Raw genomic sequence first — 226,422 nt, 5'->3', positions numbered from 1 at the left:
CCTACATTGCCTGGAAGCAGGAATGGCCGAAATGGACTCCTCCGAAGGAGATGATCGACCGCAAGCCGGAACTGGCGAGATACGGCGAAGACGGCATGAAGCCCGGCCTGAAAAATCCGCTGGGGGCGCGCGCCCTCTACCTGTTCAACCAGAAGGGTGAGGATACGCTGTTCAGATTGCACGGCACGCCGGAATGGAAGTCGATCGGCACGGCCGCTTCTTCGGGATGCATCCGGTTGATGAACCAGGACATCATCGATCTTTACAATCGCGTCCGCCCGGGCAAGAACGCCCGCGTGGTGGTCAAGCAGTAGCTTCGCTCAGACCCTGCTGGAATTTGAAAGCCCGCCCGGGTGACCCGGGCGGGCTTTCTTGTCTTTCGATCCGCAGACGAGCAGCCAGGCCGGCTCAGGCGGCGCCGGCCTTGAGTTCGAGACGGCGGCGGTGCAGCACCGGTTCGGTGTAACCGTTAGGCTGGGCACGGCCTTCAAGCACCAGTTCGACGGCCGCCTGGAAGGCCACCGACTTGTCGTAATCCGGCGCCATCGGATGATAGGCCGGATCGCCTGCGTTCTGGCCGTCGACCACCACCGCCATGCGCTTCATGGTTTCGACAATCTGCTCCTTGCTGACGACGCCGTGATGCAGCCAGTTGGCCATGTGCTGAGCCGAGATGCGCAGCGTTGCGCGGTCTTCCATCAGGCCGACATTGTTGATGTCGGGAACCTTGGAGCAGCCGACGCCCTGATCGACCCAGCGCACGACATAGCCAAGGATTCCTTGCGCGTTGTTGTCGATCTCGCGCTGGATTTCCTCAGGCGTCCAGTTGGGATTCTTCGCCACCGGGATCGAGAGGATATCCTCGAGCTTTGCACGTTCGCGAGAGCGCAGCGCGGTCTGGACGCCGGCGACATTGACCTTGTGATAATGGGTGGCATGCAGCGTTGCCGCGGTCGGCGAAGGCACCCAGGCGGTGTTGGCGCCGGCCTTCGGGTGGCCAATCTTCTGCTCCAGCATCGCTTCCATCATGTCGGGCATGGCCCACATGCCCTTGCCGATCTGGGCGTGCCCGGCCAGACCACATTCAAGGCCAATATCGACATTCCAGTTTTCATAGGCGGCAATCCAGGCGGCCTGCTTCATGTCGCCCTTGCGGATCATCGGACCGGCTTCCATCGAGGTGTGAATCTCGTCGCCGGTGCGGTCAAGGAAGCCGGTGTTGATGAACACAACACGCTTGCTGGCAGCGCGGATGCATTCCTTCAGGTTGATGGTGGTGCGGCGCTCCTCGTCCATGATGCCCATCTTGATGGTGTTGGGCGCCATGCCGAGAGCCGCCTCGACCCGGTCGAAGATCTCGACGGCGAAGGCCACTTCCTCAGGGCCATGCATCTTCGGCTTGACCACATACATCGAACCGGTGGCGGAATTGGCGCGGCGGCCATTGGGGCCGATGTCATGCAGGGCGATGAGGCCGGTCATGAAGGCATCCATGATACCTTCGGGAACCTCGTTGCCGTCACCATCGAGAATGGCCGGATTGGTCATCAGGTGGCCGACATTGCGCACCAGCATCAGCGAGCGGCCTTTAAGGGTCGCAGCCCTGCCGTCCGGTGTATTGAATTCGATGTCGGCATGCAGCTTGCGAATGAAGCTCTTGCCGCCCTTGTGAACCTCTTCGGCCAGATCGCCCTTCATCAGGCCGAGCCAGTTGCGGTAGACCAGCGTCTTGTCTTCGGCATCGACGGCAGCGATGGAATCTTCGCAATCCATGATCGCGGTAACGGCCGATTCGAGGATCACGTCGGAGATGTTTGCCTTGTCGGTCTTGCCGATGACGCTGGCAGGGTCGACGCAGACCACGGCATGCAGGCCGTTCTTGCGGAAATAGAGCCGGTAGGCATGATCAGTGTCGCGCTTGAAGCCGGTGTACTGTGTTTCATCGGCCAGCTTGGTTTCGCCACCGTCGGTCGTGATCCTGAGCTCGCCATTTTCGAATTCAAAGCCGGTGACATCGGCCCACTTGGCGCCGGTCAGCGGTGCACTCTCGTCCAGGAAAGACTTGGCCCAGGCAATGACGCGGCCGCCGCGTTCATCGTCATAGCCGCCAGGCTTGGGCAGGTCGCCGAGCGCATCGGTGCCGTAAAGCGCGTCGTAAAGCGAACCCCAGCGCGCATTGGCGGCATTGAGCGCGAAGCGGGCGTTCATCACCGGCACGACAAGCTGCGGGCCTGCAATCAGCGCGATTTCCGGATCGACGTTTTCGGTCGAGACCTGGACCGGACCGCCTTCGGGCAGCAGATAGCCGATCGAGATCAGGAAATCCTTGTAGACAGCCATATCGACGGGTGCGCCGTTTTCGCGGTACCAGGCATCGATCTTTTCCTGCATCGCATCGCGCTTGGCGAGCAAGGCGCGATTCTTTGGCGCAAGATCGGAAACGGCTTGACCAAACGCTTCAAAAAACCGGTCCGGCTCGACGCCGGTGCCCGGCAAGGCTTCGTTGACGATAAAATCGTGCAGGTCGGCACTGATCTTCAGCCCGTTCTTCTCAATTCTGGTCACTTTGATACTCCGTATTGCGGGCGCCGCCCATGCGCCCTCGTTTTGGGCGAAACTGACGGTCAGCGCATTGCCTGTCAATTCATCTAAGGTGCAAATGATTTATTCCAAAATGGAACAAATCATCTCGCAGCTATGCGGGGCCGACCGGAAGCGGTGGCAACGAACCGGGCTTCGACAAGCTTTTCGAGACCCTCGATCTCCGGCATGTCGATATGCTCGCCGTATTCGACCACCGGATGGTCGGCGCCGCTGCGGATCGCGGCCTCTCGAGCCTCGGCGCCAGCCAGTTCCCGCGCCCGTGCGAAAGCCTCGGCACGCTCCCTGAAAAGTTCGTGCGCGCCGGCGCCGTTGACCGCATAGCGTCCCTCATCCGGCTCGGTGACGAACACGGTCACGGTTTCGCGTACCTGGCCGACAACCGCGCCCACCGCGTTGGCGACCCCGGCATGGACCGGCACGAAGCTTTCGATATCGAGCATGTCGGCGATCGCGGGGTAATGCACCGGCGCGGAGGCCCCGAGTGCGACAAGCGGCCTGTCAGGCCGGAGACTGAAGCGGACCAGCCCGGGCGCGCGGGCAAGGGCGCGCTCAACAAAAGCCGATTTCGACACGTCAATGCCGCTGATGCCTTCTTCGGCCAGCAAGGCCGTCAGGATCACCTCGGCGCTCTGACGGGTCAGACGGGCAGAGACCATCCCGGCGAGCCCGGAAGCCGAGTCGGCGACGGCCTGGCCAGAGCCCGCCTTGCGGCGCGCGAATATCTCCGCACCCAGAACCGCGGCCTCGGTATTCCACTGGTCCTGCCGGCTCAACACATGCATCGCATCGGAGGGTGTGAAGCCTGCAATCAAGACCAGGCCGCGGGCGACGAGCCGGTCCAGCGTTGCGCGCTGGGAGGTAGCGGTCAGCACGGCGTCAAGCGGCTGCGGCTCCAGTGTCACGCGCTCGTACAAGGCCGCTTCCTGGACACTCAGCCCGGTGGCCAATGCCTTCGGCAAACCGGTGCGAAGGGCAAAACGGCCGTCATAACGGCCTGGAAAGGATGATTGTGCCTGCCGTTCCAGCGCCGCAATCACCGGCTGCGGCCAGAGATGGGCGGCGAGGCTCAAAGGCATCAGCCGACGCGGGCCGAGGGTCAGGCCCGCATCAAAACCGCCGTCCTCAAGCCGCAGCTCGGAATCCCCGCCAAGACCGAACGTGTGCATGGCAACCGCCTCGACCATGGTCCGGTAGCGGCCAACGGTGGCGCCCTCACTGTCCAGCCGCGGATTACCGCCTTCAAGCACCGCAACATCGGTGGTTGTGCCGCCGATATCGGATACGACGGCGTTCTCCAGTCCGGTCAGATGCCGCGCGCCGACGAGGCTTGCCGCCGGGCCGGAGAGAATAGTCTCGATCGGACGCATCAGCGCCTCTGCGGCCGAGATCAAGGCACCATCGCCACGCACCACCATCAGCGGCGCCTTGATGCCGCGGCTCTCGAGATAGCCGGAGGTGGCATCGATGAGACGGGCCACCATCGAGATCAGCCGGGCATTCAACAGCGTGGTCAGCGCCCGCCTTGGCCCGCCCAGCTTCGAAGAAAGATCATGACTGCAGGTGACCGGCAAGGATGTTCGATGTCGTATCAAATCACGCACGGCGATCTCGTGGGCAGGATTGCGAACCGCGAAATAGCCAGCGATCGCCACCGCAGAGACCTGCCGGCCGAAATCCTCGAGCTGTTGCTCAAGCGGGGCGAGATCAAGCAGGGTCTCGTTGCCATGCACATTGTGCCCGCCGGTCAGGTAGATGACCGGATCACTGCCAAGTGCTTCGGCCAGTCCGTCCCGGGCAAGATCCTGCGGGCCGAAGCCTATCATCACCAGTCCGGCGCGTCCGCCCTGGCCCTCGACAAGCGCATTGGTGGCGAGCGTGGTGGAAAGCGAGACCAGCCGGATCCGCCCAACCGCGGCACCGATTTCGGCGAGAACCGTTTCAACTGCGCCGGATACACCGATCGCCAGATCATGACGTGTGGTCAGCGATTTGGCCGAGGCCAGAACACCCTCGCTTTCGCTGTAGAGAACAGCGTCTGTGTAGGTGCCGCCGGTATCGATGCCGAGAAAAAGGGGGGATGTCATGTCTGCGGTCCCATCAAGCGCCTTGGCTCACCACAGAGCCCGAATGCGTCATAATGTGGTTTTAGCGGCGGCGCCACCGTCTTGGTCGCCTTGCCATCCCAATATGGCATCTATCCAACTTGAGCCATCAGTGTGTTAAGAATGGCCTTGCCCTTGGGTGTCAGGTGGAGCTTCCGTGAGCGCCGGTCGTCCAGGTCGACTTTCGCCACGATTACATTGTGGCCGGAACGACCTTTCCTGTGAACATCCGACAGCGCCGCCACGTTACGGGAAGCGGCAGCGCCCGAGAGGCCCAGCCAGCTGCCGAGCTCCTTGACGGTGCATCCCTCGTTCTTGGCGATGAGCAAAAATGCCATCGCAGTCTGCATCTGCATTTCAGCGTCCATCTTCCGGAACTCTTCAATAATGGACGTAAGTCTGGTCAGATCTCTGATCATTTCGGCATGACCTCCTCTCTGTTGCGTCTCTCCTTGAGTTTGTCTGAAAGTGATTCACTTCCGAGAATATTCGCCTACCTGCGAGTGACCCGCATCGGCAAACCGCCTTCGGGCTGAGTGGTGAGTTTCTGCATGGGCCATGGCTTCGTCGCATCGGTGCAGTCGAAGCGGAAACGCGACAACAGCACGCCCAGGGCAATCACCGCTTCCTGCAGCGCGAAAGTGGCGCCAATGCAGATGCGCGGGCCGACGCCGAAGGGCAGATACTGGTAGCGATCGATAGCGCCTCGGTTTTCCGGAAGGAAGCGGGAGGGGATAAAGGCTTCAGGGCGATCCCACAGCTTGGTGTGCCGGTGCAGCGTCCAGGGCATCACCAGAATCGTGGTCCCGGCCTCGATGGTCACGGTCTCCCCCTTGCCATTGTCCCAGCTGTCATCGGCAATGGCGGCGCGGTTGATCGAGGGGGCCGGCGGGTAGAGCCGCATCGCCTCTTCGAAGGCGGCGCGGGTCCATGGCATCAGGTCCAGCCATTTGACCGGATCGGGTTCGCGGGCCAGCACCTCGTCAATCTCTGCCTCGACCTTTTCGCGATCCTGCGGGGAGTTGGCCAGGCAATAGAGGGTCCATCCAAGCGCCCGCGCGGTTGTCTCATGACCGGCGCCAATGAAGGTGATGATGTTGTCCTCGATCTCGTCAAAGCTCAGGCCGTCCGGTCCCTGGAGACCGATCAGCAGCGTGAGGAAATCTTCCGGCACGTTCTGCGGATCGGTCTGCATCAGCGCCTGCCGCCTGGTCATGGTTTCCTCGACGATGGCCCGGAACTTGGCCAGAATCGGCTTGCCCAGCATGCGCCGGAAGCGCGGCACCCAGGATGGCGCCTTGAGCAGATCCATCGGATCCACCCGGCCCATGGTCGACAACAACCGGTCGATGTCGCCGGCGAATTCGGCTTCGGTACCCGCAACCTGGCCCGAAAACAGCGTTGCCGAAAGAATATCGAAGGTCAGCTCGGTCATGTCGACGGCGATGTCACGCACCTCGCCATTGGCGGCGGCGGTCTCATAGCGCCCGGTGAAGGCGCGGGATTGCTCCAGCATCTGTTCGGCAAATCCGCGGGCGTGGCGCGGCGTGAACACCGGCGCCATGGCCTTTCGGGAACGCTTCCAGGTTTCGCCTTCCGCCGTCAACAGGCCATCACGCAGGATCGGGCGCAGGACCATCTGGCGAATGGTCGCCATCTTGTAGTTCTGGGCGTTGTCGACCAGCACATGCCGCACCAAGCCCGGATGATTGACGATCAGCGTGCGTTCATTGAAGAACCTGGTCTTGAGCCACTCCAGCCGGAAGGACGGCTCACCCCACAATTCGAGCGGGTTGCGCATGACCGTCCGTATGATCTCGAACCGTGAAGGCGGGGTTGTTCTTGGAACCGGCGCCGGCGGCACGAACGGGGTGTAGGTCTCTGTCATCGGTCTTTCCTTTTGCACCGGCAGCAGCATCGGACGCCAACCGCAGTATGCCAGCCGGGGCCACGCACATGCCGTCTTTGGGATCCGGCGCATTCATCCCCATATATGCATTCCAAAACCCACAATTCCATGGCTCCGCGGATTTGGTTTTCGCAAGCCGCCCGCCTATAGTGAAAGCTCGTATTCACGGTGATTCGTTGCCGTATTCCCCATTCTTCCGCCCGGCACTGCCGCTCTGGACTGAAAGACCTGCATGATGAACGATACGCCTGAGACAAACCCGACCGTGCCGGCCGAATACGGCGCCGAATCGATCAAGGTTCTCAAGGGCCTGGATGCCGTGCGCAAGCGGCCGGGCATGTATATCGGCGACACCGACGACGGCTCCGGCCTGCATCACATGGTCTACGAGGTGGTCGACAACGCCATCGACGAAGCCCTGGCCGGCCATGCAGACCGCGTCACCGTGACGCTCAATCCGGATGGATCCGTGACCGTTACAGACAATGGGCGCGGCATTCCGACCGATATTCACCAAGGTGAGGGTATTTCAGCCGCCGAAGTGATCATGACGCAGCTGCATGCCGGCGGCAAGTTCGACCAGAACTCCTACAAGGTCTCCGGCGGTCTGCACGGCGTCGGGGTGTCCGTGGTCAACGCGCTTTCGGTCTGGCTGAAGCTGGTGGTCCGGCGCAATGGCAAGATCCATGAAGTCCGCTTCAGCCACGGCGTTGCGGATGCACCCTTGAAGGTAATCGGCGATTGCGGCAGCGAGACGGGCACGGAAGTGTCCTTCATGCCGAGCAGCGAAACCTTCACCATGACCGATTTCGACTTCGGTACTCTCGAACACCGGCTGCGCGAACTGGCGTTCCTGAACTCCGGCGTCCGCATCCTGCTGGCCGACCGGCGCCATTCCGACGTCAAGGAACTGGAACTGTTCTACGAGGGCGGACTGGAAGCCTTCGTGCGCTATCTCGACCGCTCGAAGAAGCCGCTGGTCAACGATCCGGTGACACTGCTGGGCGAAAAGGACGGGATCACCGTCGAGCTCGCCATGTGGTGGAACGACAGCTACCACGAAAACGTGCTGTGTTTCACCAACAACATCCCGCAGCGCGACGGCGGCACCCACATGGCAGGCTTCCGCGCGGCACTGACGCGGCAAATGGTGGCCTATGCCGACAGCTCCGGCATGACCAAAAAGGAAAAGGTGTCGCTGACCGGCGATGATTGCCGCGAAGGCCTGACCGCCGTGCTGTCGGTCAAGGTACCGGATCCGAAATTCTCCTCGCAAACCAAGGACAAGCTGGTTTCCTCGGAAGTCCGCCCGGTGGTGGAGAACCTGGTCAATTCGACGCTGAGCGCCTGGCTCGAGGAACATCCGGCGGAATCCAAGGTCCTGGTCGGCAAGGTGATCGAAGCAGCCGCCGCCCGCGAAGCGGCGCGCAAGGCACGCGAACTTACACGGCGCAAGGGCGCCCTCGACATCTCCTCGCTGCCCGGCAAGCTCGCTGACTGCTCCGAGAAGGATCCGGCCAAGTCGGAGCTGTTCCTGGTGGAGGGCGATTCGGCCGGCGGATCGGCCAAGCAGGGCCGGTCGCGCGAGAACCAGGCGATCCTGCCGCTCAGGGGCAAGATCCTCAATGTCGAGCGGGCCCGCTTCGACAAGATGCTGTCGAGCCAGGAAATCGGGACGCTGATCACGGCGCTGGGGACCGGTATCGGCAAGGATGAATTCAACGCCGACAAGCTGCGCTACCACAAGATCATCATCATGACCGATGCCGACGTGGACGGCGCCCACATCCGTACCCTGCTGCTGACCTTCTTCTTCCGGCAGATGCCGGAACTGATCGAGCGCGGGCATCTCTACATCGCCCAGCCGCCGCTCTACAAGGTGTCGCGCGGCAAGTCCGGTCAGTACCTCAAGGACGAAAAGGCGATGGAGGACTATCTGATCAGCACCGGGCTCGATGAAGCGGCACTCGAACTGTCCACGGGCGAAGTGCGGACCGGCGCCGATCTGAGAGGCACCATCAACGATGCACTGAGAATGCGGGCGCTGCTGGAAGGGCTTCACTCACGCTACGACCACTCGGTTGTCGAACAGGCTGCAATCGCCGGCGCGTTCAATCCCGAGCGGATCAACGATCCTGCCGAGTCCGAGGCAATGGTCGCCGAAGTCGCCCGCCGTCTCGACATGATTTCCGAAGAATCGGAGCGCGGCTGGACGGGTATCGTTACCGACACTGGCGGATTCCGGTTCGAACGGGTGGTCCGCGGCGTCAAGGAATCGGTGGATCTCGATTCCGGGCTCGTCGGCAGCCAGGATGCACGGATGATCGACCAGATGAACGCCAAGTTGCGCGAGGTCTACACCGAACCTCCGATCCTGCGGCGCAAGGAAGGCGGCACCCAGATCTCGGGTCCACGCGAATTGCTGCAGGCGGTGTTTGCGGTCGGCCGCAAGGGCCTGACGCTGCAGCGCTACAAAGGCCTTGGCGAAATGAACGCGGAGCAATTGTGGGAGACGACGCTCGACCCGCATGCGCGCTCACTGCTGCAGGTCCGGGTCAATGACGCGGTCGATGCCGACAGCCTGTTCTCACGGCTGATGGGCGACGAAGTCGAACCACGGCGCGAGTTCATTCAGGACAATGCGCTGTCAGTGGCCAATCTCGACATCTGACCGGCTCCTGCTTCAAACAGAAAAACGCCGCCGCTCTGAACCTGAGCGGCGGCGTTTTCCGTTTCAGCGCCTGCGATCAGCCTCGGCCTTTCCAGGGAACCAGCCATTTCTCGGCCATGCGCATCAGGATATCGATCCCATAGCCGATGATGCCGATCAGGATTATGCCAAGGATGACGATGTCGGTGAGCTGGAACTTCGACGCGTTGACGATCATCATTCCGGCACCGCGATCGGCGGCCACCAATTCGGCTGCGACCACCGTACCCCAGCAGACGCCCATGGCGACCCGCGCACCGGTGAAAATCTCCGGCAGCGAGTTGGGCACGATCACGTGCCGCAAAATCTGCCATTTGGAGGCGCCAAGCGAATAGGCGGCATGCACCTTTGATATCCGCACGCCCGAGACACCGGCGCGTGCCGCAATGGTCATGATCCAGAGTGCGGCCAGGAACAGGAGGATGACCTTGCCCTCCTCGCCGATGCCGAACCAGATGATGATCAGCGGGATCAGCGCGAGCGGTGGCACCGGGCGCATGAATTCGACAATCGGATCGAACCAGCCGCGGAACCAGTTGGACAGGCCCATGGCATATCCGAGCGGAATGCCGATGATCGAACCGATGACGAAGCCCGCAACAACCCGGCCGAGCGAATAGCCCAGATGCTCCCAGAGAGAGAAGTTCTTGTAGCCCTCGCTGGCGATCTCCCCCAGCCGGCCAAGAACGGCCTCCGGCGCCGGAAGCCAGATCGGTTCCATCTGCCAGCCCTTGTCGGGCTTGATCGACAGGCTGCCCTTGTTGGTCATGGTGACCTCTCCGTCGGAGAACCGCACCGTCTCTCCCGGCGCGATGGGCTGCCCATCTATGGCGATCAGGCTGTAGCCATCCTCCTGGCCGCCAATGTCGTTCTCGTTGAGGCGGCTGAGGGATGTCCGCCAAGCACCGATCTTGACGGCATCATCGACGGCGAATGTGTTGGGCGTGTCAGACACCTCGGGAAGCGGCACCTCCTCGCCGACACGGTAGACCCGAATATGGGCCACCGCCTCGTCGGTCTCGCCGGCGGCATTGCGGGCGGTGTAGGTAAAGCTGGTATCGCCGACAAACGGGCCCGGGACATGGATCGGTGTGATCACCGAGCCGGTGAACGCCCCCCAGATCGCAAACAGGGCGATGATCGAGACAACCGAAGCGAAGCGGTTCGGCGACACCGCGCTCTCATCACCAAAAGTCACCGTTTTCAGGCTGGCGAAGTCATGAATGTGATGGCGGGAGCGCTCCCAGAACCGGTAGGCGACATAGGCGAAGCCAAAAATGACCAGGTAAAGCAGGAAGACGATCATGCGCTTTCCTCCTGACGGCCCATAATTTCCTCTTCCATGTCCCAGATCATGCCGAGGATCTCTTCCCGGCGCTGGCCGAATTCCGGCTCCTTCTTGACCAGGCGCAGGTCGCGGCCGACGCCCATTTCGGCGAAGGGCAGCCTGTATTCCTTGTGAATCCGGCCGGGCCGCGGCGCCATCACCAGCAACCGCTCGCCCAGGAGCAACGCCTCTTCCACCGAATGGGTGATCAGGATGATGGTCTTGCCGGTTTCCTTCCAGAGCTTGAGCACCAGCCCCTGCATTTTTTCGCGGGTCAACGCATCGAGCGCGCCGAGCGGCTCGTCCATCAGGATGACATCGGGATCGTTGGCCAGGCAGCGCGCCAGCGCCACGCGCTGCTGCATGCCGCCCGAAAGTTCGTAGATCATCTTTTCGCCGAAATCCTGCAGCCCGACCGTGCGCAGCAGATTGTCAACGATCGGACGTGTTTCCGATGCCGGCCTGCCGGCCATGTCAGGGCCAAACGAGATGTTGCGGCGAACATTCATCCATTCGAAGAGCGCGCCCTGCTGGAACACCATGCCGCGTTCGGGGCCCGGGCCGGTGACCTTCTTGCCATTGAGCGTCACCTGACCGTCGGTGGGGGCAAGAAATCCGGCGACGATGTTGAGAAGCGTTGTCTTGCCACAGCCCGAGGGCCCCAGGACCGCAAGCAATTCACCCTTGGCAAGCTTGAGAGAAACATTCTTGAGCGCCTGTACAGACCCGCCATTGGGCAGATCAAACCGCATCGAAAGGTTGTCGATAACCAGGTCACCCATGGCTACTCCAATCATAGGGAACAATGTGCCGTGGACGGGCAGCCGGAGCGGATTGCCCCGGCTGTCCGTTTCGTCTTCCGGTCTTACATGTTGGCCGCGGCTGCGAGCGGTGCGGTGTTGACCGCACCGTCATAGGTGTCACGCGACGCCGGGATATTGCCCTGCTCCTTGAAGAAGTCACCCACGCCCTTGAGGAACTCGGGCGTGGCCTTGCCGAGCCACTTGTCCGACAGCTGCGCCTCGAGGGTGGGGAACTGGAAGCCCTTGAGGGTGTCGGCCGCATCGGCCTCGCTCATCCCCGAATCCTTGGCGATGACCGGCAGCATTTCCTCCGAATCGATGAGCCACTTGGCGTTCATGTCGGCGGTCACCTTGAGGAACTTGGCCAGAACGTCGGCATTCTCGGCAGCGAAAGAGGCCGGGACCGATGTGACGTCATAGACGGAGATGCCGATCTCGTCCTTCTCGGCACCGGTCAGCAGGACATTGCCGTGCTCCTTCATGCGACGCAGCGAACCGCCCCAGCCACAGACCATGTCGAGGCTACCCTGGGCGAATGCAGCGGCGCCGTCCGGCGGAGCCATGTCGACCACTTCCATGGTCGAGACATCGATGCCGAAATGCTCCATCTGCTTGAGGAAGCCGTAATGCGCGGCGGTTCCGATCGGCACGCCGACCTTCTTGCCTTCCAGTTCCTTGGCGCTGTCCTTGTCGATTTCGAGCTCGGCCTTGACCACGCAGTTGTCATTGTCGTTGTAGACGACGGCGATATCCGCCACCTGCAGATCTTGCCCTGCGGACGTCGCAACGACGAAGGGTGGAACACCCTGGCTCACCGAAATCTGGATGTCGCCCGAGGCCATCGCCGCCGACATGGCGGTTCCGGCATCAAACGACTTCCAGTTGACCTTCATGCCGAGCGCTTCGTCATAGAGGCCCTTGACCTTGGCGTACTGGAACGGCATCGGCCATTCGAGGAAGTAGGCAACCGTGATTTCTTCGGCCTTGGCGACCGAGGCGGTGGCGACCATGGCGATACCGGCCAACAATGCGGAAATTCTTGATGCAGCTTTCATCTGATGCTCCCTGTCCGGGCCAGCATGAGGCCGGCCTTTCGATTGCAAATCCTTGCCGGAAAAACCCAAGATCAATCTCAAGGTTTCCGGCGCTGTTCCCGTTTTCTTGGCGTTCTTTTGCAGTCATCTTGCGCCAACAGGGTCAAGTCGATCAAGTCGGTGTCGAAAGCCATAGCGCCAATTTGTCCGACAACATTGTACCAGTTTCCGCACTATGCCGCAGCCTATTGGATTTGTTGGTCTTTTTCTGGCCATATGACCAAGCACCCACTGGCCCTATTCTCTTGCCAAGCACTTCGGCGATGGTTTTGACGCCGGAGGACCGGACATCACCATTTTCCCGGGAGGGACCGCGCATGAACCTGCCCATCCAGACCAATGATATCCAGGCGGTTGTCGAGGCCGACCGAGCCCATGTCTGGCATCATCTTATCCAGCACAAGCCGTTTGAAACCATCGATCCGCGGATCATGGTCGAAGGCCGCGGCATGCGGGTATGGGATGCGACCGGCAAGGAACATCTCGACGCGGTTTCGGGCGGCGTCTGGACGGTCAATGTCGGCTACGGACGGGAAAGCATTGCCGATGCCGTGCGCGACCAGCTGGTCAAGATGAACTATTTCGCCAACAGCGCGGGCTCGATCCCGGGCGCTTTATTCGCCAAGAAGCTGATCGAAAAGATGCCGGGCATGAGCAGGGTCTATTACTCAAACTCAGGATCCGAGGCCAACGAGAAGGCCTTCAAGATGATCCGGCAGATCTCGCACCGGCATCATGGTGGCCGCAAGTACAAGATTCTCTACCGGGAGCGCGACTATCACGGCACGACGCTGGCGACGCTGTCGGCCGGTGGGCAGCCACAGCGGGCCGAGCAGTACGGGCCGATGGCGCCGGGCTTTGTCATGGTGCCGCATTGCCTCGAGTACCGCAGCCAGTATCCGGACGCGGAAAGCTACGGTCTTGCCGCCGCCAACGCCATCGAAGAGGTGATCCTGCGGGAGGGACCCGACACCGTCGGTGGATTGTGCCTCGAACCGATTACCGCGGGCGGTGGCGTGATCACCCCGCCGCCGGGCTACTGGGAGCGGGTCCAGGAGATCTGTGCCAAGTACGATATCCTGCTGCATATCGATGAAGTCGTCTGCGGTGTCGGCCGTACCGGTGCCTGGTTCGGCTACCAGCATTACGGGATCAAGCCGGATTTCGTCACCATGGCCAAGGGCGTTGCCTCCGGTTACGCGGCGATTTCCTGCACGGTGACCACGGAAGCGGTATTCGAGCAGTTCAAGGACGATCCGTCCGACCCAATGTCCTATTTCCGCGACATCTCGACCTTTGGCGGATGCGCCGCCGGACCGGCCGCAGCACTTGAGAACATGCGGATCATCGAGGACGAGGACCTGATCGCCAACACAGAAGCGATGGGCGAGCGGATGATCGGAAATCTGCGCGCGCTGCAGGACAAGCACGCCGTCATCGGCGATGTGCGCGGCAAGGGCCTGTTCCTCGGCGCGGAACTCGTGAGCGACCGGGCTTCGCGCGAACCGATGGACGAGAAGCGGGTACAGGCCGTGGTGGCCGACTGCATGGCCCAAGGCGTCATCATCGGCGCGACCAACCGGTCGCTGCCGGGTTTCAACAACACGCTGTGTTTCTCACCGGCGCTGATCGCGACCGCGGACGATATCGACCGGATTACCGACAGTGTGGATCAGGCGCTGACGCGGGTGTTCGCATAGGCTCGACACGCAGGCGGGATATTCGGCTTGATGCAAGGGCTGGACAATTGCCCGCCCGCCCCTTCCGCTTGGCTAAGTCTGTCGATATGCTGGCAAAAACCGGCTGGGCGATCGAATGTCGATTCCGATAGACACGTTTTTTCTCGACCCGAAATTCGAGGGAACACTGCAACAGAAGATCCAGAGGATGATCAGCGAGGGCGTCTTGTCCGGGCGTTTCATCCCTGGCGCGAAACTGCCCTCCAGCCGGAAACTGGCGACCCACCTGGGGATCAGCCGGATCACCGTGACACTGGCCTACAGTGAGCTGGTTTCTGATGACTACCTGATCGCCAAGGGGCGTTCGGGATACTATGTCTCGCCGACAGCGCCGCAGCGCACCCGCTTCGACGCGCCAAAGGGCGTCGTCACCGATGCGGTCGACTGGAACCGCGCCATCGGCCAGCGCTACACCGGCCAGGTGCTGGTGGAAAAACCGGTCGACTGGCGCAGCTACCCCTACCCCTTCATCTACGGTCAGGCGGACGAGAAGATCTTCGATCACAGCAACTGGCGGCAGTGTGCCCTGCAGGCGCTGGGCAAGCGGGAATTTTCAACCGTCACCGCCGACAGCTACGAGCGCGATGATCCGGAGCTGGTCAAATACATCGCGCTCAACACCCTGCCCCGGCGCGGCATTCAGGCCAAGCCGGAGCAGATCCTGATCACCATGGGCGGACAGAACGCCTTGTGGCTGGCGGCCCAGGTGCTGCTCAACCAGCGGCGCACGGCGGTGATGGAAAACCCGGGCTATCCGGGCCTGCGGGTGGCGCTGAACCTGGCGCGCTGCAATGTGGTGAACGTGCCGGTCGATCATGCCGGCATGCGGCTCGACGCGCTTCCGGACGAGACCGACGTGGTTTTCACCACGCCGAGCCATCATTGTCCGACCAGCGTGACCATGCCGCTCGAACGCCGCCAGCAATTGCTGGAGATGGCCTCACGGAAAGACTTCCTGATTGTCGAGGATGACTACGAATTCGAAATGTCGTTCCTCAATCCGCCGGCTCCAGCGCTCAAGTCGCTGGATGAGGAGGGCCGGGTGATCTATGTCGGCTCGTTTTCCAAGTCCCTTTTCCCGGGGCTGCGGCTTGGCTACATGGTCGGTTCGGAGACCTTCATCCGCGAAGCGCGCGCCCTGCGCATGGTGGTTGTCCGGCATCCGCCGGGTCATCTGCAGCGAACGGTGGCGAATTTCCTGTCGCTCGGCCATTTCGATGCGCTGGTGGCGCGCATGGGCCAGACCTACCGGCGCCGCCGCGACGTGATGCAGGAGGCCATAGACCGGCGCGGACTGCATGTCGCCGGCTCCGATGTTTCGGGCGGCTCAAGCTTCTGGATGAAGACGCCGGACGGGATCGACGCCCGCGATCTTGCCCAGGCGGTCAGGCAAAGGGGTGTGCTGCTCGAGCCGGGCCATTTCTTCTTCGAGAACCCCGAGGACGGCCGGCACAATTTCCGTATCGCCTATTCCTCGATCGACAGCGCCAGGATTCCGGGCGGGATCGATATCATCGCCGACACGATCGAGGCGTTCGGCAGCAAATGACAAAGGCCACGCACTTGGCGTGGCCTCTTTGGCACTCTCTATCCGGTTGAACCTCAGACCGCACCCTGTTGCGGGCGCATGTCGTCGCGGTTGATCCCGGCGACAACCACCGGCTTCTTCATGGCATCGCGGCGGAAAGGTTCGCCCAACTCCTGGTTGAGCAGCACCTCGATGAAGGTGGTTTCACCATTCTTCATCTGCCGCTCGACGGCCTTGGCAAGCTCATCGGTCAGGCCCTGCTGGTCCTTCACCACCACTCCCTTCGCGCCACAGGCCTCGGCGATCTTGGCGTAGGAGGTGTCGCGGTCGAGCTCTGTGCCGACGAAATTGTTGTCGTACCAGAGCGTTGTGTTGCGCTTTTCCGCACCCCACTGGTAGTTGCGGAAGATGACCATGGTGATGGCCGGCCAGTTGTCGCGGCCGCAGGCGGTCATCTCGTTCATGGAAATGCCGAAGGCGCCATCGCCGGCGAAACCGACCACCGGCACGTCGGGCTGGCCGACCTTGGCGCCAAGGATCGACGGGAAGCCGTAGCCGCAGGGGCCGAACAGGCCGGGGGCCAGATATTTGCGGCCCTCCTCAAAAGTCGGGTAGGCATTGCCGATGGCGCAGTTGTTGCCGATGTCGGACGAGATGATCGCATCCTTGGGAAGTGCGGACTGGATGGCGCGCCAGGCCTGCCGCGGCGACATCAGTTCAGCGTCGCGCTGGCGCGATTCCTCGTTCCAGGTGGTGCCGGGATCATCGTCCTCGTGATCGAGCGAGGAAAGCTCCTGCGCCCAGCGGGACTTGGTCAGGGAGACCAGGTTGCGGCGATCCTCGCGACCGGCGTCGCCGGCGTCATCGGACAATTGCGCGAGGATGGCGCGGGCCACCTTGGTGGCGTCGCCCTCGATACCAACGGTGACCTTCTTGGTCAGGCCGATCCGGTCGGCATTGATGTCGACCTGGATGACGTCTGCATTCTTCGGCCAGTAATCGATACCGTAACCGGGCAGGGTCGAGAACGGGTTGAGCCGTGTGCCGAGCGCCAGCACGACATCGGCCTTGGCGATCAGTTCCATGGCGGCCTTGGAGCCGTTGTAGCCGAGGGGGCCGACGGCGAGCGGATGCGAACCAGGGAAGCTGTCATTGTGCTGGTAGTTCGAGCAGACCGGCGCATCGAGCCGTTCGGCAAGCTTGGCCAGATCGGGGATCGCGCCCGAGAGAACCACGCCGGCGCCGGAGAGGATGACCGGGAAACTGGCCTTCGACAGAAGATCGGCAGCCTTCGCGATGGCTTCCTCGCCACCGGCGGGACGCTCGAAGCGAACCATCTGCGGCAGTTCTACATCGATGACCTGGGTCCACATGTCGCGCGGAATGTTCATTTGCGCCGGCGCGGAACCCCGCCATGCCTTCATGATCACCCGGTTGAGCACTTCCGGGATACGCGACCCGTCGCGGACCTCTTCCTGATAGCAGACGCAATCGGCAAACAGCCGCATCTGCTCCATTTCCTGGAAGCCGCCCTGACCGATGGTCTTGTTGGCGGCCTGCGGGGTGATCAGCAGCATCGGCGTGTGGTTCCAGTAGGCGGTCTTCACCGGCGTGACAAAGCCGGTGACGCCGGGGCCGTTCTGGGCGATGGCCATGGCCATCTTGCCGGTGGTGCGGATGTAGCCGTCACACATCAGCCCGGCATTGGTTTCATGGGCACAGTCCCAGAAGGTGATACCGGCCTTCGGGAAAAGATCCGACACCGGCATCATGGCCGAACCGATGATGCCGAACGCGTGTTCGATGCCGTGCATCTGAAGCACTTTGACGAAAGCTTCTTCGGTGGTCATTTTAGGCATGGGATGATCCTCCTTGTTGAGGGCTAGAAACCACAACTGGTCCGATCCGCTCTAGTGCCAGTTTGGCAGCTTCGCAACGCCAGATCGGTTTGTTGACATGCTCCGGCACAAGTCTGTCAGTTTCCATAGAGGTACCCCGGCAGCCACAGCGCCAGCCACGGGAACAGGAACACCAGGGTCAGGCCGAAAATCTGCACGGTCATGAACTGCATCATGCCGTAATAGATATCCTTGAGATCCCAGTCGGGCGCCACGCCCTTGAGGAAGTAGGCCGACAGGGCGACCGGCGGACTGAGCCAGGCCGTCTGCAGGCACACCGCGACCAGAATGGCGAACCAGGTCATGTTGACATTCATTTCAACCAGGACCGGCTGCAGGATCGGCAGGATGATCAGCACGATAGGCACCCATTCGAGCGGCCAGCCGAGAATGAAGACCATGGCCAGGATCATGATGATGATCAGGCTTGGCGAGAGGTCGAGCGCCAGCAGCCAGTCGGTGATCATGCCGGGCGTGCCCAGCCGCGAGAAGACTGCGCCGAAGAAATTCGATGCTGCGACGAGGAACAGGATCAGCACTGAAATCTCGAGGGTCTTGAGCAGCGCGTCATAGGTGCGCTTCCACGTGAACTTGCGGTAGCCGATGGTGAGCAGCACGGAGCCGAGGGCGCCCATCCCTGCCCCTTCTGTAGGGGTCGCCCAGCCGAACAGGATCGAGCCCATGGCGAAGGCGATCAGGATTGTCGGTGGCACCAGCCCGAGGATGAATTCCCGCCAGACATGGCTGCGACTGTCGGGGATCTGGTCATCGCGTAGCGGCGGGCCGAGTTTCGGATTGAGCCAGCAGCGTCCCAGCGCGTAGACCAGGTAGAGCACCGCCATCATCACGCCGGGCAGGATGGCGCCGGCGAACAGATCCGTGACCGGGACCTCGAGAACCGGACCCATGACCACAAGCATGATCGAGGGAGGAATGAGAATCCCGAGCGTTCCGCCGGCGGTGATGGTTCCGGCGGCCAAACGGACATCGTAGCCGGATTCGCTCATGGTCTTGGCGGCCATGATACCGAGGATCGTCACTGAAGCGCCGACGATGCCGGTGGCCGCGCCGAAGACGACGGAGACGAAGAGGACCGCAACGAACAGCGAACCGGTCATCCGGGCGAGCATCAGCTGTACCGCCTTGAACAATCGCTCCATCAGGCCGGCCTGCTCCATCATGAAGCCCATGAAGACAAAGAGCGGCACGGCAGCCAGCGTCTGCTCCATCATCGAGCCGTAGAACTGCAGGGTCATGAGGAAGATGGTCAGCTTCATGCCGAAGCCCCAGGCGCCGAAGACGATGCCCAGGAAGATCAGGGTGAAGGAAATCGGAAAGCCGATGAAAATGGCGAACAGCATCGCCCCGATCATCAAAAAGCCGATGATCTCCGGGGCTATCTCGAAGAAGCTCATGACGGCCACCTTCCGCGGGTTGCCGCATACCATGACTTGAGGATCTCGGAGACACCCTGAACCAGCAACAGGGCGACGCCAACGGCGAGCGAGACCTTGACCGGCCAGACTACCGGCGCCCATGTGCTGTCGCCGGCGCGCTCGCCCTGCATCACCGATTTGAGGGCAAAATCGTAGCCGGCGATCAGCAGGAAGATCATCGCCGGCATGAAAAGGACAATATAGAGGACAAGGTCGACGCGGCCTTGCGTCTTGACCTCGAAATTGCGGTAGAGGAAATCGGCGCGGATATGCAGACCGTGCATCAGCGCATAGGCAGCGCCGAGCATGAAGGACATGCCATAGAGCATGCGCGAGATATCAAAAGCCCAGAGCGTCGGCGCGACAAAGAACTTGCGCGCGATGACTTCGTAGACCATGGCGAACATGATAGGCACGACCAGCAGGGCGACGATCCGGCCGACCCATTCGGACATCGTGTCGATGCCGTGAATAATGGAGCGGGCCGCGGGATGCATGTCATCGGGCATGCGGGATCCGGGCCCTGCGCGCCTTTCGGCGAGCAACTCGTCGCCGATCGGAATCGTATCGTCTGTTTCATTGCCGGCCATGACGGCCTCCTCCACCAGGTTTCCCTGCCCCCTGCAGGTTTAGCTAGGTCCGCCCCGCTGCAAGCAGGGCGGACCAGGTGCCGTCTTGCCTATTGCTTCTTCAGCGTTTCAGCATAGGCCGCGCCCAGGTTGGCGTTGGTGCGCTGGGCCTGCGCCCAATAAGGTACCGCTGTTCTGGCGAAAGCCTTCTGGCTGTCCCAGACCTGCTTGAAGAAGGCGTTTTCAGCTGCATTCTTCTCAAGTGCGGCATTGGCGGCGGCCATATACTCGGTGAAGTATTCCGCCGGAGTGTCGTGCAGGATGACGCCGTCCTCGTTGATCAGCTTGTCGAGCGCCTTGCCGTTCTCGTTGATGCGGTAGGCCATGGCCTTCATCAGCGAGGCGTTTGCGGCCACTTCGATGGCCTTCTGCTGCAGCGGGGTGAGCGAATTGTAGACATCGCCGTTGATGTAGAGGTCAGCATTGACCACAACCTGGTGAAGGCCCTGCAGGTAGTAATGCTTGAGCACCTTCTGGAAACCGAACACCGAGTCGGGTTTGGGGCAGCACCATTCGGCGGCATCGATGGTACCCTTTTCAAGCGCAGGCAGAATATCGCCGCCACCCATGGCGACCGAGGCTACGCCGATGTCCTTGTAGGTCTGGCCGGGGATGCCCGGAGGCGTACGGAACCGATACTTGCGGAAATCGGCCATGGTTTCGATCGGTTCCTTGAACCAGCCGAGTGCTTCCGGGCCCACCGGCTGCAGCATGAAACCCTTCACATTGACGCCCATCTCCTTCCAGAGCTGGTCGTAGAGCTCCTTGCCGCCGGCATTCAGGTACCAGGACATGAAGGCAATGTTGTCAATGCCGATACCGGCACCGGCAACCGGCGATCCGAACAGCATGGCTGCGGGATGCTTGCCGGACCAGTAGTGGGTCCAGGCGAAGCCGCCATCAATCAGGCCGGCGTCAACGGCATCGAGGATTTCCTGGACGCCAACAACAGCGCCGGCGGGCAGGATCTCGAATTCGACTTCGCCATTGGTCAGGGCTTTGACGTCATCGGCGAAATCCTGAAGCATGACCACTTCGTCAGCCGTGTTGGGGATAACCGACTGGACCTGGATCTTCGTCGCCGCATCAGCCGACACGCCGAACATCGACGTGGCCGCCAACAGTGCGACAGCTGCGACACCCTTGGTTAGCTTGGTTAGTCTCGACATGGGGTTCTCCTCCCGTTTCATGTCTCGCCTTCGATTGTGCGACAGTCGGACGTGTTCGGCGAAGGCTTCCCGAACAGCATTGGAAAAGTGTGGTTGAGGGATCCAGCTCACGACACGCTCCCTCCGAGCATCGTCAGGAGGCCTGTCGCAGGATCAATGATGCCACGATAGAACATGTCGCTGGCGACATAGATCAGCACCGCCAGCCCAAGCCAGGAAATGGCCGGGAACCGGGTCAGGATCTTCATGATCAGGGTTGCGGCAAAGGCCATCAGCAGGATGGCGAGACCAAGGCCGAACACCAGCATCTCGGTATTGCCGTCGGCAATGGCGGCAACGGCAAGAACATTGTCGATCGACATCGACAGATCGGCGACGGTGATCGACAGCAGCGCCTGACCAAGGGATTTCCTCGCCGGTCCGGTGTATCCCTCATCGAGATGCTCGGCGGTCTCGAGCGCCTTGGCCGCCTCGCGGTCAATATTGTCGCGGATTTCGCCATAGAGGCGCCAGCAGACCCAGAAAAGCAGCAACGACCCCAAGAACAGGAGCCCCGGAACGCCGAGAAGCTTGGTGGCGACCAGCGCGAAAATGATTCTCAGCCCGGCAGCGACGATGATACCGAAAAGTATGGCCCGCTTGCGCAGTTCGGGCGACAGCGACGCCGCGGCCATGCCGATGATCAGGGCGTTGTCGCCTGACAGCACCAGGTCGGCCAGTACAATCGCGCCGAAATCAAAAAGCTGCTGCAGCATCAGCGGCTCGCCTCCAGCAATTTGGTCAAAGCCTCGCTCATGCGCCCATATCCTCCCGGATCAAGTCCGAGGCCTTTTCGCCAATCATGATCGCCGGGGCATTGGTGTTGCCGGAGACAATCACCGGCATGATCGAGGCATCGGCTACCCTCAGCCCGTCCAAGCCATGCACGCGCAAGCGCTCGTCGACCACCGCCATCTTGTCCCGGCCCATCCTGCAGGTGCCGGTCGGGTGATAGATCGTTGTCGCGGTGTTGCGGGCCCAGTCGAGCAGGCCGTCGAAATCCTCGTCGGGAACCGATCGTCCCGGTGCATGCTCCTCTGTGACAAGGTCTGCCACCGGCCCCTGACGGCAGATGCGGCGGGCCATGCGAATGCCTTCGACGATGGTTTGCTGGTCCAGAGCAGTCGAGAGGTAATTGGGGTGGATCAGCGGATGATCTTCGGCCCGGGCCGAGCGCAGCCTGATTTCGCCGGTGCTTTCGGGCCGCAACTGCAATACCGAGGCCGTGAAGGCGTCGAAATCATCGGTATCGGTGGTCGGGTTGTTGGCGCTGAAAGGCTGGATGTGAAACTGGATGTCGGGCGTTTCCAGGTCCGGCCGGGTTTTCAGGAAACCGGTTCCGAGGCTCGCAGCGAGTGTCAGCGGCCCGGAACGGCTGAGCATGTATTCAAGCCCGATCCTGGCCTGGTTGAACAGGCCCCGGGTGCGGGTGTTGATGGTGGGCGCGGTGCAGCGATAGACCGGGCGGGCCTGGAGGTGATCCTGCAGGTTCTGGCCGACGCCTGGCAGGGTGTGCCTGGGCCGAATTCCGTGATCGGCCAGGTGAGCAGGTTCGCCGATGCCCGAGAGCATCAGGATCTGTGGCGAACCGATCGCCCCAGCCGACAGTATGATCTCCCGTCGTGCGGCAACCCGCACCAGCGATCCGTGGCGACGGCCGCGCACCGCCACCACCCTGGAGCCATCAAGTTCGACGTTCTCGACCTGAATATGGGTGAGAACGGTGAGATTTGGCCGCGACCTCGCGGGTTTGAGAAAGGCCTTGGCGGAACTGCAGCGCAAGCCGTTGCGCGCGGTCAGCTGGAAATAGCCGACACCTTCCTGGCTTGCGCCATTGTAATCCGGGTTGAAGGCGAAGCCGGCCGCCTTGGCCGCCTCAACCCAGGCATCGACAACCTGCCAGGATTGCCGCGAGCGGGAGACCGACAGCTCTCCCCGGTCGCCCCTGAGTTGATCAGCACCGCCCTCCCAGGACTCGCTGCGCCGGAACAAGGGCAGCAGATCGTCCCAACCCCAGCCGATGTTTCCCATCTGCCGCCATCGATCATAATCCTGCGGCTGTCCGCGGACATAAAGCAGACCGTTGATCGAGCTGGAGCCACCGAGCGTCTTGCCACGCGGCCAGTTGAGCTGCCTGCCGTTGAGGCCTTCGTCCGCCTCGGTCCGGTACATCCAGTTGAGTGCCGGATCCTTGATGGTCTTGAAGTAACCGACGGGCACATGAATCCACGGGGAAGCATCGCGACCACCGGCCTCTATCACTGCCACCGAGACGGATGGATCGGCCGAAAGCCGGTTGGCCAAGACGCAACCGGCTGATCCTGCTCCGACGATGACAAAGTCGAACTCCACCCGAAATCACCTCAATATTCAAAAATTGAGACTTTACTTCTCGTTAATGATCGTATTCATTTCTCTGGCCGTGGTGCAAGACCCGGCACAACTGGCTCTATTGATTGTTCAAAACTGGTTCCGAAATGCCGAATTCAGACGACCGCATCGCAACAAACATGCGAACCCTGCTGATCCTGGAAGTCGTGGGGACGTCGGGCGAACCGATGACGCCGACCGAGATCAACCAGTCGATAGGCCTGCCCAAGCAGACCATTCACCGTCTGTGCGCCACCCTTGTGGAAGAGGGTTTCCTGGTCTACGAGCCGAATGGAAAGCGGCTGAGGGCCGCACGACGGGCCCGTGTGCTTGGGGCGGGACTGCTGCACTCTTCGCGCGATCACATCCTGCGCCGGCAGATCCTGGTGGATCTGGCCATGAAAACCGGAGAAACCATCAATTATGTGATCCCCGAGGATGACGGGATGAGTTATCTCGACCGGGTTGAAACCGGCTGGGCGTTCCGGGTGCAATTGCCGATCGGCTCGAACGTGCCGTTTCATTGTACCGCCAGCGGCAAGACATTCCTGGCCAGTCTCGACATCCGGAAACGCCGAGCCTTTGCCCGCGGACTGACGCTGGAACGGAAGACGCCCAAGACCATCACCGATCCGGATATGCTTCTCAGGGAATTGACGGCTGTCGCCAGGGATGGTTTTGCGATCGACAATGAGGAATTCATGGACGGCATGGTGGCGATCGCGGTTCCGGTGACCGACGATTCGGGACGGTTTCTCGCAGCAATTGCCTGCCATGGCCCGAATGTGCGGCTGTCACTCGATGCGCTTCGGGGGTTCCTGGGCGAATTCAACACCGCCGTCGAGAAGATGCGCGCCGTGCTGGCCTGATGACAGCGTTCAAGAACAACAGCTGACGGGGCGTTCAGCCTAGGCAGGGGCGCCGATTTCCGCGGCGCAATGGGCAATGATCGAACCGATGTGGCAGCAGTCCTCGACGGAGAACGTCAGAGGCAGGCGCATGTCGAACAGGCTTGAAAGGATCCTGTCGGTTTCGGGCAAGGCCTGCGGATCGACATAGCGCCAGCTGTGGTGGTTGGAGGTGAACGCCACCGGCTCGGCGGCGCCGAACCACTTCAACTCGACGCCCAGGGCCTTGTTTGCCGCGACGAAAGCGCTGGCCAAAGCCGGCGATATGCCGGGCAGGCGGAACTGGATGGAACTGCCGACATAGCGTTCCGCCGCCGCTCGCCCGGGCAAGGCGACGCCGTCTGCACCGGCGAGCACCTGTTCGACGGCCCGGTAGCGTTCGTTCCAGCGCTCGATGCTGTCTTCCAGGCGGGCGAGCTGCGGCAGCAGAACTGCCGCGCGCAGATTGTCCATTCGGCCGGACATGTTGGGCGTTTCCAGCCGGATCCGCTCGAAGACATCGGCCGAGGGTGCTGCTCCATGGCGTTCGTAGAGCATGTAGGAGCCCGACAGAATGATGGCACGGGCCATGAATTCCGGGTCGTCCGATGTCAGCAGTCCGCCTTCACCGGAATTGAGATGCTTGTAGGTCTGGGTGGAAAAGCAGCCGGCCAGACCGAAACTGCCGCTCTTGCGGCCGTTCCAGGCTGCGCCCATGGTGTGGGCGCAATCCTCGATCAGGATCAGATCGTGTTTTGTGACAATGGCGACGAGACGCTCCATGTCGGCCAGATGACCGCGCATGTTGGACAACAAGAGGAAGCGCGCGCCGGATGTGGCGGCCTTGCGGTCGAGATCTTCCAGATCGATCACCAGATCCTCGGTGATTTCCACCAGCAGGGCTTTTCCACCGGCAGCCGCTATGGCACCGGGCACAGGAGCGAGCGTAAAACCATTGGTGAGAACCGTTTCCCCCTGGCCGAGGCCCGCCGCACGCAGGGCGATGGCCATGGCATATCCGCCTGAAGCGCAGGCGAGGCAGTAGCGCGCACCCTGATAGGCGGCATAGGCCTGTTCAAGCTCGGAGGCCTTGGAGAGCTCTCCCGGTCCGCTGTTGTAGCGGTGCAGGCGGCCGGATCTCAGGATCTCGGTGGCGGCAGCAATGACCGCGTCATCCAATGCCTCCTGCTGGGTAAAACTGCCGGTGAACGGTTTCAAAAGCCTGCCTCCCTGGCCAGACATGCTGCGCGCTTCCGCAATAGAACGAAGCCGGCCCTGATCTTAACGCCAGTTCGCCCGCATCCATATGGACAACAGTCCTGAACGCGGCGCAGCATCGAGTTGATCAGGAGCCTGCGACATCGTTTGCCAGAGGTTCGGCTGCAAACCGCCGAGCTGCAGACGTCTCTACGGCCCCGGCTCTCATCAGAAGGTCGCACAGCCCCGCAAAATAAGGGGGCTGTTGTTGCAATGCAGCAGAAGCGTGATAGGCTCGCTCACTGTTTGCGCGCTGCAAAAAGTCAGCTTCCGGAAAGGAATTGGCATGCATGATGGCGGGAACCGGGCAGTCTGACTGTCGCAACAAGGGACAATTTTTCATGTTCTACCAGATGTATGAACTCAATCATGCCGCCATGGCGCCCATGCGGGCCTATGCTGACGCGATGCGCCTGACCTTCCGAAACCCGGTCAATCCGATGTCGCATACGCCGTTCGGCCGCTCGGTCGCCGCCGGTTTCGAGCTGTTCGAGCGCACCACCCGCCGCTACGGAAAGCCTGAGTTCGGACTGAAAGAAACCTCGTTGAACACCGGCCGGGTCTCGGTTCATGAGAAAGTTGTCTGGTCGCGGCCTTTCTGCGACCTGATCCATTTCGAGCGCACGCTGCCGGCCAATCACCGGCCGGATCCGAAGATCCTGATCGTTGCGCCGATGTCGGGCCACTATGCGACTTTGCTGCGCGGAACCGTGGAAACACTGCTGCCCAAGGCCGAGGTCTACATCACCGACTGGACCGACGCGCGCATGGTGCCAATCACAGAGGGGCGCTTCGACCTTGATGATTATATCGATTACATCATCTCGATGCTGCATGCGCTTGGCCCCGATACCCATGTGCTCGCGGTCTGCCAGCCGTCGGTCCCGGTTCTCGCCGCTGTCGCGGTGATGGAAGAAAGCGGCGACACCTTCGCACCTTCGAGCATGACGCTGATGGGCGGCCCGATCGACACCCGCATCAATCCGACCGGCGTCAACGAGCTGGCGCAGGCCAAGCCGATCGAATGGTTCGAAGACAATGTCATCATGCAGGTGCCGTGGCCACTGCCGGGCTTCACACGCTCGGTCTATCCCGGCTTCCTGCAGCTGTCGGGCTTCATGACGATGAATCTCGACCGTCACATGATCGCGCAGAAGGATTTCTTCATGCATCTGGTCAAGGACGACGGCGATTCGGCCGAACGGCATCGCGAATTCTACGACGAGTATCTGGCCGTCATGGACATGACGTCCGAATTCTACCTGCAGACCGTCGACACGGTGTTCATCAAGCATTCCTTGCCAAAGGGCGAGATGATGCATCGTGGCCGCACGGTCAACACCAAGGCGATCCGCAATGTCGCGCTGCTGACGGTCGAAGGCGAGAACGACGATATCTCCGGCCTGGGTCAGACCGAAGCCGCGCAGACCATCTGCCCCAATATTCCCGATGACATGCGGCACCACTATGTCCAGCCGAAAGTGGGTCACTACGGGGTGTTCAACGGGTCGCGATTCCGCTCCGAAATCGCGCCGCGGATCCTAGATTTCATGCGGACCCATGCCCGCAGCAACTCTGCCAAGAAAGCCAAGCCGAAGCTGATCAAGGGCGGCCGGAGCGACTGAAAATCATTTGAGAAGCATTTTAGGTATCCGAAATTTCTCTTTTAATACAAGAGGATGTCGGATTCCTGCGGGCATTTTCTTGAATAGGGTCGCGGCCCATACCACATCAAATTCACAAGGGAACGATCCCCGCTTCCCTTTACCAGATGAGGTTTTGACCGATGACACAGACCGCATTGATCCGTCCCGCCTGGACGCCCGCCACCATCGCCCTGATGGTCCTTGGCTTCATGGTGTTCTGGCCGCTCGGCCTTGCCATGCTCGCCTACATAATCTGGGGCGACCGGCTCGAAGGCTTCAAGGCAGACGTCAACCGCGCCACCGACAACTTCGCATGCTCTTTCCGCAAGTCCACTCAGGGCAGGCATGGCATGCGCGCCAGCAGCGGCAATGCCGCATTCGACGACTGGCGTGATGCCGAACTGGCCCGTCTCGACGAAGAGCGCAAGAAGCTCGACGAGATGCGCCGCGAGTTCGACCAGCACATGCGGGACCTGCGCATGGCTCGCGACCGCGAGGAGTTCGACCGCTTCATGGCCAGCCGTCAGGCAAGCCAGAACAGCAAGCCCCGGACATCCGGGTCGGTTCCCGAAATCGACGGGTAACCGCAATACACATGACCTCCCCGAAAGGGCGGCGTTTCGAACGCCGCCCTTTTTGTTGCCCGCAGCGGTGCCACAGCGCGTGGCATTTTCGATCCCCGCATTGTGATCGAATCGGATAAATACCCAAACATGTTCGGACTTGGTCGCCCCACCCGCAGAACCGCTCAGCCGCGCCCCAGCGCGGTCACCGTCAATGGCCGCGATCTGCCCCTGGCGATCCGCGAGAACGCCCGGGCAACCCGCATGACCTTGCGCATCGAACCAGGCGGTCAGGCGCTGAAGCTGACCATCCCAAAAGGTCTGGCGGTACGCGAAATCGATGAATTCCTCACCCGTCATCACGGCTGGCTGATGACCCGGCTGGCGAGGGTCGAGGATGCCGGGCCGCTCGCAGACCAGGGAAAGATCAGCATTCGCGGAGTAGATCACCGTATCGCCTTGACCGGCAAGCTGCGCGGCATCGCTGAGCAGACCGAGTTGGACGGGGTTCCCACGCTTCTGGTCTCGGGATTGCCCGAGCATATCGGTCGGCGGGTATCGGATCACCTCAAGCGGGTGGCAAAGACCGAGCTGCAGCGGCTGGTCCACATGCACGCGGCAACGCTGGGAGAACCTGTGCGTGCCATCGCCTACAAGGACACGAAGAGCCGCTGGGGGTCGTGCACCTCGGAGGGAAACCTGTCGTTTTCCTGGCGGATCGCGATGGCGCCGGATTTCGTTATCGACTATCTCGCCGCCCACGAGGTGGCGCATCTGAAGGAAATGAACCACGGACCGGACTTCTGGGCCACCTGCAAGGCGCTTTGCCCACGGACGACCGAGGCCAAGCGCTGGCTCAAGCAGAACGGCTCACGGCTGTTCGCGGTGGCATTCTAGGACGGCTCACCCGGTCTGGTTAGCACCGACGGTCAACCCATCCATATCTCGACCATATCTCGACTCTGGCGCCGATTTGTGCGACGTCAGCCGCCATGACGATACAGATCAAGATTTGCGGCCTGAGCACGCCCGAAGCGGTGGATCGCGCGGCCGATCTCAACGCCGACATGGCCGGGTTCATCTTTTTCGAAAAGAGCCCCCGCCACGTGTCGATCGGGACCGCTGCCACGCTGGCAGAGCGGGCCCGGGCGCGTGGTCTTAAGACGGTCGCCGTGACGGTCGACATGGATGATGACGGTCTGGATGCAATTGTCGCCAGCATGAAGCCGGATTGGTTGCAATTGCATGGCGGCGAAAGCCCTGAGCGCGCCTCGGTTGTCAAAGCCCGCTACGGACTGCCGGTGATGAAGGCATTCGCCATCCGCGACGCTTCGGATCTGACACGAATCAAACCCTATCACGGCATTGCTGACCGGTTCCTGTTCGATGCCAAGCCGCCGAAAGGCTCTGACCTTCCGGGCGGGAACGGAGTAAGCTTTGACTGGCGGCACCTTGCCACGCTTGACGGGGCTCCCAGTTACATGCTTTCCGGTGGGCTGACAAAAGACAATATCGGCGAGGCAATCGGCATCAGCCAGGCGCCCGGGGTCGATGTGTCATCGGGCGTCGAAAGCGCGCCCGGTATCAAGGACCTCGGCATGATGAATGATTTCGTCCAGGCTGTTCGCGAGGCGGAAGTCGCGCAACCAGACCAGGGCCGGTCTCAGGAGTAGATGACTTGAACCAGACAACCAATCCCAACTCATTCCGTACCGGACCCGACGAGCAGGGCATGTTCGGCATTTTCGGCGGCCGTTTCGTTGCCGAAACGCTGATGCCGCTGATCCTGGAACTGGAAGAGGAGTGGACCAGGGCGAAGGCCGATCCGGCCTTCCGGGCCGAGCTCGATCATCTCAACGCGCATTATACCGGCCGCCCTTCGCCGATGTATTTTGCCGAGCGGCTGACCGAGCACCTCGGCGGCGCCAAGATCTACTTCAAGCGCGACGAGCTCAATCACACCGGTTCGCACAAGATCAACAATTGCGTCGGCCAGATCCTGCTTGCCAAGCGCATGGGCAAGACAAGGATCATCGCCGAAACCGGCGCCGGCCAGCACGGCGTCGCTTCTGCAACGGTTGCGGCACGCTTCGGCTATCCGTGCGAAGTCTACATGGGCGCCACCGACGTGCAGCGGCAGGCACCGAACGTGTTCCGCATGAAGCTGCTCGGCGCCAAGGTGCACCCGGTGACATCCGGCCACGGCACGCTGAAGGACGCGATGAACGAAGCGCTCAGGGACTGGGTGACCAATGTCGACGATACCTATTACCTGATCGGGACTGCGGCCGGACCGCATCCCTACCCGGAAATGGTGCGCACATTCCAGTCGGTGATCGGCCAGGAAGCCCGCGAGCAGATGATCGCCATGGAAGGCCGCGTGCCCGACATGCTGATTGCCGCTGTCGGCGGCGGCTCCAACGCCATCGGCCTGTTCCATCCGTTCCTCGATGACAAGGACGTGCAGATTGTCGGCGTCGAAGCCGGCGGCAAGGGCCTCGACGGCGAAGAGCATTGCGCCTCGCTGACCGCCGGCTCTCCGGGCGTCCTGCACGGCAACCGCACCTACCTGCTGCAGGATGGCGACGGACAGATCAAGGAAGGCCATTCGATTTCGGCGGGCCTCGACTATCCCGGTATCGGGCCCGAACATTCGTGGCTGAAAGAATCCAACCGGGTCGAATATGTGCCGATCATGGATACCGAAGCGCTGGAAGCCTTCCAGCTGCTGACCCGGCTTGAAGGCATCATTCCGGCGCTGGAACCCAGCCACGCCCTTGCCGAGGTGATCAAGCGGGCGCCGAAAATGGGCAAGGACCAGATCATCGTGATGAACCTGTGCGGCCGCGGCGACAAGGACATCTTCACGGTCGGCAAGATCCTCGGCGTGGAGCTCTGATCATGACCACTCGCATCGATACCCGTTTTGAGAAGCTGAAAGCCGAAGGCCGGCCGGCGCTGGTGACCTATTTCATGGGCGGCGACCCGGATTACGACACCTCGCTGAAGATCATGCAGGCGCTGCCGGGTGCCGGCTCGGACGTGATCGAACTCGGCATGCCGTTCTCCGACCCGATGGCCGACGGCCCGGCGATCCAGATGGCGGGACAACGGGCGCTCAAGGCCGGCCAGTCGCTGAAAAAGACCCTGTCGCTGGCAGCAGATTTCCGCAAGGGCGACAATGAAACGCCGATCGTGCTGATGGGCTATTACAATCCGATCTACATCTACGGTGTGGAGCGCTTTCTGGCAGATGCCATCGAGGCAGGGATCGACGGGCTGATCGTGGTCGACCTTCCGCCTGAAATGGATGAGGAACTGTGCCTGCCGGCACTGAAGGCAGGCGTCAACTTCATCCGGCTCGCGACCCCGACAACGGATGACAAGCGGTTGCCGCTGGTGCTCTCCAACACGTCGGGCTTCGTCTATTACGTGTCGATGACCGGGATCACCGGATCGGCAATTGCCGACACCTCCAAGGTCAACCAGGCCGTCGACCGGATCAAGAGCCATACCGACCTGCCGGTTTGCGTCGGCTTCGGGGTGAAAACCGCCGAGCAGGCGCGCGCCATCGGCCAGTCTGCCGACGGCGTCGTGGTCGGCACCGCGATCGTCAACCAGATCGCCAACACGCTTGACGCCAAGGGTGCTGCAACCTCCGATACCGTCGAGAGCGTCGCCACGATGGTGCGCGGGCTTGCCACCGGCGTGCGCGCCGCACGTCTTGCGCCGACGCAGTAACAATCCCACATTGGGTATGAACCGGAGATAACGCGTTGAACTGGATTACCAACTACGTCAGGCCGAAGATCAATTCGATGCTGGGCCGTCGCGAGGTGCCCGAAAATCTCTGGATCAAGTGTCCCGAGACCGGTGAAATGGTGTTCCACAATGATCTGGAAGAAAACCATTTCGTGATCCCCGCCTCGGGCTACCACATGAAGATGTCGGCCGAGGCGCGGCTCAAGCACATGTTCGACGAGGGAAAGTACGAGCTGCTGCCGTCACCGAAGGTGCCGCAGGACCCGCTCAAGTTCCGGGATTCGAAGAAATACAGCGACCGGCTGCGCGACAGCCGGACCAAGACCGGCCTCGAGGATTCGGTCGTTGCCGCGCACGGCAAGGTCCAGGGCGTCGAGATCGTTGCCTGCGTGCATGATTTCTCCTTCATGGGCGGCTCGCTCGGCATTGCCGCGGGTGAGGCAATCATCCAGGCCTTCGAGGCCGCCATTGCACGGCATTGCCCGCTGGTGATGTTCCCGGCGTCCGGAGGCGCCCGCATGCAGGAAGGCATTCTGTCGCTGATGCAGTTGCCACGCACCACCGTCGCAGTGGAGATGCTCAAGGAAGCCGGCCTGCCCTACATCGTGGTGCTGACCAATCCGACCACCGGTGGCGTCTCTGCCTCTTATGCCATGCTTGGGGACATTCACCTGGCAGAACCGGGCGCGGAAATCTGCTTTGCCGGCAAAAGGGTGATCGAGCAGACCATCCGGGAAAAACTTCCCGAGGGGTTCCAGACCTCCGAATATCTGCTCGACCACGGTATGATCGACATGGTTGTGCATCGTCACGACATCCCGGCGACCGTCGCCCGGCTGCTGCGGATCTTCCTCAAGATGGATGCGCCGGCACCGGCAGCGCTTCCCGCACCCATTGCAGAGACCGTGCCGGCGGAAGCGGCGGAGTAAACCTCCAGCAAGAGCCGGGACCTTCGGCGAGAGGAGCGGTCGTGTCGGCTGCCGAACGGGAAATCAACGCGCTCATGGCGCTGCATCCGAAGGGTTTCGACCTGTCGCTCGGCCGTATCACCCGGTTGCTCGAGCGGCTGGGCAACCCGCATGAGAAACTGCCGCCGGTGATCCACATTGCCGGGACCAACGGCAAGGGGTCGACCAGCGCCTTCTGCCGCGCCATTCTCGAGGCACAGGGCCTCAAGGTTCACGTTCATACATCGCCGCACCTGGTCAACTGGCACGAGCGGTTCCGCATCGGGGCGGAGGGCGGCGGCAAACTGGTTGGCGACGAGGTGCTTGCCGACGCTGTCCGCCGGGTCGCCGAGGCCAATCAGGGCGAGACGATCACCGTCTTCGAAATCCTGACCGCTGTCATGTTCGTGCTGTTTTCGGAACATCCCGCGGACGCCGCCGTGATCGAGGTCGGGCTTGGCGGCCGGTTTGATGCAACGAATGTGATTGCCCATCCGGCGGTTTCAGTGATCATGTCGATCTCGCTCGATCATCAGGCCTATCTCGGCGACAGGGTGGAGCTGATCGCGGCGGAGAAGGCAGGCATCATCAAGCCAGGCTCGCCGGTGGTGATCGGCGCTCAAAGCCAGGAGGCGGCGCGCGAGGTGCTGGTCGAAACCGCCGAACGACACAGATGCCCGCACAGCGTCTATGGCCAGGATTTTCTTGCACTGGAAGAAAACGGCCGCCTGGCCTACCAGGATGAAGACGAATTGCTCGATCTGCCACTGCCAAAGCTCGCGGGCCGGCACCAGCAGGCCAATGCCGCAGCAGCTATAAGGGCGTTGAAGGCTGCCGGGTTCCCGTTGAGCGAAAACGCCATAGCCGAAGGCCTGGTCAATGTCTCCTGGCCCGGGCGGCTGGAGCGGCTCACTCATGGCCGGCTTGTCGAGAGCGCCATGGATGGCGTCGAATTCTGGATCGACGGCGGACACAATCCCGGCGCGGGCCAGGTCATTGCAGAGGCGATGGCCAATCTCAATGACCGCCAATCCCGACCGCTGTTCCTGATCACCGGAATGATCAACACCAAGGACCCGGTCGGCTATTTCGAAGCCTTTGCCGGTATGGCACGGCATGTGTTCACCGTGCCTGTGCCAGATTCCGAGGCGGGGCTCGATCCTGAATTCCTCGCCGATACAGCCGACGAGGCGGGCTTGACCGCCGAAGCTGCCGAAGATGTCGAGACGGCGATTGCCGCCATCTGCAGGAACTGGAACGGCCTCGAACGGCCTCCACGGATCCTGATTGGCGGTTCGCTCTATCTTCTGGGTGACGTGCTCAGGGTCAACGGCACGCCGCCGGTCTAGAGCCGAGCATTTTTAGCTGGAAGCGATTTGATGGACAGGATTTTGCTTGCCAGCGAGGAAAAGCCGGAAGCGCGATGCAGCGCATCTTGCGAGGATTTTGCCGAAACTGGCGCGGAAAAGGCGTCCAAGCCTGGCGGAGACGGGTAGTTCGACCAGAACCAATCCACCATAATCTAAAGATGATCGGCTCTAAGCCTGCATCACAAGGGTTTGCGCATCTGACTGAAGGCAGCAAAAAACCCGCCCGGTTGACCAGACGGGTTTCATTGAATTGCCGCGAGGAGCCGACCTCAGGCGATGGCGCCTGAAATCCAGCTCGAAAGTGCGGTCTTGGGCGAAGCGCCGACCTTGATGTCAGCGACGGCGCCGCCCTTGAACATGGCCAGCGTGGGAATCGAGCGAACGCCGAACTGCGAAGCGAGTTCCGGATTCTCATCGATGTTGAGCTTGGCGACCTTGACGCTGCCTTCCATCTCGTTGGAGATTTCCTCGAGGCTCGGAGCGATCATCTTGCACGGTCCGCACCACTCCGCCCAGAAGTCGACGACAACGGGTACTGTCGAATCGAGCACCTCGCTCTGGAAATTGGCGCTGTCTACTTTAACGGTTGCCATGGTTTGGCACTCCTTTGATGGATGACTCAGATGAGTCCAATGTGATGATTCGCCCGTAAGTATTCAAGGCATTTCGGCCGGCTTCACCGAGCCGTGACAAACAGGCCGGGATCATTGATCGAGAGCGGCAAGCGCCTGGTCCAGGGTCGACGCCGGGATTTCGACCAGTACGGGCGCCGAAACATAGACCAGCGCAGCGTCGATTCGCCGCCCCGGGTAGAGTGGTGCCAGCAAGGCGCGATAGATGGCGAGCTGGGAGATATGGCCGGCCGGGGGATCTTCGCCAGGCCTCGGCGCCAGCCCGGTCTTGTAGTCGATGATCAGAACACGGTCACCATCGAGCGCAATGCGGTCTATGCGCCCCGATACGGCGCGCTCCTCACCCCTGACCCGCAAGGTGCCCATGACCGAGACCTCGGCCTCACCAGGCGCATCGAAGATCGGCGCGAATTGCGGATCCTGCAGAACGGCAAGCACCTGGCGCTGCATGGTCTCGGCCGTTGCTGCCTCGGCTTCCGGCAAGGCGCGCGCGAGGTAGCGCGAAAGCACCGCCTGGCGCTCGGTCTCAGGGACCGAAGGCAGGACCTGGAGCAGGCGATGGATCATGCTGCCGCGTTCCAGTGCTGCGGCCGATCCGGCCTGGCCGTCGGCAAAGGGCGAGCGGGACGCCACATCCGCGCTGTCCTCGAGCACGGCGCTGACACCGGACGGGGCCAGTGGCCGGGGCAGCCGGGCAGGCGGCGGCAGGGGATCGGACGGAATCGAGATCGCTTCGGTGGAAGGTGCCGGCGTCGGACCGGTTGCCGAAGTGGCCGTGCCGGGCATCGCCGGTGCGGGGCGGGTACGGAAAAAGCGGCGGACTTCAAAGGCTTCGTCTCCGGCGTCATGCACCCCGTCGCAGACGGTGTAACCGGCTTCGACGACGGCCCGTTCGAGACCCACTGATGCCATCGAATGCCAGGTCGGCGTTTTGACCTCCCGGAGCCCCCGGTAACCGCAGATCACCAGCCGGTCGGCTGCCCGGGTCAAGCCGACATAGAGCAGGCGGCGATACTCTTCTTCGGCCTGCTCACGCATCTTTTCGCGGACGGGCCCGATCGCCTCGTTCTCGTGGGTCTTGTCGGGCAGCCAGACCGGGATCGACGGTGCTTCTTCACTTTTGGGCGCGGCAGGCAGCAGCCAGAGCCGGGGCTGATGGCTGTGCTGGAAGGCCTCGCCGCCGGAATCAACCAGGAACACGATCGGGGCTTCCAGCCCCTTGGCCGCATGCACGGTCATGATCCGCACCGCGCCGGACTGGCCTTCCATCTCACGCTTGATTTCCGGCGTGTCGGTTTCGAGCATGGCGAGGAACGACTGCAGACCGGGCAGGCCCGCCTGCTCGTGATCAAGCGTCAGGCCGAGAAACTCGTCGAGCACATCGCCGACTTCATGGCCGAGACGGGAGAGATAGGCCTTGCGGCCGCCATCCGGGCCGAGCAGCGCCGCATAGAAATCATGCGGCGGCTGGTGCGCCGACCGGGTTTGCCAGCGCTTGAGCTTTTCGACCGCCCGGGCGAAACGCGGTTCGGCTTCCGCAAGCTCCTGCAACCGGTGCCAGACGGAGATCCCATCAGGCCGCTCGGCGGTCACGGCAAACAGGTCATCCTCGTCCAGATCCAGGAGCGGGCTCTTGAAAAGGGCGGCAAGCGAGAGATCGTCATCGCCCAGCAGCACGAAACGGCCGAGCGCCATCAGGTCCTGCACCGCGATGTGATCTGTCAGCCGCAAGCGGTCGGCGCCGGCCACGGGAATATCGGTGGTTGCCTTGAGCGTGCGCAGCAGCGTCGGCACGAAACCATCACGCTTCCTGACCAGCACCAGAATGTCGCCCGGCGCCACCGGCCGCATCTGTTTCGATTTCTGGTCCTCGATCAGCTCGTGACCGACCCAGCGGGAGAGCACATCGGCGATGCGGCGGGAGAGCCGGGCGGCGGGCGCGGTTTCCGGCACCTCGTCGAACGCGGCGGTCCAGTCCTCGTCATTGCCGGCCTGTTCCTTCGCAATCATCGGCCAGACCTCGGCCAGACCCGGCGCCTGCATGCGCGCCGTCTCATGGATCACCGGCTCATCGGCCGAGCCCATGCCGCGCAGCGCGTCCGCATCGGCAAAGACATGGTCTACGAGCTTGAGCACCTCGGTGGAGGAGCGGAAGGACACCCGCAGCGAGACCTCGGCGAACTCCGCATCGGCCGCCCGTGCAAGCCGCGCGATGCGGCTGCGTTCCTCGGCAAACCGCTCGGGCCGGGCGCCCTGGAACGAATAGATCGACTGTTTCTCGTCACCGACCGCGAACAGCGTGCGCATGGCCGGACGGGCTCCTTCGCCGGCAAAGAATTCGTCGGAGAGCGCGCCGATGACGTTCCATTGCAGCGGCGCGGTGTCCTGGGCTTCGTCGACCAGCACATGGTCGATACCCTGGTCGAGCTTGTAGTGGACCCAGGCGCTGGCGCCGCTTTTTGACAAGAGCGCCTCGGTCGCGCCAATCAGATCGTCATAATCGAGCAGAGCCTGGCGGGTTTTCAACCGTTCGAATTCGCCGAGATAGCGCCGCGCCAGCCGGAAAGCGGTCAGCGAGGCCGCGAGCATCCTGAGCCGCGCCAGGCGATCGAAGATGGCGACCACCTGGGCCTGGGCCTCGGCGACGCGGTCGGCGAGGTCGGGAAAGCGGTCCTGAACCGTCTTCGAGGCGACACCGCCGAGGCTGGCCGGCGATCCGGACTTGGTGAAGAACACATCCCTGAGCAGCTGCAGCCGTTCCCGCGCTTCGGGTTCGGACCCGACGGCCAGCAATCCGTAGGCGAAATTATAGGCCTTGGTCGATGATTTGGCCGAGCCGGCGAAATCGAAGACCGCCCGGATGTAGTCGACCGGCAGCGCATCGAGCGGCCAGGCGGTCTCGACGAGCGAAGCCTCGTTTTCCTGCGGCAACAGACCCAACGCGTCCCGGATCAGGGCCTCGGCCGCTTGCGGTGTCCGCGCCCTGGCGTCGAAGGCCATGTAGTCGCGGCGGCGGGCATAGAGGCCTTGAAGCAGCTTGTCGAAGCCAGCCTCGCCGCCGGTGTCGAGCGCTTCGGTAACAGCGGCCGCCAGATCCGGGTCGTTCTCGAATGACTGGGTCGACATCAGCTGGCGGCGGGCTTCGGCCAGCAGCTCAGTGGCCTTCTGGTCGTCAAGCACGCTGAAATGGCCGGGAATGTTGGCCTCAAGCGGAAACCGGTGCAGCACGGCCTCGCAGAAGGCATGAATGGTCTGGATCTTGAGGCCGCCCGGCGTTTCGAGCGCCGTGGCGAACAGCCGACGGGCGCGGATCAGCTGGTGCGGCTCGGCTTCGCGCCCCTCGAGTTCGGCAATCCTGCCGGCCAGCCCGGCATCGTCGAGCCGGACCCACTCGCCAAGTGTGCGGAAAATGCGGTTGGACATCTCGGCCGACGCGGCCTTGGTGTAGGTCAGGCACAGGATCGCCGAGGGGCGCGCGCCGCGCAGCAACAGCCGGATCACCCGGCGGGCCAGGACGTGGGTTTTGCCTGACCCGGCATTGGCGGACACCCAGGCTGACAGCGTCGGCGTCGCGGCGAGGTTCTGCCGCAACGTGGTGTCGGAAATGACGCTCATGCCGCTGTCGTCAGTCATCGCCATCGCCTCCATCGCCGTCCACGGCGGTCTGCCATTCGGCAACCCGCGCCAGATGGTCGTATTCGCCACCAAAATCGCGGGCGCTGCGCGGGATGGCGCGCGACAGGAAGCCGCGCCGGCCGGACCGGAGCAGGCCGACCAGCTTGACGAATTCCTCGACCGCCTTGGCAGCCAGATCAGCGGGGCCCAGAAACTCGTCGCGGCCCGGTTTATCCGGATCCGTATCGATGCGTTCGGCGAAAGGCTCCCTGCCGGTCAGGCGCAGATACAAGAGCCCGGAGACCGGCATGCTGCCGGCATCTTTAAAGCCGCCATTGATCAGCGCATAGGCTTCGAGTGCCAGTTGCGGATCGAGCAGGATGCGGGCCTCCTTGCGCGAAGGGGTGCCGCCGGTCTTGTAGTCGATGATCCAGGCGGTTCCGTCGCGGCGCAGGTCGAGCCGGTCGGCCATGCCGGTCAGCCTGAGGCCAGCGAGCGGCAGATCGAGGCTGGCGCGGGTTTCGACCAGCGAACGGACCAGTCCCGCCGCGGTGTCGCTTTCCCAGTTGGCTACGGCTTCGGCCGCCTTTTCAAAGCGCATCCGCCAGACCAGCGCCGTGGCATCCGGCAATCCGGCCCTGGCAAAATGCTCCGCGGCAATCGCGCGAAGAGTTTCGTATGAGCGCGAGCCAGGCTCGGTTCCGGTAACGAACGCCTCAAGGATCTCGTGGTAGAGCGTACCGCGCTCGCGCGGTCCGGGATCGGCGAGAAACGGCTCCAGCGGATCTAGGCCGAGAATGCGCCGGGCGTAAATGGCGTAGGGGTCACGCCGCAGTTTGCCGACTTCCGAGAAGGAATAGGATTTTGGCTGCAGCTCTTCCGGCGGGCGCGGTTCCGGGCGGGAGGCTGTGGGCGTGGAGGGGTCCTGATCGAGCGTGCGGGCGTGGGTAAGCAATGCCTCGCCGCGTGACCTGAGCAACGCCGCCGGCTGCGGACCGATGACCGCCAGAAGCCGCTGCAGCCAGCGGGAGGCAACGGTCGGCGCCTTGCCGGAGCGGTGCGAGCGCGAAAGCACCACTTCCGGCGCGCCCATCGCCATCTGGAAATCATGCGCCGCCTGGCCGATGCGGCGTTCCGGCGGCTCGAGACCGATGGCGGCCTTCATCGAGCGCGACAGGAACGGGTCTTCCTGGCCGGCCTGCGGCCAGACGCCTTCGTTGAGGCCGCCCATCAGCAGGGTGTCGACGTGCTGGAGCCGGGCTTCGAGCGCGCCCCAGATGAAGGCGCGGGGATGACCGCCGGCGCGCGGCTTGATCATCCGGCCCGAAACAAGCGCATCGAGTGCACCTATCCATTCGTGGCCGGTCATGCTCAGCGTCGAGCCGCTGTCGCGGGTTTCAAGCAGCACGGCGGCAAGGTCGGCCCCGGCCTCGTCGCCCCAAAGGGCCTCCAGAGCGCCGGTATCATCAATGCAGATCCGCTCCAAGGCGTCGGCGGTCAGCGCAGCAAGCCGGCCGATCGGGATCTCGTTGGTGACACCCGGACCGGCGCGCTCGACCAGCAGAGAGTTCAGCGGTGAGAGAGCCTCGGCTGCACGTGCGGCGAAATCACGCGCGTGTTCGGCCTCATCATCGCCGATACGCTGCAGCCACCGGGGCGCATGGCGCTCGTGCCTTCCGGCTTCGCGCTTGCTGACCAGGGCTTCCAGCTCCTCAATGTCGGCCGACCCGCTGCCGCCACGCAAGGCAATCCGCTCGATGAAGCCGGCGCGGGCTCTTGCCTCGGGACCGGAGAGACCAAAGCGGGCGAGCGGGTGCTTGAGCAGTGCCGCGATCGCCACCGGATCGCCCGGCGCGAAGGCGGCATGCACGACGAGCCGGACGAGACCGCCCTGCAGGCTCGAGGTCAGCGGCGAGCCGCCGGAATCATTGGCCTCGATGCCGAAGCGGGCCAGTTCGGTGACGACCCGCCGGGCCAGGTTACGGTCAGGCGTGACCAGCGCCGCCGTCGGCTCGGGGACATCGGGGCGCGGTTCGAGCGCGCGGCGCATGGCGGCTGCCAGGGCCGAGGCTTCCTCGCGCTCGTTGGCGGCTTCAATCAGGCTCACATGTTCAAAGCCCGGGGCAATGGCCTCTGGACCCGGAAGGAAATCCGGTTCACCCCAGGCTTCGGTGGCGATCGCAGGCAACAGGGCGTGCGAAACCAGCCTGCGGCGCATTTCCAGTTCCGGCGAAAGCGCGCCGATCTCCGGGATGTCCCCGATCCCGCCGGTCTCGACGCCGCAGCTCCCAAGCAGGGAATGAAGACCATATTGCGGGTGACTGCGGATGGCGACATCGACCAGGACGCGGCCATCGGGCGATTGCCTTGTCAGGGCAGCCTCGGCCAGCGCCTGCCAATGCGAGCGCCGCATGGCATGATCCAATCCGGGCAGAACGACCGCTCCGTGGGGCAGCTGCGCGACCGTGGCAATCAGCCGGGCGGTCGAGGGACGGGTTCCGGTCGATCCGGCGACGATGACCGGGCGGCCTTCCGGGGATGCGGCGAGGCTGCGGGTGAACACGTCAAGCATCGCATTGTGATGCCGCGCCGGGCTGGACCGGTGGATTTCCTCAAGCAGCGCCGGCCAGTACTCGCGCGCGATCTTCAGGAACTCCGCCGTCAGCTGCCACCATTGCTGCAGATCCGCGGAGGCGACATCATCAAGGCCGGCAAAGTCGCACTCCTCAGTCTCCACCGCCTGGATCAGGTCCGACAGAGCACGGCCGAGCCAGATGGCGTCGGCCGGGTTGGCGGGGGCCACCAGCGGCACGCCGCCGAGATGATCCCTGACAGTCTGCGGCAGGGCCCGTTTCCAGGCCAGAACCAGATCGGCAAGGCGCAGAGTAGCGGCAATCGGCGGTATCGGCGGATCCAGCGCCAGCGTCTCGGGCTCGGCGGAATCGAAATAGCCGGCATCGTCGTCGGTCTCGCCCAGCGGACGGATCGACGGCAGGATCGCCGAGCCCTTGCCGATGAGATCGGTGAGTTCGGAGCGAAGCACCCGGGCGGCGCGGCGCGTTGGCACGAATACCGTGGCGCCGGCCAGCGACAGCGGATCCTCGGGATTGTAGGCGAGGCCGGGGACCAGCCCGCCGTTGATGATCTGCCCGGCAAGCGTGGCGAGGAAATCCACGCCGGGCGGGATGGTTGCAATACGGGGTGCGGCCCGGCTCACGGGACCGGTTCGCCGAGATAGGCGGCGCGGGCGGCTTCGGCCTCGGCGATGGCCTCGGGGGTGCCTACGGTCAGCCAATGGCCGTGCATGGGGGAGCCGAACAGGCGGCCTTCGCCCGCGGCCGTATCGAAGCAGCGATTGATGGAGAAGCGTTTCTCGCTGATATCCCGGAAAATGCTCGGATGCAGGATGATCGCGCCGGCGTAGATGACCGGATCACCGGCCCCCTTGTAGCGGGTCAGTCGGCCATCATCGCCAATGGTGAAATCACCTGCGCCGGTGTGGCCGGTGGCCTGGTCGAGCCGTGCTGTCATCAGCAGGATATCCATCGATTCGGAATCGAAACGATCCATCATCCGGGCGAGGTTGTCCGTCGTGCTTCCCGGTTCCTCCAGCCAGAACGTGTCGGCGTTGAGGACCAGGAACGGCTCGGTTCCGAGCATGGGCAGGGCCTTGACGATGCCGCCGCCCGAATCAAGCAGTTCCGCGGTCTCGTCGGAGATCCTGATATGTGCGCCGGGCCATGCCGACAGCCAGTCGGCCAGTAGCGGCGCCAGATAATGCACGTTGACGACGACATTCTTGATACCGGCACGGCCAAGCGCTTCCAGCCCGTAGGCAATCAAGGGCTTTCCGGCCACTTCGACCAGGGGCTTGGGCAGCGTGTCGGTGATCGGCCGCATGCGGGTACCAAGCCCCGCGGCCAGGATCATGGCGGATGTGATTGTCATCGGTCAGGCGGTTCCGGTTTATGATTCGCTTTCGCCGATACCAGCCTTTGTGAACCAGTTGCGCAAGGGTTGCAGCACCGGATGGGCGAGAGACGCCGAAATATAGGCCTCCATTCGCGGCAGATGCCGCAAATAGCCGGGCTTTCCGTCCCGCTGCTTGAGCCGGACGAAGATACCGAGGATTTTCGCGGCGCGCTGGGCGGCCATGATCGCATAGGCCTCGCGGAAACCTGGCTCGTCAAAATCCGGGTTGGCGTCCCGGCGGGCGGCGACGTAGCGGTCGAGCAGCGCATCGGCCAGTTCCTGATCGACCGTTACCCGCGCATCCTGGCAGAGCGATGCGACGTCATAGGCCGACGGACCGATCATCGCGTCCTGGAAATCGATGATGCCAAGCCGGTCAAGCCCGGTCTTTTCCGGCCGCCAGATCAGGTTGGGCGAATGGTAGTCGCGCAGGACCAGCGCCTTTTCCGCGCTTTCGAGGCGCTCGAACAAGACTCGCCAGAGGTCGAGATAACCGGCCCGCTCATCGTCTGGAACCGAAGCGCCGCGGCGCCAGGGCAGGTACCAGTCGGTCAGAAGCTCGACTTCGATCTGCATGGCGCGGGGATCGTAAGCCGGCACATGATGTACTCTATCGCCGACCGGAAGCGGGCCTGGAAGATCCTTGCCATGCAACATCGCGAGGCAGTCGACCGCCACGCCATAGCGTTCCGGATCAGGCTTGCCGGCCTGATCGAGAATGCCTTCGGCGCCGAGGTTTTCGACCAGCAGAAACCCCTGGTCGAGATCCTCGCCGAGGATTTCGGGGGCTGCAAACCCTTGCGCGCGCAGCCAGCGAGCAATGGCGACAAAGGGAACGACATCTTCGGCCAGATGGGCGATCTGGGAATAGGGCAGGCCGTCGCGCACCGGCGGGCCATCCGGCTTTCGCGGCGCATTCATCAGGATCAGAGGGTCGCTGCCTTCAGGCCGGATGGTTTCGTAGGTGCGGGAGGAGGCGTCGCCCTGCAGGTGCCGCCGGACCACCGGGCGGGAATAATGCCGCTCAAGAAAGGCGCGGGCAGCGAAGGAGCGTTCAAGCCTTTCGATGAAGGGCGCCGGTGCCGTGATGGTCACGGTGCGGCTGTCACCAAACCCGTCAAACCGGATCATGATTCTGTCCTCGGGCAGGAGATCGATCGCCTTTTCCGGCCATTCGACCAGAGCCGCGCCTTCGGCGAGCGCGTCATCGAGACCCAATTCATCGAGTTCCTCGGGGGAGCCGAGGCGGTAGAGATCCATGTGCGAGATCGGAAGCCGCAGCTGGTAGGCCTGCACCAGCGTGAAGGTGGGGCTCGGGGCCTCGAGGTCTGGATCGTCGGCAATCGCGCGGATCAACGCGCGGGCGAAGGTCGACTTGCCGGCGCCAAGATCACCCGACAGGCACAGGCAATCGCCTTGCCGGATTGCCAGCGAGACATCTTCGGCGAACAAGGCTGTCGCTTCCGGGCTCGCCAGTTCCACGCGGAGGGGCGCAGTCGCCATCAAGGCTTACTCGGCCGCGTCGCGGGCAAGCGGACGGCTGGACGGGAAGCGGCAGACGATGGTTGCGCCGCCTTCCTCGCCGGATTCGATGGAGACTGTGCCGTTATGAAGGCCGACAAAGCTCTGGACGATGGACAGGCCCAGGCCGGCGCCGCGCCGGCGTCCGGATTGGCCGTTGGTCTCGAAGCGGGCAAAGACATCCTTGCGCGCGTCTTCCGGGATTCCGGGACCCGAATCGGTTACCGAGAAGCAGATTGCCTCGTCGTCCTGGCGGCAACGCAAGCGCACGACCGTGCCGTCGGGGGCGAAGTTGGCGGCGTTCATCAGAAGCTTGAAAAGGATCTGCTTGAGCCGCTGGTGATCGCCAATCATCTGAGCCGGGGCGCCGGCGGTGTCGATCTCAAGCGACAGATCGTTTTCCTTCAGCCGATCGGCGATCTGCTCGCCAGCCTCGGCAAAGAGCGCCGGAATGTCGACCACGCCGGTATCCAGGCGCATGATACCGGCATCAACGGTGGCAAGATCGAGAATGTCATTGACGATGGTCAGCAGCACCGAAGACGATGTGGCGATGTGATCGAGATACTCGGACTGGCGCTCGTTGAGCTCGCCGATGCCGGGGGTCTGCAGCAGTTCGGTGAAGCCGATGATGTTGGTCAGCGGCGAGCGCAGCTCGTAGGAGACGTGCTGGACGAAATCGTTCTTCAGCGCATCGGCCTTGCGCAGCGCCTCGTTCTTTTCGGTCAACATGCGTTCGGCGCCGACGCTATCAGTCACGTTGACGAAGGCGATCATGGTCTGACCATTGGGCAGAGGCACGATTGCGTAATCGAGAATGAGGCCGGTGGTCAGTTCGATACGGCCGTCATGGGTTCGGCGTTCTTCATCGAAACCAGTGATCACGCCGGCAAACAGTCTCCAGCCATCCGGATCGCGATGCGACGGTTCACAGGCTTCGGCAATCTGGCGGATATGGGTGCCGGGCTTGACCTGCTGTTCGGTCAGGCCCCAAAGGGCGCGGAAGGACGGATTTGACAGGCGGATCTTGCCGTCAGGTCCGAACACGCCAACGCCTTCGGCCAGGTGGTCAATGGTCTCACCCTGGGCCTGGAGAAGCGCGTTGTACCGGGATTCCAGATCCACCTTCTCGGTCAGGTTCTCGAACACCCAGGTAACGCCGCCCTGCGGGTGGGCGTTGGCGAAGACATTGAGGGTCTGGCCATCGGGAAGATGCCAGAGATGCGGTGTGCTCTCGACCGAGCGGTAGACCGAGAGCATCTGCTCCTTCCAGTCTCGCCAGGCATGCGGCTCGGGGAGTTTGCCGTCGGCGCGGAGACGCTCGAGAAACTCGCCATTGTCGGGACGGCGGGAGAGGAATGGCGTATCCAGTTCCCAAAGGCGCTGGAATGCCTGGTTGTGGAACTGCAAACGCTGATCACGGTCAAAGATCGCCACCGGCGTGGCCAGGTGATCGAGCGTTTCGGCATGGCTCTGGATGGTGCGCTTGAGCTCCTGGCGAAGATCCTCCTCGACCGAGACGTCCAATGCCAGTCCTGCATTGCCGGCCGGTGTCTTGGCATCGGCAACCTCAAGGAAACGGCGATGACCGTGGATGACCGTCGAGACCTTGTCGAGGAAAGGCCGCTCTGGCGTGGCGGTTGCCCGGACCCTTTCGCGCGCCGCTGTACCCAGCAATTCGAGCCCGCGTTGCAGCGTGTCCTGCCGGTCCTCACCCTCGACCGCCTGGACATAGGCGTTGTTGACCCAGACGAGCTTCGCGTCCGGTCCGCGCAGCCAGACCGGCATGTCGATGACATCCATAAGCGCCTGGAAGGTATCGAGCGAAGTGAGCAGACGGTCGCGTTCGGTCTTGAGTTCGGCGAGTTCGGCGCGCACATTCGACAGGGTGACAAACCGGACAAAGGCACGGCCTCCGGAGACCCGGCCCTGCGCCTCGATGACATGACCGCGAACGGTTTCAACGATCATGTCGAAGCGTTCCGCATGGGCGCGCAACCGGTCGATCGATTCGTCGAGTGCTGCTGCGGATCTGGGTTCCAGCCAACGGCCGAAAGCGAGAAAATCGGCCGGAATCTGCGGCGCCCCGGTTTCAGCCGCGAGCTTGCCCATCACTTCGGCGGGCAGGCCGACGCCATCCCAGACCACGATCTGCCGGTCACGGTCGACGATAAGCGCCTCGTGGCGGGAGATCCGGGCGTTCGCATCCGCGAGGGCAGCGCGCAGATGCACATTTTCCAGATCGATCTTGCCACGCTCGCGAATAAGCCAGATCGCCGAGATCATGGCAGCCGAAATGGCGCCGATGACCATGGCGAAGTTGACAACCTCGAGGGTGGATACGGAGAGCTTTCCGGATGCTGCCGCCTCGCCAGAGGTTTGGGCGAGGGCCGGCAGCGCCGAGGTCAGAAAGGAGCCAGTGAGCAGGGCCGTTCCGGTCAGAATCCTGCGCCGGAACCCGCGAAGATCACCGATAACAGCTCTTGTCAGTCCGGAAAGCCCCTTGCGCCCAAGTGAATCGGTCTTCACCGGCATGTCGCAGTCCCCTCGTCGCCTGTCTGACAGAATATCGCCAATCCTTGCCAGTCCGATTTTCGCGCCGCCACAACGCAAACGAATCATTGGCAAAAACATACCTGTTTCGCGAATCACGGTGAAGGGGAAGCAGTGCAAAAAGAAATCGCGCCCCTGTTGTCAAGAACGCGATCTCAATATGTTGTGGGTATTGCCGAGAAAATCAGTAGCGGTAGTGTTCCGGCTTGAACGGGCCCTCGACGGTCACCCCAATATAATCGGCCTGCTCAACCTTCAGCTCGGTCAGCTTGGCACCGATCTTGTCGAGATGGAGACGAGCGACCTTCTCATCGAGATGCTTGGGCAGCACATAGACCTGATTCTTGTACTCGTCGCCCTTGGTCCAGAGCTCCATCTGCGCCAACACCTGGTTGGTGAAGGATGCTGACATGACGAAGCTCGGGTGACCGGTGGCGTTGCCAAGGTTGAGAAGGCGGCCCTGGCTCAACAGGATCATGCGGTTGCCCGAAGGCATCTCGATCATGTCGACCTGGTCCTTGATGTTGGTCCACTTGTGGTTCCTGAGCGCCGCGACCTGGATCTCGTTGTCGAAATGGCCGATATTGCCGACGATGGCCATGTCCTTCATCTCGCGCATGTGCTCGAGGCGGATCACGTCCTTGTTGCCGGTGGTGGTGATGAAGATGTCGGCACTCGATGCGACATCTTCGAGCGTCACCACCTCGAAACCGTCCATGGCTGCCTGCAGCGCGCAGATCGGATCGATTTCGGTAACCTTGACCCGGGCACCGGCACCGCGCAGCGAAGCGGCCGACCCCTTGCCGACATCGCCGTAGCCGCAGACCACGGCAACCTTGCCGGCCATCATGGTGTCGGTGGCGCGGCGGATGCCGTCGACGAGGCTTTCCTTGCAGCCGTACTTGTTGTCGAATTTCGACTTGGTGACAGAGTCATTGACGTTGATCGCCGGGAAGGGCAGCAGGCCCTTTTTCTGCAGTTCATAAAGGCGGTGAACACCGGTCGTGGTTTCCTCGGAGACCCCGACGATCTGTTCGCGCACCTTGGTGAACCAGCCCGGAGAAGCGTCCATACGCTTCTTGATCTGCGCCTTGATGACGGCTTCCTCATCGGAAGCGGGAACCGGGATGATGTCTTCTCCGGCTTCGGCGCGGGCACCGAGCAGCACGTAGAGTGTGGCATCGCCGCCATCGTCCAGGATCAGGTTCGGGCCGTCTGCGAACTGGAAAGACTTGTCGAGATAGTCCCAATGCTCCTCAAGGCTCTGACCCTTGACGGCAAACACCGGGACACCGCTCTTTGCAATGGCAGCCGCGGCGTGATCCTGGGTCGAGTAGATGTTGCAGGACGCCCAGCGCACATCGGCTCCCAGTGCCGTCAGGGTCTCGATCAGCACTGCAGTCTGGATGGTCATGTGCAGTGAACCGACAATGCGGGCGCCCTTCAGCGGCTTTTCCGAACCGTACTCCTCGCGGAGCGACATCAGGCCCGGCATTTCGGTTTCGGCGATATCGAGCTCCTTGCGGCCGAAATCAGCCAGATCGATGTTGGCGACGACATAGTCCTGGGTAGCGGTCATGAGATTTTCCAAAAGTTCGGGATCCGGCCGGGACAGGCGGGATTGCATGGGCGCTGCCATAGCAGGAAAAGCCCATGCTGGCAATACGATATAAAGATGTCTTTATGTGGGAATATTCAAACTTCTTCGCCGAAGCGGCCGGCAATCAGCACCTCGAGTGCGTCAAGCACCTTTTCGGCCTGCCGGCCTTCGGCTTCGACATCAATGGTGCAACCGGTGCTCGCCGCGAGCATCATAAGGCCCATGATCGATGTGCCCCCGACGGTGGACCCTTCACGGGTCACCCGAACAACGGCGTCAAAGCCCTCGACAGTCTGAACGAAACGGGCTGACGCGCGGGCGTGAAGGCCACGCTTGTTGACGATCTTGAAGGTTCTGGACAGGGTTGCGGCTTTTGACGTCATTTGCCGGTCAAAAGGCGGCTCGCCACGTTGATATACTTGCGGCCGGCATCCTGCGCGTCGGCAAGAGCCTTTTGCATGTCATTGGCGCCGCGGACACCTGCGAGCTTGATCAGCATCGGCAGATTGACCCCGGCAATGACTTCGATGCGTCCGGAATCCATCACCGAGATCGACAGGTTCGAGGGTGTTCCGCCAAACATGTCGGTGAGAATGATGACGCCATGACCATTTTCGACACGTGATACCGCTCCGACAATATCCAGCCGCCGCTGGTCCATATCATCCTCGGGTCCGATGCTGACGGTTTCAAGGGCGGTTTGCGGTCCGACAACATGCTCAAGCGCATGCCTGAACTCTTCCGCGAGCTTGCCATGAGTGACAAGCACCAATCCGATCATTTTGCCTCCAGCAGCATGCGGCCGACGCGGTCTTCCGCCAGGCCATGCCAATAGTTTCGCAGTTGCGAACAGTTTGTGAATTTCATCTTGGACAGAAGCAGGCGAAGTTCAAGCCAAAAAACGTCAGAAAACAGGCAAATTGCCCTGAGGATACCACGCGGGCTCGAAAAACAGGCTTGGCCGCCGGGTGCGCAGCCGCGCCAGGGGAAGGGCTGCGCCATCGTGCCACAGACGCATAAGAGGAATTGATGCGCCGCCACACGAAAAGGTTTCATTCTCCTCCGGGACCCGCGTCCCCGCCGACGGCTCCGTGAGCAGCACCGCAGCATGCAGGACGGCGCGATCAACGTGCCGGGCAGTGACCACTCCGGTGCCACGCAGTTCAAGAAGCCCGCGGATCGAATCCGGACAGGAGGCTATGCAGCGCCCTGCCTGCACTGTCAGCAGGGTCCGGTCATCAGCAATGACAGCGGCATTCCATCCCAGGGCCTGCGCCTCGCAAAGGCAGGCAAAGGCGGTGGTGCTCTTTCCCGACCCGGACGGGCCAAGAAACAGCAAGCCCGTCTGGCCAACGACAATCGCGGTGGCATGCACGGCTTCGCCTGCTGGTACGGAGATGCCGGTCACGGGGTTTCGGCAGGCAGTTCGATGATGAAACGCGCCCCGCGCCAGCTGCCGGCTTCATCGCCGGGGATGTTCTCGGCTGTCAGGGTGCCACCATGGGCCTCGATGATCTGGCGGCTGATCGACAGGCCAAGGCCGGAGTTCTGGCCAAAATCTTCGCCATCGGGCCGGTCGGTGTAAAACCGCTCGAACACCCGCTCGATGACCTCGGCGCGAATTCCGGGACCATTGTCCTCGACACGGACCTGGACCGTGCCGCGGCGCCGGGCCAGGTGGATGACAATGCGGCCGCCGGTCTCGGAGACGAAGGAGCGGGCATTCTCGATCAGATTGGTCACCACCTGGCCGAGTCTGAGATCATGGCCAAGCACGGTGAAACCGGATTTTCCGGCATTGCGCCTGTCGATCTTGAGCTCAATGGCAACATCCTTGCCCGCAGCGCGGGTTTGCCGGGCAATATCCACGAGGTCGGTGAGCAGCTTCTCCATGTCGACCGCCACGCCGTCCTGGCGCGCCAGCTCTGCATCGAGCCGGGACGCGTCGGAGATATCGCTGATCAGCCGGTCCATGCGGCGGACATCGTGCTGGATGACATCCATGAGGCGCTTGCGGGAGTGCTCGTTGCGCGCCAAAGGCAGGGTTTCCACCGCGCTACGCAGTGAAGTCAGCGGATTCTTGAGTTCATGGCTGACATCAGCGGCAAAACTCTCGATGGCGGCAATCCGGTCATAGAGCGCATTGGTCATGCCGCGCAGTGCCACCGACAGATTGCCGATCTCGTCCTGGCGGTCCGAAAAATCCGGAATTTCCTCACGGACCCGGGCGCCGCGCCGGACACGGACGGCGGCGGCAGACAGACGCCTGAGCGGCGTGGCAATGGTGCTTGCCAGAAGCAGCGACAGGACGATGTTGACCATGGCGGCCACGCCAAACACCCGGAAAATAGCCATACGCTCGGCATGGACGATCTTGTCGATGTCCCCTGCCTGCGTGGACAGCAGCAAGACCCCGAGCACCGCACGGAAGCGCTGGACCGGAACAGCCACCGACACGATCAGCTCACCCTTTTCGGTGACCCGCACCACAGCGCCACGGCCACCGGTCAGAGCATTCATCACTTCGGGATAGATCGAGCCATCCGCACCCGGCGGTTCGCGGTACAACGGCAGATCACGGCGCTGGAAAAACCGGTTGAACCAGGTGGTGACCATTTCGGTCAGGCCGGGAGACGCGGTTTCGGCCGGCGGCAGGTCGTAGCGAAGCACCTGGCCGGAGGTGTAGAGATAGCGCGAATCCAGAATCAGGCTCGCATCATCATCGTAGATGCGGGCGCGGGTGCGGGTCGGCGAGATCAGCCTTCGAAGCACCGGCGCAACCCGCTCGGGATTGATCGGGAAATCCAGGTTCTCGTTGGAATTGGTCGGCGAAATGCTCTGGCCGGCCTGCAACTCGAGCAGTTTCTCCGGGTCGATGGTGATCGAGTTCGTGTCGACCGAGGCCGAGGCCGCGACGGCGCCGGCAATGATCTCACCCTGGGTCAGGAGGCTTTCCACCCGGGCATCGATGAGGCCTTCCCGGAACTGGTTAAGATAGAGGATTCCCGAGACCAGCACGACCAGCGCCGCCAGATTGAGAAACAGGATGCGGCGGGTAAGGCTCGAAAAAATGAGATTACCGAACATCCGCCGGACCAGCTTGACCGGATGGGCCCAGCTTGCCAGCGTACGGACCTCGGACGAAGCCCTGTCCTTTGCGTCCGCATTGTCCTCGGTTTCAATAGCCATTGGCGCTTTTCGCTAGATCCCGCGACCGGTTGGTGGGCAGGTGACGGTCATGCCGCTTCCCGGAACCGGTAGCCGACCCCGTAAAGGGTTTCGATCATGTCGAAGTCATCATCGACCATCTTGAACTTCTTGCGCAGCCGCTTGATGTGGCTGTCAATGGTGCGGTCATCAACATAGACCTGCTCGTCATAGGCGGCATCCATCAGCGCATCGCGGCTCTTGACCACGCCGGGACGCTGGGCCAGCGATTGCAAGATAAGGAATTCGGTCACGGTCAGGGTCACCGGCTCGTTCTTCCAGGTGCAGGTATGGCGCTCCTGATCCATGATCAGGTTGCCGCGCTCCAGCGACTTGGTCGGCGCCGCATCGGCCCGGCCCGGGGCTGCCGCAGCGGCTTCCCGGTTTGCCGCCCGGCGGAGCACGGCCTTGACCCGCTCGACAAGAAGACGCTGCGAGAACGGCTTGGTGATGAAGTCGTCGGCGCCCATCTTGAGACCAAACAGTTCATCGATCTCTTCATCCTTGGACGTCAGAAAGATGACCGGAACATCGGATTTCTGGCGCAGGCGGCGCAACAGTTCCATGCCGTCCATGCGCGGCATCTTGATGTCGAAAATGGCAAGCTGGGGAGGACGTGCCAGCAATCCATCCAGGGCAGAGGCACCATCGGTGTAGGTTTCAACACGATACCCTTCTGTTTCGAGTGCGATCGAAACCGAGGTAAGGATGTTGCGGTCGTCGTCGACGAGCGCGATTGTCTGCATGTCTGTCGTCTCCATCATGGTCTTGCACCTCTGGGAAGTGCCCCCGTTTTTCCGGACAAGCCGCTGTGAAGCGTCATTTCCGGATCCCGCCGCCACGTCCATGAGGATAAAGTGAGAACAAAATGTGGCACAGTTCCAAACCGGAGTCATTCCCTGAATGCGCACCGGGTAAACCGGCCACGGCAATTGAACCGATTTAAACAAGTCTGATTTTTTTTAAATCGATTAATACTCTGATTTCATTAATTAATCTTAGAATTACTTGTTGTTTTTTAAAATTCCACTCCCTATGGTCCGGCGAAATTTGAACCTGTCCCGCGCCAGAGTGAAAAGGAATCCGACATGAGTGAGGATTTGGGAGTACGTAATCCGTCGGCTGGAATCGACCTGTGTGGTCTGAACACCTCCGGCCTGGTGCGATATAACTGCCTCGAGGCGGAACTTGTCGAACTCGCCGTTGCGCGGGGCGAAGCAATCCTGACGGCACATGGCGCGCTTCGGGCGCTGACCGGCCAGCACACCGGCCGCTCCGCCAAGGACAAGTTCGTGGTTCGCGACGCCACCACCGACAGCCAGATCTGGTGGGACAACAACAAGCCGATGACGCCGGAAGCGTTCGACACGCTGCACGCCGACATGGTGGCGCATGCCAAGGACCTGGATCTGTTCGTTCAGGATCTGGTCGGCGGCGCCGACGAGGACAATGCCCTCAACTCGCGGGTCGTCACGGAGTATGCCTGGCATGCGCTGTTCATCCGCAATCTGCTGATCCGTCCGGATCGCGCGGATCTGACGGGGTTCATGCCCGAGCTGACCATCATCAACCTGCCGTCCTTCCGCGCCGACCCGGTACGTCACGGCTGTCGCACGGATACTGTGATCGCGGTCGACCTGGAACGCAGACTGGTTCTGATCGGTGGTACCTCCTATGCCGGCGAGATGAAGAAGTCGGTTTTCACCGCACTCAACTACCTGCTTCCCGCCAAGGGCGTGATGCCGATGCACTGCTCGGCCAATGTCGGCCCTGATGGCGATACCGCGGTGTTCTTCGGGCTTTCGGGAACCGGCAAGACCACGCTTTCGGCCGATCCGAAGCGCACCCTTATCGGCGATGACGAGCATGGCTGGGGCGAACACGGCGTGTTCAATTTCGAGGGCGGCTGCTACGCCAAGACCATCCGGCTGTCGCGCGAGGCGGAACCGGAAATCTTCGGTACTACCGAACGCTTCGGCACGGTTCTGGAAAATGTCATTCTCGACGAGAACCGGGTTCCGGATTTTGACGATGGATCGCTGACCGAGAACACACGCTGCGCTTACCCGCTGCACTTCATTCCGAATGCCAGCGACACAGGACGCTCGGGCCATCCGCTCAACATCATCATGCTGACGGCGGATGCCTTCGGCGTGATGCCGCCGATTGCGAAACTGACACCGGAACAGGCGATGTATCACTTCCTTTCCGGCTACACCGCAAAGGTGGCCGGCACCGAAAAAGGCGTCACCGAGCCGGAAGCCACGTTCTCGACCTGCTTCGGCGCGCCGTTCATGCCACGTCATCCGTCGGAGTATGGCGATCTGCTGCGGAAACTGATCAATGACAACAGCGTCAATTGCTGGCTGGTCAACACCGGCTGGACCGGCGGCGCCTATGGCGAAGGCCAGCGCATGCCGATCAAGGCCACGCGGGCGCTGCTCAGCGCGGCACTGGATGGCTCCATCGATGGCGCCGAGTACCGCACAGATGCCAATTTCGGGTTCGCCGTGCCGGTGGCTGTCGAAGGTGTCGACAGCACCATTCTGGACCCGCGGTCGACCTGGGCGGATCAGGCTGCCTACGACGCTGCAGCCAACCGTCTGGTCGGTATGTTCATCGAGAACTTCGCCAAGTTCGAGGATCATGTCGATGGTTCGGTGCTCGATGCAGCACCAGGCTTCAAGGCAGCAGCTGAATAAGCATTCAAACACTTCCTACGATCTTTGGCAGGCCCCGTTGACCCGACGGGGCCTGTCGCGCATTTTCCGCAGGTCCAACCCCGGAAGGAGCGTTCCGCCATGACCAGACCCGTCGAAACCGTTGCGCATTCGATTGCCCGGAAGACGGATGCGGAGATGCGGGCCGAGGCGCAGAGCTTTTTCGATCTCATGCAATCGCGCAGGACAGTCCGGGACTTTTCCGCCGATCCGGTGGACCCGGAGATCATCCGCCTTGCAGTCCGGGCAGCCGCGACCGCACCCTCGGGCGCCAATCAGCAGCCGTGGAGTTTCGTTGCCATCGGCGACCCGGATATCAAGCGAAAGATCAGGCTTGCAGCGGAGGAAGAGGAACGCGCCTTCTACCAGGGCCGGGCGGGCGAGGAGTGGCTGGGCGCCTTGGCGCATCTGGGTACCGATTCGGAGAAGCCGTTCCTGGAAACGGCGCCCTGGCTGATTGCCATCTTTGCGCAACGCTGGGGCGTGGATGCAGAGGGCCGCAAGGTCAAGCACTACTACGTGCCCGAATCGGTCTCGATCGCCATCGGGCTGCTGGTTGCCAGCCTGCATTCGGCCGGACTGGCAACGCTAACGCACACGCCCTCGCCGATGGGCTTCCTCAACCAGATCTGCGGCCGTCCGGACAACGAGAAGCCGCTGGTGCTGCTGGTGGTCGGCCATCCGGCTGAAGGGGCGAGGGTTCCGGCGATCAGCCGCAAGCCGGAGAACGAAGTGCTGTTCTGGAAGACCGCGCCATGAGCGCGGATCCGCTGCATGCAGCGCGCGATATCGTCATCGCCGGCTGGGAGCTTGGCGAGAGCTTTATCCGCGCCTCCGGTCCGGGCGGACAGAACGTCAACAAGGTGGCGACGGCGGTGCAGCTCCGGTTTGATATCCGCAACTCGCCGTCGCTTCCCGAAAGGGTCAAGAAGAACGCGCTGAAACTCGGTGGCAGCCGGGTTTCCAAAGACGGGGTCATCATCATCGAAGCCAACCGGTTCCGGACCCAGGAGCGCAATCGCGCCGACGCGCGGGCCCGGCTGGTCGAGCTGATCGACCAGGCCTCGGAGCCGCCGCCGCCGCCACGCCGGAAGACGCGACCAACCCGGGGATCGGTCGAACGCCGGCTTGCCGCCAAGACAGGCCGCGGCCAGATCAAGAAGGCCCGCGGCAAGGTTACCGAAGACTAGATTAGCGAAAGCTTTTGGTTGGCACATCAGAGCGCGCGTGGTTAAGTTGCGCACCATTCACTCGGGGAGACGACAACCAATGGGTATTTTCGATTTCATCAAGTCAGCAGGCAAGAAACTCGGGATCGGCGGCGATGATGATGCACCTGATGCCGATGCGGTGAAAAAAGAGCTGGATTCACACAAGCTCGGCACCGACAAGGTCGATGTAAAGGTCGAGGGCGACAAGATCGTGCTCTCCGGCGTGGTCGAAGACCAGTCGATCTTCGAGAAGGCGATTGTCGCAGTCGGTAACACGCTGGGCATTTCCAAGGTCGAGGCGTCCGAGCTCAAGGTGGTGATACCGGACTCCGGCCTGTCGCTGGGCAGCGCCGACATGACCGAACTGGTCAAGGCTTCGACCCCGGCAAAGGAGCCGAAGTTCCACACCGTCAAAAAGGGCGACAATCTCTGGAAGGTTGCCGAAGCCGCCTATGGCAAGGGCAAGGGTCCGAAATACACCGTGATCTTCGAAGCCAACAAGCCGATGCTGTCGGATCCCGACAAGATCTATCCGGGCCAAGTGCTGCGGATTCCGGATCTGGAAACCGCCTGAGACCGAAAACAGACCAAGAAGGCCCGCAATGCTCGTTCTGCCCAATGGGGTCCGCCATATTCCCGGCCATCTCGATCGGGACGAGCAGCAAAGCCTTCTCGAAGACATCCGGGCGGTAGTGGGCCAGGCGCCGCTCTACCGCCCGGAAATGCCGCGCAGCGGCAAGCCGTTCAGCGTCCGCATGACAAATTGCGGCGATCTGGGATGGGTGGCCGACAAGGCCAGTTACCGCTACCAGGACCGGCATCCGGTCACCGGCGCGCCATGGCCGCCGATTCCCGAGCGCCTGCTGAAACTCTGGGACGACCTGACCGGTTATCCTGGTCCGCCTCAGGCCTGCCTGGTGAATTTCTACCATACCAGCGCCCGCATGGGCCTTCACCAGGATCGCGACGAAAGCGATTTCTCCGCTCCGGTCCTGTCGATCTCGCTCGGCGATGCCTGCCTGTTTCGCATCGGGGGAACCGAAAGGCGGCAGCCGACCCGATCTTTCCGGCTGGAAAGCGGTGACGTGGTCATTCTGGGAGGCGAAAGCCGGCTGGCTTTCCATGGCGTCGACCGGATCTACCCGATGACCTCGACGCTGCTCAAGGATGGCGGACGCATCAACCTTACACTCAGACGGGTGACCGCAAGCTGAGCATCCGGTGTTTGCCAGGTTCGGGCTAAAGCTTGCGCAACGCCACCTGCTCGATGAGATGGTTGGGGGACTTGCGCAGGATCAGGTCGGCGCGCGGACGCGTGGGCAGGATGTTCTGGCGCAGGTTCTTCAGGTTGATGTTCTCCCACAGGCTCTCGGCGATGGCGCGCGCGGCGTCTTCCTTGATCGCGGCATAGCGGTGGAAGAAGGATTCAGGATCGCGGAAGGCGGTCTGCCTGAGGTTCATGAACCGGTCGACATACCATTTGTGGATGTCGACCTCCTCGGCATCGATATAGATCGAGAAATCGAAGAAATCAGACACGAAGGGGACGATCTTGCCGTCCTCGGGCAGATCGCGCACCTGCAGCACATTGATGCCCTCGAAAATCAGGATGTCCGGCCGGTCGATGGTGGTGAACTTGCCCGGCAGCACGTCATAGGTCAGGTGCGAATAGCACGGCGCCTTGACGCTGTGCTGTCCGGCCTTGATCTCCGAGAGAAAGCGCAGCACCGCGCCGACATCATAGCTTTCGGGAAAACCCTTGCGGTCCATGAGGTTTTCACGCCGCAGCACTTCATTGGGATAGAGAAAACCATCGGTGGTCACCAGGTCCACCTTCGGGCTCGACGGCCAGCGCTTGAGAAGCTCCGCCAGAACGCGTGCCGTGGTGGACTTGCCGACCGCCACAGAGCCGGCGATCCCGATGATGAACGGTGTCTTGGCCACATTGGAGAGATTGAGGAAGCGCTTGCGCTGCTCGAACAGCAGCTGCGAGGATTCCACGTGCGCTGACAACAGCCGCGACAATGACAGATAGATCCGCCGGACTTCATCGAGATTGACCGGATCGTTGAGCGAGCGCAGCCGCCGGACTTCGTCCTCGGTCAGGGTCATCGGCGTATCGGCGCGGAACTCGGCCCACTTGTCGGCCGTGAAAAACCGATAGGGCGAAAACTCGTCAGCCTTGAAATGGTCCAGGGCAGGGGGTTGGATAGTGGTCTGGTCCATATTCACTCCGCCGTGCGGCTTGCCTTCTCGCTAAGGCCTGACTGTACGGTCCGGCCTTCAAGCTCCGCCATCACCTCGCCAAGAGGTACATCTGCTACCTTTAGCACGACCATGAGGTGATACAGAAGATCAGCCGTTTCGCTGACCAGTTCATCACGGCCTTGCGCAGTTGCAGCGATAACGGTCTCGACCGCCTCCTCGCCCAGCTTCTTGGCAGCTTTCGGCATGCCGGCCGCAACCAGTTTCGCCGTCCAGGAGTTTGCGGGATCAGCCAGTGACCGTTCGGAGACTATCCGTTCAAGATCGGCGAGGGTGAAACTGCTCATTGCGGATGTGTCTCCTGGCGCATTGTCCCGGCAGGCAAGCCTAGTTCAGGCGCATGTCGAGCCCGGCATCGGCCATATACTGCTTGGCTTCGGAGATCGTATAGGTTCCGAAGTGGAAAATCGAGGCTGCGAGCACGGCGGTGGCATGGCCGTCACGGATGCCCTCGACCAGGTGCTCCAGATTGCCCACCCCACCGGAGGCGATGACAGGCACACGAACAGCATCGGCAATGGTGCGGGTCAGCGCAATATCATAGCCGGCTTTGGTTCCGTCGCGGTCCATCGAGGTGAGCAGAAGCTCGCCGGCGCCGCGCTCCACCATCTTCTCGGCGAAGGCGACGGCATCTATCCCGGTCGGCTCACGGCCGCCATGGGTGAAGATCTCCCAGCGATCGGCCTCACCAGGCGCCGAGACCTTCTTGGAATCGATGGAAACGACGATGCACTGGTTGCCGAACTTGTCGGCTGCTTCGGCGACGAAATCGGGGTTTTTGACCGCAGCCGAGTTGATCGAAACCTTGTCGGCGCCCGACAGCAGCAGTTTGCGTATGTCTGCCACGGTGCGAATGCCGCCGCCAACAGTGAGCGGCATGAAGCAATGCTCCGCCGTCTGGGCGACAACGTCGAAAATGGTGTCGCGATCGTCGGACGACGCGGTGATGTCGAGGAAGCAGAGCTCGTCGGCGCCCGCCGCATCATAGGCCTGGGCGGCCTCCACCGGATCGCCGGCATCGATCAGGTCGACGAAATTGACACCCTTGACGACTCGGCCGTCCTTCACATCCAGACAGGGGATGACGCGGGATTTCAGCATCGGACATCCGCCTTTCCGGATTGCGCGTCCTCGCGGCAAAGCCGCTGCGCGGCGCGCGGGCCGTCCTTCACATCCAGACAGGGAATGACACGGGATTTTAGGGTCACGAGCGGTCTTCCTCTTCAAACTTTGCCGGCTCTACGGTCAGCGTGCCGCCGAGGATGCCCAGCGCCTCTGCCGGGTCGATGCGGCCGTCATAGAGGGCACGGCCCGATATGGCGCCTTCCAGGCGCGCGGCATCGGGCATTTTCATGCGCACAATGTCGGCGATCGAGGCGAGACCGCCCGAGGCGATAACCGGAATCGAAACGGCACCGGCCAGCTCTATGGTCGATTCCCAGTTGATGCCGGTCAGGACGCCATCGCGGTCGATGTCGGTGTAGATGATGGCGGCAACGCCGGCCCCTTCAAATCGCTGCGCCAGTTCGATGACGCCGAGCTCGGAGGCTTCGGCCCAGCCCTCGACGGCAACCTTGCCGCCCTTGGCATCGATGCCAACGGCGACCTTGCCTGGAAACAATCTGCAGGCCTCACGCACCAGCTCGGGATCACGGACGGCAATGGTGCCGAGGATCACACGGGCCAGACCCTTGTCGAGCCAGGCCTCGATGTGGGCCAGGGTGCGAATGCCACCACCGAGCTGCACCGGATTCTTCGTCGCCTTCAGAATGGCCTCGACCGCAGCACCGTTGACCGACTGGCCTTCGAAGGCGCCGTTGAGATCGACCACGTGCAGCCATTCGAAACCCTGCTCCTCGAAGGCGCGCGCCTGGGCGGCAGGATCTTCATTGTAAACTGTCGCCGAGTCCATTTCACCCAGCTTGAGCCGGACGCACTGGCCGTCTTTCAGATCGATTGCGGGAAACAGGATCATGTCAGGGCTTCCATTTGAGGAAATTGGCGATCAGCGCAAGGCCGAGTGCCTGGCTCTTTTCCGGGTGGAACTGGGTGCCGGCCTTGTTGCCGCGCGCGACAGCAGCGGTCACCGGTCCGCCGTAATCGGTCACGGCAATCACGTCCTGCGGGTTGTTCGCCGCCAATTGATAGGAGTGAACGAAATAGGCGTGCAGCCCATCGGGGCCGGTCGGAATGCCGTCGAAGAGCGGGTGGGGCGTTTTCAGATCGAGCGTGTTCCAGCCGATCTGCGGGATTTTCAAAGCCGGATTCGAAGGCTTGATTTCGACCACGTCACCCGGGATCCAGTCGAAGCCTTCGGTCACCGTCTTTTCCAATCCGCGGGTCGACATGAGCTGCATGCCGACGCAGATCCCCAGGAAAGGCCGTGCCTTGTCCTCGACCGCGTGGCGCAAAGCCGCGTTCATGCCGTCAATCGCATCGAGCCCGGCACGGCAATCGGCGTAGGCGCCGACACCGGGAAGCACGACCCTGTCGGCGCTGGCGACATGATCCGCATCAGCACTGAGCGTGACAGTGGCTGCAACGCCGGCTTCGCGGGCCGCGCGTTCGAAAGCCTTGAGCGCCGAGCGCAGATTGCCCGACCCGTAATCGACTATGACAACCTGCATCAGGTTCAGTTCCTTTCAACCGGCACAAGACCGATGGAGCCGGTTTCCCTGCCGGCCTGACGAGCCGGTTTCCATGAGGGAAGAGCCGGTTTGACGCTTGCCGGCATTGCAGATCCCTGATCGGCTGCGGCTTGCGCTGCATGGATTTCGAAGGCCACTTCAGCATCATCGGTTTCAATCACGTCTACCAGACGCCAGCCGCGGCGCTGGAGTGCTGCCGCCCGCCAGTTGCGGCCTTCAAGCGCTGTTATCAGCGAAAGCGCCATATCGAGGCCGATCCCCAGAGCGGGCTGACCGGCAGAGCCGGCAAGGTAGGCCGCCACGACCATGACCAGGAAAGCCGCAAAAGCCTCAATCCACAACCGGTTGAACAGAAGCCAGATAACAGGCGCTATCAGCGCCCATGGTGCAAAGCGATCGGCGATCACCACCGAACGCTCGTCGGGTATCTGTGCACCGGGACTTGCCAGAACAAGATAGGCGGTCATTGCGGTTTTCTCCGATCAGCCAGGCCGAAACAGGCTCAGGCCAGCGACCCCTTGGTGGAAGGAATCCGGTCCTTCTGCCGCGGATCAACCTCGCATGCCACGCGCAACACGCGCGCGACTGCCTTGAAGCAGGTCTCGGCAATGTGATGGTTGTTGGCGCCATAAAGATTGCTGACATGCAGCGTGATGCCGCCATGCTGGGCCAGCGCCTGGAAGAACTCGCGAACCAGTTCGGTGTCAAAGGTGCCGATCTTGGGCGAGGTGAAGGTCACGTCCCAGACCAGAAACGGCCGACCGGAAATGTCGATGGCGGCGCGCGTCAGCGTCTCATCCATGGCCAGGTCAAGCGACGCGTAGCGATTGATGCCCTTGCGGTCGCCCAGCGCTTTGGCCAGCGCCTGGCCGATGGCGATGCCGGTGTCCTCGACCGTATGGTGATCGTCGATGTGCAGATCGCCCTTGGCCTTGATCTCCATATCGATCAGCGAATGGCGCGACAGCTGCTCGAGCATGTGATCAAAAAAACCAACACCGGTATGAATCGACCCGGTTCCATTGCCGTCCACGGACAGGGATACGGATATGTCGGTTTCGTTGGTCTTGCGGGCAACGGAAGCGCTGCGCGCGGTCTCGGTGTTGGCCATCGGTCGTCTCCGAACGCTATGATGATGCGCTCATTATCAGCCTGCAATGCAAATATCCAGAACGGCTTTCGCGATTGCGAAATGCAGGGCGCGGCTGAAGAAGGCGCAAAGGCGGATTTGCATTCGTTCCCCGGGCACTTACATAGGACTGACATCATCATAGTGCGGCCGGACGGGCCGCCTCCAGGAAAGGATGCCACATGGGCGAGCACAACCCCTTCGGCGACATGCACGCAACCACAATCATTACCGTGCGCAAGGGTTCGCAGGTGGTGATGGCCGGAGATGGCCAGGTCAGCCTTGGCCAGACGGTGATGAAAGGCAATGCGCGAAAGGTCCGCCGCATTGGCAAGGACAACAATGTGATCGCCGGTTTTGCCGGGGCCACGGCCGACGCCTTCACGCTTCTGGAACGGCTCGAGGCCAAGCTCGAGCAATATCCCGACCAGCTGACCCGGGCCGCGGTGGAACTTGCCAAGGACTGGCGCACCGACCGCTACCTCAGAAGACTCGAGGCGATGATGCTGGTGGCCGACAAGACGGTGACGCTGGCGATCACCGGCAATGGCGATGTGCTGGAGCCCGAACACGGCACCATGGCGATCGGCTCGGGCGGCAACTATGCCTACGCCGCCGCGCGGGCGCTGATGGACAGCGAGAAGAGCGCCGAGGAGATTGCGCGGCGCTCCATGGAGATCGCGGGGGACATCTGCGTCTACACCAATTCGAATATCGTGATCGAAACCCTTGAGCTCAATTGAAGCCGGCAGAATCGGCTTCCGGACTGTCACGCCGGATGACTATGCATTGCTGGAAGACTGGCTGAAGACGCCGCACTGGCGTGACTGGTGGGGCGAACCCGAAGCCGAAATCGGCTATATCCGCGACATGGTCGAGGACCGGGACACAACGCGTCCGTTCTTGTTCATGGTCGATGGAATGCCCGCAGGCTATATTCAGTACTGGTTTGTCGGCGATCATCTGGAAGAACCCTGGTTGACCAACGCGCCTTGGCTGGCGCAAGTCCCTGCGGACAGCATTGGCGTCGACATGAGTATCGGTGATGCGGCAAGACTGTCGCAGGGTCTGGGTTCGGCCGTGCTGAAGGCATTCACCGAGGGGCTCCGCGCGGAAGGCCACGGCACGATCGTCATCGATCCCGACGTTGCCAACAAGCGTGCAATTCGCGCCTACGAGAAGGCCGGGTTCAGGCCGCTGCTTGTTTCACGTGAATCACTGGATGGCACCGACACTCCCGTACTGATCATGGTACAGATGCCCGAGACCGCCCGGAAAACCAGCGAGACCACCCCATGATTGACAAAGCAACACTTGATCGTGCGGTCTCCGCCGGCATCCTCGATGCGGCACAGCGAACGGCACTTCTGGACCTCGCGGCCAGCGCCGGGCCTTCTGTAGCACTGGGCCCCACGTCCGACCGGTTGTCGGTCGATGACCAGATGCGGCTGGTCGGCGGCGGAAATGACATCTTCGTCACCGTCGGTATCGTGCTGCTGTTTTCAGGCGCGCTATTTGCACTTCAGGCCGTACTGCCGCCGGACAGCATGCTGCTGGCTGCGCTGCTCGCTGCAGGAAGCTGGGTCGTTGCCGAAATCGTCACGCGGCAGAAGCGGATGCGGCTTTCGAGCACCTTGCTGGCGCTGGTGTTCAGTGCGGCGGTCCTGACCCTGCTGATCGATTTCGTCGGTCAGCAATTCAGCCTGCCGGGAGCGATCAACGCGTTCTCCCTGCTGGCGCTGAGAGACGATGCGCTGCCGATCGGGCTTATCCTGGCGGGCGGTCTGATCGCGGCTTCGGCCGTCTATTTCATGCGCTTCAAGGTTCCGGTGCTTGCAGCCATTGTCGCGATTGCCGCGACCGGTCTCGCCTTTCTGGCCGCCGTTCTGGTCTACTACGAGCAGATGATCAACGGCAGCATAGCGGCGCCGGCACCGGACCAACTGGCGCAGGTGGTTTCAAACGCCCTGAGCATTCCGCTGGTTTGCGGGTTCGTGGTTTTCGCGGTAGCGGTTTTTCTCGATCTGCACGATCGCGAACGGCAGACGGTCTGGTCGGACTGCGCCTTCTGGCTGCATGTGGTTTCGGCGCCGTTGCTGGTGCACCCGCTGTTCATCCTCGCCACGGGACAGGACGTGCTTTCCGGCCGGATAGAACCGGGAATGAGCGCCAGCGTCATGCTCGGCCTGATGATCGCTGGCTTTGTGCTGGTGGCGCTCGCCATCGACCGTCGCTCGCTGCTTGCGCCAACGCTCGCGTATTTCGGTTCCGTCGGGATCTACTACCTGGTCAACAGTGCTGCCAACACCACCGGCATTCCGCCTTTTGCGCTGATTTTGTTGACCATCGGCGCCATCGTCATCCTGTTTGGAGCCGGTTGGCAGAGGATCCGGCGCTTGATTATCCGTCCTCTGCTTCCCACATCGCTCCTCGAGAGACTTCCCCCGATAAAGGCATGATTCCGACATGAGCAATTTCTCCCCACGTGAAACCGTCACCGAACTCGACCGCTTCATCATCGGTCAGAAGGATGCCAAGCGGGCTGTCGCCATCGCGCTCAGGAACCGCTGGCGGCGGCAGAAGCTCGAAGGGCTGTTGCGCGAAGAGGTGATGCCGAAGAACATCCTGATGATCGGACCGACCGGTGTCGGCAAGACCGAGATCTCGCGTCGGCTGGCGAAGCTGGCAGGCGCTCCCTTTGTCAAGGTGGAAGCAACCAAGTTCACCGAGGTCGGCTATGTCGGCCGCGACGTCGAGCAGATCATCCGTGACCTGGTGGAAGTCGGTATCTCGCTGGTGCGCGAGCGCAAACGCGAGGAAGTCCAGGCCAAGGCGAAACAGAATGCGGAAGAACGTGTTCTTGACGCCCTGGTCGGCGCCACGGCCTCTCCGGCGACGCGCGAGTCTTTCCGCAAGAAGCTGCGGGACGGGCTGCTGGACGACAAGGAAATCGAGATCGAAGTGGCCGACAGCTCGTCCGGCATGCCGCAATTCGAACTGCCTGGCATGCAGGGCGCAAATGTCGGCGTTCTCAACCTCGGCGACCTGTTCGGCAAGGCGATGGGTGGACGCACGCGCAAGATCAAGACGACGGTTCGGGAATCCCACGATTCGCTTCTGAATGACGAGTCCGACAAGCTGCTGGACATGGAGCAGGTCCACCAGGAGGCCCTGAAGTCCGCGCAAGATGACGGCATCGTGTTCATCGATGAAATCGACAAGATTGCATCCCGCGAGGGCGGAATGGGGGCAGGCGTTTCCCGCGAAGGCGTGCAGCGCGATCTGCTGCCGCTGGTGGAAGGCACGACGGTGGCAACAAAGTACGGGCCGGTGAAGACCGATCACATTTTGTTTATCGCGTCGGGCGCGTTCCATGTCTCAAAGCCGTCGGACCTTTTGCCGGAACTGCAGGGCCGCCTGCCGATCCGGGTCGAGTTGAGGGCGCTCGGCAAGGACGATTTCCGCCGGATCCTGACAGAGACCGAAGCCAGTTTGATCAAACAGTATGTGGCCTTGATGGCAACCGAGGACCTGACGCTGGAATTCACCGAGGACGCCATCGACGCCCTGGCAGAGGTTGCGGTGCATCTGAATGCGAGTATCGAGAACATCGGTGCGCGGCGGTTGCAGACGGTCATGGAACGGGTTCTCGACGAGATTTCTTTTACCGCGCCCGACCAGCCGGGCTCGACAATCACGATTGATTCAGACTATGTCCGGGAACATGTCGGCGACCTGGCGCAGAATACGGATCTGTCGCGTTTTATTCTCTGAACCGCGAATCTTCCAATCCGCGCTTGAAGCAATATGTAATTCTGTAAACGCGTTTGCGCCGAGATCAGGTTACGTACCGGAGAGGAGAATGATCGTGCCCAGCTGGCAGCTCAACACAGTGATGGCGACAGCAATCGCATTCACCATGAGCTTTGCCGTTGTGCCACAGGTCTATTCCGCCGAACTGGTTCCCAAGGGAAACCGCAACGCCCAGCAGCCGGACGTGCCCGGGGCCTCGAAACGCCGCACACAGGCAACCAAGTCGACCTTTGACGCGAAGTACGAGAAGATCCGCGACCTGATCGCCGATGATGACCGGTTGCGCCGGAAAATCCGGTCGGTATCGAAAGCCTACAAGATCGACCCAATCCATATCGTCGGCGCGCTGGTCGGCGAGCACACCTACAATGTCGATGCTTATGACCGGCTCCAAACCTATTACATCAAGGCAGTCTCCTATGCCGGTGAACGGTTTCGCTTCGAACATGGTGGTGAAAGCGTGCTGGACTTCGTAGCGCGGCCCGAATTCGAGGACTGTGACGAGAATTCCGGATCACTCGAACTCTGGACCTGCCGCGAGGAGGTCTGGGAAAAGGCCTACCGCGGCAAGAAGGTTGACGGGAAATCCTATCCCGACGATCGATTCGGCGCAGTTTTCTTCCAGCCGTTCTATGCCGGGCAGACCTTCGGCCTGGGTCAGCTCAACCCGCTGACCGCATTGATGCATACCGACCGGGTCAACAAGGTCTCGCGTTTGAGGAAACTCGACGCCGGCAAGGCTTCCGACGTCTACAAGGCAATCATGGAGCCGGATTCGACGCTCGCTTACATGGCGGCCTCGATCGCGGACTCGATCGACATCTACCGGGATATTACCGGCTATGACATCTCCGGAAACCCCGGACTGACTGCAACGCTCTACAATCTCGGCAACGTGTCGCGCAGGGCGCTTGCCCTGGCCGCTGACAATGAAAAGCGAAAGAAACGCGGCCTCAGGCCCAGGCCGCCAAGCGAAAACTACTATGGCTGGCTGGTCAACGAACACGAAGACGAGCTGCGGGAAATCATCGAACGCTGAATGCAGCGGATCGATTGCGTCGCAATCCATCCGGTTCTAGCGGCGATGCCTGTCTTTTGCCACGATCTGGTTTGCTCCATCGTTGCGCCCTTCGCTGGAGAGCCCGGCGCCGTCCATGAGCGCCTCGATCCGTTCAAGTGTCGCCACATCCAGCCTGTCGATAACCGCCGCCAGCTTGTTGGCAACTTCGGTGGCCTTGGGATCAAGGCCCGAGGTGTTGATGCTTACCCGGGGCCTGGACAGGCCGGCGAGCATCTGCAATTCCTCGGCTTCGTCCCAGATAATGTTGAAGTATCCGATCACTCGCTGAACGAATTCCCAACTCGGCTCGGAGCGATTTCCATGTTCCAGAGCTGACAGATAGGCCGGCGAGACACCGATCGCCTTTGCCATCTGGCGCTGGGTGATGCCGCGTTCGGCACGCAATCGCCGCACAGCCTGACCAAAGGGCGTCATCGTGCGATGCCCTTTTCGCGGCGCAGGCGAATGTAGAGCGCACCTTCGCCGCCGTGACTTCTGGCGGCTTCTTCATGGCCTGAGATCAGGAAACGGAACTCCGGCTTGCTCAACCACACCGGAACCGCCCGTTTGAGAGCGCCTTCGCTGCCGCGGGAAGCGCCCTTGCCGGTGATGACAAGCACATGGCGAAGACCTCTTTCGTGGGCACGCGCGAGAAAGCCAAACAGCAGGTTGTGGGCTTCGCTCTGAGTCAGGCCATGCAGATCGATGCGGCCATCGATGGGCAGGCGGCCGCGAGCCAGCTTGCGGATAACGGGTTTTTCGATCGGATGCGGCTGCTGACGGGGCGTCGGCGAGCGGGGGTTAGAGGAATCCACCTGTTTCGCCGGCCTCTCAGGTGTGGGTGGCGCCACGGATGGTGGTGCCTCGACCGCAAACCAGTCTTCCTCCACGATTTCCTTGCCGGGAAAGGCCTCGACCGTGCGTGCGATCCTGGCCCAGATGATACGATCCTCGTGGCTCAGCCTGGACTTGTCACTGCTCATGGCCGGCCTGCCGTGCGATTTCCGACCCGGCCGGTGCAAGAATGACAAACCGGGCAACAGCCTTGATTGATCCTGCTTTGTCACCGGCAGCAGATCCGCATCCGGCAAACAGATCGCCGCGTACCGGCCCTACAATCGCGGTGCCGGTGTCCTGGGCGATCATCAGCCGGGCGAATGGCCGCGGCTCGTCAAAATCCTGCAAACCGGTTGCGGAGACGAAGATCGGGGTTCCGAACGTGTGAATGCGGCGATCCACCGCGAGAGACCGGCCTGGCTCAAGCGGGACCTTGGCGGCGGCGACCGGTCCGAGATAAGGGTTTTCGACGTCCGCCTTCTCAAAGAAGATGAACGACCGGTTCTCCCACATCAACGCTTGTGCCAGCGACGGGTTGTCGGCGAGCCATTGTCGGATTGAAGCCATCGACACCGTGTCGGCAGGGACGGCACCGCGCTCGACCAGCAAGCCGCCTATGCCCGTAAAGGGATGGCCGCTCTTGGCGGCATAAGTGATCCGCTCGACCCTGCCATCGGCGTAGTTCAGCCGGGCGCAGCCCTGGATATGGGCAAAGAACACATCGACACTGGATTTCGCCCAGGCGATCTCGAGCCCTTCGCCGGCAAAGGCGCCGGATTCGATGGCTTGCCGGTCGGGACAGCATTTCATCCCGTCCGCATCCGCGATCATGAAAGCATGGCCCCGGGGGATACCGGCAGGCGGATTGTCCGGGTCCGGTACCTTGATCAGCTTGCCGGGTTTGCGAAGGAAAGGATATCGATAGCCGGATTCTGGGGCATCACTGACCGCCACCTGCGGCTCATAATAGCCAGTGACCAATCCGTCCGGATGCTCGAGCCTGATCTCAACCGGGCGGAACCAGGTTTCAAAGAAGGAGCGTGCTTCGGAATCGGATGGATAGCCGGATTCAGAGTTGGTGATCGAAAGTGCTGCTGCATAGGCAGGCGCGAAATCGGAATGGCAGAGACCAAGTGAACCGGTGCTATAGGGTCTGGTTTGTGTTGCATGCTCAGCCGAGCGGCGGAAGGCTGCGAATGCCGCTGCCTGACTGTCATCCGCCCAACCGGGAAGGGTCGAGAAGTCTTCCCGGTCAAGCGACAGTCCCATTACTGATCGGCTTCCGTCGCAATCAAACGCCAGTTGGGATCGCGCGACCGTGTGTCGCGGGCGAAGGTCCAGACATCATTGACGTCGGCCACCTCGACGAGATCGCCATCGATGACTTCGCCGTCCTTGTCGAGCGTCGCCGAGATCAGCTGGCTGATGATTCGCAGCGTGATGTTGGCTTCCGTACCCTTCATCTCGGCCTGAATGATTGCGGCCTTGTCTATGCCAACGAAATTGGAACGGACCGTTTCGCCGCGGGCTTCACGATCCTCTATGGCGGCGACAAAGCCTTCATAGACCTCACGTGACAGCAGCCCCTTAAGGGTCTTGCGGTCACCGTCCGCATAGGCTGTCACGATCATCTCGTAAGCTGTAGTGGCGCCGCCGACAAAATCCTTCGGCGCGAAGGAAGGATCAGCGGTAACCACTTCGCGCAAGCCCGCGTTCAGTTCGGTTCCCGGTTCGGCGTAAGCATCAACCGCGCCGAACATGTCCGGCTCGGCGTTCTCCCGGCCACGCCGCGGCAATGTTACAACTTTCGGATCGTCCAGCCCTTCGGACGCACTGGCCTCATCACGGCGGGCCATCTGATCCTGCGGCGGACGCTCGTGGCCGGTTCGCTTGCCCAGCACCGAGCGGAGCTGGATGAATATGATCACAGCCGCCACAAAAAAGAAGAACGTCACAAAATCAAAGGAACCCATTCCCGCCTTCTTTCGGTTACATCATCAATCAGGATGCATATAATCCCCTCAGGCCCATCAATCAAAGGGTCACGCCATTCTATTTGTCATCGGCTGAACAATCAGGCCGTTTTCTGCTTCGGACAAACCTCATGCGCTTCTCCCTGATCCCGTTTCTGCTGCTCGTGGTGCCACTGGCCGAGATTGCCGCCTTTGTCGTCATCGGCGGGCAGATCGGGGTGTGGGCTACACTTGGCATGGTGCTTCTGACGGCAATTATCGGCAGCCTTCTGCTCCGCTGGCAGGGCGTCGGCCTGTTCAACAGAATCAACACGGAATTGCGCGCAAATCGTGTTCCCGGACGTGAACTGGTCCATGGGGTGATGATCCTGATCGCCGGCGTGCTGCTGCTGACCCCCGGCTTCGTGACCGATTCGCTGGGCTTTCTGCTTTTCGTCCCCGGCATTCGCGATCTCGTCTGGCGTTCGGTGAAAGACCGGATCGTGGTCCAGAGCATGTCGGCCGGCTTTGACAGCAGAGCCAGAAGACCCCGGAAAGCAGACGGTGTCGTCGATCTTGACGAGGACGAGTTCCAGCGCCATCCGGATCCGTCATCGCCATGGTCCGAGGAGACCGATCGCTTGTCGAGGCCCGGCAAGCCGGACAGGGACGGCTCAAACGGGTTGTAAGCCCTGTGGCGAAATGCTAGCCCAATGCCGAACAATTTACCGGATTACCGCACTCGCGGATGAAAAACAGGGAAGAGCCAGATGGCAAAAGATACTACCGGCAAAGGCGGCGCAGCAGCAACGGAAGCACAGGGAAACGGACAGGCTCCGACCCTGAACATCCTGGCCCAATACATCAAGGATCTGTCGTTTGAAAATCCGGGCGCACCGAAGTCGCTCGGTCCACGCGAAAAAGCTCCCGACATCAACATCAACGTCAACGTCAATGCCAACCCGTTGAGCGAAACCGAATTCGACGTTGTGCTGACCATGAACGCCGAGGCCAAGAGCGGCGAAGCCGTGCTGTTCAATGTCGAGCTGACCTATGGCGGTGTCTTCCGGGTTGCCAATTTCCCGCAGGAACACATGCTGCCGCTGTTGTTCATCGAATGCCCGCGGATGCTGTTCCCGTTCGCGCGCCAGATCGTGGCCGATGCCACCCGCAATGGCGGGTTTCCGCCGCTCCTGGTCGATCCGATCGACTTTGCACAGATGTTCCAGCAGCGCATGGCGGAAGAAAACGCCAAGGCACAGGTTGCCAACAAGGCCAACTGAGACAACGGGCCACATACCGGCCACCATCAAAAACAAAGCCGCCTCCGGGCGGCTTTTTTCATGCCGACATGGTTCTGCAGGATCAGGCGTCGCCTGACACCCGTCGCCACAAGGCACTCTCGCCGATGCGCTCGACCAGCGCCGAATGGGCCTGAAGATCTGTGTCCGTCAGACGTGGGGCAAGCGGCCGCGGGCGTTGGCCGATCGCCACCACCTCTTCGTCAGTCTTTCTCTCTACGGTATTAGTGTCTTTGGCGGACAGGCCGAGAGCCGCCTGCCGGCCCCCCAGCATCTCGATATAGACGTCAGTCAGCAGTTCGGCATCCAGAAGTGCCCCGTGCTTGGTCCGGTGCGAATTGTCGATGCCATAGCGACGACAGAGCGCATCGAGGCTGTTGGGGCCCATCGGATGACGGCGGCGGGCGAGTGAGAGCGTATCGATCACCATGTCCGGGGCGACCGCGGGAATCCCCACCCTCTGATACTCGGCATTGATAAAGCCGATGTCGAAGGAGGCATTGTGGGCCACATAGCGCGCTCCTTCAAAGAACGAGAGGATTTCGTCCGCGACATCCGCAAAAAGCGGCTTGTCGGCCAGAAAGGCATCGGTGATGCCATGAACTGCGAGGGCATCGGGATGTACCTTGCGGCCATCGGGATTGATGAAGAGATGCAGTGTTCGCCCTGTCGGGAACTGGTTCTCGAGTTCGATACAGCCGATTTCGATGATCCTGTCAGCCTGGTCTTCCAGTCCGGTGGTTTCGGTGTCGAAGATGATCTCGCGCATGGTCTTCACCCTTTCTTGCTGGCAGCAGTAAGCTCGGCAACAATATCGTTGACCTGTGCCCGGGCTGCTTCCAGACCCTGACCGGTGTCGATCACGTAATCGGCGCGGGCTCGTTTTTCGGCGTCCGGGGTCTGCCTTGACAATATTGCCTCGAATTTCTCCGCGGTCATGTCCGGTCTGGCCATGACCCGCTGGCGCTGGATCTCCGGCGCACAACTGACGACAATGACTGTGTCGACGCGGTCAGTCGATCCGGTTTCAAAGAGCAGTGGAATGTCAAGGAGCACCAGGGTTTCGCCCCGGTCTGCGGCCTCGTCGACAAACTGTTTTTCGCGCGCGCGCACCAGCGGATGGATGATCGCCTCAAGACGGGCAAAACCCTCTGGCGCCGCCATCAGCTTCGCGGAAAGAGCCTGGCGATCGACCACCCCGCCGGTTGTCGTGCCGGGAAAGGCCGCCTCGATGAGGGGGGCGGCCTCGGCACTGTAGAGATCATGGACGATCTCGTCGGCGCTGATGACTGGAACTCCGAGTGATTTGAACATCTCGGAGGTGGTCGATTTTCCCATGCCGATCGAGCCGGTCAGGCCGATGATGATCATGTGTGCGCCTCCATGTCGGCAATGATCAGCCGGCGCAAGTCCGGCGTAACCTCCGGTCGTGTTCCGAACCACTTCTCGAAACCGGGCGCTGCCTGGTGAAGCAGCATTCCCAACCCGTCGACCGTTTTCAGACCCTGCCGCCTTGCCATGGCCAGGATTGGCGTTTCGAGCGGAACATAGACGATATCGGTGACCAGCGCCTGCGGGTTCATGACGGTGAAATCAATCTCCGGCACCGCGTTTCCGTCCATGCCGAGAGATGTTGTGTTGACGAACAGGTCTGCCCCGCGAAGAAGAACTGGAAGCTCTGCCATGGCGTGGGCTTGAAGTCGGGGGCCAAATGCTTCGACCAGAGCACGGGCTCTTGTCTCGGTGCGGTTGACGACATGAACTGTGCTGAAGCCGCGCGACAGCAGCGCATGAATGATGGCGCGGCTTGCTCCGCCGGCACCCAGGATCACCGCAGTCCGTCCCGTATCCCATCCGGATGCCTGATGATCGAGATTGGCGGAAAACCCGTGCGAATCGGTATTCGTGGCCATGACCCGCCCGTTCTCGCACCAAAGCGTGTTTGCGGCTCCGATCTCCCGGGCGACGGGATCAGCCTCATCGACAAGATCCAGAACAGCTTCCTTGTGGGGGATGGTCACATTGCCGCCGGCAAAACCGGAAGATCCATCCTTCAAGGCACGAATGAAGACAGGCAGCTCGGCCGGTGCCACCTCGACAGGCTGGTAACTGCCCGGAAGACCGGCCAGCCTGAGCCAGTATCCATGGATCAGCGGAGAGCGGGAATGACCGATCGGATGCCCGATGACGAAAGCACGGGTTGGATTGCTTTCAGACTCAGCCATCAATGGCTTCCAGATCCCTGAGCTTTGCCAGGAGCGGCAGAAGCGGCAGACCAATGATGGCAAAATAGTCGCCCTCGATCCGCTCGAACAACTGGATGCCTTCACCTTCAAACTGGTAGGCACCGACCGAGGAAAGCGCCCTGTCTCCGACATTGGCCAGGTGACGCCCGACGAAGCCGGGATCCAGATCACGCATGGTCATCTGCGCGATCGACATGTGGCGCCAGAGTGTTTCGCCGTCCCTTGCCAGCACGATGGCGCTGTTGAGTTCGTGGGTCTTGCCCGAAAGCTTGAGAAGCCGGCGGCGGGCTTCATCCATGCTTGCGGGCTTGTGGAAGATGTCGCCTCCCAGCGACAGGGTCTGGTCGGAGCCGATCACGAGGGCGCCGGGGTGGCGGCCCGATACATCCTGTGCCTTGGCCTCAGCCAGGATCAATGCCACATCGTCCGGATCCAGGCCTTCGATGGTGTCCTCGACCGCCCGTTCATCTATCTGCGCAGGTTCGGCATCAAAATGGAGCCCGGCGTTTTCGAGAAGGGTCTTTCGAAATGGGCTCGCCGAAGCAAGAACGAGGCGCGGCGGCATGGAGGTCTCCTTTGTCGAAGCGGGTCGCGGACCCAAAGGGGGTTAACGCCACTTCGGGCGCAAGGCAAGAATGGCCGCTGCGGTCTCCTCGATAGACCGCCGGGTCACATCTATGACCGGCCAGCCGTGCCGCTCGCACAGGGATCTGGCGTATTTGAGTTCTTCGCTGATCAGGGAGCGGTCGGTGTAGTGCTCGCCCTGATATCCGGTGGTTGCGCCGAGAATCCGGTTTTGACGGACCTGTGCGATCCTGTCGACGGAAGCAATGAGCCCGACAACGACAGGCCTTGTCGCCTTGATCAGGTCTTGGGGTAGCGGAACGCCATGGACGATCGGGATATTGGCTGTCTTGATACCGCGGTTGGCGAGGTAGATGCTCGTCGGCGTCTTCGAGGTCCGGCTGATCCCGAGAATGACCAGATCCGCCTCGTTGAAATCGGCCGGCAGCTGGCCGTCGTCATGGTCCAGGGTGAAATTCAGCGCATCGATGCGTTTGAAGTATTCCTCTCCCATATCGTGCTGGGCGCCGACACGACGGCGGGAGGGCGCACCAAGATAGGACTGGAAGACATTGATCACCGGCTCCAGCACCGACACGCTGGGAAGCCCCATGTCCCGGCATTTGAGCTCAATGATCGATGCCAGTTCGGTGTCTACGATGGTGTAGAGGACGATTCCCGGAGCACCATCTATGGCATCGAGGACCGCGAACAACTGTTTGCGGGTGCGGATCAGCGGGTAGACATGCTCGAGCGCCTGGGCCCCCTGGAACTGGGCGGCGGCAGCCCGGCCTGCGGCCATCAGCGTTTCGCCGGTCGAATCGGAGATCAAATGCAGATGGAAATAGTTTTTGGTCTGCTCCACAATATTCTCCGCAGGGTGTTGATAAACCGGGACAAGTCCGAAGTAGGTCGCCGGGGCTTCTCATTGCAAGGGATAAACCACCAGTTTGTCCACAATGGCGATCTCCGGGAGAGTTTCGGCAGGGGTGAGTTGAACAACAGGGAAAAATGTGCCGGCATCGGCGTTAAGGAAATTCGAAGTATCGTGCAGGGGATTGGAATCACGCGGCGAATCCGTCTCCGGCAAATCTGAATTCGAAATCGGATTGGCCTTCAAGGCCGTCCTTGCTTATATGGACAAGCTGTGGATGAAGTGTGGATAACGGCGAATCCCCGTAAAACACAGAGTCTAAGAATCAGAATCCTTTTCAATAAGGATTTATTTAAGGGAAGTGGTGGATGACAAAAACCGGTGATCGTAAAGTCATGAAGGTGCTGGGCGGTGAAAGCGTCTTCCCTCCACCGGTGTGGCTGATGCGGCAGGCAGGGAGATATCTGCCGGAGTATCGAGCAACCAGATCGAAGGCCAAGGGCTTTCTCGACCTTTGCTACACACCGGACCTGGCTGTCGAGGTCACCTTGCAACCGATCAGACGGTTTGGTTTTGATGCCGCCATCCTGTTTTCCGACATTCTTGTCATTCCTGATGCGCTTGACCGGAATGTACGGTTTGTCGAAGGCACGGGGCCATTGATGGATCCGATTGCACCGGAAGCCATTGCATCGCTTGATGCCTCGAACATTCACACGCACCTTGCGCCGGTCTATGAGACGGTGCGCAGGCTGAGAGCGGAACTGCCAGCCGAGACGACGCTACTCGGTTTCTGCGGGGCTCCCTGGACGGTGGCGACCTACATGATCGCCGGGCATGGGACGCCTGACCAGGCGCCGGCGCGATTGTTTGCCATGCAGCATCCGGAAGCCTTCATGTCCCTTCTCACATTGCTGTCGGATATGTCGGCCGATTACCTGATCGCGCAGATCGATGCTGGGGCGGATGCGGTCCAGATCTTCGACTCCTGGGCGGGAGTGCTGTCGGAAACGGATTTTGCGCGCTATTCGATCGGTCCGGTGAAACACATGGTCGACCGGATCCGCCGTGAACGCCCGGGGGTTCCGATCATCGGATTTGCCAAGGGAGCTGGCGCACTTCTGGAAACCTATCGGGCTGCCACCGGCGTCGATTGTGTCGGTCTCGACTGGACGGTGCCGTCCAAGCTGGCGCGGCAGATCCAGCAGGGTGGTGCTGTGCAGGGTAATCTTGATCCGCTGCGCATGGTGGCAGGCGGCACTGCGCTGGATGAAGGCATCGACGAAGTGCTCGATACGCTTGGCAAAGGTCCGCTGATCTTCAATCTGGGCCATGGAATCACGCCGCAAGCCGATCCCGAGAACGTCACCCGGTTGATGAACCGGATCCGGGGCGCCGCAGGCCGGTGAACGAGCAACGCGCTACAAGCCAGGCCGAAGGCAGCAAGGCCCGCACCAAGGCCTATCTCAGCATTGCCGTGGTGGTTCTGGCCGCACTGGCTGCCTGGTGGTTCCAGCCGGACTGGCTTTATGGCTGGCTCAAGGTTCTGCACATCGTCGCTGTCATTTCATGGATGGTCGGGTTGTTCTACCTGCCGCGGCTTTTTGTCTATCATGCCGACGCTGCGGCCGGGAGCGAGCCCTCGACCACATTCGTTGTCATGGAGCAGCGTCTGGTCAAGGTGATCATGAACCCGGCCATGATGGTGTCCTGGGTCGTGGGTCTGTGGCTGGCATGGGACGGGTTCAGCTTCATGGGTACCTGGCTTTGGATCAAGATCGTGGCCGTTGTCGGTCTGACTGCGTTTCACGTCTTTCTCAGCCGGTCGGCACGGCGGTTTGCGGCCGGGCAGAACACCATGACGGCACGCCAATGGCGGATGGCCAATGAAATCCCGACGGTGCTGATGATCCTCGTGGTGATCATGGTGATCATCAAGCCCTTCGCCTGACTGTGCAGGGCCAGGGTTTGGCCGGAGCATCCGTCACTGCCCAAGCGCGAGAGAATATGCGCGGACAGGGCTTGCGACGTTTCACGTGAATCGCTATTTAGCAATCAACACCTTCTATGGTGGGCGCCAGTACCAGTCTGGCCGGCCTGCACAGGCCGGATCGTGAATGCCCGCCACTTCCCATATCTTCAATGTCGAAATTTGGATTTCCCATGCAGGAAATGAAGCTTCAAGAGCTCAAGAACAAAACTCCTACCGATCTTCTGGCGTTTGCAGAATCGGTCGAGGTCGAAAATGCTGGTGTGATGCGCAAGCAGGAATTGATGTTTGCGATCCTCAAGCAGCTGGCTGCACAGGAAGTCGAAATCATCGGCGAAGGCGTGGTCGAGGTTCTGCAGGACGGCTTTGGTTTCATGCGCTCGGCCAATGCGAACTACCTTCCGGGGCCGGATGATATCTACATCTCGCCATCGCAGATTCGTCGGTTCTCGCTGAAGACCGGCGATACCGTTGAAGGTCCGATTCGGGGTCCGAAGGAGGGCGAGCGCTATTTTGCCCTGTTGAAGGTCAACACGATCAATTTCGAGGATCCCGAAAAGATCCGTCACAAGGTTCATTTTGACAATCTCACGCCGCTTTATCCGGATGAGCGGTTCAAGATGGAAATCGACAATCCCACGACCAAGGATATCTCGGCGCGCGTAATCGACCTGGTCGCACCGCTCGGCAAGGGCCAGCGTGGGCTGATTGTTGCACCGCCGCGCACAGGTAAAACGGTTCTCCTGCAGAACATCGCCCATTCAATTACAGCCAACCATCCCGATTGCTACCTGATCGTTCTGTTGATCGACGAACGTCCGGAAGAAGTCACGGACATGCAGCGCTCGGTCAAGGGCGAGGTGGTGGCCTCCACGTTCGACGAACCGGCTGTGCGCCACGTTCAGGTGGCGGAGATGGTCATCGAGAAGGCCAAGCGGCTTGTCGAGCACGGCCGTGACGTGATCATCCTGCTGGATTCGATCACACGCCTTGGCCGCGCCTACAACACAGTTGTTCCTTCATCGGGCAAGGTGCTGACCGGCGGTGTGGATGCAAATGCGCTGCAGCGCCCGAAGAGGTTCTTCGGTGCAGCGCGAAACATCGAGGAAGGCGGGTCACTGACCATCATTGCGACCGCGTTGATCGACACCGGGTCGCGCATGGACGAAGTCATCTTTGAAGAATTCAAGGGTACCGGCAACTCTGAAATCGTTTTGGACCGCAAGGTTGCAGACAAGAGAATATTCCCGTCAATGGATATTCTCAAATCCGGTACCCGCAAAGAAGACCTGCTGGTGCCGAAACAGGATCTTCAGAAGATTTTCGTGCTGCGCCGCATCCTGGCACCGATGGGCACCACCGACGCTATCGAGTTCCTGATCGACAAGCTGAAGCAGACCAAGACCAACAGCGACTTCTTCGATTCCATGAATACCTGACGAATCTCACAAACCTCCGATTTGGTTCGAAACCGGTACGAATATGCGGGATACAATATTCGCCCTGTCCTCAGGCGCTCCGCCGGCCGGGGTTGCAATCATACGGGTTTCGGGGCCGCAAGTTCGATTCGTACTCGAAACAATCGTCGGAGAAGTACCGCAACCCCGTATGGCACGACTTGCCAAGTTGCGTGATGCCTCGGGTCAGGTTCTCGATCACGGACTCAGCCTGTTTTTTCCATCGCCGCATTCGTTTACCGGTGAAGATGTCGCTGAACTGCAGATCCATGGCGGACGGGCGTCGATATCCGCGGTGCTCTCTCGCCTGTCGGATTTACCCGGTCTACGTCATGCAGAAGCTGGTGAATTCACCAAGCGGGCTTTCGAGAACGGCCGAATGGATCTGACGGCAGTCGAAGGACTGTCCGATCTCATCCGGGCAGAAACCGAGGCACAGCGGAAACAGGCTATGGGCCAGGCAGAAGGTGTTCTGGGTTCACTTTATTCCGGCTGGGCGCACAAGATGACACATGCCCGGGCGATGGTGGAAGCCGAACTCGATTTTTCAGATGAAGACGACATTCCGGGCGCGGTTTCAGACCGGATATGGCCAGAGATGCAGGCTCTGCTTGACGAGATGAAGCAGCACTTGTCCAGGGCAAGGGTGGGGGAAATTGTCAGGGATGGATTCAGGATAGCCCTGATAGGTCCGCCGAACGCCGGCAAATCGTCATTGTTGAACGCGCTGGCCCAACGCGATGTCGCCATAGTATCCGATATTGCGGGTACCACACGGGATATTGTCGAGGTTCGCCTGGATATTGGCGGGCATCTTGTCCTGGTTCAGGATACCGCTGGCATTCGGTCTTCGGAGGACCAGATTGAACTCGAGGGCATAAGGCGAAGTCTGAGGGCCGCGGAAGAGGCGGATTTGGTGCTCGAGCTGAGAGATGCCACAGCTGTTGATACTGCCGTTGGCGCGACAGCCGGTGTAAGCCCAAACAGTCTGCTTCTGTTGACAAAGTCGGATTTACGCCAGTTGGAATTTGGGACAACAGCCTCCGAAGTCCTGTCCATATCTGCCAAGACGGGATCCGGCATTGATTTTCTGATGAAGGAAATAAAGAACCGGATCGGCCAGAACCATCCGGGGGCAGGTGAAGCACTGCCCACGAGAGATAGGCATGTTCAATATCTCAAGACCTGCGTCGCCGAGGCAGAAAAGGCAGTAATAGGTCGGAATCTGCCAATTGAAGTCCGATCCGAGTATCTGCGGAACGCGGCAACCGCCTTGGGCCGCATTACCGGCAAGGTCGATGTTGAAGATCTGCTCGGCGTTATTTTTTCGGAATTCTGTGTAGGCAAATGATTCACGTGGAACAGTGCATTACTGGGCCATGCCTGTGATTCACGTGAAACACTGACCCCAACAACAGCCAGCTCAGCGAGCATCGTGTACGTTTCACGTGAAACGATGTGCCTTGACTTTCGGCTTTGGCTGACCAAGAACACCGTCTCCTGGAGGCATTCTATGAAGTACGATGTAGTTGTGATTGGCGGAGGCCATGCAGGCAGCGAGGCTGCCGCTGCCGCTGCACGTCTTGGAGTGAAGACCGCGCTGGTGACTCATCGGCGAGACACGATTGGCACCATGTCTTGCAATCCGGCCATCGGTGGTCTTGGGAAGGGTCATCTTGTTCGAGAGATCGATGCCATGGATGGCCTCATGGGCCTTGCCGCTGACCAATCAGGTATTCAGTTCCGCATGCTGAACCGCCGCAAGGGACCGGCCGTATGGGGTCCGAGAACACAGGCTGACCGGAAGCTCTACAGGGAAGCGATCCGGGGATTGCTGGACGCTATACCCAATCTCGACATCATCGAGGGCGAGGCGGAAGACCTCAAGATGAACGAGGACGGAATCGAAGGTGTTTTGCTCAAGGACGGACGGCTGATCGATTGCGGTGCGGTTGTTCTGACCACCGGAACCTTTCTCCGCGGCCTCATTCACATTGGCGATCGGAAGATACCTGCCGGCAGAATGAACGAAGATCCGTCTGTAGGCTTGTCGGGGACACTGGAAAGGTCAGGGTTTCAACTCGGAAGGCTGAAGACGGGCACACCGGCACGGCTCGACGGTAACACCATAAACTGGGATCGTGTCGAGTGGCAGGAAGCCGATGCCGAGCCCATCCCCTTTTCTTTTCTTACCGATCGGATCGAAGTACGCCAGATCAGGTGCGGTATCACGCGGACTACGCCTGAAACCCACCGGATCATCCAGGACAACATACATCGGTCAGCCATGTATTCGGGTCAGATCGAAGGCGTCGGCCCACGCTATTGCCCGTCGATCGAGGACAAGATCGTCAGGTTCGGTGAAAGAGATGGTCACCAGATTTTCCTCGAACCCGAAGGCCTAGACGATTCAACCGTGTATCCCAACGGGATATCCACTTCGTTGCCTGAGGATGTGCAGGAATCGTTTCTCCGGACAATTCCAGGGCTTGAGGATGTCCGAATTCTTCAGGCGGGCTATGCGATAGAATATGATCATGTCGATCCGAGAGAACTCGGCCACACGCTGGAGACACGGCGCATCAGTGGTCTGTTTCTGGCCGGGCAGATCAATGGCACAACCGGCTACGAAGAAGCGGGGGCTCAGGGCCTGGTTGCCGGTCTCAATGCGGCGCTGAAAGTTCAAAAGCGGGATTCCTGTATTTTCAGCAGGACGGATTCCTATATAGGGGTCATGATTGATGATCTTACGACAAAGGGTGTAAGTGAGCCCTATCGGATGTTTACCTCCCGGGCCGAGTATCGGCTGTCGTTGCGTGCCGACAATGCGGAACTGCGTCTTACACCCAAGGCAATAGCGCTCGGGTGTGTGTCCACGAATCGTCAGGAAAGGTTCACGGCTTACTTCGATTCGTTGGCGAAATGTCTTTCGGATCTGAAGCAGTTGAGCCTTTCGCCCAGCGAAGCTGAAAAATTTGGACTTTCCCTGAACAAGGACGGTATTCGCCGCACAGCATTTCAGCTGCTATCTTACCCTGATATCTCCGTTGAGCGGATTCTTCATATCTGGCCGGATCTGTCCGCGCATGGACGCAAGGTTCTTGAGTCTGCTGCCATTGATGCCGTCTATGCTGTGTATCTTGATAGGCAGGCGCAGGACATCGAAGAGCGCCGGCGCGAAGAGGGAAGACGAATCCCTGATGATTTTCGCTATGATAATCTTCCCGGTCTGTCGCAGGAGCTGAAGACCAAGCTCGAACGCATTCGCCCACCATCGGTTGGCCATGCGGAACGGATCGAGGGGATGACACCTGCTGCCGTAGCACTTCTTTTGGCGAATCTCCGGAAGTACTCCGGTAGCGTCACGGACAGGGCAATTGGATAAATGACCCAGTTTGATGTTTCCAAAGGCTTCTTCCCGGATTCCGCTTTTGTTTCACGTGAAACATGGGACAAGCTGAGCCTTTATGCGGACCTCGTGCGAAAATGGCAGATTTCGATCAATCTCATTTCGCCGAATACCCTGCCGGAACTATGGCAGCGGCATGTTCTTGACAGTCTTCAGCTCTATTGGCTGAAGCCACAATCGATGCGTTGGCTCGACATGGGCAGTGGGGCCGGCTTTCCTGGTCTGGTCACGGCCATTTGCCTTGCAGAGCATCAGCAAGGTTGGGTGTATCTGGTCGAAAGCAACAACAAGAAGGCTGCATTTCTGCGTCAGGTGATTCTTGAAACTGGCGCTCGGGCCAGTGTTCATCCGATTCGAATCGAGGATGCGCGGCATAAGCTGGAAAAAATCGATGCGATTTCGGCACGTGCGCTGGCTTCTCTGTCCGATTTGCTTGATTACGCCGCTCCTTATGCGGAGGACAATCCCTCGGTGCAAATGTGGTTTCACAAAGGGTTGGATTATCTTGGAGAAGTCGGATCAGCGCGTGACCTGTGGTGCTTTGATCTGGTAGAACATCAAAGTCTGGCACAGGATGGATCGGCAATCCTGGAGATCAGTAATCTTTCCAAGCGCAACTAGGCCGCGGACCCTCTCGATGCAAGTTTCGAAGAACCGGATCATAACCATTGCCAACCAAAAAGGCGGCGTGGGCAAGACAACCACCGCCATCAATCTCGCGACCGCGCTCGCGGCGATTGGCGAGGAAGTCCTGATTGTCGATATCGACCCGCAGGGCAACGCCAGCACCGGGCTGGGTATAGATCGCAAGGACCGTGGTGTCTCGGCCTATGATCTCCTGACGCAGAATGCCACAATCGGCGAGACCGTGATGCAGACCGCCGTGCCGCATCTGAGCATCATTCCCTCGACGATGGATCTGCTTGGCGTCGAGATGGAAATTGCCGGCACGCCGGACCGGGTGTTTCGTCTGCGCAAGGCGCTTCAGACCGAAGAGGCGATGCGCTACAGTTATGTGCTGATCGATTGCCCGCCGTCGCTCAACCTGCTGACGATGAACGCCATGGCGGCCGCGCATTCGATTCTTGTCCCGCTGCAGTGCGAATTCTTCGCGCTGGAGGGCTTGAGCCAGTTGCTGGAGACGGTCGGTCAGGTCCGGGATTCGCTCAATCCGACGCTGGATATCCAGGGTATCGTCATGACCATGTATGATGCGCGCAACAATCTTGCGCTTCAGGTGGTCGAGGATGTCCGCTCGCATCTGGGCGACAAGGTCTACCGAACCCTGATCCCCCGAAATGTGCGTGTATCGGAAGCGCCGTCCTATGGAAAACCGGCAATTCTCTATGATCTGAAGTGCGCAGGCAGCCAGGCCTATCTGCAGCTGGCTTCAGAGGTAATTCAGCGCGAACGCAATCGCAAGGCTGCCTGACCCCTGCAGGTCGACGGCAAGAGTGGATGAGACGATGTCAGACGATGTAACAAAGAAGCGACTGGGACGTGGCTTGGCTGCGCTGATCGGCGAGATTGACCAGCCGGTGCAGGCTCAGTCGAAACCGGCAGTTTCAGCTGACCGGATGGTACCGATCGAGCATGTCAGCCGCAACCCGCGCAATCCGCGCCGCAGCTTCGATCCGGCCGATCTTGAAGACCTGTCGCGGTCGATCCGGCAACACGGCATCGTGCAGCCGGTGATGGTGCGCAGCGCAGGTGAAGGCCGGTATGAAATCATCGCAGGTGAACGCCGGTGGCGCGCAGCGCAGATGGCCGGCCTGGTGGATATTCCGGTCATCGTGCGGGACGTTGACGACCGGACAGCGCTTGAGATTGCCATTGTCGAGAACGTCCAGCGCGCCGATCTCAATGCGCTTGAAGAAGCCCAGGGCTATGAGCAGCTGATTGCGCAGTATGGCTATACCCAGAATGATCTGGGCGAAGTCATCGGTAAAAGCCGCAGCCACGTGGCCAATTCGCTGCGCCTGCTGAAGCTTCCGGACGAAGTGCGGCAGATGCTGGCCGAAGGTGCGCTGTCTGCCGGCCATGCGCGCGCCATCGTGTCCACGTCCGATCCGGTCGGCCTGGCGCGAAAGATCGCCGGGGAAGGTCTCTCGGTTCGTGACGCCGAAAAGCTGGCACAGAGGGATGCAGAACAGGGTTCCAGTCCGGCAGGAATTGAAACCAAGTCGGCGACCCGTCCGGAAGAGAAGGACGCGGACACGTTGGCGCTTGAACGCAGCCTTTCCGATGTGCTCGGACTGAAGGTCCAGCTGGCCCACAAGGGGCAGGGCGGGCAGTTGCGGATCGAGTACAAGTCGCTCGAACAACTTGATGAGTTGTGTCGGCTTCTGGGCGAGAAATAGCCTGATTTTCAGAAGATCAAGATCCGTCAGCGGCTGAGCAGGCACGTGCGCAGCAGCGCTTGCCGGGCTATGGAGGCCTCAAGCTGCGGCCTGCGCCGGGTTTCGAGCACGGCGTCGGCCAACCGGCGCATTTCCCGGTTTATTGCCGGAAGCCGCCAGTGACGAAGTGCCTTTTCAACCACAGGCTTGCGCTTGAAGTGAATGCCACGGCCTTTTTCGGTCATCGCCTGGGCGGGTTGGCGTCCGTGGTTTTCGACCAGCGACCGCATGGCGTCGAGCTGTTCGAACTGCAGGATGCAGCTTCGCATGACCAGGAACACGGAGGTCTTGGAGGCCAGAATCCGTTCGAGTGCTGCCTCAAGCCGCACCGGATCTCCCGAAAAGACCGCATCAACAGCATCATCAACCGACAGGGCGGCAACATCGCCCATCGCCTCGATCACATCCTCGTCGGTCACCTTGCCCGAATCATGGCAGTAAAGTGCTAGCTTTTTCAATTCGTTGCGACTGGCGAGCCGATCACCTCCGAGAAGCTGCGCAAGGCGTTGACGTGCATCTGGCTGGATGGTGAGACCGGCTGCACCCAACTCCTCGTCCATCAGCGTCTGAATACCGCGGGCATCATCTGCATAACAGGGTATGGCGAGAGCTGTGCGGGCGTTCTCAATCAGCTTGCGCAGAGCACTGCCCTTTTTCAGATCTCCGGCCTCGACCAGGAGATGGGATGAACCGGGCTCGGTTTCCACGAGCGCTGTCAGCGCCTGTATCAGCCCGCGATCATTGCCGGCATTTTTTACCCAGACCAACCGGTCGCCGCCAAACAGGCTGATTGCTCCGAATTCATCGGCCAATCTGCCCGGGTCGCCCGAAAGGTCCGATGCTTCCAGTTTCAGAACAGCGAAATCGTCCTTGAGATCCACGCCGGTCTTTGCGGCGATTTCGCTTGCCCGTTCGGAAACCAGGCCCCGATCCGGTCCATAGATCAGTATGATGCGATAGGGTGTGCCTTCCCGTCGCAGAAAACCTGAAAATTCATGAGACTTGAGTTGTGCCATGCCGCCCGTTCAAACCGGTTGCAGATCTATCGGGCAAGCGCTGCCGCAATATCGGCGCGGACGAGGGCTGCCACCTGGCGCGCTGCCCGATCTTCGGCTTCAAGCTTGGCTCTTTCCTGCGCGAAATTCTGCGATGGAAGATCAAGCTGTGCATCGGCAAAACGGGAGCCTGACTTGACGGTTTCCCCGGTGCTGGTCGACTTGAGCACGTAGGTGACGGTCACCGTGGTTCGAGCAGCTGAAAATTCATTGTCCAGGCCGCCGGGCAGAAGGCCGGAGAGGCCGGCGCTGACGCTCAGATTGAGCTGGTAAGCACCGTTCTGCTGTTCGCCGCCAAAGCCGAGCACCAGTTCGTTGCGAACGACCTGCTCGACACGCGAATCTGCCTCGGAGACAGTGATCGACTGGCTGGCGCCGCTCATCGACCCGTACAGCGGCTGTGCCTGGCAGCCGGCCAGCAGTCCAAGGCCGAGAGCGGCCGCGAGACCCCTGGCTTTCCATCCTGATCCGGCAGCTTCAAACGACAACATTGACGATCCTTTGGGGTACGACGATAAGTTTGCGCGGTGGATTGCCTCCAGTCGCGTTCTGGACAAACTCAAGCGCCAACACGGCTTGTTCCACGGCAGCTTGATCGGCATTGCGATCAATTGTCAATTCTCCGCGCTTCTTGCCATTGATCTGAACCGGCAGGGTGACCTGATCATCCATCACAAGGCTGGCATCGTAGTCCGGCCACGGTGTGGTTGCCACCATGCCGTCATTGCCGAGCAATTTCCAGCATTCTTCGGCCAAATGGGGCATCATCGGTGCTATCAGCAGCACGATCATGTCGGAGGCCTGCTTGCAGGCTGCCTTCAGTTTGGTTTCGGCCTTGCCCGCAGCGACATCCGAGAGGGGGGCAGCCATCGTGTTGACCAGTTCATAAAGCCGGGCAACGGCCTTGTTGAAGGCGAGCTTCTCGATGTCTTCACCGATGGCCTTGACGGTCTTGTGTGCTGCGCGTGAAACAGCGAGCGCCGTACCATCTGTTCCGGTTGCAGCTTCGGTTGCTTTAAGTTCCGGGGCAGCTTCGCCCAGCAATCGCCAGATCCGCTGAACGAAGCGGTGAGCGCCTTCGACGCCGGCTTCGGTCCAGATCACATCGCGGTCCGGTGGTGAATCGGAAAGCATGAAAAAGCGTGCAGTATCAGCACCATAGCTATCGATGATGTCATCCGGATCGACAACGTTCTTCTTGGACTTGGACATCTTCTCGATAGACCCAATGGTCAGAGGCTCGCCCGTTTTGGCATGGCGGGCCCGGCGGGTGCCGTCGAGTTCCTCGATCACCACCTCGGCGGGCGGTACCCAGTCCGGCTTGCCTTCGCCTCCGGTGCGGTAGGTTTCATGGACCACCATGCCCTGGGTGAAGAGACCGCGGAACGGCTCCTTGAGGTCGACATGGCCGGTCTGGCGCATGGCGCGGGTGAAGAAGCGTGAATAGAGAAGGTGCAGGATCGCATGCTCGATACCGCCGATGTACTGGTCAACCGGCAGCCAGGCGCTGGCAACCGAGGGATCGGTCGGGGTGTCGTGACGCGGTGCCGTGAAACGGGCAAAATACCAGGACGAGTCAACAAAGGTGTCCATCGTATCGGTTTCGCGCCGGGCTGCCTTGCCACAGGCCGGGCAGTCGACATGTTTCCAGGTTGGATGGTGATCGAGCGGATTGCCCGGTTTGTCGAGCGTGACGTCGTCAGGCAACTTGACCGGCAGATCCTTAGTCGGCACAGGAACAACACCGCAATCATCGCAGTGGATCACCGGGATCGGCGCGCCCCAGTAGCGTTGGCGGGACAGTCCCCAGTCGCGCAGCCGGAAATTGGTCTTTCGCGCAGCCTGCGGAGCGTTGCCCAGTGTCCGGGCTTCGAGGAGGTTGGCGACCGCATCGAATGCCTGGTCCGGTGTCATGCCATCGAGATCACGGGAATTGATCATCACGCCATCGCCCACATAGGCAGTGTCGGTGATGACAAAGCTTGCCGCGTCGGCATCCGCCGGCATCACCACGGGCGTAACCGGCAGATTGTACTTGCGGGCAAAATCGAGGTCGCGCTGGTCTCCCGAGGGGCAGCCAAAAATGGCGCCGGTGCCGTAATCCATCAAAACGAAATTGGCGATGTAGACCGGAACCGTCCAGTCCGGGTCGAGCGGGTGGACCACGCTGACCGCGGTCTTCAGACCGGTTTTCTCGGCGGTCTCGAGTGCTGCCAGCGATGTGCCGGCACGACGGCACTGATCGCAGAACTCGGCGATCGCCGGATCCTTGGCGGCCAGTTCCCTGGCGAGCGGATGATCGGCGGCAATCGCCAGGAACGATGCGCCATACAGGGTGTCGGGACGGGTGGTGTAGACCTCGATGTCGTTGGCTCCGCCGGCCAGCGCCGGGTCGGCGATTTCCCAGCGCAGCGAGAGGCCTTCGGACTTGCCGATCCAGTTCTTCTGCATCAGCCGGACCTTTTCGGGCCACTGATCGAGTTCATCAAGCGAGGTCAGAAGATCGTCGGCGAAATCCGAAATCCTGAAGAACCATTGGGTCAGCTCGCGCTGTTCGACCAGTGCACCCGAGCGCCAGCCGCGACCGTCGATGACCTGCTCGTTGGCAAGCACCGTCATGTCGACCGGATCCCAGTTGACCTTGGAATTGCGGCGGTAGATCAGGCCGGCCTTGAGGAAATCGAGAAACAGCGCCTGCTGCTGCTTGTAGTAGTCGACGTCGCAGGTGGCAAATTCGCGGCTCCAGTCGAGCGACAGGCCCATCGACTTGAGCTGCTTGCGCATGGCGTCAATATTGGCATAGGTCCAGTCGCGCGGGTGGACCTTGTTCTGGATCGCGGCGTTCTCGGCCGGCATGCCGAAGGCGTCCCAGCCCATCGGGTGGAGCACGTTGAAGCCCTTGGCGCGCTTGTAGCGGGCGACGACATCTCCCATGGCGTAATTGCGGACATGCCCCATGTGGATCCGGCCGGACGGATAGGGAAACATCTCGAGTACGTAGTATTTCGGGTCCGGACTGTCGTTGTCGGTCTCGAAAATCCGCGCTTCTTCCCACATGCGCTGCCAGCGGGTTTCCGCCTGTTTGGGATTGTATCGTTCAATTGCCATAAAGGGTCACCAGAAAACCTGTCAGATTTTGTCGCGACCTTCACCATGAAACCCGCCAAGCGTCAACCATTGAGCGGCTTTGGCGCCCAAGTTCGGGACGGTTTGGCTGGTCCAGGCCGACGCATCGGGCGCACCGGTCGAAACCATGGCCTGATTGGCAAGCCGGCCGGGCTGCGCTAACACCTTCTGAAGGTTTTGAAAGCAAGCATATGGAGCACAGCGTGAACGCACGGGAAAACTTGGAGAGAGTGCGCGCGGCTATCGCTGCCGCCGAAGCCGAAGCGGGCCGGGAGAGTGGCGCGGTCCGGCTGGTGGCGGTGTCCAAGACAAAGTCAGCCGACGAGATCAGACCGGTCATCGAGGCCGGACAGCGCGTTTTTGGCGAGAACCGGGTTCAGGAGGCGCAATCAAAATGGCCCGGCCTCAAAGCTGAAGCTCAGGGGATCGAGTTGCATCTCATCGGGCCACTTCAATCCAACAAGACGGCGGATGCAGTGGCACTGTTCGATGTCATCCAGAGCGTTGACCGTGAAAAGATTGCCAGGGAAATCGCGCGGGAAATCAAGAAGCAGGACAGGCACCCGGGTCTTTACGTGCAGGTCAATACAGGGTCCGAACCGCAGAAGGCCGGGATCGAGCCGGAGGAAGCGGATGCCTTCATCGCGATGTGCCGGGATGATCTGGATCTCAAGATCACCGGCCTGATGTGCATTCCGCCGGTGGATGAAAATCCCGGCCCGCACTTTGCACTGCTCGGCAAGATTGCCGGTAAGAACGGCATCAAGACCCTGTCGATGGGCATGTCGGACGATTTCGAGACCGCAATTGGCCTCGGTGCGACGGAGGTGAGGGTCGGGTCGGCGATTTTTGGAGCCCGCTAATCGATTTGACGGCATGACCTAGCCCATCGTCTAGTTTTCGCCGTCTGCCGACAGGCATAGGGTGCCGGCGAATTGGGGCTTTTGACAGTGCCTGCGCATCTTTCCGTGTTGCGCTGGCGTGTTCCGGGAGGAGAATATCATGACAAGCCGTTATGCCGAGGTCTACGAGAGCTGGCGCAGCAATCCGGAAGGTTTCTGGATGGATCAGGCTGCCGCTATCGACTGGTTTACAAAGCCGGAGACAGCGTTCGATCCCGATCTGGGTGTCTATGGCGGCTGGTATCCGGACGGGGTCACAAACACCTGCCACAACTGCCTGGACCGCCATGTGTCCGGTGGACGGGCTGATCAGGCGGCGCTGATCTACGACAGCCCGATCACCGGTTCGAAGCGGACCATCAGCTATCGGGACATGCTGGCGGAGGTCGAGGCATTTGCCGGCGCGCTGTCGGACAAGGGCGTAGGCAAGGGCGACCGGGTGGTCATCTACATGCCGATGGTACCGGAAGCCATCGTGGCGATGCTGGCCTGCGCGCGGCTTGGCGCCGTGCATTCGGTGGTGTTTGGCGGTTTTGCGGCCTCGGAGCTTGCCACAAGGATCGAGGACAGCCAGGCAAAGCTGATCGTCAGCGCGTCCTGCGGTATCGAGCCGGGCCGGATTGTTGCCTACAAGCCCTTGCTTGATGCGGCGATCGAGCATTCGCGGCACAAGCCGGATGCGACGATCGTTCTGCAGCGGGAGCAACATCGCTGCGACCTGATCGAGGGCCGGGATTTCGATTATGCGGAGCTGGTTGCCGCCAATGCCGGGCGGAAGGTCGCCTGTACACCGGTCGCTGCAACCGATCCGCTCTATGTCCTTTACACATCCGGCACGACGGGGCAGCCGAAAGGCGTGGTGCGCGACAATGGCGGCCACATGGCGGCGCTTCACTGGTCGATGCACGCGATGTACGGCGTCAAGCCGGGTGAAGTGTTCTGGGCGGCATCCGATATCGGCTGGGTCGTCGGACATTCCTACATCGTCTATGCGCCGCTGTTGCACGGCAACACCACCATCGTGTTCGAAGGCAAGCCGGTCGGTACGCCCGATGCGGGCACCTTCTGGCGGGTGATCTCTGAACACAAGGTTGCCGTGCTGTTCACCGCGCCGACCGCTTTCCGCGCCATCCGAAAGGAAGACCCCGAAGGCAGCTTCATCGGCAAATACGATCTGTCCGGCTACCGGGCGCTGTTCCTGGCGGGCGAACGGGCGGACCCTGACACCATCCATTGGGCAGAGCGGATGCTCAAGGTGCCGGTGATCGACCATTGGTGGCAGACCGAGACCGGCTGGACCATTGCCGGCAACCCGATGGGGCTTGGCCTGCTGCCGGTCAAGTATGGTTCTCCGGCGGTACCCATGCCGGGTTACGACGTGCAGGTTGTCGATGATGCCGGCCATCCGGTCGCTGCTGGGACGCTCGGAAATATCGTCGTCAAATTGCCGCTGCCGCCTGGCTGCCTGCCGACGCTCTGGAACGCCGAGAACCGGTTCCGCGATGCCTATCTCGCGGAGTTTCCCGGCTACTACAAGACCGCCGACGCCGGCTTCATCGACGAGGATGACTACCTGTTCATCATGGCGCGCACGGATGACATCATCAATGTCGCCGGTCACCGGCTGTCGACCGGCGGCATGGAGGAAGCGGTCTCGGGCCACCCCGATGTTGTGGAATGCGCGGTGATCGGTATTGCGGACAGCATGAAAGGCCAGATTCCGGCCGGTTTCATCGTCATCAACAATTCCAACGGGCGGAGCGAGGAAGACGTCGAGAAGGAAGTGGTCAAGCTTGTCCGTGACCAGATCGGTCCGGTTGCGGCATTCAAGAACGTGATGGTGGTCAAGCGGCTGCCCAAGACCCGTTCGGGCAAGATCCTGCGGGCGACCATGCAGAAAATCGCCGATGGCGAGGCATGGAAAATGCCGGCCACGATCGATGATCCCGCCATCCTTGATGAAATCAGCGAGGTGCTCGCAAAACGCGGGATCACCGGCAAGAGCGATTGACCTTGCTCACCGTCCAAGTCAATGTCCCGCCGTTTCGCCAAAGCCCCGGCCCTTGAAAACCGCCAGGTTTTCGGGCCGGAGGCTGCACAAGACGGATTTGGGCTTCTGAGTCTTCCAATGGAAGACACGGCGCCCCGGGAAAGGAAAAACCATGAGACTGGACGGACGAACAGCCATCGTGACCGGTGGCGCCAAGGGTATCGGGCTTGCCATCGTACGCCGCCTGGCGTCCGAGGGCGCGAAGGTAATGATCGCCGATATCGATGAGGCCGCGGGCTCGGCTGCGGTTGACGCTGTTTCAGGAGATGGCGAGGTTCGATTTACGGCCACCGATGTATCCGAGCGGCTGGATGTGCACAATCTGGTTGCAAAGACCATCGATGCCTTCGGTTCCATCAATGCCCTGGTCAACAATGCCGGCATCGTTCACGCCGCTGATTTTCTGGATCTGGAAGAAGCCGATTTCGACCGGGTGATGGGCGTCAACCTCAAGAGTGCCTTCCTGTGCGGACAGGCCGTCGCGCGCCACATGGTCGAGCAGATCGGAAACGGCGAGGAACCCGGCTCGATCGTCAACATGTCGTCGATCAATGACACGTTCGCGATCGCCAACCAGGTACCCTACTCGGTCTCCAAGGGTGGCATCAGCCAGTTGACCAAGGTGATGGCGTTGTCGCTGGCACCGCATGGCATCCGCGTCAACGCGGTTGGCCCGGGTTCCATCATGACCGATCTGCTTGCGACGGTTGTCGACAATGCGGAAGCCAGGAACCGCATCCTGTCGCGTACGCCGCTTGGCCGGATCGGAGATCCGTCGGAGATTGCCGCCGTCACGGCCTTCCTGCTCTCGCCGGATGCAAGCTATGTCACCGGGCAGACGATTTATGCCGATGGCGGACGGATGCCGCTCAATTACACGGTTCCGGTGAAAGACTAGCCGGAACTGCACAAAACTGCCGGCACCTGAACGGCAGAAACGACGAAGGCCCGGCAATGCCGGGCCTTCTGCATTTGACATGGACCTGAAGCCTCAGTTGTTGTCTTCGTCTTCTTCCGGCTCGACGCGCTTCATCGAGGACAGCTTGGCAAAGACGGCATCCGCGTCGATTTCCTTTTCGCCCTCGTCCTCGACCGGCATCTCGGATTCGGTCTCGCGGGCAGACAGAAGCACGCTTCCGTGTTCCGAATCGGCAAGTGCGCCGCGGTTCTTGGAGGCGCGCTCGACTTCCAGGTCAAGGTCGATCTGGGTGCAAAGGCCGAGGGTGACCGGATCCATCGGCGTCAGGTTGGCTGCGTTCCAGTGGGTGCGGCCGCGGATCTGCTCGATGGTCGACTTGGTGGTGCCGACCAGACGCGAGATCTGGGCATCCTTGAGTTCGGGATGATTGCGGACCAGCCAGAGAATCGCATTGGGCCGGTCCTGTCGCTTGGACACCGGAGTGTAACGCGGTCCCTTGCGCTTGGATTCAGGCACCCGAACCTTCGGCTCCGAGAGTTTCAGCTTCAGCTCGGGATTGGCCTCGGCGGCCGAGATCTCTTCGCGGGAAAGCTGTCCGGTTGCGACAGGGTCGAGACCCTTGATGCCCTGCGAGGATTCGCCATCGGCGATGGCCTTTACCTCAAGCGGGTGCAGTTTGCAGAACTGCGCGATCTGATCGAAGCTCAATGCGGTGTTGTCAACAAGCCAGACGGCGGTCGCCTTAGGCATGAGAAGCTGCTGTGCCATGAATACAATCCTCCTGTCCGTCCGCTCCGGGGGCGCGGGCCGTGGATGAAACCACCATTTCCGGGAAATCGGCGTTCTTATAACCGCAAGCCCGTCGAATTGCAATTGTTGCCGTCGGGTTTCGCAAACCGGCCCATTGTCTAATTGCGGCAATGATTTGCGCTGTTATTAATGGTCGCCATGGAAGTCGGGTTGCGCTTATTTTGGTAACAGGCGCGTATCCGTAAGTGAGGAGGGTCCCATGTCGCAAAAAACCTACAACATCCTGAAAGACGCGAAATCACGGGCGTTGATCGATGATGAAACATACCAGAAATGGTACAAGCAGAGCATCAAGGATCCGGAGAAGTTCTGGGGTAAGCACGGCAAGCGGATCGACTGGTTCAAGCCCTACACCAAGGTCAAGAACACCAGCTTTACCGGCAAGGTGGCGATCAAGTGGTTCGAAGACGGCCTGACCAATGTTTCCTACAACTGCATCGACCGGCACCTGGACAAACGCGGCGACCAGGTGGCGATCATCTGGGAGGGTGACAACCCCTACGACGACAAGAAGATCACCTATCGCGAGCTTTACGACCAGGTCTGCCGGCTCGCCAACGTGATGAAATCGAATGGCGTGAAGAAGGGTGACCGGGTCACCATCTACATGCCGATGATTCCCGAGGCGGCCTATGCGATGCTGGCCTGTACCCGGATCGGGGCCATTCATTCCATCGTGTTCGGCGGATTTTCGCCTGATGCGCTCGCCGGCCGGATCGTCGACTGCGAATCAACCTTTGTGATCACGGCCGACGAAGGACTGCGCGGCGGCAAGAAGGTTCCGCTCAAGCACAATACGGACCTCGCCATCGAGATCGCCCAGCGCAATGACGTGACGGTCAAGAACGTGCTGGTGGTGCAGCGGACCGCCGGCAAGGTCGAATGGTTTGCCGACCGGGACATCTGGTATCACGAGGCGGTTGCGGCGGCGAAGCCGGATTGCAAGCCGGCAAAGATGAAGGCGGAGGATCCGCTGTTCATCCTCTACACCTCCGGATCGACCGGCAAGCCGAAGGGCGTGCTGCACACCACCGGCGGCTACCTGGTCTATGCCTCGATGACCCACGAATATGTCTTCGATTACCACGAGGGCGATATCTACTGGTGCACGGCCGATGTCGGCTGGGTGACCGGGCACTCCTATATCGTCTACGGGCCGCTGGCCAATGGTGCGACCACGCTGATGTTCGAGGGTGTTCCGAACTATCCGTCGCCGAGCCGTTTCTGGGATGTGGTCGACAAGCACCAGGTCAACATCTTCTACACGGCGCCGACGGCGATCCGGGCGCTGATGGGTGCGGGTGACGATCACGTGACGAAGACCTCGCGCAAGTCGCTCCGGACGCTCGGGTCTGTCGGCGAGCCGATCAACCCGGAAGCCTGGGAATGGTACTACAATGTCGTCGGCGGTAAGAAATGCCCGATCGTTGACACCTGGTGGCAGACCGAGACCGGCGGCATCCTGATCACGCCGCTGCCGGGCGCGACCAAGCTCAAGCCTGGGTCGGCGACACGGCCGTTCTTTGGCGTGCAGCCTCAGCTGGTCGACAATGACGGGGATGTGCTCGCAGGCACCACCGAGGGCAATCTGTGCATCACCGATTCCTGGCCGGGGCAGATGCGCACCGTTTATGGCGATCATGAGCGCTTCATCCAGACCTATTTCTCCACCTACAAGGGGAAATACTTCACCGGTGACGGCTGCCGCCGTGACGAGGACGGATATTACTGGATCACCGGCCGCGTCGATGACGTGATCAATGTCTCGGGCCACCGCATGGGGACCGCCGAGGTCGAAAGCGCGCTGGTTTCGCATGACGCGGTTTCGGAGGCCGCGGTCGTCGGCTATCCGCACGACGTCAAGGGTCAGGGCATCTATTGCTACATCACGCTGATGGAAGGACAGGAAGGCGACGATACGCTGCGCAAGGCGCTGGTTGCCCATGTCCGGCACGAAATCGGGCCGATTGCCTCGCCTGACAAGATCCAGTTCTCGCCGGGCCTGCCGAAGACCCGGTCGGGCAAGATCATGCGCCGGATCCTGCGCAAGATCGCCGAGGACGAGTTTTCAGCGCTTGGCGATACCTCGACCCTGGCCGATCCGGGCGTCGTCGATGACCTGATCGCAAACCGGCAGAACAAGAAGAGCTGATCACAATCCCGGACGGCTTGTGTCCGGGCTGACGTGCTGATCAACCAGACCCGCTCCGGATGTTCCGGGGCGGGTTCTTTGTTGCTTTCTCAATGCCTCAAGGCTGTCCCGATCCGGAATGGGCGCGCTCTTGCCGGGTGCAATTAATTTGACCGGGGTCCTTGGCAAGCAGCGTTGTTTGCCCCACATTGTCAGTGTCTTTAACAATTGAAAGGAGGTGATCCGATGTCGAGTGATTCCCAAAAGCCGGTTCGTACGATTCGGATTGCCGGACTTCGGAGCAGCCTCTGAAGAGCCGGTGATACTGGCAAGTCCTGATCCATCGGTGATGTGATCGGGCAGGCGTCCGACCGGCGCTGGAATTCACGAAGGCCACCCCTTGCGGGTGGCCTTTTTGATATGTGCGGGATTTGGCCTGGTCAGGCGGGTTCAGACCTATCCGGCACATTGCGGCTTGTGGCGTTTGCCACCGTCGTAGGGGCGGGCGAGCCCGCTTGCCAGCATGGCCGCCGCGACGTCGCGGGTTCCCGCCTTCATGTCGGCCAGCACCCTGCCGTAATATTTGCCGCCGGAAACATTGATCAGCTCAACTGTCGGAAAGTCTCTCACCAGGCGTTCGAGCTCATTGCGTGCCAATCGGGCGGCGGCACGCTGGTCAGCGCATTGTGAACGGCGTTCGGGGGTGTCGATGCCACGCAAGCGCACCGAGACGCGCACCGAGTGACCTGGCCAGGGATGGGCTTCGACCTCGAGCGTGTCACCATCGATGATTCTGACGATCCTTGCGGCAACCGGTCCGGCAACGCTGCGCCATTGGCCATCGGCGGCACTGGTCAGCGTGACCGGGTTGCACAGCAAAGCTGTGACCAGCGCAAGCAGACATCTGAAGGGCGAATCGGGTTTCATGATACAGGAATATATTCCTGTATCGCGACGGGATCAACGGCGCGGGGTCAGAAATCGATGGCGCGGCCGTTGATCTCCCAATCGCCGAACCGTGCCGGGTCAGCCCCGCCGCGCCCACCGATTTCCCTTTCGGTTTCGGCCTTCTGGCTGTCGAGCGCCTTGCGACGGGCTTCTGCTTCGGCCAGGGCGCGCCGGGCTGCCGGGCTGAGTGGCCGCTTTTCTGCCGGTCCTGAAGTTTCCTGCACGTCTCCGTCTTCCCGTGTTCCCGCGGGTTGCGGTGTGTTGCCGTCGTGCTGGTCATTGTTCATGGTCGGGTCACCCGGTCTGGCAGTTTATTGAAGAACATCTTGCAAGATCCCATATCTAGCCTCACAAGCGACGAAATCAAAACCCCTGTGCCGAACACCCGTGCCGGCACCGGCAAAGGATGGCAGGTCGCCGGAAAGGAAAATGCCGATGAACCTTGTTCGCACAGCCATGCTGATTGCCTTGATGACCGCGCTGTTCATGGGCGTAGGCTATCTCATCGGCGGCACCGGCGGCATGATGATTGCTTTCCTTGTTGCCGCCGTGATGAACCTGTTTTCCTACTGGAATTCGGACAAGATGGTGCTGCGCATGCATCATGCCGTGGAGGTGGATGCAAGCACAGCGCCCGAATTCTACCGGATCGTCGCCGATCTGGCGCAGAATGCCGGGCTGCCGATGCCCAAGGTTTACGTGATCCACAACCAGCAGCCCAATGCCTTCGCCACCGGCCGCAATCCTGAAAATGCAGCAGTCGCGGCCTCCGTCGGCTTGCTCGAAAGCCTGAGCGACGAGGAAGTTGCCGCGGTTATGGCGCATGAGCTCGCGCATGTGGAACACCGTGATACGCTGATCATGACAATCACCGCGACACTGGCCGGTGCGATTTCGATGCTGGGCAATTTCGCGCTCTTTTTCGGTGGCAACCGCAACAACAACAATCCGCTCGGATTCATCGGCATTCTGGTGGCCATGATCGTTGCACCCTTTGCCGCAATGCTGGTGCAGATGATGATCAGCCGCACCCGCGAATATGCCGCCGACCGGCGCGGCGCGGAAATCTGCGGCAATCCGCTGTGGCTTGCTTCGGCGCTGCGCAAGATCGCGCTCGGCGCCGGCCGCGTTGTCAACGAGGACGCCGAACGCAACCCGGCGACCGCGCACATGTTCATTATCAACCCGCTCAATGGTCAACGCATGGACAGTCTCTTCTCCACCCACCCGGCAACGGAAAACCGCATCGCCGCGCTGGAAGCGATGGCCGGGGAGATGGCGCCGCCGCCTGCGCGTCGCTCCCGGAACCAGACCGAGCGGCCAGCGACCACGTCGGTGCCTAAGACCGGACCATGGGGCCGTGACGGCTCGTCCCGCAAGGGGCCGTGGTCTTGACCGGCGCCCGGCCGGAGGGACAGCGCAAGAGACCTCACAAGAGCCGGGGCCGGCCTGATCCGTCCAATCTGAAGCCCGGCCTTGCCGCCCGTCAGGCGGCATCCCGGCTGCTGTCTGCGGTGACGGAAAGCCGCGCTTCGCTGGACGGCCTTCTGGATCCAGCGGGCGGCAATCCGGCCTTCACCGGGCTTGGCGATCAGGACCGGCTGCTGGTGCGGGCCATTCTTCTGTCGGCCCTGCGGCATCTGCAGGTCATCGATGCGTTCGTCGACAGGCTGGTCGACAATCCCCTGCCTGAGGGTGCAAAGGCACTCCGGCAGGTGCTGCGGGTTGGTGCAGCGCAAATTCTCTATCTTGATGTGCCTGATCGAGCCGCCGTCGACCTAGCGGTCACCCAGGCCGATTCGGATCCGCGCAATCGCCGCTTTGCCGGCCTGGTCAATGCATTGTTGCGCCGGATGGCGCGGGAAAAGGACGTGTTGCTGCCGGAGATTACCGCGTCGACACCGGACTTCCCGGACTGGTTCGAAAGCCGGCTTCGCTCTGCCTACGCGGATCATGCCGATGCAATTCTCGCAATCCTCTCGGAACCACCGGCGATCGACCTGACGGTGAAATCCGATGCTGACGGCTGGGCAGCCCGGCTTGGCGGCGTGGTGCTGCCCACCGGTTCGGTGCGAATCGGCCGTCAGGAGGGACCGGTTTCGGGTCTCGAGGGGTTCGAGGATGGTGCCTGGTGGGTGCAGGATGCCGCGGCCAGCATTCCGGCCCAGCTGTTTTCCAGGCTTGAGGGCCTCGATATCGTGGATCTGTGCGCAGCACCCGGTGGCAAGACCGCCCAGCTGGCGCTCGCAGGAGCACGGGTGACGGCGTGCGACCAGTCGCAAACCCGGCTCGAGCGGTTGCGGGGCAACCTGGCCCGGCTCGGGTTTGACGTCACCACTCAACTGACCCGGGCCCAGGATCTGGTTGCACCCGAAGGGTTTGACGGTGTTTTGCTCGATGCGCCCTGCTCATCGACGGGAACAGTGCGGCGGCATCCGGACATTCCCTACACCAAGGGTGCGGAAGACATCATGCGCCTGGCCCGGGTGCAGCGTGACCTGCTCGACCATGCGTCCGGGCTGGTGCGTCCCGGAGGGGAGCTGGTGTTCTCCAACTGCTCGCTCGATCCGGAAGAAGGCGAAGAGATGGTGGCGGGTTTTCTGACCGACCATCCGGCATGGAGCATCCGCCCGGTCGATGCGGCCCGCTGGCCGGGGCTCGAAACTGCGATCACCGCCAAAGGCGAAATCAGGACACATCCGGCGATGCTGGGCAATGACGACCCGAGGCTTGCAGGGTTGGATGGCTTCTATGCCGTGGTGCTGGTGAGGTCCTGACCCTTCAGGAATGGACCGGTTGCCGCTTGAAAACATTGACAACTGCCTCACAAGTTCACATTACAGCGTCGTACATCCAATTGGATGGGCGGCGCTGTAACCCTTTGAAGTAGTGCATAGACGTTATCGCTCAATGGAATCCAAATGAGCGCGACATGCATTAGCGACAGTTGAACAATCAAGCGACTGTGTTACGATTCTGGTCCGGTGGAGGGCCGGGACCCGGTTTCAGGAATTCCCGATTGGCATTTTCTATTCTCGATTCGCAACGCTCAGGGCGACTGTACGGGACCGAAATCTGGCGACGGTTTGCGCGGCGCATTGCGCTCGGCCGGGTAAATGCGTTGCGCTTTACCGGTGGCACCCCGGACCGGCTGGTGGTGGCGCCGATCGACTTGCGCATCGCCGATCCCCATATTGCCGAAGAAATCTATTCGGGCCGCTTTGCCATGGGCGGCAACCTGATCGACACCGATGGTGGCAGCCCGTTCCAGGTGGAGGGGGCGAGCGAGGCCTTCATGCGCAGCCTGCACGGTTTCGGCTGGCTCAGGCATATGCGTGCAGCCGATCACGATCTGGCCTGCGCCAATGCACGGGCGCTGGTCGATGACTGGATCGCGGTGGAAGGGCGTGCGCTTGGCGGGCATGCCTATGAGCCGGAAGTGCTTTCGAACCGGCTGATCGCCTGGTTTTCGCACTCGCCGATCGTGCTGCGTGGCGCCGATCACGGTTTCTACCGGCGCTTTCTCAAGAGCATCGCGTTGCAGGCCCGGTATCTGAAGCATGTGGCCAGGGCAATGCCGGGAGATGCGACCCGGTTCAAGGCGCGGATCGCACTGGCGATGGCAAGCCTTTGCCTGCCCTCGAGTTCCGGCGCGGTTCGGGCTGCATCCCGCAACCTCGACAGCGAAATCAATGCGCAGATCCTGCCCGATGGCGGACACGTGTCGCGCAATCCGATGGTGCTGATCGAGCTGCTGACGCATCTGCTGCCGCTCAAGCAGACCTACATCAATCTCGGCCAGAAGCCACCGCGCAACATGGCGGCGGGCATGGACCGGATGTTTTCTGCCCTGCGTTTCTTCCGTCATTCCAACGGTGAACTGGTGCTGTTCAATGGCTCTTCGGCGGTTTCCGCGGACCGGCTTCTCGGTGTGCTGCGTTACGATGAAACCTCGGGTTCTGCATTCCGCGAAATGCCGCATTCGCAGTATCAGAGGCTGTCAGCCGGGAATGCCGTGCTGATTGCCGATACCGGACCACCGCCAAAGGGGATTTTGTCGAACCAGACCCATGCGGGATGCCTCTCGTTCGAACTGTCTTCGGGGGCGAACTGTTTCATCGTCAATGCCGGTGCCCCGGTGGTGCCGCATACGCAATATGCCGATTTTGCCCGGATGACCGCTGCCCACTCCACGGTGACGCTGGATGACAGGTCGTCGCTCAAGTTCTCGCATTCCTCCTTCCTCGGACCGATCGTCACCGGCGGCGTGCGCGGGGTCACCGTCCGTTCGCTCGACGAGGAGGGTATCCATCAGGGCTTCGATGCGGTCCACGACGGCTATGCAGGTTCGTTGAAGCTTTTACATCGCCGCAAGATCCGCATGCTGTCGTCAGGTCACGAGGTGCAGGGCCGCGACCAGGTGATCCGGCCCGATGAAAGCGAGCCACGACCGGATGACCGGACCCCGGCGGTGGCGCGGTTTCATGTCCATCCGACGATATCGGTGTCCCAGGACGAGGATGGCGTGGTTCATCTCACTGCCGGTGATGGTGAATCCTGGGCTTTCGTCGCGCGGGATCTGGTCCCGAAGATCGAGGAAGACGTCCATTTTGCCGACCTGGCCGGGGCCCGAACCAGCAAACAGATCACGCTTGAATTCGTGGTTGGCGAACGCTCCCAGATCGACTGGAAGCTGATCCGCACCAATCTGCCGCGCGCATAGCCGGCGGCCCGGTCACCTCGCCGGGCCGGGATTGCTCCACAGATAAGCCCAATTGCGTGTTTTATCGGCCTTCGGCCTGTGTTAACGCATCCTCGCCGCCGGGCTGACGCGGCTGTTTTCGAGGGATTTCCATATGGCTGTCGTATCCAAGAACCATCCTGTGCCGGATCTGGTGCCGGTCCGCCGCGCGCTGCTGTCGGTTTCCGACAAGACCGGCCTGGTGGAGTTTGCCCGTGATCTTGTGGCTCTCGGTGTCGAGCTGGTTTCCACCGGAGGTACCCGGGCAGCGCTCGAAGCGGCCGGGCTTGTGGTCCGTGATGTGTCCGACCTGACCGGATTTCCCGAGATCATGGATGGGCGGGTCAAGACGCTGCATCCCGGCGTTCACGGCGGCCTGCTCTCCATCCGTGCCGACGAGGAGCACCGTTCGGCGATGCAGGCGCACAAGATTGCGGAGATCGACCTCGCGGTGGTCAATCTCTATCCGTTCGAGCAGACGGTGGCCGGTGGCGCCGATTCGGCCACGATCGTCGAGAACATCGACATCGGCGGCCCGGCGATGATCCGTGCTTCGGCCAAGAACCATGCCTATGTGACGGCAGTCACCGATCCGGGCGATTACGGGCGCGTGCTCGAAGCGCTGCGCAGCAATGACGGATCGGTTCCTTTGGCGCTCCGGCGCGAGCTCGCGGCGCTGGCCTTTGCCCGGACAGCGGCCTACGACGCGGCGGTTTCGGGATGGTTTGCCACCGAACTCGCGCTCGAGGCGCCGCGCCACCGCGCCTTTGGCGGCCGGCTGCTTGACGTCATGCGCTACGGTGAGAACCCGCACCAGGCGGCTGCGTTCTATTCCAATGGTGAGCAGCGCCCCGGGGTTGCGACCGCGACACTTCTGCAGGGCAAGCAGCTGTCCTACAACAATATCAATGATACCGATGCCGCGTTCGAACTGGTCAGCGAGTTTGACCGTGACCGCGCCGCCTGCGCCATCATCAAGCATGCAAATCCGTGCGGCGTGGCCGTGGGCGACAGCCTGGTCGAAGCCTATCGCCGGGCGCTGGAATGCGACCAGACCTCGGCGTTCGGCGGCATCATCGCGCTCAACCGCACGCTCGACGCCGAGACAGCGACGGAGATCGTCAAGCTGTTCACCGAGGTGATCATTGCTCCGGACGCCAGCGAGGAAGCAAAGGACATCCTGTCGGCGAAGAAGAACCTGCGCCTGATGGTCACCGGGGAACTGGCGGACCCGCGCCAGCCCGGGCTGACGGTCAAGACGGTCGCCGGCGGTCTGCTGGTGCAGGGGCGCGACAACGGCATCGTGCTGCCGGAAGATTTCAAGGTGGTAACCAGGCGGGCGCCGGATGCGCGGGAACTCGCCGATCTGGGCTTTGCCTTCCGGGTTGCCAAGCACGTCAAGTCCAACGCCATCGTCTACGCGCTCAACGGTGCCACCGTCGGTATCGGCGCCGGACAAATGAGCCGCGTCGATTCTGCGCGGATCGCGGCGCGCAAGGCCGTCGATGCGGCGGAAGTGCTCGGCCTGGAAGCGCCGCTGACCAAGGGCAGCGTCGTTGCCTCCGATGCCTTCTTCCCGTTTGCCGACGGGCTGCTGTCGGCGATCGAGGCGGGCGCCACGGCGGTGGTGCAGCCGGGTGGCTCGATGCGGGACCAGGACGTGATCGATGCGGCGGACGAGGCCGGAATCGCCATGGTGTTTACCGGCATGCGTCATTTCCGTCATTGAGGGCGGATGCCTGCATGTTTTTTGAGCCATGATGCAATGAATCCGCAAGCCGTTAAGGGCCTGGTATGATCTAGGGGTCTACCAGCAAGCCGCGCCTGGCTGACAGTGACAGAAAAAGCCCGCCGCCAGTGCGTGATCCATGCGGGTTGTCTTTCCATACTCGGAGTATGCGAACTCCATATCCCAGGTACGGAGAATGCTCGGGGGCGCCAAGTGTCTGTATTTCTTCAGGCTTTGCGATCCGGCTGGTCGGCTGGATAGGGCGTGGTCCAGAGAATGACCAGTCCAACTGCGAAGAAGAGAGTGATGGTGGCCATGCCCAGACGCGCCGATCCGCTCAGAGCCGTGACCGTGGCAACCAGGAAAGGTGCCAGGAAACTGGTGGCGCGCCCGGCCAGTGCATAGATACCAAAGTAACGTCCAGCCTCGTCTTCGGTGACACTCCGCGCCATGTAGGCGCGCGAGGAGGCCTGAACCGGGCCGAAGGCTATGCCGATCAGCAAACCAAACATGATGTAGGCTTTTTCGGCAGCCGTTCCGAACAATCCGCCAGTGTCGGCATCGCCGAGGGGCAGTCCTCCGAACAGGGTGAAGCCCGGTCCGGTAGAAACGATGCCGACCGTGGCGATCAGCAACAGCAGTATGGCTATCAGAACAACCAGCTTGGAGCCAAGCTGCGTGTCGAGGCGGCTCGCATAGAGGCAAGAGAAAATCGCCACCACGTTGAGCATGATGCCGTAGACGCCGATTTCGGTGATCGACCAGCCGAACATCGCGGCGGCAAAACCGCCTCCCAGGGAAAGCAACGCATTGACGCCGTCCTGGTAGATCATGCGGGCGATCAGAAAGCGGAAGATGCCGGCGCGCTGCCGGACTTCGCCAAGCGTCGAACGCAATTCGGCCAGGCCGTCACGGACCGCACCCTTGAGAGCCCGGCGGCCACCGGCATCCGGCGTGAACAGGAACATCGGCAGGATGAAGACGGCGTACCAGAGTGCGGAGATCGGGCCCGAGGCACGGGCATCCTCGCCCTGGACCGGATCGAGGCCAAACAGCGGATCGATGCCGATCAGGGTCTTGCCGGTTTCAGGCGATGCGGCCAGGAAGGCGATGATGAAGATCAGCACGATCATGCCGCCAAGATACCCCAGGCCCCAGGCGAGATTGGATACGCGTCCGATCTGTGCTTTGGGAACCAGGCGCAACAGCATCGAATCGTTGAACACGATTGAAAACTCGGCTGCCACCGCGGCCAGCGTGAAGGCAACCACAACGGCGACGACGCTCGAACCCGGTGCGGCAAACCAGAGGCTGCAGAGGGCTAGGATCTTGAGGATCGCAAAGGATGCTATCCAGGGTTTGCGCGGTCCGGTCTGATCGGCAATGGAACCGAGGATAGGCGAAAACAGGGCGATCAGCAGACCGCCGGCAGCAATGCCGTAGCCCCAGGCGGCCTGGCCGGTTGCCGGGTCACTCGCCATGCGGCTGATGAAGTAGGGGCCGAAGATGAAGGTGGTGACGACGGTGAAGAACGGCTGCGCCGCCCAGTCAAACAGCATCCAGCCCCATACGCTGCGGCGCTGGACGACAGGCGCAGATGGCAATCCGGTTACGTCAGTCATGTCTGCTGCCCTCTAGAGGTGCGGTTGTTCGGTCATGTCCGCAAGGATCGAGCCAGATCGCTCAGCATGCCGGCGGCGACGGTGAGTTTTGCAACGGACAACTCGCCGCTGTCGGTCAGCGACAGGATCTGTCCGCGGACATGCGCAATTCGATCCTTGTTGGTCTTGAGCCACTCCTCGGCGGGGCTCGCAGCCTTCGTGTTGCTGTCGAGCGCCGCGCCGGCGATGATCCGGCGGGCCTCCGAGATCTCGTCGAGGCTGCGCGCCAGCGCCAGTCCCTCGAAGTGGTCGGTGACCGGGATCCGGTCGACGGCAGCGACGATCCTTCCCAGGCGGAAGGCTTCGGTGACGGCAAAGAAGGCCTGCGTCGCCCGGCCCAGATCGGTCTTTGAATGGGCCGCGACGTGGCAGATATCAGGCGCCAGAGTCAAACCACCGAGGCCCGCAATATGTGTCGCCAGATCGGCGGGAACCGCCTGTGCGATCAGTTCATCACGGGCTTCCTCGGCTTCCTGGCGCATGAAATCGGGCATGGCAGAGGCAAGCTTCCCGTCAAGTTTGGCCAGGCTTTCCTGCATAGACTTGACGGCGATGGCAAGATCGCCTTGCGCCGCACCGGTCTTGAGCGCCCAGCCGGTGACGCTCTTGAGCGTGTCACTGATGCGGGCGTAGAGCTGGTTTTGCACCGCGCCCGGTACCCTGGTGTCGAGATCATCGACCTCGGCATAGAGCCGGTTGAGCGAAAGCCCGTCACGCGCCAGCACAAAGGCCTTGACGATTTCACCGGCCGTGGCGCCGGACTTGTCGCCCATGCCGATGACGAAGGCTGGCCCGCCGCGGTTGATCGCATCATTGCCCAGCAGGGTCGAGATGATCTCGCGCCTGAGCCGGTGGCTGGCAATATCGGCTGAATGCGGCTTCTGCATCTTCCTGGGGAAATAAGATCGCAGTGCCGAATCGAAATAGGGGTCGTCCGGCAGGCCGCTGGCGACGATCTCGTCGAACAGCACCAGCTTGGCGTAGGAGAGCAGGACCCCGATTTCGGGCCGGGTCAGGGCACGACCGGCCGCCACGCGCTCGGCCACGGCCACATCGTCGGGCAGGTACTCCACCTTGCGATTGAGCAACCCTCGGGCCTCGAGATTGCCCATCACCCGGTTGAGTTCGCCGACACCGGACACGCCTTCGGCCTCTGCGACGGAGATCGCAAGGGTCTGCAGATAGTTGTTGCGCAGCACCAGCTCGGCGACTTCATCGGTCATGGCCGCCAGAAGCGTGTTGCGCTTGGGCCGGGTCAGGCGGTTCTCGCGCATGGCATTGGCCAGGGCGATCTTGATGTTGACCTCGACGTCGGAGGAATTGACTCCCGCGGAATTGTCGATCGCATCCGAATTGCAGCGGCCGCCATTGAGCGCATAGGCAATCCGGCCCTTCTGGGTGACGCCGAGATTGGCGCCCTCGCCGATCACCTTGGCGCGGACCTGGCGGGCGTGGATGCGGATGGCGTCGTTGGCGCGGTCACCGACATCGGCATCGTTCTCGCCGGCGTCCTTGATGTAGGTGCCGATGCCGCCGAACCACAGGAGATCGGTCTCCATCGACAGGATCGCGGTCATGATGTCCTGCGGCGTTGCCTTGCCGGGCGCGAGCCCGATGACGGCGGCGGCCTCCGGTGTCAGCTCGACCGATTTGAGCGAGCGCGGGATGATCATGCCACCCTTGGAGAGCTTGGACTTGTCGTAGTCCTGCCAGCTCGACCGGCCAAGATCGAACAGCCGGCTTCGCTCGGCAAAGCCTATGGCGCAATCCGGCTCAGGATCGATGAAGATGTCGCGGTGATCGAAGGCAGCCAGGAGCCTGATCTGGGTCGACAGCAGCATGCCGTTGCCGAACACGTCGCCGGACATGTCGCCGACGCCGGCGGCGGTGAACGGCGTGGTCTGGATGTCGATGTTCATTTCGCGGAAATGCCGTTTGACCGCTTCCCATGCGCCGCGGGCGGTAATGCCCATCTTCTTGTGGTCATAGCCGGCCGATCCACCGGACGCGAAGGCGTCATCGAGCCAGAAATCCTGTTCCTGGCTGAGCGCATTGGCGGTGTCTGAGAAGGTCGCGGTGCCCTTGTCGGCGGCGACCACGAAATAGGGGTCGTCGGCGTCATGACGAACGGTATCGGCCGGCGGCACAATGGCGTCGCCGACGATGTTGTCGGTCACCGACAGCAGGGTACGGATGAAGAGCTTGTAGGCGTCGCGCCCGGCTTCGAAAATTGCGTCGCGGCCGCCTTCGGCGGGCAGTTTCTTGGGATAGAAGCCGCCCTTGGCACCAACCGGCACGATGACGGCGTTCTTGACCTGCTGCGCCTTTACCAGGCCGAGCACTTCGGTGCGGTAGTCCTGGGCTCTGTCCGACCAGCGCAGCCCGCCGCGGGCAACGGGGCCGAAGCGCAGGTGAACGCCCTCGACTTCCGAACCATAGACGAAGATCTCCCGGAACGGACGCGGCTCGGGAAGCCCCTCGAGCTTCTTCGGATCGAGCTTGAAGGCCAGCGCCGGACGCGGCGCACCGTCGGCACCGGTCTGGAAGTAATTGGTTCTGAGCGAGGATTCGATGGCGTTGACGTAGCGCCGAAGGATGCGGTCATCGTCGAGGCTCGGCACTTCGGCAAGGGCGGCCTCGATGGCTTCCGTCACGCTGGAACTCTGTTCAGTACGCTTTGCCTCCTTCAAGCCGGTATCGAACCGGATCCGGAACAATTCGAACAATTTCGCGGCGATGTCGGAATGGCGGTTGAGGCTCAGCGCGATGTATTCCTGCGAATAGGCGATGCCTGCTTGGCGCAGATACCGGGCAAAAGCGCGCAGCACCGTTGCCTCGCGAACACTCAGACCGGCATTTGTGACCAGCCGGTTGTAGCTGTCATTGTCGGTCTCTCCGCGCCAGACCGACAGGAAGGCTTCCTCCAGCCTTGCGCCGTCGAGATCGAGATCGATGCCGCGCTTGTCCTCGTGGATGATTTCCATGTCATGCAGAACCACCGTGCTCGACACACCGGCCCGCTCGTCAAGAAAGATCTCGTGGGTCTGCTCGCTGATCACCTTGAATCCGAGATTTTCAAGGAGCGGTACCCGGCGCGAAAGGGCCACCGGCTCACCGGCATGAAAGATCTTCAGTGCCAGATGGTCATCCGACATGCCCTGGCCGCGGTAGAAGGAAATCTGAAGAGCGCCGGTGTCCTTGCAGGCGATGATGTTGTCGAGGTCCTCGAGCGCCTCTTCGGGCCGGAACCGTTCCTTGTAGGACTGGCTGACATTGATGCGTTCGGAAAGGGCGCCGCCGATGGCACGGAACTGGTCCTCCCAGCGGGTGACGATCGACCGGACATCGCGCTCGAGCTGATCCTGCGGGATTTGCGGTGTCTTTCCCTCGGAGCGGCCGATGATGAAATGCACCCGGGCCACGCCGCCTTCGGGAAAGGCCGGGTAGTAAGCCGACACACGACCATTGTAGACCGTCTTGAAATAGTCGCCGATGCGTTCGCGCGCGATCGAATCATACTGGTCGCGGGGAACATAGACGATGAGCGAGACAAAGCGGTCGAAACGGTCGATCCGCGGCAGGACCCTGACGCGCGGGCGATCGGACAATTCGTTGATCTGCATGCAGAACCGGGCCAACAGATGGGCATCGATCTGGAACAGGTCATCGCGCGGATAGGCTTCCAGGGTGTTGAGCAGAAGTTTGCCGGAGTGGCTTTCCGGATCGAAGCCGAATTCGGAAACGACCGATTGCACCTTCGAGCGCAGCATCGGGATCTTGGTGACCGACCTCGTATAGGCCGTGGACGTGAAAAGTCCGACGATCCGCAGTTCGCCGATCACCTTGCCCTTCGAATTGAAGCGCTTGATGCCGATGTAATCCATATAGGCGCGACGGTGGATCACAGAGCGGACATTGGCCTTGGTGACGATCAGGAAATCCGGTCCCTGCAGGAAATCGAGGATTTCCGGCGTGGTGGTGACCTGATCCTTGCCGAGCCGTAAGACCAGAACATCCGGGTCCGACAGGATACCGAGCCCCTCGCTTGAGGCGCGGCTCAGTTCGGCCGATTTTCCCTCGCCTTCATAGACATACTCACGCATGCCCAGAAAGGTAAAATTGTTGTCGCGCAGCCAGGTGATGAAGGCCAGAGCCTCCTGGCGGGCCGGCTCGGTTTTCTTGTCGACGTCAAGTGCAACGAGATCGGCGGCGCTGTGGTCGATCATCGCCAGCATGGATTTCCAGTCGCCTACCGCAGCCTGAACCTGATCAAGCACATGGCGAACGCGGGCGGTCAGGTCTTCCGCCGCCGCTTCGCTGAGCCTTGGCAAGTGGATCTGGATGTGGCTGACCCTCTGGGAAGCATCACTGCCATCGCCATGGGAGAACAGCGTCGCCGGTTTCTTGCCGTCAACAACGAGAATCGGATGCAGCGCCATAAGGATGTCGCGGATGTCCGAGGTAACCTCGCCCATGACCGAATCATAGAGGAAAGGCTTGTTCAGGGTGGTGATCGCCAGGATCGAGACATCACGGTCGTCCCTGGTGGCGCCATCGGCATTGACGAGGCTCAGCCGGGAGGTCTTGCCATTCCACGCACGGACCTCCGATTCCGCCAGGATCGCCGCCGCAGCAAGGCTTTTGGGCGGGAAAAGGTCCAGATCGTCCATGCTGACGCTGGAAAAGAGCACGTCGGGATTGATGTGCGGTTTCTTGGCTTTGGAGGCGATTGCCGCCGTTTCCGCAAGAAGTGTTTCCGACTTGCGGGTGTTCCTGACCCCCATTCCATTCCCTCCAAGACTTGATCTTTGGTCGAATCCTAGCAGAAGTGTGTGTCAAAGCGACACGATTTCGTGACCAAAGACAGATATTGGAGGAATTAGGATGAAAACACCGCAGGAAGCCGCGACCGCTCTGGATCTGCAACAGGAAACACCATTGAGCGCGGACATGACCGCATATTTCGCCAAATGCCAGGACAAGCTCGGCATGGTGCCAAACGTGCTGAAGGCCTATGCGTTCAACAATGAGAAGCTCGAGGCGTTCGTCACCTTCTACAATGACCTGATGCTCGCCGGATCCAGCCTGAGCAAGCTCGAGCGCGAACTGATCGCCGTCGCAGTCTCCTCGGTCAACAAGTGCTACTACTGCCTGACGGCGCACGGGGCCGCGGTGCGGCAACTTTCCGGAGATCCGGTTCTGGGCGAGCAGATGGTGATGAATTACCGGGTGGCGGATCTTGAACCGAAGCAGCGTGCGATGCTTGATTTCGCCACCCTGATCACCGAGGATCCGGCGCGGATCGTCGAGGCGGACAGGCAGAAGCTTCGCGATGCCGGTTTTACCGACCGCGACATCTGGGATATTTCGGCTGTGGCGTCATTCTTCAACATGACCAACCGGATGGCGTCGGCTACCGACATGCGGCCAAATCCGGAGTATCATGGACTCGCCCGCTGAACCGGCGAAGCCGGTACCGAGACGTCGGATCGGGTTTGTGGTTCTGGACGGACAAACCGTCACAACGAGGCTGAGCGGCAGAGTTCAAGTGAGCCAAACAGCCGGGAGATCATGAAATGAAAGACGATGAAACAGTCCGCCAGGCAAAACGCACGCTGGACCGGATTGGCGAAGAGGGCGGTTTGTCGGCGACCCCGGTGATGAAATCTGCGGCCAACAACGTGCGAGACCATTTCACAGCCAAGGACGCCGACGGAGGCGACAAGGTCGAGGTCTGGGGAACACGGATCGCCCGCGGGCTGGCGCTTTTCGCGTTTGTCGGGCTGGTGTTGTGGATGGTTGGCCAGGTGACTTCATGAGTGCGGACAGCCAGCGCAATCCCGATATTCATCCTTCAGTCATCGTGATTTCGAGCCACGTGGTGCGTGGCTCGGTCGGCAACCGTGCCGCGGTTTTCGCGCTGGAGACGTTGGGCTTTCCGGTCTGGGCGCTCCCTACTATCGTTCTGCCGTGGCATCCGGGTCATTCCCGGGCGACAAGGATCGTTCCGCCGGGTGCAGATTTTTCCGCCCTTATCGATGATCTGTGCGGCTCACCCTGGCTCGGCGAGGTCGGGGGCGTGCTCAGCGGGTATCTTGGAGATGCGGGGCAGGCGGCGGACGTGGCGCGCCTGGTCGGTGCCGTGCGTCGGGCAAATCCCGATGCACTCTACATGTGTGATCCGGTCATCGGCGATACCGGCGGTCTCTACGTGCCCGAAGCGGTTGCCACGGCGATTGCATCGGAGCTTGTTCCGATCGCCGATATCGCCACGCCGAACGTGCATGAGCTTGCCTGGTTGTCCGGCGCGCCGATCGGTGATTCCGCATCTATGACGGCGGCGGCGGAAACATTGGGGCCTGCCCGGGTGCTGGTCACCTCTGCGCTGGCAATGATGGCGGGCAGCACGGGCAACCTCTTGGTCAGCGGTGGCCAATCTGTGATGGCCGAGCACCGCCTCATCCCCAACGCGCCCAACGGGCTGGGAGATTTGATGTCGGCAACATTCCTGGCGCGGCTCCTGGAAGGGGTGGCGGAGGAGAAAGCCCTGCAGATGGCGACCGGATCGGTGTTTGAAATTCTCGCCAGGACCGCGCGGCGTGGCGCCGACGAGCTGACGTTGGAAACAGATGCCCAGAGCCTCAGGACCCCGATGGCCATGGTCAACATGCGCAGGGTTATTTCGATGGCGGGCCGCAAGAAGCCGTGAGCGTAAATTCGCAGTCCGAAACCGTGCTTGTCGGCGTTGATGGATGCAAGGCCGGCTGGATTGCCGTGATCCTGAGGCCCGGCGAAACACGGCCGCAGGTGCATATCCATGAGCGCTTTTCCGACCTCGTCAGTGAAGCAGGGCCGTCGGCCATAATCGCTGTGGACATGCCTATCGGCCTGCCCGACAGGATCCAAGGTCCAGGCCGCGGTCCGGAACAGGCAATCCGGCCTTTTCTGGGGGCGCGCCAATCGAGCGTGTTCTCGATTCCGGCGCGTCCGGCGGTGGAGGCAAAAACCTATGGTGACGCTTGCGCGCTGGCGATGCAGTGCTCCGATCCGGCGAAGAAGGTCTCCAAGCAGGCATTCTATCTCTTCGGCAAGATCAGGGAGATCGACCGGCTGCTGCAGGCGGATTCCGGCTTGCGCGATCGGGTCATCGAATGCCATCCGGAGTTTGCCTTTTGCCGGCTCAACAACATGGCACCGATGACGACGCCGAAAAAGATCCGTGGCTCGGTCAATCCTGACGGGATTGCCGAACGGGTCGACCTGCTCGCATCCCACGGCATTGACCGCGGTATCTTTGCGGCGGGTCCGCCGCGTGGTGCCGCCATGGATGATCTCGTCGATGCGAGCGTCAATCTCGTGATGGCCGGCAGACATGCCATGGGGCTCACGAGCCGGTTTCCCGCCGACCCGAAACGGGACCGGTACGGAATCCTGATCGCAATTCACGGCTGATCCGCAAGCCGGTCTGCCGGTTGTCTCCCAACCCAAATCGCCAGCCTGAACCCGATCGACAGAGCTGGATTGCGGTACCGATCAGTTGCTGGTTGCTCAAATGGTTGATTGATCTTCGCCGTCCGCCCGTTTATGTGCGAAGGCATGTCGTCATTTCCGGTCCGCCTGCTTGAAGGCTATCAGACATTCATGAGCGGTCGCTATTCGGCCGAGCGCCAGCGCTATCGCGATCTTGCCGAGACCGGTCAGGAGCCGCACACGCTGGTAATCGCCTGTTGCGATTCCCGCGCGGCGCCTGAAACCATCTTCGACTGCGGTCCCGGCGAACTGTTCGTGGTGCGCAATGTGGCCAATCTGGTGCCGCCCTACGCACCGGACAGCAATTATCACGCCACCTCCGCGGCGCTCGAATTTGCCGTACAGTCACTCAAGATCCGCCAGATCGTGGTGATGGGACATGGCCGTTGCGGCGGCATCAAGGCCGCACTCGATCCCAATGCGGCACCGCTCTCGCCCGGGGACTTCATCGGACAATGGATGGGGCTGCTCAAGCCGGCAGCCCAGCAGATCCAGGACAGCCAGTTGCTGACGAGCGGCGAACGACAGGTGGCGCTGGAGCGGATCTCCATCCGCAATTCGATCGCGAACCTGCGCTCCTTCCCCTGCGTGAAGATTCTCGAAGACCGGGGCAAGATGGCGATCAACGGTGCCTGGTTCGATATTTCAAGCGGCGAACTCTGGGTTATGGATCCCAGGACCGGCGATTTCTTCAGGCCTGAACCCGCCTTGGCTTGACATTGAGGGCCTCAGTCCGGTTCCATAAGCTCTTGAGCGTTGAACAACGCGCCCGGACTTTGGGAGCCTGCGATGATTGCGGCACGATCTTTGATATTATTGCTGGTGCTCGGACTGCTGCTGCCGGTTTCTTCGGCGGTGGCGCAAAACTCTCTGCTTGATCGCTGGTATACGGCGTTGTTCGACGTCAACCGCCTCGCCATTGCCGATCTTCTGGCCGATGACGCTGTCATCTCGCTTGAAGACCTCGGCGTGACCCAGACGAAAGCCGAATTCATCGAGGCGCTTGATGAGTGGGAAGAGGCGGTGGAGAACGCAAATCTGGCCTGGCAGCTCGAAGAGGGCGCGGAGGCCAGCGCCACCACGGCCTCGGTGCTGGTGTGCTACCAGTTTCCCGAGAACGAGATGATGATCCGTGAAGTCTTCGGGTTTCGCGGCACCAAGATTGTCAGCAGCGTGCAGACCACGGTCGGCGAAAGCTGTGAAAACTTCTAGGTTTCAGCCACCATCGATTTCAGCGCCGATGCTCGCGATGGCTTTCTGGTACACACCCGCCGCATTCCAGCCCTGGATGGCGCGGAAATTCGGTTCCCCCGGCTGGTAGCCTGCGCCTGCGCGCCAGCCATGGCCGCGCAGAAAATTTGCGGTCGAGGCAAGGGCGTCCGCAGGAGTTCCCAGATTGATGCCGCCGCTGCCGTCGCCATTGACGCCAAAACGGATGACGTTGGCCGGCAGAAACTGGGTCTGGCCGATTTCGCCATGAGCGGCGCCCTTGAAATCAGGCGAAATCCAGCCTTTCTGGATCAGTTGCAATTGGGCATAGAGCTGCTCGGTGAAAAAGGCCGAGCGGCGGCAGTCATAGGCCAGGGTGGCGACGGCCGACATGGTGTGCTGATTGCCGGTGAAGCGGCCAAACCCGGATTCCATGCCCCAGATCGCGATCAACGGCCCTGCAGGAACGCCGTATTTCCTCTCGATCGCGGAGAACAGCCTCGAATACTGCTGCTTGAGTTTCTTGCCCCTGGAAACGATGGTGGGCGCGCCGCGTTTTTGCATGAACTGCTCGAATGACAGCTTGAAGCTTCGCTGGTTGCGGTCGAGCGAAATCGTCTTGGTGGCGTAGCGGACATTCTTGAAGGCGCTGTTGAGAGTTCGATCGGAAATTCCGGCCCTGGCGGCTTCCTTCTTGAACTGTTCGATCCAGGCAGGGAACCCGGCGGAGGTGTTGCCGCATGTTGCAGCTTGCGCGGGCCCGCTGAGGCCGGCCGTGATGATGAACGCGATACCCCAGGCCTTCATTTTGTGAAACTTGTCGTCCATGCGTTGTAACCCCTGCCCACGTGAAACCGGTCTGGTGCGGACTTTGCCAGCGATTCGGGGAAAAGTCACGGGCTGTCGACCAACCAAAAACCCCGCGATTGTTGCGCAATCGCGGGGTTCGGGGTCTGATGCGGTGCTGTGGATCAGGCTGCTGCGCGCGGATTGATCAGGCGGCGATTGATCAGCAACTCGGCGATCTGGATGGTATTGAGTGCGGCGCCCTTTCGCAGGTTGTCCGACACCACCCACATGTTCAGGCCGTTCTCCACGGTCGCGTCCTCGCGGATGCGGGAGATGAAGGTCGCATCTTCACCGGCGCATTCGTAAGGTGTGATGTAGCCGCCGTCCTCGTGCTTGTCGATGACCTGGCAGCCGGGCGCATCGCGAAGGATGTTGCGGGCTTCTTCGGCGCTGATCTCGTTCTCGAACTCGATATTGACCGATTCCGAATGACCGATGAAGACCGGGACCCGCACGGCGGTGCAGGTAACCTTGATCTTCGGATCAAGCATCTTCTTGGTTTCGGCCAGCACCTTCCACTCTTCCTTGGTGTAGCCGTCTTCCATGAAGTCGTCGATGTGCGGGATCACGTTGAAGGCGATGCGCTTGGTGAACTTCTGGCTGGTGATCGGGTCGGCGACGAAGACAGCGCGGGTCTGGTTGAACAGCTCGTCCATGCCATCCTTGCCGGCGCCGGAGACCGATTGGTAGGTCGACACCACCAGGCGCTTGATCTTCGCATGGTCATGCAGCGGCTTCAGTGCGACGACAAGCTGCGCGGTCGAGCAGTTCGGATTGGCGATGATGTTGCGCTTGGTGTAGCCGGAAATTGCGTCCGGGTTCACTTCGGGCACGATCAGCGGCACATCGGCGTCGTAGCGCCAGGCCGAGGAGTTGTCGATGACGACGCAGCCCTGCGCACCGATCTTCGGCGACCATTTCTTGCTGACGGTGCCGCCAGCCGACATCAGGCAGAGATCGGTGTCGGAGAAGTCATAGGTCTCGAGATTCTTGACCTTCAGGGTCTTGTCGCCAAACGAGACCTCGGTGCCGACCGAACGGCTCGAGGCAAGGGCTACGACTTCGCTGACAGGGAAGGCGCGCTCTGCAAGAATGTTGAGCATTTCGCGGCCGACATTGCCCGTCGCCCCGGCGATTGCGATTTTGAAACCCATGGTTCCCGTGCTCCTCTCTCCCCTTGTTAGCGGTCAAGCGCCACTCTTCCCGCCCCGGGGAGAGTGAGGGGCGGAACGGGTCAGATCGTGGTTTTGGTTTTGATCGTGGTGCGCATGGTGGCGGTGTTTTGATGCAAGTGCGGTGAAATGTCAATTCCATCGCAGTCGGGAGTTTCGTACCGCCAGGAACGGCCTCCTTGCAGCTCCGGCCCTTGAACGCCGCAGGCACAATCGGACCGTTGTGGCCAGTCGCAGAATAGAGCAACCGAGGTCTAAATCAGGGGTATGTCATATCGCGGGTGTCGCCCGAGACCCGGATCGAGCTGCCCGGTTCATCGCTGAATTCCGCTTCGATCACTGATCGTGCACCCATGTCCTCTCCTTGGGTAATCCGGATGCGGTTTTGGTGCGGCCAGCCGAGATCGCGCAGATAGCCAGCAAATGCTGCGGCAGCGGCGCCGGTTGCCGGATCCTCGAGAACCCCGCCCGAGGCAAAGGCGTTGCGGACGTCGAAGGCGGTGCTAGCGCGGACATGGACAAGCATGATGGTGACGAGCCCGTGTTCGCGCATCAGCGCGCGACCGGCATCGAGGTTGTAGCTCATGGCGGCGAGATCGGCACGACTCTTGAGTGCGAGGACAAGGTGATCGGCGCCGGCATGGATTTGGGCTGGCGGAAGCGCGGGGTCGAGCTGGCCGGCCTGGTAGGCGAAAAGCGAGAGGGCCTTGTCGACAAGCGCGGGATCGGCCGGCGTACTGCGTGTCGACGGCGACTGCAGTGCGGCGCTGTATCCCGATCCCGTGGCCCTGGCTTCTACGGCAATCTCGGCGTCATTGAGGCTGAGGCCGTAGCGGCCGTCGCCGGCGTGTCTTGCGAGCGCTGCTCCCAGCGCAATTGTCGCGTGCCCGCAGAACGGCACCTCCGATTCCGGGGAGAAATAGCGCACCCGCCAGGCGCCCGCTGCCCCGTTTGGAATGGCGAAGGCAGTCTCCGAGTAACCCACTTCGGCTGCAATGCGGCGCATTTCGGATTCTGAAGGGAATTGATCCGAAATCACTATCCCGGCGGGGTTTCCACCCTCGCCGGCATCGGAGAAGGCGGCAATTCGTTGCACGGTCATGGTGTCTTCCTTTGCGTTCAAGTGTGCGCTCGATTTCCGGCAGAATAGCGTGTGGATCTTGTTCTGGCCTTGCACGTGACAAGGCAAAGTGATCGAATTGCCTTCAGGAATTTGGTTGCACCTGGAGATAGCCTTCATGATGAAAATGGATGAGAAAGACCGGCTGATTGTCAGGCTGCTGCGTGAAGATGCCCGCATGCCAGTCAGTGAATTGTCGAAGAGGGTCGGGTTATCCGGCCCATCGACGGGCGACCGGATGCGTCGGCTGGAGGCGAACGGCATCATATCGCGCTTTACCGTGGATCTCGATCTCGAGGCGCTGGGCTACCCGCTGCAGGCGATTGTCAGGATCAAGCCAAGGCCGGGAAACATGCATGTCGTCGAGGACATGATCATGAACGAGCCGGGTTTTGTCGATTGCGACAAGGTGACGGGCGATGATTGTTTCGTCACCCGGCTGGTGTTGCGCTCGATTGCGGATCTGGATCCGGTGCTGCTGCCGTTTCATGACCGGGCCGAGACCAATACCGCCATCATCAAGTCGTCACCGCTGCGCGGCCGCATCCCGGTCTGACGAGCCCATGAAAAACCCGGTCCGGCGTGATGCCGGACCGGGTTGAATCGAGCAGACCTTGCGGCCGGATCTATCAGCCGGCGTAGGCGGCAAGGATCGCGTCGCCCATTTCAGCGGTCGTGATCTTCTGGCAGCCATCGGACATGATGTCGCCGGTGCGCAGGCCCTTGTCGAGCACGGCGGCGATTGCGGCTTCGAGGCGATCGGCTTCGGCCACCATGTTGAAGGAATAGCGCAGGCACATGGCGAATGACGCGATCATGGCGATCGGGTTGGCGATGCCCTGACCGGCGATGTCGGGAGCCGAACCATGAACCGGCTCGTAAAGTGCCTTGCGCTTGCCGGTCTTGGCATCGGGTGCGCCGAGCGAAGCCGATGGCAGCATGCCGAGCGATCCGGTGAGCATGGCGGCGATGTCAGAGAGCATGTCGCCGAACAGGTTGTCGGTGACGATGACATCGAACTGCTTGGGCCAGCGCACCAGCTGCATGCCGCCGGCATCGGCCAGCATGTGGCTCAGCTTGACGTCTGAGAAGCGGGCCTTGTGGGTGGCGGTGACCACCTCGTTCCACAACACGCCGGATTTCATGACGTTGCGCTTTTCCATTGAGCAGACTTCGTTGCGGCGGGTGCGCGCAAGTTCGAAGGCGACGGCCGAGATCCGGTCGATCTCGTAGGTGTCATAGACCTGGGTGTCGATGCCGCGCTTCTGGCCGTTGCCAAGATCGATGATTTCCTTGGGCTCGCCGAAATAGACGCCGCCGGTCAGTTCACGAACGATGAGAATGTCGAGCCCTTCGATGACGTCCTGCTTCAGGGATGACGAATTCGCCAGCGCCGGATAGCAGATCGCCGGGCGCAGATTGGCGAACAGTTCCATGTCCTTGCGCAGGCGCAGCAGGCCTGCTTCCGGGCGCATTTCATAAGGAACGGCATCCCACTTCGGCCCGCCAACGGCGCCGAACAGTACTGCGTCGGCAGCCATGGCCTTGTCCATGTCGCCATCCGAGATTGCCTGACCATGCGCATCATAGGCCGAACCGCCGACCAGACCTTCATCAGTCGAGAAGCCTGCGGCCTCCTTGTCGTTCATGAAAGCGATGATCTTGCGGACTTCGGCCATGGCCTCCGGGCCGATGCCGTCACCTGGGAGAAGAAAGAGAGAGCGTGTTGCCATTTTGAAGTCCCCGCACCAAAATCGAAAAGATGAAGCGTCCTTAAACACCCTTCGGAGGGTTTTCAACTGCCTCGCCTTTCAAGCCGCCTTTTGAACCGGCTACGCCGGCCGGTTCAGGTTGTTATTGCCATGTTGGGATTGGTGCTGCCGGCTGTAGCGGAGCCGCAGTTCGGGCTGCCGCTCAACTGCCCGTCGGACTCGATCTGTCCGATTCAGCAATTTGTCGATGTCGATGCCGGTTCCGATGCACGGGACCCCTGGTGCGGGACACAGACCTATGACGGGCACAAGGGAACCGATTTCCGGGTGTTGTCGATGCAGGAGGTCAAGACGGGTGTCGAAGTCGTGGCCATGGCCGATGGCGTGGTCAAGGCCAGGCGGGACGGCATGGCCGACCGGCTGGTGTCGAGCGCCGAGGACCGGGAGGCGATCAGCTCCCGCGAGTGCGGCAATGGCCTTGTCCTTGATCATGGCAACGGCCTTGAAACCCAGTATTGTCATTTGCGGCAGGGTTCACTGAAGCCCGCGTCCGGAGCGAAGGTGGCCAAGGGCCAGGTACTCGGTCTCGTGGGCGCCTCCGGAATGGCGGCCTTCCCCCATGTCCACGTCACGCTGCGCCGCAATGGCAAGGTAATCGACCCGTTTACCGGTCTTGGTATCGGCGATGCCTGTTCCGCCGAGGCTGCGGGTTCGGCCGCAGGTGGCTGGCTGGATGCGGAAGCGGCATCCGTGCTCGGCGAACCCGGGCTGCCCACGGTGCTGGCGGCCGGATTCTTCGACGGGCCGGTTGATGACGGGCAACTCGTGCGGACAGGTGTTCCGGCACCACCCGACAGAAGTGCTCAGGCGCTTGTGGGCTACATCTGGGTCATCAATCTTCGGAAGGGTGACAGGGTGTCATTGCGCATCGAGAGGGACGGCGAGATTTTCGCCCGACAGACGACTGAACCGCTGGATCGTTCCAAGGCGGTCTACGTGGCCTATGCGGGCAAGAAGGGTGCTCCGGCGCCCGGGCGCTACCGGCTTGAGGCCGGTGTTGTCCGGCAGGGAGAAACCATCCTCGTCAGAAATGCCGAGTTGCAGTTCAGGTAGCAGGCCGCGCGTTTCAGATCTTGCCCAGCGCGATCACCGCATTGGTGCCGCCAAAGGCGAACGCGTTCGAAAGGGTGATGTCGACCTTCTTCTCGCGCGCCACATTCGGCGTGACGTCAAGATCGCAAACCGGGTCGGGGGTCGCGTAGTTGATGGTCGGCGGAATCACGCCCTCGCGGATCGCGTTGACGCAGGCAATCATCTCGATCGCGCTCGATGCGCCAAGGCAATGGCCGTGCATCGACTTGGTCGAGGACACTGATACGGTTTTCGCGGTCGGGCCAAAGACATCATGGATAACCCTGGCTTCAGTCTGGTCATTGGCCTGGGTGGCGGTTCCATGGGCATTGATGTAGTCGACCTGATCGGCGGATATGCCGGCGTCGGCGAGGCAGTTTCGGATTGCGGTGGCCGGGCCCTCGACTGTCGGGTTGACGATGTCGGAGGCGTCTCCGGACATGCCGACACCGATGACTTCAGCCAGGATGTTGGCGCCGCGGGCCCTGGCGTGCTCGTAGGACTCCAGCACCGCGATTGCGGCGCCATCGCCAAGCAGCAATCCGTCGCGATCGGCGGAGAAAGGCCGGCAAACCGAGCGTGCAAGCACACGCAGCGCTTCCCAGGCCTTGAGCGGCCCGTAGACCAGGGCCGTTTCCGTTCCGCCGGCGAGCATCACGTCTGCTCTCCCCAGCCGGATCTGGTCCACGGCTGACGCGAAAGCATGATTTCCAGATGCGCAGGCTGAACTCACACCGAAGACCGGACCCTGCAGTCCCATGGCGATGGACACCTGGCCGGACGGCGCGCTGGGCATGGCGCGGGGAACGGTGAATATGTTGGTGCGTCTTTTTCCTTCGAGGAAAATGTCGACATAACTCTGGTCGACCGCATCGGCCCCGTACACACCGACGCCGACAATGCAGCCGGCACGGTGGGAATCGAAACCACCTGCTTCCAGACCCGAATGCTGCATGGCCTGGCGGGCCGCAATCACCGCGATCCGGCTGTTGGCGCCCATGGTGACGCTCTGGCGCTTGTCAATTCCATCGTCTTCCGGGTAGTCGACGATGCTGCATCCGACATTGACCTTGAGATCACGGACATCGAAATCCAGCGGCCGGGCTCCGTCCCGTCCCTGCTTCATGCCTTCCCAGATCGTCTCGGCATTGCCGCCCAGGGCGCAGATACCGCCCAGTCCCGTTATGACAACGCGCCGCCTGTCCATGGTCAGGTCTTGGCCGCGACAAGGGCTTTGACGACATCGGCGATGTCGCCGACGGTCTTGAGTGACTCCCAGGCTTCGGCCGTGTTCATGTCAATCTCGATGTCGTACTTGTCTTCGATGTCCATGACGACCTCGGTGAGTACGAGCGAGTCGATCTCCAGCTCGGCCAATTCCGTTTCACGGGTGATCTCGCCTGCTTCGGTCTCTGCCGCCGGGGCGATAATGGCGATGATGGATGCTTCAACATCACTGGACATGGACATTCCCTTCTATGCGCGCAAACGCACCACAAACCACTGCGCCCGACAGCTGGGTGTCAACAGACGGACTAGAGCCAAGGATGATTGTCCGATGCCCTGGTTTCATAGCTATCGATGGCGCTTGCCTTCTCGAGAGTCAATCCGATGTCGTCCAGGCCGTTAAGCAGGCAATGCTTCTTGAAGGCATCGATATCAAACTTGATGACGCCGCCATCCGGGCCGCGGATTTCCTGTTCTTCGAGACCGATGGAGACCGTGGCGTTGGCGCCGCGACGGGCGTCATCCATCAGCTTGTCGAGGTCTTCCTGGCTGACGACGATCGGCAGAATGCCGTTCTTGAAACAATTGTTGTAGAAGATGTCGGCGAAACTGGTGGAGATCACGCAGCGGATGCCGAAATCGAGCAGCGCCCAAGGGGCATGCTCGCGCGACGAGCCGCAGCCGAAATTGTCGCCGGCGATGAGGATGGATGCATTACGCCATGCGGGCTGATTGAGTACGAAATCCGGGTTTTCCGAGCCGTCCTCATTGTAGCGCGCTTCCGCGAACAGACCCTTTCCAAGACCGGTACGCTTGATCGTCTTGAGATAATCCTTGGGGATGATCATGTCGGTGTCGATGTTGACAACCGGAAGAGGTGCGGCAACGCCGGTGAGGCGGGAGAATTTTTCCATGGCTTGCTGATCCTGTCTGTCTGTGCCGGAGCATTTAACAAACAAAGACCCGAAAAAGAAGAGGCTTGCCGACACTTAACCGCCAGAAGGCGGTTGCAAGCGGCGGCAGCGTTGCGAACTACATGTCGATAATGGTGCCGCGGCCGTCATTCCAGACCCTGTAGTCGGTTCTGGCCCTGTCGCGGTTGCCGGAAGTGCTTGCCTTTGCCATGGCAGGCTGGAGCCGTCCGGTCAGACGTGCAAGGACGATCGTGCCTGCTGCGAGGGTACCAATAACAAGCGCCAAGGCAACGCCTGCAAAGGCAGCGACCACCAGGCCCAATCCGGTCAAGACTGCGAGAATGTTTCTCATAACCATGTTCCTTTGTTGTTATCGATCATGTGGGGATCGGTAGCGCGGCGTTCAATAGTGCGCTGCAGTCTGCCGGTATTCATGGATGCCTGGAGCCCGCATCAAGCTTGCGGAAGAAACCGGGGCCCTTGCATGGCGGTCGCGTCAAAGGCAATAAGGCGTGATGACCCAGACATCACCCTTCCGGCCCGTGCGGCCTCGCCGTTCGGCGCTGTATCTGCCGGCAAACAATGCCCGCGCCCTTGAAAAACTGCCACAGCTGGCCTGTGACAGCGCCGTCATTGACCTTGAAGATTCGGTCGCGCCCGGCGCCAAGGACGAAGCCCGCGAGAGCCTGCGGCGATTTTTCAGGGACGGACGGGCTGCGGCGTTGCCTGATGGCGTGGAGACGGTGATCCGGATCAATTCCCTGTCATCACCATGGGGTGCGGAGGATCTGCTTGCGGCGCGTGGCTGCAAGCCGGGCGCGATTCTGATCCCGAAAGTGGAAACGCCTGAAGACATCATCGCGGTGGAAGACGCGCTTGAGCAGACCGATGCGGCTTTGTCATTGCGGCTGTGGGCAATGATCGAAACCCCGCGCGGGGTCATGAACGCGGGCCACATCGCGCGCACGGCACGGTCCGACGGCGCGCGGCTGGATTGTTTGATTACCGGAACCAATGACCTCATGAAGGAAACCGGCGTCGCCTCGTTGCCGGGGCGGCCATGGCTGTCATCGTGGCTGATGCAGATCGTGCTTGCGGCGCGGGCCTATGGCCTCGACGTTCTTGACGGCGTTTACAATGATTTCCGGGACGAGGCCGGGCTCAAGCGCGAATGCGACGAGGGTCGGGCCATGGGGTTTGACGGCAAGACGCTGATCCATCCGGCGCAGATCGGACCGGCCAACCAGGCCTTCGGCATCCCGGCCGGGCAGCTTGCCGAGGCAAAGGCGATCGCAGAGGCTTTCAGTCTGCCTGAAAACCAGGATCGGGGCGTTATCAGCCTCGACGGCAAGATGGTCGAACGGCTGCATCTGGAGATGGCCGAACGGCTGATTGAAAAGGCGGCGCGGATTGCCGCGCGCCATGACGGAGACCACACGACATGAAACTCTATCGTTTTCTCACCGGACCAGACGACAGTGCCTTCTGCCACAAGGTCAGCCTCGCCCTCTCGAAGGGCTGGCAATTGCATGGCTCGCCCTCGCTGTCCTTCAACGCGGCAACCGGCCTGATGCATTGCGGCCAGGCGGTGACAAAGGAGGTCGAGGGAAAGGCCTATGATCCTGACATGAAACTTGGAGACCAGTAAGCTTGACCGACCTCCTGACACCTGCCGCCGTGGCGGAATTGACCGTTCTGCGCCACGATCTTCATCGCAGACCGGAACTTTCCGGCGAAGAGGGGCAGACAGCTGCCCGGATTGTTGCCGAACTCGAACGCCATGGCCCTGACGAGATCCTGACGGATCTGGGCACGCACGGAGTCGCGGCGGTTTATAACAGTGGCGCTGCGGGTCCGACCGTGCTGTTCCGGTGTGAGTTGGACGGGTTGCCGATCACCGAGATCTCGCGCTTCGCCTGGCGCTCGGAGATCGACGGCAAGGGGCATCTGTGCGGACATGACGGCCACATGGCGATCATGTGCGGCCTGGCCGTGCAACTGGCTGCCAACCGGCCGGTACGCGGCCGCGTGGTGCTGCTCTTCCAGCCGGCGGAGGAAACCGGGGCGGGTGCCGCGGACGTGATCGCAGATCCGCGCTTCGAACTGATCCGCCCGGATTATGCCTTCGCGCTTCATAACCTGCCCGGGTTGCCGCTGGGATCGGTCGGGGTCCGGTCCGGTCCGTTCACATTTGCCTCCGAGGGGTTGGCCATCCGGTTGACCGGCCGGACGTCACATGCGGCCCAGCCCGAGGCCGGGGTCAGCCCGGCGGCGGTGATGGCAAGGCTGGTCGAGACCCTGCCGGCGCTGCCGGAGACACTGGGTCACTCCGCCGGCCATTCGCTGGTCACCCTTTCGCATGCGCGGGTTGGCGAGGCGGCCTTCGGGATCTCGCCCGGTGAAGCCGATGTCTGGGTCACGATCCGGGCCATTGATGACGAGTTGCAGGCTGACCTTATCAATCTGGCGGAGGAGCTGGCTCGACGGCTGGCGGAAGCCGGCGGCCTGGGCGTCGAATTCTCCCGCCACGAGAATTTTGCCGCCGGTCACAATGACGCGGCAGCGGTGGCTCATATCGAATCTGCGGCAGAGCTGCTGGGGACCGCCCGTGTCGAGGTTGGCGATCCGTTTCGCTGGTCGGAAGATTTCGGACGTTTTGGCAGTGTCGCCAAGACCGGCCTGTTCGTGCTCGGCTCGGGAGAAGATCACCCAAGGCTGCACAATCCCGATTTCGATTTCCCGGACGCCCTGATTCCGATTGGAACAAGGCTGTTCGAGCAGATTGCCCGTGATCTTTGCGGCGGAGCGCGGTCATAGGCTCCCCGGAGCCCGTCGCCAGCGCGTGAAATCCGTCACAAAACAAGTGAGAGTGTTAAGTGAGGCCGGACCCGGTCTCAGGGAACGCCGGCCTCGATGCGTTCCATGTCTTCATCGGACAGGCCGAAGTGATGGCCGATCTCGTGAATGAGGACGTGGGTTATGATGTCGCCCAGGGTTTCATCATTCTCGGCCCAGTAATCAAGGATCGGCCGACGGTAGAGCAGAACCCGGTTGGCCAGTTCGCCGGTCTCGATGGTGAACCGTTCGGTCAGGCCGCGACCCTCGAACAGGCCGAGCAGATCGAATGGCGTTTCCAGCCCCATGTCCTCGAAGATGTCGTCATCGGGGAAATCCGCGACGATGATAGCCACGTTGCCCGTGTGGGCCCGGAACCCGTCGGGCAGCTTGGCATAGGCATCTATCGCCAGGGATTCGAACTCGGCAAGTGACGGTGCATGCCTGTCCCGCCAATCGCCCGTTTGATCAACCCTCGCCATGAAACTTCCTTTGCCCGACTAGCCGCTTTCAGGGCCTCACCAGGCCAGTATTGTGCATATAAGTGAAAAGCACTGCTTTTTCGAGAGCAGCAGTTCACAAGCAGAATTCATCGCCTCGGGATGTAGCGGTCTGAAAGGCCGCGGATGATCTCGATCAGAACAGCGGTGAAGACGCCGAAGGCGAGCAGGCCGTTGACCGAGACGAAGCCCGACAGAATGCGCCAGCTGTGTTCGACAACGACATCGCCGTAACCGACCGTGGTGAAGGAGACCATCGAGAAATAAACCGCTTCCTCGAGCGTCGGGAAGACGCCGAGGAAATGGAACAGGATCGCCCAGAGCCAGACGCATACGGTGTTGGCAAGAAGCACGAGGATGACGGCGCTCGATAGCAGCCTGAAAAACTGCCAGATCCCGGGACGGCGATCCGTATAATTGGCTTCCGCCCTGCGGACCAGCCGGATGGTTACAAGGACAAACGCGATCATGACGGCGGTGGACGCCAGGATGGTGAGGGTGCCGATGATAAGCTCGGAGATCATGGATTTTCTGCTCGGTGACGGGGAAATCGGATGCGGCGGCGGGCAAGGAACCACCTGTTCCACAGGAACAGGGATGCCTGAGGCCAAGATGTCCATCAGGTTGGTCCGATTTCATTATCCACTCATGATAGGGTTGCCACGTTGATGCGGATCAAACGCGACGCACTTCCGTTTTGAGATTTTTCAGGCCTGGGACTTTGGTGTCTCGGCATGCGCGGCCGAAAGAAAGTCTTGCGAATATCAGGCAAGCCGATCTGCAGCCAAGGGATACCCAAACGGCACCTGACCGAACTCTGATGGACCAGCTTCATGACCTTTGAGATTTGGAGAAACTGGAGCGGGCGAGGCGATTCGAACGCCCGACCCCAACCTTGGCAAGGTTGTGCTCTACCCCTGAGCTACGCCCGCTCATCACCATGTCCGTGGGGAACCCGGACCGGTTGTCCAGACGCTTCCGGCCCGGACCGGCGCTATATGGCGCAACCTGCTTTCAAATGCAACAGGGAATTTTCAGTCAAATGCACTATATCGCAACTTGCCTGCATTGGCGTGTCGTGCGCCCGTCCTGAGCCCGACCGTCACCCCGCCGACAAGCCCGGAATAGGGCGGGCATTGCGCCGATTTGCCGGGTTGCCTATCAAGGGGGCGAAATCGGGCCGGAATCCTGCGAAATGAAACCTGGCCGCGGATTCAACGTCGCCCATCTGACTACATTTTTCAGCGAGAGTGTATTCCATGCCCAAGACCCGCCAAGATCTCCTCGATTGCCTCGATGCTCTTGAGATCGCGTATTCGACAGTTGATCATGCACCTGTGTTCACGGTCGCCGAATCACAGTCTCTGCGCGACGAGATCCCGGGTGGGCACACGAAAAACCTCTTTCTCAAGGACAAGAAAGGCGCCTACTTCCTGGTCACACTCGAAGAAAATGCCGAAGTGAACCTGAAGACGATCCACACGCTGATCGGGGCCAGCGGGCGGGTGTCGTTCGGCAAACCGGAAGCACTGATGGAGAAGCTTGGTGTGGCGCCTGGCTCGGTCACAATCTTCTGCGCGATCAATGATCCCGACCACGAAGTGACAATCGTCATTGACGCGCCGCTGCTCGACAACGAGGTTATCAATGCTCATCCCCTGAGCAACGATGCGACCACATCGATCGGGCGGGATGACCTCAAGCGCTTTCTGGCCCATACCGGCCACGAACCGATGATCTTGAAAGTTTCGGTCTAAATCACGATTTTGAACACAGATATCTTACAGCAGGCACGGAATCAGACCCATGAGTGACTTCGACAATCCCTATGCGCCGGCATCCGGCGGCCAGATGAGCGGCACGGTGACGTTCGGCGATTCCGCGAAACCGGCCGGTGCACCCGCCGGTGGTGTGGCTGGAGCCGCGGATCTGATCTCTGACACCACCACCGCTGACTTCACCGCCGACGTGATCAAGGCGTCGCAGGATGTTACGGTTCTGGTTGATTTCTGGGCACCATGGTGCGGACCCTGCAAGCAGCTCACCCCGATCATCGAAAAGGTGGTGCGGGAAGCAAACGGCCGGGTCAGGCTGGTCAAGCTCAACATCGATGATCACCCGGCAATTCCGGGACAGATGGGCATTCAGTCGATCCCCGCCGTGGTCGCCTTTTCGGGCGGCAAGCCGGTGGATGGCTTCATGGGCGCGCTGCCGGAAAGCCAGATTCGCGAGTTCATCGACAAGGTGGCCGGCCCGCCGGCGAAATCCTCGGCCGAAGAGCAGGTTGAACAGATTCTGGCACAGTCGCGAGAGGCGTTCACCTCGGGCGATGTGGAAACCGCTGCACGCGGGTTTGGCGCCATCCTGCAAGTGGACCAGGGCCATGTCGGCGCGATTGCCGGGATGGCCGGCTGCATGCTGGCGGCGGGCGAGTTTGACCGGGCCGAAAAACTGCTCAATGCCATTCCTGCCGAAGACCGCAAGGATCCGGAAGTTGCTGCCGTGTTCAAGCGGGTGGAAATGGCGCGCGAAGTCGCCGAACTGGGTGATCCGGTCGAGCTGGAATCGCGCCTTGCGTCCAATCCCGACGATCACGAGGCACGGCTGAAGTTTGCCAAGATCCTCAATGCCCAGGGCTACCGGGAAGCAGCGGCTGACGAGCTGTTCGCGATCATGCGCAAGGACCGGGCCTGGGAAGACGAAGCGGCGCGCAAGACGCTGCTGGAGTTTTTTGAAGCCTGGGGTCCCGTCGATCCGGCAACGCTTTCGGCCCGGCGGCAGCTTTCCTCGCTGCTGTTTTCCTGAGCGTCTGATTTCGCGGCAGACCCTTGAGATTTTAAAGGTTTGCCCCACATTCCGGTGTGTAATGAACGTTGAGGCTTAATGGCATGCAGGTCGGGAACAAATCCTATCGGCTCGAAGCGGATATTCCGGAACAAGTTCCGGTTTTTCCGCTGTCCGGTGCGCTGTTGCTGCCGGGGTCGCAGTTACCACTGAATATCTTCGAACCGCGCTATCTTTCGATGTTTGATGACGCGATGAGTTCGCACCGGCTGATCGGGGTGATTCAACCGGCGATGGCCGAGGCGGAGTCCTGCAAGGGTCCTGTCGAGGACCTGTGCCGTGTCGGTTGCCTGGGGCGGATTACCTCGTTTGCGGAGACCGGAGACGGCCGCTACGTCATCACCCTGGGCGGTGTCTGCCGGTTCCGGGTGGGCGGCGAAGTGGAGAAGGGCCGCAAGCCTTACCGGACCTGCCGGATTTCGCCCTTCCTGGGTGATCTTGAAGCCGGCGATGAAGGCGCGGAAGTCGACAGGAAGGCGCTGCTCGAAAGCTTCAAGGCCTATCTGGACGCCAATGACCTCGAGGCCGACTGGAACTCCGTCGAGCGGGCCAGCACACAGACGCTGGTCAATTCGCTGTCGATGATGTCGCCCTACGGGCCGGCGGAAAAGCAGGCGCTGCTGGAAGCGGACAATCTCAGGGTTCGGGCGGAAACGCTGATTGCGATTACCGAGATTGCCCTTGCGCGCGATTCAGAGGATTATGGACGCGTTCTGCAATAGGCGTGCTGCGTGCCAATGACCGACCAGGTTCAGCCGGAAAAGAATCCCCGAGCAAGGGGCGCTGTCGACATCAAGATGCTCGAGCTTCTGGTGTGTCCGCTGACCTACGGGCCGCTGGAATTCGACGCCGAACGGGAAGAGCTGGTCTCCGCCCGCGCAAGGCTGGCCTACCCGGTGCGCGACGGCATCCCGATCATGCTGGTTTCCGAAGCTCGGCAACTTCCCGACGAGGAATGAGACCCCACGACGTCTTCCCGGCGGCGGGCGGCGCTTGACGGGACCATTTGATCGCTCGATTATAAGTCAGCCGACCAAATCAGAAAGGCGGGCTTGTGGCGAAAAAGGGCGACCAAAGGCGGGAAGCGATCGTGGCCGCGGCAGCGCGACTGTTCTGGGTAAACGGCTTTTCCGCAACCAGCATTGCCGACATTGCCCGCGCCGCCGGGGTGCCGCAGGGCAACATGTTCTATTATTTTCGCTCCAAGGCGGAACTGGCGTTGGCGGTGGCTGATGTTTTTGTCAGTGAAACCCAATCCCTGACCCTCGAAGCAGAGACCGCATCGCCGGATCCGCGTGAGCGTATCCGGTTCCTGCTGCACAGGCTTGGACAGTCCAACCGCAGCCGGGTTGAAAACGGATGCCCGATAAGCGCGGCGGTCAGGGATTTTCGCCGGTCGGCTCCGGATGCATCGGCGCGGGCCGGTCAAAGCTTCGAACTGCTTGTGAGTTTCATTGCCCGGGAGCTGCAGAAAACAGGCCCGCGTCCATCTATTGCGATGGCCCGTGCCCGTGCCGTTGTCATCGAATGGCAAGGCGGAATCACCTTGGCCCACGCTTTCAACGACATGACTGTGCTGATGGAAAGCCTGCGCCGCGCCGAACAAAGCCTGCAGATCGCGCCGCAATCGGGGATTTGAAGATCACTTGAGACGCTGCGGCGGTCAGATTGTCTCGCCGCGCAGCAGCCGCGGGCCCGAAGCATCGGGAATGCCTGCGGCCTGGTTGATGAAATAGCGTTTCATCGCCGGCATACGGTCGACGAGCCCGAGGCCGAAATCCCTGATCAGCCGCAACGGCGTGATGTCGTTTGAGAACATCCGCGTCAGGATATCGCTGGTGACCCCCATGCGCACCGTGTCGAAGCGGCGCCAGGTCTGGTAGCGCTCCAGTACGGTCAGCGAGCCGATATCCAGACCGAGACGGTTTGCCTCGACGACCGTTTCAGCCAGGGCCGCGACATCGCGGAAGCCGAGATTGAGGCCCTGGCCCGCGACCGGATGGATGCCGTGCGCGGCATCGCCGGCGAGCGCCAGCCGCGGCCGGACGAATTCCCGCGCGAGCGTCAATCCGAGCGGGAAAGCCCGGCGTCCACCTTCGACCGTCAGTGCTCCGAGATGATGGCCGAAGCGGCGCTCGAGCTCGGCCTCAAAGACAAAATCGTCTTCGGCAACGAGCCGGTTGGCATCCTCGGTCCGTTCGGTCCAGACCAGCGACGAGCGGTTTCCGCTGAGCGGCAGGATGGCAAAGGGACCGGAGGGCAGGAAATGCTCCTCGGCGCGGCCATTGTGCGGGCGTTCATGGGCGACCATTGTGACAATGCCCGACTGGCCATATTCCCAGCGCTGGGTCTTGATGCCGGCCATCTCGCGCAGGCTGGACTTGACCCCGTCGGCAGCGATCACGAGTTTTGCGGCGAATGTCCGGCCATCAGCGGTTTCGACACGGGCGTCGCGCTCGCTGATGTCGAGGGCCGATGCGGCGGCTGACTGGTGGATCGCCACGCCGATCTCTGCCGCCCTTTCGCGAAGGGCAGCAACCATGGCAACGTTCGGCGCCATGTGGGCGAAGGGCTCGCCATCCTCGATTGCGCCGTCGAAGGTCAGAAACACCGGACGGACAGGGTCGGAGGTGCGCGAATCGGTGATGATCATGTCATTGATGGCTTGCGTCTCGGCTTCGATGTCCTTCCAGACATCAAGCGTTGTCAGCAGGCGCCTTGCGCCGGCGGCGATCGCCGAGGCGCGCTGGTCCTTGCGCCATACCTCGGGCGGCGCGGCGTCGATCACGGCAACATCCAGCGACGGCGCCGCAAGTTTCAGGGCCACTGCAGCCGAAAGACCGACATAGCCGCCGCCGCATACCAGAATATCGAGGGTCGTGGTGGTCATCGCATGTTCCTTCCCGAGGTCCGCATCTGCCGGCAGACAGCGCGCGCTGCCCTTCATTCGTGCCCTATATGAAAGCCGCGGTCTTTGCAGCAGCCTCATGACACCGTATACCGCATTGTCATCTTACAGCCCACCTCTGCGAGAAAACCAAAATGTCGCGCACAGCTCCCACCGCCATGGAACAATTGCTCTCAAGTCTCGACATTGAACGGCTTGAGCAGGACCTGTTCCGCGGAACAAGTCCGCAGGTCGGATGGCAGCGCGTCTTTGGCGGCCAGGTGATCGGCCAGGCGCTGGTGGCGGCGCAGCGGACCATTACGGCTGACAGGCCGGTTCACTCGCTGCATGCCTATTTCATGCGTCCCGGCGATCCCGCCGCTCCGATCATCTACGAGGTCGACCGGATCCGTGACGGCCTGAGCTTCGCGACCCGCTCGGTGGTGGCGATCCAGCACGGAAAGGCGATCTTCTCGCTTTCGGCCTCGTTCCAGAAGGCCGAGGAGGGGCTCGAGTACCAGGACCCGATCCCCGCCGTTGCGCAGCCGCAGGATCTGCCGGGCAAGGAGGAGATGCGCGAAGCCTTCCTTGCCGGTGCGCCCGATCATATCCGCAGCTACTGGGAGCGGGAGCGTCCGATCGAGGTGCGGCCGCTGTCGCTGGAGCACTATATTTCCGACCAGAAACTCGAGCCGCAGCAGAAGGTCTGGGTCAGGACCACAGGTCCGGTGCCGGATGACCACATCATCCAGGCGGCGATCCTCGCCTATCTGTCGGACATGACGCTTCTCGACACGGCGCTGTTTGCGCATGGCCGCTCGGTGTTTGACCGCGAGCTGCAGGTCGCCAGCCTGGACCACGCGATGTGGTTCCACCGGCCCTCGAAACTGGATGACTGGTTGCTCTACAGCATGGATTCGCCCAACACCAATGGCGCCCGCGGCTTCACACGCGGCAGTCTTTACCAGCGCGACGGCAGGCTGATTGCCTCGGTCGCGCAGGAAGGATTGATTCGAGATCGGGCAAAAGCCTAAAATATAGGCATTTGTTAACTTTTGCCTAATTTGTGATCTTCGACTGTGCGGCGCGGCGCACGCCTGAATCATTCCGCTGAATATTCCATCATTTTTTCAACAGGTTGCCGGTTTTTTTCGAAACTGGCACGGCTTTTGATTCCTTGGGGTCAGGCGGACGATCCGACGGGTGTCGGGTTGTCTGTCAGGAGAGGCGGCATGGCCGCGGACAACAAGGATGGGAAACCAGATGAAAATTGTGATGGCCATCATCAAGCCGTTCAAGCTGGACGAGGTGCGTGAAGCATTGACGGCTATCGGCATTCAGGGCCTGACCGTCAGCGAAGTCAAAGGCTACGGCAGACAGAAGGGGCACACGGAGATCTACCGCGGCACGGAATACGCGGTGAGCTTTCTTCCGAAACTGAAGATCGAGATCGCGATTGCGTCGGATGCGGTGGACAAGGCGGTCGAAGCGATCGCGACGTCAGCCAAGACCGGCCAGATCGGCGACGGCAAGATCTTCGTTTACTCGATTGACCAGGCCATGCGTATCCGCACCGGCGAAACCGACGCCGACGCGTTGTAAGGCAACAGGAGACCTAACCCATGACACTTCAGATGTCACACACATCCCCGCTTCGGATCGGGCTGTTGGCAGCGGGCGCACTCGCCGCTTTCGCTGTTCCAGCTTTCGCCCAGGAAGCAACCGAAGCCGCCGCGGCGCCGGAATTCGCCACGGCCGCCGAAACGGCCTTCATCTTCAACACGCTCCTGTTCCTCATCGGCGGTTTTCTCGTCATGTGGATGGCCGCCGGCTTTGCCATGCTGGAAGCAGGTCTGGTGCGTTCCAAGAACGTCTCGATGCAGTGCCTCAAGAACATTGCTCTCTATTCGATTGCCGGCCTGATGTTCTGGATCATCGGCTATTCGCTGATGTACACCAACGTCAACGGTGGCTATTTCGGCACGCCGATGCCTTACAGCTGGCCTGACGCCGGCAGTGCCAACGAAGGCGACTACTCGGTTGCTTCCGACTGGTTCTTCCAGATGGTGTTCTGCGCCACCACAGCATCGATCGTCTCGGGCACTCTGGCCGAGCGCATCAAGCTGTGGCCGTTCCTGATCTTCACTGCAATCCTGACCGGCGTGCTCTATCCGATCACCGGTTCCTGGCAGTGGGGCGCAGGCTGGCTCAGCGAAGCAGGCTTCTCCGACTTCGCCGGTTCGACGCTGGTTCATTCGGTCGGTGGCTGGGCCGCTCTCGCCGGCGCCATCATCCTCGGCGCACGCAAGGGCAAATACGGAGCGGACGGCAAGGTCACCCCGATGCCGGGTTCGTCGATGGCGCTTGCCACGCTCGGAACCTTCATCCTGTGGCTCGGCTGGTTCGGCTTCAACGGCGCATCGCAGCTGGCCCTCGGGTCGAACGGTGACGCATCCGACATCAGCCGGATCTTTGCCAACACCAATCTCGCAGCCTGTGGCGGCGTGGTCGCGGCGATGATCCTCACCCAGATCATGTACAAGAAGGTCGACGTCACCATGGCGCTCAACGGCGCTCTCGCCGGCCTGGTCTCGATCACCGCCGAGCCTCTGATGCCTTCGCCGCTGACGGCGATCATCATCGGCGCCGTCGGTGGTGTGATCGTGGTGTTTGCCGTGCCGATGCTCGACAAGTTCAAGATCGACGACGTGGTCGGCGCCATCCCGGTTCACCTTCTTGCCGGTATCTGGGGCACCTTCATCGTACCGTTCTCCAACCCGGACATGTCCTACGGCACCCAGATCCTGGGTATCGTCTCGATCGGCGTGTTCACCTTCGTGGTGTCGGGCGTGATCTGGCTGATCCTGAAATCGACCGTCGGCATCCGCGCCACGGAAGAGCAGGAAATGATGGGCATGGACATGGCGGAAGTCGGTGTCGAAGCCTATCCGGAATTCACCAAGGGCTGATTGTCCTTGTCATGAAATCCCGTCGGGATGGAGTTCCATCCCACCTTTGGGGCCCGGTTTTTCCGGGCCCTTTTTTGTATCGACAGACCCCGTTCAGAAGCCTGGCTGGCCAGGCGCGGCATTGGCGCGCAAAGCGGCAGTGCTGAATAAAACATCATAAACCCCGATGTTTGTGCACAATAATTCGACATCTTGCCACCCTGCAGGGCTGTCTGCCCGTCTGAAAGGCTTGGTTTCCGGCACATTGCCGTTTGGCACGGCACTTGATTGGGAATTCCCAAACGGACGATCCGACGGGTGTCGGGTTGTCTGTCAGGAGAGGCGGCATGGCCGCGGACAACAAGGATGGGAAACCAGATGAAAATTGTGATGGCCATCATCAAGCCGTTCAAGCTGGACGAGGTGCGTGAAGCATTGACGGCTATCGGCATTCAGGGCCTGACCGTCAGCGAAGTCAAAGGCTACGGCAGACAGAAGGGGCACACTGAGATCTACCGCGGCACGGAATACGCGGTGAGCTTTCTTCCGAAACTGAAGATCGAGATCGCGATTGCGTCGGATGCGGTGGACAAGGCGGTCGAAGCGATCGCGACGTCAGCCAAGACCGGCCAGATCGGCGACGGCAAGATCTTCGTTTACTCGATTGACCAGGCCATGCGTATCCGCACCGGCGAAACCGACGCCGACGCGTTGTAAGGCAACAGGAGACCTAACCCATGACACTTCAGATGTCACACACATCCCCGCTTCGGATCGGGCTGTTGGCAGCGGGCGCACTCGCCGCTTTCGCTGTTCCAGCTTTCGCCCAGGAAGCAACCACGACGATGGACAAGGGCGACACCACCTTCATGCTGGTCTCGACCATCCTGGTGCTGTTGATGATCCTGCCCGGCCTGGCGCTGTTCTATGGCGGCCTGGTGCGGACCAAGAACATGCTGTCAGTGCTGCTGCAGTGTACGCTGATCACCGCCATGGTGATGGTGATCTGGGTGCTCTATGGTTATTCCTTCGCCTTTGGTGGGTCGGAAAGCGCGTTCTGGGGCGGAACCGCGAAAATGTTCCTGGCGGGTGTAACCCCGGCCAGTGAAGCGGCCACCTTCTCCGACGGCGTGATGATCCCCGAATACATCTTCATCGCCTTCCAGATGACCTTTGCCTGCATCACCCCGGCTCTGATCGTCGGTGCGTTCGCCGAGCGCATCCGGTTCTCGGCGGTGATGCTGTTCGTCGCACTGTGGGTCACCTTTGTCTATTTCCCGGTCGCCCACATGGTGTGGGATGCCAACGGCCTTCTCTACAAGATGGGCGCGCTCGATTTTGCCGGCGGTACTGTGGTGCATATCAATGCCGGTATTGCCGGCCTGATCGGTGCGATCATGGTCGGTAAGCGGACCGGCTTCGGTCGCGACATGATGGCGCCTCACTCGATGACGCTGACCATGGTCGGCGCGGCACTGCTGTGGTTCGGCTGGTTCGGCTTCAATGCCGGCTCCAATCTGGAAGCCAATGCCGGCGCTGCGCTCGCCATGATCAACACCTTTACCGCAACCGCCGGTGCCATTCTGGCCTGGACGGTGATCGAAACCCTGCATCGCGGCAAGGCCTCGCTGCTCGGCGCGGTTTCCGGCATGATCGCCGGTCTCGTCGCTGTCACCCCCGCGGCGGGCTTCGCGGGCCCGGTTGGCGCCATCGCGCTGGGCGCGGTCTCCTCGGCGGTCTGCTACTATTTCGTCGCGGTGGTGAAGAACAAGTTCGGCTATGACGACACGGCGGACGTGTTCGGCATCCACGGCGTTGGCGGCATCGTCGGCGCACTCGGAACCGCGGTCGTCAACATGCCCGGTCTCGGCGGCGCGGGCGGCGAAGACTATGCCGTCGGTTCGCAGTTCGTCATTCAGGCCTCTGCGGTCGGCATCACCATCCTCTGGTGCGGCATCCTTTCGTTCATTCTCTTCAAGATCGTCGACATGGCCATCGGTCTGCGCGTCAGCGTCGAGGATGAACGCCAGGGTCTCGATCTGGCCTCCCACGGCGAAGCCGCCTATCACGGCTGAGCAGACCTGATTCAACAAGACCGAAGACGCGGCCCGGCCTTCCGGGCCGCGTCTTTGCGTTTGAGCCTGAGTGTTTTACCGGTCGGGCGGTTTGCATGGTTAATGCCGCATTAACCCGGTACCGGTTAGATTTGCCGAATGTGGGTTCGCAAGGGCCCAAAACCCGATTCGGACGTTGTGTACCCATGCAGTCAGGCTCTTCATCTCTACCGTCAGGCGTTTCTTCGCACAGCACCCTGCTGGGTGAGCTGGTTCGACGGCAGATCAGGTTTGTCATCGGGCTGGCAATCCTTGCCGGGCTGATGCTGGCGATTGCGGCGCTGGCAACCTGGAATGTCACCGATCCGAGCTTCTCCAACGCCAATGGCGCTGTTCCGCAGAACGCCCTGGGTTTCAGCGGCGCGGCGTTTGCCGATCTGGTCATGCAGTTCTTTGGCCTGGCGGGGCTTATTGGTCTTCTGCCGGCGCTGTTCTGGGCCATCGGCCTCATGCGCAACAGGCCGGTCGACCGTGGCTCACGCCGTGCCGCGGCCTGGTTCGGCGGCGCCTGGCTGACAGCTGCGCTGTTCGGGCTGATGCCGCGCTCGGAAGCCTGGCCCCTGCCCAACGGCCTCGGTGGCGTTCTCGGCGACATGGCGCTGAAGCTCCCCTCGGTGTTCACTGGCGGGTTTCCCTCCGGCCTGGTAGCGGTCATTCTCGGGGTTTTGATAGCGCCGGTGGCATGCTGGCTGCTGGTCTTCGGCGCCGGCCTGACCGGACGTCCCGTGATCGTTGAAGACATCGACGAACCGGTTGTCGAAGATGACGACGAACTCGATGAAGCGTCGAGCGGTTCGCTGATCCTGGGTGCTGTCACCCATGCATGGTACACCACGCGGGCACGGCTGCGGCGGATGGTCGGCCTGGCAGACCTGCGAAGACTGCGCCCGATGCCCGATTCCCCGCTCGATCTGAACCGCGCGTACGATCCCGCCGATGATGTCTTTCAGGACGGGGCCCGTCGCCCTGTTGGGGAAAGAATCGAACCGGGCTTCGCAGCTTCGACCCAGGGCCGTCCGCAACATGTCGATGATGCTCCACCTTTCGATATCGATGATGAGCCGCTGCCCGAAGGCATCCTGTCCGATGATTTCGACCAGGAAGACGATCCTGCGGCGGACTGGCGTCCGCAGCCGGCTCCGGTTCGTCAGGCGACTTCGCCACGGATCGCTGCACCCGCCGAACGACCCAAGCCGGGTGCGCGGTTGCATCGCGATGCGCAGGGTTCGATGCTCGACGATCACGGGTTCTCGCTGCCATCGGTCCATCTTCTCGCCGAAGCCCGCAATGTGGCCAAGGATTCCTCGCTGTCGCCGGAGGCGCTTGAACAGAATGCCCGCATGCTCGAAGGCGTGCTGCAGGACTTCGGGGTCAAGGGCGAGATCATTCATGTCCGGCCCGGCCCGGTCGTCACCCTGTATGAACTTGAACCTGCACCGGGCATCAAGTCTTCCCGGGTGATCGGGCTTGCCGATGACATTGCGCGTTCGATGAGTGCGATCGCCGTGCGTGTCGCCGTGGTTCCCGGCCGCAATGCGATCGGTATCGAACTGCCGAACCAGAAGCGGGAAACCGTCTATCTGCGCGAGCTGATCGCCAGCCGCGATTTCGAGACCTCCAAGGCCAAGCTGGGGCTGGCACTTGGCAAGACCATCGGCGGTGAACCGGTGATCGCCGATCTGGCCAAGATGCCGCATGTGCTGGTGGCAGGTACCACCGGCTCGGGCAAATCCGTGGCGATCAACACGATGATCCTGTCGATCCTGTACCGGATGGATCCGTCAAAGTGCCGGTTGATCATGATCGATCCGAAGATGCTCGAACTTTCGGTCTATGACGGGATCCCGCACCTGCTCACACCGGTGGTGACCGATCCGAAAAAGGCCGTGGTGGCGCTCAAATGGACCGTCCGGGAGATGGAAGAGCGCTACAAGAAGATGTCGAAGATCGGCGTGCGCAACATCGACGGCTTCAACCAGCGGGTCGAGCAGGCGCGCAATGCCGGCGAGCCGATCACCCGCACGGTGCAGACCGGCTTTGACCGCGAGACCGGCGAGGCCGTCTACGAGACCGAGGAATTCGATCTCACGCCGCTGCCTTACATCATCGTTCTGATCGACGAAATGGCTGACCTGATGATGGTCGCCGGCAAGGATATCGAAGGTGCGGTGCAGCGGCTGGCGCAGATGGCCCGTGCCGCGGGCATCCATGTGATCATGGCGACACAGCGTCCGTCGGTCGATGTGATCACCGGCACGATCAAGGCCAACTTCCCGACCCGGATCTCGTTCCAGGTCACCTCGAAGATCGATTCGCGGACCATTCTGGGTGAGCAGGGTGCAGAACAGCTCCTGGGCATGGGCGACATGCTCTACATGGCCGGTGGTGGCCGCATCCAGCGTGTCCACGGTCCGTTTGTCTCGGACAAGGAAGTCGAAGACATCGTTTCCTTCCTGAAAACACAGGGCGTGCCGGAATATCTCGATGCGATTACCGAGGATGATGATGAAACCGAGGGGGGCGGTGGCGGTCCGGCAGGAACCTCCAATCTTGCCGATTCGGACGATCCGTATGACCAGGCGGTGGCCATCGTGCTGCGTGATGGCAAGGCATCGACGTCCTATATCCAGCGCCGGCTGGGGATCGGATACAACCGTGCTGCCTCGCTGATTGAGCGGATGGAGAACGAAGGTGTCATCAGTCCCGCCAACCATGCGGGCAAGCGTGAAATCCTGGTGCCGACCGAAGACGAAATCGATCCGCGCTAACTGGTGCGGCGACGTGTGCCGCACGTCACACTGGCGCCGCAGTCTTGGGCGAGACAGAGGCCGAGAACAAACGGAGACTGAGATGTCGAAGCAGAGCATTTCAACCACGATGACCGACCGCCATGACCCGGCCCGCCGCGCCCTGCTGGGCGGCGGTCTGGGACTGGGCCTGTCGCTGATGGCCGCCGCCGCCGGGCTTGTAGCTTTCCCGGGTACCGCGCAGTCGGCGCAGACGGCCCAGAGGGTGGCTGACCACTTTGCCTCGGTCAAAACCATGACAGGCGAATTCATCCAGTTCGGACCCAATGGCGAGCAGACCGGCGGCAAGTTCTTCATCGAGCGTCCCGGCAAGTTGCGCTTCAACTATGAGGCGCCCTCGGCTGTGCGGGTGATCGCCGACGGCAAGAATGTGGTGATCGGCAACCGCAAGCTGAGGACCTGGGATCTCTACCCACTCGGCAAAACGCCTCTGAAACTGCTCCTGTCAGAACGGATCGACCTGTCGGGCGAGACCGTGCGTTCGGTCAAGGAAGACCCTGATCTGACCACGATCGTTATGGGCAACAAGTCGATTTTCGGTGATTCGACCATTTCCATGATGTTCGACCCGAAGACTTTCGAGTTGCGGCAATGGACCATCCGCGACGCACAAGGCAAGGACACTTCTGTGATGATCTTCAACGTCCAGAGTGGCGTTCGGTTCGCCGAGGACGTGTTCGAGGTGCCTTACGCGCAGGTTCCGTCCGAAAAACGCCCGAGCGAGCGCTAAAGCAGATCATTCTGATCCAAGCCTTCATTTGATTGTGGATGACGGGCGAACTTCGGCCGGCCGACAGGATCAGCTTGCCCTTGGGTGGCTAATCGGCCAAATACAGGCTGGTTTTCCTCTAGAAGGCGATTTCGATTTGGCGTTCTCCGTTACGACCTGGAATATCAATTCCGTCCGGCTCAGGCTTCCGCTGGTTCAGCATTTTCTCGAGACCGAACGGCCCGATGTCCTGTGTCTGCAGGAGACCAAATGTCCCAATGACGCATTTCCGAGCGCCGCCTTCCGCAAGCTTGGATATGAGCATCTCGCGATCCATGGCCAGAAGGGCTATCACGGGGTGGCGATCATCTCGCGGCGGCCGCTGAGCGATGACCGGCGGCAGACCTACTGCGCGATCGATGACACCCGGAACGTCTCGGCCGTTGTCGAGGCACCCGGTTCAAGGCGCATCCGCATCCACAATTTCTACGTTCCGGCCGGCGGTGACGAACCCGATCGCGAGATCAACCCGAAATTCGCGCACAAGCTGGATTTTGTCGAGGAAATGAAGCGGCTTCACGCCGAGGCCGAGCTCGCTGATGGGGTATCCTCGATCCTGGTCGGGGATCTCAACATCGCACCGCTTGAAACCGATGTCTGGTCGCACAAGCAGCTTCTGAAAGTGGTCAGCCACACGCCGATCGAGACCGAGAACTTCATGGCGATGCAGAAGGCGGGCGGCTGGGTCGACCTGATCCGGACCCACATTCCGCCGGAAGAGAAGATCTTCACCTGGTGGAGCTACCGGGCCAAGGACTGGGACGCGGCCGACCGCGGGCGGCGGCTCGATCACGTCTGGTCATCGGCGGACCTGGCGCCGGCGCTCAAGCGCATAGACGTGCTGCGCGAAGCCCGCGGCTGGGAACGGCCCTCCGACCATGTTCCGGTGACGGCGCATTTTGATTTCTAACGACGAACGGTTCTTGAGGCCTGTCGGTTTGTGTGACCGGGCTGCAGCCTGCCCTGGCGTCAGCCGCCAAAGCGACCGGAAATCCTGCCCAGATCGGCATTGAGTGCTGCAAGATTCTCATCGATCCGCTGACGGATGATGCCGGCGATGTCCGGATACTCCTCAAGCATGCGGCGGAACAGCGGCCGGTTGATACGGATGACCTCGGCCGTGTCAGGAGCAATGGCGGTCATCGAGCGGTTGACCGAGGTCACCATCGCCAGTTCACCGAGCAGGGTGCCGCGTTCGGCGAAGCCGAGCGGGACGCTCTGTCCGCCCTTGCCGGTGCGGGACAGCTCGAAACGGCCGCTCGCGACCACGAACGCGCAATCGGCAGGACTGCCCTCGCGAAACAGCATCTGGCCGGCCTGCAGCTTTCGCCGTTCGGCGCCGAACGCGATCAGCCGGAGCTTGTCTTCGCTGATGTCGCAAAACAGCGGGACAATGGAAAGCAGGGCGATATCATCATTCAGAGCCACGGATGCACTCCTTGAAAGCCTGTGTCGCGTAGAGTCTCATCGGAGACCGGGTGAAACCGGTCACGGGATGATCTTGTAGCCGCCGCTTTCGGTTACCAGGATCTCGGCGTTCGACGGATCGGCCTCGATCTTCTGGCGAAGCCGGTAGACATGGGTCTCGAGCGTGTGGGTGGTGACACCCGAATTGTAACCCCAGACCTCTTCGAGTAGCACATCGCGGGTGACGACCTTCTGGTCGGCGCGGTAGAGATAGCGGATGATCGCGGCTTCCTTCTCGGTCAACCGGATCTTGCCGCCCTTGTCGTCTAGCAGCAGTTTCTGGCTCGGCTTGAAGGTGTAGGGGCCGACGGTGAAGGTGGCGTCCTCGCTCTGCTCGTGCTGGCGCAACTGCGCGCGGATACGCGCCAGCAGCACGGCAAAGCGGAAGGGCTTGGTGACATAGTCGTTGGCGCCGGCTTCAAGCCCCAGGATCGTGTCGGAATCGGTATCGTGGCCGGTGAGCATGATGATCGGCGCCTTGAAACCGCCCTTGCGCAGCAGTTTCACCGCTTCGCGCCCGTCCATGTCGGGCAGGCCGACATCCATGATCAGCAGGTCGACATGTTCGCTCCTGGCAGCCTGCACACCCTTGGTGGCCGAGGATTCCTGGGAAATGGCAAATTCCTCGTAGAGCGACAGCTGTTCGACGAGGGTCTCTCTCAGGTCATCGTCATCATCTACCAGCAGGATCGAGCGAGCGGTCATTGCGGCTTCCTTCTTCGTACAGGCATCGGCGCGGGAGCAATCCGGCGCCACAGATGGTGTCATATGGCATTGTGTTCCTGTTTAGGCACTTTCGGCGCGAGGGCAAAGTGCTAAATAGTCGTCCAGGCTCACAGCAGGAGCACTTGATCGTGAGATCGATGTTACACAAACCGCCGGCAAAACGGACTGGACCACGGGTGATCGCGGTGCGGACGTCGCCGATGAACCGGCTCAAGGGGCTGGTCAGGATCGGGCCGGTGACGGTTCCGGCGGCGCTCGGGCGGGGTGGCGTGACCGCGTTCAAACGGGAGGGCGATGGCGGAACGCCGCGCGCGACCATGGCCGTTCTGTCGGGGTTTCGACGCGGCGGCATGCTTACGCCAGACGGTGCGGGTCTGGCCTTGCAGCGGGTGAGCTGCCGGGATGGATGGTGCGACGCGCCAGGGCATGGGGCTTACAACAGGCCGGTGCGGCTGCCGTTTCCGGCCAGCCACGAGACACTTGTCCGAAACGATGTTCTCTACGATTTCGGATTCGTGCTCGACTGGAACATCCGTTCGCGGCGGCGCGGCATCGGCAGCGCGATCTTCCTGCATGTGGCGAAGCCCGGATTTCCGCCGACACAGGGCTGCATCGCACTCTCACGACGCGACATGCTGCGCATCATGCCATTGCTCAGGCGTGGCACGATCATCCGGGTTCAGTAGAACGGCGAACGCGCGGCTTGCGGTCAGACCCCGAACCAGCCGATGGTCAGGCCGATCCCGATCATCACCAAGAGCCAGTGCAGTCCATCAATCAGGGTCAGGTCCCAGCCAAAGCCCTGGTATCGGTTGTTGATCGTCATGGTGGTGAAGATGATGCCGGCCCAGATGAACAGGCCTGAAATCAAACCGTTGACCGGTGTCACCTGGCCGGCTCCGAGGTGGCCGATCATGCCGGCGGTCACGAAGGCCAGGCCCAGCTCGAGGATGAAGGTCGTAATCATCAGCGGCGCCATGGCCGGCTTTGGCCCTTCCGGGTCAAGCCTCGCGGCCTTCATCCACGGCTTGCTCAGCGACCCGTAATAGACCGCGCCAATGACAAAGGCGACAATGGCCGCGACAAGGATTGCCAGATAGTTCATGCCTGCAAAATTCATGAGCCTCTCCCGCAAAGGAACGATCTTATCACGGATGCCGTGTCATTGAGAGATCAACCGCGCCGCGGTTTCGATTCCGGGTCTCATGCGTATGAACGATCGATCTGTCTTATCGATGGGTCTTCGATCGCTGTGCCTCGACATAAGACCGCAGGACCGCATTCATCCGCGTCAGGTGTCCTTTTCCCTGGGCCTTGAAAAACTCAAGCACATCGGCATCCACACGCAAGCTGATCGGCTCCTTGGTTACAGTATGATTGACCAGTTCGGCATCATCCCAAAACCCCCTTGGCAGGTCCGGTGCGGGTTCTGCGTTGACGGACGAGTGCGTTTCACCCCGTTCCTTCATCTTCCGCAGGTCGCTAAGGCCGGCTCTTTTCATATTCTTCCCGGTCACGCTGACCTCCTTTCCACGCTGTAATGAGGCGATAGACTTCATCCCTCGTGGTATAAACGACGATGTAAACCTCGCCGTCAGCCATACCCAAAGCGATCATGCGTTTCTCGCCATAATTCCTGCGTGTGTCTTCTCTTTCCAACACGTCATTTTCAAAAATAAGAGCTGCCTCTAAAAGGTCGACGCCGTGCTTTTTATACGTTTCAGCACGTTTGTTTTCGTCCCATGTAAAGTCCATGTCTTTTTCCTCGCAACATAGATTACCCACGCCTCGCGCTCACACAACCGTGTGGTAGTTTGGTGGGAATCGCCGCCGCAACAAAAAATGTATATACGAAATGTATATACCACGCAAGCTAGAAATTTCGTGTTAACTGATGAAACGAAACACCGATGTCCGCTTCACCTCGCTGTCTTCCAGCGCGCGTGTCACCGGTACCTGGTAGGTTGCGAGCAACTCCATGCCGTTGGGCGGACAATAGGAGCGGCCGGGATCGCCGACAAGGACCAGCGCGCCGCGTTTTGCGAGAGCGGAAAACCAGGGTTGGATCAGGTCGCTCATGGTCCGGTCGTAAAACACGTCGCCGGCAAGAACCACATCCCAGCCCGAATCGGTTCCGACAAGATCCGTCTGGCTGATCTCAAACCCGACCTTGTTGGCCGCTGCGTTGAGGCGGGCCGCGGTGGCCGACCAGGGATCAATGTCGACCGCGTTCACCCGCGTTGCACCTGCGAGACAGGCGGCGATCGCCACCAGTCCCGATCCGGAGGCGAAATCGAGCACCACCTTGCCGGCAACGAGATCCGGATTGTCGATAAGATGCCGGGCGAGACCCTGACCTCCGGCCCAGGCAAAGGCCCAGAACGGCGGCGGCAGGCCGAGGGCATCGAGTTCGTCCTCGGTCTTGAGCCACAGATCATGGGCTTCATCGGCCAGATGCAGCCGGATCTCCGGGACATGCGGCGGCGCGCCAAGCACGGTGTTGGCGCGGATGAAGCGCTCCGGGTCGGTTTTCATCAGCCTGCGCCGGGATCGGGCATCACGCGGCTCTCACTCCGGCTCTCACTCGGGCGATCGCGGCGGATTTTCGAGATGGCCCATGCGGCAGACCTCGAGATATTCCTCCTCGGTCACCGGCTGCACTGACAGCCGCATCGATGTCACCAGGCTCATCTGGGCCAGCTTCGGATTGGCCTTGACGTCCTTCAGCGTCACCGGTTTCGGCACGTCACACACCGCGCGGATATCGACGCATTCCCAGCGCGGGTCGTCAATGGTGGTGTCGGGATGGATCAGTTCGCAGACCTCGACGATACCGACGACTTCCAGACCCTCGTTGGAGTGGTAGAAGAAGCCCTTGTCGCCGAGTTTCATGGCGCGCATGTTGTTGCGGGCCTGGTAGTTGCGGATGCCGTCCCATTGTTCGCCGGCGTCGCCCCTGGCCTTCTGCATCTCCCAGGACCATTTGAAAGGCTCGGATTTGAACAACCAGTAAGCCATCTCAAGCCTCCGGGTTCTTGAAGGTCCAGTTGAAGGCACGGATTTCGACCGAGGCAAACAGCCCGGCCTTGGCATAAGGATCGCCGGCGGCGAGCGCCTCGGCTTCCTGCTTGTCGGCTGCCTTGATGATCCACAGGCTGCCAACCGGCTTTTCATCGTCGCCCAGCAACGGTCCCGCGGTCTTCAGGATGCCACGGGCTTCGAGGTCCTTGAGATACTCGACGTGAGGCGGGCGCGTTGCCATCCGCAGCTCGAGCGAGTCCGGCTTGTCTTTGCACATCAGGACGAAATACATGAAGTCTCCATCGGGTTGGGCGCCTGGCGCCAGGGTCGGGATCGCCAGTCGGGCGTGGCCGCATTCTATGCCTTGCCCGATCTCTCGTTTCAATACCGGTTCAGGTCAAGAGCGGATCAGGCCTTTGCACCGCGCTTGCCGTGGCCGAGCACGGCGGTGGCGGCCTGATCGAGCGGCCATCGCGACCGGGGGGCGAGGTCCAGCTGGTCGGCAGGAAGTCCCGCGGCCAGGCGTTCGGCGCCGGCCCAGGCAATCATCGCGGCATTGTCGGTACACAGGTTGAGCGGCGGCGCGATAAAGCGGAAACCGGCCCTTGAGGCCCGGTTTTCAAGCGTGGTGCGGATCGCCTTGTTGGCGGCGACACCGCCCGCAACCACGAGCGCTGGCTTTGATTCGGTTCCGAAACGCTCCGTAAAGCGCTCCAGCGCCATGGCGATACGGTCATCGATGCTGGCCGTGACCGAGGTCTGGAAGGCCAGGCACAGATCCGCAATGGTCTGTTGCGACAGCGGCGCCTGTTGCTCCGCCATCTGCCGCACCGCGGTCTTCAGGCCGGAGAAGGAGAAGTCCAGCCGCGGATCCTTTCGCATCGGCACCGGCAGGCGGAAGCGCTTTGGCTCGCCCGAAAGGGCTGCCTGTTCCACCGCGGGGCCGCCGGGATAGCCGAGGCCGAGCAGCTTGGCGGTCTTGTCGAAGGCCTCGCCCAGCGCATCGTCGATGGTGGTTCCCCAGCGCTCATAGTCGTCGACGCCCTTGACCAGCACGATCTGGGTGTGGCCGCCCGACACCAGCAGCAAGAGGTAGGGAAACGTGACATTGTCTGTCAGGCGCGCGGTCAGCGCATGGCCTTCAAGATGGTTGATGCCGAGAAAGGGCTTGTTAGCCGCCATGGCAATCGCCTTGGCCGTCATCAGCCCGACCATCAGCCCGCCGATCAGCCCTGGCCCGGATGTGACCGCGACCGCATCGATCTGGGGGAGAGGCACGCCGCTCTCTGCGAGCGCCTGTTCCACCAGCCTGTCGAGTGTGGAGACGTGCGAACGGGCGGCAAGTTCGGGCACCACGCCACCGAAGGCCGAATGCAGATCGAGCTGGCTCAGCACCACATCGGAGAGGATTTCGCCGCTACCATCGGTAAAGCGGCGCACAACGGCGGCCGCGGTCTCGTCGCAGCTTGTCTCGATTCCCAGAATATCAATGCTACCGGTGGTCATGCCCGTCCTTGCGGATCCTAGTCGTCTGGCGTGATGTATGGTGGCGCGCGTTCAAGTGAAACCATTGAACGCGACACGCACGCGCCTGAATGTTGCGCTCGCGGGATGATCCCGGTACCAGTTTGTCGGTAACAACGGATCGGATGACTTGCAAATGAAACCTTACCGCATCGGTACCCGCGGCAGTCCGCTTGCACTTGCGCAGGCTCACGAAACACGCTCCCGGCTGATGGCGGCGCACGGGCTGCCCGAGGATGCGTTCGAGATCGTGGTGCTGTCGACAAAGGGCGACCGGGTGACCGACAGGCCGCTGTCGGAGATCGGCGGCAAGGGATTGTTCACCGAGGAACTCGAAGAGCAGCTGAGCGACGGACGGCTGGACCTGGCGGTGCATTCCTCGAAGGACATGCCGACTGCGCTGCCCGAAGGCCTCGGGCTGGTGGCCTTTCTGGAGCGCGAGGATGTTCGGGATGCGTTCATAGGTCGTTCCGCGCCCCGGCTCGAGGACTTGCCGCTGAATGCGGTGGTCGGGTCGTCCTCGCTGAGGCGCCAGGCACTGATCCGGCGACTGCGGCCCGATCTGTCGGTCATCACCTTCCGTGGCCAGGTCGAAACACGGCTGCGCAAACTTGGCGAGGGGCAGGTCGACGCGACATTGCTGGCCCATGCCGGGCTCAAGCGTCTCGGCAATACCGGGGTTATCACCGAACTGCTTGATCCGGAGAGTTTTCCCCCGGCGCCGGGGCAGGGAGCGATTTGCATAGAAGCCAGAACCAATGATGAGCGAATTGCCGAACTGCTGGCCCCGATCAACCATGCCGACACCGAGGCCGCGCTTCTGTGCGAGCGGGGCTTCCTGGGCGCGCTCGACGGATCCTGCCGGACCCCGATTGCGGGGCTGGCGAGAGTGGCTGGCGGCCAGCTCTCATTTTACGGGATGATCCTCACTCCCGATGGTTCGGTGTGGCATGACATCCGCCGTGAAGGTCCTCTCGGAGATGCTGCGCAGCTGGGCGCGGACGCCGGCGCCGAAGTGCGTGACCGGGCCGGCAGCAGTTTCTTCGACAGCTGGACCTGAGGCGGAGCGATGCGCGTTCTGGTAACGCGTCCGGAACCCGGCGGGAAACGGACGTCCGAGCGCCTCGCAGCCCTCGGCCATGACCCGGTTCTGATGCCGCTGTTTGAAAGCAGGGTCACCGCAACAGCTGAAGATCTGCCGCCCGTGGCAACGATCCGGGGATTGATCGCAACAAGCGCCCGCGCCTTCGCCATGTTCGGGCAGGGCGATGTATCCGGATCAGAGCTTTGCCGGGTGCCGATCCATGTTGTCGGTCCCGCCACGGCACAGGCCGCCCGCGACGCCGGATTTCTCCGGATCACTGAGGGTGGCGGTACGGCCGAGGATCTGGCGGCCCTGATCGCCGAAAATGCGGGCGAGGGCAGGACTGCGGATCTCCCGGAAGCAAGCGATGGGCAGGGTGTACAGGCCTACCTTGCCGGAGTGCCGCGCAAGCCAGTCATCGAGACTGCCCTGAGCGCCTCAGGCACCGCTTACGTGGTGCTTGAATGCTATGAAATGGCAGAAATAAGTTATTCAACTGACATTTTGAAATCGCGTTTTTTCTCTCCCGTGCCGGACGCTGTGCTGCTCTACTCGGCGAATGCAGCAAGACGCTTTTCTGCACTTTGCAACAATCATGAACTCGGCAAAACGCTGGATTCCGTGCGTTTTTTCTGCCTTTCGAGTGCAATAGCGGGCGAATTGGAGCAGGGTTGGCAATCCCGTGTGGTGGTGGCCGAACATCCCGACGAGGACAGCCTGCTTGCGTCGATGGCCCGGTTGGGCTGATTTGCCGGAACCACCGCCACGGTTTGAGCGTATTGCGACCAAAGAATGCGCAAGATCAACCGCGCCAACCCTGCAGGAGACGCCATGAGCAAGGGCCCCACCCCGCGACACTCCAAATCGCCGAAACCAGTGACCATCGATCTCGACGCCACCGATGTGACGCCGAAGAGCGAGGAGCCCAAGGCTAAGTCATCGGCCACCGGGCCTTCCGTTGCCCGGACGCCGGATCCGGCACAGCCGGAGAAGACCGAGGCCGGCAAGACCGAGAGTGGGAATACAGGGAGCGGGATTACAGGGAGCAAGTCCGCGGAAGCTGCAGGCCCGGCAACCTCATCGGCATCGGCGAAGACCGACAGCCCGTCCAAGACGGCGCCGGATCCAAAGATCGGATCTAAGCCCGAAGCAGCGACGCAGGCCGGCGCAACGACGGGCTCGGCCAAGGCATCGGACCCGAAGGATGCAAAAACCGAAGACAGCAAGCCGAAACCGGCTGGTGGCGCAACCGCCAGCGCGGCCGGCGCCAAACCTGCCGCAGCGCCAGCCAGAAGCGGCGGCGGTCTCGGCATGGTCGTCTCGGGCGTGCTGGGTGCCGTGATCGCTCTAGGTGGCGCTTACGCGCTGCAGGCGGGCGGGTTTCTGCCGGCACCGGGTGTGGGCAGCAGCGATCCGGTGGCGCCGGTGGTCTCGCAGGTGGACACACTTTCCGACCGGCTCGACGCCCTGACACAGCAGGTCTCGGAGTCCGGATCGCAGAGTGGTTCCGCGATCCCAGTCGAGGTCACCGACCGCCTCGACAGGCTTGAGGCCGATCTTGCGGAGGCAGGCACGAGCAGCGGCGGCGAAAGTGGCGATCCGGCGGTGCTTGCCGCACTCGAAGACCGGCTTGCGGGCCTCGAAGGCAGGATCGCCGGGCTCGGCGATGGAAATACCGCCGGTGCGGACCCCGAACTTGCCGCGCAGATGAATGAATTGCGGGCGGCGCAGGGCGGGCTCCAGGCTGCAATTGCCGAGTTGCAGTCCAGTGCCGACATGCTGACGGGCAAGATCACCGACCTCGAGCAGGGTCAGCAGGAGCTGTCGACCCAGCTCGACGCGCCTTCGCGGCAGATAGACCTGGCGCGCGCCATCGCCGCTGCCGGCCTCAAGTCGGCGATCGACCGCGGCGGGTCTTTCATGAGCGAACTCGAGGCCTTCGCTTCGGTCGCCCCGGAGGATCCGGCGGTGGCCGAATTGCGGGATCTGGCCGCACGCGGTGTTCCCAGCCGCGCCACACTTGTGGCCGGGTTTTCCGATGCCGCGAGCGAGGCTATTGCCGCGGCCGATCCGGGTGATCCCGAGGCCGGGCTCGTCGACCGGTTGATGTCGAGCGCGATGTCGGTGGTCAAGGTGCGCAGGGTCGGCGATGTCGAGGGTGACAGCGCCGAGGCCATCGTTGCCCGTGCCGAAGCGCGGCTGCTCAACGGCGATCTCGATGCTGCCCTGGCCGAATGGAACACGCTGCCCGAGGCCTCCCGCGCGGCCACCGCAGACTACAGCGACGCGCTGGCTGCCCGTGCGCGCTCGGAAAAGCTGATCGCCGCCGCCATGGCGCCGTCCGCCGGTTCCGCCGCGTCATCCTCCGCCGCACCGGCCAACTAGGAGATCCATGATGATCCGGTTGTTATTCTTCGTTGTCCTGGTCCTGGTTCTCGGTTTCGGCTTTGCCTGGCTTGCAGATCGTCCCGGCGATTTGACACTGAATTGGGAAGGGCGTGAAATTGAAATGTCGCTGATGGCGGCGGTCACCATGATCGTTTCGCTGATTGCGGCCATCATGATCAGCTGGTGGTTGATCCGCACCATCATCTATTCGCCGCGCACGGTTGCCCGCTACTTCCGGGCCAACAAGCGTGATCGCGGCTATCAGGCCCTGTCCACAGGGCTGCTTGCAGCCGGTGCCGGTGACGCCGTCACCGCGCGCAAGATGAACAAGCGCACCAAGGGGCTGCTGAAGGCCGACCAGGAGCCGCTGATTCACCTGCTTGATGTCCAGGCGGCGCTGATCGAGGGTCACCACGAGGAAGCACGCAAGCTGTTCGAAGCCATGGCCGAGGATCCGGAGACAAAACTTCTCGGTCTGCGTGGACTCTACCTCGAGGCTCAGCGCCAGGGCGCTGACGAGGCTGCCCAGCATTATGCCGAAACCGCCGCCGAACAGGCGCCGCAGCTGCCTTGGGCGGGTGCGGCGGCGCTGTCCTACCGGACGCGGGAAGGCAAGTGGGATGAGGCATTGCAGCTGCTCGACCGCCAGCGCGAGGCTGGCACCATCGAGGCGGCTGCCGCAGACCGCACCAAGGCCGTTCTGCTGACTGCCCGGGCACGCGATCGTGTCGACAGCGATCCGTCCTCGGCGCGGGACGATGCGCTCAATGCATTGAAACTTGCGCCGGCGTTTGCGCCCGCGGCGGTTGTTGCGACCAAGGCGCTGCTGCGGCAGGACAATCTGCGCAAGGCCGCCAAGGTTCTGGAAGGTGCCTGGAAGGCCAGTCCGCACCCGGAACTCGCCGAAGCCTATGTGCGGGCACGGATGGGCGACACGGCCGCCGACCGGCTCAAGCGCGCCGAAAGGCTGGAAAAGCTCAAGCCGCTCAATCCTCAGTCCTTCGATGTGGTTGCAAGGGCCGCGCTGGAAGCACGACGCTATGATCTGGCGCGGGAAAAGGCGGAAGCCGCTGCACGGCTGCAGCCGAGCGAGGGCATCTATCTGCTGCTCGCTGATATCGAGGAAGCCGAAACCGGTGATCAGGGCCGTGTCCGCCACTGGCTCAGCCAGGCGGTGCGCGCACCGCGGGATCCGGCCTGGACAGCGGATGGCTATGTGTCGGAAACCTGGGAACCGGTGTCGCCGATAAGCGGCAAGCTCGATGCCTTCGAATGGAAGGTCCCGGTGGAGCAACTGGCAGGACCGAGCCTCGACAACGAGCCGCCGGCGCGCGCCTTTGACCAGGCGATGGCAAGTCTGCCGCCAGTCAGCGCGACCGCCAGCGAGGGTCAGCGCCGAGCGCCGGATGCCGACCCTGCTGCCGCCAAGCCGGAAGCACCGGCAGTATCGCAATCGTCTTCGGCCGGAAAGGACGAGAAACCGGGCAAGCCAGACAACCCTGCCGAACCCGAACCGAAGCAGGCAGTGATAATCGAAGCCGAAGCGGTTTCCGATACAAGGACGTCTCCGGTTGATGCGACAAAGCCTGTGCCTGTTCCTGCCGCGAAGGACGCTGAAGCGGATACCAATTCAAGTGCGAAGACCGGTTCGGTGCCGGGCAAGACCGAGGAGATGAAAAGCGTCGCTTCGGCGGGCCCGGACCGGGCGGCTGAGGCTGCCACGGATGAACCGAAGCCGGAGAAGGAGAAGCTGGAACAGAAGCCTGCCAAACCTGATCCCGAGGCAGAGGCCCGGGCAAGGGAAGAGGCCTTTCTGACCCATCGACCCGATGATCCCGGGATTGATGTTAACGCCGAACCTGAGAAGCCGGGCCGGTTCCGGCTGTTCTGATTTGGCCTTGAAGAGGAAAATGAATGCTTGATCAGATACGTGCCTTTCTGGGTGGTCTGCGTGATGAAGGGCGAACAAAGCCTGATGCGAACAACCCCGACGTGGCCGCGGTGGCCCTGTTCTTCCACGTTATCGGGGCGGACGGGGTTGTCGATGACGTCGAGTCCGACAAGCTCAAGGCGCTGATCATCCAGGAATACGGTGTGAGTGGCGCGGATCTGCGGGAGCTGATCGAAGCCGGTGAGGAAGCGGACCGCGAGGCGGTGGACCTCTATCAGTTCACCAGCATCCTCAACCGCTCGCTGGAACCCGAAGCGAAGATTCGTTTCATCGAGCTTTTGTGGAACCTCGCCTATGCGGACGGATACCGGCATGAACTGGAAGACCACGTGGTCTGGCGGATCGCCGACCTGATGGGGGTGTCGAACCGGGACCGGGTGCTTGCGCGCCAGCGGGCCCTTGCCGCCGCGGGGATTGATGACGGAGAGGCCGCCGGTGACGGCAGCTAGAGGGCGACCGGTTGCCGGTTTCCGGCCCGGGTCCAGGTCGGGCTGTATCCTGATCATCCTGCACCAGGAAAGCTCGAGTTCCGGCCGTGTCGGGCACCTGCTGTCGCTGATGGGGTACGCCGCCGACATTCGGCGTCCGGTGCTGGGCGATCCGCTGCCCACCACGCTTGACGCGCATGCGGGGGTGGTGGTGTTCGGCGGGCCGATGAGCGCCAATGATGCCGACGAGGGCATCCACCGCGAAACCCGCTTCATGGATATAGTGTTGAAATCCGGCAAGCCCTATCTCGGAATCTGCCTTGGTGCACAGATCCTGGTCAATCATCTTGGCGGCCGGGTGGCCGGACGAGAGGATGGCGCCGTGGAAATCGGCTGGTACGGGCTGGAAGCGACACCGGCTGGCCGGGAAATGATGGACTGGCCATCCATGGTCTACCAGTTCCACCGCGAGGGCTTCGACCTGCCGCGGGGCGCGGAACTGCTGGCGACCGCCGATGTCTACCCCAATCAGGCGTTCCGATATGGCGCCAATGCCTGGGCGATCCAGTTCCACGCGGAGCTGACGCTGGCGATGATGCACCGCTGGGCGGTCCGCGGCGCGCATCGTTTCGTCCTCCCCGGCGCCCAGCAGGGGCGTGAGCACCTGGCGGGACGGCTGGTGCACGACGCGGCGCTGCTGGAATGGCTCAAGCAGTTCCTGGACCGGATTTTTCCTGCCGTTCCAAATCAGCCTTGAGCGCTGCCCGGCTCTCTTCGGCGTCACGGTCGAGCGACTGGATCTGGCGCAGCTGCGGGAAGCCGATGCTCCAGGCAAGTGCCACGGCGAGCGTTCCTGCGCCACCGATGACCACTGCAGCAATCGGACCGATCAACGACGCCATGACGCCGGCGCGGAATTCGCCGAGTTCGTTGGAGGCGCCGATGAAGACCATGTTGACCGCGCTGACGCGGCCGCGCAGATCATCCGGCGTCCACAGTTGCACCAGGCTCTGGCGGACATAGACCGAAATCATATCGGACGCACCCATGACGATCAGCGCGACCATGGTCAGCGGCAGGGATTTCGACAGGCCGAACACCACCGTTGCGGCGCCGAACACACCGACGGCAATGAACATGGCGCGCCCGGCATGCCTGCGGATTGGTCGTGACGCCAGATAGATCGCCATGCCGATGGCGCCGATACCGGGGCTGGCGCGCAACAGGCCGAGACCCCAGGGCCCGAGATCAAGCACGTCGCGGGCAAAAACCGGCATCAGGGCGATGGCGCCGCCCAGCAGAACGGCGAACATGTCGAGAGAGATGGCACCCAGAACGATCTTCTGGTTGCGGACATAGCTGAAGCCTGCCACCAGCGTCTTCCAGCTCTGGCCCTCGCCGCGCGAGCGCTGCAACGGTGGCGGCACCAGCGCGATGGCGATGATAGCCGTGGCGAAGAAGAAGCAGGCGGTCAGGTAGGGCACGGTTGCGCCCAGGCCGTAGAGCAGGCCGCCGGCGACCGGGCCGACGATGGTGGCGGTCTGCCAGGAGGTCGAGTTCCAGGCAATCGCATTTGGCAGGTCTTTTGCCGGCACAAGGTTGGGCGCAAGTGACTGCGAGGCGGGCGCGAAAAACGCCCGCGAAATGCCTATCACCAGCAGCACAGCAAAGATCGGCAATGGAGATACGAGGCCGCGCCAGGCGAAAAACACCAGTGCCAGCGCCGAAAACCCGATGATGATTTCGCAGATCAGCATGATGGTGCGGCGGCCGTAGCGGTCAGCGGCAGCACCGGTAAACAGGATCAGCACCAGCGCCGGGAGAAACTGGATCAGGCCGACCAGGCCGAGATCGAAGGGATCGCGGGTCAGATCGTAGATCTGCCAGCCGACCGAGACGCTGATGATCTGCAGACCGAATGTCGACAGGAAACGGGCTGCGAAATAGAGCGTGAAAGCGCGATGGCGAAAGGCGGCGTATCTGTCGTCCGACAGGGCTGGAGCTTGCATTGTGTCTGTCCGGTTTGAGCTGGCTGAGCTATACACGAGCAACCGGTTCGTGCCACCGTCTTGTGCCCCCGTCTCTTGAGTGGCCGGTCCGGCCTTAACCGTGCCGGATCATAGGCACCGCCGCGCCCTTGCCGCTCGGGCTTGGAGTGTCTACATGTCGGTCACGCGAAGAACAGCCGGAGAACCTCATGATTGCAGTCTTTTCAACCATCGACATGGTGCTGGGCCTCTACACCTGGATCATCATCGCCAGCGCCATCTTCTCCTGGCTCTACGCTTTCAACGTGATCAACGCCAACAACCGCTTCGTCGGCATGATCGGCGAGTTTCTCTACAAGGCCACCGAACCTGCTCTGAGACCGATCCGCCGCATCATGCCGGATCTTGGCGGGCTTGATATCTCGCCAATCGTGTTGCTGATCGCGATCTTCTTCGTGCGCACCTTCATCGCGACCTCGATCGCGCCGATGTTCTTCTGAGCAACTGGTACCGGCCCGGCGAGACGTGGGTAGACCTGTCGGTGCGATTGACGCCGGCGGCTTCGGTCGACCGGATCGACGGCCTGATCGAGGATGCGGCCGGCGTGGTTCGGCTCAAGGCCCGGGTCCGGGCGGTGGCGGAGAACAACAAGGCCAACCGCGCGGTTGAAAAACTGATCGCCAAGCATCTGAAAATCGGCAAGACCGCGGTAGGGGTCGTCGCGGGGGAAACGAGCCGGTCAAAGACCATCCGCATCAGTGCGGACCCGGACGCGATCATCGAACAGATCCAGGCACTGAGCGGCTGAAACGGATCGCGCCACCCATCCGGTGGACGGGTGGCGCAAAGCTCTGTCAATCTTGAATGGGACCAGACCCGGCATCTGAACCGGGTGCCGGTCGGTGCGGAGGATCAGCCCTTGGCCTTGGCCCGGTCAATCGCTTCCGAAATCAGCTGGCGGGCGACTTCGGCATCGCGCCAGCCGCCGATCTTGACCCATTTTCCGGGTTCGAGATCCTTGTAGTGCTCGAAGAAGTGCTCGATCTGCTGCAGCGTGATGTCCGGCATGTCGGTGTAGTCGTTGACACCTTCATAGCGCTTGGTGAGATGCGTCGACGGGACGGCGATGATCTTCTCGTCCTGACCGGCATTGTCTTCCATGATCAGAACACCGATCGGACGGACATTGATGACGCAACCGGGAATCAGCGGCCTCGTATTGCAGACCAGAACGTCGATCGGGTCACCGTCGTCGGACAGTGTGTGGGGCACGAAACCGTAATTGCCCGGATAGGTCATCGGTGTGTAGAGAAAGCGGTCGACAACCAGGGTGCCTGCTTCCTTGTCCATCTCGTACTTGATCGGCTGGCCGCCAACCGGCACCTCGATGATCACGTTGACGTCGTGTGGCGGCTTGTCGCCGATGCTGATGGCGTCTATGCGCATGATCGCTCCAATGCGGATATGTGGTGCATGCCGTGCCCGGGTGGGAGGTGAGCTGAACGGGCATGCTTCAATTCGGGGCCCGTCGCATCCCTGCGCCAACCTGGATCAGGCAAAGGCGCGCGGCTTCGGACGGCTCCGGAATTAAAGCCAAAGCCGGTCCGGTGCAACAGGACTTTTGGAGTGTTTGGCCCTCAGACCGGCTTCAGGACCAGACGAAGGCCAGTTTCTTGAGGCTCTTTCCGTCGAATGTCTCGTGGCCTTCGGCCACGTCGCGGCCGCCCTGGAAGCGATAGAACTCGACGGCGGCGTGATTGTCTTCCAGACACCAGACAACGACGCCCTTGCAGCCAAGCGAATCCAGCAGCTGGCGGGCTTCGGTGAAGAGGCGCTTGCCCAGGCCCACACCCTGGAATTCGGGCTTGAGATAGAGCTCGTAGATCTCGCCTTCCTGAGGCAGCGAGCGCGCGCGGTTGAGCCCGAGTGTGGCGTAACCGGCCACCGTGCCGCCGACATCGAGCACCAGGATGGATGTGGAACCGCGCACGGCGCGCTGCCACCAACCGATATCGCGGCGCTCCAGCATGTGGCGCAGTGCCTTGTAGGGCAGGATGCCGGAATAGGCATGGCTCCAGGCCGCGCGATGGGTGGCCGCGATGGCGACTGCATCTTCGGGCTCGGCATGCCGGATGTCGATTGTTAACGTGCTCATGCGCTCACACTACCGTTCATGGTGTGTCCGAAGAAGGTACAGACGATCTGCTCCGGTCTTAGCCCACAGCATTGTTTTGTGGACGGCGTGAGTTGAGTTAACCGTTTGTTAACGAAATATGCAAGAGCCGCCGCCACCCTGAGGCCAGTGTTTGTCCGGGCCGTTCAGATTGAGGCGAAGCGGTCGAGGCTCTTTTGCGTGGCTTCGAAGAACTGGCCGACCTGCAGACCGTCCACCAGCGCATGATGGACCTGGACGGCGACCGGGCAACTCCAGCGCCCATCCGATGCCTCGACGAATTTGCCCCAGGAGAAGCGCGGAATGCAGTCATCCGGTCCTGGAAGCGCGTTGTCGAGCGCGGTGAAATCGATCCACGGCAGGCAAGAGAGATAGGCAAGATCGAAGCGCTGGCCGGTGTTGGCGCCGAGATCGGCGCCCCTGGTGGTTTCCTCGATGATCGCCTTGCAGCTTTCATCGAAACTGTCCCAGTCCTCGATATAGGGAATGTAGGCGTAGCCGAATGTGTCGCCGGGACGCGGGACCGTGGCCGACAGCGAGATCTCGCCATATTCCAGCACGCGGTCACCCTCAAAGCGCATCTTCAAAGCCGGAACGGCATGCACGCCGGCGCCGATTGCATGGATGAAAGCCCGGTAGGGCGAGACGCCCTGCGGCTTGCCGCGGGTCATCAGCGCGGTGACATCGACACGGGCGGTTGTGGCGAAATGCGGCCGGTCATAGGTCCGGAACAGGTGGAACTGTCCGGCCCGTGACCAGGTCGCAAGATCGATTTCGCGTGCTGCTGATATACCGGATGCCATATCAGGCGGCGTTGGCGCCGGCCTTGCCGAAGCGCTTGCGGTCATTGGCGTCGAGATAACGCTTGCGCAGGCGGATCGACTTCGGCGTTACTTCCATCAGCTCGTCGTCCTGGATCCAGGACAGTGCGCGGTCCAGCGTCATGCGGATCGGCGGCGTCAGCTTGACGGCCTCATCCTTGCCGGCAGAGCGGATGTTGGTGAGCTGTTTGCCCTTGAGAACGTTCACTTCCAGATCATTGTCACGGGTATGAATGCCGATGATCATGCCCATGTAGACCTTGTCGCCAGGCTCGATGATCATCGGGCCACGGTCTTCGAGGTTGAACATCGCATAGGCAACGGCTTCGCCGGACTGGTTGGACAGCAGAACGCCGTTGTTGCGGCCGCCGATTTCGCCCTTGTAGGACTGGTAGTCATGGAACAGCCGGTTCATCACGGCGGTGCCGCGGGTGTCGGTCAGAAGCTCCGACTGGTAGCCGATCAGGCCGCGGGTCGGGGCATGGAAGACCAGACGCACGCGGTTGCCGCCCGACGGGCGCAGTTCGGTCATCTCTGCCTTGCGCTCGGACATCTTCTGCACGACGACGCCGGAATGCTCCTCGTCAACGTCGATGACGACCTCTTCGATCGGCTCCATCAGGGTGCCGCTTTCGTCCTTGTGCATGACGACGCGTGGACGCGACACGGCAAGCTCGAAGCCTTCGCGGCGCATGGTCTCGATGAGCACGGCGAGCTGCAGTTCGCCGCGGCCGGAGACGTAGAAGGAATCCTTGCCTTCCGACTCTTCGATCTTCAGCGCCACGTTGCCTTCGGCTTCCTTGAGCAGGCGGTCGCGGATGACGCGGCTTGTAACCTTGTCGCCCTCGGTGCCGGCCAGCGGCGAATCATTGACCAGGAAGGTCATGGTCACGGTCGGCGGGTCGATCGGCTGTGCGGTCAGTGGCTCGGTAACGGCAGGATCGCAGAAGGTGTCGGCGACGGTGCCCTTTGACAGGCCGGCAATGGCGACGATGTCGCCGGCATGGGCTTCCTCGACCGGCTGGCGCTCGAGGCCGCGGAACGCGAGGATCTTGGAGATGCGGCCGTTCTCGACCAGCTTGCCCTCGCCATTGAGCACCTTGACGGCCTGGTTCGGCTTGATCGAGCCGGAATGAATGCGGCCGGTGATGATACGGCCGAGGAACGGGTTGGCTTCAAGAATCGTACCGATCATGCGGAACGGGCCTTCGGCCACGGTGGGCTCCGGGCAGTGCTCAAGAACCAGATCGAACATCGGCTCGAGCGATCCGCCGTCTTCGGGGCGATCAGGGCCAGCCGACATCCAGCCATTGCGGCCCGAACCGTAGAGAATCGGGAAGTCGAGCTGTTCGTCGGTGGCGTCGAGTGCTGCAAACAGGTCGAAGACCTCGTTGATGACCTCGTCCACCCGGGCGTCGGGGCGGTCGATCTTGTTGATGGCGACGATCGGGCGCAGCCCGACCTTGAGCGCCTTGCCGACCACAAACTTGGTCTGCGGCATCGGGCCTTCGGCGGCGTCAACCAGCACGATGGCGCCGTCCACCATCGACAGGATACGCTCGACCTCGCCGCCGAAGTCGGCGTGGCCAGGGGTATCGACGATGTTGATGCGGTTGCCCTTCCATTCCACCGAGGTGGCCTTGGCGAGAATGGTGATGCCGCGCTCCTTCTCGATGTCGCCGGAATCCATGGCGCGTTCCTGAACGCGTTCGTTTTCGCGATAGACACCGGACTGCTTCAGGAGTTCGTCGACAAGCGTGGTCTTGCCATGGTCAACGTGGGCGATGATCGCAATATTGCGCAGGGACATGGGTCAGGTCTCATTCTGGAGAATACAAAAACGCCGGACCATGATCCGGCGCGGGCCGGCAAATGCCGGACTTTGCGCGGCTTATACAGGTTTTTTTGCGGTTGCGAAAGATATCTTTGCCGGACAGCCTTAATGGACCGAGAGAAGGGCACAAAGCGCAGTTCTTGAACATATCGTACCGGGATCGAAACAAGCAATGGGGCAGTACGGACCGGATCCAGGGTGATGGCCCAGAGCTCCTGGTCCTCGCGGTTCATCGGTTTGGGACATGTCGTGCGCCGTCGTCGATATCGGCCATTCGGTAAACCTGTCGCCGCGTTGGTGATGGTGGGTTGACGCTCTGTTTCCCGGCCGATGTTTTGCCGTTCGGCTGCCGTTTGCTATTGTTTTTGGATGAGTATGGAAGCGGGAGATCAAGATGCGCAAATTGCAGGCACAGGGAATCCATCACATCACGCTGGTGGGAGCGGACCGGCAGACCTCGATCGATTTCTGGGAAGGGGTGCTCGGCATGCCTTTTGTCTTCGAGCAACCCAATCTGGACAGTGCCTCTGAAAGCCACCTCTATTTCGACCCGGGTGATGGCCGGCTGATCACCATCTTCACCAGCGAGGACCGCAAGCCCGATCCAAAGCGGACCTCGACCGAGCCCGGCGCGGTGCATCACCTCGCCATCAACGTGTCGAAGGCGACCTTCTCGCAAGCCGTCGAGCGGCTGGATGAGCGCGGAATCAAGCACAGCGGCGTCAAGGACCGGGGCTTCATGGATTCGATCTATTTCACCGATCCGCTGGGCTTCCTGATCGAGCTTGCCGCCTACCGGTTCGAGCCGCCGGCCGGCGTAAGCTACGCCGAGGTCTTCGTCGAGGCGCACAAGATCCGGGTCGAACGCGGCGACTACAACATCGCCGAGATCCATCTCGCCGACGCGATCGAAGCGATCGTCACGCGCACCCAGCGCTCGCTGTCGGACGACCGGACGCCGAAAAAGGCCTACTGAGGGCTCCCGCGGCGCCGGAGCATTGGTGATCGGTCAGGCGAGCCCGCGTTTTTCCAGCATAGCCGTGGCATCGGGCATGCGGCCGCGGAACGCCTCGTAGAGATCGGCCGGATCGCGCGATCCGCCGGCTGAATAGATGTTGGCGCGCAGCTTCTCGGCCATGCCGGCGTCAAACGGATCGCCGGTTTCCTCGAAGGCCGCGAACGCGTCCGCATCGAGCACTTCCGACCACATGTAGGAGTAATAGCCGGCCGAATAGCCTTCGCCGGAGAACACATGCAGGAAATGCGGGCTGGCGTGACGCATGACGATCGCCTCGGGCATGCCGAGTTTCTTCAGGGTTTCAGCCTCGAATGTTGCCGGATCGGCCTTTTCACCTGCGGTGTGCCAGGCCATGTCGACCAGAGCGGAAGCGGTGAATTCGACCGCACCGAAGCCTGCATTGAAGGTCTGTGCCGCCAGCACCTTGTCGAGCAGCGCCCGTGGGATCGGCTCATTGGTCTTGTAGTGGCGGGCGTGCTTTTCGAGGATTTCGGGCACTGTCAGCCAGTGCTCGTAGAGCTGCGATGGCAGTTCGACGAAGTCGCGGCTGACAGAGGTGCCCGAAAGTGACGGATAGGTCACGTCCGAGAGCATGCCGTGCAGGGCGTGGCCGAACTCGTGAAACAGGGTGCGTGCGTCATCAAGCGACAGCAGCGCCTTTTGACCGGCCGCCGGCTTGGCGAAGTTCATCACGTTGGTGATGATCGGCTTTTCGCCCTTCGAGCCGTCGGGCATATCGAGCTTGTGCTGGCTGCGCATGCCGCTCATCCAGGCGCCGGAGCGCTTGGAGGGGCGGGCAAAGTAATCGGCGATGAAGGTGGCAATGATGTCCCCGGCGGAATCGCGGACCTCGAAGACGCGGGCATCAGGGTGCGGGCCGCGAATGTCCTTGCGTTCGGTCATGGTGATGCCAAAGAGCCGGTTTGCAACGTCGAAACAGGCCTCGATCATCTGGTCGAGCGGGAAATAGGGCTTGAGTTCGGCAGCGGAGAAGTCAAAGCGGCGGGACTTGAGCTTTTCGGCGTAGTGACGCCAGTCCCAGGCCGCGACGTCATGGTTGCCCCCCTCTTCCACAATCAGCTTGGCCAGCTCACTGCGATCGTCATCGGCACGCTCGACGGCACGCGCCCAGACGTCGCCGAGCAGCGCTTCCACGGCATCCGGGGTCTTGGCCATGGTGTCGTCGAGCTTGTAGGCGGCGTAGCTTTCATACCCCAGGAGGCTGGCCTTTTCCGCGCGCAGCGCGATGATCTCGGAGATCAGCGCGGCATTGTCGGTCTCCCCGCCATTGGCGCCGCGGGCAATCCAGGCCCTGAAGGCGGTTTCGCGCAGGTCCCGCCTCTCGCTGGATGTGAGGAACGGCTCGATGATCGACCGTGAGAGGGTCACGGCATATTTGCCCTTGTGACCGAGGTCCTCGGCAACGGCTGCCATGGCGGCGCGCAGATCGTCGGACAGACCGTCGAGATCGGCGCCGTCATCGAGCAGCATGAGCCAGTCCTTCTCGTCGGCCAGCACGTTCTGGCCGAAACGGGCGCCGAGACCGGCCAGCGTCTCGCCGACTTCGGCCAGGCGCTTCTGTCCGGCCTCATCGAGGCCTGCGCCGGACTTGATGAAGGATTTCCAGACCCGCTCAAGCAGGCGATCCTGCTCCGGCGTCAGGCCCAGCTGTTCGCGTTGCCGGTAGAGGCTGTCGATGCGCTCGAACAGGGCGCGATTCATGGCGATCTTCGAGTAATGCCGCGACATGCGCGGCGCGATTTCGCGCTCGAGCGCCTGGATCACATCGTTGGTGTCGGTTCCGGCCCGGTTCCAGAACAGCGAGGAGACCCTCGACAGCTTGTCGCCCGCAAGCTCCAGCGCCACCAGCGTATTGTTGAAATCGGGCGCTTCCGCGTTTCCGGCGATGGCCTCGATTTCCGCATCGTGCTCGGCGAGGGCAATCTCGAAGGCGGGGGCGAAATCCGCAACGGCGATTTTGTCGAATTCGGGCAGGCCGAGGGGGGCGTTCCAGTCAAAAACGGGGGATGCGGATGCGGTCATGAAAGGCTCCTTGTCATGCTGCCCCATGTAGGCTCGCAGGACGTGTTGGACAAGGCGTCGCGGCGTGCGGGGAACGCAGTACGGACATGAAAAGGGCGGAGCCATCGCTGGCCCCGCCCTTTTCTTGAAATATCTGCCGGATCAGTTCTTGCGGTCGCGCGCAGCCAGGGTTCGCAGGCGAAGCGCGTTCAAACGGATGAAGCCTTCCGCATCCTTCTGGTCATAGGCGCCGCGGTCGTCCTCGAAGGTGACGAGCGCATCGGAATAGAGCGACTTGTCGCTTTCGCGGCCGGTGACCATCACATTGCCCTTGTAGAGCTTGAGCGTGACTTCGCCTTCGACATGCTTCTGGCTCTGGTCGATCGCCGCCTGCAGCATCTCGCGCTCGGGCGAGAACCAGAAGCCGAAATAGATCAGCTCCGCGTAGCGCGGCATCAGCTCGTCCTTGAGATGGGCAGCGCCGCGGTCGAGCGTGATCGATTCCATCGCCCGATGGGCGGTGAGCAGGATGGTGCCGCCGGGAGTCTCGTAGACGCCGCGCGACTTCATGCCGACAAAGCGGTTTTCGACCAGGTCGAGCCGGCCGATGCCGTTGTCGCGGCCGTAATTGTTGAGTTCGGCGAGAATGGTCGCCGGGCTCATGCGGACGCCGTTGATGGAAACTGCGTCGCCCTTCTCGAAGCCGATCTTGATGATGGTGGCCTTGTCGGGGGCGGATTCCGGCGAAATCGTGCGCATATGCACGTATTCGGGCGCTTCGACGGCCGGATCTTCCAGCACCTTGCCCTCCGAGGAGGAATGCAGCAGGTTGGCGTCGACCGAGAACGGGGCTTCGCCCATCTTGTCCTTGGCGACCGGGATCTGGTGCGCCTCGGCAAACTTGATCAGGTCGGTGCGGCTCTTGAACGACCAGTCGCGCCAGGGCGCGATGATCTTGATATCCGGGTTGAGCGCGTATGCCGAGAGCTCGAAGCGGATCTGGTCATTGCCCTTGCCGGTGGCGCCGTGGGCAATCGCATCGGCGCCGGTCTCGCGGGCGATTTCCACCAGCCGCTTGGAGATCAGCGGGCGGGCAATCGAGGTGCCGAGCAGATAGACGCCTTCATAGACGGCATTGGCGCGGAACATCGGGAAAACGAAGTCGCGGACAAATTCCTCACGGACATCCTCGATGTAGATGTTCTTGTCGGGGATGCCGAGCATCTCGGCCTTCTTGCGCGCCGGCTCGAGCTCTTCGCCCTGGCCGAGGTCGGCGGTGAAGGTGACGACTTCTGCGCCGAATTCGGTCTGCAGCCATTTGAGAATGATCGAGGTGTCGAGGCCGCCCGAATAGGCGAGAACGACTTTCTTGACGTCCTTGTGCGATGCCATGATTGTAGTCTTTCCGGTTTGAAGCCCTGGCCCGTGCGGGCCCGCGAATTTGGCGGCACTTTTAGCGGGTTTGCGGCGCCATGCAAGGGTCAAGCGGCATTGCAAGCGGAGGTTCAGGCGGCAATTGGTTTGACGGGCCGCCGCCGCACAGCCTATCCCTCTAACCCGGAGTGATGGAACGGGAGGACGGAAATGGCTGGTTTTCACTCGGTGATGGACAGGGGCAAGGTTGCGGTGGTCACCGGGGCCGCCTCCGGCATCGGCCTCGCCGCGGCCAAGTGCCTTGCCGGCCGCGGCATGCGCGTGGTTCTGGCCGACAGCGACAGTTCCAGGCTGGTTGAAGCCCGGAAGGCGGTTGAAAGCGCGGCTTCCGGCCCGGCCACGGATATCGTTTCGGTGACAACCGATGTCGGCGATCTCGCGGCGGTGGAAGAGCTGGAAAGGACCGTGATCGAACGGTTCGGGCGGGTGCATCTTCTGATGAACAATGCCGGCATTCAGCCCGGCAGCAGCCTGTTCGGGCCCCAGGCTAACTGGGACAGGGTACTCAATGTCAATCTGATGGGGGTGATCCATGGCAGCCGGGCGTTCGGACCGAAGATGATTGCCCATGGCGAACCGGCGATGATCATCAATACCGGCTCCAAGCAGGGCATCACCACGCCGCCGGGTGATCCCGCCTACAATGTCGCCAAGGCCGGCGTTAAGGCCTTTACCGAGGCGTTGCAGCATGAACTGCGCAACACGGCCGATTGCCGGGTCAGCGCACATCTGCTGATCCCGGGCTTTGTCTACACGCCTTTGACGGCACGGGGCCGGGCCGAAAAACCGGATGCCGCCTGGACCGCGGAGCAGACGGTCGATTTCATGATGGAGAGCCTGGAGAAGGGCGATTTCTACATTCTGTGCCCGGACAATGATGTCGAGCGCGCAACCGACGAGAAGCGCATTGCCTGGACGGCTGGCGACATCATCGAAAACCGGCCGCCGCTGTCGCGCTGGCATCCGGACTGGACGGAGAGATTCAAGGCCTTCCTCAAGCAGTAGTCCGGCACCGGCGGGTTTGTGGACCATCATCGAAAACTGGCAATTGGCAGGTCCGTGAATCAGGCCTAAAGGTAGCCTTCCGCCGATCAGGATCACCCACATGTTCACCGACTTCATTCCCGGACTGCCCGTCCTCGCCGCGTTCAGCCTCGCCGTGCTTCTGCTGGCGATCACGCCCGGGCCAGACATGACGCTCTGGATGAGCCGGGCCATTCGGGACGGGCGTGCCATCGGCATGATGGCGATGCTTGGCACCAATCTCGGGATCGTCATTCACACGCTGCTGGTGGCCTTCGGCGTCTCGGCGCTGATCGTCGCCTCGCCGATGGCGTTCCTGGTGCTGAAGACAGGCGGCGCCGGTTATCTGCTATGGCTCGCCATTCAGGCGGTGCGCAACCGTTCGGTGCTTGCCGTCAAGGCCAAGGGCAAGAGCGATGCGTCCTACTTCAAGGCGTTCCTCAACGGTTTCTGGGTCAATCTGCTCAATCCCAAGGTCATCATCTTCTTCATGACCTTCCTGCCGCAATTTGTCCGGGTGAATGATCCGCACGTGACCGGCAAGCTGATCTTCCTGGGCTTGCTGTCCATCGTCATCGCCCTGCCGGTGGCGATCGTGGTGGTGCTCGGCGCGCACGGTCTGGCTGACTGGCTGAAGCGCAAGCCGCAGGTCATGCGCGCTGTGGATTACCTCTTCGCGGCGGTGTTTTCGGTGTTCGCGGTCAAGATCCTGCTGACCCAGAGCCGTTGATCAGCTTTCCGGATTGGGAACAACTGCTGCGGATTTTCCCCGCTCGCTCGGCAGCCAACGCCCGGCGCTGCGCCCGGTTAGAAGCCAGTAGATGCTGGCGCCGATGATGCCGCAGGCCATGTGGATCGCAATCATCCGGGCGGGGTCGATCGCCGCGCCGGTTGCGCCGCTGATTGCTGTTGCCATCGGAAAGGCCGTGGCCATCAGCGCAATCACCGCGCCGGCCAGTGCGTAACTGAGCCAGTCGCGGCGCCGCCAGAACTCGAATATGGCGATGACGGCAAAGGCGGGCAGCAATACGGCGCGGGCAAACAGGCTGGCGACGCCGAAGACGCCCACCACCAGGGTGACCGTCAGTTCGAGCTCGCTGAAGCGGCCGAAATCATCGGGCACGACCAGGCGTGCGAGAAAGGCATAGGCCAGGCCGGCCGCCAGGCATCCGGCGAAAAAGCCAAGCGTGATGGCAATCATCCGGATGAGAAGGCGTAGGATGTCGCTCATCCGGCGGGATCAGTCGGCGCCGTGGCCGGCGATCATCATCGCCTGCAGGGCCATGCTTTCCAACTCGTCGCGATCCTTCTTGCGCATGCGTTCGGATTCGCTCTTGAGCTGGCCGCAGGCGGCAAGAATGTCGCGGCCGCGCGGCGTGCGGATCGGCGAGGCGTAGCCGTTGGCGTTGACGAAATCGGCGAAGGTCTCGATTGTCTCCCAGTCCGAGCATTCATAGGCGGATCCGGGCCAGGGATTGAACGGGATCAGGTTGATCTTGGCGGGAATGCCCTTGAGCAGGCGCACCAGTTCCTTGGCGTCGGAAAGGCTGTCATTCACGCCCTTGAGCATCACATATTCAAAAGTGATGCGCCGCGCGTTCGAAACGCCGGGATAGGTGCGGCAGGCCTCGAGCAGCTCTTTCAGCGGGTACTTCTTGTTGATCGGCACCAGCTCGTCACGCAATTCGTCGCGCACGGCATGCAGCGAAATCGCCAGCATCACGCCGATCTCTTCGCCGGTGCGGACAATGCCCGGCACCACACCGGAGGTCGAGAGCGTGATGCGGCGGCGCGACAGCGCCAGCCCGTCGCCGTCCGAGGCGATCAGCAGCGCCTGCTTGACATTGTCAAAATTGTAGAGCGGTTCGCCCATGCCCATCATGACGATGTTGGTGACCTTGCGGCCTTCCGCCGGCACGATCGCCCCCTGCGGGGTGTCCTTGTGCGGGAAATCGCCGAGCCGGTCACGCGCGACCAGCAATTGCGACAGGATTTCCTCGGCGGTCAGATTGCGCACAAGCTTCTGGGTGCCGGTGTGGCAGAAGGTGCAGGTGAGCGTACAGCCGACCTGGCTCGAGATGCACAGCGTGCCGCGGCCTTCCTCGGGAATGTAGACCGTTTCCACCTCGACAGGACGGCCGGCACCGCGCGGCGGAAACCGCATCAGCCACTTGCGGGTGCCGTCATTGGAAATCTGTTCCTCGACGATCTCGGGGCGGGCGACGGTGTAGCGTTCGGCGAGCTTTTCGCGCAACTCCTTGGAGATCGTGTGCATGTCGGCGAAATCGGAAGAGCCGCGCACATAAAGCCAGTGCCAGATCTGGTTGACCCGCATCTTGCGCTGCTTTTCGGGTACGCCGGCGTCGGCCATGGCGGCGACCATTTCTTCACGGCTCATGCCGATCAATGTCGGCTTGCCGTCCATGGTCTGGCTGGCCGCTTTGGCAGCCTGAGGCCGGGCGGGACGCGCGGAAGGGTCTGTCAGGTCAATGGTCGCTGGCATCACGGACTCGGTTCTGATGTTGCAAGATTGGCCGCGTCCTACCAGCTTTTGGGGCTCACGTCACCATTGCTCTGGTTTCCCGGCTGCAGCGGAGCGCCGCCCCTCCGGCCTTTGCGGCCGCAGCCTGGCTCTGATACGCGTCCAGAGCCTGGCCAGCCGCTTGCTGAAAGAGGTATTGCCGTCGCGCAGTTTGCGGCGCGACGGGCCGGCGACCGGAGCAAGTTCCGATGCCTTGCGGCCAGCGGGCGTATCAAGCGGCGGCTCCGGTGCCGGTGCCCAGGGTCCGAGGCGATAGGCGATCATGGTGGCGTGGTCGTAATAGCTCATGGCCAGTCTCCTGTTTTGATCAGGAAAGCAGACCGCTGCTGACAGTACGGTGTCAGTGGGGGCTGTGATAGTGTCAGCAGCAATGGCCCGCTGATGACGAGATCCCAACCATGCGCCGTTCCGACCGACTGTTTGAAATCATCCAGATCCTGAGATCCGCAAGGAAGCCGGTGACCGCCGAAAATCTGGCCGGCCAGCTCGAGGTTTCGATCCGGACGATCTACCGGGATATCGCCGCATTGCAGGTGATGAACACGCCGATCGAGGGGGAAGCCGGGATCGGCTACATCATGCGCAGGGGCTACGACCTGCCGCCGCTCAATTTCGATCTGGAAGAGATCGAGGCGCTCAGGGTTGGCCTGGCACTGTTGTCACGCACCGGCGACAGTGCGCTGCAACGGGCAGCGCGACGGATCCACGAAAAGATTGACGCTCTGCACGGCCCCGCCAGCTGGCTGCAGGTGGCCCCGTGGGGCGCGGCCCTGGACGATCCGGCAAAGGGATGCGTATCAAAATCGACGCTGAGGGACGCGATCCGCGGTGAACGCAAGCTGGAGCTGGTCTATCAGGACGAACAGGGCTGCCGGACGACGAGAACGGTGCGGCCGCTGGCGCTGGTCTATCATCTCGAATGCGTGATGCTGGCGTGCTGGTGCGAGCTCAGGGCCGGATTCCGGCATTTCCGCACCGACCGCATCTATGAATGCCGGGTTCTGGACCAGAACTTTTCAGGTCAGGGCGATGCGCTGAGGGCGATCTGGCCGGATCAGGACCGCTGGGATGTGACCGAGGCAGGCATTGCCCAATCGGTATGACCTATTGGACTTCGAGCTGCGGTTCGGGGCAGCGTACCGGCGTGGCTGACGCAACAAGGGCGGCCTGAACTGCTGCAGCGTTTGAAGGAGCCGGCCTGAGCATGGCATCGACAAAGCCGGGAATGTCCATTCGCGGCAATCCCGGTTCACCGGTCAGCTGCTTGAGGCCGACAAGCGTTGCGTAGATCAGGGTCGCCCGCGAGCGGGCTTCGGGGCCGGTCAGGCCAGAGCCACGCATCTGCAGGGTGAGGAAGGCCAGCCGCTCGGTATCGGCGTTGCGGACAACCGCATGCACGGCTTCGTCGCCGGCGGCCCAGTGCCTGATGGCGACTTCGGTCATCGGTCCGCCATATTCGCGCGTCGGCACATCCAGGATGTCTTCGATGAAGCGGATGAACAGATCGCGCGGCGACAGTTCCGGCGAAACCATGGAGGCGATCACGTCGCTGGTGGCGACACGGCGCCAGTGCTCGACCATGGCCGCCTGGAGTGCAGCGAGATCGGCGAAATGCCAGTAGAACGAACCTTTGGTGACACCAAGCTCCTTGCAGAGGTAATCGACCCGTATCGCCTTTGGTCCGGAACTTGTCAGAAGCTTGAAGGCGGCCTTGATCCAGTCTTCAGGCGTGAGTGTCTGTTTCGTGCCCATGCCGCCTCATATCCAATGCAATGCGTCATCCAATCAATTGTACGATTCCTTACACAGGCTATGGATAACAAATGGTTAACAGCGGGCGCAGACCGCGGTGCGCGACCGGTGCCTGCAGGTTCAGGAAAACCTGGCCGAAACGAAAAAGGGAAGGCCGGATGATCGGCCTTCCCTTGAACTTTTCCAGAGGACGGAAACTCAGTTGCAGCTGGCGATCTGGTTGAGTGCCGCGGTCACGCCCTTGAGCGAGTAGCTGTAGGAGGTGTTGGTGCCGCGACGCGAGACGGCCTTGACCGTCATCGAGGTTCCGGCCTTCATTGCCGCAACCAGTTGCGGTTCCTGCGCCGCGTTTTCGACCCAGGCCGAGTTGCCCCGGGTGAACAGGCTGAAATCACGGCCGTCGACATTGACGGTGATCTTGGAGGATTCCTGCAGCGGATAGCCCATCATCGCCTGCGGTTCATAGCTGACGTTCTGGCCCGGGCGCTGCGAGATGAGGAAAAAGATATCACCATGGTCGACGTTGGTCGGCGCGGAACTGGTCGGCACCGAGAGAACGTAGCAGACCTTGCCCCCCGCTGAATTGTACGAATAAGCCCCCCAGGCATCAAACTGCTGGATCCTGGTGGGCGATTGCGCCGCCGCGGCGGCGGTCAATGCAAAAAGCGCCGTCACTGCGGTTGCGATTGTCTTCCCAAACATGGCTTCCCTACCGGTTCGTGGTCCTGTGCCGCGCGCGGAGTGCGGCGACATTTCCCGCTTGTTGCGAGGTGATTGGTTCATTTTGACTTAATCCTGGTTACCAAACCGTCAATGAATCCCGCAGTTGGACAGTATTCGGTCCGGGCTGCGGGGCGGCGCGTCCCTTCATCACCTTTTGTAACAACTCGAATCCGGCAACAGTTTGACCTTGGTGGATTCCGTTGTAGGTGTTGATATGTTGGCTTCAAGGCGGTAGCTGATCGCGAGGAGCAGTCGGGGTTTTGCGCAGTTTATGTCGAATGAGATGAAAGAGCGGCTAGTCCGGCTCGCCGAGTCCGTCGCCGAAAGGCGGGACCAGGCGGCATTTGCGGAATTGTTCGATTATTTTGCGCCACGGATCAAATCCTACCTGCAGCGGCTCGGCATGGAGCCCGGCCAGGCGGAGGAACTGACCCAGGAGGTCATGATCGTGCTGTGGCACAAGGCGGGGCTGTTTGATCCGGCCAAATCGTCGCTTGCCACCTGGCTGTTCAGAATCGCGCGCAACCGCCGGATCGACGCCTTCCGGCGCGACAAGTCGGCGCTGCTCGATCCCGATGATCCGGCCTTGCAGCCGTCCCAACCCGAATCAGCCGATGATATCGTCGAAGCGGAGGAACGCGACGAGCGTGTCCGCAAGGCCATGCTCGATCTTCCCGAGGAGCAGGCGGTGCTGGTGCGGCAAGCCTTCTTCCTCGGCCGCTCGCACAGTCAGATTGCCGAGGATACCGGCCTGCCGCTCGGGACCGTGAAATCGCGGATCCGGCTGGCCTTTGCCCGTCTGCGGCGCACGCTCGAGGGCGATGGCGGCGAAATGACGCTGCACTGATGCATTTGATGAAAGATGCTGGTGGTCAGGGACACAGGCGACGCGGCCACGGAGCGCGGCCGGTCAGCCCTTGCCAGATGCCAGCTCGTCAAGCGACTTTCGTGCCGCGATCCTGTGGGCTTCGGTGAGATTGGCGCGGACAGTGGCGATGGCCAGGGTCAGAACCGCGATATCATCGGAAAAGCCGACGAGAGCCAGGAAATCGGGAACAGCGTCCATCGGCATGATGAAATAGGCGAGTGCGCCCAACAGCACGGCCTTGGCCTTGCCCGGCGTTTCAGGATCAAGCGCGCAATAGTAGGCCGCCACGACGTCTTCGGCGAAGGGCACCTGTTTTGCGGCTTTCGCAAAAGTGCGCCAGAACCCGGCGCGGACCGAAGACTCGTCGGCGCCCCTGGTGTCCTGGCCGGCCATGTGGTCGGGTTCGAGAATTTCGCCGTCAAGGCCGGTCATGTCCCGCCTCCATTGCTCGGTTCACACATTCCATCAACCGGATATGGCGATGGCACCGCCTGTCTTCAATATCAGGGCCGGTCAGCTGCCGGTTCCTGAGGCAATATGATCCATGGCCATTGCCAGATCAAAGTCGAGACCGGTCAGTCCGCCGGCGTCGTGGGTGGTCAGTCGCACCTCGACTGTGCGGTAGACATTTTTCCATTCCGGGTGATGGTCGAGCTTTTCGGCGACGAGCGCCGCGCGGCTCATGAAGCCGAAGGCCTCGCTGAAATCGGCGAACTTGAAGGTCCGGCTCAGCGCGGTCTCTCCTGCGTCGATGCTCCAGGACGACACGGAGGCAAGCTTTTCGGCAACGGCTGTGCTATCGAGTTTCTGGCGCGACATGGCGTCCTCCCGGGTTAGAATGGTACGGATGGCAATCCGATTGGCTGGAAAGCTCTATGATGGAATCTAGTGTGCTTGATGACGGAAAAAAGACATCGATCTCGGTCTTGTTCGTCTGCATGGGCAATATCTGCCGCTCGCCACTGGCGGAGGGCATCTTCCGCGACGGTCTTGCGCAAGCACAACTGACCGGTCTGGTGGAGGTTGATTCCGCCGGTACCGGCAACTGGCGCCAGGGTGACGCGCCGGATGTCCGCTCGGTAGAGACAGCCGCCATGCACGGGATCGACATTTCCGGGCAGCGGGCGCGTCAACTGACAGCGGAGGATTTCGACCGGTTCGACCTGATCTTCGCCATGGACCGTTCCAACGAGGCGACAATGCGCGCCCGGGCGCCCTCGGCGCGGCATGACCGCATCTTCCTGTTTCTCGACCATACACTCGGCAGCCGGGCCGACGTGCCCGATCCCTATTATGGCGGCGCGGACGGATTCGAGGACGTGTTTCAGTTGTTGCGGGCGGGCTGCACCGAGCTTGTGTCGAGGCTCGGCAGGGAATTGCGCCAGCCCAGCGGGTAGGCTTCCTCGACCAGATAGGGCCCGCCGCCGACCGAATCACGCGACGACATCACCACGAAGCGCCCGACATCAAAGGGCAGGGTGCGGAAATCACCGCGCCCGCCGAGATAGCTGACGACATCGCCGACCCGTGCATTGCGAAGGCGCGCGAGCGTCACGTGCGGCGAAAAACGACGCGGATCCGGCGGCAGCCCATGGCGCTGACAGATCCGTTCGATCTCGGCCTGCAGCGCCTTGAGTTCGGCGGAGGGCGAAACGCCAGCCCAGATCGAATGCGGCTTCTTCGAGCCGAAGGATCCCATTCCCGACAGGGTAAGCGAGAAAGCCTGCCGGTCGATCCGGTCGAAGGCACCGATCAGTTCGTCAGCCGTGGGACCGTCGATGTCGCCGATAAACCGAAGGGTGATGTGGTAGTTCTCGACGCTCAGCCAGCGCGCGCCAGGTAATCCGCCACGCAGGAGGGAGAGGGACAAGGCCGCCTCCCGGGGAATTTCGAGTGCGGTAAAAAGCCTGGGCATTGTGTGTCCCCCGAACCACCGTTTGATCCAAACGAATCACGCTACAGGCGGCCACGCAAGCACCCAGATGTTGCGCTGCGGAGCGCGGGGGCTGTCACTCGGTCTTGATCCGGGCCAGGAATTGTTCGGCGACCGGAACGAATTTTTCGACCATCGTGTTGATTCCATTGACATTCGGATGCATGCCATCGGACAGCAGCATCTCCGGATTGCCGGTCACGCCATCAAGAAAGAACGGGTAGAAAATCAGGCCATGCTCAGCGGCCAGGTCGGGGTAGATCTGGTTGAAGACGGTCTCGTATCCGGCACCCATGTTGGGCGGAGCCAGCATCCCGGCCAGAAGAACGCTGATGCCGCGCTGCTTCAGCCGGACGATCATGGCCTCGAGATTCTCGCGGGTTTTCTCCGGCGGCAATCCGCGCAGCGCATCGTTTGCGCCGAGTTCGAGGATCACACCGTCAATGCCGTCTGGAATGGACCAGTCGAGGCGCGCCAGGCCGCCGGAAGTCGTGTCGCCGGACACGCCCGCATCGATGATGGAGACCTCATGGCCTCGGTCGCGCAGGGCTGCCTGCAACCGTGCCGGAAAACCCTCGTCCGACTGAAGATTGTAGGCGGCCATGAGACTGTCGCCAAAGCCCACGATCCTGATCTCATCGGCAGAGGCTGGAAGTGCCGAGGCGGTAGCTACCCCAAGTGAGAGGCACAATGCGGCGATCAAAGCCTTAAAACGCATGGGGTAAACCTTTAAAACGCGAGGGTGGGCTCCTAAGTGCTCGGCATCAGACGTTCCAAGTCCGACCGCCTCTTCTCCATATAGGATGCTCAGCCCGTGTCTCAATCCTCCACCAAACCCATTGTCACACTGCGGCAGGCCAATCTCACCCTTGGCAACGGCGCATCGTCCGTCCACGTGCTCAAGGGCATCGACATCGATATCAACCGGGGCGAATCGGTCGGCATCGTCGGACCGTCCGGCTCGGGCAAATCGACCCTGCTGATGGTCATTGCCGGGCTGGAACGGCTCGACTCGGGTGAAGTCCATGTGGCCGACCAGGCCCTGCATGCGCTGAGCGAGGATGCGGTCGCTGCCGTGCGCGGCCGCTCTGTCGGCATCGTGTTCCAGTCGTTTCACCTGATCCCCAACATGACAGCGCTCGAAAACGTCGCGGTCCCGCTCGAACTGGCCGGCAAGGCCAATGCCTTCGAGCGTGCGCGCGAGGAACTGGTCGCGGTCGGTCTGGGCGAACGCCTGACGCATTATCCGGGTCAGTTGTCGGGTGGCGAACAGCAGCGCGTGGCGATCGCCAGGGCGCTGGCGCCCGATCCGGTGCTGATCGTGGCTGATGAGCCGACCGGAAACCTGGATGGCGATACCGGCCGACAGATCGCCGATCTGCTGTTTGCCAAGCAGGCCGAGCGCGGCACCACGCTGCTGCTGGTCACCCATGACGTCACGCTCGCCGATCGCTGTAACCGCCAGATTGCCGTCCGCTCCGGCCGGATTGTCGGCGGTGGCGAACAGCCGGTCGCCGCCGAGGTCGTGGCCTGATGGCGCCGGCACCGGCCACCGCCCAGGCCAATGGCCTGCGGCTGGGACTGGCGGCACGACTGGCGCTGCGCGAGTTGCGCGGCGGCCTGTCCGGCTTCTACATCTTTCTTGCCTGCGTGGCGCTCGGCACGGGCGCGATTGCCGGAGTCAACTCGGTCTCGCAGATGATGACCGGCTCGATTGCCTCGGAAGGCCAGACCATCCTTGGCGGCGATATCCGCTTCGAGAGCGACAACCGCGACATCGGCGAGGCGGAACGTGCCTATGTCGAAGAGCTGGGCACCGTGTCGGCGGGCGCCAACATGCGGACCATGGCGCGCAAACCGGACGGGTCGGACCAGTCGCTGGTCGAGTTGCGGGCGGTGGACAATGCCTATCCGCTCTATGGCGGCTTCGAGACGGTGCCGCCATTGCCGCTTGACGAGCTGTTTGCCGAAGACAATGGCGTTTATGGCGCCGCTGCTGCGCAGATCCTGCTCGATCGCCTCGGCCTTGCCGTCGGTGACAGTATTCTGGTGGGTGAGGCGAGCCTCAAGATCCGCGGTGTCATCACCGCGGAACCCGATTCGCTGTCGGAAGGCTTCGGCTTCGCTCCGCGGTTGATGATCTCACGCGCGGCACTCGATGCGGCCGGCCTGATCCGCCCCGGAAGCCTGGTGGAATTCAGCTATCGCGTGCGGCTTGACGAAAGCGCCGGGGCCAGGGATCTGGCCGCGCTCAGAGAGGACGCAACCGGCCGCTTCCCGGATGCGGGATGGTCGATCCGGACCAGCCAGAACGCGGCACCCTCGCTGACACGGAACATCGAGCGGTTTTCGCAGTTCCTGACCCTGGTCGGGTTGACGGCGCTGATCGTCGGCGGTGTCGGCATCGCCAATTCGGTGCGAGCCTGGCTTGAAGGCAAGCGTGGCGTGATCGCGACGCTCAAATGCGTCGGCGCGCCGGCTAGCCTGGTGGTGGCTATCTATCTGATCCAGGTGATGCTGATCGCCACTCTCGGAGTGGTGCTGGGTCTGGCGCTGGGGGCGGTGACGCCGTTTCTTGCCGCCAGTGCGCTCTCGGGCGTGATTCCGATCGCCGTGAGCGCTTCGTTCTATCCGGCCTCACTGGCCGTTGCCGCGGGTTTCGGGCTGATGACGGCGTTTGCCTTCGCAGTTCTGCCGCTGGGCCGGGCCGGCGAGGTGCCCGCGACCGCCCTGTTCCGCCAGCAGGGGTTCGAGGCAGGCGCGCTGCCGCGCTGGCCCTATCTGCTGACCGCCGGGCTGACTTTGCTGGTGCTGTGCATGGCGGCTATCTGGTTTGCCGATGACCGCCGCATCGCCACCGTCTTCGTGGTCGCGGTGATCGTTGCCTTTGCGGTGCTGCGTCTTGTCGGGCAGGCGGTGCAGCTGATCGCGCGGAAATGGCCATCGGTGCGTTCGACGCCGCTCAGGCTGGCGATCGGCAACATCCATCGCCCCGGCGCGCTGACGCCGTCGGTGGTGCTGTCGCTCGGCCTCGGGCTGGCGTTGCTTGTCACGCTGGCGCTGATCGACACCAATCTGAGGCGGGAACTGTCGGGCAACCTGCCCGAGCGGGCGCCGAATTTCTTCTTTGTCGATATCCAGTCGAGCGAGATCGACGGTTTCGAAAACACCGTCTCGGAGCTGGTGCCGGAAGGCAAGATCATCAAGGTGCCGATGCTGCGCGGACGGATCACCCAGCTCAATGGTGAAGAGGTCAATGCCGACAATGTCCCGCCGGAAGCCCGCTGGGTGCTCCGGGGTGATCGCGGCATCACCTATGCAAAGAACCAGCCGGAGAACTCGCGGCTGGCCGAAGGCGAGTGGTGGGCACCGGACTATGCGGGCGAGCCGCTGGTGTCGTTTTCTGCCGAGGAGGCCGGCGAGATCGGCCTGAATGTCGGCGATACCATCACGGTTTCGGTTCTCGGCCGCTCGATCACGGCGCGGATTGCCAATCTGCGGGAAGTGGAATGGGAATCTCTGTCGATCAATTTCGTCATGGTGTTTTCGCCCAACACGTTCGCTGGCGCACCGCATTCCTGGATGGCGACGCTGTCGGATCCCGGTGCGGATGCGGCACAGGAAGGCGAGGTTCTGCGCACGGTGACGCAGGCGTTCCCGACGATCACCAGCGTGCGGGTCAAGGACGCGCTGGAACTGGCCAACCGCCTGGTCGGCCAGATCGGCATTGCCATCCGCGCCGCAGCCCTTGTGGCGTTGGTCGCCTCGGTGCTGGTTCTGGCCGGTGCGCTGGCAGCGGGCAACCGGTCACGGATCCATGATGCGGTGGTGCTCAAGACGCTCGGCGCCACACGGGCGACGCTCATTCGTGCCTATGTCTACGAGTACGGCCTACTGGGACTGGCCACGGCGGTTTTCGCGCTGGCCTTTGGCGGCGTGGCCTCATGGTTCGTGGTCAGCCGCATCATGACGCTGCCGTCGGAGTTCATGCCCGACATCGCATTACTGACCCTGGTTGGAGCGCTGATCCTGACCGTCGGTATCGGTCTGCTTGGCACCTGGCGGGTGCTCGGACAGAAAGCTGCGCCGGTGCTGCGCGAACTTTGATGGCAAATCGTCGCATTTGTTAAGCAATAGCATAGGTTTCCGCGCATCTTGCGTCACTAAGGGTCTTGTCGTGGCCACAGTTCATACTCATATTACCCGCAGGCATGCTGGAGCCCCGCAGCGGCGCCTGGGTACTTGAACCCGACACCGTAACCCATACGGGGCTTATAAAGAGGGAAACATGGCTGACTTTCGCAATTCGAATGTCCGCGTAGCGAATGGCGTACAGGCTGATGCCGCCATTGATGAAGGCCTCCGCGCCTACATGCTCCGCGTTTACAATATCATGGCAATGGGCCTGGGTATCACCGGCGTGGCTGCCTACGGCACCTACATGCTGGCATCGACCAACCCGGCCTTTGCGCAACTGCTCTATGCGAGCCCGCTCAAGTGGGTGATCATGCTGGCACCGCTGGCGATGGTCTTCTTCCTGAGCTTCCGCATCGAGAAGATGAGCGTTTCCGCCGCGCAGACGACCTTCTGGGTCTATGCCGCGATGATGGGACTGTCGCTGTCGTCGATCTTCATCGTTTTCACCGGCGCCTCGATCACGCAGACATTCTTTGTCACCGCAGCCTCCTTCGGCGCGCTGTCGCTGTATGGCTACACGACCAAGAAGGATCTGTCGGGCATGGGCTCGTTCCTGATCATGGGCGTGTTCGGCCTGGTGATCGCGATGATCGTCAACATCTTCCTGCAGTCGAGCGCGCTTGAATTCGCCATCTCGGCGATCGGCGTTCTGGTGTTTGCCGGCCTCACTGCCTACGATACCCAGCAGATCAAGGAAATGTATTATGAAGGCGACGGCGAAGCGACCGCCGGCCGCAAGGCGATCATGGGCGCGCTGCGTCTGTATCTCGACTTCATCAACCTGTTCATGTTCATGCTGCAGTTCCTCGGCAATCGCGAGTAACAGCAACGCAAGTGAAATCGAAAAGGCGGTCCTCGGGCCGCCTTTTTTGTTGGCCCTGTGTTGGCCTTGGGCCCGGTGCGCGATAAACGGATGGTTTGACCCACCGGACACGTTCCCATGATCATCCGCGATGCGACGCCTGCCGATCTTGTAGAGATCACCCGCATTTATGCCGACAGCGTGTTCACCGGCGTGGCCAGCTACGAGCTTGTGGCGCCCGACGAGGCCGAGATGGAACGGCGGATGTCGGCCATCACCGAGGGTGGCTACCCCTACCTGATCGCCACGGACGACGAGGGCGTGGTTCTGGGCTATGCCTATGCCTCGGCCTTCCGGACCCGGCCGGCCTATCGGTGGCTGGTCGAGGATTCAATCTACCTGGCGCCCGAAGCGCGCGGCAGGGGTGTCGGGCGGGCATTGCTCGAAGCCCTGATCGGCCGGTGCGAGGCCCTTGGGTTCCGGCAGATGGTCGCGGTGATCGGGGGCGCGCATCCGGCCTCGATCGCGGTGCACCAGAAGGCCGGCTTTGTCAGCTCGGGGATGATTTCCGGGTCGGGCCACAAGCACGGGCGCTGGCTCGACACGGTTTTCATGCAGCGGCCGCTCGGCGAGGGCAAGGCGACCGATCCCGATCCGGACACTTATCCGGGTACGCTTTTCAGAGTGTGACCATCAGGGATTTGGGCGTCGCTGCTGCGTGCTACCGCACCAGGCGCGGGGCCTTGTCGAAATACTTCAACACGATTTCAAGCTCGTGGCCGCGCTTGAGCACCAGGCCGGCGGCTGAAATGATGGCGAAAGCGCCCTGCTTTCTGGCCCGGGAGGGATCTTTCTCGATGCGGTAGAGTGGCACTTCGCTTGAGCGGCGGAAGGCGGAGAACACGGCCTTGTCGCGCAGGTGATCAATGGCGTAGTCGCGCCAGTGTCCTTCAGCGACCATCCTGGAATAGACCTGCAGGATCCGGTCGAGCTCGCGGCGCTTGAAGGTGACCGGTTCGGGTGTGTTGCGGCGGCGGTGTTCCGCCAGATCCACCGCTGCCCTGTCCGTCGGGGCGGTCGGATCGACCGGGCCACGGGCAGACGCGTAGTCGGCTCGATCAGCCATTATCTGGACTGCAAATCAGTGTTCATCGCCTCACTTTGCCTGACGCATGCATAATTTCAAGCGCGGGAGGGAATTTTTTGACCAGGGGGCGCCCGATCTCTGGTTGCAATGCAGCATCACAGAACACTTCAGCCGGTCGTCTTTGTTTACCTTCTCGGACAGGGAAATCGGCACCGGGCGCATTTGAGCCGCATTTCAGTCAAATCCTTGCCGGAATTGACCCTGAATGTTCCCTCGTTGCCTCAGACGGTTCGAACCGGGGACTTCGATTTTACAGCCCCCCCAGCCCCCTCGGAGTCCCCGGGACGGATCATCTCAACGGCTCATGCAGCGTCACCGGCAACGGTGACCGGTTGAGGCCTTGAGAGCGTTTCGGGTCGTTCCCCCGTTCCGGGCGCGAGGCAGCGCCCCTTACCAAACCTTCGACCGGCCCTCGAGCCGGTCTTTTTTTTGGCTGGTCTTTTTCGGGCCGGTCTCTTTTTGGATGAATCCCCGGATCAGATCCGGGCGGCGCCAAGAATGCGTCCGGGCGAACCATCCGGGCTCACCACCTGCAGCAGGATCGCGCAGCGCCGTCCGGGATGGGCGGAGATCACCGATGCCGGCAGCTTGAGATTGACGGTTTGTCCATTCCACATGCCGACGGTTTCCATGTCGCGCACACTGTGGCGATAGGTGATGGTGCGGCCGGCATTTTCGCCGCGCTCGATCTCGACCTTGTTCTGCTCGTCGAAATAAACTGCCACGATGTCGGCCTTGCCTTTGCCCGGTCCGATGGTGATGCTCAGACCCTCATCGGTGGACTCCACGCTGACATCGACCGTCAGTCCGGCACCGATGGCGGAGAGCTTGTCCAGTGTTCTGGCGATTGCCGTCTCGTTGGCGCCATTGACATGGTCCCGGCCGTTGATGACGGCCTGCGGCGTGTAGACGTTCTTGCGTCGCAGCGTGCGGGCGTAGCCATATTGCCGCTCGGTGCTGGCGGCAGACGACAGCGTGTCGGACCATCCGCGGTAGTTCCAGTAGTCGACGTGGTAGCTCAGTGCCAGCACATCCCCCTGATCGGCCAGCCTTGCCAGTTCCGCGTCGGCCGGCGGGCAGGAGGAGCAGCCCTGGCTGGTAAAGAGTTCCACCACGCCTTTGAGATCACCAGCCTGCGCCAATGCCGGAACCGCAAGCACCGAAGTGGCGGCTGCAAGGACCGGCAGGGCAATGGCAAGGAAAAATCTGGGCACGATCATCAACTGGATTCCGTATGGTTCAGGGGGACACTCCGTAAGTTCTTACAACGGTGTAGCGTGAAGCTGCGGACACGTCCAAATCACATTCGATTGACTCCCGCGTCAATGGCCTGCGATCGCCGCGATATCGAGGTTCGGCTCTTCCTTGCGCCAGGCGGATGCGATCATGGATCTTCCCCGTCCTGGCTCTGCCCTTCCGCACCTTTCCGGGCAGGGCGCAACTCCGGTCCGAAACGCAAAAGGCCGGGCATCAAGCCCGGCCTTCCACAATCATGATCGCGTCATGCTTCAGGCTGCGAGGTCGCGCAGAACCGTCTGCAGGATGCCGCCATTGTTGAGATACTCGAGCTCATCAAGCGTATCGACACGGCAGACCAGCGGTACGTCCTTGACGGTTCCGTCGGAGAAGGTGACCTTGGCGACCTTCTTCTCGCGCGGCTGCAGGCCGGCGAGGCCCTCGATGGTGACGGTCTCGTCGCCCTTCAGCCCAAGGCTCTCCCAGGTGGTGCCTTCCTCGAAGACGAACGGGATAACGCCCATGCCGACCAGGTTGGAGCGGTGGATGCGCTCGTAGGACTGGGCGATGACGGCGCGGACGCCAAGCAGGTTGGTGCCCTTGGCCGCCCAGTCGCGCGACGAGCCGTTGCCGTATTCGACGCCGGCGAAGATCACCAGCGGCACGCCTTCCGACTTGTACTGCATGGCCGCGTCGAAGATCGAGACTTCCTCGCGGGACGGGTAGTGGAAGGTGTAGCCGCCTTCACGTCCGTTCGGTCCGAGCATGTGGTTGCGCAGCCGGATGTTGGCGAAGGTGCCGCGCATCATGACTTCGTGGTTGCCGCGGCGCGTGCCGTACTGGTTGAAGTCGGCAACGCCGACGCCGTGATCCATCAGGTAGGAACCTGCAGGAGACTGGGCCTTGATCGAACCGGCCGGTGAAATGTGGTCGGTGGTGATCTTGTCACCGAACAGGCCGAGCACCCGGGCGCCCTGTATGTCGGAAATCCCTGAGCCCTTCTTGCCCATGCCGGCGAAGTAGGGCGGGTTCTGCACATAGGTCGACTGGTCGTCCCAGGCGTAGGTCTGGCTTTCCGGGGCCTCGACGGCCTGCCAGTTCTCGTCACCCTTGAACACGTCGGCATATTTGGCCGCGTAGAGCTCGCGGGTGACGTATTTCATGATGAACTCCTGGATCTCCTTGGAGGAGGGCCAGATGTCCTTGAGGTAGACCGGGTTGCCATCCTTGTCCTCGCCGATCGGCTCGGAGGTCAGGTCCTTCTGCACCGAGCCTGCCAGCGCATAGGCCACGACCAGCGGCGGCGAGGCCAGGTAGTTGGCCTGAACGTCAGGCGAGATGCGGCCTTCGAAGTTGCGGTTGCCCGAGAGCACGCCGGCGGCGATCAGGCCCTTGTCGTTGATGGTCTTGGAGACTGGGGCCGGAAGCGGGCCGGAGTTGCCGATGCAGGTGGTGCAGCCGAAACCGACCAGGTTGAAGCCGAGCTTGTCGAGATCGTCCTGCAGGCCGGACTTGGCAAGGTACTCGGCCACCACCTGGCTGCCGGGCGCCAGCGAGGTCTTGACCCAGGGCTTGGTCTTGAGGCCCTTGGCGATGGCGTTGCGGGCCAGAAGACCGGCACCGATCAGCACGCTCGGGTTCGAGGTGTTGGTGCACGACGTGATGGCGGCGATGGCGACGTCGCCATGGCCGAGATCGTAGTCCTCGCCTTCGACCTGGTAGCGGTTGTCGAGCTGGCCGGGCTTCTTGTATTCGTCTTCCAGCGACTTGGCGAAGCCGGTTGCGATGTTCTCCAGCGCAATGCGGCCTTCCGGACGCTTCGGGCCAGCCATCGACGGGACCACGGAGCCGAGGTCGAGTTCCAGCGTGTCGGTGAAGACCGGGTCGGCGGCGCCGGTGTCGCGCCACATGCCCTGCGCCTTGGAATAGGCTTCGACCAGCTTGATCCGGTTTTCTTCGCGGCCGGACATGGTGAGATAGTTGATGGTTTCGCCGTCAACCGGGAAGAAGCCGCAGGTTGCGCCGTATTCCGGGCCCATGTTGCCGATGGTGGCGCGGTCGGCGAGCGTCATCGAATCAAGGCCAGGGCCGTAGAATTCGACGAACTTGGAGACAACGCCCTTCTTGCGCAGCATCTGCACGACGGTCAGCACCAGGTCGGTGGCGGTGACGCCTTCCTTGAGCGCACCGGTGAGACGGAAGCCGATGACTTCCGGCAGCAGCATGGAGATCGGCTGGCCGAGCATCGCCGCTTCTGCCTCGATGCCGCCGACGCCCCAGCCCAGAACGCCAAGACCGTTGATCATGGTGGTGTGGCTGTCGGTGCCGACGCAGGTGTCGGGATAGGCGGTGATTTCACCGTCTTCATCCCTGGTCCAGACGGTCTGGCCAAGATATTCGAGATTGACCTGGTGGCAGATGCCGGTGCCGGGGGGGACCACGCGGAAATTCTTGAACGCCTGCTGACCCCATTTGAGAAAGCGGTAACGCTCGCCATTGCGCTCGTATTCGTGCTCGACGTTTTTCGCCAGCGCCTGCGGGGTGCCGAATTCGTCGACGATGACCGAGTGGTCGATGACCAGGTCGACCGGTACCAGCGGGTTGATCTTCTGCGGGTCGCCACCCAGCGCCACCATCGCGTCGCGCATCGCGGCAAGGTCGACGACGGCGGGAACGCCGGTGAAGTCCTGCATCAGCACGCGGGCCGGACGGTAGGCGATTTCAGCTTCGGCCTTGCCCTTGTTGGTCAGCCAGGCAACGACGGAGAGGATGTCATCCTTCTTGACGGTGCGGCCGTCTTCGTTGCGCAGCAGGTTCTCGAGAATGACCTTCATCGAGAACGGAAGCGAGGCGACACCGGTCAGTCCATTTTTCTCGGCCTCGACGAGGCTGTAATAGACATATTCGGTGTCACCGACCTTGAGGGTGGAACGGCAATTGAAGCTGTCGAGTGATTTGGCCACAGGCAACCCGCTTTCGTTAGTTCAGCCGACTTTGAGGGCGAACACCTTACACGCTGATTGCGTGGACAAGGATGCGGGTACGGTCATTTCCGCTGTCCGCCCGTGACGCCCTGGCGTCATGTTCGGCGCTAGATTGAATTCACGCCGACCGCTGGCGTGGTTGCGGGCGTTATAGATAATTTCGTAAGAACGTGCCAGATCAACCAATGGCCCATTTCGATGTTTTTTTGGGTGGTTAGTTTTTTCTGAATGGGAGCGTCGGTCACTGCCCGGCGAGCCTGGATGCGGGGGGCCGATGCAGGCTACAGCCACGAAACTCAAGGGACGGCGCGGCGACAGCGTGCTGTTCGACAATCTGGGCTTCACCATCAGCCGCGGCGAGGCACTGGTGATCACCGGGCCGAACGGAGCGGGCAAGTCGACATTGCTGCGGATCCTGGCCGGCCTGCTGGCTGCTGATTCGGGTGAATTCCTGCTTCTTGGCGATGATGGTGCGGCGTTGCCGGTGTTGGAATTTGCCCATTATCTCGGTCACCGCAACGCCATGAAACGGGAGCTGCGGGTGCAGGAAAACCTGAGCTTCTGGAAAAGCTTCCAGCGCAGCGACAGCGGCGAGGGGCTGAGCGTGGACGAAGCCATCGACCAGATCGGGCTCACCGGCGTGGCGCATCTGCCGTTCGGCTATCTCTCGGCCGGCCAGCAGCGGCGCATCGCCCTGGCGAGATTGCTGGTCTCGCACCGGCCATTGTGGTTGCTTGATGAGCCCACGGCGGCGCTCGACAAGCGCTCGGACCGGCTGTTTGCCGATCTGGTCCGCCAGCACCTGGAAGCTGGCGGCCTGGCGATCGCCGCCACCCACCAGCCGCTCGGGCTGGAGAATGTCCGGTCGCTGGAGCTCTCGGGCATTCACAGTGCGGCTTCAGAGGAGGTCTGGGCATGATGGCGCTGCTCAGGCGTGACCTGGCGATTGCCACCCGCTCGGGCGGGGCGGCAATGCTCGGCGTGCTGTTCTTTCTTGCGGTGGTGGCGGTGATTCCCTTCGGCATCGGCCCGGACCTCAACCTTTTGGCGCGGATCGGCCCGGCGATCCTGTGGATCGGCGCGCTTCTGGCCTCGCTGCTGGGCCTCGACCGGCTGTTCCAGGCTGACCGGGAGGATGGCTCGCTCGACATGCTGGTGATGCAGGACTGGTTCTCGCTGGTCTTCACCGTCTTCATCAAGAGCCTGGCGCACTGGCTCGCCACCGGCCTGCCGCTGGTGCTGGCCGCCCCCCTGCTGGGCCTCTTGATGAACATGGGCGCCACCTCGACGGGCGCGGTGATGCTGACGCTCCTGGTCGGCACGCCTGCGATCTCGTTCATCGGTGCGGTGGGTGCGGCGGTGGCGGTGGTGCTGCCGCGCGGCGGGCTCTTGGTGTCGATCCTGATCCTTCCGCTGGCGATCCCGGTTCTGATCTTCGGAGTCAGTGCTTCCTATGCCGCGGTGACCGACCCGGATCCGTTCTGGCCGCCGTTCATGATTCTGTCGGCAATCGCGCTTTTTTTTGCAGCACTCGGCCCCGTTGCGGCGGCTGCGGCGCTCAGGGGTGCGTCAGATTGATTTGTCGCATTGAAACCGGACGCGGCAAGGATTAGAAAAAAGCCATGAGTGACACCACCATCTCCCAGGGCTGGTTTACCAGCCTCGCCAATCCGACCCGGTTTCTCGCCCTTTCCGGGCGGATCCTGCCCTATCTCGCCACGGCCGCGGTGCTGTCGCTGGTCATCGGGCTCTACATGTCGTTCGCGGCGCCCGAGGACTACCAGCAGGGCATTACCGTCAGGATCATGTTCATCCATGTGCCGGCGGCCTGGCTCGCCATGATGTGCTACTCGGTGATGGCGATCGCCTCGCTCGGTACGCTGGTCTGGCGGCATCCGCTGGCCGATGTCGCGGCCAAGACGGCGCTGCCGATCGGCGCCGCCTTCACCTTCCTGTCGCTGCTTACCGGTTCGCTCTGGGGCCGGCCGATGTGGGGCACCTGGTGGGTGTGGGATGCGCGGCTGACATCGGTGTTCGTGCTGTTTTTGATGTATCTCGGGCTGATGGCGCTGCACAAGGCGATGGATGATCCGGCCCGCGCGGCGCGTCCCGCCGCGGTGCTCACCCTGGTTGGCTTCATCAACATCCCGATCATAAAGTTTTCGGTCGACTGGTGGAACACGCTGCATCAGCCGGCGAGCGTGATCCGGCTTGACGGCCCGACCATTCATGCCTCGATGCTCTATCCGCTCCTGGTGATGGCGCTCGCCTATACGCTGATCTTCTTCACGCTGCATCTGATGGCGATGCGCAACGAAATCTGGCGCCGGCGGGTGCAGACGATGCGCCGCCAGGCCGCGCAATCCATCGGTGGCGGAGCCTGACATGATGAGCCACGAAGCCTTCGTCTTTCTCTCCTATGCGGCAACGGCGGTGACGCTTGCCGGATTGCTGGTGTTCATCCTGCTTGATGGGCGGGCGCGGCGGCGCGAACTGACTGAACTCGAGGCGCAGGGCGTGCGGCGGCGGTCGAAATCTGCCGGCGGGTCCAGCTGATGAGCGAAAAGATCCACGACGAGGCGGCACCTGCCGCGTCGGGCCGTCGGCGGCTGCTGATCGCGTTTCTGCCGCTGGTGGTTTTCATCGCGCTATCGGCAGTGTTTCTCTACCAGCTCGGTTCCGGCAAGGATGCCAGCGAAATTCCCTCGGTGCTGATCGGCACCAGGGCACCGTCGCTCGACCTGCCACCGCTTGACGGCCTGAATTCGAACGGCGCGCCCGTGCCGGCGCTCACCGATGCGGCGATCGAGGGCAAGCTTGCACTGGTCAATGTCTGGGCATCCTGGTGCGTGCCCTGCCGGCAGGAGCATCCGATCCTGCTTGAGCTGGCGCGCGATCCGCGGATTGAACTCGTCGGTATCAATTACAAGGACAAGAACGACAACGCACTGAGATTCCTTGGCGAACTTGGCAATCCGTTTGCTGCCGTCGGCGTCGATCCGGTCGGCAAGGCGGCAATCGACTGGGGTGTCTACGGCATTCCGGAAACCTACCTGGTCGCGCCGGACGGCGAGATCCTGTTCAAGCAGATCGGTCCGTTCACGGTTGAAAGCCTGCGCGACAAGCTGCTGCCGGCGATCGAAAAGGCTGTTGCCCCGGCAAGCTGAACGGTTTGCGCCGGCCTGCCCGCCTGTTTTCCACTGACCCACCGTTGGCTGTTTTTTATCGCGAAAGCCATCGCGCCGCTCTCGCCTTGGCGGGCCGTCGGCTCTATCTTTGCCTCATGAACACGTCCAAAACCTTCCACCGCCTGGTTCCCGACGGCGATACCCATGAACGCGATGTCTGCACCACCTGCGGCTTCGTCAACTACCAGAACCCGCGCATCGTTGTCGGGTCGGTGGTCCGGCACGAAGGCAAGGTGCTTCTATGCCGCCGCGCCATCGAGCCGCGCCGCGGCTTCTGGACAGTGCCGGCCGGTTATCTGGAGCTCAATGAATCGCCCGAGGACGGGGCGCGGCGCGAGGCGCGCGAAGAGGCGCTGGCACAGCTCAAGCTCGGTGAGCTGCTGGCGGTCTATTCCGTTCCGCATCTGAGCCAGGTGCAGCTGATCTGGCGCGCCGAACTGATCGATCCGGAGGCCGGCGGGACATTGTTCGGGGTGGGCGAGGAAAGCCTCGAGGTCAAGCTGTTCGACTGGGACAATCTCCCGGTCGACGAAATCGCCTTCCCGACGGTGCACTGGATGCTCGGTCACGAGCGGGAAGTGATGGCGAAGGGCTATTCCGGACCGTTTGGGAATGGGGGGTGACCTGGACCTAAACGGTTTGCGCTCTCACACCCGCCCGCTGGCCGAGAGCATGACGGCGATGGGGCGGGTTGTCCTGATCTCGGCGAAGACCAGGACGAGACTGGCGGTCATCGGCACCGCCAGAAGCGCACCGGGCAAGCCCCACAGCGTGCTCCAGAATGCCAGCGCCAGGAGCACGACCAGCGGGCTGAGGTTGAATGCGCGGCCCATCATGCGCGGCTCCAGATAAGCGCCGACGAGAACCTGCGCTGCGGTGAGTGACGTGAGCACCACGCCCGCCATCCACAGCGTGCCGAACTGCGCAAGGCTGAGAAGCACGGGAAAGATCACGCCGATCAGCGAGCCGATATAGGGAATGTAGTTCATGAAGGCGATCAGCACCGCCCAGAACAGAGCGAACTCGATGCCGAGCGCCAGCATGATGACGTAGGAGATTGCGCCGAGGATCAGGTTGACGGCGGTCTTGACGAACAGGTACTCGCCGATCCGTTCGTTGATGCGCGCGAGCAGCGACAGCGCGCGCGCGCCGGCCTCCTCTCCGCCCAGCGCGTTCACCACCTTTCTCGCCATCATGCCGCGTTCGGCCATGAAGAAGCTGGCATAGAGCACCACCAGGAAAAGCGTCCCTCCAAAACCGCGCAGCGAGGCCAAAGCCGGCGCAATCCAGGATCCGAAATCCACCTGGTCGAGCGTCGCCCGCCGCAGGTTTGCCCAGGTCGGCTCGTCGTCGATGCCGAGCAGGCTGGCAAAGCGGGTGACAAGCGCCTGAAGATTGCTTTCGTAACGCGGCAGGGCTGCGGCCACCTGTGCGATGTTGTCGATGACCAGCACGAACAGAAGCACCACTGCCAGGACGAAGGCAAGAAGGATGAGCACCCGTCTTGCCCAGGCCGGCAGCCGGCCAATGATGGGGAGGCCCTGCATGCTCTGGGCGGCGGTGGAGAGCACGTAGACCGATATCGCCGCAGCAAGAATCGGGATCAGTACCGGCTTGCCGATCCAGATCAGCCAGCCGATCATCAGGGTGAGCGCTGTGCCGTAAGTCGCGTTCCGCATTCCCGTCGTGACCCTCGCGGCGTTTCTAACCCTTCGCCTTTTCCTCATCCTCTTCCGGCAGGGCATGCCGCTGCATCAGCGGAAGCTGCATGATGGTGAAGACGATCGACAGCGGCATGTTGCCCCAGACCTTGAAGGCGATCCAGAAGTCCGTGGAGAAATTGCGCCAGATGACTTCGTTGACCACCGCCATCAGAAGGAAATACAGGCCCCAACGCATGGTCAGGATGCGCCACCCCTCGGCGTCGAGACGGAAGGCGGAATCGAACACGTAGCCCAGAAAGGACTTCTTGAAGAGGAGTCCGCCGAGAAGGATGACACCGAACATGGTGTTGATGATCGTGGGCTTGACCTTGATGAAGATCTCATCCTGGAGCCAGAGCGTCAGGGCGCCGAAGACCAGCACGATGACACCCGAGAGCAGCGGCATGATCGGCAGGGTGCGGGTCAGCGCCCAGGAGACACTCAGCGCGATCGCGGTGGCGATCATGAAGCAGGCGGTGCCGACGAAGATCGGGCCGCCGATATCGGCCAGGAACGGCACCCGCTCGGCAATCCATTCGCCGCGCGCATTGGCGAAGAAGAAGACCAGGAGCGGTCCCAGTTCCAGCACCATCTTCAGCAGCGGATTGATGCGCTTGCGGTCGGGGGCGTTGGGATCGCTTTCGAAAATGTGCGGTGCCGTGTCGCCGGCCTCCGGATCCGCTGGCCGGGGTGTTGTGCTGTTGCGGTCGTTCATTTTGGTTCTCCGGCGATTGCCGAGGCGAAATCGGCCGCCTCAAAGGGTTCGAGGTCGTCCACGCCTTCGCCGACACCGACGAAGTAGACCGGCAGTCTGTGCTTGGCGGCGATGGCAACGAGAATGCCGCCGCGGGCGGTGCCGTCGAGCTTGGTCATCACCAGGCCGTTGACGCCGGCGACGTTCTTGAAGATCTCGACCTGGTTCAAGGCATTCTGGCCGGTGGTCGCATCAAGCGTCTGCAGCACGGTGTGCGGCGCCTCCGGATCGAGCTTGCCGATGACGCGCACCACCTTGGCGAGCTCGTCCATCAGCTCGGTGCGGTTCTGCAGGCGGCCGGCGGTGTCAATGATCAGCACGTCGGCGCCATCCTCGCGGGCGGTCTCGAAGGCCTCGTAGGCAAGGCCGGCAGCATCGGCGCCGAGCCGGGTCGAGACCACTTTCGAACCGGTGCGCTCACCCCAGATCTTGAGCTGCTCGATGGCGGCCGCACGGAAGGTATCGCCGGCTGCAAGCGTGACTTTCAGCCCGCCGGAGCTGAGCTTGGCTGCGAGCTTGCCGATGGTGGTGGTCTTGCCGGTGCCGTTGACGCCGACCACCAGAATGACATGCGGCTTGTGGCTGAGGTCAAGCTCCAGCGGTCTTGCCACAGGACCCAGAACCCTGGTGATCTCGTCGGCCATCACCTTCTGGACTTCGGCCGGAGAGATGTCCTTGCCGTAGCGGGTCGAGGACAGTGCGTCGGTGATCCGCATCGCGGTCTCGACGCCGAGATCGGCCTGCAGCAGGATGTCTTCGAGCTCCTCGAGCGTCTCCTCGTCGAGCTTGCGCTTGGTGAAGATGCCGGTGATCTGGCCGGTGAGCTGGCCCGAGGTGCGCGACAGGCCCTGGCGCAGGCGCTGCCACCAGTTTCCTCGGTCTTCGACGACCGGTTCGGGCGCCTTTTCCGGCTCCGCCTGCGAGACCGTGTCGCGGACCACGAGCCTGCGCGGCTCCGAGGTGGCTGAGGGTTCTGAGCTGGCTACGGGTTCTGCTTGCGGCTCAGGCGCGGGCGGGATCGCCGGATCAGCGGTGAGATCCTCGGGTGCCTGCTGAACCTCGTCCGTGGAGCCGGTACCGCTGCCTTCGGGCACGCCGGTCGCGGCCGGGCTGCTGGCGTCGACCGGGAGGGGCGGTTCTCCGGCATGATCTTCATCAGCGGGCGCAGGCGTCGGGGGCGCGGCGTTGCCGGCCGTCTCGGGGGTGAATTGCATGGCGCCGCCGTCGTCAGGCAGGCTTTCGCTGGCCGCTGTACCGGACGGCTCCTGGTCTCGCGCTTCCAGTGCGGTTCCCGCGTCGGGCGCGGGGGCGGCGGGAAGCGAGGGATCGGAGGCAAGTGCATCGGGCGCGACGCCTTCCTCGGCCGCCTTGCTTGTATCCGCGGCAGCGTCGTCATTCCTGGGAGAGCTTTCGACGGTACCGGCGTCAGCATCGGTGGCAGAGGCTGGGAGCGGCGGCTCGCCGGCATGGGATTCATCCGCCGGTGCCGGAGTTTCACCGGCGTTTCCAGCCGCTGTTTCCGGTGTGAACTGCATCTCGCCGTCGCGTGGGAAGGCCTGTCCGGTAGCCGCTGCGTCGTCTGTCACCGGTTCTTCGCCGGCGGGTTGGGCTGACGTTTCCTCGGCGGGTTCGGGCGCCGGCGCCTCTTCCTTGTTCCGCCCGAAGGAGAAAACCTTTTTGATGAAGTTGAGCGCCATTCCGGTCCTGTATCTTGTTGCGCGTCAGCCTGCGGCGACGTCTGCGATTTCCATATGATCCGTTACGGCGATCTCGCCGGTCAGGTGATCTGCGGTGCGGCCACTGACCCTTACCAGCGCCATCTGGCCCCGTGGCGCGCCGGGCGCAACCACCGGGGTGAAATTTTCTGTCCGCGCCGTGCCGGAAAACTCGACCATAACCCTATGTGTTTCAGCCGCCGCCGCCATCGCCGAGAGATGGGCATCATAGGCCTGTTCACCGCGTTCCCTCAAGCGCGCCGCGCGTTGCTTGATGAGCGCGCGATCAAGCTGCGGCATGCGCGCCGCCGGAGTTCCCTGCCGCGGCGAATAGGGAAAGACATGCAGGAATGCCAGGCCGCATTCCTCGACGATGTCGAGCGAACGGGCGAACATTTCCTCGGTCTCGGTCGGAAAGCCGGCGATCAGGTCGGCGCCGAACGCAAAGCCTGGCCGCAAGTCCCGCACCTGGCGGCAGAATTGAACCGCATCGTCGCGGCTGTGCCGCCGCTTCATGCGCTTGAGGATCAGGTCGTCGCCATGCTGCAGCGACAGGTGCAGATGCGGCATGAAACGCGGTTCATTGGCAATCAGGTCCATCAGGGCTTTGTCCACCTCGATCGAATCGATCGACGAAAGCCGCAATCGCTTGAGGTCAGGTACCTGTTTGAGAATGGTCCTGGCCAGAGTACCGAGGGTCGGGCCTCCCGGCAGGTCGGCGCCGTAGCTGGTGGCGTCGACACCGGTGATGACGACTTCCTGGTAGCCGTTGCCGACCAGTTTTTCGATCTGGCTGACCACCGCCCCCATCGGCACCGAGCGGGAATTGCCGCGGCCATAGGGGATGATGCAAAAGGTGCAGCGATGATCGCAGCCGTTCTGCACCTGCACGAAAGCCCGGGCATGGCCTTCGACCGCCTCGATCATCTGCGGCGCGGTCTCGCGTACCGACATGATGTCGTTGACGCGGATCTTCTCGCTATGGGAGACGCCGAAATCGGGCAGACCGCGATAGGTCGCGGCCTGGCCCTTGGCGTCGTTGCCGATCACCGCATCGACCTCGTCCATGGCGGCAAATGTTTCGGGTTCGGTCTGGGCGGCGCAACCCGAAACCACGATGCGGGCGTGCGGATTGTCGCGGCGTGCCCGCCGGATGGTCTGGCGCGCCTGTCGCACCGCGTCGGCGGTTACCGCGCAGGTGTTGACCAGGATGGCGTTGTTGAGGCCCGCCGTTTCGGCGGCCTTGCGCATGGTTTCCGATTCGTAGGTGTTGAGCCGGCAGCCGAGGGTAAGAACGCGAACGCCGCTCACGCCGCCGCCTCGTCCGCCTTCCAGTCTCCGGTCAGCGGATCGACGGTTCCCGAGAATTCCCATTCCGCCGGTCCGGTCATGATCACGTGGTTGGAGGCGCGCCAGTCTATGTGAAGCGGGCCGCCGGGCACATTGACGGTCACGCGCCGGCGGGTGCGATCGGTGCGCGCGGCGCAGACCGCGGCGGCACAGGCGGCCGAGCCACAGGCGCGGGTGAGGCCGACACCGCGTTCCCAGGTCCGAAGATCAAGCGTCTGGTCATTCAGGACCCGGGCAATCGAGATATTGGCGCGTTCGGGAAAGATCGGGTGATTTTCCAGCAGAGGCCCGAAGCGCTCGAGATCATAGGACCAGACGTCCTCCTTGACCCAGAAGATGGCGTGCGGGTTGCCGATCGACATCACCGAAGGCGAATGCAGCACCGGGTCGTCGATCGGTCCGACCTGCAACTCGATGCGGGTGGTGTCATAAAACTCTTCGGCCAGCGGGATCCGGTCCCAACGGAATTCGGGCACGCCCATGTCGACCGAAATCAGCCCGTCTTCATGCTCTTCGGCGGTCAGGATGCCGGCAAGCGTCTTGAAGGTGAAACTCTTGCGTCCGGTTTCCGAGGCGAGCGCCTGGACAACGCATCGTGTGCCGTTGCCGCAGGCCTGGGAGCGGGAGCCGTCGCGGTTGAGAATGTCGATGCGGTAATCCACGCCGTCGATATCGGTGTCGTGGATTGCCATGATCTGGTCGAAACCGGTGCGGTCGCCGCTTGCCAGCGCAATGGCGGCCTCTGCGGTCACGGCATCAGTTCTGCCACGCATGTCGATGACGACAATGTCGTTGCCCAGTCCGTTCATCTTGGCAAAAGGAACCATCGATCCCATCGCGTGCACCCGTTGTTGCTCGGGCTCTATATGGCTGAAAAGCCGCGTGATTACCAGTGCCGGCGCCTATCGGGCGTCGGCGCGGGTTCCGGGTTGCGTCCTGAAAAGCCAAAAGCCGAGGGCAGGGAAAAGCACCAGTTCGGCCAGCAGCGACGGCAGCACCTGCATGGCGAGAATGGTATCGGTATCGCCGGAGGCAATCCGCATCAACCCGCCGACGAAAACCAGCGCGCACATGGCGATCAACGCGGTGCGGAAACGGGCGACAGCGAAGGAGCCGGCGAGCAGCACAAGTCCGACGCCAAGCCAGACACCGCCAACAAAGCGGGCGTGATTGTCCTGCACGGCAAACCGCGCGGGGTCGGTGACGGTGATGAAATCGGTCGAACCCTGCCAGCCCAGGGTGCGCATTCCGCCCAGACCGAGATCAAGGCCGAGATAGATGATGATGGCACCAGCCAGCATGAGAACCAGTCTGAGAGCCATGGCAAAGTGTTCCTAGCAGAATTGACGAGACGGGATGTGCGGTATCGCCGTTTGAGAGGAACCGGCGTGGGCGATGCATACACGTTGTTGCGTGCCTGTCCAACTGTCTTGCGGATCAGGCATGCCGAATTGCCGGTCAGGCGGTCAGCGGATGTTCCCAGGCTTCGCCGACATGCAGCGGCCGGAAGCGGTCCCTGGAAACGCCTTTCTCGGCGAGCCTGGCCTGCAGCACCTCGGCGGGCGCGTCGCGGCCCTCGTCGGTGAGCTGGAACGTGCCCCAGTGATGGCCAAGCGCAAATTCGGCGCCCGACAGCAGGAAACCATCGATTGCCTCGTCCGGGTTCTGGTGCTGGTCCTTCATGAACCAGCGCGGCTCGTAGGCGCCGACCGGCAGGATCGCGGCGCGGAAGCTGCCATGGCGCTCGCGGGCATTCCTGTAAGGCCGGCCGTTGTCGAAGCCGGTGTCGCCTATATGCAGGATCTTGCCGCCCGGGGTTTCGAGCACGAAGGCCGCCCAGAGCGCCATCGAGCGGTCGTTGACGCCGCGCGCCGACCAGTGATGGCACGGTTCGAAATGCACTGTCGCCGGGCCTGACTTGATCGACTGGCCCCAATCGCCCGTCATCACCCGCATGGTGGGAACGTGCGACTTGATGATGGCGTCATTGCCAAGGGGCGTGATGACCAGCGGATTGTGCGCCAGTCTCAGCCGCGCCAGGGTTACCAGGTCGAGGTGGTCGTAGTGGTTGTGGCTGAGCAGCACCAGATCGATGTCTGGCAGGTCCTCGAAGGCGATGCCGGGTGCGGTGACGCGCTTCGGCCCGGCAAAGGAGAGCGGGCTGGCGCGGTCCGACCAGACCGGATCGGTAAGGATGTTGAGCCCGGCGGTCTGGATCAGCATGGTGGCATGGCCGACCATGGTGATGCGCAACCGGTCGCCTTCCACGCGCGGCTCCGGGCGGGCTGGCGCGAACGGGCTCTTGACGGATCTGGGCCAGCTTGCCTGGTTGCCGCCGAATTTCCATTTCAACAGATCGGAAAACCCCTTGGGCTCCGCGCCGTCAGGGTTGAAGAACCGCACCCCGTCGAAATGATCGCTGAGCGGACCGGAATGATAGGGATTGGAATTGCGTGCGACAGCCATGGCGGTCCCTGATGCGCCAACCCCGAAAAGGGCCGCGAGTGCTGAAAACTTGAGAAAGGAGCGACGTTTCATGGTGGGAGATATGGTGGGGCGGCGGAAGGGTTCAAGAGAAGAGGGTTGCGGGATAAGAGGGTTGCGCTGCCACCGACTGCCGTACGGTTGCAGCAGGCTCGCTGCAATCTCTGGCCCTTTTGCAGAAATGCAGTTCTTGGCCGGGCCAGATCTGATAGCCCGCGAGATATTTCGGCTCATGGCAAAGCTTCATTAGGAAAACGCGGTTATGACTGGATCAGAAGTAAATGGACAGCGCGCAGTGAGCCCGCGCTGCCCGATTGCCTGAAGGACTGACAATGAGCTTTTCGACCCCGATCCTGCTTGTGATCGCGTTGCTCGCGATCCTCGTGGTCGGGCGAATCATCACATCGCCGCAAGCACCGGGGCGAGTGGCCTTCGGCTTGGCTGCCGTGGCATCGGTCTGGTGGATCGCCATGGTCGTGCTCCGCCTCAACAGCGAGGAGCTGTCGGACAAGATCCTGTTCAGCAGGCTGGCCTGGTTCGGTATCGTCGCGACACCGCTGTTCTGGTCGGCAGGATTTCTCGACCATGCAGGCTTCAGCCAGGTCACCAGGCGCCTGCCAATCACGATCATGCTTGTGATCAGCGCGCTCGCCGGTTTGGCCGCCCTGACGGATGGCTATCATCACTGGATCTATACCGGCGTCGTCAACGAAGAACGTCCGAGCTTTTCGCACGGATGGCTGTTCTACGCGCTGTTGGGGGGGATGTATCTGTGCATGCTGCTTGCCTGCCTGATGTCGATTTCCCAATTGAAGCGCGCCGCTCGTCTGCACAGGCGTCAAATGGTGGCGCTCCTGATCGCAACATGCGTACCGTGGGGATGCAACGCGGCTTTCGTGCTGTTCGAATTCCGGCTCTTCAACGATGACCCGACGCCCTTCGCCTTCAGCGCGACGGTGATGGCCGTGCTCTTCGCGCAACATCGCGGAAAGCTGTTCATTGCACCGCCGATTGCCCGGGACATCATTTTCTCGATTCTGCGCGATCCGATCATTGTGCTTGATCCAAGCGGTCTGGTTCTCGAGACCAATCCCGCGGCAGAGAAGCTGACAGGGTTCAGTGCCGAAACCGTGGGGACGAAGCTTCCGCCTTCCCACCCGCTGATGGCCTTTATCGCAAGAGATACCCAGGCCGAATCGACGAAGCCGATCATCCATTTCGAGGCAATGGAGACGATTTTCGAGGTATCCGCGCAGCCGCTGGAGCGCTGGGGCCGGCAAGGCAGCGTCATGGTTGTGTTGCGCGACGTCACAGTGCGCGAAGCCGCGCAGAAAAGCCTCGCGGATGCCGGGCAGGCGCTGAAGCTGCGGCTTGAGGAAAACCTGCGCCTGCAGGAACAGCTCGAACAGCAGGCCTTTCACGATCACCTGACCGGCCTTTACAATCGGCGTCACGCCAGCACCGTCATCCCGCCCGTTATATCCAGCGCGAGCGAGGAGGCGCCGGTATCGCTGATCGTCCTGGATCTCGATTACTTCAAGCAGGTCAATGACCGGTACGGGCACGATGTCGGAGACAAGGTTCTGTCGAGTTTCGCAAGCATCCTCAGCGACAGCCTGCACGGCTCGGAATTGGCGTTCCGTCATGGCGGCGAGGAATTCCTCGTCGTGCTGCCGGCCACGACGCGCGATCAGGCGCTCGAACGATGTGCCCGGTGGCGGCACGAACTTGCCACCCACACCATTGTGGAACTGAAGGGCGTCGCATTGTCCTTCTCGGCCGGCATTGCACTTGCTCCCCAGGCCGGAACATCGCTCACGGAGTGCACAAAGGCAGCTGACGTCGCACTTTACCGGGCCAAGATTTCCGGACGCAACACGGATATCGTCTGGGGCGAGCATCTTGACGGCATAGCTGGCGATGGGCCTGCCGAAAGCGGCAATGCGGGCGACCGCCGCGCACGCCGGGGCAGGGCCAGCCTGTAAGGCGGTGTTGCCGCAAGCCGGGCCGGCACACGATGGTCTTGGTGGCTCGTTTACCCGTTTGTTGACACGGCGACTTTGCTCCAACCCGCAGCCTTGAATGCAGCCGAAGCGCTGGCAATGTCGTTGCGAAGGCGGCAGAAAAATCTGTCGCGGCGGCGAACGAAAGCACTTGCATTTGCATGCAAAGCCTGTTGAATACGCCTCACCACAGGGGTGCCGCGTAGAGCCGCGGCTGAGATGCGGGCGCCAAGCCCACGGACCCTCGAAGCTGATCTGGATAATGCCAGCGTAGCAAGGAGGAATCAAGATGTTCGCAGGCGCGCAAGTATCCCTTTACCCCATGACCGACGGGTTCGTGGACGTGATCCTGTCGTCGCTTTCGGCGCTTGATCCGTATCGCGATCGTCTCAGGATCGAGACCGACGATATCTCCACATTGATTGTCGGGCCGCCGGAAGTGCTGTTTCCGGCGCTGCGCGACCTTTACGTGGCGGCCGCTGCCAGCCGGCATCACGTGGTGCTCAGGGCGACGCTGTCGCGCGGCTGTCCGGGCGAACCCGACGATCCGATCTGTCAGACCAATGCGCTCGCTAATCCGTCCGAGCCGCTCGGCTCGCGGCAGGCGGCAGCGCTGGCAGCACTTGGCGACGCGCCGCAGACCGGCGAGACCGCCCGGGCGCAGTTTTCGCTTTACGTGATGGGCGCGGGCGACCACATGGCCGAAATCATGGGCTGCATCGATTTTCTGAAATCGAGCGGCAGTTTTGACGGGTCGAAGAACTTCTGCACCCGGCTGATCGGCGATTCGGGGCCGGTGTTTGCCACCCTGCAGGAAGCCTTCTGCCGGTTCGGGCCGCCCGCCGGTCACGTGACCATCGATCTGACGGTTTCCGCCAACAGCCCGTCCATCGGCTGATTCCATGACAGGTTCATCGTCCGGCGCGCCGGCGGCGCGGCCTCGTGGCCGCATGCCGTCCCTGCTTCTCAAAACTTCAACCCGGATCCGCCAGGGCCTGCCGGCCATTCTCAGTGTCGCGGCGGCGCTGGCGGCGTGGGAGATCTATGTCCTTGTGTCGGGTGTTTCGGCGCTGGTGCTGCCGGCGCCGTCGCGGGTGATCGGCCAGATTGCCGCCAATCGGGAGCTGTTGTGGGCCAACACGCTGCCCACCCTGCAGGCGACGCTGACGGGTTTTGCCTTCTCGCTCACGCTTGCCTTCACGCTCTCGGTGCTGATCGATTTCGTTCCTCGGCTGAGGCGGGCGCTGTTTCCGGTGTTCGTCATCAGCCAGACCCTGCCGCTGGTGGCGATCGCGCCGCTGGTGGTGTTGTGGTTCGGCTTCGGGCTGACGCCGAAAATCCTGCTGGTGGCGCTTGTCACCTTTTTCCCGATGCTGATCGCGCTGGTCGACGGTTACGAATCCACCGAACCCGAGATCGAGGCGCTGCTCGGTTCGATGGGCGCGTCCCGGGTAGGCATCTTCCGCCGCGCCCGGTTTCCCTCGGCGATGCCCTACTTCTTTGCCGGCTTGCGGATCTCGATCACCTATGCGGTGGTGGCGGCGATCTTTGCCGAATATGTCGGCGCCCGCGCCGGGCTCGGCATCGTCATTCTCAACGCCAAGAACAGCTTCCGGCCGGACCTGATGCTTGCCGCCGTGGTGATCAGCTCGGCCCTGACGCTTGCCCTGTTCGGGGCAACGGCGCTGATGCAATGGATCGTGCTTGGATGGCGGCAGGCGGGGGCGGGGCGATGAGCGCGCTCGAACTGAGCAAGATCTGTCTCTCGCTCGGCGGGATCCCCGTGCTCGATAGTGTATCGATGCATGTTGCTCAAGGCGAGTTCGTGTCTATCCTTGGCCCTTCGGGATGCGGCAAGTCGAGCCTGTTGCGGCTCTTGACCGGGGCTCTGACGCCTGATCGCGGCGAGATCCGGGTCGGCGGCGCACCGCTGGATGAACGCTCCCGTGCCTTTGCCTTCATGCCGCAACGTGACGCGCTGATGCCGTGGCGGCGGATCATCGACAACGTCATCCTCGGGCTCGAGGTCCAGGGTCTGGGCCGCATGGAAGCACGGGCAAAAGTGCGGCCGCTTTTTGCAGCCTTCGGGCTGGAGGGATTCGAGCAGCATTACCCTGCGCAATTGTCCGGCGGCATGCGCCAGCGCGCGGCGCTGATGCGCACCATTGTCCAGGACCGGCCGGTGCAATTGCTCGACGAGCCTTTCGGGGCGCTCGATGCGCTCACCCGCGCCGGGATGCAGCGCTGGCTGGAGAGCCGCTTCAAGGATGCGCACTGGACCACGGTTCTGGTCACCCACGATGTGCGCGAGGCGGTGGCGCTGTCGGACCGGATCTACGTCCTGTCGCCCCGTCCCGCCCGCATCATCGCCGAATTCGAGGTGCCGGACCGCCGTCCGCGCCTCGGCGCCACGCTTTCGCCCCGGGCCATCCGCCTCGAGGCCGAGCTTCTCGACACGCTTCTTACCGAAACCGGAGACTGATCATGAAACATCTTCTCACAGCCCTTGCGCTGATTGTTGCCGTTCCCGCGCAAGCTGCCGAAAAACTCACCGTGGCGCTCGACTGGACGCCCAACACCAACCATGTCGGGCTTTATGTGGCCCAGGCCAAGGGCTGGTTCAACGACGCGGGTCTCGACGTTGAGATCCTGCCCTACACCGACACTTCGTCAGGCACGCTGGTCGCCACCGGCGTGGCCCAGTTCGGCATCCTGAGCGCCGTCGGTTTTCACAGCCAGCGTTCGATGGGGGCCGACATGACGGCAGTGATGGCGGTGGTGCAGCACGAGACCGGGCGGCTGGTGTTCAATGGCGACCGCGAGGACATAAAGCGCCCCGCCGATCTCGACGGCCTCACCTATGCCGGCTTCGGCAGCGCCTGGGAGAATGCGCTGATCTCGTCGATCATCCGCCATGACGGCGGCGAGGGCAGCTTCGACACGGTGACGCTCGGGACCTCGGCCTACGAGGCGCTGGCCAATGGTTCGGTCGATTTCACCCTGGAAGTGAGTACCTGGGAGGGGGTCAATTCGGTCCTGCTCAACCGCCCGCAACGCTGGTTCAACTATTCCGACTATGGCGTACCGGACCAGCACACGACCTTTCTGGGCGGCAATTCCACTTGGCTTGCGAAGAACGGAGAGACCGCGAGCGCCTTCGTCGAGGCTGCGCAGCGCGGTTACGCCTTCGCCGCGGACAATCCGGCCGAGGCAGCCGATATCCTGGTTTCTGAAACCGCCGGCATGCTCTCCAATCCGGAGCTGGTGCATGCCTCGATGGCAGCGCTTGTCGAAGGCGGGTATCTGCGTGATCCGGGCGAGCCCGTCGGTCTGATCGATCCCGAACTGATCACCGGCATCACCGGGTTCCTGTTTGAGGCCGGCATCCTGCGTGACGCCAATGGCGACGTGCACAAGGAGATGCCGGATGTTGCGGGCTGGTACACCAACCAGTATCTGGCGCAATAGAAACAGCGGCTCAAGTGCTGCCCGGACCCGCGTTCACCGTTCCGGGCAGCGCATGCCACCAGACAGGAAAAAGTTGACCGCCCTACGTGGCTATGCAACCCCAAGGCCTCAAAACCGTTGTCCGTTCATTCCGCGGAGAGGCACAGTCCATGACGACCGACCAGATCATGCTTTTTGGAATTCTCGTCGTCCTGTTCGGGCTCCTGGTCTGGGGGCGTTTCCGCTACGATCTGGTTGCTTTCGTTGCGCTCATGGTCACCGTGATGGCAGGGCTGATTGCGCCCGAGGATGCGTTTCACGGCTTTGGTCATCCGGCGGTGGTCATCATCGCGCTCGTGCTGATCGTCTCGCGCGGGCTGATGAATTCCGGCGCCGTTGAAATGATCGCCCGCTATGTCACCCGGCCCGACCGGGCGCTTCCGGTGCATATCGGCATCATGGCGGTGGTGGGTGCGGTGCTGTCGGCGATCATCAACAATGTCGCGGCGCTGGCGCTGCTGATGTCGCTCGACATGGATGCCGCGCGCAAGGCCAAGCGGGCTGTGTCGCTGACGCTGATGCCCCTGTCCTTCGGCACCATCCTTGGCGGCATGATCACCCTGATCGGCACGCCGCCCAACATTGTCATCGCCCAGTACCGCCAGGATGTCCTGGGTGCGCCCTATTCGATGTTCGATTTCGCCCCCGTCGGCATCGCGGTTGCCACCGCCGGCATCGCCTATGTGGCCTTCCTTGGCTGGCGGCTGATCCCGGAGCGGGCGGACACGATTTCGCTCGAGGGGGACGCCGGTCTCTACGTCGCCGAAGCCCGCGTCAAGGAAGGGTCCAAATCGATCGGCCAGTCGGTGGGCGAACTCTATCCGGTCGCCGACGACAATGATGTGAGCATCCTGGGGCTGGCGCGCCAGGGCAAGCGCCTGCCCGGCTTTTCCCAGGCCCGCGAGATCCGCGAAGGCGATTTCCTGGTGCTGGAGGGAGATCCCAAGCAGATCGAGGCCTTCATGGGTGCGGCCGAACTCGATGTCATCGGCACGGAAGACCAGGGCGGGCTGATGGGCAAGTCGCTGAGCCTGGTCGAGGCCATCGTGCCGGAAGAATCTTCCGTCGTCGGGCGCACCATGCTGGGGCTGCGGCTGATCCAGCGGCACGGGGTGACGCTGCTCGGCCTGTCGCGGCAGGGCAGGCGATTTCGCGAAAGGGTCGGTCACTTGCCGATCAAGGCAGGCGACCTGTTGCTGCTGATCGGGCCCGACAAGAATATCGCCGCCGCCAGCCAGTGGCTCGGCGTGCTGCCGCTCGAAAACCGCCGGCTCGAGGTGATGCAGCGGACCAAGGCGTTTCTGGCGATCAGTATCTTCGCCGCCGCCATCGCCCTGTCGGTTATGGGGATCACCTCACTGGCGATCTCGCTCGGGCTTTGCGTTGTTGCCTACCTGCTTCTCGGCATCATCAGCGGCCGCGATTTCTACGCGTTGATCGAATGGAAGGTGATCGTGCTTCTGGCCTGCCTCATTCCGGTTGCCGGTGCGCTGGAAGAGACCGGCGGAAGCGAACTGATCGCCGGTCAGATCGTCAATCTGACCGAAAATCTGCCGGCCTGGGGCGTGCTGATGGTGCTGATGATCATCACCATGACGCTGTCGGATTTTCTCAACAATGTCGCGACCGCGCTGATCGCCGCGCCGATCGGGGTGAGCGTCGCCAACTCCATCGGCGCCAGCCCGGACCCGTTCCTGATGGGCGTGGCGGTGGCCGCGTCCTGCGCCTTCCTCACCCCCATCGGCCACAAGAACAACACCATCATCATGGGTCCCGGCAACTACCGCTTCGGCGACTACTGGCGCATGGGGCTGATGCTCGAGGTGATCGTGATCGTCGTCGCGGTGCCGATGATCGCGTGGGTCTGGCCGTTCTAGAGGGGCATTGCCCCGCGCATGAAGGAGAACAAGCGCTGCCACGACGGATGCAATGAAACCCGGAAGCACCGCCGGCGGCACAGGCGGCCAGCGTTGCAGCCTGTCTTGAGGTTTCCGGTCCGCATCCGGACGGAATGAGACCGTTACACCGCGGCCTGCTGGGTCGTCGCAACCGTGATGGCCACGAAGAAACAGGCCGAGGCGGCGATGACAAAGCCATGCCAGATGGCGTTCGAGAACTTCATCCTCTTCGCTGCATAGAAGACCACGCCGACGGTGTAGAGCAGCCCGCCGGCTATGATGTAGCCAATGGGCAGGTCCGACCATGACGACCAGAACAGCACGACGCTCATCCAGCCCATGATCAGGTAGAGCGCGGGGCCAAACTGGCCGGGAGTGCTCCAGAAGACCAGCTTGAGCACCATTCCGATCACCGCCAGGGCCCAGATAATGCCCAGCACGGCGTAGGCGAGGCCCGAACCGATCATGACCACCAGCGGCGTGTAGGTGCCGGCGATCTTCAGGTAGATCGCCGCATGATCGATGCGCCGCAAGGCAGGCCGGAGGTTTTCCCACGGGGTCATGTGATAAAACGCCGAGGCCGTGAAGGTGCCTATCAGCGTGATCGCATAGACCGAGATTGCCGTGATCTCCCAGGGCGAGGCGACCGGTGCCGCCCAGACGAGCAACAGGATCGCACCAAGCAGCGCCCCGGTGACGCCGATGGCATGCATGCTGCCGTCGGCAACGCGTTCTGATCTGGTGTAGCTGGGATACATGTCTTGCTTTCATTTCTTGGCGAGTGAATGGACGATAGCAGCACATTCTTTCAGGAATAAGGAGGTACCGAGAGACATATTGCCGCTTTTTATGTCCGGTAGGGAAACGGTTGCCGCGGTGGCCAGGCGATTGACACAATGATTCTCGAAACCTTTGTCCGGAGTGCGTTGTCGGCCCCAAAGAGCCCCCAACCTTGACTCCGCCACGCTTTTCCTGTTTATCGCGCTCAAATCTGCGACGAGCATGACTCCGAGCCGCCGACCGGGATGTTTCTGATGGTCGCTTGAATCCTTTCTTCAAACCGTACCGGTTTGAACGGTCAAGCGAAACGCCTGAGCACCGGAGGTCAACACCCGACAGCGCGATGCGCCCTCGGGTGTCGTTTGGCTTTGCGTAATGCCCGTCCCATATTGGCTGGAGACCCCAGCAACCACAGGACGACGCAATGTTTGAAAATCTCCAGGACCGGCTTGGCTCCATCCTCAACAACCTGACCGGGCGCGGCGCCCTGTCGGAGAAGGATGTGTCGGAAGCCATGCGCGAGGTTCGCCGCGCGCTCTTGGAGGCCGACGTGGCGCTGGAAGTGGTCCGGGGCTTTACCGACCGGGTGCGCGAGAAGGCCGTCGGCGCCGAGATCGTAAAGTCGATCAAGCCCGGCCAGATGGTGGTCAAGCTGGTCCATGACGAGCTTGTGGCGCTGCTTGGTGAAGAAGGCGTTGCGATCGACCTCAATGCGGCTGCCCCCGTCGTCATCATGATGGTCGGCCTGCAGGGCTCGGGCAAGACCACGACCTCGGCCAAGATCGCGGCCCGGCTCGAGAAGCGTGACCGGAAGAAGGTCATGATGGCGTCGCTCGACACGCGCCGTCCGGCGGCACAGGAGCAGCTCCGCCAGCTCGGCGAGCAGACCGGGGTCGCCACGCTGCCGATCATCGCCGGCCAGTCGCCCACCGACATTGCTGCGCGCGCGGTGCAGGCGGCGAAACTCGGCGGCCACGACGTGGTCATCCTCGACACCGCCGGCCGCACGCATATCGACGAACCGCTGATGGCGGAGATGGCCGAGATCAAGAAGCGCGCTAGCCCGCACGAGATCCTGCTGGTGGCCGATGCGCTGACCGGTCAGGACGCGGTCAACCTGGCGCGCAATTTCGACGAGCGCGTCGGCATTTCCGGACTGGTGCTGACCCGCATGGACGGTGACGGCCGCGGCGGTGCGGCGCTGTCGATGCGGGCGGTCACTGGCAAGCCGATCAAGCTGATCGGTACCGGCGAGAAGATGGACGCGCTGGAGGAATTCCATCCCCGCCGCGTCGCCGACCGGATCCTCGGCATGGGCGACATTGTTTCGCTGGTCGAGAAGGCGGCGGAGAATTTCGACGCCGAGAAGGCCCAGGCGATGGCCGCCCGGATGAAGACCGGCAAGTTCGATCTCAACGATCTGGCCGAGCAGCTGGGACAGATGCAGAAGCTCGGCGGCATGGGCGGGATCATGGGCATGATGCCGGGCATGGGCAAGATGAAGGACCAGATGTCGGCGGCCGGCATGGACGACAAGACGTTTGCCCGCCAGCTCGCCATCATCGGCTCGATGACCAAGGCAGAGCGCGCCAATCCCGACCTGCTCAAGCATTCGCGCAAGAAGCGCATCGCCGCCGGTTCCGGCACAGATGCGGCCGCCATCAACAAGCTCTTGAAGATGCACCGGCAGATGGCCGACATGATGAAGGCCATGGGTGGCAAGGGCAAGGGCGGCGGCATGATGCGCGCGGCCATGGGCGGGCTGGCTTCCAAGATGGGGCTTCCTGGCGGCATGGGTGGAATGGGCGGTATGCCGGATCTGTCGAAGATGGACCCGAAGCAGCTCGAGGCGCTGCAGAAGCAGGCGGAAGCCGCCGGCCTCGGCAAGGCCCCGGGAATGGGCGGCCTGCCGGGCGGAATGCCTGGGGGTCTTCCTGGCGGATTGCCCGGTCTGGGCGGCCCGAAGCTGCCCGGTCTTGGCGGAGGCGGCCTTCCCGGCCTGCCGAAGAAGAAGTGAGGGCGGCACATGAGCACCAGCAGTGAAGCCATGGCGCAGCTGAAGGAATTCCGCCGTTCGATCGACAATTTCGACGCGGCGCTGATCCATATCCTGGCCGAGCGGTTCCGGGTGACCAAGGCCGTCGGCGCTCTGAAGGCCTCGGCCGACCTGCCGCCATCCGACCCGAATCGCGAGGCCGAGCAGGTTGCCCGGCTGCGCGATCTGGCGAAATCCGCCGATCTCGATCCGGATTTCGCCGAAAAATTTCTCGAATTCGTCATTCGCGAAGTCATCCAGCATCACAAGCAGGCAGCTTCGAAATGATTTCACCAATCTGGCGCTGAACAGCGTCCGAAGAGTTTCAACCCAACAGCCAACAAGTCTGCTTACTCAAAGGAAAAGAAAATGGCACTGAAAATTCGTCTGGCCCGTGGCGGCTCCAAGAAGCGTCCTTACTACCATGTTGTCGTTGCCGACGTGCGCAGCCCGCGCGACGGTCGCTTCATCGAGCGTCTGGGCTACTGGAACCCGATGCTGGCCAAGGACGACGCGACCCGCGTCAGCCTCAACCAGGAGCGCATCCAGCATTGGCTCGACAACGGCGCGCTGCCGACCGACCGCGTCGCCCGTTTCATGGCTGAAGCCGGCATGATGACCCGCGATGCCCGCAACAACCCGAACAAGGCCAAGCCCGGCAAGAAGGCGCAGGAACGCGCCGCCGAGAAGAAGCAGAAGGAAGAGGATGCAGCCGCTGCTGCCGCCGAAGCCGCTGCTGCACCGGCCGAAGCACCTGCAGAAGAAGCAGCTGCGGAATAATTGCGACAGCGTCTCGCCCATCCTGACGGATGGGCGTTTTGCGCTATAGTGCGGGCGGCTTGATGCCGCCCGTTTCGCGTTGCCCACCCCGGAGATGTCCATGACCAAGCTTGAGCACCCCATTCTCATCGGCATCGTCGGCGCGGCGCAGGGCCTTCGCGGCGAGGTGCGGGTCAAGCCGTTCACCGAGGATCCGATGGCGATTGCCGAATACGGCGCGCTCTACACCGCGGACGGCCGCCGGTTCGAGGTCCTCGATCACCGCTTTGCCAAGACCGTTGTCGTGGTGCGCTTCCGCGGCATCAATGACCGCAATGCCGCCGAAGCGCTCAAGGGCCTCGAGCTGTTCATCGACCGCTCCAGCCTCGATGACGAGGAGCTGGAGGAGGGCGAATATTTCCATGCCGATCTCGAGGGGCTGGAAGCCTGGGACGCGGAAGGCCGGTTCTGGGGCACGGTGTCGGGCGTGCTGGATTTCGGCGGCGGTGATCTTCTCGAACTGCGCGACGAGGGCCGGAAGCCGGTGGTGATCCCGTTCACGCTGGCTGCCGTGCCGACGGTCGATCTTGAAGCTGGCCGGATCCTGGTCGATCCGCTGGCGGCGGGCCTGATCGACACCGGCGAGGATGACGGCCAGGAAGACAACGGCGACGCGGACCCCGAAGACCTTCCGGATGAAGACAGGCCGGAATGAGCTTTCGCGCAACCATCCTGACGCTCTACCCGGAGATGTTTCCGGGGCATCTCGGTCTGTCGCTGGCCGGCCGGGCGCTCGAGCGCGGCGATGCGGAGATCGAAGCGGTCAATATTCGCGACCATGCCACCGGCAGGCACCGAAATGTCGATGATACGCCGGCCGGTGGCGGCGCCGGCATGGTATTGAGGCCCGATGTGCTGGCGCGGGCCATCGATGCGGTCAGTCCGGAGGGTGACGTGCGGCCGCGGCTGCTGATGAGCCCGCGGGGCAAGCCGCTGACCCAGGCACGCGTGCGTGAACTGGCGGACGGTCCCGGCGCGGTGATCGTCTGCGGCCGGTTCGAGGGTGTCGACCAGCGGGTGATCGAGGCGCGCAATCTCGAAGAAGTCTCGATTGGCGACTATGTGCTTTCGGGCGGCGAGCCGGCGGCGCTGATCCTGCTCGACGCGGTGATCCGGGTGCTGCCCGGCGTCATGGGCAATGCCGCCTCAGGCACCCATGAAAGCTTCGAGACCGGGCTGCTGGAGCATCCGCACTACACACGGCCGCAAGTGTTTGAAGACCGCGAAATCCCCGCCGTGCTGACCTCGGGCAATCACAGGGCCGTGGACGAATGGCGCGAGGCGGAATCACTCAGGCTGACGCGTGAACGGCGCCCCGATCTTCTTGAGGACAGGAAAGATCAGCTGGCGAAGTAATACCAGCTCAGCAGCAGGCCGACGCCGACCACGAGGGCGCGAATGATTGATTGCGGCACCCGCCGTGCGGCCCAGACACCGGCATAGCCGCCAAGCGCGCCTGCCGGGATCATGATCAAGGCAGGCAGCCAGGCCACCACGCCGCCACCGGAAAACACCAGGAGCGCAACGAAGGCGATGACCACCGCGGTGACGTTCTTCAGAGCGTTGAGCTTGTGATAGTCGCCGCCCTTGGTCAGTCCGAGCACGGCCAGCATCATGATGCCCATGCCGGCGCCAAAGAACCCGCCATAGATCGAGGTGAGGAACTGCCCGACCATGCCGAGCCTGGTGATGGGCTGTTCGGCATGCAGCGATTTCGGTCGCAGATAGGGGCCGGCGGCAAAGATGATGGTGGCGGCGAGCAGCAGCCACGGCACCAGAGAGCGGAACGACGGGTTGGACATCGACACCAGGATCAGCGCACCGGCGAGGCTTCCCACCATCGACAGTCCTGCGATCACCCAGACCTCGCGCCCGGCCTCGCGGATCTCGGTGCGGTAAGCCAGGGCAGAGGTGACGTAGCCCGGAAACTGGGTCACGGAGGAGGTGGCGTTGGCCATGATCGGCGGAACCCCGGCCAGCGTCATGGCGCCAAAGGTCAGAAAGGTACCGCCGCCGGCAATGGCGTTGACCACGCTCGACAAAAAGCCGGCACTGAACAGAAGGACGATATCGAAAAGGGACATGGTGCGCCGGATTGCCTGAAGTCGAAAAGCTGCTTAGAGCATCTGGGCGCGGAGGGTTCAAGTGTGCCACAGGCGCCTCGCCACCACTCGTCAGGCGGCGGATTTCGCCGTGGAGCCCCGATCGGCAAGCCGCCCCGGCATATCCCGCTTGTGCCGCGCGCGGACCGGGGTGAACAAATTCACGGCGCAGGGCGTGACAAAACCGCGGCGATGGTGTATCTGCCCCGGCGATCGGCAAAGTCCGACAGCCGCGTCAACAGCGGCGCCTGCCAAACAATGAATGGTGAACCCGCTCCTGCCTTCACCGGCATAGCCTCGAGGATGATCCCGAAAACGGGACATGCCAAGATGGCGAGATGAGAGCGCTCTGACCGTTTGAGAAGAACGAAAGGTCAAGGACCATGAACATTATTGCCCAGCTGGAGGCCGAACAGGCCGCCAAGATTGAAGCTTCCCGCAAGTTTCCCGATTTCTCCGCCGGTGACACCCTGCGCGTCCAGGTGCGCGTGACGGAAGGCAAGCGGACCCGTCTGCAGGCTTTCGAAGGCGTCTGCATCGCCCGCTCCGGCTCCGGCCTGAACGAGAACTTCACCGTTCGCAAGATCTCCTACGGCGAAGGCGTGGAACGCGTGTTCCCGATCTACTCGCCGCTGGTCGAGGCCGTTGAAGTCGTCCGCCGCGGCAAGGTGCGTCGCGCCAAGCTCTACTACATGCGCGACCGTCGCGGTAAGTCGGCCCGTATCGTCGAGAACACCGGCACCCGCGCCCGCAAGCTCAACGAAGCCGAGCGCCAGGCGCTGGCCGAGGAGAAGGCACGCATCGAGGCCGAGAAGATCGCAGCAGCCGAGGCCCTGGCCGCCGAAAAGGCAGCAGCAGAGGCCGCTGAAGCCGCAGCCGCAAAGGCAGCAGCCGACGAAGCCGCAGCCGCTGAAGCTGCAGCACCGGCCGAAGAAGCCAAGAGCGAATAAGCCGCTCCATCATGATTTGACGATCCTTCGGGGTCGGTTGAAAAAGCGCCGGGAAACCGGCGCTTTTTTTGCGTTCCGGGTCCGGACTTCATTGCCGTGCCGATTCCGGCCTGTCGCTCTGGCAGACCGGAATTGCGGCAAACCGTTCAAAACCGCACGACCGGGTTAATCCTCTGCTAAGCCGGATCGGCGACACTCGGCGCTCACGTGAGCGCGCATTTGCACGGGGCAGGGTCCGGATGACGATTTCTTCGATGATGAACATGGCGCTCTCGGGCATGCGCACCGAGCAGAACCGCCTGGCCACCGTTGCCGGCAATATCGCCAATTCCGGTCCGGGTGCCACAACCGATGCCGCAGCCGAAACCGACGCCGAGATCAGCCTCGCCAATGAGCTTCTCACCCTCAAGCAGGCAGAAACCGGCTTTGCGGCCAACGCCCTCGTGTTCGAAACCGGCGCCGACCTCTGGGACGTGCTGATGAGCATCAAGAGGGACTGAGGCTGGTGGAGTTTCTGCCTCTCCCCTTGTGGGAGAGGCTTCGGAGCGATTGCCGCAGGCAAGGAATCAACGAAGTTGATTTCAGCGAACGAAGGCCTGAGCGCGGCGGCGCGCGAAGGCGTGTCACGGTCTTGGCGCGATAGCGCCAAGTCGTAGATTTTTCAGGTGAGGGGGTGGTCCCGTCTCCGAAACCGACCCCCTCTCTTGGAATTTCTAGCACTTGGCTGAAGCCAAGCTGCTGATACAGCCTTCGCGCGGCGTCGCGCTGAGGCCTTCGGCCACCGCTTCGAAGTCTCTCCCACCAATGGGGAGAGGGTGCGCGCTGCGCCATCGCATGAAAATCTCCGGCGTTGTGGAGCAATTGCCACAAAATTGATATGGGGACTTAAGACGGCGTTACGATCTAACTGTACCTTGATGGAAAACCATTTGCCACTTAAGGCCATCATGCTTCCAGACGGAGCTTCGCAGCACACGCCGTTTCGAACCATCCTGATTTGAGTGCTCTGTTTCGTAGGTTAAAATGACCGCGTCATTCGAAATGGGCATGAGGACGTAGTTCGATGATCGGAAGTTACCATCATCGGCCCCGCTCTCCTGAACGTGAAGATCGATAATGTTTCTTCGGTCGTATATGCTCCCAGAGGCTCCAAATTCCACAAACCCTTCTGCGAGCAACGTTTTGAGGGCTTCCCTAGAACGCCGAACATCTGGGCGGTGAAGGGCTTCTTCGAGGGATTGGATTTCCTCAAGGCTGGGAACGCTCGTCAATGGCTTCGCCTCGCTCGGTACACCACTTGAATGTAGCTGTGATCTCACTTCATGCAACTGTCGGACATGCGTTCCGAAGGTTTGCGGGACTTTCTCCATAATGCCAAAATCTCCCCCATTTCTTCCACACCCTCCAGGTCCCCTGCCACACTCATGCCGCTCCCGTCACCGGATGGATCGCGAACGTTGCGGTCCAAGCGGGAGGAAGGCCTCCGGGTGGCTGCCGTAACGTGCGGCAGGACGATGGAGGAGGCGGTGCACCGGCGGGTTCCGCTGGCAGCAGGATCAGCCTGAACGGGATGCCCTTGCGGGACGTCCAACGGGATGACCGGCCAAGCCAGCCACCGGATAAATCCTTGCCCCTTGTGCCGGCCAGCGCCGGCCGGCTGTCAGGGTGAGGGTGGAAACGGGCCTGTGGCGGGCCGTCTTGCGGATGCGGGAAGGGCGTCTGGCGCAGTGTCAGCCGCCCTGGCGTTCCCGGATCATAAACGCAAGGCCCAACCCGTGCCGGACGATGCCACCCGTCGCTCAAGGCTGCCCGTGTCCGGGCGGCGAACAAGCGGCACGCGACCGCCTGTCGGATGCGGACACCATCCGGCGATATTCGGGCCCGCGCGCAATCTGCGCCACCCCGCATGCTACCGCGAAAGCGGGGCATGCACACCAAACCTTTTCCGAACGGCACAGCCTGCGCGCGGCCCTCCGGACTGTCCCTTCCAAAACTCCTCGCGTCGCGGCGCCTGGAGGGTTTCTGCTTGCTGCACGCTCCCCCTTGCGGCCCATCGAGCCGCATTGCAAAGTGCGGGCCAAGCGCTCCACGCCGACAGGCGATGCGCCCGGAAATCAGTCCCGAGACCTCATCAGGGAGAGTGTCATGTCATTTCGCAAAATTGTTTCGGCCGCAGCCGCGGTCTTCATCGGGCTGGGCGCTGCCAGCCTGCAGGCGCAGGATCTGCCGGATCTTGGCGGCGAGACGGTGGTGGTGGTCACCGAGAATGCCTATCCGCCGCTGCAGTTCATCGATCCAAAGACCGGTGAGCAGATCGGCTGGGAATATGATGCGATGAACGAGATCGCCAAGCGGCTGAATTTCACCGTCGAGTACCAGAACACCTCCTGGGACGCGATGATCCAGTCGGTTTCCGACGGCCAGTACGAGATCGGCATGACCGGCATCTCGATCAAGGAAGACCGCAAGGAGAAGGTCGATTTCTCCGATCCCTACATGCGCTCGGAAATGTTCATGCTGGTGCGCGGCGACGAGGAGAGGTTCAGCGATGCGGCTTCCTTCGCGGCATTCGAGGACGGTCTCGTGGGCGCGCAGCCCGGCACCACGCCGTTCTATGTCGCCGTCTATGACGTGCTGGACGGCAACGAGCAGAATCCGCGCATCAAGCTGATGGAAACCTTCGGCGCCACTGTGCAGGCGCTGAAGACCGGCGATGTCGACATGGTGCTCACCGACGGGGTTGCCGGCAAGGGCTATGTCGAGGCCTCCGACGGCGGCCTCAAGCTCGTCGGCGGCCCGCTCGGCACCGACGATTTCGGCTTCATCTTTCCCAAGGGCTCGGAACTGGTCTCACCGGTCAACGCGGCGATTGCGGCGATGAAGGCCGACGGCACCATCGACGCGCTCAACACAAAGTGGTTCCTCGACTACAAGCTTGGCGGCTGAGAGCGATCGTGCCGATCGTTCTTGACGGATACAGGCCGGGGGCGCTTGGCGGCGTCCTCGGCCTGCACATGGACTATTATGCGGCCGAATGGGGGTTCGGGCAGGCGTTCGAGACCAAGGTCGCGGCGGAACTCGCGGCGTTTCTCGCCCGGATGGATCCGGTGCGCGACCTGTTCCTGACCGCTTGGCGCGGCGATGCACTCGCCGGCTCGATCAGCATGGACGTGACCGGCGGCGGGCCGGACGGCGCGCATCTCAGATGGTTCGTGGTCGCCGGCAGCGAACGTGGCAGCGGGCTTGGCAAGGAGCTGATGCGCCGCGCCATCGAGCATGCGGACAGCGTCGCGGCAGGCCCGGTCTGGCTCACCACCTTTGCCGGACTTGAGGCGGCGCGTGCGCTCTATGAACGGCACGGCTTCATCCTCAGTTCCGAGAGCGAGAACGACCAGTGGCGCGGCGGGGTGCGGGAGCAGATGTTCATGCGCCCGGCGCCGGCCGGCGCACCGGTGGAAAGCTCTCACCCGTGACAATGGCACCGAAGCAGGACGACAAACCGGACTTCCCCTGGTGGCTCCTGGCCGCCGGCGCCATCGCGCTGTTTCTGGCGATCCAGATTGCGATCAACGATCTCTACAGCCAGATCTTCACCATCGTCTCCAGGGGCGTCTGGATCACCATCTTCGTCACCCTCGTCGGCTTTGCGCTGGCCACCGGCTTCGGGCTGCTGCTGGCGGTGATGGGCCTGTCGCGATACCTGGTGCTCAGGCAGATCGCGCGGTTCTATGTCGAGATCATCCGCGGCATCCCGATCCTGGTGCTGTTGTTCTACATCGCCTTTGTCGGCGCACCGGGCTTCGTCGTGGCGTGGAACTTCCTGATGACGCCGCTGATCGAGGCAGGGCTGATCGGCGAGATGCTGGTGCGCGATGTCTCGCTTCTGTGGAGGGCGATCATCGCGCTGACCATCGGCTATTCCGCCTTCATCTCGGAGGTGTTCCGCGCCGGCATCCTGTCGGTGGAGACAGGCCAGATCGAGGCGGCCAAGGCACTGGGGCTCAACCCGCTGCAGCGCTTCCGTTTCATCGTGTTGCCGCAGGCGATCCGCACCATTCTGCCGCCGCTCGGCAATGATTTCATCGCCATGATCAAGGATTCGTCGCTGGTCTCGGTGCTTGGCGTCGCCGACCTGACGCAGATGGGCAAGGTCTATGCCTCGGGCTCGTTCCGGTTCTTCGAAACCTATTCGATCGTCGCCTATGTCTACCTGCTGCTCACCGTCGGCCTGTCGCTGGCGTTGCGCGCCCTGGAAAAGCGTCTGAGGCGTGCCGATGAGGAACGCTCTGGCGGGCGGGACTAGCCAGATACCCGAGGTTGAAATCCGCTGCAGACAAGGCGGTGCCAAAACCCCCTATATCTCGGTGGAATTTCCGGCAATCAATTGATAAACATCGAGTTTCTGCAAATTTCCATGTTCAATTTAGGGTTTTGTTAGTCTGACCCTTGCAGGTTGCGGCCAGTGCAACCCGGGGATTGATCCGTGCCTTCCAGACTTACCGCCAGAAGCTTCACAGGCTGGTTCATGCTGTTCCTGAGCCTGCTCGCGCTGGGGACGGTGTTTTTCGGTCAGGCCCTGTGGTTCGTGGTCCCGGTGATTGCCGGACAGGGCTGCATCAGCGGCGGGACTTGCGGGGCGATGGCGGCGGTTCTCGGCCTTTGGCTTCAGCCCGGCCTGCTGATTGCCGCTTCTGTCGTCGGGGCAATGGCATTTTACGGGCGTGGCCTGGCGGTCGGCTCGCGGCTGTGGGCGCTGTTTCCGCTGGCCTTGCTGATGCCGTATCTGCCCTCGCTGTTCATGCTGGGCAATCTATGGGGTGTGAATCTCGGGTCATTGTTTCTGTTCTTCCCGCGCTGGAGCCTGTTCGAGCTGATGCCGCTGATGACGCTGGGTGTGCTGTTGTGCTTCCAGGTGGAATACACACCCGGATTTGCCGATTCGATTGCGCGGACGCGGCTCTATGGCAGCATCCCGATCGGCGTGATCTATGTCGGCAGCTGCGTGTGGGTCTGTTCGGATCTGCTGCTGTCGCTGTCGCCCAATCTCGGGCTTCCGGTCGCCGTGGCGCAGGACATCAGGGATCTGCTTTTCTTCCCGCTCTCGGTTGCAAATGGCGAAGTGTTTGCCGGGCTTCCGCCGGGCGGGGTCAGGCCCGACCTGGTCGTGCCGCTGGGGACGGTCATCAACCTTGTTGCCTTTCTTGTGCTCTCCTATGCGCTTGCGCTTGACAGCTCGGGCAGGCTTCGCCGCACCAGTGCACTGGTGCTCATCGACCTGATCGACAAGAATGGCGACAATCGGGACAAGCCGATGTTCCGCCCCGGCCGCAGATTCGACGAGTGAATTCTGCCAACGGCGGGAGGCGGCATTCAACTCTGGCCAGGCAGGAGACAATCATGGCTCACCGCAGCAATCGGGAACTCGAACAGGTTTATGCCGCCAGATCACCGGACGAGCTGGCCGCTGCCTACGCCGCCTGGGCCGCCGCCTACGACCGCGACACCCTGGCCGCCGGTTACTGCCTGCCGTTCCAGGTGCTGGCCTGGGTCGCGCGATACATCAGGCCGGACGCCGGGCCGCTGCTCGACGCGGGTTGTGGCACAGGACTGTCCGGGCCCTATCTCAAGGCGCTCGGGTACGACCGGATCGCCGGTCTCGATTTCTCCGAGGAGATGCTCAAGGTGGCCGGGTCGCGGAACGCCTACGACGATCTCAGGCGCGCCACGCTCGGCGAGGTGCTGCCCTGGGCGGACAATCATTTCGCCGCGTTCTTCTCCACCGGCGTGTTCACAGAGGGACACGCTCCGGCCTCGAGCCTTGAAGAACTCTGCCGCATCACGAGGCCGGGCGGGGCGGCGATCTTCACGGTGCGGGACACGATTTTCCACAGCGGCGGATTTGGCTCCATAATCGAGGATCTGGGCGCGCGCGGCATCTGGCGGCCAATGGAACAGAGCCCGCCGTTCCGGGCCTTCGCGCTCGATGAGCCGGACGTTCTGGTCAGTGCACACGTGTTCGAGGTGCTGGCCTGAGCGGGCTCAAGATCCGGCTGCCGAGGGTTCGGTCCGCTGCATGTCGGCTGAAACCGCGGCCAGGATCCATTCCCGGAACGCCTTGATCTTCGGATTGTTGCGCCGGCTTGCCGGGTGCACCAGCCAGATGCCGATATCATCGCTGCAGTGATGGTTGAAGGGCGCGATCAGCCGCCCGGAAGCGAGTTCTTCAGCGAAATAGATGTGATTGAGCATGGCGACGCCTTGGCCGGCCAGCGCCGCGTTGGCGCACAGGTCCTGCTCGATGTAATTGTGGCGCTTGTGGACCGACAGGTCGGGCGGCTCAACACCCGCACTGGCAAACCAGGTTTGCCAGGAGTCCTGCTGGGCGCCGATGATCGGCAGGCGCAACAGGTGCCTGGGTTCGGTTATCCCGCCGGCGCTTGCCGCCAGTGCGGGGCTCAGCATCGGGGCAAAGGAAAACCGGCCGAGCAAATGGCACTCCTGCTCCGGCCAGGGGCCGACGCCCCAGCGGATGGAGATATCGGCGGGATCGCGGTTGAAATCGGTGATCTTGCTCACACGCAACAGCCGCACGGCTGTTCCGGGCCAGGCAAGCTGGAAGCTGCCGAGATTGCGGGCCAGCCAGTGCGAGGCAAAGGTCGGCGAGGAGTGGATTTCCAGTGTCTGGCTGGATGGCTGGACGGCGGCCAGCATGGCGTCGCCAAGATGCTCGAAGCCCTTGCTGACGCTTGGCAGCATGCGCTCGGCGGTCTCGGTGTTGACAATCCGGCGCGGTTGCCGAAGGAACAGCTGTTCGCCGATGTGCTCCTCCAGCAACTTGATCTGGTAGCTCACCGCAGTCTGGGTCATGCCCAGTTCTTCGGCGGCGCGGGAAAACCCGCCATGGCGGGCCACCGCTTCAAACACCCGCAGCGCGTTGAGCGGGACCCTCCTCGACAGTTTCATCGATAAGTTCTCTTTATGGGCTCAGACAGGAATTCCGTTGGAATTTCAGGCTTTCGTGCGTCACTCTATCTCCAGAACACATCAAAAGACCACACCCTCCAAAAAGGAAAGAGCGATGAGCGGTCATGATCGCGCTTCGCAGGGCCGGTTCGCGCGGCTCTGCGGGCCAGCAAAACCATTGTGCCTTGCAGTCCGTAGAGCGGGCCGGCTTCTCGCATGTCTGCTGCCCGGCCGCAGGGTGATGGCTGCCGACGAGCTGGATGAACGGCTCAAGCGGGACATCGGGTACACTGACCGGATCAGCCTGCGAGACCGTCGGACGGCCCATTACCGGAAACTGCTGGAGCGCGGCCAGCCCTTGGCCTGAGCCGTTTGCGCCGAACTTGCGGCCGGAACCAGCCGGCGGTCTGCGGCGTTACCCCGGCATGATTGGCCTGATCGAGGAATTCTCGTTGTCGACGAGCCTGCCCTGGCAGGTGATTGCCGTGCGGTTGCTTCTTGCCACCGGCCTGGGCGGCGTGCTTGGTTTCGAGCGCGAGATCGCCGAACGGCCGGCGGGGCTGCGCACCCACATGATGATCGCGCTGGCGGCTGCGGTGTTTGCCGTCATCGCACTGGAAATCATCGCCATGCCCGCTTTCTCCGACGATCAGATCCGCACCGATCCGCTGCGGCTGGTCGAGGCGATTACCGCCGGGGTAGCGTTTCTGGCCGCGGGCTCGATCCTGATGCGGCGCGGCAAGGTTCAGGGGCTGACCACCGGGGCCGGAATGTGGCTGGCGGGCGCCTGCGGGCTTTCGGCAGGGCTCGGCCTGTGGCCGGTGGCGCTGTTGTCCTGCCTGCTGGGCGGGTTGGTGCTCGCGCTGGTGCGCCGGCTCGAAACCCGGGTCATGCCAAAACCGAGTGAGCGGTCGGTCGAGCGGTCGATCAAACAGTCCGGCGATTCCGGTGACGACGGCTGAAGCGGCCTGGCCGGCAGGAGCATCTATTGCTCCAAGCTCATATATGATTGCCGGTCTGTCCAAAAATTGGTATGAGCCGGGACATGGGATCGAAATTCAGATGTCTCGCGCCTCAAGTCTTTGTGCTGCAGGATCACAAGCGCCTGCCGGCGCGGTTCTTCGCGCGCATTTCCGGGGCGCTGTCCAGCCTCGGCGCCTGAGGCCTGCGTTGCTGCCGCCATCCCGCTGGCGGACTTCAGATCCATGCTCTTTCATCATTTACACGGACCACCACCATGACCGCACCGCGCACACTCTATGACAAGATCTGGGACGACCACCTGGTCGATCAGCAGGAGGACGGCACCTGCCTGCTCTATATCGACCGTCACCTGGTTCACGAAGTCACCAGCCCTCAGGCCTTCGAAGGCCTCAGGACCGCACACCGCAAGGTTCGCGCGCCGGAAAAGACGCTGGCCGTCGTCGACCACAACGTGCCGACCTCGCCGGACCGGGCGCTCGGCATCAAGAACGAGGAAAGCCGCATCCAGGTCGAGGCGCTGGCCACCAACGCGGCTGATTTCGGCGTTGAGTATCTCAACGAGAACGACAAGCGGCAGGGCATCGTCCACATCGTCGGCCCGGAGCAGGGCTTCACCCTGCCCGGCACAACAATCGTCTGCGGCGACAGCCATACCTCGACCCACGGCGCTTTCGGTGCGCTGGCGCACGGCATCGGCACTTCCGAGGTCGAACACGTTCTCGCAACGCAGACGCTGATCCAGAAAAAAGCCAAGAACATGCTGGTCGAGGTCAATGGCGAGCTGCCCGAGGGCGTCACCGCCAAGGACATCATTCTCGCCATTATCGGCGAGATCGGTACCGCCGGCGGCACCGGCTACGTCATCGAGTTCGCCGGCGAGGCGATCCGCGCGCTGTCGATGGAAGGCCGCATGACGGTCTGCAACATGACGATCGAAGGCGGAGCGCGGGCCGGCCTGATCGCGCCCGACGAGAAGACCTATGCCTATTTCAAGGACCGTCCTCGCTCGCCCAAGGGCAAGGCCTGGGATATGGCTGTCGAGTACTGGAAGACGCTGCCGTCAGACGAGGGCGCGCATTACGACAAGATCGTCCGGCTCGACGCCGCCTCGCTGCCGCCGATCGTCTCCTGGGGCTCGTCGCCCGAGGACGTGATCGCCGTCACCGGCGTGGTGCCGAACCCCGACGATATCAAGGACGAGGCCAAGCGCACCTCGAAATGGCGCGCGCTCGACTACATGGGGCTGAAGCCCGGCACCCCGATCACCGACATCAAGATCGACCGGGTGTTCATCGGCTCGTGCACCAATGGCCGCATCGAGGATCTGCGCGCCGCGGCCAAGGTGGTCGAAGGCAAGACCGTCAACGCCAATGTCGACGCGATGATCGTTCCAGGCTCGGGCCTAGTCAAGGAACAGGCGGAAGCCGAAGGCCTCGACGTCATCTTCAAGGCGGCGGGCTTTGACTGGCGCGAGCCTGGCTGCTCGATGTGCCTGGCGATGAATGACGACCGGCTCAAGCCCGGCGAACGCTGCGCCTCGACCTCGAACCGCAACTTCGAAGGCCGCCAGGGTTTCAAGGGCCGCACCCACTTGGTCTCCCCGGCGATGGCAGCGGCCGCGGCGGTTGCCGGGCATTTTGTCGATATTCGCGAGTGGAAATAGGGCTTTTGCAGGCCGCGTGATGCCGGCCCAGGAATCAAGCTGACAAAAGAACCCGCCGGGTGACCGGCGGGTTCTTTCGATTAAGGCCTTCATTATCCGGTCGTGGCGGTCGCCATGGTCCCGCCCGCTGCATCAGCTTACATGTAGATGCGCTTCGATGGCTGCGGCGATGAGGGCATGGCGTGCCTTGCGGGGCGGCGCCTTGCCGCTGATCACTTCTTCGCAAGCCTGCTCGGCAACGTGGTAGCGGCTGCCATGGGTGTCCGGCCAGTTCCGGTGGAGCAGGATCTTCGCCTGCCGGGCGGATTTCACCGTCTTGTGGAGCCCCGTCTCGGGATCATCGATGGTGAGCGGCGTATTCCAGGATGTCGATCGCATGTGACTTCCTCCTTCGGCTTGATGGAGACAGTGTCTGCCTATTGCGAGCGGCGGTCACGCTGAACCCGAAAGCATGGTTAGGATGCGGTTTCGCGGCTATCCAGACGGCCGCTGACATGTCCCGTAGCGGGACAGAATTCGCCAAAACCCGGCCGAAACGAGTCCCTCTGGTCCAGCAATGCGCCAGGCACACGGTCGCCCGTACCGCCCGTGGCGCGGGATCACTCCAGGGCGAGCCTGCCGAAATTCAGGGCCGGATGACGCAGACCCCGCCACCGTCGCAGCCATTGCTGTTGCGGTCGACGATGATGATCTTCGGGCCGGGGTTTCCGGTGCTGGTGCCGGTGGTGGTGACGGTGCTGCCGGTGCCGGTTGCCGTGCTGCGGTCACGCCTGAAACGGATTGTAACGTCGTCCTCTTCGCGGCTGACCTTGCCGGACGGCGCGCGCACCGGTGCCGGTTCCGAGCGGCTCGAGCCGCCGCTGCGCGAAGACGAACGGCGGTCATTGTCATCGATGATGACAATGGTGATGTCGCTGTCATTGAGCAGCCGGGACTTGCCCGATGGCGGCTTCAGGTCACTTGCGAGGGCAGAACTGCCAATTGCCATACCGAAGCCTGCCAGCAACGCAAGGGCTGCCAGGGCAGTCCTGCGGCCCGGGGCGTGCGAAAAAAGCGTGGCGGTCATGGCGGTATCCTTCCTGAAGGTCGGGTTGCGCTTAAGCTCGGGCTGCGCGGGTCTGTTCTTCGCAGACAAATCCGGCTTCATTGTGCACCAGGCGTGGTAGCGAGTCACGGACGGCGGGGTGGCTATCGCCGGTTAACGTTAAAACGCGCCCCCGGTTCCGGTCCGGGCGTATTTCTGCTGCGATGCGACTTTCTACAGGCTTGACCGTGAAGCGGCTTTGAACCAAACATGCCGGCCATGAGTACGCCCAAGAACATCGACATTTCGCTGCTGCGCCTTAATGACGCGCATCATTTCTCGCCGCTGCTGGCTGCCTATGTCCAGTCGCTCAAGCGCGGTGCGCCGCGCCGTCCGGACGATTACTACGCCGAAACGCTGCTGCAGGACCGCGTCGCCCAGATCTTCGGAGCCCGGCTCGATGGCGAACTGGTCGGTTTCGTGATCTTCTACGACCTTCCGGATCCGGTGACCGGCATGCGCTGCGGCCAGGTCGATCATCTCTATGTGAGCCACCTGCACCGCAAGATGGGCATCGCCCAGGCGATGATCGACATGCTGGCCGAGGAGAGCGACGCGCGCGGTTGGTCGCGAATCATCCTCAACGCCCCGCGGCAGCCGGAAGAAGGCCGCAAGCTCTATGAAAAACTTGCCACCAAGGCGGATTTTTCGAGCTGGGAACTGCGATTCGACCACTCACGCTGATTGTTTTTCGCAACGCCACCTGCGCCCTTGAAGCTCTCCCGGGCGGCGAAGCGGGGGCTTGTGGCCGCCGTTAAGCATTTTGAATCGTTTGAAGCGCTATGGAAGGCGAAAGCCCGTTTCGCTTTCGACGAAAGGCGCGCTGCCGATGGCAAACCGGGCTTTGACGCGGTGCACATAACGCACTAAAACCTCCGCAAACCTGCCGCCGATCACCTTGCGGAGAAGCGGATGGGTTTCTTGAGGGAAAAAAGGACAAGGTCCCGATGACCAATGTGACGCAGAACCGGCCATTGTCGCCGCACCTGAGCATCTACAAACAAATTCCGACCATGGTGATGTCCATCGTCCACCGCTTCACCGGCATGGCGCTTTACGCCGGCACGCTGCTGGTGGCCTGGTGGCTGGTGGCTGCGGCTTCGGGTGAAGCCTATTTCGACTGGGTCAACGGGATCTTCGGCTCGATCCTCGGACGGCTGGTGCTGTTCGGCTACACATGGGCGCTGCTGCATCACATGCTGGGCGGCATCCGCCATTTCATCTGGGACACCGGCCGCGGCTTTGATCCGGCGACCTCGACCAAGATGGCTTGGGCGACACTCGCGGGTTCGATCACACTGACGATCCTGGTCTGGATCGCCGGCTACGCAGCCCGTTTCTAGGAGCAAGAGGGATATGGATACCAACAAGATGCGTACGCCTCTCTCGAAAGTCCGCGGGCTCGGCTCGGCCAAGGAAGGCACCGACCATTTCTGGCGGCAGCGGCTGACGGCGGTGGCCAACGTGCCGCTGCTGCTGTTCTTCATCTTCTTCATCATCGCCTATAATGGCGAGCCCTATGCGGTGGTGGCCGGCGCGCTGTCCAACCCGCTGGTGGCGGTTCTGATGGGCCTGGTGGTGATTTCCGGCATCATTCACATGAAGCTCGGTATGCAAGTCATCATCGAGGACTATATCCATGCCGAGGGCATGAAGGTGAGCCTGTTGATCCTCAACACATTCTTTTCGATCGCGGTCGGCGCCGTTTCGCTGTTCGCGGTTCTCAAACTCGGCTTCGGAGGCTGACAGATCATGGTAATGACGTCGAGCGTCAACATTGGCGGACGCGCCTATTCGATTGTCGATCACGCCTATGACGTGGTCGTGGTGGGCGCCGGCGGCGCCGGACTGCGCGCCACGCTGGGCATGGCCGAACAGGGCTTCCGCACCGCCTGTATCTCAAAGGTGTTTCCGACCCGGTCGCATACGGTCGCCGCACAGGGCGGCATCGCCGCCTCGCTGACCAACATGACGCCCGATTCGTGGCAGTGGCACATGTATGACACGGTCAAGGGCTCGGACTGGCTCGGCGATGTCGACGCCATGCAGTACCTGACCATGGAAGCGCCGAAGGCGGTCTACGAGCTTGAGCATTACGGCGTGCCGTTCTCGCGCACCGAGGACGGGCGGATCTACCAGCGGCCGTTCGGCGGCCACATGCAGAATTACGGCGAAGGCCCTCCGGTGCAGCGCACCTGTGCGGCGGCCGACCGCACCGGCCATGCCATTCTGCACACGCTTTACGGCCAGTCGCTGAAGAACAATGCCGAGTTCTTCATCGAGTATTTCGCCGTCGACCTGCTGATGGAAGAGGATGGCCGCTGCACCGGTGTTGTCGCCTGGAACCTTGATGACGGCACCATTCACCGCTTCTCGGCGAAGATGGTGGTGCTGGCCACCGGCGGCTACGGCCGCGCCTATTTCTCGGCCACTTCGGCGCATACCTGCACCGGCGACGGCGGCGGCATGATCGCGCGCGCTGGCCTGCCGCTGCAGGACATGGAGTTCGTGCAGTTCCACCCGACAGGGATCTACGGCGCAGGCTGCCTGATCACCGAGGGGGCGCGCGGCGAAGGCGGCTACCTGGTCAATTCCGAGGGCGAGCGCTTCATGGAACGCTATGCGCCGTCGGCCAAGGACTTGGCCTCGCGCGACGTGGTGTCGCGCTGCATGACGCTGGAAATCCGCGAGGGCCGCGGCGTCGGCAAGGCCAAGGACCACATCTTCCTGCACCTCGATCACCTTGATCCCGCGGTGCTGCACGAGCGGCTTCCAGGGATCTCGGAAAGTGCCAAGATCTTTGCCGGCGTCGACGTGACCCGCGAACCGATCCCGGTGCTGCCGACGGTGCACTACAACATGGGCGGCATCCCGACCAACTACTGGGGCGAGGTGCTGAACCCGACCACGGACCAGCCGGACCGGGTCACCCCGGGCCTGATGGCCGTCGGCGAGGCCGGTTGCGCCTCGGTGCACGGCGCCAACCGTCTGGGCTCCAACTCGCTGATCGACCTGGTGGTCTTCGGCCGCGCAGCGGCGATCCGCGCCGGCGAAGTGATCGACCGGACTTCGGCGATCCCTGCGGTCAACGAGGCTTCGTTCGAGAAGATCATGACCCGCTTCGACGGCGTGCGCCATGCTTCGGGCTCGACGCCGACGGCCGAGCTGCGCGAGAAGATGCAGCGCACCATGCAGGAAGACGCCGCCGTGTTCCGCACCCAGGAATCGCTCGAATCCGGTTGCAAGCGGATGGGCGAGATCTGGGGCGAGCTGTCCGACGTGAAGGTCACCGACCGGTCGCTGATCTGGAATTCGGACCTGATGGAAACGCTCGAGCTCGACAATCTGATGGCCAATGCGATCACCACCGTGGTCTCGGCCGAGGCGCGCAAGGAAAGCCGTGGCGCGCATGCCCGCGAGGACTACAAGGATGGTCCGATGGGCGGCCGCGACGACGAGAACTGGCGCAAGCACACGCTGTCCTGGGTCGACGAGAAGGGCGCGGTCAGGCTCGACTACCGTCCCGTCCACACCGAGCTGATTGCCGAAGGCATCGATCTCGCCAAGATCGCGCCCAAGGCCCGCGTGTACTAAGAGGGAACAGAGACAATGGTTGAACTCACACTCCCGAAGAATTCGCAGCCGAAGCCGGGCAAGACCTGGCCGAAGCCGGAAGGCGCCAAGAACACGCGCGAATTCAAGATCTACCGCTGGTCGCCGGATGACGCGGAAAATCCGCGCATCGACACGTTCCACATCGACACCGATGATTGCGGTCCGATGGTGCTCGACGGCCTGTTGTGGATCAAGAACAAGATCGACGCGACGCTGACGCTGCGCCGGTCCTGCCGCGAGGGCATTTGCGGTTCCTGTGCGATGAACATCGACGGCACCAACACGCTCGCCTGCACCAAGGGTCTCGACGAGATCGACGGGGCGGTGAAGGTCTATCCGCTGCCGCATCTGCCGGTGGTCAAGGACCTGGTGCCGGATCTGACCAATTTCTACGCCCAGCACCGCTCGATCGAGCCGTGGCTCAAAACGGTGTCGCCAACACCGGCCAAGGAATGGAAGCAGAGCCACGAGGACCGGGCCAAGCTCGACGGGCTCTACGAGTGCATCCTGTGCGCCTGCTGCTCGACCTCGTGCCCGAGCTACTGGTGGAACGGTGACCGTTATCTCGGTCCCGCGGTCTTGCTTCAGGCCTATCGCTGGCTGATCGACTCGAGAGACGAAGCCACCGGCGAGCGGCTGGATGATCTTGAGGATCCGTTCCGGCTCTACCGCTGCCACACCATCATGAACTGCGCGCAGACCTGCCCCAAGGGCCTCAACCCCGCCAAGGCGATTGCCGAGATCAAGAAGATGATGGTGGAGCGCCGGGTGTAGGGCTGGCAAGATACGAAGTTGAAAAGGGGGCGTTCAGGCGCCTCTTTTTTGTGTCCGATTGTAACTGAGGCTCGCGTCTCCCGATCTCCCCCCTTGCGGGGGAGATGTCACGAAGTGACAGAGGGGGGGCGATGTGACAGAGGGGGGGCGATGTCTCGGCATCCGCCGGCTTTTCGAAGAACGGTGAGCCTCACCCCCCTCTGTCGGCTATGCCGACATCTCCCCCGCAAGGGGGGAGATTGGGGAGCCCCCGACCTAACTCACCCCAGCGCCTGGCTCAGGTCCGCGATCAGGTCGTCGGCGTCCTCGATGCCGACCGAGACGCGGATCAGGCTTTCGGGGATGCCGGTGTGCGGTTCGATGGTGTGGCGGTGTTCGACCAGGCTTTCGACGCCGCCCAGCGAGGTCGCGCGGTGAAACAGCTTGAGCTTGCCGACCACCGCGAGCGCCTCGGGCGCGCCGCCCTGAACCAGGAATGAGAACAGGCAACCGAAGCCGCCTTGCATCTGGCGGGCCGCAACCTTGTGGCCGGGATGGCTTGCAAGGCCGGGATAGAAGACATCCGTGACCTTTGGATGGGCCTTGAGCCAGCTGGCGATCTTGAGCGCATTGGCGCTCATCCGCTCGACGCGCAACGGCAGGGTGCGCATGCCGCGGAGCAGGAGCCAGGCCTCGAAGGGTCCGATGACGGCGCCGGCATCGTGGCGGTCGGCCTTGATGTCGGTCCAGACCTTTGCTGCGGGTGCCGCGGTGGCGAGCACGCCTGCGAGCACGTCGGAATGGCCGTTGATGCCCTTGGTGGCCGAATGCATGACGATGTCGGCGCCAAGTTCCAGCGGCTTCTGCAGCACCGGGGTGGCTGCGGTGGAATCGACGGCGAGCAGACCACCGGACGCGTGGGCGCAGCTGGCGGCTCGGGCGATGTCGACTGATTTGAGCCAGGGGTTGGAGGGGGTTTCGATGAAGACCAGCGCGGGCCGGTGCGTGGTGCAGGCCTGTTCGAGTGCCGACGCATCAGACGCGTCGACCTCGTGCAGGGCAATCTGGCGGCGGGCGGAGAAATCGCGCAGCCACTTGGTGGTGCCCCAGTAGATGCCCGACTGAACCACAACCGTGGCGCCGTTCGGCAGGGTGCGGAACAGCGCGGCGATGGCTGCCATGCCGGAGGGGAACAGCAGCGCTTCTTCCGCGTTCTCCAGCCGCGCCAGCACATTTTCGGTGATGCGGACGATGTCGGAATTGTCGCGCGAATAGATGTTGTCGGGATTGACCAGCGCGTAATCCTCGTCGCGGACGAAGGTGGTGGACGGCTGCACCGGCGGCACGACACCGCCCGAGGGCATGTCGATGACGCCGCCGGCCTGGGCCGCGATGGTGGAGGCTTTGAGGTCGTTGGGGAGGCTCATGTGAACTCGGTCTTTCCCTGGCCGCGCGGCCAGATTTCGGGACGCCGGTGCGCCCATTCAAGCCTCCGTGTCTATGCAGTCCGGCGATGAAATTCAACGGCCTGTTTGGACCTCCGGCCTGACCGGCAGGAGGTGGCCTGGTCGCCCCGGGGGGGTCAGGCCGGATCAATGGTGATGACAACGTTGCCCTTCCGGGCCGGGTTCTCGTAGTAGCGGTGCGCCTGGGCGGCCTCGGCCAGCGGAAAGCGCTTGTCGATATGGGGTTTGAACCCTCCCCTGGCTGCAAGATCAGCGAGAAAATGCAGGTCCTCGGCGCGTTCGGGGGCATAGCCGCCGGAGGCCTTGCGGCCGCCGCTCTTGCGGGCAAACAGCGTGCCGATGTGTTGCCACAGGTTGGCGGAGACCAGCAGCAGCCGGCCGCCGGGCTTGAGAGATGATCCATACTTCGGGTATGTCGCGGTGCCGCTGGTGTCGAGAATGATGTCGTAGGCGCTCTGGGCAGCGGCGGGGTTCTCACGTGAGTGGTCGATCACTTCATCGGCGCCGAGATCATGCAGCATGTCGAGCTTGCCAGCCGATGCCGTTGCGGTGACATGAGCGCCAAAGGCTTTTGCGACTTGCACGGCGGCGCTGCCGACGGTCCCGGAGGCGCCGATGATCAGCACGCGGTCGCCGGGTTTGATGCCGGCCTTGTCGCGCAGGAAATTGAGCGCCGTTGCGCCGCCGAAGGAGATCGCCGCGGCCTCATCGAAATCGAGATCGGCGGGCATGGCGGCAATCGCCGCGGTTTCGGCGATCACCGCGTATTCGGCATAGCCGCCGAAGCCGGCGCCGGGATAGGCAAAGACCCGGTCGCCGGGGGCGAAGCGGGTGACGTCGCTGCCGACCGCCTCGACCACGCCGGAAAACTCGGCCCCAAGAACCTGGCGGCGCGGCCGGAAAGGCCCGAATACAAGGCGGCCGACCAGGCCGAAACCCGGGGGCATGTCGAGGCTGCGGGCGCGGTAGTCGCCCGCGGTGACGCTGGTGGCGCGGATCCGGACCAGGACTTCACCGGGTTTTGCAGCGGGCTTGGGCAGGTCGACGGGCTTGAGCACGTCCGGCGGTCCATAGTTGGAATAGGCAATGGCTTTCAGCGGTCTGTTCTCCAGTTTCCGGTCCGCATATAGCCATGCGCAAGCGCAGAATAAATTGACCAGTTATGCCGATATGATATGCATTTTCGCATGGATTGGAGATCTGTCAATTTCGACTGGAACCGGGCCCGGGCATTCCTGGTGACCGCGGAGGAGGGCTCGCTGTCGGCTGCCGCGCGGGCGCTGGGGATGGCGCAGCCGACGCTCGGCCGCCAGGTGACGGCGCTGGAACGGGAGCTCGGCGTGGCGCTGTTCGAGCGGGTCGGGCGCGGACTGACGCTGACGCCGAGCGGGCTCGAGCTGATGGATCACGTGCGCGCCATGGGCGAGGCTGCGGCGCTTATATCGCTGTCGGCCTCGGGCAGGGCGCAGGCGATCGAGGGCACGGTGTCGATCAGCGCCAGCGAGACGGACGCGGCATTCCGCCTGCCGCCGATCATCCGACAGCTCAGGCAGGCGGCGCCGGGCATCGATGTCGAGATCGTCGCCACCAATACCGAGAGCGACCTGAGGCGGCGCGAGGCCGATATCGCCATCCGCAACTACCGGCCGACCCAGCCCAACCTGGTGGCGCGCAAGATCCGCGACATCCATGGCCGGATCTATGCGACGCCCTCTTATCTCGAGAGCCTCGGCAATCCATCGGCACCCGAGGACTTCACGACGGCGGAGTTCATCGGCTTCAACCGGTCGGGCGAGTTCATCGCGGCGATGACCCGGTTCGGGCTGACGCTGACACAGAAGAATTTTCCCCTGATCTCGGAAAACCACCTGGTGCAGTGGAGCCACGTCAAGCAGGGGCTCGGCATCGGCGTCATGGCCGCCGATATCGGCGACGCGGAACCGGGCGTGGTGCAGGTGTTGCCAGACCTTGAGCCGCTGGTCTTCCCCGTCTGGCTGGTGACCCACCGTGAGGTCCACACCAGCCGGCGGGTGCGGCTGGTGTTCGACCTGATGGCTGAAGCTCTGGCGCGTCCTTACGAAGGATGAAAACGAAGCGCGATGCGGCCGGTTGATTGCGCGTCCTTTGCAGCCCCAGGCCTGGAGGCGCAGCATGTGCAATGTTGCGAGAACACGTAGCTGTTGTGCAGTGGCGACAGACCGAAACACCGAAACATACCAACAATGGCTGTTGTCCGGAACCATTGTAATGCACAGTGCATTGGGGAGGATGAAGGACAGACAGGCGATCGGCCTGGCTGATCCCGTGTCGAGCAATTTTTGAAAGGCTCCCCATGACCGAGCACGTATATCCGACAGACCATCCCGTGATGGTGACCGGCGCCACCGGCTTTGTCGCAGGGTGGCTGGTGCGACGGCTGCTTGAAGAGGGGCTCACCGTGCATGCCCCTGTGCGTGAGCCTTCCAATGCCGAAAAGACCGCGCATCTTGACAGGATGGCAGCGGAGTTGCCGGGCGAATTGAAGCTTTTCGAAGCGGATCTGCTCGATGACGGGAGCTACGGGCCAGCCATGGAAGGCTGCGCGGTGGTGTTCCATACGGCGTCTCCGTTCACCAGCAATTTCGATGATCCGCAGCGTGACCTGGTTGATCCGGCTGTGAACGGAACCCGCAATGTGCTTGAAACCGCCAATCGCACCCCAAGTGTTCAGCGCGTGGTGGTCACCAGCTCCTGTGCTGCGATCTATGGCGACAACAAGGACGTTCAAAATGCGCCTGGCAAGGTGCTGACGGAAGAAACCTGGAACACCACCTCGTCGCTCGATCGGCAGCCCTATTCCTACTCCAAGGTCGAAGCGGAAAAGGCGGCCTGGGCGATTGCCGAAGCGCAAAGCCGCTGGCGGCTGGTGACGATCAATCCGTCGCTGGTCATTGGCAAGACCATTTCAGGCAACTCGACGTCGGAATCCCACACCATTCTCAAGCAGTTCGGCGACGGCACCCTGAAGGCTGGCGCACCGCCGATGGAAATTGGCATGGTGGATGTGCGCGACGTGGCGGAAGCGCATTTGCGGGCGGGTTTTCTGGCCGATGCAAGGGGCCGTCACATCGCCTCGGCGCAAACCGTATCGTTTCTTGAACTGGGCAAGATGCTGCGGCAGCATTTTGGCGATAAATGGCCATTCCCAACCCGCGAACTGCCGAAGTGGCTGCTCTGGCTGATCGGCCCGATGGTCAGCAAGCAGCTGTCGCGTAAGATGATATCCGACAATATGGGATACCCCTGGCGGGCGGACAATTCCAAGTCGAAGCGCGAACTCGGCATCGAGTACCATCCGGTCAGCGACGCGGCGGCGGAAATGTTTCAGCAGCTGATAGATACGGGCGTGTTGAAGAAGGGCTAGACTGTTCAAACCGGACGATCCCGCAGAGATATCGTACTGCAAACACTCTGGCGCCCTGTCGCCCAGGCCTGCAGTTTGCTGGCGTGACCCCGTGATCGACGTGCTTCGGCATGGTGAACGGCATCTGGTGAGTGGCGTTGCCTGTGCGTGCCTCAGGCTTCACGGCTTTGTGCGGAAGCGTGAGTTGTCTTCGCTGTCCCCGGGTCTAGGTTGAACGGCAATAAAGGAGATCCCCATGTTCAGACTTCTGCTCTCATCCGCCCTGTTCGCCGCGGCCCTGACCGCCGCACCCGCGCGTGCCGAGGAGACCGGAACGGCGATCTTCGCAGGCGGCTGTTTCTGGTGCGTCGAATCGGATTTCGACCAGGTCAAGGGCGTGTCCGAAACCATCTCCGGCTATATCGGCGGCAAGGCCGACAACCCGACCTACAAGACCCATGTCGCCAATGGCGACCGGGAAGCCGTCGAAATCAAGTACGATCCGGCGGTGGTAAGCTATGCCGAACTGCTGAAGATCTTCTTCCGGACGATCAATCCGACCGATGAGGGCGGCCAGTTCTGCGACCGGGGTTTCAGCTACTCGACCGCGGTCTACACGCTCAATGACGAGCAGGCAGAACTCGCCGAAGCCGCCCGCGCCGAGGCTGAGAAGGCGCTGGGCCAGCCGGTGGTCACGGCAATCGAGCCGCAGGCGAAGTTCTGGCCTGCGGAAG

The 226,422-nt window shown here is 62.0% G+C and carries 223 protein-coding genes, 1 tRNA gene, 1 pseudogene and 1 riboswitch (2 of these 226 only partly in view); of the genes and pseudogenes, 119 read left to right on the top strand and 106 right to left on the bottom strand.

What is annotated here, in order from left to right; genetic code table 11:
* Positions 1-314 carry the 3' end of a L,D-transpeptidase gene (locus GTW23_RS11910; protein ID WP_152010984.1) on the top strand. It extends 343 nt beyond the left edge of the window, so the window shows 314 of its 657 coding nt (coding positions 344-657); the start codon falls outside the window, past its left edge; the stop codon is at positions 312-314.
* A gap of 94 nt (positions 315-408) precedes the next feature.
* Here the strand turns inward: GTW23_RS11910 and GTW23_RS11905 are convergent, their stop codons facing one another.
* The 4 genes from GTW23_RS11905 to GTW23_RS11890 all read right to left on the bottom strand — a co-directional run bounded on the left by GTW23_RS11905 (position 409) and on the right by GTW23_RS11890 (position 6,594).
* Positions 409-2,565 carry a malate synthase G gene (locus tag GTW23_RS11905; protein WP_252915929.1) on the bottom strand — a complete coding sequence of 719 codons (2,157 nt, stop codon included), beginning with the start codon at positions 2,563-2,565 and terminating at the stop codon, positions 409-411.
* Positions 2,566-2,684: 119 nt separating this feature from the next.
* Positions 2,685-4,688, bottom strand: a complete 2,004-nt coding sequence (locus tag GTW23_RS11900) for a hydantoinase/oxoprolinase family protein (RefSeq protein ID WP_252915928.1) — start codon at positions 4,686-4,688, stop codon at positions 2,685-2,687.
* Between the two features lie 110 nt (positions 4,689-4,798).
* Positions 4,799-5,125, bottom strand: a complete 327-nt coding sequence (locus tag GTW23_RS11895; RefSeq protein ID WP_252915927.1) for a helix-turn-helix domain-containing protein — start codon at positions 5,123-5,125, stop codon at positions 4,799-4,801.
* A 74-nt stretch (positions 5,126-5,199) separates the two neighbouring features.
* A complete protein-coding gene (locus tag GTW23_RS11890) occupies positions 5,200-6,594 on the bottom strand; it encodes a cytochrome P450 (protein WP_252915926.1) in 1,395 nt (464 codons plus the stop codon).
* 256 nt (positions 6,595-6,850) lie between these two features.
* On the opposite strand from GTW23_RS11890, the gene gyrB reads away from it, so the two are divergent.
* Complete coding sequence (gyrB, locus tag GTW23_RS11885) at positions 6,851-9,286, top strand: DNA topoisomerase (ATP-hydrolyzing) subunit B (protein WP_252916315.1); 2,436 nt, start codon at positions 6,851-6,853, stop codon at positions 9,284-9,286.
* A 76-nt stretch (positions 9,287-9,362) separates the two neighbouring features.
* Here the strand turns inward: gyrB and GTW23_RS11880 are convergent, their stop codons facing one another.
* From GTW23_RS11880 to GTW23_RS11870, 3 genes are all read right to left on the bottom strand, one after another.
* Positions 9,363-10,631 carry an ABC transporter permease gene (locus GTW23_RS11880; protein ID WP_252915925.1) on the bottom strand — a complete coding sequence of 423 codons (1,269 nt, stop codon included), beginning with the start codon at positions 10,629-10,631 and terminating at the stop codon, positions 9,363-9,365.
* Complete coding sequence (locus GTW23_RS11875) at positions 10,628-11,434, bottom strand: taurine ABC transporter ATP-binding protein (protein WP_252915924.1); 807 nt, start codon at positions 11,432-11,434, stop codon at positions 10,628-10,630. The genes GTW23_RS11880 and GTW23_RS11875 overlap by 4 nt, the downstream gene beginning before the upstream one ends.
* Positions 11,435-11,517: 83 nt before the next feature.
* Complete coding sequence (locus tag GTW23_RS11870) at positions 11,518-12,510, bottom strand: taurine ABC transporter substrate-binding protein (protein ID WP_252915923.1); 993 nt, start codon at positions 12,508-12,510, stop codon at positions 11,518-11,520.
* A 356-nt stretch (positions 12,511-12,866) separates the two neighbouring features.
* Here GTW23_RS11870 and GTW23_RS11865 point away from each other — a divergent pair, with 356 nt between their 5' ends.
* Complete coding sequence (locus tag GTW23_RS11865; protein WP_252915922.1) at positions 12,867-14,249, top strand: aminotransferase family protein; 1,383 nt, start codon at positions 12,867-12,869, stop codon at positions 14,247-14,249.
* 115 nt (positions 14,250-14,364) lie between these two features.
* A complete protein-coding gene (gene pdxR, locus GTW23_RS11860) occupies positions 14,365-15,837 on the top strand; it encodes a MocR-like pyridoxine biosynthesis transcription factor PdxR (RefSeq protein ID WP_252915921.1) in 1,473 nt (490 codons plus the stop codon).
* Between the two features lie 53 nt (positions 15,838-15,890).
* Here pdxR and xsc read toward each other — a convergent pair whose 3' ends face one another.
* The 6 genes from xsc to GTW23_RS11830 form a co-directional block, all read right to left on the bottom strand.
* Entirely contained in the window at positions 15,891-17,675 is a 1,785-nt protein-coding gene (gene xsc, locus GTW23_RS11855) for a sulfoacetaldehyde acetyltransferase (protein ID WP_252915920.1), read from the bottom strand.
* 116 nt (positions 17,676-17,791) lie between these two features.
* On the bottom strand, positions 17,792-19,129 hold the full coding sequence (locus GTW23_RS11850) for a TRAP transporter large permease (protein ID WP_252915919.1): 1,338 nt from the start codon (positions 19,127-19,129) through the stop codon (positions 17,792-17,794).
* The gene (locus tag GTW23_RS11845; RefSeq protein WP_252915918.1) at positions 19,126-19,740 is read right to left on the bottom strand and encodes a TRAP transporter small permease subunit; all 615 of its coding nucleotides are present in this window, start codon (positions 19,738-19,740) and stop codon (positions 19,126-19,128) included. Before GTW23_RS11845 ends, GTW23_RS11850 begins: the two co-directional genes overlap by 4 nt.
* An 89-nt stretch (positions 19,741-19,829) precedes the next feature.
* A complete protein-coding gene (locus tag GTW23_RS11840) occupies positions 19,830-20,948 on the bottom strand; it encodes a TRAP transporter substrate-binding protein (RefSeq protein WP_152010996.1) in 1,119 nt (372 codons plus the stop codon).
* A gap of 107 nt (positions 20,949-21,055) precedes the next feature.
* Positions 21,056-21,703 (bottom strand): YjbE family putative metal transport protein, encoded by a 648-nt coding sequence (locus GTW23_RS11835; protein WP_152010997.1) that lies wholly within the window; start codon positions 21,701-21,703, stop codon positions 21,056-21,058.
* 37 nt (positions 21,704-21,740) lie between these two features.
* Positions 21,741-23,339 (bottom strand): GMC family oxidoreductase, encoded by a 1,599-nt coding sequence (locus GTW23_RS11830; protein ID WP_252915917.1) that lies wholly within the window; start codon positions 23,337-23,339, stop codon positions 21,741-21,743.
* A gap of 125 nt (positions 23,340-23,464) precedes the next feature.
* On the opposite strand from GTW23_RS11830, the gene GTW23_RS11825 reads away from it, so the two are divergent.
* The gene (locus GTW23_RS11825; protein ID WP_252915916.1) at positions 23,465-24,226 is read left to right on the top strand and encodes an IclR family transcriptional regulator; all 762 of its coding nucleotides are present in this window, start codon (positions 23,465-23,467) and stop codon (positions 24,224-24,226) included.
* A gap of 39 nt (positions 24,227-24,265) precedes the next feature.
* Here GTW23_RS11825 and GTW23_RS11820 read toward each other — a convergent pair whose 3' ends face one another.
* Positions 24,266-25,486, bottom strand: coding sequence for a DegT/DnrJ/EryC1/StrS family aminotransferase (locus GTW23_RS11820; RefSeq protein WP_252915915.1), 1,221 nt, complete (start codon positions 25,484-25,486; stop codon positions 24,266-24,268).
* 356 nt (positions 25,487-25,842) lie between these two features.
* Here GTW23_RS11820 and GTW23_RS11815 point away from each other — a divergent pair, with 356 nt between their 5' ends.
* From GTW23_RS11815 to GTW23_RS11780, 8 genes are all read left to right on the top strand, one after another.
* Positions 25,843-27,126, top strand: a complete 1,284-nt coding sequence (locus tag GTW23_RS11815) for a polyhydroxyalkanoate depolymerase (RefSeq protein ID WP_152011001.1) — start codon at positions 25,843-25,845, stop codon at positions 27,124-27,126.
* 161 nt (positions 27,127-27,287) lie between these two features.
* Positions 27,288-27,731 carry a DUF2852 domain-containing protein gene (locus GTW23_RS11810; RefSeq protein ID WP_152011002.1) on the top strand — a complete coding sequence of 148 codons (444 nt, stop codon included), beginning with the start codon at positions 27,288-27,290 and terminating at the stop codon, positions 27,729-27,731.
* 129 nt (positions 27,732-27,860) lie between these two features.
* Entirely contained in the window at positions 27,861-28,607 is a 747-nt protein-coding gene (locus GTW23_RS11805) for a M48 family metallopeptidase (protein ID WP_252915914.1), read from the top strand.
* Positions 28,608-28,702: 95 nt separating this feature from the next.
* A complete protein-coding gene (locus GTW23_RS11800; RefSeq protein ID WP_252915913.1) occupies positions 28,703-29,383 on the top strand; it encodes a phosphoribosylanthranilate isomerase in 681 nt (226 codons plus the stop codon).
* A gap of 5 nt (positions 29,384-29,388) precedes the next feature.
* Positions 29,389-30,609, top strand: a complete 1,221-nt coding sequence (trpB, locus tag GTW23_RS11795; RefSeq protein WP_152011005.1) for a tryptophan synthase subunit beta — start codon at positions 29,389-29,391, stop codon at positions 30,607-30,609.
* 2 nt (positions 30,610-30,611) lie between these two features.
* Complete coding sequence (gene trpA / locus GTW23_RS11790; protein ID WP_252915912.1) at positions 30,612-31,451, top strand: tryptophan synthase subunit alpha; 840 nt, start codon at positions 30,612-30,614, stop codon at positions 31,449-31,451.
* 35 nt (positions 31,452-31,486) lie between these two features.
* Positions 31,487-32,401, top strand: a complete 915-nt coding sequence (accD, locus tag GTW23_RS11785; protein WP_252915911.1) for an acetyl-CoA carboxylase, carboxyltransferase subunit beta — start codon at positions 31,487-31,489, stop codon at positions 32,399-32,401.
* Between the two features lie 74 nt (positions 32,402-32,475).
* Positions 32,476-33,768: a bifunctional folylpolyglutamate synthase/dihydrofolate synthase gene (locus GTW23_RS11780; RefSeq protein ID WP_152011701.1), complete on the top strand. Its 1,293-nt coding sequence runs from the start codon at positions 32,476-32,478 to the stop codon at positions 33,766-33,768.
* Positions 33,769-34,058: 290 nt separating this feature from the next.
* On the opposite strand, the gene trxA (GTW23_RS11775) is transcribed toward GTW23_RS11780, so the two are convergent.
* The 12 genes from trxA (GTW23_RS11775) to GTW23_RS11720 all read right to left on the bottom strand — a co-directional run bounded on the left by trxA (GTW23_RS11775) (position 34,059) and on the right by GTW23_RS11720 (position 51,635).
* Positions 34,059-34,382: a thioredoxin gene (gene trxA / locus GTW23_RS11775; RefSeq protein WP_152011008.1), complete on the bottom strand. Its 324-nt coding sequence runs from the start codon at positions 34,380-34,382 to the stop codon at positions 34,059-34,061.
* A gap of 111 nt (positions 34,383-34,493) precedes the next feature.
* Positions 34,494-38,054, bottom strand: a complete 3,561-nt coding sequence (gene addA / locus GTW23_RS11770) for a double-strand break repair helicase AddA (protein ID WP_252915910.1) — start codon at positions 38,052-38,054, stop codon at positions 34,494-34,496.
* Positions 38,047-41,253: a double-strand break repair protein AddB gene (gene addB / locus GTW23_RS11765; RefSeq protein WP_252915909.1), complete on the bottom strand. Its 3,207-nt coding sequence runs from the start codon at positions 41,251-41,253 to the stop codon at positions 38,047-38,049. The genes addA and addB overlap by 8 nt, the downstream gene beginning before the upstream one ends.
* The gene (locus GTW23_RS11760) at positions 41,250-41,984 is read right to left on the bottom strand and encodes a nucleotidyltransferase family protein (protein ID WP_252915908.1); all 735 of its coding nucleotides are present in this window, start codon (positions 41,982-41,984) and stop codon (positions 41,250-41,252) included. Before GTW23_RS11760 ends, addB begins: the two co-directional genes overlap by 4 nt.
* An 18-nt stretch (positions 41,985-42,002) precedes the next feature.
* Positions 42,003-43,511 (bottom strand): tRNA (adenosine(37)-N6)-threonylcarbamoyltransferase complex ATPase subunit type 1 TsaE, encoded by a 1,509-nt coding sequence (gene tsaE / locus GTW23_RS11755; protein WP_252915907.1) that lies wholly within the window; start codon positions 43,509-43,511, stop codon positions 42,003-42,005.
* Positions 43,512-43,517: 6 nt separating this feature from the next.
* Positions 43,518-46,064, bottom strand: a complete 2,547-nt coding sequence (locus GTW23_RS11750; protein ID WP_252915906.1) for a sensor histidine kinase — start codon at positions 46,062-46,064, stop codon at positions 43,518-43,520.
* A gap of 202 nt (positions 46,065-46,266) precedes the next feature.
* Positions 46,267-47,661 (bottom strand): adenosylhomocysteinase, encoded by a 1,395-nt coding sequence (ahcY, locus tag GTW23_RS11745; RefSeq protein WP_252915905.1) that lies wholly within the window; start codon positions 47,659-47,661, stop codon positions 46,267-46,269.
* 116 nt (positions 47,662-47,777) lie between these two features.
* Positions 47,778-48,065 carry an HPr family phosphocarrier protein gene (locus GTW23_RS11740; RefSeq protein ID WP_252915904.1) on the bottom strand — a complete coding sequence of 96 codons (288 nt, stop codon included), beginning with the start codon at positions 48,063-48,065 and terminating at the stop codon, positions 47,778-47,780.
* Entirely contained in the window at positions 48,062-48,463 is a 402-nt protein-coding gene (locus GTW23_RS11735; RefSeq protein WP_252915903.1) for a PTS sugar transporter subunit IIA, read from the bottom strand. Before GTW23_RS11735 ends, GTW23_RS11740 begins: the two co-directional genes overlap by 4 nt.
* Positions 48,464-48,586: 123 nt before the next feature.
* Positions 48,587-49,090 (bottom strand): HPr kinase/phosphorylase, encoded by a 504-nt coding sequence (locus GTW23_RS11730; RefSeq protein ID WP_252915902.1) that lies wholly within the window; start codon positions 49,088-49,090, stop codon positions 48,587-48,589.
* Complete coding sequence (locus tag GTW23_RS11725) at positions 49,087-50,871, bottom strand: sensor histidine kinase (RefSeq protein ID WP_290128953.1); 1,785 nt, start codon at positions 50,869-50,871, stop codon at positions 49,087-49,089. The genes GTW23_RS11730 and GTW23_RS11725 overlap by 4 nt, the downstream gene beginning before the upstream one ends.
* Before the next feature lie 47 nt (positions 50,872-50,918).
* The gene (locus GTW23_RS11720) at positions 50,919-51,635 is read right to left on the bottom strand and encodes a response regulator transcription factor (protein WP_252916314.1); all 717 of its coding nucleotides are present in this window, start codon (positions 51,633-51,635) and stop codon (positions 50,919-50,921) included.
* Positions 51,636-51,977: 342 nt separating this feature from the next.
* Between GTW23_RS11720 and GTW23_RS11715 the strand changes: the two genes are divergently transcribed.
* The 5 genes from GTW23_RS11715 to GTW23_RS11695 all read left to right on the top strand — a co-directional run bounded on the left by GTW23_RS11715 (position 51,978) and on the right by GTW23_RS11695 (position 56,034).
* Positions 51,978-53,591 (top strand): phosphoenolpyruvate carboxykinase, encoded by a 1,614-nt coding sequence (locus GTW23_RS11715; protein ID WP_252915901.1) that lies wholly within the window; start codon positions 51,978-51,980, stop codon positions 53,589-53,591.
* Between the two features lie 99 nt (positions 53,592-53,690).
* On the top strand, positions 53,691-54,368 hold the full coding sequence (locus GTW23_RS11710; RefSeq protein ID WP_152011018.1) for a nitroreductase family protein: 678 nt from the start codon (positions 53,691-53,693) through the stop codon (positions 54,366-54,368).
* Complete coding sequence (gene arfB / locus GTW23_RS11705; RefSeq protein ID WP_152011019.1) at positions 54,365-54,799, top strand: alternative ribosome rescue aminoacyl-tRNA hydrolase ArfB; 435 nt, start codon at positions 54,365-54,367, stop codon at positions 54,797-54,799. The genes GTW23_RS11710 and arfB overlap by 4 nt, the downstream gene beginning before the upstream one ends.
* A gap of 79 nt (positions 54,800-54,878) precedes the next feature.
* Positions 54,879-55,394 carry a peptidoglycan-binding protein LysM gene (gene lysM / locus GTW23_RS11700; protein WP_152011020.1) on the top strand — a complete coding sequence of 172 codons (516 nt, stop codon included), beginning with the start codon at positions 54,879-54,881 and terminating at the stop codon, positions 55,392-55,394.
* A gap of 28 nt (positions 55,395-55,422) precedes the next feature.
* Positions 55,423-56,034: an alpha-ketoglutarate-dependent dioxygenase AlkB family protein gene (locus GTW23_RS11695; RefSeq protein ID WP_252915900.1), complete on the top strand. Its 612-nt coding sequence runs from the start codon at positions 55,423-55,425 to the stop codon at positions 56,032-56,034.
* Positions 56,035-56,059: 25 nt separating this feature from the next.
* Here GTW23_RS11695 and coaA read toward each other — a convergent pair whose 3' ends face one another.
* The 7 genes from coaA to hisB all read right to left on the bottom strand — a co-directional run bounded on the left by coaA (position 56,060) and on the right by hisB (position 60,844).
* Positions 56,060-57,046 (bottom strand): type I pantothenate kinase, encoded by a 987-nt coding sequence (gene coaA / locus GTW23_RS11690; protein WP_252915899.1) that lies wholly within the window; start codon positions 57,044-57,046, stop codon positions 56,060-56,062.
* A 2-nt stretch (positions 57,047-57,048) separates the two neighbouring features.
* Positions 57,049-57,372, bottom strand: coding sequence for a phosphoribosyl-ATP diphosphatase (locus GTW23_RS11685; protein ID WP_152011023.1), 324 nt, complete (start codon positions 57,370-57,372; stop codon positions 57,049-57,051).
* Between the two features lie 40 nt (positions 57,373-57,412).
* Positions 57,413-58,186, bottom strand: a complete 774-nt coding sequence (gene hisF, locus GTW23_RS11680) for an imidazole glycerol phosphate synthase subunit HisF (protein ID WP_152011024.1) — start codon at positions 58,184-58,186, stop codon at positions 57,413-57,415.
* A gap of 103 nt (positions 58,187-58,289) precedes the next feature.
* Positions 58,290-59,060 carry a 1-(5-phosphoribosyl)-5-[(5-phosphoribosylamino)methylideneamino]imidazole-4-carboxamide isomerase gene (gene hisA, locus GTW23_RS11675; RefSeq protein ID WP_252915898.1) on the bottom strand — a complete coding sequence of 257 codons (771 nt, stop codon included), beginning with the start codon at positions 59,058-59,060 and terminating at the stop codon, positions 58,290-58,292.
* Position 59,061: 1 nt separating this feature from the next.
* Positions 59,062-59,712 carry an imidazole glycerol phosphate synthase subunit HisH gene (gene hisH, locus GTW23_RS11670; RefSeq protein ID WP_252915897.1) on the bottom strand — a complete coding sequence of 217 codons (651 nt, stop codon included), beginning with the start codon at positions 59,710-59,712 and terminating at the stop codon, positions 59,062-59,064.
* Between the two features lie 5 nt (positions 59,713-59,717).
* On the bottom strand, positions 59,718-60,200 hold the full coding sequence (locus tag GTW23_RS11665) for a DUF2628 domain-containing protein (protein ID WP_152011027.1): 483 nt from the start codon (positions 60,198-60,200) through the stop codon (positions 59,718-59,720).
* Between the two features lie 35 nt (positions 60,201-60,235).
* On the bottom strand, positions 60,236-60,844 hold the full coding sequence (hisB, locus tag GTW23_RS11660; protein ID WP_152011028.1) for an imidazoleglycerol-phosphate dehydratase HisB: 609 nt from the start codon (positions 60,842-60,844) through the stop codon (positions 60,236-60,238).
* Positions 60,845-61,044: 200 nt separating this feature from the next.
* On the opposite strand from hisB, the gene hslV reads away from it, so the two are divergent.
* The 5 genes from hslV to GTW23_RS11635 all read left to right on the top strand — a co-directional run bounded on the left by hslV (position 61,045) and on the right by GTW23_RS11635 (position 65,714).
* On the top strand, positions 61,045-61,605 hold the full coding sequence (hslV, locus tag GTW23_RS11655) for an ATP-dependent protease subunit HslV (protein ID WP_252915896.1): 561 nt from the start codon (positions 61,045-61,047) through the stop codon (positions 61,603-61,605).
* Positions 61,592-62,161, top strand: coding sequence for a GNAT family N-acetyltransferase (locus GTW23_RS11650; protein ID WP_252915895.1), 570 nt, complete (start codon positions 61,592-61,594; stop codon positions 62,159-62,161). Before hslV ends, GTW23_RS11650 begins: the two co-directional genes overlap by 14 nt.
* Positions 62,158-63,321: a hypothetical protein gene (locus tag GTW23_RS11645; RefSeq protein ID WP_252915894.1), complete on the top strand. Its 1,164-nt coding sequence runs from the start codon at positions 62,158-62,160 to the stop codon at positions 63,319-63,321. Before GTW23_RS11650 ends, GTW23_RS11645 begins: the two co-directional genes overlap by 4 nt.
* Positions 63,322-63,328: 7 nt before the next feature.
* Positions 63,329-64,636: an ATP-dependent protease ATPase subunit HslU gene (gene hslU / locus GTW23_RS11640; protein ID WP_152011031.1), complete on the top strand. Its 1,308-nt coding sequence runs from the start codon at positions 63,329-63,331 to the stop codon at positions 64,634-64,636.
* A gap of 121 nt (positions 64,637-64,757) precedes the next feature.
* Entirely contained in the window at positions 64,758-65,714 is a 957-nt protein-coding gene (locus GTW23_RS11635; RefSeq protein WP_252916313.1) for a DUF1402 family protein, read from the top strand.
* Positions 65,715-65,750: 36 nt separating this feature from the next.
* On the opposite strand, the gene GTW23_RS11630 is transcribed toward GTW23_RS11635, so the two are convergent.
* From GTW23_RS11630 to GTW23_RS11615, 4 genes are read right to left on the bottom strand one after another with little or no spacing between them, the layout of a single operon-like run.
* The gene (locus tag GTW23_RS11630) at positions 65,751-66,170 is read right to left on the bottom strand and encodes a helix-turn-helix domain-containing protein (RefSeq protein ID WP_252915893.1); all 420 of its coding nucleotides are present in this window, start codon (positions 66,168-66,170) and stop codon (positions 65,751-65,753) included.
* Positions 66,167-66,718: a Smr/MutS family protein gene (locus GTW23_RS11625; RefSeq protein ID WP_152011034.1), complete on the bottom strand. Its 552-nt coding sequence runs from the start codon at positions 66,716-66,718 to the stop codon at positions 66,167-66,169. Before GTW23_RS11625 ends, GTW23_RS11630 begins: the two co-directional genes overlap by 4 nt.
* Positions 66,708-67,841 carry a murein transglycosylase A gene (gene mltA / locus GTW23_RS11620; RefSeq protein ID WP_252915892.1) on the bottom strand — a complete coding sequence of 378 codons (1,134 nt, stop codon included), beginning with the start codon at positions 67,839-67,841 and terminating at the stop codon, positions 66,708-66,710. Before mltA ends, GTW23_RS11625 begins: the two co-directional genes overlap by 11 nt.
* Positions 67,841-68,545 (bottom strand): Tim44/TimA family putative adaptor protein, encoded by a 705-nt coding sequence (locus GTW23_RS11615; RefSeq protein WP_152011036.1) that lies wholly within the window; start codon positions 68,543-68,545, stop codon positions 67,841-67,843. Before GTW23_RS11615 ends, mltA begins: the two co-directional genes overlap by 1 nt.
* A 131-nt stretch (positions 68,546-68,676) precedes the next feature.
* Between GTW23_RS11615 and GTW23_RS11610 the strand changes: the two genes are divergently transcribed.
* A complete protein-coding gene (locus GTW23_RS11610; protein ID WP_252915891.1) occupies positions 68,677-69,213 on the top strand; it encodes an FxsA family protein in 537 nt (178 codons plus the stop codon).
* Positions 69,214-69,294: 81 nt separating this feature from the next.
* A complete protein-coding gene (gene secB, locus GTW23_RS11605) occupies positions 69,295-69,807 on the top strand; it encodes a protein-export chaperone SecB (RefSeq protein ID WP_152011038.1) in 513 nt (170 codons plus the stop codon).
* An 82-nt stretch (positions 69,808-69,889) separates the two neighbouring features.
* On the opposite strand, the gene dnaQ is transcribed toward secB, so the two are convergent.
* The 6 genes from dnaQ to GTW23_RS11575 are packed head-to-tail and all read right to left on the bottom strand — an operon-like array spanning position 69,890 to position 73,755.
* Complete coding sequence (gene dnaQ / locus GTW23_RS11600; RefSeq protein WP_252915890.1) at positions 69,890-70,594, bottom strand: DNA polymerase III subunit epsilon; 705 nt, start codon at positions 70,592-70,594, stop codon at positions 69,890-69,892.
* Positions 70,595-70,599: 5 nt separating this feature from the next.
* Entirely contained in the window at positions 70,600-71,196 is a 597-nt protein-coding gene (gene coaE / locus GTW23_RS11595) for a dephospho-CoA kinase (protein ID WP_252915889.1), read from the bottom strand.
* Positions 71,193-72,050, bottom strand: coding sequence for a shikimate dehydrogenase (locus GTW23_RS11590; protein WP_252915888.1), 858 nt, complete (start codon positions 72,048-72,050; stop codon positions 71,193-71,195). The genes coaE and GTW23_RS11590 overlap by 4 nt, the downstream gene beginning before the upstream one ends.
* The gene (locus tag GTW23_RS11585) at positions 72,043-72,636 is read right to left on the bottom strand and encodes a Maf-like protein (RefSeq protein WP_252915887.1); all 594 of its coding nucleotides are present in this window, start codon (positions 72,634-72,636) and stop codon (positions 72,043-72,045) included. The genes GTW23_RS11590 and GTW23_RS11585 overlap by 8 nt, the downstream gene beginning before the upstream one ends.
* 42 nt (positions 72,637-72,678) lie before the next feature.
* Positions 72,679-73,500: a pyruvate, water dikinase regulatory protein gene (locus GTW23_RS11580; RefSeq protein WP_252915886.1), complete on the bottom strand. Its 822-nt coding sequence runs from the start codon at positions 73,498-73,500 to the stop codon at positions 72,679-72,681.
* A gap of 60 nt (positions 73,501-73,560) precedes the next feature.
* A complete protein-coding gene (locus tag GTW23_RS11575; RefSeq protein WP_252915885.1) occupies positions 73,561-73,755 on the bottom strand; it encodes a hypothetical protein in 195 nt (64 codons plus the stop codon).
* Between the two features lie 122 nt (positions 73,756-73,877).
* On the opposite strand from GTW23_RS11575, the gene hemE reads away from it, so the two are divergent.
* From hemE to GTW23_RS11535, 8 genes are all read left to right on the top strand, one after another.
* On the top strand, positions 73,878-74,918 hold the full coding sequence (hemE, locus tag GTW23_RS11570) for a uroporphyrinogen decarboxylase (protein ID WP_252915884.1): 1,041 nt from the start codon (positions 73,878-73,880) through the stop codon (positions 74,916-74,918).
* A 62-nt stretch (positions 74,919-74,980) separates the two neighbouring features.
* Entirely contained in the window at positions 74,981-75,460 is a 480-nt protein-coding gene (hemJ, locus tag GTW23_RS11565) for a protoporphyrinogen oxidase HemJ (protein ID WP_382266298.1), read from the top strand.
* Positions 75,461-75,672: 212 nt separating this feature from the next.
* Complete coding sequence (rho, locus tag GTW23_RS11560) at positions 75,673-76,938, top strand: transcription termination factor Rho (protein WP_152011047.1); 1,266 nt, start codon at positions 75,673-75,675, stop codon at positions 76,936-76,938.
* Positions 76,939-76,981: 43 nt separating this feature from the next.
* Complete coding sequence (gene mnmE / locus GTW23_RS11555) at positions 76,982-78,307, top strand: tRNA uridine-5-carboxymethylaminomethyl(34) synthesis GTPase MnmE (protein ID WP_252915882.1); 1,326 nt, start codon at positions 76,982-76,984, stop codon at positions 78,305-78,307.
* A gap of 162 nt (positions 78,308-78,469) precedes the next feature.
* Complete coding sequence (mnmG, locus tag GTW23_RS11550; RefSeq protein WP_252915881.1) at positions 78,470-80,341, top strand: tRNA uridine-5-carboxymethylaminomethyl(34) synthesis enzyme MnmG; 1,872 nt, start codon at positions 78,470-78,472, stop codon at positions 80,339-80,341.
* Positions 80,342-80,986, top strand: coding sequence for a 16S rRNA (guanine(527)-N(7))-methyltransferase RsmG (rsmG, locus tag GTW23_RS11545; protein ID WP_152011050.1), 645 nt, complete (start codon positions 80,342-80,344; stop codon positions 80,984-80,986).
* A 16-nt stretch (positions 80,987-81,002) separates the two neighbouring features.
* The gene (locus GTW23_RS11540) at positions 81,003-81,797 is read left to right on the top strand and encodes a ParA family protein (RefSeq protein WP_152011051.1); all 795 of its coding nucleotides are present in this window, start codon (positions 81,003-81,005) and stop codon (positions 81,795-81,797) included.
* Between the two features lie 34 nt (positions 81,798-81,831).
* A complete protein-coding gene (locus GTW23_RS11535; RefSeq protein ID WP_252915880.1) occupies positions 81,832-82,725 on the top strand; it encodes a ParB/RepB/Spo0J family partition protein in 894 nt (297 codons plus the stop codon).
* Between the two features lie 26 nt (positions 82,726-82,751).
* Here the strand turns inward: GTW23_RS11535 and holA are convergent, their stop codons facing one another.
* The 3 genes from holA to leuS are packed head-to-tail and all read right to left on the bottom strand — an operon-like array spanning position 82,752 to position 86,927.
* Positions 82,752-83,780, bottom strand: coding sequence for a DNA polymerase III subunit delta (holA, locus tag GTW23_RS11530; protein ID WP_252915879.1), 1,029 nt, complete (start codon positions 83,778-83,780; stop codon positions 82,752-82,754).
* A 26-nt stretch (positions 83,781-83,806) separates the two neighbouring features.
* Entirely contained in the window at positions 83,807-84,310 is a 504-nt protein-coding gene (locus GTW23_RS11525; protein WP_252915878.1) for a hypothetical protein, read from the bottom strand.
* Positions 84,297-86,927: a leucine--tRNA ligase gene (leuS, locus tag GTW23_RS11520; protein ID WP_252915877.1), complete on the bottom strand. Its 2,631-nt coding sequence runs from the start codon at positions 86,925-86,927 to the stop codon at positions 84,297-84,299. Before leuS ends, GTW23_RS11525 begins: the two co-directional genes overlap by 14 nt.
* Positions 86,928-87,136: 209 nt before the next feature.
* On the opposite strand from leuS, the gene GTW23_RS11515 reads away from it, so the two are divergent.
* The 3 genes from GTW23_RS11515 to GTW23_RS11505 all read left to right on the top strand — a co-directional run bounded on the left by GTW23_RS11515 (position 87,137) and on the right by GTW23_RS11505 (position 90,795).
* Complete coding sequence (locus GTW23_RS11515) at positions 87,137-87,808, top strand: YggS family pyridoxal phosphate-dependent enzyme (RefSeq protein ID WP_267660902.1); 672 nt, start codon at positions 87,137-87,139, stop codon at positions 87,806-87,808.
* Between the two features lie 139 nt (positions 87,809-87,947).
* On the top strand, positions 87,948-89,858 hold the full coding sequence (locus GTW23_RS11510) for a propionyl-CoA synthetase (protein WP_252915875.1): 1,911 nt from the start codon (positions 87,948-87,950) through the stop codon (positions 89,856-89,858).
* 151 nt (positions 89,859-90,009) lie between these two features.
* Positions 90,010-90,795, top strand: a complete 786-nt coding sequence (locus GTW23_RS11505; protein ID WP_252915874.1) for an SDR family NAD(P)-dependent oxidoreductase — start codon at positions 90,010-90,012, stop codon at positions 90,793-90,795.
* A gap of 93 nt (positions 90,796-90,888) precedes the next feature.
* Here the strand turns inward: GTW23_RS11505 and GTW23_RS11500 are convergent, their stop codons facing one another.
* On the bottom strand, positions 90,889-91,584 hold the full coding sequence (locus GTW23_RS11500) for a DUF1013 domain-containing protein (RefSeq protein ID WP_152011059.1): 696 nt from the start codon (positions 91,582-91,584) through the stop codon (positions 90,889-90,891).
* A 241-nt stretch (positions 91,585-91,825) separates the two neighbouring features.
* Between GTW23_RS11500 and acs the strand changes: the two genes are divergently transcribed.
* Entirely contained in the window at positions 91,826-93,778 is a 1,953-nt protein-coding gene (gene acs / locus GTW23_RS11495) for an acetate--CoA ligase (RefSeq protein ID WP_252915873.1), read from the top strand.
* A 435-nt stretch (positions 93,779-94,213) separates the two neighbouring features.
* On the opposite strand, the gene GTW23_RS11490 is transcribed toward acs, so the two are convergent.
* Positions 94,214-94,684: a thermonuclease family protein gene (locus GTW23_RS11490; RefSeq protein WP_152011061.1), complete on the bottom strand. Its 471-nt coding sequence runs from the start codon at positions 94,682-94,684 to the stop codon at positions 94,214-94,216.
* A gap of 47 nt (positions 94,685-94,731) precedes the next feature.
* Positions 94,732-94,992: a DUF1674 domain-containing protein gene (locus GTW23_RS11485; protein WP_152011062.1), complete on the bottom strand. Its 261-nt coding sequence runs from the start codon at positions 94,990-94,992 to the stop codon at positions 94,732-94,734.
* A 148-nt stretch (positions 94,993-95,140) separates the two neighbouring features.
* Between GTW23_RS11485 and htpX the strand changes: the two genes are divergently transcribed.
* The 4 genes from htpX to purH all read left to right on the top strand — a co-directional run bounded on the left by htpX (position 95,141) and on the right by purH (position 101,175).
* Complete coding sequence (gene htpX, locus GTW23_RS11480; RefSeq protein ID WP_252915872.1) at positions 95,141-96,100, top strand: zinc metalloprotease HtpX; 960 nt, start codon at positions 95,141-95,143, stop codon at positions 96,098-96,100.
* Positions 96,091-97,482, top strand: coding sequence for an RsmB/NOP family class I SAM-dependent RNA methyltransferase (locus GTW23_RS11475; protein ID WP_382266234.1), 1,392 nt, complete (start codon positions 96,091-96,093; stop codon positions 97,480-97,482). Before htpX ends, GTW23_RS11475 begins: the two co-directional genes overlap by 10 nt.
* A 242-nt stretch (positions 97,483-97,724) precedes the next feature.
* Positions 97,725-99,428: a heparinase II/III family protein gene (locus GTW23_RS11470; RefSeq protein ID WP_252915871.1), complete on the top strand. Its 1,704-nt coding sequence runs from the start codon at positions 97,725-97,727 to the stop codon at positions 99,426-99,428.
* A 133-nt stretch (positions 99,429-99,561) separates the two neighbouring features.
* Positions 99,562-101,175: a bifunctional phosphoribosylaminoimidazolecarboxamide formyltransferase/IMP cyclohydrolase gene (gene purH, locus GTW23_RS11465; protein ID WP_252915870.1), complete on the top strand. Its 1,614-nt coding sequence runs from the start codon at positions 99,562-99,564 to the stop codon at positions 101,173-101,175.
* Between the two features lie 227 nt (positions 101,176-101,402).
* Here purH and GTW23_RS11460 read toward each other — a convergent pair whose 3' ends face one another.
* Positions 101,403-102,797: an MFS transporter gene (locus GTW23_RS11460; RefSeq protein ID WP_252915869.1), complete on the bottom strand. Its 1,395-nt coding sequence runs from the start codon at positions 102,795-102,797 to the stop codon at positions 101,403-101,405.
* Between the two features lie 32 nt (positions 102,798-102,829).
* On the bottom strand, positions 102,830-107,620 hold the full coding sequence (locus GTW23_RS11455; protein WP_382266239.1) for an NAD-glutamate dehydrogenase: 4,791 nt from the start codon (positions 107,618-107,620) through the stop codon (positions 102,830-102,832).
* Between the two features lie 100 nt (positions 107,621-107,720).
* On the opposite strand from GTW23_RS11455, the gene GTW23_RS11450 reads away from it, so the two are divergent.
* The 6 genes from GTW23_RS11450 (at position 107,721) to GTW23_RS11425 (ending at position 111,578) form a co-directional block, all read left to right on the top strand.
* On the top strand, positions 107,721-108,296 hold the full coding sequence (locus tag GTW23_RS11450) for a peroxidase-related enzyme (protein WP_267660901.1): 576 nt from the start codon (positions 107,721-107,723) through the stop codon (positions 108,294-108,296).
* 116 nt (positions 108,297-108,412) lie between these two features.
* Positions 108,413-108,655 carry a hypothetical protein gene (locus GTW23_RS11445; protein ID WP_252915868.1) on the top strand — a complete coding sequence of 81 codons (243 nt, stop codon included), beginning with the start codon at positions 108,413-108,415 and terminating at the stop codon, positions 108,653-108,655.
* On the top strand, positions 108,652-109,545 hold the full coding sequence (gene pdxY / locus GTW23_RS11440; RefSeq protein ID WP_252915867.1) for a pyridoxal kinase PdxY: 894 nt from the start codon (positions 108,652-108,654) through the stop codon (positions 109,543-109,545). The genes GTW23_RS11445 and pdxY overlap by 4 nt, the downstream gene beginning before the upstream one ends.
* Complete coding sequence (locus GTW23_RS11435; protein WP_252915866.1) at positions 109,542-110,288, top strand: DUF429 domain-containing protein; 747 nt, start codon at positions 109,542-109,544, stop codon at positions 110,286-110,288. The genes pdxY and GTW23_RS11435 overlap by 4 nt, the downstream gene beginning before the upstream one ends.
* A 144-nt stretch (positions 110,289-110,432) precedes the next feature.
* Positions 110,433-111,083: a carbonic anhydrase gene (locus GTW23_RS11430; RefSeq protein ID WP_152011073.1), complete on the top strand. Its 651-nt coding sequence runs from the start codon at positions 110,433-110,435 to the stop codon at positions 111,081-111,083.
* A gap of 72 nt (positions 111,084-111,155) precedes the next feature.
* Positions 111,156-111,578, top strand: coding sequence for a nuclear transport factor 2 family protein (locus GTW23_RS11425; RefSeq protein ID WP_152011074.1), 423 nt, complete (start codon positions 111,156-111,158; stop codon positions 111,576-111,578).
* A gap of 3 nt (positions 111,579-111,581) precedes the next feature.
* Here the strand turns inward: GTW23_RS11425 and GTW23_RS11420 are convergent, their stop codons facing one another.
* The 3 genes from GTW23_RS11420 to GTW23_RS11410 form a co-directional block, all read right to left on the bottom strand.
* Positions 111,582-112,382, bottom strand: coding sequence for a lytic murein transglycosylase (locus tag GTW23_RS11420; RefSeq protein WP_152011706.1), 801 nt, complete (start codon positions 112,380-112,382; stop codon positions 111,582-111,584).
* 164 nt (positions 112,383-112,546) lie between these two features.
* Positions 112,547-113,578, bottom strand: a complete 1,032-nt coding sequence (locus tag GTW23_RS11415) for an aspartate-semialdehyde dehydrogenase (RefSeq protein WP_252915865.1) — start codon at positions 113,576-113,578, stop codon at positions 112,547-112,549.
* A gap of 277 nt (positions 113,579-113,855) precedes the next feature.
* Positions 113,856-114,698 carry a PhzF family phenazine biosynthesis protein gene (locus GTW23_RS11410; protein WP_252915864.1) on the bottom strand — a complete coding sequence of 281 codons (843 nt, stop codon included), beginning with the start codon at positions 114,696-114,698 and terminating at the stop codon, positions 113,856-113,858.
* 139 nt (positions 114,699-114,837) lie between these two features.
* Here GTW23_RS11410 and GTW23_RS11405 point away from each other — a divergent pair, with 139 nt between their 5' ends.
* Positions 114,838-115,272 (top strand): Lrp/AsnC family transcriptional regulator, encoded by a 435-nt coding sequence (locus GTW23_RS11405; protein WP_152011707.1) that lies wholly within the window; start codon positions 114,838-114,840, stop codon positions 115,270-115,272.
* Positions 115,273-115,345: 73 nt separating this feature from the next.
* On the opposite strand, the gene leuB is transcribed toward GTW23_RS11405, so the two are convergent.
* Entirely contained in the window at positions 115,346-116,449 is a 1,104-nt protein-coding gene (leuB, locus tag GTW23_RS11400; protein ID WP_252915863.1) for a 3-isopropylmalate dehydrogenase, read from the bottom strand.
* 129 nt (positions 116,450-116,578) lie between these two features.
* Here leuB and GTW23_RS11395 point away from each other — a divergent pair, with 129 nt between their 5' ends.
* Positions 116,579-117,541, top strand: a complete 963-nt coding sequence (locus GTW23_RS11395; protein ID WP_252915862.1) for a M23 family metallopeptidase — start codon at positions 116,579-116,581, stop codon at positions 117,539-117,541.
* A gap of 13 nt (positions 117,542-117,554) precedes the next feature.
* Here the strand turns inward: GTW23_RS11395 and GTW23_RS11390 are convergent, their stop codons facing one another.
* The 4 genes from GTW23_RS11390 to GTW23_RS11375 all read right to left on the bottom strand — a co-directional run bounded on the left by GTW23_RS11390 (position 117,555) and on the right by GTW23_RS11375 (position 120,052).
* Positions 117,555-118,766 (bottom strand): beta-ketoacyl-[acyl-carrier-protein] synthase family protein, encoded by a 1,212-nt coding sequence (locus GTW23_RS11390; RefSeq protein WP_152011080.1) that lies wholly within the window; start codon positions 118,764-118,766, stop codon positions 117,555-117,557.
* A 2-nt stretch (positions 118,767-118,768) separates the two neighbouring features.
* The gene (locus GTW23_RS11385) at positions 118,769-119,023 is read right to left on the bottom strand and encodes an acyl carrier protein (protein ID WP_152011081.1); all 255 of its coding nucleotides are present in this window, start codon (positions 119,021-119,023) and stop codon (positions 118,769-118,771) included.
* A gap of 71 nt (positions 119,024-119,094) precedes the next feature.
* The gene (gene leuD, locus GTW23_RS11380) at positions 119,095-119,700 is read right to left on the bottom strand and encodes a 3-isopropylmalate dehydratase small subunit (protein ID WP_252915861.1); all 606 of its coding nucleotides are present in this window, start codon (positions 119,698-119,700) and stop codon (positions 119,095-119,097) included.
* Between the two features lie 118 nt (positions 119,701-119,818).
* Positions 119,819-120,052, bottom strand: coding sequence for a hypothetical protein (locus tag GTW23_RS11375; RefSeq protein ID WP_152011083.1), 234 nt, complete (start codon positions 120,050-120,052; stop codon positions 119,819-119,821).
* Between the two features lie 163 nt (positions 120,053-120,215).
* Between GTW23_RS11375 and GTW23_RS11370 the strand changes: the two genes are divergently transcribed.
* From GTW23_RS11370 to GTW23_RS11360, 3 genes are read left to right on the top strand one after another with little or no spacing between them, the layout of a single operon-like run.
* Entirely contained in the window at positions 120,216-121,145 is a 930-nt protein-coding gene (locus GTW23_RS11370; RefSeq protein WP_252915860.1) for an HpcH/HpaI aldolase/citrate lyase family protein, read from the top strand.
* A complete protein-coding gene (locus GTW23_RS11365; RefSeq protein WP_152011085.1) occupies positions 121,142-121,348 on the top strand; it encodes a DUF1737 domain-containing protein in 207 nt (68 codons plus the stop codon). Before GTW23_RS11370 ends, GTW23_RS11365 begins: the two co-directional genes overlap by 4 nt.
* A gap of 2 nt (positions 121,349-121,350) precedes the next feature.
* On the top strand, positions 121,351-122,517 hold the full coding sequence (locus tag GTW23_RS11360) for an amidohydrolase (protein ID WP_252915859.1): 1,167 nt from the start codon (positions 121,351-121,353) through the stop codon (positions 122,515-122,517).
* A gap of 77 nt (positions 122,518-122,594) precedes the next feature.
* Here GTW23_RS11360 and GTW23_RS11355 read toward each other — a convergent pair whose 3' ends face one another.
* The 3 genes from GTW23_RS11355 to GTW23_RS11345 form a co-directional block, all read right to left on the bottom strand.
* The gene (locus GTW23_RS11355; protein ID WP_152011086.1) at positions 122,595-123,017 is read right to left on the bottom strand and encodes a metallopeptidase family protein; all 423 of its coding nucleotides are present in this window, start codon (positions 123,015-123,017) and stop codon (positions 122,595-122,597) included.
* A 107-nt stretch (positions 123,018-123,124) separates the two neighbouring features.
* Positions 123,125-123,559: a potassium channel family protein gene (locus GTW23_RS11350; RefSeq protein ID WP_193217392.1), complete on the bottom strand. Its 435-nt coding sequence runs from the start codon at positions 123,557-123,559 to the stop codon at positions 123,125-123,127.
* 333 nt (positions 123,560-123,892) lie between these two features.
* Positions 123,893-123,967, bottom strand: a tRNA-Gly gene (locus GTW23_RS11345).
* Positions 123,968-124,294: 327 nt separating this feature from the next.
* Here GTW23_RS11345 and GTW23_RS11340 point away from each other — a divergent pair.
* The 5 genes from GTW23_RS11340 to GTW23_RS11320 all read left to right on the top strand — a co-directional run bounded on the left by GTW23_RS11340 (position 124,295) and on the right by GTW23_RS11320 (position 127,518).
* On the top strand, positions 124,295-124,792 hold the full coding sequence (locus GTW23_RS11340) for a prolyl-tRNA synthetase associated domain-containing protein (RefSeq protein WP_252915857.1): 498 nt from the start codon (positions 124,295-124,297) through the stop codon (positions 124,790-124,792).
* 49 nt (positions 124,793-124,841) lie between these two features.
* Entirely contained in the window at positions 124,842-125,840 is a 999-nt protein-coding gene (gene trxA / locus GTW23_RS11335; RefSeq protein WP_252915855.1) for a thioredoxin, read from the top strand.
* Between the two features lie 83 nt (positions 125,841-125,923).
* Positions 125,924-126,601 (top strand): LON peptidase substrate-binding domain-containing protein, encoded by a 678-nt coding sequence (locus GTW23_RS11330; protein WP_252915854.1) that lies wholly within the window; start codon positions 125,924-125,926, stop codon positions 126,599-126,601.
* 15 nt (positions 126,602-126,616) lie between these two features.
* Positions 126,617-126,838 (top strand): Trm112 family protein, encoded by a 222-nt coding sequence (locus tag GTW23_RS11325; protein ID WP_252915853.1) that lies wholly within the window; start codon positions 126,617-126,619, stop codon positions 126,836-126,838.
* Between the two features lie 131 nt (positions 126,839-126,969).
* Complete coding sequence (locus tag GTW23_RS11320) at positions 126,970-127,518, top strand: TetR/AcrR family transcriptional regulator (RefSeq protein WP_252915852.1); 549 nt, start codon at positions 126,970-126,972, stop codon at positions 127,516-127,518.
* Positions 127,519-127,542: 24 nt separating this feature from the next.
* Here GTW23_RS11320 and GTW23_RS11315 read toward each other — a convergent pair whose 3' ends face one another.
* The gene (locus GTW23_RS11315) at positions 127,543-128,769 is read right to left on the bottom strand and encodes a ubiquinone biosynthesis hydroxylase (protein ID WP_252915851.1); all 1,227 of its coding nucleotides are present in this window, start codon (positions 128,767-128,769) and stop codon (positions 127,543-127,545) included.
* A 152-nt stretch (positions 128,770-128,921) separates the two neighbouring features.
* On the opposite strand from GTW23_RS11315, the gene tesB reads away from it, so the two are divergent.
* The 8 genes from tesB to GTW23_RS11275 all read left to right on the top strand — a co-directional run bounded on the left by tesB (position 128,922) and on the right by GTW23_RS11275 (position 138,314).
* Entirely contained in the window at positions 128,922-129,800 is an 879-nt protein-coding gene (gene tesB, locus GTW23_RS11310; RefSeq protein WP_152011094.1) for an acyl-CoA thioesterase II, read from the top strand.
* Positions 129,801-130,017: 217 nt separating this feature from the next.
* Entirely contained in the window at positions 130,018-130,368 is a 351-nt protein-coding gene (locus GTW23_RS11305; protein ID WP_193217393.1) for a P-II family nitrogen regulator, read from the top strand.
* Positions 130,369-130,388: 20 nt separating this feature from the next.
* Positions 130,389-131,735 carry an ammonium transporter gene (locus GTW23_RS11300; protein WP_210385812.1) on the top strand — a complete coding sequence of 449 codons (1,347 nt, stop codon included), beginning with the start codon at positions 130,389-130,391 and terminating at the stop codon, positions 131,733-131,735.
* Between the two features lie 345 nt (positions 131,736-132,080).
* Positions 132,081-132,431 carry a P-II family nitrogen regulator gene (locus GTW23_RS11295; protein WP_193217393.1) on the top strand — a complete coding sequence of 117 codons (351 nt, stop codon included), beginning with the start codon at positions 132,081-132,083 and terminating at the stop codon, positions 132,429-132,431.
* A 20-nt stretch (positions 132,432-132,451) separates the two neighbouring features.
* A complete protein-coding gene (locus tag GTW23_RS11290) occupies positions 132,452-133,789 on the top strand; it encodes an ammonium transporter (RefSeq protein ID WP_244615337.1) in 1,338 nt (445 codons plus the stop codon).
* Between the two features lie 185 nt (positions 133,790-133,974).
* Positions 133,975-136,596 (top strand): DNA translocase FtsK, encoded by a 2,622-nt coding sequence (locus GTW23_RS11285; protein WP_252915850.1) that lies wholly within the window; start codon positions 133,975-133,977, stop codon positions 136,594-136,596.
* 82 nt (positions 136,597-136,678) lie between these two features.
* A complete protein-coding gene (locus tag GTW23_RS11280; protein WP_425494002.1) occupies positions 136,679-137,365 on the top strand; it encodes an outer membrane lipoprotein carrier protein LolA in 687 nt (228 codons plus the stop codon).
* A 136-nt stretch (positions 137,366-137,501) separates the two neighbouring features.
* Positions 137,502-138,314, top strand: a complete 813-nt coding sequence (locus GTW23_RS11275; RefSeq protein WP_252915849.1) for an exodeoxyribonuclease III — start codon at positions 137,502-137,504, stop codon at positions 138,312-138,314.
* Between the two features lie 59 nt (positions 138,315-138,373).
* On the opposite strand, the gene GTW23_RS11270 is transcribed toward GTW23_RS11275, so the two are convergent.
* Positions 138,374-138,832, bottom strand: a complete 459-nt coding sequence (locus GTW23_RS11270; protein ID WP_152011099.1) for a cyclic nucleotide-binding domain-containing protein — start codon at positions 138,830-138,832, stop codon at positions 138,374-138,376.
* Between the two features lie 60 nt (positions 138,833-138,892).
* On the bottom strand, positions 138,893-139,576 hold the full coding sequence (locus GTW23_RS11265; RefSeq protein WP_152011100.1) for a response regulator transcription factor: 684 nt from the start codon (positions 139,574-139,576) through the stop codon (positions 138,893-138,895).
* A gap of 158 nt (positions 139,577-139,734) precedes the next feature.
* Between GTW23_RS11265 and GTW23_RS11260 the strand changes: the two genes are divergently transcribed.
* Positions 139,735-140,283, top strand: coding sequence for a L,D-transpeptidase family protein (locus GTW23_RS11260; protein ID WP_252916308.1), 549 nt, complete (start codon positions 139,735-139,737; stop codon positions 140,281-140,283).
* 23 nt (positions 140,284-140,306) lie between these two features.
* Here GTW23_RS11260 and GTW23_RS11255 read toward each other — a convergent pair whose 3' ends face one another.
* The 7 genes from GTW23_RS11255 to tsaD form a co-directional block, all read right to left on the bottom strand.
* Entirely contained in the window at positions 140,307-140,717 is a 411-nt protein-coding gene (locus GTW23_RS11255; protein ID WP_252915848.1) for a DUF1761 domain-containing protein, read from the bottom strand.
* Positions 140,718-140,826: 109 nt separating this feature from the next.
* Positions 140,827-141,114: a BrnA antitoxin family protein gene (locus GTW23_RS11250; protein WP_252915847.1), complete on the bottom strand. Its 288-nt coding sequence runs from the start codon at positions 141,112-141,114 to the stop codon at positions 140,827-140,829.
* Positions 141,080-141,352, bottom strand: a complete 273-nt coding sequence (locus GTW23_RS11245) for a BrnT family toxin (RefSeq protein WP_252915845.1) — start codon at positions 141,350-141,352, stop codon at positions 141,080-141,082. Before GTW23_RS11245 ends, GTW23_RS11250 begins: the two co-directional genes overlap by 35 nt.
* 132 nt (positions 141,353-141,484) lie before the next feature.
* Positions 141,485-142,132: a class I SAM-dependent methyltransferase gene (locus GTW23_RS11240; RefSeq protein ID WP_252915843.1), complete on the bottom strand. Its 648-nt coding sequence runs from the start codon at positions 142,130-142,132 to the stop codon at positions 141,485-141,487.
* Between the two features lie 45 nt (positions 142,133-142,177).
* The gene (locus GTW23_RS11235) at positions 142,178-142,615 is read right to left on the bottom strand and encodes an EVE domain-containing protein (RefSeq protein ID WP_252915841.1); all 438 of its coding nucleotides are present in this window, start codon (positions 142,613-142,615) and stop codon (positions 142,178-142,180) included.
* A gap of 1 nt (position 142,616) precedes the next feature.
* Positions 142,617-142,910 (bottom strand): YciI family protein, encoded by a 294-nt coding sequence (locus tag GTW23_RS11230; RefSeq protein ID WP_252916307.1) that lies wholly within the window; start codon positions 142,908-142,910, stop codon positions 142,617-142,619.
* A gap of 116 nt (positions 142,911-143,026) precedes the next feature.
* Positions 143,027-144,124 carry a tRNA (adenosine(37)-N6)-threonylcarbamoyltransferase complex transferase subunit TsaD gene (gene tsaD / locus GTW23_RS11225; RefSeq protein ID WP_252915840.1) on the bottom strand — a complete coding sequence of 366 codons (1,098 nt, stop codon included), beginning with the start codon at positions 144,122-144,124 and terminating at the stop codon, positions 143,027-143,029.
* A 148-nt stretch (positions 144,125-144,272) separates the two neighbouring features.
* Here tsaD and hemC point away from each other — a divergent pair, with 148 nt between their 5' ends.
* The 6 genes and pseudogenes from hemC to GTW23_RS11195 all read left to right on the top strand — a co-directional run bounded on the left by hemC (position 144,273) and on the right by GTW23_RS11195 (position 150,750).
* Positions 144,273-145,202: a hydroxymethylbilane synthase gene (gene hemC / locus GTW23_RS11220; protein ID WP_152011105.1), complete on the top strand. Its 930-nt coding sequence runs from the start codon at positions 144,273-144,275 to the stop codon at positions 145,200-145,202.
* Positions 145,203-145,211: 9 nt separating this feature from the next.
* Positions 145,212-145,973 (top strand): uroporphyrinogen-III synthase, encoded by a 762-nt coding sequence (locus GTW23_RS11215; protein ID WP_267660892.1) that lies wholly within the window; start codon positions 145,212-145,214, stop codon positions 145,971-145,973.
* 84 nt (positions 145,974-146,057) lie between these two features.
* Positions 146,058-147,611 (top strand): COG4223 family protein, encoded by a 1,554-nt coding sequence (locus GTW23_RS11210; protein ID WP_252915838.1) that lies wholly within the window; start codon positions 146,058-146,060, stop codon positions 147,609-147,611.
* Positions 147,612-147,618: 7 nt separating this feature from the next.
* A pseudogene (locus GTW23_RS11205) lies at positions 147,619-149,133 on the top strand (heme biosynthesis HemY N-terminal domain-containing protein); the annotation flags it as partial.
* A gap of 395 nt (positions 149,134-149,528) precedes the next feature.
* Positions 149,529-150,014: a tellurite resistance TerB family protein gene (locus GTW23_RS11200; protein ID WP_252915835.1), complete on the top strand. Its 486-nt coding sequence runs from the start codon at positions 149,529-149,531 to the stop codon at positions 150,012-150,014.
* Positions 150,001-150,750 (top strand): glutamine amidotransferase, encoded by a 750-nt coding sequence (locus tag GTW23_RS11195; protein ID WP_252915833.1) that lies wholly within the window; start codon positions 150,001-150,003, stop codon positions 150,748-150,750. Before GTW23_RS11200 ends, GTW23_RS11195 begins: the two co-directional genes overlap by 14 nt.
* On the opposite strand, the gene GTW23_RS11190 is transcribed toward GTW23_RS11195, so the two are convergent.
* Positions 150,701-152,002, bottom strand: a complete 1,302-nt coding sequence (locus GTW23_RS11190; RefSeq protein WP_252915832.1) for an MFS transporter — start codon at positions 152,000-152,002, stop codon at positions 150,701-150,703. The genes GTW23_RS11195 and GTW23_RS11190 overlap by 50 nt on opposite strands.
* A gap of 188 nt (positions 152,003-152,190) precedes the next feature.
* Between GTW23_RS11190 and GTW23_RS11185 the strand changes: the two genes are divergently transcribed.
* Both GTW23_RS11185 and GTW23_RS11180 read left to right on the top strand, forming a co-directional pair.
* Complete coding sequence (locus GTW23_RS11185; protein ID WP_152011112.1) at positions 152,191-152,481, top strand: YggT family protein; 291 nt, start codon at positions 152,191-152,193, stop codon at positions 152,479-152,481.
* Between the two features lie 41 nt (positions 152,482-152,522).
* A complete protein-coding gene (locus GTW23_RS11180) occupies positions 152,523-152,789 on the top strand; it encodes a DUF167 family protein (RefSeq protein WP_252915831.1) in 267 nt (88 codons plus the stop codon).
* Positions 152,790-152,893: 104 nt separating this feature from the next.
* On the opposite strand, the gene ppa is transcribed toward GTW23_RS11180, so the two are convergent.
* The 4 genes from ppa to typA form a co-directional block, all read right to left on the bottom strand.
* The gene (gene ppa / locus GTW23_RS11175; protein WP_252915830.1) at positions 152,894-153,427 is read right to left on the bottom strand and encodes an inorganic diphosphatase; all 534 of its coding nucleotides are present in this window, start codon (positions 153,425-153,427) and stop codon (positions 152,894-152,896) included.
* 202 nt (positions 153,428-153,629) lie between these two features.
* Positions 153,630-154,136, bottom strand: coding sequence for a GNAT family N-acetyltransferase (locus GTW23_RS11170; RefSeq protein WP_152011115.1), 507 nt, complete (start codon positions 154,134-154,136; stop codon positions 153,630-153,632).
* A gap of 164 nt (positions 154,137-154,300) precedes the next feature.
* On the bottom strand, positions 154,301-154,957 hold the full coding sequence (locus tag GTW23_RS11165) for a chloramphenicol acetyltransferase (protein WP_252915829.1): 657 nt from the start codon (positions 154,955-154,957) through the stop codon (positions 154,301-154,303).
* 1 nt (position 154,958) lies between these two features.
* Positions 154,959-156,785 (bottom strand): translational GTPase TypA, encoded by a 1,827-nt coding sequence (gene typA, locus GTW23_RS11160; protein ID WP_152011116.1) that lies wholly within the window; start codon positions 156,783-156,785, stop codon positions 154,959-154,961.
* Positions 156,786-157,203: 418 nt separating this feature from the next.
* Here typA and GTW23_RS11155 point away from each other — a divergent pair, with 418 nt between their 5' ends.
* Positions 157,204-157,785 carry a VOC family protein gene (locus tag GTW23_RS11155; RefSeq protein ID WP_152011117.1) on the top strand — a complete coding sequence of 194 codons (582 nt, stop codon included), beginning with the start codon at positions 157,204-157,206 and terminating at the stop codon, positions 157,783-157,785.
* Positions 157,786-157,818: 33 nt separating this feature from the next.
* Here the strand turns inward: GTW23_RS11155 and GTW23_RS11150 are convergent, their stop codons facing one another.
* The gene (locus GTW23_RS11150; RefSeq protein WP_252915827.1) at positions 157,819-159,870 is read right to left on the bottom strand and encodes a M3 family metallopeptidase; all 2,052 of its coding nucleotides are present in this window, start codon (positions 159,868-159,870) and stop codon (positions 157,819-157,821) included.
* A 141-nt stretch (positions 159,871-160,011) separates the two neighbouring features.
* Positions 160,012-161,241: an argininosuccinate synthase gene (locus GTW23_RS11145; RefSeq protein ID WP_252915826.1), complete on the bottom strand. Its 1,230-nt coding sequence runs from the start codon at positions 161,239-161,241 to the stop codon at positions 160,012-160,014.
* A gap of 192 nt (positions 161,242-161,433) precedes the next feature.
* Between GTW23_RS11145 and GTW23_RS11140 the strand changes: the two genes are divergently transcribed.
* Entirely contained in the window at positions 161,434-162,288 is an 855-nt protein-coding gene (locus GTW23_RS11140; RefSeq protein WP_252915825.1) for an SDR family NAD(P)-dependent oxidoreductase, read from the top strand.
* Between the two features lie 100 nt (positions 162,289-162,388).
* Complete coding sequence (locus GTW23_RS11135; RefSeq protein WP_152011121.1) at positions 162,389-163,036, top strand: LysE family translocator; 648 nt, start codon at positions 162,389-162,391, stop codon at positions 163,034-163,036.
* Here the strand turns inward: GTW23_RS11135 and GTW23_RS11130 are convergent, their stop codons facing one another.
* Genes GTW23_RS11130 through GTW23_RS11120 form a run of 3 tightly spaced genes read right to left on the bottom strand, consistent with a single transcriptional unit; the run spans position 163,037 to position 165,136 of the window.
* Positions 163,037-163,537, bottom strand: coding sequence for a hypothetical protein (locus GTW23_RS11130; RefSeq protein WP_252915823.1), 501 nt, complete (start codon positions 163,535-163,537; stop codon positions 163,037-163,039).
* Positions 163,538-163,546: 9 nt separating this feature from the next.
* Positions 163,547-164,809, bottom strand: coding sequence for a dual-specificity RNA methyltransferase RlmN (rlmN, locus tag GTW23_RS11125; protein WP_252915822.1), 1,263 nt, complete (start codon positions 164,807-164,809; stop codon positions 163,547-163,549).
* Between the two features lie 60 nt (positions 164,810-164,869).
* Complete coding sequence (locus GTW23_RS11120) at positions 164,870-165,136, bottom strand: hypothetical protein (RefSeq protein WP_252915821.1); 267 nt, start codon at positions 165,134-165,136, stop codon at positions 164,870-164,872.
* Between the two features lie 110 nt (positions 165,137-165,246).
* On the opposite strand from GTW23_RS11120, the gene GTW23_RS11115 reads away from it, so the two are divergent.
* The gene (locus tag GTW23_RS11115) at positions 165,247-165,951 is read left to right on the top strand and encodes a helix-turn-helix transcriptional regulator (protein WP_252915819.1); all 705 of its coding nucleotides are present in this window, start codon (positions 165,247-165,249) and stop codon (positions 165,949-165,951) included.
* 1 nt (position 165,952) lies between these two features.
* Here the strand turns inward: GTW23_RS11115 and GTW23_RS11110 are convergent, their stop codons facing one another.
* Together GTW23_RS11110 and GTW23_RS11105 are read right to left on the bottom strand one after the other, a co-directional pair.
* Complete coding sequence (locus GTW23_RS11110; protein ID WP_252915818.1) at positions 165,953-166,600, bottom strand: TetR/AcrR family transcriptional regulator; 648 nt, start codon at positions 166,598-166,600, stop codon at positions 165,953-165,955.
* 198 nt (positions 166,601-166,798) lie between these two features.
* Complete coding sequence (locus GTW23_RS11105) at positions 166,799-167,302, bottom strand: invasion associated locus B family protein (RefSeq protein ID WP_252915817.1); 504 nt, start codon at positions 167,300-167,302, stop codon at positions 166,799-166,801.
* 292 nt (positions 167,303-167,594) lie between these two features.
* Between GTW23_RS11105 and GTW23_RS11100 the strand changes: the two genes are divergently transcribed.
* The gene (locus GTW23_RS11100) at positions 167,595-168,170 is read left to right on the top strand and encodes a sigma-70 family RNA polymerase sigma factor (RefSeq protein WP_152011128.1); all 576 of its coding nucleotides are present in this window, start codon (positions 167,595-167,597) and stop codon (positions 168,168-168,170) included.
* A 63-nt stretch (positions 168,171-168,233) separates the two neighbouring features.
* Here the strand turns inward: GTW23_RS11100 and GTW23_RS11095 are convergent, their stop codons facing one another.
* Positions 168,234-168,623 carry a YkvA family protein gene (locus tag GTW23_RS11095; RefSeq protein ID WP_152011129.1) on the bottom strand — a complete coding sequence of 130 codons (390 nt, stop codon included), beginning with the start codon at positions 168,621-168,623 and terminating at the stop codon, positions 168,234-168,236.
* A gap of 81 nt (positions 168,624-168,704) precedes the next feature.
* On the bottom strand, positions 168,705-169,010 hold the full coding sequence (locus GTW23_RS11090) for a 4a-hydroxytetrahydrobiopterin dehydratase (protein ID WP_152011130.1): 306 nt from the start codon (positions 169,008-169,010) through the stop codon (positions 168,705-168,707).
* 59 nt (positions 169,011-169,069) lie between these two features.
* On the opposite strand from GTW23_RS11090, the gene GTW23_RS11085 reads away from it, so the two are divergent.
* Positions 169,070-169,588 carry a low molecular weight protein-tyrosine-phosphatase gene (locus GTW23_RS11085; RefSeq protein ID WP_252916305.1) on the top strand — a complete coding sequence of 173 codons (519 nt, stop codon included), beginning with the start codon at positions 169,070-169,072 and terminating at the stop codon, positions 169,586-169,588.
* Here the strand turns inward: GTW23_RS11085 and thpR are convergent.
* Positions 169,516-170,106 (bottom strand): RNA 2',3'-cyclic phosphodiesterase, encoded by a 591-nt coding sequence (gene thpR / locus GTW23_RS11080; protein ID WP_152011131.1) that lies wholly within the window; start codon positions 170,104-170,106, stop codon positions 169,516-169,518. The two genes, GTW23_RS11085 and thpR, sit on opposite strands and share 73 nt — an antisense overlap.
* A 94-nt stretch (positions 170,107-170,200) precedes the next feature.
* The gene (locus GTW23_RS11075) at positions 170,201-170,842 is read right to left on the bottom strand and encodes an arylesterase (protein WP_152011132.1); all 642 of its coding nucleotides are present in this window, start codon (positions 170,840-170,842) and stop codon (positions 170,201-170,203) included.
* Between the two features lie 96 nt (positions 170,843-170,938).
* Here GTW23_RS11075 and GTW23_RS11070 point away from each other — a divergent pair, with 96 nt between their 5' ends.
* The 4 genes from GTW23_RS11070 to GTW23_RS11055 all read left to right on the top strand — a co-directional run bounded on the left by GTW23_RS11070 (position 170,939) and on the right by GTW23_RS11055 (position 175,813).
* Positions 170,939-171,658: an ABC transporter ATP-binding protein gene (locus tag GTW23_RS11070; RefSeq protein ID WP_252915815.1), complete on the top strand. Its 720-nt coding sequence runs from the start codon at positions 170,939-170,941 to the stop codon at positions 171,656-171,658.
* Positions 171,658-174,231: an ABC transporter permease gene (locus tag GTW23_RS11065; protein WP_252915813.1), complete on the top strand. Its 2,574-nt coding sequence runs from the start codon at positions 171,658-171,660 to the stop codon at positions 174,229-174,231. Before GTW23_RS11070 ends, GTW23_RS11065 begins: the two co-directional genes overlap by 1 nt.
* 181 nt (positions 174,232-174,412) lie before the next feature.
* Positions 174,413-175,144, top strand: coding sequence for a Bax inhibitor-1/YccA family protein (locus GTW23_RS11060; RefSeq protein WP_152011135.1), 732 nt, complete (start codon positions 174,413-174,415; stop codon positions 175,142-175,144).
* 117 nt (positions 175,145-175,261) lie between these two features.
* Positions 175,262-175,813 (top strand): GNAT family N-acetyltransferase, encoded by a 552-nt coding sequence (locus GTW23_RS11055; RefSeq protein ID WP_252915812.1) that lies wholly within the window; start codon positions 175,262-175,264, stop codon positions 175,811-175,813.
* A 31-nt stretch (positions 175,814-175,844) separates the two neighbouring features.
* Here the strand turns inward: GTW23_RS11055 and GTW23_RS11050 are convergent, their stop codons facing one another.
* The 3 genes from GTW23_RS11050 to acnA all read right to left on the bottom strand — a co-directional run bounded on the left by GTW23_RS11050 (position 175,845) and on the right by acnA (position 180,469).
* The gene (locus GTW23_RS11050; protein ID WP_152011137.1) at positions 175,845-176,249 is read right to left on the bottom strand and encodes a DUF2794 domain-containing protein; all 405 of its coding nucleotides are present in this window, start codon (positions 176,247-176,249) and stop codon (positions 175,845-175,847) included.
* Between the two features lie 497 nt (positions 176,250-176,746).
* Positions 176,747-177,487, bottom strand: a complete 741-nt coding sequence (locus GTW23_RS11045; protein WP_382265207.1) for a DUF1223 domain-containing protein — start codon at positions 177,485-177,487, stop codon at positions 176,747-176,749.
* Between the two features lie 291 nt (positions 177,488-177,778).
* A complete protein-coding gene (acnA, locus tag GTW23_RS11040; protein WP_252915809.1) occupies positions 177,779-180,469 on the bottom strand; it encodes an aconitate hydratase AcnA in 2,691 nt (896 codons plus the stop codon).
* Positions 180,470-180,764: 295 nt separating this feature from the next.
* On the opposite strand from acnA, the gene ccmA reads away from it, so the two are divergent.
* From ccmA to GTW23_RS11010, 6 genes are read left to right on the top strand one after another with little or no spacing between them, the layout of a single operon-like run.
* Positions 180,765-181,409: a heme ABC exporter ATP-binding protein CcmA gene (gene ccmA / locus GTW23_RS11035; protein ID WP_252915808.1), complete on the top strand. Its 645-nt coding sequence runs from the start codon at positions 180,765-180,767 to the stop codon at positions 181,407-181,409.
* On the top strand, positions 181,406-182,068 hold the full coding sequence (gene ccmB, locus GTW23_RS11030; protein WP_252915807.1) for a heme exporter protein CcmB: 663 nt from the start codon (positions 181,406-181,408) through the stop codon (positions 182,066-182,068). Before ccmA ends, ccmB begins: the two co-directional genes overlap by 4 nt.
* A gap of 44 nt (positions 182,069-182,112) precedes the next feature.
* Positions 182,113-182,874 (top strand): heme ABC transporter permease, encoded by a 762-nt coding sequence (locus tag GTW23_RS11025; RefSeq protein WP_152011142.1) that lies wholly within the window; start codon positions 182,113-182,115, stop codon positions 182,872-182,874.
* 1 nt (position 182,875) lies between these two features.
* On the top strand, positions 182,876-183,046 hold the full coding sequence (ccmD, locus tag GTW23_RS11020; protein WP_152011143.1) for a heme exporter protein CcmD: 171 nt from the start codon (positions 182,876-182,878) through the stop codon (positions 183,044-183,046).
* Positions 183,046-183,657, top strand: coding sequence for a DsbE family thiol:disulfide interchange protein (locus GTW23_RS11015; RefSeq protein ID WP_252915805.1), 612 nt, complete (start codon positions 183,046-183,048; stop codon positions 183,655-183,657). Before ccmD ends, GTW23_RS11015 begins: the two co-directional genes overlap by 1 nt.
* Before the next feature lie 44 nt (positions 183,658-183,701).
* On the top strand, positions 183,702-184,301 hold the full coding sequence (locus GTW23_RS11010; protein WP_345780636.1) for an NUDIX hydrolase: 600 nt from the start codon (positions 183,702-183,704) through the stop codon (positions 184,299-184,301).
* A 24-nt stretch (positions 184,302-184,325) separates the two neighbouring features.
* Here GTW23_RS11010 and GTW23_RS11005 read toward each other — a convergent pair whose 3' ends face one another.
* From GTW23_RS11005 to GTW23_RS10975, 7 genes are all read right to left on the bottom strand, one after another.
* Positions 184,326-185,357 (bottom strand): AI-2E family transporter, encoded by a 1,032-nt coding sequence (locus GTW23_RS11005; protein ID WP_152011146.1) that lies wholly within the window; start codon positions 185,355-185,357, stop codon positions 184,326-184,328.
* Positions 185,358-185,382: 25 nt separating this feature from the next.
* Positions 185,383-186,096, bottom strand: coding sequence for a septation protein A (locus GTW23_RS11000; protein WP_152011147.1), 714 nt, complete (start codon positions 186,094-186,096; stop codon positions 185,383-185,385).
* Complete coding sequence (gene ftsY, locus GTW23_RS10995) at positions 186,093-187,832, bottom strand: signal recognition particle-docking protein FtsY (RefSeq protein WP_252915803.1); 1,740 nt, start codon at positions 187,830-187,832, stop codon at positions 186,093-186,095. Before ftsY ends, GTW23_RS11000 begins: the two co-directional genes overlap by 4 nt.
* A gap of 24 nt (positions 187,833-187,856) precedes the next feature.
* Complete coding sequence (mtaB, locus tag GTW23_RS10990) at positions 187,857-189,161, bottom strand: tRNA (N(6)-L-threonylcarbamoyladenosine(37)-C(2))-methylthiotransferase MtaB (RefSeq protein WP_252915802.1); 1,305 nt, start codon at positions 189,159-189,161, stop codon at positions 187,857-187,859.
* Positions 189,158-190,036, bottom strand: coding sequence for a diaminopimelate epimerase (gene dapF / locus GTW23_RS10985; RefSeq protein ID WP_152011150.1), 879 nt, complete (start codon positions 190,034-190,036; stop codon positions 189,158-189,160). Before dapF ends, mtaB begins: the two co-directional genes overlap by 4 nt.
* A 66-nt stretch (positions 190,037-190,102) precedes the next feature.
* Positions 190,103-190,522: a DUF4345 domain-containing protein gene (locus GTW23_RS10980; protein ID WP_252915800.1), complete on the bottom strand. Its 420-nt coding sequence runs from the start codon at positions 190,520-190,522 to the stop codon at positions 190,103-190,105.
* Positions 190,523-190,658: 136 nt separating this feature from the next.
* On the bottom strand, positions 190,659-191,738 hold the full coding sequence (locus tag GTW23_RS10975; protein WP_152011152.1) for an MBL fold metallo-hydrolase: 1,080 nt from the start codon (positions 191,736-191,738) through the stop codon (positions 190,659-190,661).
* 278 nt (positions 191,739-192,016) lie between these two features.
* Here GTW23_RS10975 and GTW23_RS10970 point away from each other — a divergent pair, with 278 nt between their 5' ends.
* The 6 genes from GTW23_RS10970 (at position 192,017) to GTW23_RS10945 (ending at position 199,071) form a co-directional block, all read left to right on the top strand.
* On the top strand, positions 192,017-193,669 hold the full coding sequence (locus GTW23_RS10970; protein WP_252915798.1) for a GGDEF domain-containing protein: 1,653 nt from the start codon (positions 192,017-192,019) through the stop codon (positions 193,667-193,669).
* 199 nt (positions 193,670-193,868) lie between these two features.
* A riboswitch (TPP riboswitch) is annotated at positions 193,869-193,982 on the top strand.
* Positions 193,977-194,585 (top strand): YkoF family thiamine/hydroxymethylpyrimidine-binding protein, encoded by a 609-nt coding sequence (locus GTW23_RS10965; protein WP_252915796.1) that lies wholly within the window; start codon positions 193,977-193,979, stop codon positions 194,583-194,585. It overlaps the preceding riboswitch by 6 nt.
* Positions 194,586-194,637: 52 nt before the next feature.
* Positions 194,638-195,423 carry an ABC transporter permease gene (locus GTW23_RS10960; protein WP_252916303.1) on the top strand — a complete coding sequence of 262 codons (786 nt, stop codon included), beginning with the start codon at positions 194,638-194,640 and terminating at the stop codon, positions 195,421-195,423.
* Positions 195,420-196,169 carry an ABC transporter ATP-binding protein gene (locus GTW23_RS10955; protein WP_252915795.1) on the top strand — a complete coding sequence of 250 codons (750 nt, stop codon included), beginning with the start codon at positions 195,420-195,422 and terminating at the stop codon, positions 196,167-196,169. Before GTW23_RS10960 ends, GTW23_RS10955 begins: the two co-directional genes overlap by 4 nt.
* A 2-nt stretch (positions 196,170-196,171) precedes the next feature.
* A complete protein-coding gene (locus tag GTW23_RS10950) occupies positions 196,172-197,155 on the top strand; it encodes an ABC transporter substrate-binding protein (RefSeq protein ID WP_252915794.1) in 984 nt (327 codons plus the stop codon).
* 149 nt (positions 197,156-197,304) lie between these two features.
* Positions 197,305-199,071 carry an SLC13 family permease gene (locus GTW23_RS10945; RefSeq protein ID WP_152011157.1) on the top strand — a complete coding sequence of 589 codons (1,767 nt, stop codon included), beginning with the start codon at positions 197,305-197,307 and terminating at the stop codon, positions 199,069-199,071.
* Between the two features lie 143 nt (positions 199,072-199,214).
* On the opposite strand, the gene trhA is transcribed toward GTW23_RS10945, so the two are convergent.
* Complete coding sequence (gene trhA / locus GTW23_RS10940; RefSeq protein WP_152011158.1) at positions 199,215-199,850, bottom strand: PAQR family membrane homeostasis protein TrhA; 636 nt, start codon at positions 199,848-199,850, stop codon at positions 199,215-199,217.
* Between the two features lie 446 nt (positions 199,851-200,296).
* Between trhA and ffh the strand changes: the two genes are divergently transcribed.
* The 5 genes from ffh to trmD all read left to right on the top strand — a co-directional run bounded on the left by ffh (position 200,297) and on the right by trmD (position 204,082).
* Entirely contained in the window at positions 200,297-201,889 is a 1,593-nt protein-coding gene (gene ffh, locus GTW23_RS10935; RefSeq protein ID WP_252915792.1) for a signal recognition particle protein, read from the top strand.
* Positions 201,890-201,898: 9 nt separating this feature from the next.
* Entirely contained in the window at positions 201,899-202,195 is a 297-nt protein-coding gene (locus tag GTW23_RS10930; protein WP_152011160.1) for a chorismate mutase, read from the top strand.
* A gap of 81 nt (positions 202,196-202,276) precedes the next feature.
* A complete protein-coding gene (gene rpsP, locus GTW23_RS10925) occupies positions 202,277-202,687 on the top strand; it encodes a 30S ribosomal protein S16 (protein WP_152011161.1) in 411 nt (136 codons plus the stop codon).
* Between the two features lie 100 nt (positions 202,688-202,787).
* Positions 202,788-203,381, top strand: coding sequence for a ribosome maturation factor RimM (rimM, locus tag GTW23_RS10920; RefSeq protein WP_152011162.1), 594 nt, complete (start codon positions 202,788-202,790; stop codon positions 203,379-203,381).
* Positions 203,378-204,082, top strand: coding sequence for a tRNA (guanosine(37)-N1)-methyltransferase TrmD (trmD, locus tag GTW23_RS10915; RefSeq protein ID WP_252915791.1), 705 nt, complete (start codon positions 203,378-203,380; stop codon positions 204,080-204,082). The genes rimM and trmD overlap by 4 nt, the downstream gene beginning before the upstream one ends.
* Here trmD and GTW23_RS10910 read toward each other — a convergent pair.
* Positions 204,067-204,810 (bottom strand): sulfite exporter TauE/SafE family protein, encoded by a 744-nt coding sequence (locus tag GTW23_RS10910; protein WP_252915789.1) that lies wholly within the window; start codon positions 204,808-204,810, stop codon positions 204,067-204,069. The two genes, trmD and GTW23_RS10910, sit on opposite strands and share 16 nt — an antisense overlap.
* A 401-nt stretch (positions 204,811-205,211) precedes the next feature.
* On the opposite strand from GTW23_RS10910, the gene rplS reads away from it, so the two are divergent.
* Positions 205,212-205,778: a 50S ribosomal protein L19 gene (gene rplS, locus GTW23_RS10905; protein ID WP_152011165.1), complete on the top strand. Its 567-nt coding sequence runs from the start codon at positions 205,212-205,214 to the stop codon at positions 205,776-205,778.
* 239 nt (positions 205,779-206,017) lie between these two features.
* Entirely contained in the window at positions 206,018-206,278 is a 261-nt protein-coding gene (locus GTW23_RS10900) for a flagellar basal body protein (RefSeq protein ID WP_252915787.1), read from the top strand.
* A gap of 396 nt (positions 206,279-206,674) precedes the next feature.
* On the opposite strand, the gene GTW23_RS10895 is transcribed toward GTW23_RS10900, so the two are convergent.
* On the bottom strand, positions 206,675-207,148 hold the full coding sequence (locus tag GTW23_RS10895) for a nuclear transport factor 2 family protein (protein WP_252915786.1): 474 nt from the start codon (positions 207,146-207,148) through the stop codon (positions 206,675-206,677).
* Positions 207,149-207,923: 775 nt separating this feature from the next.
* Between GTW23_RS10895 and GTW23_RS10890 the strand changes: the two genes are divergently transcribed.
* From GTW23_RS10890 to GTW23_RS10870, 5 genes are all read left to right on the top strand, one after another.
* A complete protein-coding gene (locus GTW23_RS10890; protein ID WP_252915784.1) occupies positions 207,924-208,724 on the top strand; it encodes a transporter substrate-binding domain-containing protein in 801 nt (266 codons plus the stop codon).
* A gap of 8 nt (positions 208,725-208,732) precedes the next feature.
* Positions 208,733-209,251: a GNAT family N-acetyltransferase gene (locus tag GTW23_RS10885; protein WP_252915783.1), complete on the top strand. Its 519-nt coding sequence runs from the start codon at positions 208,733-208,735 to the stop codon at positions 209,249-209,251.
* Between the two features lie 2 nt (positions 209,252-209,253).
* Positions 209,254-210,081, top strand: a complete 828-nt coding sequence (locus tag GTW23_RS10880) for an amino acid ABC transporter permease (RefSeq protein WP_252916302.1) — start codon at positions 209,254-209,256, stop codon at positions 210,079-210,081.
* Positions 210,082-210,261: 180 nt separating this feature from the next.
* Positions 210,262-211,122: a hypothetical protein gene (locus tag GTW23_RS10875; protein ID WP_252915782.1), complete on the top strand. Its 861-nt coding sequence runs from the start codon at positions 210,262-210,264 to the stop codon at positions 211,120-211,122.
* A 53-nt stretch (positions 211,123-211,175) separates the two neighbouring features.
* Entirely contained in the window at positions 211,176-211,811 is a 636-nt protein-coding gene (locus GTW23_RS10870; RefSeq protein WP_252915781.1) for a class I SAM-dependent DNA methyltransferase, read from the top strand.
* 6 nt (positions 211,812-211,817) lie between these two features.
* Here GTW23_RS10870 and GTW23_RS10865 read toward each other — a convergent pair whose 3' ends face one another.
* Positions 211,818-212,741: a LysR substrate-binding domain-containing protein gene (locus GTW23_RS10865; RefSeq protein ID WP_252915780.1), complete on the bottom strand. Its 924-nt coding sequence runs from the start codon at positions 212,739-212,741 to the stop codon at positions 211,818-211,820.
* Between the two features lie 115 nt (positions 212,742-212,856).
* Between GTW23_RS10865 and GTW23_RS10860 the strand changes: the two genes are divergently transcribed.
* The 3 genes from GTW23_RS10860 to leuC all read left to right on the top strand — a co-directional run bounded on the left by GTW23_RS10860 (position 212,857) and on the right by leuC (position 215,388).
* Entirely contained in the window at positions 212,857-213,108 is a 252-nt protein-coding gene (locus GTW23_RS10860) for a hypothetical protein (RefSeq protein WP_252915779.1), read from the top strand.
* A gap of 58 nt (positions 213,109-213,166) precedes the next feature.
* Positions 213,167-213,703: an MgtC/SapB family protein gene (locus tag GTW23_RS10855; protein WP_252915778.1), complete on the top strand. Its 537-nt coding sequence runs from the start codon at positions 213,167-213,169 to the stop codon at positions 213,701-213,703.
* A 275-nt stretch (positions 213,704-213,978) separates the two neighbouring features.
* Positions 213,979-215,388: a 3-isopropylmalate dehydratase large subunit gene (leuC, locus tag GTW23_RS10850; protein WP_252915777.1), complete on the top strand. Its 1,410-nt coding sequence runs from the start codon at positions 213,979-213,981 to the stop codon at positions 215,386-215,388.
* Between the two features lie 132 nt (positions 215,389-215,520).
* On the opposite strand, the gene GTW23_RS10845 is transcribed toward leuC, so the two are convergent.
* Together GTW23_RS10845 and GTW23_RS10840 are read right to left on the bottom strand one after the other, a co-directional pair.
* Positions 215,521-215,766 (bottom strand): DUF982 domain-containing protein, encoded by a 246-nt coding sequence (locus GTW23_RS10845; RefSeq protein ID WP_252915776.1) that lies wholly within the window; start codon positions 215,764-215,766, stop codon positions 215,521-215,523.
* Between the two features lie 247 nt (positions 215,767-216,013).
* Positions 216,014-216,454 carry a hypothetical protein gene (locus tag GTW23_RS10840; RefSeq protein ID WP_252915775.1) on the bottom strand — a complete coding sequence of 147 codons (441 nt, stop codon included), beginning with the start codon at positions 216,452-216,454 and terminating at the stop codon, positions 216,014-216,016.
* Positions 216,455-216,691: 237 nt separating this feature from the next.
* Between GTW23_RS10840 and GTW23_RS10835 the strand changes: the two genes are divergently transcribed.
* The 5 genes from GTW23_RS10835 (at position 216,692) to GTW23_RS10815 (ending at position 220,861) form a co-directional block, all read left to right on the top strand.
* Entirely contained in the window at positions 216,692-217,156 is a 465-nt protein-coding gene (locus GTW23_RS10835) for a GNAT family N-acetyltransferase (protein ID WP_152011176.1), read from the top strand.
* 263 nt (positions 217,157-217,419) lie between these two features.
* Positions 217,420-217,815, top strand: a complete 396-nt coding sequence (gene sdhC / locus GTW23_RS10830; RefSeq protein WP_152011177.1) for a succinate dehydrogenase, cytochrome b556 subunit — start codon at positions 217,420-217,422, stop codon at positions 217,813-217,815.
* A 28-nt stretch (positions 217,816-217,843) separates the two neighbouring features.
* Entirely contained in the window at positions 217,844-218,218 is a 375-nt protein-coding gene (gene sdhD, locus GTW23_RS10825; RefSeq protein WP_382265144.1) for a succinate dehydrogenase, hydrophobic membrane anchor protein, read from the top strand.
* Between the two features lie 12 nt (positions 218,219-218,230).
* Positions 218,231-220,066: a succinate dehydrogenase flavoprotein subunit gene (gene sdhA / locus GTW23_RS10820; RefSeq protein ID WP_193217448.1), complete on the top strand. Its 1,836-nt coding sequence runs from the start codon at positions 218,231-218,233 to the stop codon at positions 220,064-220,066.
* A 15-nt stretch (positions 220,067-220,081) separates the two neighbouring features.
* On the top strand, positions 220,082-220,861 hold the full coding sequence (locus GTW23_RS10815) for a succinate dehydrogenase iron-sulfur subunit (RefSeq protein WP_252915773.1): 780 nt from the start codon (positions 220,082-220,084) through the stop codon (positions 220,859-220,861).
* A gap of 260 nt (positions 220,862-221,121) precedes the next feature.
* On the opposite strand, the gene GTW23_RS10810 is transcribed toward GTW23_RS10815, so the two are convergent.
* Together GTW23_RS10810 and GTW23_RS10805 are read right to left on the bottom strand one after the other, a co-directional pair.
* Positions 221,122-222,267, bottom strand: coding sequence for a trans-sulfuration enzyme family protein (locus tag GTW23_RS10810; protein ID WP_252915772.1), 1,146 nt, complete (start codon positions 222,265-222,267; stop codon positions 221,122-221,124).
* A 155-nt stretch (positions 222,268-222,422) separates the two neighbouring features.
* A complete protein-coding gene (locus tag GTW23_RS10805; RefSeq protein WP_252915770.1) occupies positions 222,423-223,364 on the bottom strand; it encodes an NAD(P)-dependent alcohol dehydrogenase in 942 nt (313 codons plus the stop codon).
* Positions 223,365-223,493: 129 nt separating this feature from the next.
* On the opposite strand from GTW23_RS10805, the gene GTW23_RS10800 reads away from it, so the two are divergent.
* From GTW23_RS10800 to msrA, 3 genes are all read left to right on the top strand, one after another.
* Complete coding sequence (locus GTW23_RS10800) at positions 223,494-224,393, top strand: LysR family transcriptional regulator (RefSeq protein ID WP_252915769.1); 900 nt, start codon at positions 223,494-223,496, stop codon at positions 224,391-224,393.
* 245 nt (positions 224,394-224,638) lie between these two features.
* Entirely contained in the window at positions 224,639-225,709 is a 1,071-nt protein-coding gene (locus tag GTW23_RS10795) for an SDR family oxidoreductase (protein ID WP_252915768.1), read from the top strand.
* A gap of 235 nt (positions 225,710-225,944) precedes the next feature.
* Positions 225,945-226,422, top strand: the 5' portion of a protein-coding gene (gene msrA / locus GTW23_RS10790; protein WP_252915767.1) for a peptide-methionine (S)-S-oxide reductase MsrA. It continues 125 nt past the right edge of the window; 478 of the gene's 603 nt are visible here — the first part of the coding sequence; the start codon lies at positions 225,945-225,947; the stop codon falls past the right edge of the window.

Origin of the sequence: Parahoeflea alexandrii (genome assembly GCF_024105735.1) — a bacterium.
Classification (GTDB): Bacteria; Pseudomonadota; Alphaproteobacteria; order Rhizobiales; family Rhizobiaceae; genus Hoeflea; species Hoeflea alexandrii.
Note: the sequence above shows the minus strand (reverse complement) of the source record. Positions and strands in the feature narration are given on the sequence as shown.

Bases quoted from the DNA above. Each gene is read 5' to 3' on its own strand.
- GTW23_RS11900 (WP_252915928.1), bottom strand. From the start codon at position 4,688: ATGACATCCCCCCTTTTTCTCGGCATCGATACCGGCGGCACCTACACA.
- GTW23_RS11895 (WP_252915927.1), bottom strand. From the start codon at position 5,125: ATGATCAGAGATCTGACCAGACTTACGTCCATTATTGAAGAGTTCCGG.
- GTW23_RS11890 (WP_252915926.1), bottom strand. From the start codon at position 6,594: ATGACAGAGACCTACACCCCGTTCGTGCCGCCGGCGCCGGTTCCAAGA.
- gyrB (WP_252916315.1), top strand. From the start codon at position 6,851: ATGAACGATACGCCTGAGACAAACCCGACCGTGCCGGCCGAATACGGC.
- GTW23_RS11880 (WP_252915925.1), bottom strand. From the start codon at position 10,631: ATGATCGTCTTCCTGCTTTACCTGGTCATTTTTGGCTTCGCCTATGTC.
- GTW23_RS11875 (WP_252915924.1), bottom strand. From the start codon at position 11,434: ATGGGTGACCTGGTTATCGACAACCTTTCGATGCGGTTTGATCTGCCC.
- GTW23_RS11870 (WP_252915923.1), bottom strand. From the start codon at position 12,510: ATGAAAGCTGCATCAAGAATTTCCGCATTGTTGGCCGGTATCGCCATG.
- GTW23_RS11865 (WP_252915922.1), top strand. From the start codon at position 12,867: ATGAACCTGCCCATCCAGACCAATGATATCCAGGCGGTTGTCGAGGCC.
- pdxR (WP_252915921.1), top strand. From the start codon at position 14,365: ATGTCGATTCCGATAGACACGTTTTTTCTCGACCCGAAATTCGAGGGA.
- xsc (WP_252915920.1), bottom strand. From the start codon at position 17,675: ATGCCTAAAATGACCACCGAAGAAGCTTTCGTCAAAGTGCTTCAGATG.
- GTW23_RS11850 (WP_252915919.1), bottom strand. From the start codon at position 19,129: ATGAGCTTCTTCGAGATAGCCCCGGAGATCATCGGCTTTTTGATGATC.
- GTW23_RS11845 (WP_252915918.1), bottom strand. From the start codon at position 19,740: ATGGCCGGCAATGAAACAGACGATACGATTCCGATCGGCGACGAGTTG.
- GTW23_RS11840 (WP_152010996.1), bottom strand. From the start codon at position 20,948: ATGTCGAGACTAACCAAGCTAACCAAGGGTGTCGCAGCTGTCGCACTG.
- GTW23_RS11835 (WP_152010997.1), bottom strand. From the start codon at position 21,703: ATGCTGCAGCAGCTTTTTGATTTCGGCGCGATTGTACTGGCCGACCTG.
- GTW23_RS11825 (WP_252915916.1), top strand. From the start codon at position 23,465: ATGCCGAATTCAGACGACCGCATCGCAACAAACATGCGAACCCTGCTG.
- GTW23_RS11820 (WP_252915915.1), bottom strand. From the start codon at position 25,486: ATGTCTGGCCAGGGAGGCAGGCTTTTGAAACCGTTCACCGGCAGTTTT.
- GTW23_RS11815 (WP_152011001.1), top strand. From the start codon at position 25,843: ATGTTCTACCAGATGTATGAACTCAATCATGCCGCCATGGCGCCCATG.
- GTW23_RS11810 (WP_152011002.1), top strand. From the start codon at position 27,288: ATGACACAGACCGCATTGATCCGTCCCGCCTGGACGCCCGCCACCATC.
- GTW23_RS11805 (WP_252915914.1), top strand. From the start codon at position 27,861: ATGTTCGGACTTGGTCGCCCCACCCGCAGAACCGCTCAGCCGCGCCCC.
- GTW23_RS11800 (WP_252915913.1), top strand. From the start codon at position 28,703: ATGACGATACAGATCAAGATTTGCGGCCTGAGCACGCCCGAAGCGGTG.
- trpA (WP_252915912.1), top strand. From the start codon at position 30,612: ATGACCACTCGCATCGATACCCGTTTTGAGAAGCTGAAAGCCGAAGGC.
- GTW23_RS11780 (WP_152011701.1), top strand. From the start codon at position 32,476: ATGGCGCTGCATCCGAAGGGTTTCGACCTGTCGCTCGGCCGTATCACC.
- trxA (WP_152011008.1), bottom strand. From the start codon at position 34,382: ATGGCAACCGTTAAAGTAGACAGCGCCAATTTCCAGAGCGAGGTGCTC.
- addA (WP_252915910.1), bottom strand. From the start codon at position 38,054: ATGACTGACGACAGCGGCATGAGCGTCATTTCCGACACCACGTTGCGG.
- GTW23_RS11760 (WP_252915908.1), bottom strand. From the start codon at position 41,984: ATGACAATCACATCCGCCATGATCCTGGCCGCGGGGCTTGGTACCCGC.
- tsaE (WP_252915907.1), bottom strand. From the start codon at position 43,511: ATGGCGACTGCGCCCCTCCGCGTGGAACTGGCGAGCCCGGAAGCGACA.
- GTW23_RS11750 (WP_252915906.1), bottom strand. From the start codon at position 46,064: ATGCCGGTGAAGACCGATTCACTTGGGCGCAAGGGGCTTTCCGGACTG.
- ahcY (WP_252915905.1), bottom strand. From the start codon at position 47,661: ATGACCGCTACCCAGGACTATGTCGTCGCCAACATCGATCTGGCTGAT.
- GTW23_RS11740 (WP_252915904.1), bottom strand. From the start codon at position 48,065: ATGACGTCAAAAGCCGCAACCCTGTCCAGAACCTTCAAGATCGTCAAC.
- GTW23_RS11735 (WP_252915903.1), bottom strand. From the start codon at position 48,463: ATGATCGGATTGGTGCTTGTCACTCATGGCAAGCTCGCGGAAGAGTTC.
- GTW23_RS11725 (WP_290128953.1), bottom strand. From the start codon at position 50,871: ATGGCTATTGAAACCGAGGACAATGCGGACGCAAAGGACAGGGCTTCG.
- GTW23_RS11720 (WP_252916314.1), bottom strand. From the start codon at position 51,635: ATGCAGACAATCGCGCTCGTCGACGACGACCGCAACATCCTTACCTCG.
- GTW23_RS11715 (WP_252915901.1), top strand. From the start codon at position 51,978: ATGAGTGAGGATTTGGGAGTACGTAATCCGTCGGCTGGAATCGACCTG.
- GTW23_RS11710 (WP_152011018.1), top strand. From the start codon at position 53,691: ATGACCAGACCCGTCGAAACCGTTGCGCATTCGATTGCCCGGAAGACG.
- arfB (WP_152011019.1), top strand. From the start codon at position 54,365: ATGAGCGCGGATCCGCTGCATGCAGCGCGCGATATCGTCATCGCCGGC.
- lysM (WP_152011020.1), top strand. From the start codon at position 54,879: ATGGGTATTTTCGATTTCATCAAGTCAGCAGGCAAGAAACTCGGGATC.
- GTW23_RS11695 (WP_252915900.1), top strand. From the start codon at position 55,423: ATGCTCGTTCTGCCCAATGGGGTCCGCCATATTCCCGGCCATCTCGAT.
- coaA (WP_252915899.1), bottom strand. From the start codon at position 57,046: ATGGACCAGACCACTATCCAACCCCCTGCCCTGGACCATTTCAAGGCT.
- GTW23_RS11685 (WP_152011023.1), bottom strand. From the start codon at position 57,372: ATGAGCAGTTTCACCCTCGCCGATCTTGAACGGATAGTCTCCGAACGG.
- hisF (WP_152011024.1), bottom strand. From the start codon at position 58,186: ATGCTGAAATCCCGCGTCATCCCCTGTCTGGATGTGAAGGACGGCCGA.
- hisA (WP_252915898.1), bottom strand. From the start codon at position 59,060: ATGATCCTGTTTCCCGCAATCGATCTGAAAGACGGCCAGTGCGTCCGG.
- hisH (WP_252915897.1), bottom strand. From the start codon at position 59,712: ATGCAGGTTGTCATAGTCGATTACGGGTCGGGCAATCTGCGCTCGGCG.
- GTW23_RS11665 (WP_152011027.1), bottom strand. From the start codon at position 60,200: ATGACCGCCTATCTTGTTCTGGCAAGTCCCGGTGCACAGATACCCGAC.
- hisB (WP_152011028.1), bottom strand. From the start codon at position 60,844: ATGGCCAACACCGAGACCGCGCGCAGCGCTTCCGTTGCCCGCAAGACC.
- hslV (WP_252915896.1), top strand. From the start codon at position 61,045: ATGGGCGAGCACAACCCCTTCGGCGACATGCACGCAACCACAATCATT.
- GTW23_RS11645 (WP_252915894.1), top strand. From the start codon at position 62,158: ATGATTGACAAAGCAACACTTGATCGTGCGGTCTCCGCCGGCATCCTC.
- hslU (WP_152011031.1), top strand. From the start codon at position 63,329: ATGAGCAATTTCTCCCCACGTGAAACCGTCACCGAACTCGACCGCTTC.
- GTW23_RS11635 (WP_252916313.1), top strand. From the start codon at position 64,758: ATGGCGACAGCAATCGCATTCACCATGAGCTTTGCCGTTGTGCCACAG.
- GTW23_RS11630 (WP_252915893.1), bottom strand. From the start codon at position 66,170: ATGACGCCCTTTGGTCAGGCTGTGCGGCGATTGCGTGCCGAACGCGGC.
- GTW23_RS11625 (WP_152011034.1), bottom strand. From the start codon at position 66,718: ATGAGCAGTGACAAGTCCAGGCTGAGCCACGAGGATCGTATCATCTGG.
- mltA (WP_252915892.1), bottom strand. From the start codon at position 67,841: ATGGGACTGTCGCTTGACCGGGAAGACTTCTCGACCCTTCCCGGTTGG.
- GTW23_RS11615 (WP_152011036.1), bottom strand. From the start codon at position 68,545: ATGGGTTCCTTTGATTTTGTGACGTTCTTCTTTTTTGTGGCGGCTGTG.
- GTW23_RS11610 (WP_252915891.1), top strand. From the start codon at position 68,677: ATGCGCTTCTCCCTGATCCCGTTTCTGCTGCTCGTGGTGCCACTGGCC.
- secB (WP_152011038.1), top strand. From the start codon at position 69,295: ATGGCAAAAGATACTACCGGCAAAGGCGGCGCAGCAGCAACGGAAGCA.
- dnaQ (WP_252915890.1), bottom strand. From the start codon at position 70,594: ATGCGCGAGATCATCTTCGACACCGAAACCACCGGACTGGAAGACCAG.
- coaE (WP_252915889.1), bottom strand. From the start codon at position 71,196: ATGATCATCATCGGCCTGACCGGCTCGATCGGCATGGGAAAATCGACC.
- GTW23_RS11590 (WP_252915888.1), bottom strand. From the start codon at position 72,050: ATGGCTGAGTCTGAAAGCAATCCAACCCGTGCTTTCGTCATCGGGCAT.
- GTW23_RS11585 (WP_252915887.1), bottom strand. From the start codon at position 72,636: ATGCCGCCGCGCCTCGTTCTTGCTTCGGCGAGCCCATTTCGAAAGACC.
- hemE (WP_252915884.1), top strand. From the start codon at position 73,878: ATGACAAAAACCGGTGATCGTAAAGTCATGAAGGTGCTGGGCGGTGAA.
- rho (WP_152011047.1), top strand. From the start codon at position 75,673: ATGCAGGAAATGAAGCTTCAAGAGCTCAAGAACAAAACTCCTACCGAT.
- mnmE (WP_252915882.1), top strand. From the start codon at position 76,982: ATGCGGGATACAATATTCGCCCTGTCCTCAGGCGCTCCGCCGGCCGGG.
- mnmG (WP_252915881.1), top strand. From the start codon at position 78,470: ATGAAGTACGATGTAGTTGTGATTGGCGGAGGCCATGCAGGCAGCGAG.
- rsmG (WP_152011050.1), top strand. From the start codon at position 80,342: ATGACCCAGTTTGATGTTTCCAAAGGCTTCTTCCCGGATTCCGCTTTT.
- GTW23_RS11540 (WP_152011051.1), top strand. From the start codon at position 81,003: ATGCAAGTTTCGAAGAACCGGATCATAACCATTGCCAACCAAAAAGGC.
- GTW23_RS11535 (WP_252915880.1), top strand. From the start codon at position 81,832: ATGTCAGACGATGTAACAAAGAAGCGACTGGGACGTGGCTTGGCTGCG.
- holA (WP_252915879.1), bottom strand. From the start codon at position 83,780: ATGGCACAACTCAAGTCTCATGAATTTTCAGGTTTTCTGCGACGGGAA.
- GTW23_RS11525 (WP_252915878.1), bottom strand. From the start codon at position 84,310: ATGTTGTCGTTTGAAGCTGCCGGATCAGGATGGAAAGCCAGGGGTCTC.
- leuS (WP_252915877.1), bottom strand. From the start codon at position 86,927: ATGGCAATTGAACGATACAATCCCAAACAGGCGGAAACCCGCTGGCAG.
- GTW23_RS11515 (WP_267660902.1), top strand. From the start codon at position 87,137: ATGGAGCACAGCGTGAACGCACGGGAAAACTTGGAGAGAGTGCGCGCG.
- GTW23_RS11510 (WP_252915875.1), top strand. From the start codon at position 87,948: ATGACAAGCCGTTATGCCGAGGTCTACGAGAGCTGGCGCAGCAATCCG.
- GTW23_RS11505 (WP_252915874.1), top strand. From the start codon at position 90,010: ATGAGACTGGACGGACGAACAGCCATCGTGACCGGTGGCGCCAAGGGT.
- GTW23_RS11500 (WP_152011059.1), bottom strand. From the start codon at position 91,584: ATGGCACAGCAGCTTCTCATGCCTAAGGCGACCGCCGTCTGGCTTGTT.
- acs (WP_252915873.1), top strand. From the start codon at position 91,826: ATGTCGCAAAAAACCTACAACATCCTGAAAGACGCGAAATCACGGGCG.
- GTW23_RS11490 (WP_152011061.1), bottom strand. From the start codon at position 94,684: ATGAAACCCGATTCGCCCTTCAGATGTCTGCTTGCGCTGGTCACAGCT.
- GTW23_RS11485 (WP_152011062.1), bottom strand. From the start codon at position 94,992: ATGAACAATGACCAGCACGACGGCAACACACCGCAACCCGCGGGAACA.
- htpX (WP_252915872.1), top strand. From the start codon at position 95,141: ATGAACCTTGTTCGCACAGCCATGCTGATTGCCTTGATGACCGCGCTG.
- purH (WP_252915870.1), top strand. From the start codon at position 99,562: ATGGCTGTCGTATCCAAGAACCATCCTGTGCCGGATCTGGTGCCGGTC.
- GTW23_RS11460 (WP_252915869.1), bottom strand. From the start codon at position 102,797: ATGACTGACGTAACCGGATTGCCATCTGCGCCTGTCGTCCAGCGCCGC.
- GTW23_RS11455 (WP_382266239.1), bottom strand. From the start codon at position 107,620: ATGGGGGTCAGGAACACCCGCAAGTCGGAAACACTTCTTGCGGAAACG.
- GTW23_RS11450 (WP_267660901.1), top strand. From the start codon at position 107,721: ATGAAAACACCGCAGGAAGCCGCGACCGCTCTGGATCTGCAACAGGAA.
- GTW23_RS11445 (WP_252915868.1), top strand. From the start codon at position 108,413: ATGAAAGACGATGAAACAGTCCGCCAGGCAAAACGCACGCTGGACCGG.
- pdxY (WP_252915867.1), top strand. From the start codon at position 108,652: ATGAGTGCGGACAGCCAGCGCAATCCCGATATTCATCCTTCAGTCATC.
- GTW23_RS11430 (WP_152011073.1), top strand. From the start codon at position 110,433: ATGTCGTCATTTCCGGTCCGCCTGCTTGAAGGCTATCAGACATTCATG.
- GTW23_RS11425 (WP_152011074.1), top strand. From the start codon at position 111,156: ATGATTGCGGCACGATCTTTGATATTATTGCTGGTGCTCGGACTGCTG.
- GTW23_RS11420 (WP_152011706.1), bottom strand. From the start codon at position 112,382: ATGAAGGCCTGGGGTATCGCGTTCATCATCACGGCCGGCCTCAGCGGG.
- GTW23_RS11415 (WP_252915865.1), bottom strand. From the start codon at position 113,578: ATGGGTTTCAAAATCGCAATCGCCGGGGCGACGGGCAATGTCGGCCGC.
- GTW23_RS11410 (WP_252915864.1), bottom strand. From the start codon at position 114,698: ATGACCGTGCAACGAATTGCCGCCTTCTCCGATGCCGGCGAGGGTGGA.
- GTW23_RS11405 (WP_152011707.1), top strand. From the start codon at position 114,838: ATGAAAATGGATGAGAAAGACCGGCTGATTGTCAGGCTGCTGCGTGAA.
- leuB (WP_252915863.1), bottom strand. From the start codon at position 116,449: ATGGCAACACGCTCTCTCTTTCTTCTCCCAGGTGACGGCATCGGCCCG.
- GTW23_RS11395 (WP_252915862.1), top strand. From the start codon at position 116,579: ATGTTGGGATTGGTGCTGCCGGCTGTAGCGGAGCCGCAGTTCGGGCTG.
- GTW23_RS11390 (WP_152011080.1), bottom strand. From the start codon at position 118,766: ATGGACAGGCGGCGCGTTGTCATAACGGGACTGGGCGGTATCTGCGCC.
- GTW23_RS11385 (WP_152011081.1), bottom strand. From the start codon at position 119,023: ATGTCCAGTGATGTTGAAGCATCCATCATCGCCATTATCGCCCCGGCG.
- leuD (WP_252915861.1), bottom strand. From the start codon at position 119,700: ATGGAAAAATTCTCCCGCCTCACCGGCGTTGCCGCACCTCTTCCGGTT.
- GTW23_RS11375 (WP_152011083.1), bottom strand. From the start codon at position 120,052: ATGAGAAACATTCTCGCAGTCTTGACCGGATTGGGCCTGGTGGTCGCT.
- GTW23_RS11370 (WP_252915860.1), top strand. From the start codon at position 120,216: ATGACCCAGACATCACCCTTCCGGCCCGTGCGGCCTCGCCGTTCGGCG.
- GTW23_RS11365 (WP_152011085.1), top strand. From the start codon at position 121,142: ATGAAACTCTATCGTTTTCTCACCGGACCAGACGACAGTGCCTTCTGC.
- GTW23_RS11355 (WP_152011086.1), bottom strand. From the start codon at position 123,017: ATGGCGAGGGTTGATCAAACGGGCGATTGGCGGGACAGGCATGCACCG.
- GTW23_RS11350 (WP_193217392.1), bottom strand. From the start codon at position 123,559: ATGATCTCCGAGCTTATCATCGGCACCCTCACCATCCTGGCGTCCACC.
- GTW23_RS11340 (WP_252915857.1), top strand. From the start codon at position 124,295: ATGCCCAAGACCCGCCAAGATCTCCTCGATTGCCTCGATGCTCTTGAG.
- trxA (WP_252915855.1), top strand. From the start codon at position 124,842: ATGAGTGACTTCGACAATCCCTATGCGCCGGCATCCGGCGGCCAGATG.
- GTW23_RS11330 (WP_252915854.1), top strand. From the start codon at position 125,924: ATGCAGGTCGGGAACAAATCCTATCGGCTCGAAGCGGATATTCCGGAA.
- GTW23_RS11325 (WP_252915853.1), top strand. From the start codon at position 126,617: ATGACCGACCAGGTTCAGCCGGAAAAGAATCCCCGAGCAAGGGGCGCT.
- GTW23_RS11315 (WP_252915851.1), bottom strand. From the start codon at position 128,769: ATGACCACCACGACCCTCGATATTCTGGTATGCGGCGGCGGCTATGTC.
- tesB (WP_152011094.1), top strand. From the start codon at position 128,922: ATGTCGCGCACAGCTCCCACCGCCATGGAACAATTGCTCTCAAGTCTC.
- GTW23_RS11305 (WP_193217393.1), top strand. From the start codon at position 130,018: ATGGGAAACCAGATGAAAATTGTGATGGCCATCATCAAGCCGTTCAAG.
- GTW23_RS11300 (WP_210385812.1), top strand. From the start codon at position 130,389: ATGACACTTCAGATGTCACACACATCCCCGCTTCGGATCGGGCTGTTG.
- GTW23_RS11295 (WP_193217393.1), top strand. From the start codon at position 132,081: ATGGGAAACCAGATGAAAATTGTGATGGCCATCATCAAGCCGTTCAAG.
- GTW23_RS11290 (WP_244615337.1), top strand. From the start codon at position 132,452: ATGACACTTCAGATGTCACACACATCCCCGCTTCGGATCGGGCTGTTG.
- GTW23_RS11285 (WP_252915850.1), top strand. From the start codon at position 133,975: ATGCAGTCAGGCTCTTCATCTCTACCGTCAGGCGTTTCTTCGCACAGC.
- GTW23_RS11280 (WP_425494002.1), top strand. From the start codon at position 136,679: ATGTCGAAGCAGAGCATTTCAACCACGATGACCGACCGCCATGACCCG.
- GTW23_RS11265 (WP_152011100.1), bottom strand. From the start codon at position 139,576: ATGACCGCTCGCTCGATCCTGCTGGTAGATGATGACGATGACCTGAGA.
- GTW23_RS11260 (WP_252916308.1), top strand. From the start codon at position 139,735: ATGTTACACAAACCGCCGGCAAAACGGACTGGACCACGGGTGATCGCG.
- GTW23_RS11255 (WP_252915848.1), bottom strand. From the start codon at position 140,717: ATGAATTTTGCAGGCATGAACTATCTGGCAATCCTTGTCGCGGCCATT.
- GTW23_RS11245 (WP_252915845.1), bottom strand. From the start codon at position 141,352: ATGGACTTTACATGGGACGAAAACAAACGTGCTGAAACGTATAAAAAG.
- GTW23_RS11240 (WP_252915843.1), bottom strand. From the start codon at position 142,132: ATGAAAACCGACCCGGAGCGCTTCATCCGCGCCAACACCGTGCTTGGC.
- GTW23_RS11235 (WP_252915841.1), bottom strand. From the start codon at position 142,615: ATGGCTTACTGGTTGTTCAAATCCGAGCCTTTCAAATGGTCCTGGGAG.
- GTW23_RS11230 (WP_252916307.1), bottom strand. From the start codon at position 142,910: ATGTATTTCGTCCTGATGTGCAAAGACAAGCCGGACTCGCTCGAGCTG.
- tsaD (WP_252915840.1), bottom strand. From the start codon at position 144,124: ATGACCACCGGTAGCATTGATATTCTGGGAATCGAGACAAGCTGCGAC.
- GTW23_RS11215 (WP_267660892.1), top strand. From the start codon at position 145,212: ATGCGCGTTCTGGTAACGCGTCCGGAACCCGGCGGGAAACGGACGTCC.
- GTW23_RS11210 (WP_252915838.1), top strand. From the start codon at position 146,058: ATGAGCAAGGGCCCCACCCCGCGACACTCCAAATCGCCGAAACCAGTG.
- GTW23_RS11200 (WP_252915835.1), top strand. From the start codon at position 149,529: ATGCTTGATCAGATACGTGCCTTTCTGGGTGGTCTGCGTGATGAAGGG.
- GTW23_RS11190 (WP_252915832.1), bottom strand. From the start codon at position 152,002: ATGCAAGCTCCAGCCCTGTCGGACGACAGATACGCCGCCTTTCGCCAT.
- GTW23_RS11185 (WP_152011112.1), top strand. From the start codon at position 152,191: ATGATTGCAGTCTTTTCAACCATCGACATGGTGCTGGGCCTCTACACC.
- ppa (WP_252915830.1), bottom strand. From the start codon at position 153,427: ATGCGCATAGACGCCATCAGCATCGGCGACAAGCCGCCACACGACGTC.
- GTW23_RS11170 (WP_152011115.1), bottom strand. From the start codon at position 154,136: ATGAGCACGTTAACAATCGACATCCGGCATGCCGAGCCCGAAGATGCA.
- GTW23_RS11165 (WP_252915829.1), bottom strand. From the start codon at position 154,957: ATGGCATCCGGTATATCAGCAGCACGCGAAATCGATCTTGCGACCTGG.
- typA (WP_152011116.1), bottom strand. From the start codon at position 156,785: ATGTCCCTGCGCAATATTGCGATCATCGCCCACGTTGACCATGGCAAG.
- GTW23_RS11155 (WP_152011117.1), top strand. From the start codon at position 157,204: ATGCGCAAATTGCAGGCACAGGGAATCCATCACATCACGCTGGTGGGA.
- GTW23_RS11150 (WP_252915827.1), bottom strand. From the start codon at position 159,870: ATGACCGCATCCGCATCCCCCGTTTTTGACTGGAACGCCCCCCTCGGC.
- GTW23_RS11145 (WP_252915826.1), bottom strand. From the start codon at position 161,241: ATGGCATCGCACAAGGACGTCAAGAAAGTCGTTCTCGCCTATTCGGGC.
- GTW23_RS11140 (WP_252915825.1), top strand. From the start codon at position 161,434: ATGGCTGGTTTTCACTCGGTGATGGACAGGGGCAAGGTTGCGGTGGTC.
- GTW23_RS11135 (WP_152011121.1), top strand. From the start codon at position 162,389: ATGTTCACCGACTTCATTCCCGGACTGCCCGTCCTCGCCGCGTTCAGC.
- GTW23_RS11130 (WP_252915823.1), bottom strand. From the start codon at position 163,537: ATGAGCGACATCCTACGCCTTCTCATCCGGATGATTGCCATCACGCTT.
- rlmN (WP_252915822.1), bottom strand. From the start codon at position 164,809: ATGCCAGCGACCATTGACCTGACAGACCCTTCCGCGCGTCCCGCCCGG.
- GTW23_RS11120 (WP_252915821.1), bottom strand. From the start codon at position 165,136: ATGAGCTATTACGACCACGCCACCATGATCGCCTATCGCCTCGGACCC.
- GTW23_RS11115 (WP_252915819.1), top strand. From the start codon at position 165,247: ATGCGCCGTTCCGACCGACTGTTTGAAATCATCCAGATCCTGAGATCC.
- GTW23_RS11110 (WP_252915818.1), bottom strand. From the start codon at position 166,600: ATGGGCACGAAACAGACACTCACGCCTGAAGACTGGATCAAGGCCGCC.
- GTW23_RS11105 (WP_252915817.1), bottom strand. From the start codon at position 167,302: ATGTTTGGGAAGACAATCGCAACCGCAGTGACGGCGCTTTTTGCATTG.
- GTW23_RS11100 (WP_152011128.1), top strand. From the start codon at position 167,595: ATGTCGAATGAGATGAAAGAGCGGCTAGTCCGGCTCGCCGAGTCCGTC.
- GTW23_RS11095 (WP_152011129.1), bottom strand. From the start codon at position 168,623: ATGACCGGCCTTGACGGCGAAATTCTCGAACCCGACCACATGGCCGGC.
- GTW23_RS11090 (WP_152011130.1), bottom strand. From the start codon at position 169,010: ATGTCGCGCCAGAAACTCGATAGCACAGCCGTTGCCGAAAAGCTTGCC.
- GTW23_RS11085 (WP_252916305.1), top strand. From the start codon at position 169,070: ATGGAATCTAGTGTGCTTGATGACGGAAAAAAGACATCGATCTCGGTC.
- thpR (WP_152011131.1), bottom strand. From the start codon at position 170,106: ATGCCCAGGCTTTTTACCGCACTCGAAATTCCCCGGGAGGCGGCCTTG.
- GTW23_RS11075 (WP_152011132.1), bottom strand. From the start codon at position 170,842: ATGCGTTTTAAGGCTTTGATCGCCGCATTGTGCCTCTCACTTGGGGTA.
- GTW23_RS11065 (WP_252915813.1), top strand. From the start codon at position 171,658: ATGGCGCCGGCACCGGCCACCGCCCAGGCCAATGGCCTGCGGCTGGGA.
- GTW23_RS11060 (WP_152011135.1), top strand. From the start codon at position 174,413: ATGGCTGACTTTCGCAATTCGAATGTCCGCGTAGCGAATGGCGTACAG.
- GTW23_RS11055 (WP_252915812.1), top strand. From the start codon at position 175,262: ATGATCATCCGCGATGCGACGCCTGCCGATCTTGTAGAGATCACCCGC.
- GTW23_RS11050 (WP_152011137.1), bottom strand. From the start codon at position 176,249: ATGGCTGATCGAGCCGACTACGCGTCTGCCCGTGGCCCGGTCGATCCG.
- ccmA (WP_252915808.1), top strand. From the start codon at position 180,765: ATGCAGGCTACAGCCACGAAACTCAAGGGACGGCGCGGCGACAGCGTG.
- ccmB (WP_252915807.1), top strand. From the start codon at position 181,406: ATGATGGCGCTGCTCAGGCGTGACCTGGCGATTGCCACCCGCTCGGGC.
- GTW23_RS11025 (WP_152011142.1), top strand. From the start codon at position 182,113: ATGAGTGACACCACCATCTCCCAGGGCTGGTTTACCAGCCTCGCCAAT.
- ccmD (WP_152011143.1), top strand. From the start codon at position 182,876: ATGATGAGCCACGAAGCCTTCGTCTTTCTCTCCTATGCGGCAACGGCG.
- GTW23_RS11015 (WP_252915805.1), top strand. From the start codon at position 183,046: ATGAGCGAAAAGATCCACGACGAGGCGGCACCTGCCGCGTCGGGCCGT.
- GTW23_RS11005 (WP_152011146.1), bottom strand. From the start codon at position 185,357: ATGCGGAACGCGACTTACGGCACAGCGCTCACCCTGATGATCGGCTGG.
- GTW23_RS11000 (WP_152011147.1), bottom strand. From the start codon at position 186,096: ATGAACGACCGCAACAGCACAACACCCCGGCCAGCGGATCCGGAGGCC.
- ftsY (WP_252915803.1), bottom strand. From the start codon at position 187,832: ATGGCGCTCAACTTCATCAAAAAGGTTTTCTCCTTCGGGCGGAACAAG.
- dapF (WP_152011150.1), bottom strand. From the start codon at position 190,036: ATGGGATCGATGGTTCCTTTTGCCAAGATGAACGGACTGGGCAACGAC.
- GTW23_RS10980 (WP_252915800.1), bottom strand. From the start codon at position 190,522: ATGGCTCTCAGACTGGTTCTCATGCTGGCTGGTGCCATCATCATCTAT.
- GTW23_RS10975 (WP_152011152.1), bottom strand. From the start codon at position 191,738: ATGAAACGTCGCTCCTTTCTCAAGTTTTCAGCACTCGCGGCCCTTTTC.
- GTW23_RS10970 (WP_252915798.1), top strand. From the start codon at position 192,017: ATGAGCTTTTCGACCCCGATCCTGCTTGTGATCGCGTTGCTCGCGATC.
- GTW23_RS10965 (WP_252915796.1), top strand. From the start codon at position 193,977: ATGTTCGCAGGCGCGCAAGTATCCCTTTACCCCATGACCGACGGGTTC.
- GTW23_RS10960 (WP_252916303.1), top strand. From the start codon at position 194,638: ATGCCGTCCCTGCTTCTCAAAACTTCAACCCGGATCCGCCAGGGCCTG.
- GTW23_RS10955 (WP_252915795.1), top strand. From the start codon at position 195,420: ATGAGCGCGCTCGAACTGAGCAAGATCTGTCTCTCGCTCGGCGGGATC.
- GTW23_RS10950 (WP_252915794.1), top strand. From the start codon at position 196,172: ATGAAACATCTTCTCACAGCCCTTGCGCTGATTGTTGCCGTTCCCGCG.
- GTW23_RS10945 (WP_152011157.1), top strand. From the start codon at position 197,305: ATGACGACCGACCAGATCATGCTTTTTGGAATTCTCGTCGTCCTGTTC.
- trhA (WP_152011158.1), bottom strand. From the start codon at position 199,850: ATGTATCCCAGCTACACCAGATCAGAACGCGTTGCCGACGGCAGCATG.
- ffh (WP_252915792.1), top strand. From the start codon at position 200,297: ATGTTTGAAAATCTCCAGGACCGGCTTGGCTCCATCCTCAACAACCTG.
- GTW23_RS10930 (WP_152011160.1), top strand. From the start codon at position 201,899: ATGAGCACCAGCAGTGAAGCCATGGCGCAGCTGAAGGAATTCCGCCGT.
- rpsP (WP_152011161.1), top strand. From the start codon at position 202,277: ATGGCACTGAAAATTCGTCTGGCCCGTGGCGGCTCCAAGAAGCGTCCT.
- rimM (WP_152011162.1), top strand. From the start codon at position 202,788: ATGACCAAGCTTGAGCACCCCATTCTCATCGGCATCGTCGGCGCGGCG.
- trmD (WP_252915791.1), top strand. From the start codon at position 203,378: ATGAGCTTTCGCGCAACCATCCTGACGCTCTACCCGGAGATGTTTCCG.
- GTW23_RS10910 (WP_252915789.1), bottom strand. From the start codon at position 204,810: ATGTCCCTTTTCGATATCGTCCTTCTGTTCAGTGCCGGCTTTTTGTCG.
- rplS (WP_152011165.1), top strand. From the start codon at position 205,212: ATGAACATTATTGCCCAGCTGGAGGCCGAACAGGCCGCCAAGATTGAA.
- GTW23_RS10900 (WP_252915787.1), top strand. From the start codon at position 206,018: ATGACGATTTCTTCGATGATGAACATGGCGCTCTCGGGCATGCGCACC.
- GTW23_RS10895 (WP_252915786.1), bottom strand. From the start codon at position 207,148: ATGGAGAAAGTCCCGCAAACCTTCGGAACGCATGTCCGACAGTTGCAT.
- GTW23_RS10890 (WP_252915784.1), top strand. From the start codon at position 207,924: ATGTCATTTCGCAAAATTGTTTCGGCCGCAGCCGCGGTCTTCATCGGG.
- GTW23_RS10880 (WP_252916302.1), top strand. From the start codon at position 209,254: ATGGCACCGAAGCAGGACGACAAACCGGACTTCCCCTGGTGGCTCCTG.
- GTW23_RS10870 (WP_252915781.1), top strand. From the start codon at position 211,176: ATGGCTCACCGCAGCAATCGGGAACTCGAACAGGTTTATGCCGCCAGA.
- GTW23_RS10865 (WP_252915780.1), bottom strand. From the start codon at position 212,741: ATGAAACTGTCGAGGAGGGTCCCGCTCAACGCGCTGCGGGTGTTTGAA.
- GTW23_RS10860 (WP_252915779.1), top strand. From the start codon at position 212,857: ATGAGCGGTCATGATCGCGCTTCGCAGGGCCGGTTCGCGCGGCTCTGC.
- GTW23_RS10855 (WP_252915778.1), top strand. From the start codon at position 213,167: ATGATTGGCCTGATCGAGGAATTCTCGTTGTCGACGAGCCTGCCCTGG.
- leuC (WP_252915777.1), top strand. From the start codon at position 213,979: ATGACCGCACCGCGCACACTCTATGACAAGATCTGGGACGACCACCTG.
- GTW23_RS10845 (WP_252915776.1), bottom strand. From the start codon at position 215,766: ATGCGATCGACATCCTGGAATACGCCGCTCACCATCGATGATCCCGAG.
- GTW23_RS10840 (WP_252915775.1), bottom strand. From the start codon at position 216,454: ATGACCGCCACGCTTTTTTCGCACGCCCCGGGCCGCAGGACTGCCCTG.
- GTW23_RS10835 (WP_152011176.1), top strand. From the start codon at position 216,692: ATGAGTACGCCCAAGAACATCGACATTTCGCTGCTGCGCCTTAATGAC.
- sdhC (WP_152011177.1), top strand. From the start codon at position 217,420: ATGACCAATGTGACGCAGAACCGGCCATTGTCGCCGCACCTGAGCATC.
- sdhD (WP_382265144.1), top strand. From the start codon at position 217,844: ATGCGTACGCCTCTCTCGAAAGTCCGCGGGCTCGGCTCGGCCAAGGAA.
- sdhA (WP_193217448.1), top strand. From the start codon at position 218,231: ATGACGTCGAGCGTCAACATTGGCGGACGCGCCTATTCGATTGTCGAT.
- GTW23_RS10815 (WP_252915773.1), top strand. From the start codon at position 220,082: ATGGTTGAACTCACACTCCCGAAGAATTCGCAGCCGAAGCCGGGCAAG.
- GTW23_RS10810 (WP_252915772.1), bottom strand. From the start codon at position 222,267: ATGAGCCTCCCCAACGACCTCAAAGCCTCCACCATCGCGGCCCAGGCC.
- GTW23_RS10800 (WP_252915769.1), top strand. From the start codon at position 223,494: ATGGATTGGAGATCTGTCAATTTCGACTGGAACCGGGCCCGGGCATTC.
- GTW23_RS10795 (WP_252915768.1), top strand. From the start codon at position 224,639: ATGACCGAGCACGTATATCCGACAGACCATCCCGTGATGGTGACCGGC.